The sequence below is a fragment of the Burkholderia ubonensis genome, assembly GCF_001718695.1.
GTDB classification, from domain to species: Bacteria; Pseudomonadota; Gammaproteobacteria; order Burkholderiales; family Burkholderiaceae; genus Burkholderia; species Burkholderia ubonensis_B.
Genome location: NZ_CP013420.1, coordinates 1,816,207 through 2,044,169, shown reverse-complemented (window position 1 = coordinate 2,044,169; position 227,963 = coordinate 1,816,207). Strand labels below are relative to the sequence as shown.

196 protein-coding genes, 3 tRNA genes, 3 rRNA genes, 1 other RNA gene and 10 pseudogenes (2 of these 213 only partly in view) are annotated in these 227,963 nt (G+C 67.5%); 121 read left to right on the top strand and 92 right to left on the bottom strand.

Annotated features, from left to right (window positions below; all coding sequences use genetic code 11):
* On the bottom strand, positions 1–1,764 hold the 5' portion of the coding sequence (locus WJ35_RS09335) for a M1 family metallopeptidase (protein WP_069239067.1). 402 nt of this gene lie to the left of the window's left edge; only the first 1,764 of its 2,166 coding nucleotides appear in the window; its start codon is at positions 1,762–1,764; the stop codon falls past the left edge of the window.
* Between the two features lie 643 nt (positions 1,765–2,407).
* On the opposite strand from WJ35_RS09335, the gene WJ35_RS09330 reads away from it, so the two are divergent.
* From WJ35_RS09330 to WJ35_RS09320, 3 genes are all read left to right on the top strand, one after another.
* Positions 2,408–2,902 (top strand): LEA type 2 family protein, encoded by a 495-nt coding sequence (locus WJ35_RS09330; RefSeq protein WP_069239066.1) that lies wholly within the window; start codon positions 2,408–2,410, stop codon positions 2,900–2,902.
* Between the two features lie 98 nt (positions 2,903–3,000).
* Complete coding sequence (locus WJ35_RS09325) at positions 3,001–4,134, top strand: methyltransferase (protein ID WP_060232667.1); 1,134 nt, start codon at positions 3,001–3,003, stop codon at positions 4,132–4,134.
* A 92-nt stretch (positions 4,135–4,226) separates the two neighbouring features.
* On the top strand, positions 4,227–5,105 hold the full coding sequence (locus WJ35_RS09320; protein WP_059555435.1) for a class I SAM-dependent methyltransferase: 879 nt from the start codon (positions 4,227–4,229) through the stop codon (positions 5,103–5,105).
* Between the two features lie 48 nt (positions 5,106–5,153).
* Here the strand turns inward: WJ35_RS09320 and WJ35_RS09315 are convergent, their stop codons facing one another.
* Together WJ35_RS09315 and WJ35_RS09310 are read right to left on the bottom strand one after the other, a co-directional pair.
* Positions 5,154–5,735, bottom strand: coding sequence for a DUF1415 domain-containing protein (locus tag WJ35_RS09315; protein WP_060232664.1), 582 nt, complete (start codon positions 5,733–5,735; stop codon positions 5,154–5,156).
* Positions 5,736–5,820: 85 nt separating this feature from the next.
* Positions 5,821–6,441 (bottom strand): TetR/AcrR family transcriptional regulator, encoded by a 621-nt coding sequence (locus WJ35_RS09310; RefSeq protein ID WP_059931714.1) that lies wholly within the window; start codon positions 6,439–6,441, stop codon positions 5,821–5,823.
* 220 nt (positions 6,442–6,661) lie between these two features.
* Here WJ35_RS09310 and WJ35_RS09305 point away from each other — a divergent pair, with 220 nt between their 5' ends.
* From WJ35_RS09305 to WJ35_RS09295, 3 genes are all read left to right on the top strand, one after another.
* Complete coding sequence (locus WJ35_RS09305; RefSeq protein WP_010092839.1) at positions 6,662–7,945, top strand: MFS transporter; 1,284 nt, start codon at positions 6,662–6,664, stop codon at positions 7,943–7,945.
* 146 nt (positions 7,946–8,091) lie between these two features.
* Positions 8,092–8,697, top strand: coding sequence for a nitroreductase family protein (locus WJ35_RS09300; protein ID WP_042583007.1), 606 nt, complete (start codon positions 8,092–8,094; stop codon positions 8,695–8,697).
* 280 nt (positions 8,698–8,977) lie between these two features.
* On the top strand, positions 8,978–10,228 hold the full coding sequence (locus WJ35_RS09295) for an Hsp70 family protein (RefSeq protein ID WP_060232661.1): 1,251 nt from the start codon (positions 8,978–8,980) through the stop codon (positions 10,226–10,228).
* Positions 10,229–10,301: 73 nt separating this feature from the next.
* Here the strand turns inward: WJ35_RS09295 and WJ35_RS09290 are convergent, their stop codons facing one another.
* Positions 10,302–10,505, bottom strand: coding sequence for a cold-shock protein (locus WJ35_RS09290; RefSeq protein WP_006400508.1), 204 nt, complete (start codon positions 10,503–10,505; stop codon positions 10,302–10,304).
* A gap of 422 nt (positions 10,506–10,927) precedes the next feature.
* On the opposite strand from WJ35_RS09290, the gene WJ35_RS09285 reads away from it, so the two are divergent.
* The gene (locus WJ35_RS09285; protein WP_060232658.1) at positions 10,928–12,526 is read left to right on the top strand and encodes an APC family permease; all 1,599 of its coding nucleotides are present in this window, start codon (positions 10,928–10,930) and stop codon (positions 12,524–12,526) included.
* A 109-nt stretch (positions 12,527–12,635) separates the two neighbouring features.
* Here WJ35_RS09285 and WJ35_RS09280 read toward each other — a convergent pair whose 3' ends face one another.
* The 7 genes from WJ35_RS09280 to WJ35_RS09250 form a co-directional block, all read right to left on the bottom strand.
* On the bottom strand, positions 12,636–13,427 hold the full coding sequence (locus tag WJ35_RS09280) for a DODA-type extradiol aromatic ring-opening family dioxygenase (protein ID WP_060232655.1): 792 nt from the start codon (positions 13,425–13,427) through the stop codon (positions 12,636–12,638).
* Positions 13,428–13,560: 133 nt separating this feature from the next.
* Positions 13,561–14,157: a UbiX family flavin prenyltransferase gene (locus WJ35_RS09275; RefSeq protein ID WP_060232652.1), complete on the bottom strand. Its 597-nt coding sequence runs from the start codon at positions 14,155–14,157 to the stop codon at positions 13,561–13,563.
* A gap of 13 nt (positions 14,158–14,170) precedes the next feature.
* Positions 14,171–14,482, bottom strand: coding sequence for a Grx4 family monothiol glutaredoxin (grxD, locus tag WJ35_RS09270; protein ID WP_010092833.1), 312 nt, complete (start codon positions 14,480–14,482; stop codon positions 14,171–14,173).
* Between the two features lie 77 nt (positions 14,483–14,559).
* Positions 14,560–15,402: a peptide chain release factor N(5)-glutamine methyltransferase gene (gene prmC, locus WJ35_RS09265; protein WP_060232650.1), complete on the bottom strand. Its 843-nt coding sequence runs from the start codon at positions 15,400–15,402 to the stop codon at positions 14,560–14,562.
* A 10-nt stretch (positions 15,403–15,412) separates the two neighbouring features.
* A complete protein-coding gene (gene prfA, locus WJ35_RS09260; RefSeq protein ID WP_059477809.1) occupies positions 15,413–16,495 on the bottom strand; it encodes a peptide chain release factor 1 in 1,083 nt (360 codons plus the stop codon).
* A gap of 81 nt (positions 16,496–16,576) precedes the next feature.
* Positions 16,577–17,875, bottom strand: coding sequence for a glutamyl-tRNA reductase (hemA, locus tag WJ35_RS09255; RefSeq protein ID WP_060232647.1), 1,299 nt, complete (start codon positions 17,873–17,875; stop codon positions 16,577–16,579).
* A 26-nt stretch (positions 17,876–17,901) separates the two neighbouring features.
* The gene (locus tag WJ35_RS09250) at positions 17,902–18,663 is read right to left on the bottom strand and encodes a response regulator transcription factor (RefSeq protein WP_010092828.1); all 762 of its coding nucleotides are present in this window, start codon (positions 18,661–18,663) and stop codon (positions 17,902–17,904) included.
* A gap of 176 nt (positions 18,664–18,839) precedes the next feature.
* Here WJ35_RS09250 and WJ35_RS09245 point away from each other — a divergent pair, with 176 nt between their 5' ends.
* From WJ35_RS09245 to WJ35_RS09230, 4 genes and pseudogenes are all read left to right on the top strand, one after another.
* Complete coding sequence (locus WJ35_RS09245; RefSeq protein WP_060232644.1) at positions 18,840–19,094, top strand: hypothetical protein; 255 nt, start codon at positions 18,840–18,842, stop codon at positions 19,092–19,094.
* 18 nt (positions 19,095–19,112) lie between these two features.
* Positions 19,113–20,927, top strand: a complete 1,815-nt coding sequence (locus WJ35_RS09240; protein WP_060232641.1) for an aminopeptidase P family protein — start codon at positions 19,113–19,115, stop codon at positions 20,925–20,927.
* Positions 20,928–20,979: 52 nt separating this feature from the next.
* A pseudogene (locus WJ35_RS09235) lies at positions 20,980–21,535 on the top strand (cysteine hydrolase family protein).
* Entirely contained in the window at positions 21,532–22,155 is a 624-nt protein-coding gene (locus WJ35_RS09230; protein ID WP_060232639.1) for an HAD family hydrolase, read from the top strand. Before WJ35_RS09235 ends, WJ35_RS09230 begins: the two are co-directional and overlap by 4 nt.
* 59 nt (positions 22,156–22,214) lie before the next feature.
* Here WJ35_RS09230 and ettA read toward each other — a convergent pair whose 3' ends face one another.
* Complete coding sequence (ettA, locus tag WJ35_RS09225; RefSeq protein ID WP_010092822.1) at positions 22,215–23,882, bottom strand: energy-dependent translational throttle protein EttA; 1,668 nt, start codon at positions 23,880–23,882, stop codon at positions 22,215–22,217.
* Positions 23,883–24,065: 183 nt separating this feature from the next.
* Positions 24,066–24,386 (bottom strand): DUF3761 domain-containing protein, encoded by a 321-nt coding sequence (locus WJ35_RS09220; RefSeq protein ID WP_060232636.1) that lies wholly within the window; start codon positions 24,384–24,386, stop codon positions 24,066–24,068.
* Positions 24,387–24,792: 406 nt separating this feature from the next.
* On the opposite strand from WJ35_RS09220, the gene gabP reads away from it, so the two are divergent.
* Positions 24,793–26,184: a GABA permease gene (gene gabP / locus WJ35_RS09215; protein ID WP_069239065.1), complete on the top strand. Its 1,392-nt coding sequence runs from the start codon at positions 24,793–24,795 to the stop codon at positions 26,182–26,184.
* Between the two features lie 164 nt (positions 26,185–26,348).
* On the opposite strand, the gene ychF is transcribed toward gabP, so the two are convergent.
* Complete coding sequence (gene ychF / locus WJ35_RS09210) at positions 26,349–27,443, bottom strand: redox-regulated ATPase YchF (protein ID WP_029226615.1); 1,095 nt, start codon at positions 27,441–27,443, stop codon at positions 26,349–26,351.
* A gap of 244 nt (positions 27,444–27,687) precedes the next feature.
* Here ychF and WJ35_RS09205 point away from each other — a divergent pair, with 244 nt between their 5' ends.
* The 4 genes from WJ35_RS09205 to WJ35_RS09190 all read left to right on the top strand — a co-directional run bounded on the left by WJ35_RS09205 (position 27,688) and on the right by WJ35_RS09190 (position 32,359).
* Positions 27,688–28,866 (top strand): UbiH/UbiF family hydroxylase, encoded by a 1,179-nt coding sequence (locus WJ35_RS09205; RefSeq protein ID WP_060232630.1) that lies wholly within the window; start codon positions 27,688–27,690, stop codon positions 28,864–28,866.
* A gap of 94 nt (positions 28,867–28,960) precedes the next feature.
* Complete coding sequence (locus tag WJ35_RS09200; RefSeq protein ID WP_010092815.1) at positions 28,961–29,689, top strand: DsbC family protein; 729 nt, start codon at positions 28,961–28,963, stop codon at positions 29,687–29,689.
* Between the two features lie 108 nt (positions 29,690–29,797).
* On the top strand, positions 29,798–31,603 hold the full coding sequence (locus WJ35_RS09195; protein WP_069239064.1) for a M61 family metallopeptidase: 1,806 nt from the start codon (positions 29,798–29,800) through the stop codon (positions 31,601–31,603).
* 159 nt (positions 31,604–31,762) lie between these two features.
* Positions 31,763–32,359, top strand: a complete 597-nt coding sequence (locus WJ35_RS09190) for an FMN-dependent NADH-azoreductase (RefSeq protein ID WP_060232621.1) — start codon at positions 31,763–31,765, stop codon at positions 32,357–32,359.
* A 97-nt stretch (positions 32,360–32,456) separates the two neighbouring features.
* Here the strand turns inward: WJ35_RS09190 and WJ35_RS09185 are convergent, their stop codons facing one another.
* The 8 genes from WJ35_RS09185 to rpe all read right to left on the bottom strand — a co-directional run bounded on the left by WJ35_RS09185 (position 32,457) and on the right by rpe (position 39,799).
* Entirely contained in the window at positions 32,457–33,356 is a 900-nt protein-coding gene (locus WJ35_RS09185) for a uracil-DNA glycosylase (protein WP_069239063.1), read from the bottom strand.
* Positions 33,357–33,362: 6 nt separating this feature from the next.
* The gene (locus tag WJ35_RS09180; RefSeq protein ID WP_059489465.1) at positions 33,363–33,989 is read right to left on the bottom strand and encodes a CYTH domain-containing protein; all 627 of its coding nucleotides are present in this window, start codon (positions 33,987–33,989) and stop codon (positions 33,363–33,365) included.
* Positions 33,989–34,774 carry an indole-3-glycerol phosphate synthase TrpC gene (trpC, locus tag WJ35_RS09175; protein WP_010092810.1) on the bottom strand — a complete coding sequence of 262 codons (786 nt, stop codon included), beginning with the start codon at positions 34,772–34,774 and terminating at the stop codon, positions 33,989–33,991. Before trpC ends, WJ35_RS09180 begins: the two co-directional genes overlap by 1 nt.
* Before the next feature lie 38 nt (positions 34,775–34,812).
* On the bottom strand, positions 34,813–35,844 hold the full coding sequence (gene trpD / locus WJ35_RS09170) for an anthranilate phosphoribosyltransferase (protein WP_059586808.1): 1,032 nt from the start codon (positions 35,842–35,844) through the stop codon (positions 34,813–34,815).
* Between the two features lie 13 nt (positions 35,845–35,857).
* Positions 35,858–36,448 carry an aminodeoxychorismate/anthranilate synthase component II gene (locus WJ35_RS09165; RefSeq protein WP_060232614.1) on the bottom strand — a complete coding sequence of 197 codons (591 nt, stop codon included), beginning with the start codon at positions 36,446–36,448 and terminating at the stop codon, positions 35,858–35,860.
* A gap of 13 nt (positions 36,449–36,461) precedes the next feature.
* A complete protein-coding gene (gene trpE, locus WJ35_RS09160; RefSeq protein ID WP_059716634.1) occupies positions 36,462–37,955 on the bottom strand; it encodes an anthranilate synthase component I in 1,494 nt (497 codons plus the stop codon).
* Between the two features lie 361 nt (positions 37,956–38,316).
* Positions 38,317–39,021, bottom strand: a complete 705-nt coding sequence (locus tag WJ35_RS09155) for a phosphoglycolate phosphatase (protein WP_060232695.1) — start codon at positions 39,019–39,021, stop codon at positions 38,317–38,319.
* Positions 39,022–39,112: 91 nt separating this feature from the next.
* Complete coding sequence (gene rpe / locus WJ35_RS09150) at positions 39,113–39,799, bottom strand: ribulose-phosphate 3-epimerase (protein WP_060232611.1); 687 nt, start codon at positions 39,797–39,799, stop codon at positions 39,113–39,115.
* 175 nt (positions 39,800–39,974) lie between these two features.
* On the opposite strand from rpe, the gene apaG reads away from it, so the two are divergent.
* Together apaG and WJ35_RS09140 are read left to right on the top strand one after the other, a co-directional pair.
* Positions 39,975–40,349, top strand: coding sequence for a Co2+/Mg2+ efflux protein ApaG (gene apaG / locus WJ35_RS09145; RefSeq protein ID WP_017333705.1), 375 nt, complete (start codon positions 39,975–39,977; stop codon positions 40,347–40,349).
* Positions 40,350–40,433: 84 nt separating this feature from the next.
* Complete coding sequence (locus WJ35_RS09140; RefSeq protein WP_080434802.1) at positions 40,434–41,666, top strand: murein transglycosylase A; 1,233 nt, start codon at positions 40,434–40,436, stop codon at positions 41,664–41,666.
* Positions 41,667–41,780: 114 nt separating this feature from the next.
* On the opposite strand, the gene paaK is transcribed toward WJ35_RS09140, so the two are convergent.
* From paaK to paaN, 5 genes are all read right to left on the bottom strand, one after another.
* Positions 41,781–43,079: a phenylacetate--CoA ligase PaaK gene (gene paaK / locus WJ35_RS09135; RefSeq protein WP_060232604.1), complete on the bottom strand. Its 1,299-nt coding sequence runs from the start codon at positions 43,077–43,079 to the stop codon at positions 41,781–41,783.
* 37 nt (positions 43,080–43,116) lie between these two features.
* A complete protein-coding gene (paaI, locus tag WJ35_RS09130; RefSeq protein ID WP_010092798.1) occupies positions 43,117–43,569 on the bottom strand; it encodes a hydroxyphenylacetyl-CoA thioesterase PaaI in 453 nt (150 codons plus the stop codon).
* A 1-nt stretch (position 43,570) separates the two neighbouring features.
* Positions 43,571–44,362, bottom strand: a complete 792-nt coding sequence (gene paaG, locus WJ35_RS09125) for a 2-(1,2-epoxy-1,2-dihydrophenyl)acetyl-CoA isomerase PaaG (RefSeq protein ID WP_060232601.1) — start codon at positions 44,360–44,362, stop codon at positions 43,571–43,573.
* 45 nt (positions 44,363–44,407) lie between these two features.
* Positions 44,408–45,610, bottom strand: a complete 1,203-nt coding sequence (gene pcaF, locus WJ35_RS09120; protein ID WP_060232596.1) for a 3-oxoadipyl-CoA thiolase — start codon at positions 45,608–45,610, stop codon at positions 44,408–44,410.
* Between the two features lie 97 nt (positions 45,611–45,707).
* Complete coding sequence (paaN, locus tag WJ35_RS09115; RefSeq protein WP_060232594.1) at positions 45,708–47,414, bottom strand: phenylacetic acid degradation protein PaaN; 1,707 nt, start codon at positions 47,412–47,414, stop codon at positions 45,708–45,710.
* A gap of 129 nt (positions 47,415–47,543) precedes the next feature.
* Between paaN and WJ35_RS09110 the strand changes: the two genes are divergently transcribed.
* The 8 genes from WJ35_RS09110 to WJ35_RS09075 all read left to right on the top strand — a co-directional run bounded on the left by WJ35_RS09110 (position 47,544) and on the right by WJ35_RS09075 (position 58,250).
* Entirely contained in the window at positions 47,544–48,320 is a 777-nt protein-coding gene (locus tag WJ35_RS09110) for an enoyl-CoA hydratase (protein WP_060232591.1), read from the top strand.
* Positions 48,321–48,879: 559 nt separating this feature from the next.
* A 16S ribosomal RNA gene (locus tag WJ35_RS09105) occupies positions 48,880–50,412 on the top strand.
* Between the two features lie 63 nt (positions 50,413–50,475).
* Positions 50,476–50,552: transfer RNA gene (locus WJ35_RS09100), tRNA-Ile, on the top strand.
* A gap of 38 nt (positions 50,553–50,590) precedes the next feature.
* Positions 50,591–50,666 (top strand) — tRNA-Ala (locus WJ35_RS09095).
* Between the two features lie 284 nt (positions 50,667–50,950).
* Positions 50,951–53,832, top strand: a 23S ribosomal RNA gene (locus WJ35_RS09090).
* Positions 53,833–53,987: 155 nt separating this feature from the next.
* A 5S ribosomal RNA gene (gene rrf, locus WJ35_RS09085) occupies positions 53,988–54,100 on the top strand.
* The 16S, 23S and 5S rRNA genes sit together here with 2 tRNA genes alongside, the layout of an rRNA operon.
* Positions 54,101–54,364: 264 nt before the next feature.
* The gene (locus WJ35_RS09080) at positions 54,365–56,440 is read left to right on the top strand and encodes a molybdopterin-containing oxidoreductase family protein (RefSeq protein ID WP_069239062.1); all 2,076 of its coding nucleotides are present in this window, start codon (positions 54,365–54,367) and stop codon (positions 56,438–56,440) included.
* Between the two features lie 136 nt (positions 56,441–56,576).
* Entirely contained in the window at positions 56,577–58,250 is a 1,674-nt protein-coding gene (locus tag WJ35_RS09075) for a long-chain fatty acid--CoA ligase (RefSeq protein ID WP_059865017.1), read from the top strand.
* 373 nt (positions 58,251–58,623) lie between these two features.
* On the opposite strand, the gene WJ35_RS09070 is transcribed toward WJ35_RS09075, so the two are convergent.
* Positions 58,624–59,790, bottom strand: coding sequence for a porin (locus WJ35_RS09070; protein ID WP_069239061.1), 1,167 nt, complete (start codon positions 59,788–59,790; stop codon positions 58,624–58,626).
* A gap of 285 nt (positions 59,791–60,075) precedes the next feature.
* On the opposite strand from WJ35_RS09070, the gene coq7 reads away from it, so the two are divergent.
* The 18 genes and pseudogenes from coq7 (at position 60,076) to lpxC (ending at position 80,236) form a co-directional block, all read left to right on the top strand.
* The gene (coq7, locus tag WJ35_RS09065) at positions 60,076–60,702 is read left to right on the top strand and encodes a 2-polyprenyl-3-methyl-6-methoxy-1,4-benzoquinone monooxygenase (RefSeq protein ID WP_010091227.1); all 627 of its coding nucleotides are present in this window, start codon (positions 60,076–60,078) and stop codon (positions 60,700–60,702) included.
* A gap of 386 nt (positions 60,703–61,088) precedes the next feature.
* On the top strand, positions 61,089–61,517 hold the full coding sequence (mraZ, locus tag WJ35_RS09060) for a division/cell wall cluster transcriptional repressor MraZ (RefSeq protein ID WP_006400450.1): 429 nt from the start codon (positions 61,089–61,091) through the stop codon (positions 61,515–61,517).
* A gap of 23 nt (positions 61,518–61,540) precedes the next feature.
* Complete coding sequence (rsmH, locus tag WJ35_RS09055) at positions 61,541–62,482, top strand: 16S rRNA (cytosine(1402)-N(4))-methyltransferase RsmH (protein ID WP_060236360.1); 942 nt, start codon at positions 61,541–61,543, stop codon at positions 62,480–62,482.
* Positions 62,479–62,784: pseudogene (gene ftsL / locus WJ35_RS29800) on the top strand (cell division protein FtsL); the annotation flags it as partial. The gene rsmH and the pseudogene ftsL, both read left to right, overlap by 4 nt.
* Before the next feature lie 37 nt (positions 62,785–62,821).
* Entirely contained in the window at positions 62,822–64,660 is a 1,839-nt protein-coding gene (locus WJ35_RS09050) for a peptidoglycan D,D-transpeptidase FtsI family protein (protein WP_010091230.1), read from the top strand.
* Entirely contained in the window at positions 64,657–66,195 is a 1,539-nt protein-coding gene (locus tag WJ35_RS09045) for a UDP-N-acetylmuramoyl-L-alanyl-D-glutamate--2,6-diaminopimelate ligase (protein WP_060236356.1), read from the top strand. The genes WJ35_RS09050 and WJ35_RS09045 overlap by 4 nt, the downstream gene beginning before the upstream one ends.
* Positions 66,192–67,598 carry a UDP-N-acetylmuramoyl-tripeptide--D-alanyl-D-alanine ligase gene (locus tag WJ35_RS09040; protein WP_060236354.1) on the top strand — a complete coding sequence of 469 codons (1,407 nt, stop codon included), beginning with the start codon at positions 66,192–66,194 and terminating at the stop codon, positions 67,596–67,598. The genes WJ35_RS09045 and WJ35_RS09040 overlap by 4 nt, the downstream gene beginning before the upstream one ends.
* A 16-nt stretch (positions 67,599–67,614) precedes the next feature.
* Positions 67,615–68,784: a phospho-N-acetylmuramoyl-pentapeptide-transferase gene (gene mraY, locus WJ35_RS09035; protein WP_045566724.1), complete on the top strand. Its 1,170-nt coding sequence runs from the start codon at positions 67,615–67,617 to the stop codon at positions 68,782–68,784.
* A gap of 28 nt (positions 68,785–68,812) precedes the next feature.
* A complete protein-coding gene (gene murD / locus WJ35_RS09030; RefSeq protein WP_060236352.1) occupies positions 68,813–70,324 on the top strand; it encodes a UDP-N-acetylmuramoyl-L-alanine--D-glutamate ligase in 1,512 nt (503 codons plus the stop codon).
* A complete protein-coding gene (gene ftsW, locus WJ35_RS09025; protein WP_059716729.1) occupies positions 70,321–71,604 on the top strand; it encodes a putative lipid II flippase FtsW in 1,284 nt (427 codons plus the stop codon). Before murD ends, ftsW begins: the two co-directional genes overlap by 4 nt.
* Entirely contained in the window at positions 71,601–72,704 is a 1,104-nt protein-coding gene (gene murG, locus WJ35_RS09020) for an undecaprenyldiphospho-muramoylpentapeptide beta-N-acetylglucosaminyltransferase (RefSeq protein WP_010091238.1), read from the top strand. The genes ftsW and murG overlap by 4 nt, the downstream gene beginning before the upstream one ends.
* Positions 72,701–74,098 (top strand): UDP-N-acetylmuramate--L-alanine ligase, encoded by a 1,398-nt coding sequence (gene murC, locus WJ35_RS09015; RefSeq protein ID WP_060236350.1) that lies wholly within the window; start codon positions 72,701–72,703, stop codon positions 74,096–74,098. Before murG ends, murC begins: the two co-directional genes overlap by 4 nt.
* A gap of 1 nt (position 74,099) precedes the next feature.
* Positions 74,100–75,042: pseudogene (locus tag WJ35_RS09010) on the top strand (D-alanine--D-alanine ligase).
* 20 nt (positions 75,043–75,062) lie between these two features.
* Positions 75,063–75,815, top strand: a complete 753-nt coding sequence (locus tag WJ35_RS09005; protein ID WP_010091241.1) for a cell division protein FtsQ/DivIB — start codon at positions 75,063–75,065, stop codon at positions 75,813–75,815.
* A gap of 26 nt (positions 75,816–75,841) precedes the next feature.
* Positions 75,842–77,074 carry a cell division protein FtsA gene (gene ftsA, locus WJ35_RS09000; protein ID WP_010091242.1) on the top strand — a complete coding sequence of 411 codons (1,233 nt, stop codon included), beginning with the start codon at positions 75,842–75,844 and terminating at the stop codon, positions 77,072–77,074.
* 112 nt (positions 77,075–77,186) lie between these two features.
* Positions 77,187–78,386, top strand: a complete 1,200-nt coding sequence (gene ftsZ, locus WJ35_RS08995; protein WP_010091243.1) for a cell division protein FtsZ — start codon at positions 77,187–77,189, stop codon at positions 78,384–78,386.
* 185 nt (positions 78,387–78,571) lie between these two features.
* Positions 78,572–79,078: a peroxiredoxin gene (locus WJ35_RS08990; protein WP_059716731.1), complete on the top strand. Its 507-nt coding sequence runs from the start codon at positions 78,572–78,574 to the stop codon at positions 79,076–79,078.
* A 240-nt stretch (positions 79,079–79,318) separates the two neighbouring features.
* Complete coding sequence (lpxC, locus tag WJ35_RS08985) at positions 79,319–80,236, top strand: UDP-3-O-acyl-N-acetylglucosamine deacetylase (protein WP_060236348.1); 918 nt, start codon at positions 79,319–79,321, stop codon at positions 80,234–80,236.
* Between the two features lie 88 nt (positions 80,237–80,324).
* Here the strand turns inward: lpxC and WJ35_RS08980 are convergent, their stop codons facing one another.
* The gene (locus WJ35_RS08980) at positions 80,325–80,804 is read right to left on the bottom strand and encodes a DUF721 domain-containing protein (protein ID WP_060236346.1); all 480 of its coding nucleotides are present in this window, start codon (positions 80,802–80,804) and stop codon (positions 80,325–80,327) included.
* Between the two features lie 255 nt (positions 80,805–81,059).
* On the opposite strand from WJ35_RS08980, the gene secA reads away from it, so the two are divergent.
* The 4 genes from secA to WJ35_RS08960 all read left to right on the top strand — a co-directional run bounded on the left by secA (position 81,060) and on the right by WJ35_RS08960 (position 86,574).
* Entirely contained in the window at positions 81,060–83,858 is a 2,799-nt protein-coding gene (gene secA / locus WJ35_RS08975; protein ID WP_060236344.1) for a preprotein translocase subunit SecA, read from the top strand.
* A gap of 145 nt (positions 83,859–84,003) precedes the next feature.
* A complete protein-coding gene (gene argJ, locus WJ35_RS08970; protein WP_060236342.1) occupies positions 84,004–85,245 on the top strand; it encodes a bifunctional glutamate N-acetyltransferase/amino-acid acetyltransferase ArgJ in 1,242 nt (413 codons plus the stop codon).
* A 19-nt stretch (positions 85,246–85,264) separates the two neighbouring features.
* Positions 85,265–86,134, top strand: coding sequence for an ATP-binding protein (locus WJ35_RS08965; protein WP_010091251.1), 870 nt, complete (start codon positions 85,265–85,267; stop codon positions 86,132–86,134).
* Complete coding sequence (locus WJ35_RS08960) at positions 86,131–86,574, top strand: NUDIX domain-containing protein (protein WP_069239060.1); 444 nt, start codon at positions 86,131–86,133, stop codon at positions 86,572–86,574. The genes WJ35_RS08965 and WJ35_RS08960 overlap by 4 nt, the downstream gene beginning before the upstream one ends.
* A 65-nt stretch (positions 86,575–86,639) precedes the next feature.
* On the opposite strand, the gene WJ35_RS08955 is transcribed toward WJ35_RS08960, so the two are convergent.
* The 10 genes from WJ35_RS08955 to WJ35_RS08910 all read right to left on the bottom strand — a co-directional run bounded on the left by WJ35_RS08955 (position 86,640) and on the right by WJ35_RS08910 (position 96,634).
* A complete protein-coding gene (locus WJ35_RS08955) occupies positions 86,640–86,840 on the bottom strand; it encodes a DNA gyrase inhibitor YacG (RefSeq protein WP_069239059.1) in 201 nt (66 codons plus the stop codon).
* 28 nt (positions 86,841–86,868) lie between these two features.
* A complete protein-coding gene (gene zapD, locus WJ35_RS08950; RefSeq protein WP_059814443.1) occupies positions 86,869–87,624 on the bottom strand; it encodes a cell division protein ZapD in 756 nt (251 codons plus the stop codon).
* Between the two features lie 117 nt (positions 87,625–87,741).
* Complete coding sequence (coaE, locus tag WJ35_RS08945) at positions 87,742–88,350, bottom strand: dephospho-CoA kinase (protein ID WP_060236337.1); 609 nt, start codon at positions 88,348–88,350, stop codon at positions 87,742–87,744.
* A gap of 3 nt (positions 88,351–88,353) precedes the next feature.
* Complete coding sequence (locus WJ35_RS08940; protein WP_069239058.1) at positions 88,354–89,262, bottom strand: prepilin peptidase; 909 nt, start codon at positions 89,260–89,262, stop codon at positions 88,354–88,356.
* Between the two features lie 39 nt (positions 89,263–89,301).
* Positions 89,302–90,516, bottom strand: a complete 1,215-nt coding sequence (locus tag WJ35_RS08935; RefSeq protein ID WP_069239057.1) for a type II secretion system F family protein — start codon at positions 90,514–90,516, stop codon at positions 89,302–89,304.
* Complete coding sequence (locus WJ35_RS08930; protein ID WP_069239056.1) at positions 90,513–91,772, bottom strand: GspE/PulE family protein; 1,260 nt, start codon at positions 91,770–91,772, stop codon at positions 90,513–90,515. The genes WJ35_RS08935 and WJ35_RS08930 overlap by 4 nt, the downstream gene beginning before the upstream one ends.
* Before the next feature lie 83 nt (positions 91,773–91,855).
* Positions 91,856–93,151 (bottom strand): HlyC/CorC family transporter, encoded by a 1,296-nt coding sequence (locus tag WJ35_RS08925; RefSeq protein WP_060236329.1) that lies wholly within the window; start codon positions 93,149–93,151, stop codon positions 91,856–91,858.
* Positions 93,152–93,506: 355 nt separating this feature from the next.
* Positions 93,507–94,952 carry a GSCFA domain-containing protein gene (locus WJ35_RS08920; protein WP_069239055.1) on the bottom strand — a complete coding sequence of 482 codons (1,446 nt, stop codon included), beginning with the start codon at positions 94,950–94,952 and terminating at the stop codon, positions 93,507–93,509.
* Between the two features lie 458 nt (positions 94,953–95,410).
* A tRNA-Pro gene (locus tag WJ35_RS08915) sits at positions 95,411–95,487 on the bottom strand.
* Positions 95,488–95,638: 151 nt separating this feature from the next.
* A complete protein-coding gene (locus tag WJ35_RS08910; RefSeq protein WP_010091260.1) occupies positions 95,639–96,634 on the bottom strand; it encodes a polyprenyl synthetase family protein in 996 nt (331 codons plus the stop codon).
* Positions 96,635–96,842: 208 nt separating this feature from the next.
* On the opposite strand from WJ35_RS08910, the gene rplU reads away from it, so the two are divergent.
* The 4 genes from rplU to proB all read left to right on the top strand — a co-directional run bounded on the left by rplU (position 96,843) and on the right by proB (position 99,938).
* On the top strand, positions 96,843–97,154 hold the full coding sequence (gene rplU / locus WJ35_RS08900; RefSeq protein ID WP_006025184.1) for a 50S ribosomal protein L21: 312 nt from the start codon (positions 96,843–96,845) through the stop codon (positions 97,152–97,154).
* A 24-nt stretch (positions 97,155–97,178) separates the two neighbouring features.
* Positions 97,179–97,442, top strand: coding sequence for a 50S ribosomal protein L27 (gene rpmA, locus WJ35_RS08895; protein WP_010091262.1), 264 nt, complete (start codon positions 97,179–97,181; stop codon positions 97,440–97,442).
* 173 nt (positions 97,443–97,615) lie between these two features.
* Positions 97,616–98,728 (top strand): Obg family GTPase CgtA, encoded by a 1,113-nt coding sequence (gene cgtA, locus WJ35_RS08890; protein ID WP_060236325.1) that lies wholly within the window; start codon positions 97,616–97,618, stop codon positions 98,726–98,728.
* 91 nt (positions 98,729–98,819) lie between these two features.
* Positions 98,820–99,938: a glutamate 5-kinase gene (gene proB / locus WJ35_RS08885; RefSeq protein ID WP_010091264.1), complete on the top strand. Its 1,119-nt coding sequence runs from the start codon at positions 98,820–98,822 to the stop codon at positions 99,936–99,938.
* A gap of 83 nt (positions 99,939–100,021) precedes the next feature.
* Here the strand turns inward: proB and WJ35_RS08880 are convergent, their stop codons facing one another.
* Positions 100,022–100,630: a CNP1-like family protein gene (locus tag WJ35_RS08880; RefSeq protein ID WP_050791824.1), complete on the bottom strand. Its 609-nt coding sequence runs from the start codon at positions 100,628–100,630 to the stop codon at positions 100,022–100,024.
* A 13-nt stretch (positions 100,631–100,643) separates the two neighbouring features.
* Positions 100,644–101,291 carry an RNA pyrophosphohydrolase gene (locus WJ35_RS08875; RefSeq protein WP_069239054.1) on the bottom strand — a complete coding sequence of 216 codons (648 nt, stop codon included), beginning with the start codon at positions 101,289–101,291 and terminating at the stop codon, positions 100,644–100,646.
* A 218-nt stretch (positions 101,292–101,509) separates the two neighbouring features.
* On the opposite strand from WJ35_RS08875, the gene WJ35_RS08870 reads away from it, so the two are divergent.
* Together WJ35_RS08870 and WJ35_RS08865 are read left to right on the top strand one after the other, a co-directional pair.
* A complete protein-coding gene (locus tag WJ35_RS08870; protein WP_060236323.1) occupies positions 101,510–103,246 on the top strand; it encodes a proline--tRNA ligase in 1,737 nt (578 codons plus the stop codon).
* 21 nt (positions 103,247–103,267) lie between these two features.
* Positions 103,268–103,870: a MarC family protein gene (locus WJ35_RS08865; RefSeq protein WP_010091268.1), complete on the top strand. Its 603-nt coding sequence runs from the start codon at positions 103,268–103,270 to the stop codon at positions 103,868–103,870.
* 77 nt (positions 103,871–103,947) lie between these two features.
* Here WJ35_RS08865 and WJ35_RS08860 read toward each other — a convergent pair whose 3' ends face one another.
* Both WJ35_RS08860 and ffh read right to left on the bottom strand, forming a co-directional pair.
* A complete protein-coding gene (locus tag WJ35_RS08860; RefSeq protein WP_010091269.1) occupies positions 103,948–104,499 on the bottom strand; it encodes a hypoxanthine-guanine phosphoribosyltransferase in 552 nt (183 codons plus the stop codon).
* Positions 104,500–104,593: 94 nt separating this feature from the next.
* Entirely contained in the window at positions 104,594–105,961 is a 1,368-nt protein-coding gene (ffh, locus tag WJ35_RS08855) for a signal recognition particle protein (protein ID WP_060236321.1), read from the bottom strand.
* 86 nt (positions 105,962–106,047) lie between these two features.
* Here ffh and WJ35_RS08850 point away from each other — a divergent pair, with 86 nt between their 5' ends.
* From WJ35_RS08850 to WJ35_RS08825, 7 genes are all read left to right on the top strand, one after another.
* Positions 106,048–106,944, top strand: a complete 897-nt coding sequence (locus WJ35_RS08850) for a cytochrome C assembly family protein (protein WP_010091271.1) — start codon at positions 106,048–106,050, stop codon at positions 106,942–106,944.
* A gap of 15 nt (positions 106,945–106,959) precedes the next feature.
* Positions 106,960–107,277, top strand: a complete 318-nt coding sequence (locus WJ35_RS08845) for a PP0621 family protein (RefSeq protein ID WP_060236319.1) — start codon at positions 106,960–106,962, stop codon at positions 107,275–107,277.
* Positions 107,274–107,864: a 1,6-anhydro-N-acetylmuramyl-L-alanine amidase AmpD gene (ampD, locus tag WJ35_RS08840; protein ID WP_010091274.1), complete on the top strand. Its 591-nt coding sequence runs from the start codon at positions 107,274–107,276 to the stop codon at positions 107,862–107,864. Before WJ35_RS08845 ends, ampD begins: the two co-directional genes overlap by 4 nt.
* 450 nt (positions 107,865–108,314) lie before the next feature.
* Positions 108,315–111,287 (top strand): ribonucleoside-diphosphate reductase subunit alpha, encoded by a 2,973-nt coding sequence (locus WJ35_RS08835; RefSeq protein WP_060236317.1) that lies wholly within the window; start codon positions 108,315–108,317, stop codon positions 111,285–111,287.
* A gap of 363 nt (positions 111,288–111,650) precedes the next feature.
* Positions 111,651–112,862: a ribonucleotide-diphosphate reductase subunit beta gene (locus WJ35_RS08830; protein WP_010091276.1), complete on the top strand. Its 1,212-nt coding sequence runs from the start codon at positions 111,651–111,653 to the stop codon at positions 112,860–112,862.
* Positions 112,863–112,944: 82 nt separating this feature from the next.
* Complete coding sequence (locus tag WJ35_RS29775) at positions 112,945–113,271, top strand: hypothetical protein (protein ID WP_010091277.1); 327 nt, start codon at positions 112,945–112,947, stop codon at positions 113,269–113,271.
* 28 nt (positions 113,272–113,299) lie between these two features.
* A complete protein-coding gene (locus WJ35_RS08825) occupies positions 113,300–113,938 on the top strand; it encodes a histone H1-like repetitive region-containing protein (protein WP_069239053.1) in 639 nt (212 codons plus the stop codon).
* 203 nt (positions 113,939–114,141) lie between these two features.
* On the opposite strand, the gene WJ35_RS08820 is transcribed toward WJ35_RS08825, so the two are convergent.
* The 10 genes from WJ35_RS08820 to WJ35_RS08775 form a co-directional block, all read right to left on the bottom strand.
* Positions 114,142–114,615, bottom strand: a complete 474-nt coding sequence (locus WJ35_RS08820) for a glycine zipper 2TM domain-containing protein (RefSeq protein ID WP_010091280.1) — start codon at positions 114,613–114,615, stop codon at positions 114,142–114,144.
* Positions 114,616–114,634: 19 nt separating this feature from the next.
* A complete protein-coding gene (locus WJ35_RS08815; RefSeq protein WP_060236313.1) occupies positions 114,635–115,573 on the bottom strand; it encodes a carbohydrate kinase family protein in 939 nt (312 codons plus the stop codon).
* 88 nt (positions 115,574–115,661) lie between these two features.
* The gene (gene tpx, locus WJ35_RS08810; protein WP_060236311.1) at positions 115,662–116,165 is read right to left on the bottom strand and encodes a thiol peroxidase; all 504 of its coding nucleotides are present in this window, start codon (positions 116,163–116,165) and stop codon (positions 115,662–115,664) included.
* 73 nt (positions 116,166–116,238) lie between these two features.
* Positions 116,239–117,876: a DUF3426 domain-containing protein gene (locus WJ35_RS08805; protein ID WP_069239052.1), complete on the bottom strand. Its 1,638-nt coding sequence runs from the start codon at positions 117,874–117,876 to the stop codon at positions 116,239–116,241.
* 45 nt (positions 117,877–117,921) lie between these two features.
* The gene (prmA, locus tag WJ35_RS08800) at positions 117,922–118,824 is read right to left on the bottom strand and encodes a 50S ribosomal protein L11 methyltransferase (RefSeq protein ID WP_045566701.1); all 903 of its coding nucleotides are present in this window, start codon (positions 118,822–118,824) and stop codon (positions 117,922–117,924) included.
* Positions 118,825–118,827: 3 nt separating this feature from the next.
* On the bottom strand, positions 118,828–120,195 hold the full coding sequence (gene accC, locus WJ35_RS08795) for an acetyl-CoA carboxylase biotin carboxylase subunit (RefSeq protein WP_010091286.1): 1,368 nt from the start codon (positions 120,193–120,195) through the stop codon (positions 118,828–118,830).
* Positions 120,196–120,280: 85 nt separating this feature from the next.
* The gene (gene accB, locus WJ35_RS08790) at positions 120,281–120,757 is read right to left on the bottom strand and encodes an acetyl-CoA carboxylase biotin carboxyl carrier protein (RefSeq protein WP_060236309.1); all 477 of its coding nucleotides are present in this window, start codon (positions 120,755–120,757) and stop codon (positions 120,281–120,283) included.
* A 65-nt stretch (positions 120,758–120,822) separates the two neighbouring features.
* Positions 120,823–121,275 (bottom strand): type II 3-dehydroquinate dehydratase, encoded by a 453-nt coding sequence (gene aroQ / locus WJ35_RS08785; RefSeq protein ID WP_029226401.1) that lies wholly within the window; start codon positions 121,273–121,275, stop codon positions 120,823–120,825.
* Between the two features lie 194 nt (positions 121,276–121,469).
* Positions 121,470–122,051 (bottom strand): TlpA family protein disulfide reductase, encoded by a 582-nt coding sequence (locus WJ35_RS08780; RefSeq protein WP_069239051.1) that lies wholly within the window; start codon positions 122,049–122,051, stop codon positions 121,470–121,472.
* A gap of 7 nt (positions 122,052–122,058) precedes the next feature.
* Positions 122,059–122,703 carry a UDP-N-acetylmuramate--alanine ligase gene (locus WJ35_RS08775; protein WP_069239050.1) on the bottom strand — a complete coding sequence of 215 codons (645 nt, stop codon included), beginning with the start codon at positions 122,701–122,703 and terminating at the stop codon, positions 122,059–122,061.
* 35 nt (positions 122,704–122,738) lie between these two features.
* Between WJ35_RS08775 and mpl the strand changes: the two genes are divergently transcribed.
* The 17 genes and pseudogenes from mpl to pyrF all read left to right on the top strand — a co-directional run bounded on the left by mpl (position 122,739) and on the right by pyrF (position 141,598).
* The gene (gene mpl, locus WJ35_RS08770; protein ID WP_420480889.1) at positions 122,739–124,325 is read left to right on the top strand and encodes a UDP-N-acetylmuramate:L-alanyl-gamma-D-glutamyl-meso-diaminopimelate ligase; all 1,587 of its coding nucleotides are present in this window, start codon (positions 122,739–122,741) and stop codon (positions 124,323–124,325) included.
* A complete protein-coding gene (locus WJ35_RS08765) occupies positions 124,322–124,891 on the top strand; it encodes a YqiA/YcfP family alpha/beta fold hydrolase (protein WP_059716747.1) in 570 nt (189 codons plus the stop codon). Before mpl ends, WJ35_RS08765 begins: the two co-directional genes overlap by 4 nt.
* An 83-nt stretch (positions 124,892–124,974) precedes the next feature.
* Positions 124,975–127,062, top strand: a complete 2,088-nt coding sequence (locus tag WJ35_RS08760) for an RNB domain-containing ribonuclease (protein ID WP_060236305.1) — start codon at positions 124,975–124,977, stop codon at positions 127,060–127,062.
* Complete coding sequence (gene aroE / locus WJ35_RS08755) at positions 127,059–127,922, top strand: shikimate dehydrogenase (protein ID WP_059533536.1); 864 nt, start codon at positions 127,059–127,061, stop codon at positions 127,920–127,922. The genes WJ35_RS08760 and aroE overlap by 4 nt, the downstream gene beginning before the upstream one ends.
* A gap of 16 nt (positions 127,923–127,938) precedes the next feature.
* Positions 127,939–128,679 (top strand): monofunctional biosynthetic peptidoglycan transglycosylase, encoded by a 741-nt coding sequence (mtgA, locus tag WJ35_RS08750; protein WP_045566698.1) that lies wholly within the window; start codon positions 127,939–127,941, stop codon positions 128,677–128,679.
* 443 nt (positions 128,680–129,122) lie between these two features.
* A complete protein-coding gene (locus WJ35_RS08745; protein ID WP_060236303.1) occupies positions 129,123–130,739 on the top strand; it encodes a S10 family peptidase in 1,617 nt (538 codons plus the stop codon).
* Positions 130,740–130,830: 91 nt separating this feature from the next.
* Entirely contained in the window at positions 130,831–131,229 is a 399-nt protein-coding gene (locus tag WJ35_RS08740) for an EF-hand domain-containing protein (RefSeq protein WP_060236301.1), read from the top strand.
* A 329-nt stretch (positions 131,230–131,558) separates the two neighbouring features.
* Positions 131,559–132,458 (top strand): IclR family transcriptional regulator, encoded by a 900-nt coding sequence (locus tag WJ35_RS08735; protein ID WP_069239048.1) that lies wholly within the window; start codon positions 131,559–131,561, stop codon positions 132,456–132,458.
* Entirely contained in the window at positions 132,455–133,495 is a 1,041-nt protein-coding gene (locus tag WJ35_RS08730; protein ID WP_069239047.1) for a 2-dehydro-3-deoxygalactonokinase, read from the top strand. The genes WJ35_RS08735 and WJ35_RS08730 overlap by 4 nt, the downstream gene beginning before the upstream one ends.
* Before the next feature lie 32 nt (positions 133,496–133,527).
* The gene (locus tag WJ35_RS08725; protein ID WP_060236294.1) at positions 133,528–134,205 is read left to right on the top strand and encodes a 2-dehydro-3-deoxy-6-phosphogalactonate aldolase; all 678 of its coding nucleotides are present in this window, start codon (positions 133,528–133,530) and stop codon (positions 134,203–134,205) included.
* A complete protein-coding gene (locus WJ35_RS08720) occupies positions 134,205–134,984 on the top strand; it encodes an SDR family oxidoreductase (protein ID WP_069239423.1) in 780 nt (259 codons plus the stop codon). The genes WJ35_RS08725 and WJ35_RS08720 overlap by 1 nt, the downstream gene beginning before the upstream one ends.
* A gap of 112 nt (positions 134,985–135,096) precedes the next feature.
* Positions 135,097–136,092: an arabinose ABC transporter substrate-binding protein gene (locus tag WJ35_RS08715; RefSeq protein ID WP_010091304.1), complete on the top strand. Its 996-nt coding sequence runs from the start codon at positions 135,097–135,099 to the stop codon at positions 136,090–136,092.
* A gap of 66 nt (positions 136,093–136,158) precedes the next feature.
* A complete protein-coding gene (gene araG / locus WJ35_RS08710; RefSeq protein WP_060029299.1) occupies positions 136,159–137,670 on the top strand; it encodes an L-arabinose ABC transporter ATP-binding protein AraG in 1,512 nt (503 codons plus the stop codon).
* Positions 137,671–137,740: 70 nt separating this feature from the next.
* Positions 137,741–138,757 (top strand): L-arabinose ABC transporter permease AraH, encoded by a 1,017-nt coding sequence (gene araH, locus WJ35_RS08705; RefSeq protein WP_059483460.1) that lies wholly within the window; start codon positions 137,741–137,743, stop codon positions 138,755–138,757.
* Between the two features lie 19 nt (positions 138,758–138,776).
* Positions 138,777–139,556 carry an SDR family NAD(P)-dependent oxidoreductase gene (locus WJ35_RS08700; protein ID WP_060236374.1) on the top strand — a complete coding sequence of 260 codons (780 nt, stop codon included), beginning with the start codon at positions 138,777–138,779 and terminating at the stop codon, positions 139,554–139,556.
* A 73-nt stretch (positions 139,557–139,629) separates the two neighbouring features.
* A pseudogene (locus WJ35_RS08695) lies at positions 139,630–140,701 on the top strand (aldose 1-epimerase).
* Positions 140,702–140,740: 39 nt separating this feature from the next.
* Positions 140,741–141,598: an orotidine-5'-phosphate decarboxylase gene (pyrF, locus tag WJ35_RS08690; protein ID WP_069239046.1), complete on the top strand. Its 858-nt coding sequence runs from the start codon at positions 140,741–140,743 to the stop codon at positions 141,596–141,598.
* 78 nt (positions 141,599–141,676) lie between these two features.
* Here the strand turns inward: pyrF and WJ35_RS08685 are convergent, their stop codons facing one another.
* From WJ35_RS08685 to thiL, 3 genes and pseudogenes are all read right to left on the bottom strand, one after another.
* Positions 141,677–142,177, bottom strand: coding sequence for a CinA family protein (locus WJ35_RS08685; RefSeq protein WP_059932169.1), 501 nt, complete (start codon positions 142,175–142,177; stop codon positions 141,677–141,679).
* Positions 142,178–142,207: 30 nt separating this feature from the next.
* On the bottom strand, positions 142,208–142,753 hold the full coding sequence (locus WJ35_RS08680) for a phosphatidylglycerophosphatase A (RefSeq protein ID WP_059879625.1): 546 nt from the start codon (positions 142,751–142,753) through the stop codon (positions 142,208–142,210).
* Positions 142,743–143,742, bottom strand: a pseudogene (gene thiL, locus WJ35_RS08675) (thiamine-phosphate kinase). Before thiL ends, WJ35_RS08680 begins: the two are co-directional and overlap by 11 nt.
* Positions 143,743–143,918: 176 nt before the next feature.
* Here thiL and WJ35_RS08670 point away from each other — a divergent pair.
* The 3 genes from WJ35_RS08670 (at position 143,919) to WJ35_RS08660 (ending at position 147,613) form a co-directional block, all read left to right on the top strand.
* Positions 143,919–146,219 (top strand): NADP-dependent malic enzyme, encoded by a 2,301-nt coding sequence (locus WJ35_RS08670; protein ID WP_069239045.1) that lies wholly within the window; start codon positions 143,919–143,921, stop codon positions 146,217–146,219.
* A gap of 376 nt (positions 146,220–146,595) precedes the next feature.
* Complete coding sequence (locus WJ35_RS08665) at positions 146,596–147,027, top strand: ribonuclease (RefSeq protein ID WP_060236286.1); 432 nt, start codon at positions 146,596–146,598, stop codon at positions 147,025–147,027.
* 16 nt (positions 147,028–147,043) lie between these two features.
* Positions 147,044–147,613 carry a barstar family protein gene (locus tag WJ35_RS08660; RefSeq protein WP_069239422.1) on the top strand — a complete coding sequence of 190 codons (570 nt, stop codon included), beginning with the start codon at positions 147,044–147,046 and terminating at the stop codon, positions 147,611–147,613.
* Between the two features lie 162 nt (positions 147,614–147,775).
* Here the strand turns inward: WJ35_RS08660 and WJ35_RS08655 are convergent, their stop codons facing one another.
* The 3 genes from WJ35_RS08655 to speE all read right to left on the bottom strand — a co-directional run bounded on the left by WJ35_RS08655 (position 147,776) and on the right by speE (position 149,947).
* Positions 147,776–148,543, bottom strand: a complete 768-nt coding sequence (locus tag WJ35_RS08655; protein ID WP_060236274.1) for a 16S rRNA (uracil(1498)-N(3))-methyltransferase — start codon at positions 148,541–148,543, stop codon at positions 147,776–147,778.
* The gene (locus WJ35_RS08650; RefSeq protein WP_069239044.1) at positions 148,540–148,956 is read right to left on the bottom strand and encodes a VOC family protein; all 417 of its coding nucleotides are present in this window, start codon (positions 148,954–148,956) and stop codon (positions 148,540–148,542) included. Before WJ35_RS08650 ends, WJ35_RS08655 begins: the two co-directional genes overlap by 4 nt.
* Before the next feature lie 133 nt (positions 148,957–149,089).
* Positions 149,090–149,947, bottom strand: coding sequence for a polyamine aminopropyltransferase (speE, locus tag WJ35_RS08645; RefSeq protein ID WP_069239043.1), 858 nt, complete (start codon positions 149,945–149,947; stop codon positions 149,090–149,092).
* 221 nt (positions 149,948–150,168) lie between these two features.
* Here speE and tkt point away from each other — a divergent pair, with 221 nt between their 5' ends.
* Both tkt and gap read left to right on the top strand, forming a co-directional pair.
* Positions 150,169–152,241 carry a transketolase gene (gene tkt, locus WJ35_RS08640; protein ID WP_029226405.1) on the top strand — a complete coding sequence of 691 codons (2,073 nt, stop codon included), beginning with the start codon at positions 150,169–150,171 and terminating at the stop codon, positions 152,239–152,241.
* Positions 152,242–152,328: 87 nt separating this feature from the next.
* Positions 152,329–153,339 (top strand): type I glyceraldehyde-3-phosphate dehydrogenase, encoded by a 1,011-nt coding sequence (gene gap, locus WJ35_RS08635; protein WP_010091320.1) that lies wholly within the window; start codon positions 152,329–152,331, stop codon positions 153,337–153,339.
* A 169-nt stretch (positions 153,340–153,508) separates the two neighbouring features.
* Here gap and WJ35_RS08630 read toward each other — a convergent pair.
* Positions 153,509–154,233: pseudogene (locus tag WJ35_RS08630) on the bottom strand (FadR/GntR family transcriptional regulator).
* A 214-nt stretch (positions 154,234–154,447) separates the two neighbouring features.
* Between WJ35_RS08630 and WJ35_RS08625 the strand changes: the two are divergent.
* The 3 genes from WJ35_RS08625 to WJ35_RS08615 all read left to right on the top strand — a co-directional run bounded on the left by WJ35_RS08625 (position 154,448) and on the right by WJ35_RS08615 (position 157,401).
* On the top strand, positions 154,448–155,776 hold the full coding sequence (locus WJ35_RS08625) for a C4-dicarboxylate transporter DctA (protein ID WP_059533504.1): 1,329 nt from the start codon (positions 154,448–154,450) through the stop codon (positions 155,774–155,776).
* Positions 155,777–155,854: 78 nt separating this feature from the next.
* Positions 155,855–156,862 (top strand): allantoicase, encoded by a 1,008-nt coding sequence (alc, locus tag WJ35_RS08620; RefSeq protein WP_060236267.1) that lies wholly within the window; start codon positions 155,855–155,857, stop codon positions 156,860–156,862.
* Positions 156,863–156,876: 14 nt separating this feature from the next.
* On the top strand, positions 156,877–157,401 hold the full coding sequence (locus WJ35_RS08615; protein ID WP_060236372.1) for an ureidoglycolate lyase: 525 nt from the start codon (positions 156,877–156,879) through the stop codon (positions 157,399–157,401).
* Between the two features lie 83 nt (positions 157,402–157,484).
* Here the strand turns inward: WJ35_RS08615 and fur are convergent, their stop codons facing one another.
* Positions 157,485–157,913, bottom strand: a complete 429-nt coding sequence (gene fur, locus WJ35_RS08610) for a ferric iron uptake transcriptional regulator (protein ID WP_010091326.1) — start codon at positions 157,911–157,913, stop codon at positions 157,485–157,487.
* Between the two features lie 142 nt (positions 157,914–158,055).
* Here fur and WJ35_RS08605 point away from each other — a divergent pair, with 142 nt between their 5' ends.
* The 9 genes and pseudogenes from WJ35_RS08605 to WJ35_RS08570 all read left to right on the top strand — a co-directional run bounded on the left by WJ35_RS08605 (position 158,056) and on the right by WJ35_RS08570 (position 167,326).
* The gene (locus tag WJ35_RS08605; RefSeq protein WP_060236266.1) at positions 158,056–158,853 is read left to right on the top strand and encodes an outer membrane protein assembly factor BamE; all 798 of its coding nucleotides are present in this window, start codon (positions 158,056–158,058) and stop codon (positions 158,851–158,853) included.
* Between the two features lie 63 nt (positions 158,854–158,916).
* Positions 158,917–159,714: a 4-hydroxy-tetrahydrodipicolinate reductase gene (dapB, locus tag WJ35_RS08600; protein WP_010091328.1), complete on the top strand. Its 798-nt coding sequence runs from the start codon at positions 158,917–158,919 to the stop codon at positions 159,712–159,714.
* Between the two features lie 18 nt (positions 159,715–159,732).
* Positions 159,733–160,386 (top strand): annotated as a pseudogene (locus WJ35_RS29760) (MotA/TolQ/ExbB proton channel family protein); the annotation flags it as partial.
* Between the two features lie 40 nt (positions 160,387–160,426).
* Entirely contained in the window at positions 160,427–160,882 is a 456-nt protein-coding gene (locus tag WJ35_RS08590) for an ExbD/TolR family protein (protein ID WP_069239041.1), read from the top strand.
* Positions 160,883–161,163: 281 nt separating this feature from the next.
* Positions 161,164–163,759: pseudogene (gene leuS / locus WJ35_RS08585) on the top strand (leucine--tRNA ligase).
* Positions 163,760–163,797: 38 nt separating this feature from the next.
* Positions 163,798–164,349, top strand: a complete 552-nt coding sequence (gene lptE, locus WJ35_RS08580; RefSeq protein WP_059629939.1) for an LPS assembly lipoprotein LptE — start codon at positions 163,798–163,800, stop codon at positions 164,347–164,349.
* Between the two features lie 20 nt (positions 164,350–164,369).
* Positions 164,370–165,477, top strand: a pseudogene (holA, locus tag WJ35_RS29755) (DNA polymerase III subunit delta).
* 137 nt (positions 165,478–165,614) lie between these two features.
* Positions 165,615–166,886: a glutamate-5-semialdehyde dehydrogenase gene (locus WJ35_RS08575; RefSeq protein WP_060236370.1), complete on the top strand. Its 1,272-nt coding sequence runs from the start codon at positions 165,615–165,617 to the stop codon at positions 166,884–166,886.
* Between the two features lie 17 nt (positions 166,887–166,903).
* Positions 166,904–167,326, top strand: a complete 423-nt coding sequence (locus WJ35_RS08570) for a CopD family protein (RefSeq protein ID WP_010091334.1) — start codon at positions 166,904–166,906, stop codon at positions 167,324–167,326.
* A gap of 84 nt (positions 167,327–167,410) precedes the next feature.
* Here WJ35_RS08570 and WJ35_RS08565 read toward each other — a convergent pair whose 3' ends face one another.
* Positions 167,411–168,259, bottom strand: a complete 849-nt coding sequence (locus tag WJ35_RS08565; protein ID WP_060236257.1) for a MurR/RpiR family transcriptional regulator — start codon at positions 168,257–168,259, stop codon at positions 167,411–167,413.
* 296 nt (positions 168,260–168,555) lie between these two features.
* On the opposite strand from WJ35_RS08565, the gene edd reads away from it, so the two are divergent.
* The 4 genes from edd to WJ35_RS08545 all read left to right on the top strand — a co-directional run bounded on the left by edd (position 168,556) and on the right by WJ35_RS08545 (position 173,182).
* On the top strand, positions 168,556–170,412 hold the full coding sequence (edd, locus tag WJ35_RS08560; RefSeq protein ID WP_060236255.1) for a phosphogluconate dehydratase: 1,857 nt from the start codon (positions 168,556–168,558) through the stop codon (positions 170,410–170,412).
* Positions 170,413–170,437: 25 nt separating this feature from the next.
* A complete protein-coding gene (gene eda / locus WJ35_RS08555; protein ID WP_010091337.1) occupies positions 170,438–171,064 on the top strand; it encodes a bifunctional 4-hydroxy-2-oxoglutarate aldolase/2-dehydro-3-deoxy-phosphogluconate aldolase in 627 nt (208 codons plus the stop codon).
* A 239-nt stretch (positions 171,065–171,303) separates the two neighbouring features.
* The gene (locus WJ35_RS08550) at positions 171,304–172,665 is read left to right on the top strand and encodes a GntP family permease (protein WP_010091338.1); all 1,362 of its coding nucleotides are present in this window, start codon (positions 171,304–171,306) and stop codon (positions 172,663–172,665) included.
* Positions 172,666–172,678: 13 nt separating this feature from the next.
* A complete protein-coding gene (locus WJ35_RS08545; RefSeq protein ID WP_060236254.1) occupies positions 172,679–173,182 on the top strand; it encodes a gluconokinase in 504 nt (167 codons plus the stop codon).
* A 109-nt stretch (positions 173,183–173,291) separates the two neighbouring features.
* Here the strand turns inward: WJ35_RS08545 and purB are convergent, their stop codons facing one another.
* The gene (gene purB / locus WJ35_RS08540; protein WP_060236248.1) at positions 173,292–174,680 is read right to left on the bottom strand and encodes an adenylosuccinate lyase; all 1,389 of its coding nucleotides are present in this window, start codon (positions 174,678–174,680) and stop codon (positions 173,292–173,294) included.
* Positions 174,681–174,914: 234 nt separating this feature from the next.
* Here purB and WJ35_RS08535 point away from each other — a divergent pair, with 234 nt between their 5' ends.
* The 6 genes from WJ35_RS08535 to WJ35_RS08510 all read left to right on the top strand — a co-directional run bounded on the left by WJ35_RS08535 (position 174,915) and on the right by WJ35_RS08510 (position 180,716).
* Positions 174,915–175,868 (top strand): LysR substrate-binding domain-containing protein, encoded by a 954-nt coding sequence (locus WJ35_RS08535; RefSeq protein ID WP_060236246.1) that lies wholly within the window; start codon positions 174,915–174,917, stop codon positions 175,866–175,868.
* A gap of 222 nt (positions 175,869–176,090) precedes the next feature.
* Entirely contained in the window at positions 176,091–177,377 is a 1,287-nt protein-coding gene (locus tag WJ35_RS08530) for a Glu/Leu/Phe/Val family dehydrogenase (protein WP_060236244.1), read from the top strand.
* Positions 177,378–177,597: 220 nt separating this feature from the next.
* Entirely contained in the window at positions 177,598–178,491 is an 894-nt protein-coding gene (locus tag WJ35_RS08525) for a glutamate/aspartate ABC transporter substrate-binding protein (RefSeq protein WP_010091345.1), read from the top strand.
* 85 nt (positions 178,492–178,576) lie between these two features.
* Positions 178,577–179,317 carry an amino acid ABC transporter permease gene (locus WJ35_RS08520; RefSeq protein WP_010091346.1) on the top strand — a complete coding sequence of 247 codons (741 nt, stop codon included), beginning with the start codon at positions 178,577–178,579 and terminating at the stop codon, positions 179,315–179,317.
* Entirely contained in the window at positions 179,317–179,994 is a 678-nt protein-coding gene (gltK, locus tag WJ35_RS08515) for a glutamate/aspartate ABC transporter permease GltK (protein WP_010091347.1), read from the top strand. The genes WJ35_RS08520 and gltK overlap by 1 nt, the downstream gene beginning before the upstream one ends.
* Positions 179,991–180,716 (top strand): amino acid ABC transporter ATP-binding protein, encoded by a 726-nt coding sequence (locus WJ35_RS08510; RefSeq protein ID WP_010091348.1) that lies wholly within the window; start codon positions 179,991–179,993, stop codon positions 180,714–180,716. Before gltK ends, WJ35_RS08510 begins: the two co-directional genes overlap by 4 nt.
* A 101-nt stretch (positions 180,717–180,817) precedes the next feature.
* On the opposite strand, the gene WJ35_RS08505 is transcribed toward WJ35_RS08510, so the two are convergent.
* Positions 180,818–181,720 (bottom strand): class II glutamine amidotransferase, encoded by a 903-nt coding sequence (locus WJ35_RS08505; RefSeq protein ID WP_042583115.1) that lies wholly within the window; start codon positions 181,718–181,720, stop codon positions 180,818–180,820.
* A gap of 202 nt (positions 181,721–181,922) precedes the next feature.
* Here WJ35_RS08505 and pyrC point away from each other — a divergent pair.
* From pyrC to rnpB, 3 genes and pseudogenes are all read left to right on the top strand, one after another.
* Positions 181,923–182,989, top strand: a pseudogene (pyrC, locus tag WJ35_RS08500) (dihydroorotase).
* Entirely contained in the window at positions 182,986–183,855 is an 870-nt protein-coding gene (locus tag WJ35_RS08495) for a DUF3025 domain-containing protein (RefSeq protein ID WP_060236240.1), read from the top strand. Before pyrC ends, WJ35_RS08495 begins: the two are co-directional and overlap by 4 nt.
* 33 nt (positions 183,856–183,888) lie before the next feature.
* An RNA gene (rnpB, locus tag WJ35_RS08490) (RNase P RNA component class A) lies at positions 183,889–184,300 on the top strand.
* A gap of 74 nt (positions 184,301–184,374) precedes the next feature.
* On the opposite strand, the gene WJ35_RS08485 is transcribed toward rnpB, so the two are convergent.
* Both WJ35_RS08485 and WJ35_RS32625 read right to left on the bottom strand, forming a co-directional pair.
* Positions 184,375–184,839, bottom strand: a complete 465-nt coding sequence (locus WJ35_RS08485) for an OsmC family protein (protein ID WP_073564251.1) — start codon at positions 184,837–184,839, stop codon at positions 184,375–184,377.
* Positions 184,840–185,259: 420 nt separating this feature from the next.
* Complete coding sequence (locus WJ35_RS32625; RefSeq protein WP_060236238.1) at positions 185,260–185,499, bottom strand: DUF1090 family protein; 240 nt, start codon at positions 185,497–185,499, stop codon at positions 185,260–185,262.
* 296 nt (positions 185,500–185,795) lie between these two features.
* On the opposite strand from WJ35_RS32625, the gene rplM reads away from it, so the two are divergent.
* From rplM to erpA, 3 genes are all read left to right on the top strand, one after another.
* The gene (rplM, locus tag WJ35_RS08475) at positions 185,796–186,224 is read left to right on the top strand and encodes a 50S ribosomal protein L13 (protein WP_004522094.1); all 429 of its coding nucleotides are present in this window, start codon (positions 185,796–185,798) and stop codon (positions 186,222–186,224) included.
* Between the two features lie 11 nt (positions 186,225–186,235).
* Entirely contained in the window at positions 186,236–186,628 is a 393-nt protein-coding gene (gene rpsI, locus WJ35_RS08470) for a 30S ribosomal protein S9 (protein WP_010091355.1), read from the top strand.
* Between the two features lie 216 nt (positions 186,629–186,844).
* Complete coding sequence (gene erpA / locus WJ35_RS08465; protein ID WP_010091356.1) at positions 186,845–187,213, top strand: iron-sulfur cluster insertion protein ErpA; 369 nt, start codon at positions 186,845–186,847, stop codon at positions 187,211–187,213.
* A 90-nt stretch (positions 187,214–187,303) separates the two neighbouring features.
* Here the strand turns inward: erpA and WJ35_RS08460 are convergent, their stop codons facing one another.
* Positions 187,304–188,395 carry an anhydro-N-acetylmuramic acid kinase gene (locus WJ35_RS08460; RefSeq protein ID WP_230459682.1) on the bottom strand — a complete coding sequence of 364 codons (1,092 nt, stop codon included), beginning with the start codon at positions 188,393–188,395 and terminating at the stop codon, positions 187,304–187,306.
* Positions 188,396–188,593: 198 nt separating this feature from the next.
* Between WJ35_RS08460 and tyrS the strand changes: the two genes are divergently transcribed.
* From tyrS to WJ35_RS08445, 3 genes are read left to right on the top strand one after another with little or no spacing between them, the layout of a single operon-like run.
* Positions 188,594–189,835 carry a tyrosine--tRNA ligase gene (gene tyrS, locus WJ35_RS08455; RefSeq protein ID WP_010091358.1) on the top strand — a complete coding sequence of 414 codons (1,242 nt, stop codon included), beginning with the start codon at positions 188,594–188,596 and terminating at the stop codon, positions 189,833–189,835.
* The gene (dtd, locus tag WJ35_RS08450; RefSeq protein WP_010091359.1) at positions 189,832–190,290 is read left to right on the top strand and encodes a D-aminoacyl-tRNA deacylase; all 459 of its coding nucleotides are present in this window, start codon (positions 189,832–189,834) and stop codon (positions 190,288–190,290) included. Before tyrS ends, dtd begins: the two co-directional genes overlap by 4 nt.
* A 23-nt stretch (positions 190,291–190,313) precedes the next feature.
* The gene (locus WJ35_RS08445; protein ID WP_059555729.1) at positions 190,314–190,976 is read left to right on the top strand and encodes a histidine phosphatase family protein; all 663 of its coding nucleotides are present in this window, start codon (positions 190,314–190,316) and stop codon (positions 190,974–190,976) included.
* 110 nt (positions 190,977–191,086) lie between these two features.
* Here WJ35_RS08445 and WJ35_RS08440 read toward each other — a convergent pair whose 3' ends face one another.
* The 9 genes from WJ35_RS08440 to WJ35_RS08400 form a co-directional block, all read right to left on the bottom strand.
* The gene (locus tag WJ35_RS08440) at positions 191,087–192,037 is read right to left on the bottom strand and encodes an oxygenase MpaB family protein (protein WP_069239040.1); all 951 of its coding nucleotides are present in this window, start codon (positions 192,035–192,037) and stop codon (positions 191,087–191,089) included.
* 25 nt (positions 192,038–192,062) lie between these two features.
* Complete coding sequence (gene ruvB, locus WJ35_RS08435) at positions 192,063–193,130, bottom strand: Holliday junction branch migration DNA helicase RuvB (protein ID WP_060236233.1); 1,068 nt, start codon at positions 193,128–193,130, stop codon at positions 192,063–192,065.
* Positions 193,131–193,229: 99 nt separating this feature from the next.
* A complete protein-coding gene (gene ruvA, locus WJ35_RS08430) occupies positions 193,230–193,811 on the bottom strand; it encodes a Holliday junction branch migration protein RuvA (protein WP_010091363.1) in 582 nt (193 codons plus the stop codon).
* A gap of 125 nt (positions 193,812–193,936) precedes the next feature.
* The gene (ruvC, locus tag WJ35_RS08425) at positions 193,937–194,479 is read right to left on the bottom strand and encodes a crossover junction endodeoxyribonuclease RuvC (RefSeq protein ID WP_010091364.1); all 543 of its coding nucleotides are present in this window, start codon (positions 194,477–194,479) and stop codon (positions 193,937–193,939) included.
* A gap of 142 nt (positions 194,480–194,621) precedes the next feature.
* The gene (purH, locus tag WJ35_RS08420; protein WP_010091365.1) at positions 194,622–196,187 is read right to left on the bottom strand and encodes a bifunctional phosphoribosylaminoimidazolecarboxamide formyltransferase/IMP cyclohydrolase; all 1,566 of its coding nucleotides are present in this window, start codon (positions 196,185–196,187) and stop codon (positions 194,622–194,624) included.
* A gap of 44 nt (positions 196,188–196,231) precedes the next feature.
* On the bottom strand, positions 196,232–196,465 hold the full coding sequence (locus WJ35_RS08415) for a Fis family transcriptional regulator (protein WP_006401675.1): 234 nt from the start codon (positions 196,463–196,465) through the stop codon (positions 196,232–196,234).
* Positions 196,462–197,532 (bottom strand): tRNA dihydrouridine synthase DusB, encoded by a 1,071-nt coding sequence (gene dusB, locus WJ35_RS08410; RefSeq protein ID WP_069239039.1) that lies wholly within the window; start codon positions 197,530–197,532, stop codon positions 196,462–196,464. The genes WJ35_RS08415 and dusB overlap by 4 nt, the downstream gene beginning before the upstream one ends.
* Positions 197,533–197,700: 168 nt before the next feature.
* Entirely contained in the window at positions 197,701–198,879 is a 1,179-nt protein-coding gene (locus WJ35_RS08405) for a UbiH/UbiF/VisC/COQ6 family ubiquinone biosynthesis hydroxylase (RefSeq protein ID WP_060236231.1), read from the bottom strand.
* 40 nt (positions 198,880–198,919) lie between these two features.
* Complete coding sequence (locus tag WJ35_RS08400) at positions 198,920–200,317, bottom strand: aminopeptidase P N-terminal domain-containing protein (RefSeq protein ID WP_060236228.1); 1,398 nt, start codon at positions 200,315–200,317, stop codon at positions 198,920–198,922.
* 180 nt (positions 200,318–200,497) lie between these two features.
* On the opposite strand from WJ35_RS08400, the gene WJ35_RS08395 reads away from it, so the two are divergent.
* The gene (locus WJ35_RS08395; protein WP_060236227.1) at positions 200,498–201,112 is read left to right on the top strand and encodes a glutathione S-transferase family protein; all 615 of its coding nucleotides are present in this window, start codon (positions 200,498–200,500) and stop codon (positions 201,110–201,112) included.
* Between the two features lie 97 nt (positions 201,113–201,209).
* Here WJ35_RS08395 and WJ35_RS08390 read toward each other — a convergent pair whose 3' ends face one another.
* The 4 genes from WJ35_RS08390 to WJ35_RS08375 all read right to left on the bottom strand — a co-directional run bounded on the left by WJ35_RS08390 (position 201,210) and on the right by WJ35_RS08375 (position 205,617).
* On the bottom strand, positions 201,210–202,829 hold the full coding sequence (locus WJ35_RS08390) for an FMN-binding glutamate synthase family protein (RefSeq protein ID WP_069239038.1): 1,620 nt from the start codon (positions 202,827–202,829) through the stop codon (positions 201,210–201,212).
* A 115-nt stretch (positions 202,830–202,944) separates the two neighbouring features.
* A complete protein-coding gene (gene mnmA / locus WJ35_RS08385; RefSeq protein ID WP_069239037.1) occupies positions 202,945–204,084 on the bottom strand; it encodes a tRNA 2-thiouridine(34) synthase MnmA in 1,140 nt (379 codons plus the stop codon).
* Positions 204,081–204,590 carry an NUDIX hydrolase gene (locus WJ35_RS08380; protein ID WP_060236223.1) on the bottom strand — a complete coding sequence of 170 codons (510 nt, stop codon included), beginning with the start codon at positions 204,588–204,590 and terminating at the stop codon, positions 204,081–204,083. The genes mnmA and WJ35_RS08380 overlap by 4 nt, the downstream gene beginning before the upstream one ends.
* A gap of 106 nt (positions 204,591–204,696) precedes the next feature.
* The gene (locus tag WJ35_RS08375; RefSeq protein ID WP_069239036.1) at positions 204,697–205,617 is read right to left on the bottom strand and encodes a LysR family transcriptional regulator; all 921 of its coding nucleotides are present in this window, start codon (positions 205,615–205,617) and stop codon (positions 204,697–204,699) included.
* A gap of 80 nt (positions 205,618–205,697) precedes the next feature.
* Between WJ35_RS08375 and WJ35_RS08370 the strand changes: the two genes are divergently transcribed.
* On the top strand, positions 205,698–206,621 hold the full coding sequence (locus WJ35_RS08370; protein ID WP_060236217.1) for a carbon-nitrogen hydrolase family protein: 924 nt from the start codon (positions 205,698–205,700) through the stop codon (positions 206,619–206,621).
* 56 nt (positions 206,622–206,677) lie between these two features.
* On the opposite strand, the gene WJ35_RS08365 is transcribed toward WJ35_RS08370, so the two are convergent.
* From WJ35_RS08365 to WJ35_RS08335, 7 genes are all read right to left on the bottom strand, one after another.
* The gene (locus WJ35_RS08365; protein WP_010091378.1) at positions 206,678–207,364 is read right to left on the bottom strand and encodes a helix-turn-helix transcriptional regulator; all 687 of its coding nucleotides are present in this window, start codon (positions 207,362–207,364) and stop codon (positions 206,678–206,680) included.
* Positions 207,365–207,437: 73 nt separating this feature from the next.
* Positions 207,438–207,854, bottom strand: coding sequence for a VOC family protein (locus WJ35_RS08360; RefSeq protein WP_069239035.1), 417 nt, complete (start codon positions 207,852–207,854; stop codon positions 207,438–207,440).
* Between the two features lie 342 nt (positions 207,855–208,196).
* Entirely contained in the window at positions 208,197–209,495 is a 1,299-nt protein-coding gene (locus tag WJ35_RS08355; RefSeq protein ID WP_069239034.1) for a THUMP domain-containing class I SAM-dependent RNA methyltransferase, read from the bottom strand.
* Between the two features lie 192 nt (positions 209,496–209,687).
* Positions 209,688–211,811, bottom strand: coding sequence for a site-specific recombinase (locus WJ35_RS08350; RefSeq protein WP_060236213.1), 2,124 nt, complete (start codon positions 211,809–211,811; stop codon positions 209,688–209,690).
* Positions 211,812–212,393: 582 nt separating this feature from the next.
* Positions 212,394–213,134 (bottom strand): PqiC family protein, encoded by a 741-nt coding sequence (locus WJ35_RS08345; RefSeq protein WP_069239033.1) that lies wholly within the window; start codon positions 213,132–213,134, stop codon positions 212,394–212,396.
* Positions 213,131–214,750: an intermembrane transport protein PqiB gene (locus WJ35_RS08340; protein ID WP_069239032.1), complete on the bottom strand. Its 1,620-nt coding sequence runs from the start codon at positions 214,748–214,750 to the stop codon at positions 213,131–213,133. The genes WJ35_RS08345 and WJ35_RS08340 overlap by 4 nt, the downstream gene beginning before the upstream one ends.
* Positions 214,743–216,032, bottom strand: a complete 1,290-nt coding sequence (locus WJ35_RS08335; protein ID WP_069239031.1) for a paraquat-inducible protein A — start codon at positions 216,030–216,032, stop codon at positions 214,743–214,745. Before WJ35_RS08335 ends, WJ35_RS08340 begins: the two co-directional genes overlap by 8 nt.
* A 253-nt stretch (positions 216,033–216,285) precedes the next feature.
* Between WJ35_RS08335 and WJ35_RS08330 the strand changes: the two genes are divergently transcribed.
* The 3 genes from WJ35_RS08330 (at position 216,286) to WJ35_RS08320 (ending at position 218,091) form a co-directional block, all read left to right on the top strand.
* Entirely contained in the window at positions 216,286–216,846 is a 561-nt protein-coding gene (locus WJ35_RS08330; protein WP_069239030.1) for a cytochrome b, read from the top strand.
* Between the two features lie 8 nt (positions 216,847–216,854).
* Positions 216,855–217,415, top strand: coding sequence for a YceI family protein (locus WJ35_RS08325; protein ID WP_069239420.1), 561 nt, complete (start codon positions 216,855–216,857; stop codon positions 217,413–217,415).
* 82 nt (positions 217,416–217,497) lie between these two features.
* Positions 217,498–218,091 carry a YceI family protein gene (locus tag WJ35_RS08320; protein WP_069239029.1) on the top strand — a complete coding sequence of 198 codons (594 nt, stop codon included), beginning with the start codon at positions 217,498–217,500 and terminating at the stop codon, positions 218,089–218,091.
* Between the two features lie 326 nt (positions 218,092–218,417).
* Here WJ35_RS08320 and secF read toward each other — a convergent pair whose 3' ends face one another.
* The 5 genes from secF to queA all read right to left on the bottom strand — a co-directional run bounded on the left by secF (position 218,418) and on the right by queA (position 224,481).
* Positions 218,418–219,368 carry a protein translocase subunit SecF gene (gene secF, locus WJ35_RS08315; protein ID WP_010091395.1) on the bottom strand — a complete coding sequence of 317 codons (951 nt, stop codon included), beginning with the start codon at positions 219,366–219,368 and terminating at the stop codon, positions 218,418–218,420.
* A gap of 16 nt (positions 219,369–219,384) precedes the next feature.
* Positions 219,385–221,412 carry a protein translocase subunit SecD gene (gene secD / locus WJ35_RS08310; protein WP_069239028.1) on the bottom strand — a complete coding sequence of 676 codons (2,028 nt, stop codon included), beginning with the start codon at positions 221,410–221,412 and terminating at the stop codon, positions 219,385–219,387.
* A 106-nt stretch (positions 221,413–221,518) separates the two neighbouring features.
* Complete coding sequence (gene yajC / locus WJ35_RS08305) at positions 221,519–221,845, bottom strand: preprotein translocase subunit YajC (protein WP_010091397.1); 327 nt, start codon at positions 221,843–221,845, stop codon at positions 221,519–221,521.
* Between the two features lie 271 nt (positions 221,846–222,116).
* A complete protein-coding gene (tgt, locus tag WJ35_RS08300) occupies positions 222,117–223,304 on the bottom strand; it encodes a tRNA guanosine(34) transglycosylase Tgt (RefSeq protein ID WP_069239027.1) in 1,188 nt (395 codons plus the stop codon).
* A gap of 112 nt (positions 223,305–223,416) precedes the next feature.
* Positions 223,417–224,481: a tRNA preQ1(34) S-adenosylmethionine ribosyltransferase-isomerase QueA gene (queA, locus tag WJ35_RS08295; RefSeq protein WP_060236200.1), complete on the bottom strand. Its 1,065-nt coding sequence runs from the start codon at positions 224,479–224,481 to the stop codon at positions 223,417–223,419.
* A 160-nt stretch (positions 224,482–224,641) separates the two neighbouring features.
* Between queA and recG the strand changes: the two genes are divergently transcribed.
* Both recG and WJ35_RS08285 read left to right on the top strand, forming a co-directional pair.
* Positions 224,642–226,954, top strand: coding sequence for an ATP-dependent DNA helicase RecG (gene recG, locus WJ35_RS08290; protein ID WP_060236198.1), 2,313 nt, complete (start codon positions 224,642–224,644; stop codon positions 226,952–226,954).
* A 125-nt stretch (positions 226,955–227,079) separates the two neighbouring features.
* Positions 227,080–227,963, top strand: the 5' portion of a protein-coding gene (locus WJ35_RS08285; RefSeq protein WP_010091417.1) for a LysR substrate-binding domain-containing protein. 76 nt of this gene lie beyond the right edge of the window; only the first 884 of its 960 coding nucleotides appear in the window; its start codon is at positions 227,080–227,082; its stop codon lies off the right edge, out of view.

Genomic DNA, 227,963 nt, shown 5'->3' with positions numbered 1-227,963 from the left:
CGTGATCGGCACCGTCCACTGCGTGCCCGGATACGGATTCTTGTTCGGGAACGGCTGCTGCTTCAGCGTGACGATGGTCTGGTTCTTCGTCAGGTCGCACTGCGTGTCGAGCGAGACCAGCGGCACGCCGGTCTGGCGCACATAGCTGTCGCCGATCGGGCCGACGGCCTGGCCGGTCGACTTCGACACCGCGTCCCACAGGCGCTTCGGCGTGCCGTTGCCGAACGAGTAGTCGGTCAGGTACTGCTGCAGGCCCTGGCGCAGCGGCTGCTCGCCGACGAAGTTCTCGATCGTCTTCAGCACGTGGGCGCCCTTGTTGTAGACGAACGCGCTCGCGCTCACCACGAAGTCGTTCGAGGCCCACCCGTTGAAGTTCGGCGCGACCGGGAACGCGTTCGGGCCGATGTCGCGGTTGATCACGCGATACTTGTTCGTCACCTGGTCGAGCCAGCTGAACTCGTCCGGGAAGAACTGGATCGTCGTCTTCACTTCGAAGAACCGCGCGAACGACTCGTTCAGCCACACGTTGTCCCACCAGTCGGCGGTGACGAGATCGCCGAACCACTGGTGCGCGACTTCATGCGTCAGCACCTGGTTGCCGTAGCGCGACATCGGCTTGCCCGGTTCGGGCAGGATGTCGTCCGCGAACTCGAGGATCGAGCCCCAGTTCTCCATCCCGCCGAAGTTCAGGTTCTTCTCGGCCTTGAACGCGTCGTTCGCGGCGACCGTGTCGAACTTCTTCAGCGGCAGCGGAATGCCCGTATAGCGATAGTAGAAGTCGAGCGCCTGCTTGGTCCGCTGCATCGCCGGCTGCGCCCAGTCGCGCATGCCCGGCGGCGTGAACACGCGCAGGTGCAGGCCCTTGCCGTCCGGCAGCGGGCTCGAGAAGTCGTCCTCGTAGGTGTCGAACAGGCCGCCGCCGAAGAACAGCAGGTACGACGGCATCGGCGGGGTCTTCTCGAACGACACGAGCTTGTAGCCGCCGCCGACATTCGTCGACGGCTTTTCGGCGCCGTTCGACACGACGCGCCAGTTCTGCGGCACTTCGGCGGTCACTTCATAGGTCGGGCGGAACGCCGGCTCGTCCCAGCCGGGGAACCACTGGCGCGACAGGTTGGTTTCGCCCTGCGTGAGGATCGCGCCGCTCGTCGTGCCGTCGGTCGCCTTCAGGTCGACGCGGAACACCCCTTCGGCGGCCGAGCAGCCCGGATACGGATCGTCGCCGCAGCTGCCGCCCGTGTGGTTGACCGGATCGTCGTAGGTCTTGAAGTTGATGATGCCCGACCACTCCATGTGCAGCGAGTAGCTGCCGGGCGAGATCGTGCCGCTCGCCGGGCGCAGCTGGTAGAAGTCGCCCTTGTCCTGCGGCGTCGCGATCAGCTGGATGTTGCCCGGCTGCAGCGTGACGCGGCCGTTCGTGAACTTGATCCGGTGGCCGGCGACGACGATGGACGACACCGGCTTGAGCACCTTGATCTCGACGTCGGCGCGGCCGTCGAACGCGTTCAGCGCGTCGTTCGGGCGGAACCAAAGCCGGTAGTTGACCGGCACGACGGTGTCGGGCAGCTCGACCGGGTGCGCGCTCTTGTCGACATTGGACGCGCTCGGCGCCGTGGCGACCGCCGGCGACGAGCTCGATTGCGGCGCACCGGCCGAGCTGAGCGCGGAAGCGGAGCCCGAGCCGCCGTCATCGCCGCCGCATCCGGCGAGCGCGAGCGCGGCGACCATCGGCAGATAACGCATCTTGCGAATGTTCATCCACATACTGAAACCTCGTTATTGAAAGAATCGTTCAGTGCTGCGAAAACGCCGGCAAAGGAAATCCCTCGCCGTTAATCGGTGGCGATGACGGATGCCAATGACGGATTATTCGAAAATACGGCCGGCTGACTACGTGAACATAATCATGGTTTACTGCCCCCTCTGTGTTTCCGGATATCGGTTGACTTGCCGGTTCAAAATGGCCGTGCGCGGGTTGTACTGAATTGATTTCGCGCACACGACACGGGGCCGCGCGCCCTGCGCGGGCGCGCATTCCCTTGATTCCCTTTGAAACGACGACCCACGGGGCGGACCGCGCCGGGCCGCAGTACGGCAGGACGGCATGTCGCCGTTCCGTGGAATCGCCGTCATGCCGCTGCAAGGTTTGTCGGCCTGCTCGAAGGATGGGTCAATATACTTGATGGTTTTGGGTAAAGGAAACGAAAAATTTAGAAAGCGTATATCTAGAATTTTTTGCATGGCATTGAATGCCGGTCGGTATTAATTCGCTTTTGGAGGCTTCAGTCGTTTCCGTAGTTTTAATCTATTAACGATCTCGCCGCGAAGTGGAAACTACGAATCGGGGCGCGGTCGGTACAATGCAGCGACGATCCATTCCGCCGATTGCCGCCAAGGAGGCCTGCCGATGACCCGCGCCCTGTTCCGTATCGCACCGCTGCGCGCCGCGCTGTTGCTGTTCGCCGCGCTGTTCATGCTCGGCGGTTGCGCGGGCCTCACGCGCGAGCCCGTGTCCGTGACGGTCGCCGGGCTCGATCCGCTCGTCGGGCAGGGGCTCGAGATGCGCTTCATGCTGAAGCTGCGCGTGCAGAACCCGAGTGATGCGCCGATCGAGTACGACGGCATCGCGGTGGCGCTGGAGCTGAACGGCCAGCCGTTCGCGAGCGGCGTCAGCGATCGCGCGGGCGTCGTGCCGCGCTTCGGCGAGGCGGTGCTCGACGTGCCGGTCTCCGTGTCCGCGTTCGCGGCGGCGCGGCAGGTGTGGGGCCTGGCCGGCGCCGCGTCGGCGGGCGAGCTGCCGTACGCGCTGCGCGGCCGCATCGCGGGCGGCGCGCTCGGCGCCGTGCACTTTTCCGATGCGGGCACGCTGCGCCTGCCGGCGCTGCCGGCGTCGGGCGGCTAGCCGGCCGCCGTTTTGCCGGGACGGGCAAAGCGCGGTATGGTGTCGTCCGCGCGGTGCGTCTGCACCGCCTGTCTGAAGCCAACCGTAGCCGAGCTCGCGTGACCGATTTTCCCGTTTTCCACTGGACCGACGCCGCCGGCGTCGATCATGCCGTGCGCTGGCGCTCCGAAGCCGGCGTGGCGGCGCCCAAGCGCGCGGTGCCGGCCGACGACCGCATCAACGCCGACGCCGCCTACCGCCTCGCATGCGAGGGCACCGCGCTCGTCTGGCAGGGCGACTTCCAGAATGCGCGCCAGCTCGTGCAGGCGATGGCGCGCCGCGTCGACCGCAAGCCGAAGAAGGCGAAGGCCGCGGCCGGCGTCGACGCGTTCAACCTGCATCGCCTCGCGCAGTCGCAGCGCGCCCGCACGCTCGGGATGCTGCTGATTCCGCTCGACGCCGACTACACGATCCCGCTGCGCCGCGCGCCCGACGTGCGCGCGGCGTGCGAGGAAGCGTACGGCCCCGGCGGCGCGCCGTCGGTCGTGTCGCTGCGCGAGCTGCTCGGCCTCGTCGGCGCGCATGAATGGCGCAAGAAGGGCGTGCCGATTCCGGCGCTCGGCGGCGCGGCGATCCACCCGCACTACGGCGTGTTTTCGCCGGTGCGCGGCGAATACGTCGAGCTCGTCGCGCGCGCGCCGCTGCCGGCCGACACGCTGGCGTTCGACATCGGCACCGGCACCGGCGTGCTGGCCGCGGTGCTCGCCGCGCGCGGCGTCAAGCGCGTCGTCGCGACCGACCAGGACTCGCGGGCGCTCGCGTGCGCGCGCGAGAACGTCGAGCGGCTCGGCTGCGCGGCGCAGGTCGACGTCGTCGAGGCCGACCTGTTTCCGGCCGGCCGCGCGCCGCTCGTGGTCTGCAACCCGCCGTGGGTGCCGGCCCGGCCGAGCGCGCCGATCGAATATGCGGTCTACGATCCGGACAGCCGCATGCTGCGCGGCTTCCTCGCCGGGCTCGCCGCGCATCTGGAGCCGGGCGGCGAGGGCTGGCTGATCCTGTCCGATTTCGCCGAGCATCTCGGGCTGCGGCCGCGCGACACGCTGCTGCAGTGGATCGACGCAGCCGGCCTCGTCGTGCTCGGCCGCGACGACATCCGTCCCGCGCATCCGAAGGCGGCCGACGCCGACGATCCGCTCTACGCGGCGCGCCGCGCCGAGGTGACGTCGCTGTGGCGGCTCGGCGCGCGGAGCTGAGCGCGCGTTTTCGGTAAACTGTCGCCATTCCTCACGTTTTTTCGCCGTCGGGCCGCGGGCATCGTTCGCACGCGGCCCGGCGCCGCTTCCCGATGTCGAACAAGACCCACGAAATTCGTCCGGAGCAGTCCGTCGAGCTGCTGAAGGAACTGCACATCCTGACCCGCGACGGCAAGCTGAACCAGGACAGCCGCCGCAAGCTGAAGCAGGTCTATCACCTGTTCCAGTTCATCGAGCCGCTGCTCGCCGGCGTGCAGGCCGACCGGGGCGCCGTGACGCTCGTCGACCACGGCGCGGGCAAGTCGTATCTCGGCTTCATCCTGTACGACCTGTTCTTCAAGCAGCAGCCGGGGCACGGCACGCCGGCGTTCGCGTCGCACATCTACGGGATCGAGACGCGCGAGGAACTGGTCGCGCGCTCGACCGAGCTCGCCGCGCGGCTGGGGTTCGGCGGGATGTCGTTCCTGAACCTGTCGGTCGCCGATTCGATCACGTCGCCGAAGCTGCCCGAGACGGTCGACGTCGTCACCGCGCTGCACGCGTGCGACACGGCGACCGACGACGCGATCCGCTTCGCGCTCGCGAAGCGCGCGCGGCACATCGTGCTGGTGCCGTGCTGCCAGGCGGAAATCGCGGGCGTGCTGCGCCGGAACAAGGGCAAGTCGCTCGCGAGCGCGCTGACCGAGGTGTGGCGGCATCCGCTGCACACGCGCGAATTCGGCAGCCAGATCACCAACGTGCTGCGCTGCCTGCAGCTCGAAGCGCACGGCTACCAGGTCAGCGTGACCGAGCTGGTCGGCTGGGAGCATTCGATGAAGAACGAGCTGATCATCGCGCAGTACAAGAACCTGCCGCGCCGGCGGCCGAGCGAGCGGCTGAACGAGATTCTCGACATGTTCGGGCTGGCGGAGCTGCGCGAGCGGTTCTTCGTGCCGCAGGGCGGCGAGGAAACGGCGCCGGCCGCACACTGAGTCGCTGAGTCGCGTTCGGCCGGGGCGCGGCGGTGACGCGACGCCCGCTCACACGTCGTCGCCGGGGCGGCTCATCCAGTCGCGCCAGCCGTCGTGGCCGAGGCGGCGCAGGGTTTCCTGGTTCTTTTCGTAGATCGCGGACGCGTCCGGGAACGCGTCGGCCGCGCGCGCGATGCTGTCCTCGCGCAGCAGGTGCAGGATCGGATACGGCGCGCGGTTCGTATAGTTCTCGATGTCGTCCGGCTCCGTGCCGTCGAACTGGTAGCGCGGATGGAAGCTCGCGATCTGCAGCACGCCGTCGAGCTTCAGTTGCCGGACGAGCCGGTCGGCGAAGAACAGCGCATCGTTGTAGTCGAGGAATTCCGCGAACGCATGCGGGTAGATCACGAGCGTCGTGTCGACCTGCCGCGGGTCGGCGGCGTCGAGCCGCAGCAGCTCGGTCTCGAGATCGGCGAGCGCGTCCTCGAGCGTCGTGGCTTCGCTGATCGCATAGCGCACCTGATCCTTCACGTACACGCTCTTCGCGAACGGGCACAGATTGAGCCCGATCACCGCGCGCGCGAGCCAGTGCCGGGTGGCGGCGAGGATGTCGTCGTGCGCGTCGTGTGAATCGGAGCGGGCGTCGGTCATGGCGGTGCGGGGTGGGGGCGGCGGGAGTCGCATTGTAGCGGGCGGCCGCGCGGCCTGGCATGCCGCGCGGCCCGTTCGCCGTTGATCACGCGCAAGCGGCCTCGATCAGCTGCGTGACGAGCTCGGGCGCGATGCCGATCGGCGTGGCGCCGTGCCGATACGTCTGGCTTGCCGCATAGATCCCCTCGATCACGAGCGCGAGCGAATCGGCGAGCTTCGCCGGCGCGCGCGCGCCGGCGCTTTCGCACAGCGCCACGAGCCGCGCCATCAGCTGTTCCTTGTTCTGCGCGACGCGTTCGCGCGCCGGATGCGACGCGTCCGGGAATTCCGCCGCGACGTTCACGAACGGGCAGCCGCGGTAGTCCTTCTGCGACGCGCGCTCGGCGAGATCGACGAAATACTGGACCAGCTGCGCCTTCGGCTGGCCGGGATGCTTCGCGACGCTCGCGTCGAAGCGCTCGAAAAAGCACGCATCCATCCGCTCCAGGTACGCGAGCACCAGCTCGTCCTTCGACGAGAACTGGCGGTACAGGCTCATCTTGTTGACGCCCGCGCGTTCCACGACGGCCTCGATGCCGACCGCGCGCACCCCTTCCTTGTAAAACAGCTCCTCGGCGGCGCGCAGCAGATGCTCCTGCGCGGCAGCGCCCGGGATCGCCTGTCGCGCGCGTCGCGACGCGGGCTTGGCGGCCTCGATGTCGGACATGTTGCCCTCGATGTCGAAATTGAATGCTTGACATGTTACCGACTGGTAACTACGATCGCAACACACTTGTGACCGATCGGTAACAATGCGATCGGATCGATGACAACTGCCAGACGTCGGCCCGGGCCGGCCGACGTGACGTGCGGCGGAGGTGGCCCGTTTTGCGTGGGACCGGATCGAGCGCTGAAGTGCTGACGCCGGTCATCGGGAGAAATCGGACATGAACTGGGCAGCAAGACGAATCGGCGGGCGTTTCCACTACGGATGGCTCGCGGCGGCGGTGGTATTCCTGATCCTGCTGGCGGCGGCCGGCACGCGCGCGACGCCGAGCGTGCTGATGGTCCCGCTCGAACGGGAACTCGGCTGGAGTCGCGCGGCAATTTCGCTGGCGATTTCGGTGAACATCGCGCTGTACGGGCTGACCGGCCCGTTCGCGGCGGCGGCGATGCAGCGCTTCGGGCTGCGGCCGACGATCCTTGCCGCGCTCGCGACGATGAGCGCGGGCGTCGCGCTGTCGTCGATGATGACGCAGAGCTGGCAGATGGTGCTGATCTGGGGCCTGATGGTTGGCAGCTCGACGGGCGTCGTCGCGCTGACGCTGTCGGCGACCTTCGTCACGCGCTGGTTCCACGCGCGGCGCGGCCTCGTGATGGGGGTGCTGACCGCGAGCACGGCGACCGGCCAGCTCGTGTTCCTGCCGATGCTCGCGGCGATCGCGCAGCATCACGGCTGGCGGCCGGTCGTGCTGGTCGTCGCAGTCGCGGCGGCGATCGTGATTCCGCTGGTCGCGTTCCTGCTGCCCGAGCGCCCGGCCGACGTGCGGCTGCGTCCGTACGGCGAGCCGGCCGATGCGCCGCCGGCCGCCGAGGCGACGAAGGAGAACCCGCTCGCCGTCGCGTTCCGCACGCTGCTGACCGCGAGCCGCTCGCGCGACTTCTGGCTGCTGTTCTTCAGCTTCTTCATCTGCGGCGCGAGCACCAACGGCTACGTCGGCACCCACCTGATCGCGATGTGCGGCGACTACGGGATGAGCGAAGTGCAGGGCGCGTCGCTGCTCGCCGCGATGGGCGTGTTCGACCTGTTCGGCACGACGCTGTCGGGCTGGCTGTCGGACCGTTATGACAACCGCGTGCTGCTGTTCTGGTACTACGGGCTGCGCGGGCTGTCGCTGATCTACCTGCCGCATGCGTTCGGCATCGACTTCTTCGGGCTGCCGCTGTTCGCGATGTTCTACGGGCTCGACTGGATCGCGACGGTGCCGCCGACCGTGCGGCTCGCGACCGACGTGTTCGGCAAGGCGGCCGCGCCGGTCGTGTTCGGCTGGATCGTCGCCGGCCACCAGCTCGGCGCGGCGTTCGCGGCGCTCGGCGCGGGGATGCTGCGCGCGAGCCTCGGCACCTATACGGTCGCGTCGATGATCTCGGGCGGGCTGTGCATCGTCGGCGCGCTGATCGTGCTGCGCATCAACCGCGGCGCGGCGCGCGCGGCGGCGCAACCGGTCTGACGCCGGCCCCGGCCGATGCGTCCGGGGCCAACGCAGGTTTGGCGATTTGCATTGATCGGCAGCGGCGGGCGCGCCGGCGCGCAACCGGTTATGCTTGCGGTTCGCCGGGCGTTCGCGCCCTTTCATCGATATCAGCGAGGATCCGCATGTCGGTCAAACCTGCTCCTACTACCGTTTCGATTCACGAACTGATCGCGGGCCGCTGGAGCCCGCGCGCCTATTCGAACGCGCCGGTCAGCGCCGAGCACCTGCACGCGGTGCTGGAGGCGGCGCGCTGGGCGCCGTCGGCCTATAACGCGCAGCCGTGGCGCTTCATCGTGTTCGATCGCACGCGCGACGAGGTCGCGTTCAAGCGCGCGTTCGCGACGCTGGTGCCGTTCAACCAGGGCTGGAATGCGCCGGCGCCGGTGCTGATCGCGGTGACCGCGCATACGCTCACGCAGAAGGGCGAGCCTGCGCCGACCGCGCTGTACGACGCGGGCGCGGCCGCGCTGTCGCTGGTGCTGCAGGCGCATGCGCTGGGGCTCGCGGCGCACCAGATGAGCGGCTTCGACGCCAATGCGTTCCGCGACGCGTTCGCGATTCCCGAGGATGTCGCGATCCCGGCGCTGATCTCGATCGGCCACTATGGCGACGCCGACAAGCTCGATCCGGTGCTGCGCGATCGCGAGAAGGCGCCGCGCACGCGCCATCCGATCGGCGACGTGGTGTACGCGGGCGCGTGGAAGAAGGCCTTCGAGACGGCGGCCTGAGCCGCCGAGCGCGGCTCGGTGCGCGGGCGAGCCGCGCGTCGGCCGCGCGCCGGTGTGGCGAGCGCGTGACGGCGCTGACGGTGCGAACAGCCCGGCCAACGCGCCGCCGCCGCCCGCACCACCAATCCGGTGCGCCGACCACGGTCACAACCGACACACCGATTCGTCTGATCGAACCGCGGCGCGATACCGATGCCCGTCCCGGTTGTGATCCCGCGGGCTTCATGTTAAAAAGCCCGTCCTTTCCGTTTTCGCGCCGGCCATGCGGCGGCACCTTCCCATGACTTACTGCGCGATCGACTTCGGCACGTCCAATTCCGCTGTGGCGCTGCCCGACGGCGACGGCATGCGGCTCGCGCCCGTCGAGGGCGACTACCTGACGCTGCCGACCGCCATTTTCTTCAACAACGACGAGGAGACGGTCGAATACGGCCGCGCGGCGCTCGCGTCCTATATCGACGGCTTCGACGGGCGATTGATGCGCTCGATGAAGAGCATCCTCGGTTCACCGCTCGCGGAGGCGACGACCGATCTCGGCGACGGCTCCGCGATCGCGTACACGGAGATCATCGCGCGCTTCCTCACGCACCTGAAGCGCAAGGCGGAAGCCCGCTCGGGCGCGCCGATCGGCCGCGCGGTGCTCGGCCGGCCGGTGTTCTTCGTCGACGACGATCCGCGCGCCGACCGTCTCGCGCAGGACCAGCTCGAAGCGGCCGCGCGCGCGGTCGGCTTTGCCGACGTGCATTTCCAGTACGAGCCGATCGCCGCCGCGTTCGACTACGAGTCGCGCCAGCGCGACGAGCGGCTCGTGCTCGTCGCCGACATCGGCGGCGGCACGTCCGACTTCTCGCTGGTGCGGGTCGGCCCGCAGCGGATGGCGCGCCTCGAGCGCAAGGACGACGTGCTCGCGCACCACGGCGTGCACGTCGCCGGCACCGACTACGACCGCCGCGTCGAGCTGTCCGCGATCCTGCCGGCGTTCGGCTACCGCGCGCTCGACCCGGAAGGGCGCGAGCTGCCGAACCGGACCTATTTCGATCTCGCGACCTGGCACCTGATCAACACGGTCTATACGCCGAAGCGGCTCGGCGAGCTGAAGCTGATGAAGCACCTGTACGTCGACGCGCGGCACTTCGAGCGGCTCGCGCGGGTGGTCGAGCTGCGGCTCGGCCATGCGCTGATGGCGCGTGCGGAAGAAGCGAAGATCGGCGTCGCGGCGGGCGGGGAGACGATGATCGACCTGAACGACGTCGAGGAGGACTTGCAGATCGCGTTCGACGCGGACCGGCTGGTCGACGCGAGCCGCGACGACACCGCGCGGATCGTCGATGCCGCGCGCGAGACCGTGCGGCTCGCCGGCGTGGCGCCGCGCGACGTCGGCGCGCTGTACTTCACGGGCGGCTCGACCGGGCTGGCGTTCCTGTCGGGTGCGCTCGCGGCGGCGTTCGCGGACGCGCAGCCGGTGTTCGGCGACCGGCTGGCCAGCGTGGCGACCGGTCTCGGCATCCATGCGCAGCGGCTGTTCGGCTGAGCGACACGGCGACGAAACAAAAAAGCCCCGCCGAAGCGGGGCTTTTTCTTTCAGACGAAATCTCGCGCTGAACTTACAGCGGGCGGATGTTCGCAGCTTGCAGACCCTTCGGGCCCGTCTTCACTTCGAATTCGACCTTCTGGTTTTCTTGCAGCGTCTTGAAGCCTTCGACGCGGATTTCCGAGAAGTGCGCGAACAGATCGTCGCCGCCGCCTTCCGGGGTGATGAAGCCGAAGCCCTTAGCGTCATTGAACCACTTGACGGTACCGGTTGCCATGTTACTTGTTCCTAAAAAGATAAAACGGGGCCGAAGCCCATTGGGCGCGGAAATTCAAGGAAGGGGTAATGGGACCAACCGGAGTACCGTTGATGGGCGAACTACGAAAGAACCAATTCACTCGCCGCTTGAAATCCTGCGTGGGTCTTTATACGGCTAATTCGCGTCGCGGTCAACCGGATTTCCATGTACTCAGGGTTATTACGAATTTCGAGCTTACAAACATTGCAGATTTCACGGATTTTTTGTAGGGGATGATCGATTTTGGCGCCAATGTCCAGGTGCAACCGTTAAACTACGCGCCGCGTGGACCCGGGTTGCTCCGATCGAGTGATCCGTCCCCCCAAGAATGCGTGCGCGGTGCAGTTCGAGTCGATCCCGGGCTGCGGGCCGACCATGCTTTTTGAGACATAGGAGAGGATGTGAAGAGTTCTATTCAACGGAACATCGGCCCGTTTGCATTGATGCTGACGGGGCTGGGTTCGATTATCGGCTCGGGCTGGCTGTTCGGCGCCTGGAAAGCCGCGAAGATCGCCGGTCCGGCAGCGATCTGCGCATGGATCATCGGCGCGGTCGTGATTCTCGCGATTGCGCTTACGTACGCCGAACTGGGCGCGATGTTCCCCGAGTCGGGCGGCATGGTGCGCTACGCGCGCTACTCGCACGGGTCGCTGGTGGGCTTCATCAGCGCATGGGCGAACTGGATCGCGATCGTGTCGGTGATCCCGATCGAGGCCGAGGCATCGATCCAGTACATGAGCACCTGGCCGTATGACTGGGCGCACAGCCTGTTCGTGAACGGCGAGCTGACGACACCGGGCCTGCTGCTGTCGGCCGTGCTCGTCGTCATCTACTTCCTGCTGAACTACTGGGGCGTGAAGGCATTCGCGCGGGCCAACACCGCGATCACGATCTTCAAGTTCCTGATTCCCGGCCTGACGATCGCCGGCCTGATGCTGTCGAGCTTCCACGCGGACAACCTGGGCACCACGTCGAACGAGGCGTTCGCGCCGTACGGCTGGTCGGCAGTGCTGACCGCGGTCGCGACGAGCGGCATCGTGTTCGCGTTCAACGGCTTCCAGAGCCCGGTGAACCTCGCGGGCGAAGCGCGCAACCCGTCGCGCAGCGTGCCGTTCGCGGTGATCTCGTCGATCCTGATTGCGCTCGTGATCTACGTGCTGCTGCAGGTTGCTTACATCGGCTCGGTGAACCCGGCCGACGTCGCGAAGGGCTGGGCGCACTTCAACTTCTCGTCGCCGTTCGCGGAACTCGCGATCGCGCTGAACCTGAACTGGCTCGCGATCCTGCTGTACGTCGACGCGTTCGTCAGCCCGAGCGGCACCGGCACGACCTACATGGCGACGACCACCCGCATGATCTACGCGATGGAGCGCAACAACACGATGCCGAAGATGTTCGGCAACGTGCACCCGCTCTACGGCGTGCCGCGCCAGGCGATGTGGTTCAACCTGCTGGTCTCGTTCATCTTCCTGTTCTTCTTCCGCGGCTGGAGCTCGCTCGCGGCAGTGATCTCGGTCGCGACGGTGATCTCGTACCTGACCGGCCCGATCAGCCTGATGGCGCTGCGCCGCGCGGCGACCGACGTCGAGCGTCCGCTGTCGATCCCGCTGATGAAGCTGATCGCGCCGTTCGCGTTCGTCTGCGCGTCGCTGATCCTGTACTGGGCGAAGTGGCCGCTGACCGGCGAAATCATCCTGCTGATGATCGTCGCGCTGCCGGTGTACTTCTACTTCCAGGCCAAGGCGGGCTGGAGCGGCTGGGGCCGCGACCTGAAGGCCGCATGGTGGCTCGTCGCCTACCTGCCGACGATGGCCGTGCTGTCGCTGATCGGCAGCAAGGAGTTCGGCGGTCATGGCCTGCTGCCGTACGGCTGGGACATGATCATCGTCGCGGCGATCTCGCTGGTGTTCTACTTCTGGGGCGTGAACACGGGCTACCGCACCGAGTATCTCGACGAGCGCGAAACGCGCGACGAGATCCTCGAAGGGGTCGGCGCCTGACGCATGCCGGCCTGCCGCCGGGATCGGCGGCGGCAGGAATCGGTGCAAGCATGGAAAAAAGCCCGTTCGAGCCTGGCTCGAACGGGCTTTTTGCTTGGGCGGGCGCCGGTCAGTCGTTCGCGCCGGCGAACACGTAGTTCGTCATCGCCAGCACGCGCTGGTAGGTGCCGAGCGACTGGATGCCGAGCCGGTAATCGTCGTCCGCCGCGCCGAGCGCCGCGAACACCGGCAGCAGGTGCTCGTCGGTCGGATGCATCAGCACCGCGTGCGGCGCCTGGCGGCGATAGTCGAGCAGCGCGTCGAGGTCGCGCGCGGCAAGCCTCGCCTCGAACCAGTCGGTGAACTCGGCGACGCGCGGGTCGGCATCCGCGGGCGCCGCGCCGAAATCCGCCGCGCGCAGGTTGTGCGTGATCTGCCCGGAGCCGATCACCATCACGCCTTCGTCGCGCAGCGGCCGCAGCGCGCGGCCGAGCGCGAAGTGATGCGCGGCATCCGCGCGCGGCTGGATCGACAGCTGCGCGACCGGCACGTCGGCGTTCGGGAACATCAGCAGCATCGGCACCCATGCGCCGTGATCGAGCCCGTGCTCGACCGTTTGGGTCGCGATGCCGGCCGCGTTCAGCAGGCCGGCCGCGCGCTCTGCGACGTCCGGCGCACCCGGCGCCGGATACTGGATCTCGTACAGCGCGCGCGGAAAGCCGTAGAAGTCGTGGATCGTTTCCGGCTGCCGCGCGATGCTCGCGACCGGCTGCTGCGTGCCCCAGTGCGCGGACAGCATCAGCACCGCGCGCGGGCGCGGCAGCTCGGCGCCGAGGCGCGTGAACGCGCCGGACGGCAACGTCGGATCGATCGGCAGCGTCGGCGCGCCGTGGGACAGGTAGAGCGAAGGCAAGCGGTTCATGGTGGTGGCCCTGCGATGAGGTTGCCTGTCACTATAGGCTCACACCAATCGTTGATAAATTCGCATCCGCGAATTTGATTCGATCTCGTTCATTGATAATCGGCGAGCCTTGCGGGCCATGAAACGCGCGCCGTTACTGCGCGGGCCGGATGCCTTCCCAGGGTGTCGTCAGCGGCGCGCTGAGCGCGAACAGGTCGAGCACGCGTGCGACCGTCTGGTCGACGAGCTCCTCGATCGTGTTCGGCATCGCGTAGAAGGCCGGCAGCGGCGGGAAGACGATGCCGCCCATCTCGGTGACGGCGGTCATGTTGCGCAGATGCGCGAGGTTGAACGGCGTCTCGCGCACCATCAGCACGAGGCGGCGGCGTTCTTTCAGCGTGACGTCGGCGGCGCGGGTGATCAGGTTGTCCGACAGCCCGTGCGCGACGCTCGCGAGCGTCTTCATCGAGCACGGCGCGATCACCATGCCGTCGGTCGCGAACGAGCCGGACGCGATCGTCGCGCCGACGTCGCGCACCGCATGCACGACGTCCGCGCGGCGCTCGACGTCGGCCTTCGACAGCTTCAGTTCGTGCTGGATGTTCAGCCAGCCGGCGCTCGAAATCAGCAGATGCGTTTCGACGCCGCCGGCGGCGCGCAGCATGTCGAGCAGCCGCACGCCGTAGATCGCGCCGGTGGCGCCGGTGATCGCGACGATCAGGCGGCGCGGCGGCGCGCTGCGGGGTTCCATCGGGGGACGGGGATTACGCGGCGGCGAACAGCTGCTGCAGCTCGCCCGACTGGTACATCTCCATCATGATGTCCGATCCGCCGACGAACTCGCCCTTCACGTACAGCTGCGGGATGGTCGGCCAGTTCGAGAATTCCTTGATGCCCTGGCGGATTTCTTCATCTTCGAGGACGTTGACCGTCTTGAACTGGTCGACGCCGCAGGCCTTCAGCACCTGGACTGCGCGGCCCGAGAAGCCGCACATCGGGAATTGCGCGGTGCCCTTCATGAAGAGCACGACCTGGTTTTCGTCGACGATTTGCTTGATACGTTGTTGGGTGTCCATGACTGACCTTGCGTTAGCGGGGCGTTAGAAGGAAATGATAGCGGATTTCAACCGGGCGGGCCGGGCCTGGGCACGCATCAGCCGGGCCGCCGGCCGCCCGTCGTGCGCTCGATCGCGGCGAGATCGGCGAGCGATTCGACCGCGACGAAGCCATGCGCGGCAAGCAGCGCGCGCACCGCTTCGGCCTGATCGTAGCCGTGCTCGATCCACAGCGTGCCGCCCGGCTTCAGGCGCGCGCCGGCGCCGGCGACGATCGCGCGGATCGCGGTGAGGCCGTCCGCGTCGTCGGTGAGCGCGCCGCGCGGCTCGAAGCGCAGGTCGCCCTGCGACAGGTGCGGGTCGTGCTGCGCGATGTACGGCGGGTTGCTGACGATCGCGTCGAACGCGAGCGCCGGATCGAGCGCCGCGTACCAGTCGCTTTGCAGCCAATGCAGCGGCCCGCCGGGGCGGTGCGCGTCGAGCAGCTTGTCCGCGTTGCGCCGCGCGACGGCGAGCGCTTCGCCCGAGCGGTCGAGCGCCCACACGCGCGCATCGGGCCGCTCGGCCGCGATCGACACCGCGATCGCGCCGCTGCCGGTGCCGAGATCGAGCACGGCCGGATGCGGGATCCCGTCGATCGCGTCGAGCGCCGCTTCGACGAGCAATTCGGTTTCCGGGCGCGGAATCAGCACGTCGGGCGTGACGTCGAACGGCCGCCCGAAGAATTCGCGCATGCCGACCAGCTGCGCGACCGGCTCGCCGGCGGCGCGGCGCGCCTCGAGCGCCAGATAGCGTTCGACGGCGGCCGCGTCGAGCGGCTCGTCGCCGCGCGTGATCAGCTGCGTGCGCGTCCAGCCGAGCGCGTAGGCGAGCAGCACGCGCGCGTCGACCGGGTCGAGCGGCGACGCGCGCAGCAGGTCGAGGGCGGTCGTGGCGCACATCTCGAGGGCCTCAGTCGGCGTCGCCGAGCGACGCGAGCTGCTCGGCCTGGTGCTCGCTGACGAGCGCGGCGATCAGCTCGTCGAGGTCGCCGTCCATGATCGCTTCGAGCCTGTAGAGCGTCAGGTTGATCCGGTGATCGGTCATCCGGCCCTGCGGGAAGTTGTACGTGCGGATCCGTTCGGAGCGGTCGCCGGAGCCGATCAGGCTCTTGCGCGTCGCGGCTTCCTTCGCGTGCTGCTCGTGATACTGCTTGTCCTTGATCCGCGCGGCCAACACCTTCAGCGCACGATCCTTGTTCTTGTGCTGCGAACGGTCGTCCTGGCACTCGACGACGATGCCGGTCGGCAGGTGCGTGACGCGCACCGCCGAGTCGGTCTTGTTGATGTGCTGGCCGCCCGCGCCGGACGCGCGGAACGTGTCGATCCGCAGGTCGGCCGGATTGATCTCGACCTCGCCGATCTCGTCGGCTTCCGGCATCACCGCGACCGTGCACGCGGACGTGTGGATGCGCCCCTGCGTCTCGGTCGCCGGCACGCGCTGCACGCGATGGCCGCCCGATTCGAACTTCAGGCGCGAGTACGCGCCCTGGCCCGCGATCCGCACGATCACTTCCTTGTAGCCGCCGAGGTCCGACGCGCTCTCCGACATCATCTCGACCTGCCAGCGCTGGCGCTCCGCGAAGCGCAGGTACATGCGCAGCAGGTCCCCCGCGAACAGCGCAGACTCGTCGCCGCCGGTGCCCGCGCGGATTTCGAGGAAGATGTTGCGGTCGTCGTTCGGGTCCTTCGGCAGCAGCATCTTCTGCAGCTCGACTTCGAGCCGGACCATCCGGTCGCGCGCGCTGCGGATCTCGTCCTCGGCGAAGTCGCGCATCGACGCATCGCCGAGCAGCTCCTGCGCCGCCGCTTCGTCGCTGAGCGACTGGCGCCACAGCGCGTATTGCCCGACGACGGGGTCGAGCTCCGCGTGCTCGCGGGTCAGCTTGCGGTACTGGTCGAGATCGGCCGTGACGTTCTCGCGGCTCAGCAGGTCGTTCAGTTCGGCCAGCCGTGTGGAAAGCTGGTCGAGCTTGCGTTGCATGCTCGTCTTCATGATGTGGAGCGGCGCTCCCGGGCAAGGTATTCGGAAAGGATAGGCCGGCTGGCGAGCCGGCGGCGCGGCGATCGGTCGGCGCTAGTGGCCCGACTGGTCGTTCGAGCGCGGCGCGTGCTGGTAGAAGCCGCGCATCAGGTCGATCAGCGAATCGCGGTCGGCGCCGTTCACGCGGTTCAGCGCGCTCGTCGGGCCGTGGATCAGCTTGTTGGTCAGCGCCTGCGACAGCGCTTCGAGCACCGCGGCCGGATCGTCGCCGCGCGTGAGCATCTTCTGGGCCTTCTCGACTTCGGCGCGGCGCAGCGCGTCGGCCTGCGTATGCATGTGGCGGATCACCGGCACGACGCTGCGCGTGTCGAGCCACTGCATGAAATTCTGCACGCGCGTCTCGATGATCGCCTCGGCCTGCGCGACCGCGGCCTGGCGCGACGCGTTGCCTTCGCGCACGATCGCGCCGAGATCGTCGACCGTGTAGAGGAACACGTCCTTCAGCTTGCCGACTTCGGGCTCGATGTCGCGCGGCACGGCCAGGTCGACCATGAAGATCGGCCGGTGGCGGCGCGCCTTGACCGCGCGCTCGACCGCGCCGAGGCCGATGATCGGCAGCGTCGACGCGGTGCACGACACGATGATGTCGAATTCGTGCATCCGCACCGGCAGGTCCGACAGCGGCATCGCGCGGCCATTGAAGCGTTCGGCGAGCTTCTGGCCGCGCTCGGCGGTGCGGTTCGCGACCACCAGTTCGCGCGGGCCTTGCGCGGCGAAGTGCGTCGCGCACAGCTCGATCATTTCGCCGGCGCCGATGAACAGCACGCGCTGGTCGGCCACGTTTTCGAAGATGCGCTGCGCGAGGCGCACCGCGGCGGCGGCCATCGACACCGACTGCGCGCCGATCTCGGTCGTGCCGCGCACTTCCTTCGCGACCGCGAACGTACGCTGGAACAGCTGGTTCAGGTAGGTGCCGAGCGCGCCGGCTTCCGACGCGGTGCGCACCGCGTCCTTCAGCTGGCCGAGGATCTGGGTTTCGCCGAGCACCATCGAGTCGAGGCCCGACGCGACGCGGAATGCGTGCCGGACCGCTTCCGACTGCGGCAGCGCGTACAGGTGCGGCGCGAGTTCGTCGACCGGAATCCGGTGATACTCCGACAGCCAGCGCACCGCGCCCTCGCGCGCCGCACGGTCGTCGGTCGCGCAGTAGAGCTCGGTGCGGTTGCAGGTGGAGAGGATCGCCGCTTCGGGCGCGTTGGGCGCCTGGGGGCCGAGGAGCACGCTCTTGAACGTCGCGAGAGCCGGCTTGATCTGCTCGAGCGGAAACGCCACGCGTTCGCGCAGGGCGACAGGCGCAGTGTGGTGATTGATTCCGATCGTGAGGAGTTGCATATCAAGGGCTATCGTTTAGCCTCGTATTATAGCGTTTCAGCGATTTCCTCACTCGATGCGTATCGGGCGTCCGCGAGACTGGGGCGGAGATTCGGGGGTTCGATCGGTACCTGGTCGAGCTGATAGCCGTAGCCGTAGAGCGGCAGCAGCCGGTAGCCGTGCTCCGGAAGCAGCCGCAGCTTGCTGCGCAGCCGGGACGCGTGGGTGTCGAGGGTGCGCGACCTTGTGTCGCGCCGGCGCGCCCAGACCGTTTCGAGGATATGGGCGCGCGACACCGGGCGGGACAGGTTCGCGAACAGCAGCAGCGCGAAGCGGAATTCCTTCGGCGTAAGCGACACGATCTCGTCGCCGAAGCGCACGAGGCAGTGCGTGGCGTCGAATGCGTATTCTCCATACGTATCGCGTGAGCGGTTCGGCGGGCGCCGGACGCCCGCGCGCCGCATCAGCGCGTTGACGCGCGCGAGGAGTTCGGGGCCGCTCACCGGCCTGGCGATGCAGTCGTCGGCGCCCGCGTGCAGGCACGACACGATCTCGCTTTCGCGCGGCATGCGCATCACGGCGATCGCGGGCAGGCCGGGCAGGAGCGCACGGGCGAGGGGGATGACTTCCTCGGCGGGCTGGTCGCCGGCCCAGTCGCCGGTGATCAGCAGGTCGCAGGTTTCGGTGGCGAGCCATTCGAGGCACCGCGCGCTGGAAGGGAACGGGTGGCAGAGGTGTCCGCCCGCGAAGAGGAGGCGATTCATCAGCGCGGCATGACGCGCATCCGGATCGATCAGAGCGATTCGCATGGGAATTTCTTCATTACGACAGCCGGTGAGCGCTTGCCATGGCGTCGGGTCGGCCCCTAAACTCGAATGTTGCGCGGCAAGTACCCTGCTGATCTCGGGTTCGATGGATGGGTCGATGCTAGCCGCAGGAATCGTTCACGCCTATGGGACGAATCTGAAATTGTTAGGGGCGTCGAATGAACTGGTTTGGAATCATCGTTCTGGGAACGGCCGTCGGGTTGTTCGGCCGGGGGCTGCACCCGTTGCGGCGCACCGGCCGGCCGGCGTGGTGGGTCGTGGCGCTCGTCGGCATCGCCGGCGCGGCCGCCGCCAAGATGGCCGGCAATCTCTCGGGACTCTTTTACGACGGCGAGACGCTCGAATGGCCGGTCTGCACCGGCGCTGCGTTCGTCGCCGTGGCCTTGACGGTCGCGCTGGCGGCTCGTCGCTGATTGCCCGCAGGTGAAATCATGAATGCCCGTTTTCCCGAAGACTCGTCGGCGCCGGCGCGTCTCGCACTGCTGCGCGGCGCGATGGCCCGCGAGAACCTGGCCGCGTATCTCGTGCCGTCCGCCGATCCCCACCTGTCCGAATACCTGCCCGAGCGCTGGCAGGCGCGCCGCTGGCTGTCGGGCTTCACGGGCTCGGTCGGCACGCTCGTCGTCACCGCCGATTTCGCGGGGCTGTGGGTCGACAGCCGCTATTGGGTGCAGGCCGACGCGGAACTGGCCGGCAGCGGCGTGCAACTGATGAAGATGACGGGCGGCCAGCAGAGCGCGCCGCACGTCGACTGGCTTGCGCAGAACGTGCCGTCAGGCGCGACCGTCGGCGTCGACGGCGCGGTGCTCGGCATGGCGGCGGCGCGTGCGCTGTCCGCCGCGCTGAGCGCGCGCGGCATCGCGCTGCGCACCGATCTCGACCTGCTCGACGCGATCTGGCCCGAGCGGCCGGGCTTGCCCGACGACGCGGTGTTCGAGCACGCCGCGCCGCAGGCCGAGACGACGCGCGCGAGCAAGCTCGCCGACGTGCGCCGCGCGATGCGCGCGCAGGGCGCGCAGTGGCATTTCGTGTCGACCCTCGACGATCTCGCATGGCTCTTCAACCTGCGCGGCGCGGACGTCAGCTTCAATCCGGTATTCGTTGCGCACGCACTGATCGGCGCCGAGCGCGCGACGCTGTTCGTCGCCGGCGGCAAGGTGTCGCCGGCGCTTGCCGCATCGCTCGCGCAGGACGGCGTCGACGTGCGGGCATACGACGCCGCGCGCGCGGCGCTCGCGGCGCTGCCCGACGGCGCGACGCTGCTGATCGACCCGCGCCGCGTGACCTACGGCACCCTCGAGGCGGTGCCGGCCGGCGTGAAGCTCATCGAGGCGGTGAATCCGTCGACGTTCGCGAAATCGCGCAAGACGGCCGCCGAGATCGAGCACGTGCGCGTGACGATGGAGCACGACGGCGCGGCGCTCGCCGAATTCTTCGCATGGTTCGAGCAGGCGGTGAACCGCGACACGATCACCGAGCTGACGATCGACGAGCGGCTCACGGCGGCGCGCGCGCGCCGTCCGGGCTACGTGTCGCCGAGCTTCGCGACGATCGCCGGCTTCAACGCGAACGGCGCGATGCCGCATTACCGCGCGACGCCGGAATCGCACGCGACGATCGCCGGCGACGGCCTGCTGCTGATCGATTCGGGCGGCCAGTACGTGAGCGGCACGACCGACATCACGCGCGTCGTGCCGGTCGGCAGGGTCGGCGACCTGCAGCGGCGCGACTTCACGATCGTGCTGAAGTCGATGATGGCGCTGTCGCGCGCGCGTTTCCCGCGCGGCATCCGCTCGCCGATGCTCGACGCGATCGCGCGCGCGCCAATGTGGGCGGCCGGGCTCGACTACGGCCACGGCACCGGTCACGGCGTCGGCTATTTCCTGAACGTGCACGAGGGTCCGCAGGTGATCTCGCATTACGCGCCGGCCGAGCCGTACACCGCGATGGAAGAGGGGATGATCACGTCGATCGAGCCGGGCCTGTACCGGCCCGGCAAGTGGGGCGTCCGGATCGAGAACCTGGTCGTCAACCGCGCGGCGGGGCAGACCGAGTTCGGCGATTTCCTCGCGTTCGAGACGCTGACGCTGTGCCCGATCGACACGCGTTGCGTGCTCGTCGAAATGCTGCACGAGGAAGAGCGCGTGTGGCTCAACGCGTACCATGCGACGGTGCGCGAGCGCGTCGGCCGGCACGTGAGCGGCGACGCGAAGGCATGGCTCGAGGCGCGCACGCAGCCGATCTGAGGCGGGGCGTGCGCGGTTTCGGTTCCAACGACAATCACATCGAGGGCGAAAGATGGCGGACACGGCTGTCCTGGTGATCGACATGCAGCGCGGGCTGGTGCAGCGGGCGAGGCCCGCCTACCGGCTCGACGACGTGGTGGCAGGCATCAACCGGTTGACGGCGGCGGCGCGGGCCGCCGGCGCGCCCGTCTGCTTCGTGCAGCACGACGGCGACGCGGACGACGACATCGTGCCCGGCACGCCCGGCTGGGAGCTGCATGCGGATCTCGCGACCGCGGACGGCGACTGGCGCATTCGCAAGTGTGTCGGTCGGCGATTCGTTCCATGAGACGCCGCTCGCGGCGCAGCTCGACCGTCACGGCATCCGTTCGGTGCTGATCTGCGGCTATGCGACCGAGTTCTGCGTCGATTCGGCGGCCCGCCGCGCGGCGCTGCTCGGCTACCGGACGACGGTCGTGTCCGACCTGCATACGACGAACGAGCGCGCGCACCTGACGGCCGCGCAGATCGTCGCGCACCACCACTTCATCTGGAAAAACAACTCGTTGTCGGGCAACGCGGTGACGCCGCGCACGCTCGCCGACGTGCTCGCCACGGAGTTCGCATGACGATCAAGGCAGTCGTATTCGATTTCGGCGGGGTGCTGATCGACTGGAGCCCGGAGTATCTGTACAAGCAGCTGATCCCGGACGACGCCGAGCGCCGCCGGTTCCTGACGCACGTGTGCGGGATGGACTGGGTGATCAGGCAGGACGGCGGGCAGACGATCGAGGAAGGCACGGCGGAACGCGTCGCGAAGTTTCCGGAGCACGAGGCGCTGATCCGTGCGTTCTATGCGCGCTGGCACGAGATGATCGGCGGCGTGCTCGCGGAGGGCGTTGCGCTCGTCGACCGGCTCGACGCGCAGCGGATGCCGATCTTCGGGCTCACGAACTGGTCGGCGCAGACGTTTCCGTATGCGTGGGAGCACTTTCCGATATTGCGGCGCTTCAAGGACATCGTCGTGTCGGGCCGCGTGAAGCTCGTGAAGCCCGATCCGGCGATCTACCGCGAGATGCACGCGCGGATCGAGCCGCATCTGCCGGGCATCGCGCCGCACGAGCTGGCGTTCATCGACGACAACGCGAACAACGCCGCTGCCGCGACGGCGCTCGGCTGGCACGGCATTCACCACACGAGCGGCGCGGCCACCGAGGCGCGGCTGCGCGAACTGGGCGCGCTCGCGTAGGCGGCGGGCGGGCCCAGACAAAAAAAAGCGGGCCGTGCGCCCGCTTTTTCCATTGCCGATCAGCGGCTGATCGGCTTGTAGCGGAGGCGGTGCGGCTTCGCGGCTTCCTCGCCGAGGCGCGCGCGCTTGTCGGCTTCGTACTCCTGGTAGTTGCCGTCGAAGAACGTCACCTGCGAATCGCCTTCGAACGACAGGATGTGCGTCGCGATCCGGTCGAGGAACCAGCGGTCGTGCGAGATCACCATCACCGAGCCCGCGAATTCGAGCAGCGCGTCTTCCAGCGCGCGCAGCGTTTCGACGTCGAGGTCGTTCGACGGTTCGTCGAGCAGCAGCACGTTGCCGCCGGCGATCAGCGTCTTCGCGAGGTGCAGGCGGCCGCGTTCGCCGCCGGACAGGTTGCCGACGATCTTCTGCTGGTCGCCGCCCTTGAAGTTGAAGCGGCCGATGTATGCGCGCGACGGCGTTTCGTACTTGCCGACCGTCAGGATGTCGGCGCCGCCCGAGATTTCCTCGAACACCGTCTTCGAGCCGTCGAGCGCGTCGCGGCTCTGGTCGACGTAGGCGAGCTTCACCGTCGGGCCCATCACGATCTCGCCCGAATCCGGCTGCTCCTTGCCCGTCAGCATCCGGAACAGCGTCGACTTGCCGGCGCCGTTCGGACCGATGATGCCGACGATCGCGCCGGCCGGGATCTTGAAGTTCAGGTTGTCGATCAGCAGGCGATCGCCGTACGCCTTGCTGACGTTCTTGAACTCGATCACTTCATTGCCGAGGCGGTCGCCGACCGGAATGAAGATTTCCTGCGTCTCGTTGCGCTTCTGGTATTCCTGGCTGTTCAGCTCCTCGAAGCGCGCGATACGCGCCTTCGACTTCGCCTGGCGGCCCTTCGGGTTCTGGCGCACCCACTCCAGTTCCTTCTTGATCGCCTTCTGGCGCGCCGATTCCGACGCTTCTTCCTGCTTCAGGCGCTCTTCCTTCTGGTCGAGCCAGCTGCTGTAGTTGCCCTTCCACGGAATGCCGTGGCCGCGGTCGAGCTCGAGAATCCACTCGGCCGCGTTGTCGAGGAAGTACCGATCGTGCGTGACCGCGACGACGGTGCCCGGGAAGCGCACCAGGAACTGCTCGAGCCAGTCGACCGATTCGGCGTCGAGGTGGTTGGTCGGTTCGTCGAGCAGCAGCATGTCGGGCTTCTCGAGCAGCAGCTTGCACAGCGCGACGCGGCGCTTCTCGCCGCCCGACAGGTGCTCGATCTTCGCGTCCCACGGCGGCAGGCGCAGCGCGTCGGCGGCCACTTCGAGCTGCTGCTCGGGGCTGCCGCCGTCGCTCGACGCGAGGATCGCCTCGTACTTCGCCTGCTCGGCCGCGAGCGCGTCGAAGTCGGCGTCCGGCTCGGCATACGCCGCGTAGATCTCCTCGAGCTTCTTGTTCGCCTGGAACAGGTCGCCGAGGCCTTCCTCGACGGCTTCGCGCACCGTCTTCGTCGGGTCGAGCTGCGGTTCCTGCGGCAGGTAGCCGATGTTCAGGTTCGGCATCGGCGTCGCTTCGCCTTCGATGTCCTTGTCGACGCCCGCCATGATGCGGATCAGCGTCGACTTGCCCGAGCCGTTCAGGCCGAGCACGCCGATCTTCGCGCCGGGAAAGAACGACAGCGAGATGTCCTTCAGGATCTGGCGCTTGGGCGGCACGATCTTGCCGACCCGGTTCATCGTGAAAACGTATTGGGCCATGTGGGTGTGAGAGTCAGAAGTTGGGACCGCCGCTTGGCGAACTCGCGTGGCGGCGTCGGGTGATTCGGTACGGAGCGTGCCGCGTGAGGTGCGGCGGTGTCGCCCGGTGTCGCCACATGTCGGCGGCGAGACCGGCTATTGTACTTCGCCGCCGGCCGGCGCTGGCGCGGCCGTTCCGCGCGGTCAGAGCCAGGCGGCGACGCCGCCGTGCCCCGAGCACGTGCCGCGCCGATGGCGGCTGAAACTGTACGTGCCGTCGCGGCAGCGCGCGCTCGCGCCTTCGGGCGCGCGGCCCGATTTCGAGCGCGCCGGCGCATGCACGGTTTCGCCGTCGCGGTTCCGGTACGTGTCGTGGCGGTCGAGGTCGGCTTCGTTGCCGTAGGTCTGCGGCGCGCGATAGGCGAGCGCGCGGTGCGGGGCGACGGCGGCGCACGCGATCAGCAGCGCGATCGACAGTCGCGCGAGCCGTGTGGCGTGCAGGGTGTGCAAGGCGGGCAAGGGCATGGTCTCTCTCGGTTCTTGGTATCGGGCGTGCGACGCTGGCGTGCCGCGCGCGCCAGCATGGTAGCCGAGGCGGCGCGTTTGTTGCATCGGTTCCCGTCGATGCAACGAGTGGTTCCATCGGAATGCATCAATTGGTTCTTAGTCGCGAACCGTTTGATGCTTACACTCCATCGCTTCGAAGGCGGCTGAACACGATGCCGACGGAAGGGCGCCGCGATGCGTCGGTACGCATCGCACCCGCAGTTTCGCAGACCTGCGTGGCGCACCCTGTCCGAGCGGCCGGGAATCCGGCCTCGGGCCGACGTGCGCCGCACGCCGCGCCGAGTCCCGATCGATAACGACAATCCCCAGCGCCGCCTTCAAGCGATACCCGGCCATGCCGGAACCGTTTTTTGGAGAGAGACACATGAATGGAAGCAAGTCAGGGCTCGGCACCGGCCTGAAGCAACGCCACGTGACGATGCTGTCGATTGCGGGCGTGATCGGCGCGGGGTTGTTCGTCGGCTCCGGCCACGCGATCGCGGAAGCCGGCCCGGCATCGATCCTCGCGTACGCGATCGCGGGCGTGCTGGTCGTGCTGGTGATGCGGATGCTGGGCGAAATGGCCGTCGCGCATCCGGACAGCGGCTCGTTCTCGACCTACGCCGATCGCGCGATCGGCCACTGGGCGGGCTTCACGATCGGCTGGCTGTACTGGTGGTTCTGGGTGCTCGTGATCCCGATCGAGGCGACCGCCGCCGCGACCATTCTCAATGCCTGGTTCCCGGGCGTCGCCACGTGGGTCTTTGCGCTCGGCATCACGTCCGTGCTGACGCTCACCAACCTCTTCTCCGTCAAGCATTACGGCGAGTTCGAATTCTGGTTCGCGCTGATCAAGGTCGTCGCGATCGTCGTGTTCCTCGCGATCGGCGGCGCGGCGATCGCCGGGCTGCTGCCGGTGCCGAGCGTATCGGGCGTATCGAACCTGTTCGCGCATGAGGGCTTCATGCCGAAGGGCGCCGGCGCGGTGCTCGCGGCGATGCTGACGACGATGTTCTCGTTCCTCGGCACCGAGATCGTCACGATCGCGGCCGCCGAATCGGACAACCCGCAGCGCCAGATCGTGCGCGCCACCAATTCGGTGATCTGGCGCATCACGCTGTTCTACCTCGGCTCGATCCTCGTCGTCGCGGCGATCGTGCCGTGGAACGACCCGCTGCTGCCGGCGCACGGCTCGTATCAGCGCGCGATGGAGCTGATCGGCATTCCGCACGCGAAGGCGATCATCGACGTGATCGTGCTGGTATCGGTCGCGAGCTGCCTGAACTCGGCGCTGTACACCGCATCGCGGATGCTGTTCTCGCTGTCGAAGCGCCAGGATGCGCCCGCGTTCCTGCATCGCACCGACTCGACCGGCACGCCGCGCGCGGCGGTGCTCGCGTCGACCGCGTTCGGCTTCCTGACCGTGATCGCGAACTACCTGATGCCGGAGCAGGTGTTCGGCTTCCTGCTCGCGACGTCGGGCGCGATCGCGCTGCTCGTGTATCTCGTGATCGCGATCTCGCAGCTGCGGATGCGCCGGATTCTCGACATCAGCGGCGCGAACCTGACGCTGCGGATGTGGATGTTCCCGTGGCTCACGTGGGCGGTGATCGTGTTCATCTGCGGCACGCTGACCGTGATGCTGGTGAGCGAGGATCACCGGATGGAAGTGGGCGCGACGGCGGTGCTTGCGCTGCTGGTGCTGTTCGCTTCGTGGCTGAACAAGCGTGCGCGTGACGCGCGCGCGGTGGCCGGCGGGCGAGTGTCGGCGACTTGACGACGTGACGACCGGATGGCGGGCGCGCTGCCCGCCGCCGGCACGCGGGCAGGCCGCGTGATGAAAATGGGCCGATCGGCACTTGCCGATCGGCCCATTTGCGTTTCGCGACGGATCCGCGTGGCGCGATGCCGGGGCGCTCGCCCGGCATCGGCGGTCAGGTATCAGACGTTGAACAGGAAGTTCATCACGTCGCCGTCATGCACGACGTATTCCTTGCCTTCCGCGCGCATCTTGCCGGCTTCCTTCGCGCCCTGTTCACCCTTGTACGCGATGAAGTCGTCGAACGCGATCGTCTGCGCGCGGATGAAGCCGCGCTCGAAGTCGGTGTGGATCACGCCGGCCGCCTGCGGGGCCGTATCGCCGACGTGGATCGTCCACGCGCGCACTTCCTTCACGCCCGCGGTGAAGTAGGTCTGCAGGCCGAGCAGCTTGAAGCCCGCGCGGATCACGCGGTCGAGGCCCGGCTCGTCCATGCCCATGTCGGCGAGGAACGCTTCCTTGTCCGCGTCGTCGAGATCGGCGATTTCCGCCTCGATCGCCGCGCACACCGCGACGACCGGCGCATTCTCGCTTTCCGCATACTTGCGTACCGCGTCGAGGTGCGGGTTGTTCTCGAAGCCGTCGTCCTTCACGTTCGCGACGTACATCGCCGGCTTCGCGGTGATCAGGCAGAACGGCTTGAGCAGCGCCTGTTCGTCGTCGGACAGCGCGAGGCCGCGCACGGCCTTGCCCTGGTCGAGCTGCGCGCGCACCTTGTCGAGCACCGCGACGAGCTTCGCCGCTTCCTTGTCGTTGCCCGACTTGGCGGCCTTCGAGTAGCGCGTGAGCGCCTTCTCGACGGTGCCGAGGTCGGCGAGCGCGAGTTCGGTATTGATCACCTCGATGTCGTCGATCGGGCTCACCTTGCCGGCGACGTGGATGACGTTCTCGTCCTCGAAGCAGCGCACGACGTGCGTGATCGCGTCGGTTTCGCGGATGTTCGCGAGGAACTGGTTGCCGAGGCCTTCGCCCTTGCTCGCGCCCGCGACGAGGCCCGCGATGTCGACGAATTCGACGACGGCCGGCACGACGCGCTCGGGGTTGATGATCTCGGCGAGCGCCTTCAGGCGCGTGTCCGGCACTTCGACGACGCCGACGTTCGGCTCGATCGTGCAGAACGGATAGTTCTCGGCGGCGATGCCGGCCTTGGTCAGCGCATTGAACAGGGTGGACTTGCCGACGTTGGGCAAGCCGACGATGCCGCATTTGAGGCTCATGGAATCCTTCGAACGGGTGAAGCGGCGCGGCCGGGCGGGGCGCGGCGGCGCGGGACAAGGGGACGGCCGTCGCATCGCGCGACGAGCCGGCGTTCAAAGGCGCTATTGTACCGTGCCGCCGCGCCGGTTTCCGGGCGTCGGCCGAACGGACGACGCCGCGCGGCCGTCCGCGGCGGCGCTATCCAGCGATTCCCCTGATTTCCCGCAAAGTCCGGCCGCATAAGGGTTTGGCCCCGCGGCTATAATGCCCGCCATGACTGCCCACCACATCTTCGACGTCGCCGTGGTCGGCGGCGGGCTCGTCGGCAAGACGGCCGCGCTCGCGCTGACCCAATCCGGCTACAAGACCGCATTGCTCGCCCAGCCGGCGACGCCGCGCCCCGCCGATCTCGCGTTCGACACGCGCATCTACGCGCTGTCGTCCAGCTCGCAGGCGCTGCTCGAACGGCTGCGCGTCTGGCAGGCGCTCGATCACACGCGGCTTGCGCCCGTCTACGACATGCGCGTCTACGGCGACGCGCACGCCGAACTCCATTTCTCCGCGTACCAGGCGTCGGTGCCGCAGCTCGCGTGGATCGTCGAATCGTCGCTGATCGAGACTTCGCTCGACGCCGCACTGCGGTTCCAGCCGAACCTGACGTGGTTCGACGCGCGCGCGCAGGGTTTCGACGTGCGTGACGACGCGGCCGTGCTCACGCTGTCGTCGGGGCAAGTGCTCGAAGCCGACCTGGTCGTCGGCGCGGACGGCGCGCATTCGTGGGTCCGCTCGCAAATGGGGGCCAAGGTGGAGCGGCGCGACTACCGGCAGACGGGCGTCGTCGCGAATTTCAAGGCGTCGCTGCCGCATCGCGAGACCGCGTATCAATGGTTCCGCGACGGCGAGATCGTCGCGCTGCTGCCGCTGCCGGACGGCCACGTGTCGTTCGTCTGGTCGGCGCACACCGCGCATGCGGATCAGTTGCTGACGCTCGATCCCGCGCAGCTCGCGGCCGAAGGCGAGCGGGTCTCGCACGGGCAGGTCGGCACGCTCGAATGCGTGACGCCGGCGGCCGGCTTTCCGCTCGCGCTGCAGACCGTCGACAAGCTGATCGCGCCCCGCGTCGCGCTGGTCGGCGACGCCGCGCACCTGATCCACCCGCTCGCCGGCCAGGGGATGAACCTCGGGCTGCGCGACGTCGCCGCGCTCGCCGATGCGATCGCAGGCAAGGAGAGCTTTCGCAATCTCGGCGATACCGTGCTGCTGCGCCGCTACGAGCGGTCGCGCCGCGAGGACATCCGCGCGCTGATGATCGCGACCGACGGCCTGCAGCGGCTGTTCGCGGCGCCCGGCCCGTTCGCGAAGGCGGTGCGCAATGCGGGCATGGCGTTCGTCGGCGCGCAGCCGCTCGTCAAGCGCTGGCTCGTGTCCGCCGCGCTCGGCTGAGCGAACCTTCGGACACTCACTTCCCGGGTCGGAGTCGGTTCCGTTACGGCGTACACTGTGCCGTGCACTCCGAATGAGCTGAAGGAAGACCTCGATGAAAAAAACGATCCGCATCGCCTCGCTGGCGCTGGCCGTCGCCGCGGCGACGCTGGGCTGCACCGCGCAGGCTGACCAGACCACCGACAAGCTGAAAGCGACGCTGCAGACCCGTCTCGGCAGCGACGCGCCGATCAAGAGCGTGGCGAAATCGCCGGTCGCCGGCCTGTACGAAGTGAATCTCGGCTCGCAGATCATCTACAGCGACGCGTCCGGCGACTACGTGCTGCTCGGCGATCTCGTCGATGCGAAAACGCGCAAGAACCTGACCGAGGCGCGCCTCGCCGAAATCAACAAGATCGACTTCGCGAGCCTGCCGTTCGCCAATGCGATCAAGGTCGTGAAGGGCAACGGCGCGCGCAAGATCGCCGTGTTCTCCGATCCGAACTGCCCGTACTGCAAGAAGCTCGAGACGACGCTGCAGTCGGTCGACAATGTCACGGTCTACACGTTCCTGTACCCGGTGCTGTCGCCGGATTCGACCGCGAAGTCGAAGGCGATCTGGTGCGCGACCGACCGCGCGAAGACGTGGGAGGGCTGGATGCTCGACCATCGCGCGCCGGCGAACGCCGCGAGCTGCGACACGAGCGCGCTCGACAAGAACCTCGCGCTCGGCCGCGGGATGAACGTCACCGGCACGCCGACGATTTTCCTGCCGGACGGCCGCCGCCTGCCGGGCGCCGTGTCCGCCGAGCAGCTGAATCAGGCGCTCGCTTCGAACAAGTAACCGATTGATGCGCCGGGCCGCCAGGCCCGGCCGGCGCGAGGGGCGCACGGGGTTTCTGCCCGGCGCCTCTCGTCGTTTCTGACGCCGCCTCCCCGACTGATTCCCACGATGAAAACGCCGATCCGCTATTCGATTGCCCCGAAAGATCCTGCCGCGCACCTGTTCGAGGTGTCGGTGACGGTCGCCGATCCCGACCCCGAAGGGCAGCGGTTCTCGCTGCCGGTGTGGATTCCGGGCAGCTATCTCGTGCGCGAGTTCGCGCGCAACATCGTGACGCTGCAGGCGTTCAACGAAGCCGGCCGCAAGGTGCGCGTCGCGAAGACCGACAAGCGCAGCTGGCAGGCCGCGCCGGTGAAGGGCGCGCTGACGCTGCGCTACGACGTCTACGCGTGGGACCTGTCGGTGCGCTCCGCGTACCTCGACGACACGGGCGGCTTCTTCAACGGCACGGCGGTATTCCTGGGCGCCGTCGGCCGCGAGGACGCGCCGTGCGAGGTGGAGATCGCGAAGCCCGCGGGCGCGGCGTTCCGCACGTGGCGCGTCGCGACTGCGCTGCCCGAGGCGCGCGGCACGAAGCGCTACGCGTTCGGCGCGTATCGCGCATCGAACTATGACGAACTCATCGATCATCCGGTGACGATCGGCGAATTCGCGCTCGCGACCTTCGACGCGCACGGCGTGCCGCACGACATCGTGGTCGCGGGGCGCGTGACGCAGCTCGACATGGAGCGGCTGCGCACCGACCTGAAGCGCGTGTGCGAAGCGCAGATCGCGCTGTTCGAGCCGAAGTCGAAGCAGGCGCCGATGGACCGCTACGTATTCATGACGCTCGCGGTCAGCGACGGCTACGGCGGCCTCGAGCATCGCGCATCGACCGCGCTGGTCTGCAATCGCACCGATCTGCCGGTGAAGGGCCGCCCGGAAGCGTCGGAAGGCTATCGCACGTATCTCGGCCTGTGCAGCCACGAGTACTTCCATACGTGGCACGTGAAGCGCATCAAGCCGGCTGCTTTCGTGCCGTACGACTTCGCGCAGGAAAACTACACGTCGCTGCTGTGGCTGTTCGAAGGCTTCACGTCGTATTACGACGACCTGATGCTGGTGCGCAGCGGGCTGATGTCGCAGGCCGAATATTTCGCGACGCTCGGCCGCACGATCGGCGGCGTGCAGCGCGGCACCGGCCGCCTGAAGCAGAGCGTTGCAGAGAGCTCGTTCGACACGTGGATCAAGTACTACCGGCAGGACGAGAACGCGACGAATGCGATCGTCAGCTACTACACGAAGGGCTCGCTCGTCGCGCTCGCATTCGATCTCGCGATCCGCGCGCAGACCCGCCAGCGCAAGTCTCTCGATGACGTGATGCGGCTGCTGTGGCAGCGCTACGGCCGTGACTTCTATCGCGGCAAGCAGGCCGGCGTCGGCGAGGATGAAGTCGAGGCGCTGATCGAGGAAGCGACCGGCGTCGCGCTCGGCCGCCTGTACGCCGATGCGGTGCACGGCACGCGCGACCTGCCGCTCGCCGACCTGCTCGCGCCGTTCGGCGTGACCCTCGAACCCGATCTCGGCGGCGCGAACGGCGCGCAGGCGAAGCCGACGATCGGCGCGCGTCTGCGCGGCGGCGCGGACTGCACGCTGGCGGCGGTCTACGAGGGCGGCGCCGCGCACCGTGCCGGGCTGTCGGCCGGCGACACGCTGATCGCGCTCGACGGGCTGCGCGTGACCGGCACGAACCTCGATGCGCTGCTCGCGCGCTACCGGCCGGGCGACAAGGTCGAGATTCACGCATTCCGCCGCGACGAGCTGCGCATTGCGAAGCTGAAGCTCGACGGCCCCGAGGTTGCGCGCTACAAGCTCACCGCCGCGGCGAAGCCGGCGGCGCAGCACGCCGCGCGGGAAGCCTGGCTGAAGGGCTGAGCGGGCGGGCTCCAGCATTCAGCGCGCAATGAGGGCTCAATCAGGCATTGTTCTGCTGCTGCAACAATCCGTCGCCCTGAACCTGCTTTTTCGGGATGAGGGCGCCGAGCACAATGGCGTCACTCGCGCTGCACAAGCGCAAACCAACTGGAGCCCGACATGACGACCATTCTGCAAATCAATTCCGCGGCGCGTACGCAAGGCGCGCAGTCCACGCTGCTGGCCAATGAACTGACGGCAAAGCTGCAACAATCGAACCCCGGCGCGAAGGTCGTGGTCCGTGATCTGCTGGCCGATGCGCTGCCGCATCTCGACGAATCGGTGCTCGGCGCGTTCTTCACGCCGGCCGACCAGCGCAGCGCGGAACAGAATGCGATCGTCGCGAAGAGCGATGCGCTGATCGCCGAGCTGCAAGCCGCGGACATCGTCGTGATCGGCGCGCCGATGTACAACTTCGGCATCTCGTCGCAACTGAAGACGTACTTCGACTGGATCGCACGCGCCGGCGTCACGTTCCGCTACACCGAGAACGGCCCGGAAGGCCTGATCAAGGGCAAGAAGGTGCACGTGGTGACGGCGCGCGGCGGCAAGTACCTCGGCACGCCGAACGACAGCCAGACGCCGTTCCTGCGCACGTTCCTCGGCTTCGTGGGCATGACCGACGTGAATTTCATCCATGCGGAAGGCTTGAACCTGGGGCCGGATGCGCAGAGCGCGGCGCTCGCCAGCGCACGCGAAGCGATCGCCGCCGTGTAAGGCCGGTGGCGGCGCGTCCGTCAGCCAAGGCAAACAGAAACGCCGCGTACCGGAAGGTGCGCGGCGTTTTTGCCGGTGGGGCGCAAACGTGGCGGCGTTACGCGAACGTGTCGGCCTCGTCCGGCAGGCGCCAGTCGATCGCATCGCGGCCATGCGCAACGAGGTAGTCGTTCGCGAGCGCGAAGTGACGGCAGCCGAGGAAGCCGCGATGCGCGGACAGCGGCGACGGATGCGGCGCCTCGAGCACGCAATGCGCGTTTGCGTCGAACAGCGCGCGCTTGGCCTGCGCGTGCGCGCCCCACAGCATGAACACCAGCCCGCGGTGGCGGTTCGCCAGCTCGTGGATCAGCGTGTCCGTGCATTGCTCCCAGCCGCGCTTCGCGTGGCTGGCCGCCGCGCCGCGCTCGACCGTCAGCACGGTGTTGAGCAGCAGCACGCCCTGGCGCGCCCACGAGTCGAGACAACCGTGACGCGGCGTGTCGTGGCCGAAGTTCGCGGCGATTTCCTTGAAGATGTTGCGCAGCGACGGCGGCGGCTTGACCGCCGGCGGCACCGAGAACGCGAGACCGTGCGCCTGCGGCGTGCCGCGGTCGTCGCCGTGATACGGGTCCTGGCCGAGGATCACGACTTTCACGTCGTCCGGGCTCGTGAGCCGCAGCGCGCGGAACACGTCGGTCGGATAGACGGTCTTGCCGGCGGCGCGTTCGCTGTCGACGAAGCGACACAACGGCGCGTACGCGTCGCTGTCGGTGAACGGCTTCAGCACGTCGCGCCAGACGGCCGGCAGCGCGTCGAATTGGGCGGCGAGGTGCGGGACGTCGGCGGCGCCGGCCTGCGGCTGCGCGGCGCGCGCCGGAGCCGCTTCCGCGGCCTTCTTGCCGGCCGCGCGCGCACGCGCGGGTGCGGCGGCGGGAACATCGTGCTGCGCCGGTTCCGGCGCGGGATCGTCGAACAGCGACGCCTGCTGCGGCGCGCGGGAAGTCTTGCGGGTTGCCATGCGTGATTATTGCGCGCGCAGCCGGTAGCCGCGCTGCGCCTTGCTGATGTTTTCGGGGGCGAGGCCGGGCAGCGCCTGCTGCAACTCGGCGGCGAGCGTCGCGAGCGCCGACTCCGGGCCGTCGATCAGTTCGAGTTCGATTTCGCTGATCGGTTCACGGCGCGTTTCGCTTTCGGCCTGAACGACGATCTCGCCGAGATCCACCGCCGCTTCGACGGTCGCGCCGCCGATCGCGATGCGCCACAGCGTGCGCGTGAAATCGGTGCGGAACAGCGCGCGCAGCGCGGGCGCCGCGCTGCGCAGCGCGGCGGCGGCTTCAGCGACGTCGCACGCCGCGACGAGCGCGTCGATCTCGAGCGCGTCGCCGGCCACCGGCAGCTCCCATTCGTGACGCCGATGCAGCCCGCCTTCGGCGGTGCCGACCGTCTTGAACGTCTGCAGCCAGCCGTGCGGCGCGCGGCGCACGCGCACCGCGCTCTTCGAGCGGGCGAGCGCGAGATCCGGCGTGTCGTAGTAGACGTTCGCGAGCGCGATCTCGCGGCCGGGCTCGCCGGTCAGCGTCGCGAAGAATTGCTGCGCGGCCGCGGCCTGTCCGGCGGGCAGCGCGAGCTTGATTTCCTTTTCGATCGCCATCAGAAGAACATCCGCGCGAGTTCTTCGCCCGGTTGCTCGGCGCGCATGAACGCCTCGCCGACGAGGAACGTGTTCACGTTCGCCGCGCGCATCGTATCGACGTCGATGCGCGACAGGATGCCCGACTCGGTCACGACGATCCGGTCCGGCGGGATCATGTCGAGCATGTCGAGCGTGGTCCGGATCGACGTTTCGAACGTGCGCAGGTTGCGGTTGTTGATGCCGAGAAGCGGCGTCTTGAGCGTCAGCGCCTGCTCCATCTCGTCGCGGTCGTGCACTTCGACCAGCACCGCGAGACCGAGCGAGTGCGCATACGCCTCCAGGTCCTGCATCAACGGCGTGTCGAGCGCGGCGGCGATCAGCAGGATCGCGTCGGCGCCCATCGCGCGCGCTTCGAGGATCTGGTACGCATCGACGATGAAGTCCTTGCGCAGCACCGGCAGCGTGCAGGCCGCGCGCGCTTCCTCCAGATAGCGGACGCCGCCCTGGAAGAACTGCTCGTCGGTCAGCACCGACAGGCAGGCGGCGCCGTGCGTCGCGTACGACCGCGCGATGTCGGCCGGCACGAAGTGCTCGCGCAGCACGCCCTTCGACGGGCTGGCCTTCTTGATTTCGGCGATCACGGCGGGCTGGCCGGCCGCATGCTTCGCACGCAGCGCGCCGACGAAGTCGCGCAGGTCGCGCGCGGACGCGTCCAGCTTCAGCGCTTCGAGCGGTGTGCTGCGCATGGCCGCCGCGATTTCTTCGCGCTTGACGGCGATGATTCGTTCGAGGATGTCGCTCATGGGAGTCCTCGTGCTTGATTCGGGTTCGAAAGGGCGGATCAGCGCTTGAACTGCTGCGTGAAGCGCACCAGCTCGTCGACCTTCGCGCGCGCCTTGCCGCTCGCGATCGCGTCGCGGGCGAGCTGGATGCCGTCGGCGATCGACGCGGCGACGTTTGCCGCATACAGCGCGGTGCCCGCATTCAGCGTGACGATCTCGCGCGCGACGCCCGGCTGGTTGTCGAGCGCGCCGAGCAGCATCACGCGCGATTCGTCGGCATTTTCCACCTTCAGCGAGCGGTTCGACACCATCTGCAGGCCGAAGTCCTCCGGATGGATCTCGTACTCGTGCACCTCGCCGTCGCGCAGCTCGCCGACGAGCGTCGCGGCGCCGAGCGACACCTCGTCCATCCCGTCCTTGCCGTACACGACGAGCACGTGCTGCGCGCCGAGGCGCTGCATCACGCGCACCTGGATGCCGACGAGGTCCGGGTGGAACACGCCCATCAGCTGGTTCGGCGCGCCCGCCGGATTGGTCAGCGGGCCGAGGATGTTGAAGATCGTCCGCACGCCGAGCTCGCGGCGCACGGCCGCGATGTTCTTCATCGCCGGATGGTGGTTCGGCGCGAACATGAAGCCCATCCCGGTCTCGGCGATCGACGCGGCCACCTGGTCCGGCTGCAGGTCGATGTTGACGCCGAGCGCCTCTAGCACGTCGGCGCTGCCGGACTTGCTCGACACGCCGCGGTTGCCGTGCTTCGCGACCTTCGCGCCGGCCGCGGCCGTGACGAACATCGTCGCGGTCGAGATGTTGAACGTGTGCGAGCCGTCGCCGCCGGTGCCGACGATGTCGACGAAATTCGAGTTGTCCGCCACGTGCACATGGTTCGCGAATTCGCGCATCACGGTCGCGGCGGCGGTGATTTCGCCGATCGTCTCCTTCTTCACGCGCAGGCCGGTGATGATCGCGGCGGCCATCACCGGCGACATGTCGCCGCGCATGATGAGCCGCATCAGGTGCAGCATCTCGTCGTGGAAGATCTCGCGGTGCTCGATCGTGCGCTGCAGCGCTTCCTGTGGGGTGATCGTCATCGTGAGGCTCCGGTCAGGCAATGTGCGCGGCGGCTGCGCGTGCGTCTTTCAGGAAGTTCTCGAGCAGCGCATGGCCGTGCTCGGACAGGATCGATTCCGGGTGGAACTGCACGCCTTCGATCTGCAGCGTCTTGTGGCGCACGCCCATGATCTCGCCGTCGTCGGTCCACGCGGAGATCTCGAGGCAGTCCGGCAGCGATTCGCGCTCGATCGCGAGCGAGTGGTAGCGCGTGACGTCGAAGTGCTTCGGCAGGTCCGCGAACACGCCGCGGCAGTCGGTTTCGATCCGGCTCACCTTGCCGTGCATGATGGTCTTCGCGCGCACGACGCGGCCGCCGAACGCCTCGCCGATCGCCTGGTGGCCGAGGCACACGCCGAGGATCGGCTTCTTGCCCGCGAATTCGCGCAGCACGTCGAGCGTGATGCCCGCGTGCTGCGGATTGCTCGGTCCGGGCGACAGGCAGATCGCGGCCGGATTCAGGCGCGCGATCTCGTCGAGCGTGATCTCGTCGTTGCGGTAGGTGCGCACGTCCTCGCCCAGTTCGCCGAAGTACTGGACCAGGTTGTAGGTGAACGAGTCGTAGTTGTCGATCATGAGCAGCATGGTCAGTCTCCGGTCAGAAGTCGCTGTCGAGGCCGTCTTGGACCTGTTCGGCCGCACGCAGCACCGCGCGCGCCTTGTTCTCGGTCTCTTGCCATTCGGATTCGGGCACCGAATCCGCGACGACGCCGGCCGCCGCTTGCACGTACAGGTTGCCGTTGTGGATCAGGCCGGTGCGGATCGCGATCGCGAGATCCATCTCGCCCGAGAACGACAGGTAGCCGACGGCGCCGCCGTACAGCCCGCGCTTGACCGGCTCGAGCTCGTCGATCAGCTCCATCGCGCGCACCTTCGGCGCGCCCGACAGCGTGCCGGCCGGGAACGTCGCGCGCAGCACGTCGTAGTTCGTCATGCCGGGCTTCAGCTTGCCTTCGACCGAGCTGACGATGTGCTGCACGTGCGAGTATTTCTCGATCACCATCTTGTCGGTCACCTGCACCGAGCCGATTTCCGCGATGCGGCCCACGTCGTTGCGCGCGAGGTCGATCAGCATCACGTGCTCGGCGATCTCCTTCGGATCGTTGAGCAGCTCGGTCGCGAGCTCCGCGTCGCGTTCGGGCGTGTTGCCGCGCGGCCGCGTGCCGGCGAGCGGGCGGATCGTGACGATCTGGTCGTCGCCGCGCTTCTCCTGGCGCACGAGGATTTCCGGCGACGCGCCGACCACGTGGAAATCGCCGAAGTTGTAGTAATACATGTACGGCGACGGATTCAGCGAGCGCAGCGCGCGGTACAGCGACAGCGGGTTGTCGCGATACGGCTTCGTCAGGCGCTGGCCGACCTGGATCTGCATCAGCTCGCCGGCCGCGATGTATTCCTTCGCCTGGCGCACGGCGGCCAGATAGTCTTCCTTCTTGAACTCGCGGAACGTCTCGGTGCGCACGCTCGGCGACGTGACGGGCGGCTGCACGGTCGCGCGCAGCCGCTGCTTCAGCTCGCGCAGGCGCTGCTTCGCCTTCGTGTACGCCTCGGGCTGGCCCGGATCGGCGTAGATGATCAGGTACAGCTTGCCGGCCAGATTGTCGATGACGGCGACTTCCTCCGTCAGCAGCAGCTGGATGTCGGGCAGGCCGAGATCGTCGCGCGGCGCGGTGTGCGCGAGCTTCTTCTCGATGTAGCGCACCGCGTCGTAGCCGAAGTAGCCGGCGAGACCGCCGCAGAAGCGGGGCAGGCCCGGACGCTGCGCGACCTTGAAGCGCGCCTGGAACGCGGCGATGAATTCGAACGGATCGCCGTCGTGCGTCTCGACGACCTCGCCGTCGCGCACCACTTCGGAGACGCCGGCGCGAGCGCGCACGAGCGTGCGGGCCGGCAGGCCGATGAACGAGTAGCGGCCGAAGCGTTCGCCGCCGACCACCGATTCGAGCAGGAACGAGTTGGCGCCGCCGCGTTCCGGCTGGGCCAGCTTCAGGTAGAGGGACAGCGGCGTTTCGAGATCGGCGAGGGCTTCCGCGATCAGCGGAATGCGGTTGTAGCCTTCGTTCGCGAGCGATTGGAATTCGAGTTCGGTCATGTTCCGGTCCTGTTCTGGACGAGCGGCGGGATGCGCCGGGGATCACGTGATGCTGCGCGGCTGCTGTCGGCGAAACGGCGGTCGATCGTGGTGTGCCTGGTGCCGGCGGGCGGGCTCCGGAGCGCGAGCGTCGCCAGCCTGCGACCGTCCCTGAACGCAAGCGTTCGGGGGCGGTAGGACTCGAGGTGGTGCGGCGATCGGCGCGCGGATGCGCAGCGAGACAAAAAACGGCGCTGAAGACGTGCTTCAGCGTACCTCATCGAAGAGGTTAGCGCGACCAGCGACGCCAGGGCCAGGCTCCCCGGTCGATGCTGCTCAGACTCCGTTTTTTGTTCAGAAACATGCGGATGGAAGAATTAGATCAGACGGTTGGCCGGCCGGCGTTGTGCGCGGCGATCGCGCGGGCTGCGACCAGCAACGAGCCGACTATACCATCCGAATTTATCGTTTGTATAGCCTTGCCATGGTTGTAGCCGTACGGCACCGTCAGCGTCGCCATGCCCGCCGCGCGGCCCGCGAGCGCGTCGTTTTCCGAGTCGCCGATCGCCACCGCGACGTCCGGCGCGACGCCGAGCGCATCGCACGCGGTCAGCATCGGCAGCGGGTCGGGCTTCTTGCGCGGCACGCTGTCGCCGCCGAGCACGATGCCGAAGCGATCGATCAGCCCGTATTGCTCGAGCAGTTCGATCGCGAAGCGGTGCGGCTTGTTGGTCACGCACGCGAGCTTGATGCCGTCGGCGCGCAGCGCGTCGAGACCGGCCGCGACGTCCGGGTAGAGGCGCGTGTGGCGGCCGTTGATCTTCGCGTATTCGGCCTGGTAGATCGCGAGCGCGTCGTCGAAGCGCGCGTGCGCTTCGTCCGCGGAAAAGCGCGGCTTCAGCACGCTCTGGATCAGATGCTCGGAACCCTTGCCGACGTAGCCGATCACCTCGTCGCGCGACGTCGCCGGCGCGTCGAGCTTCACCAGCATGCCGTTCAGGCCAGCGGTGAAATCGTCGGCGGTATCGACCATCGTGCCGTCGAGGTCGATCAGCGCCGCGTCGATGCGCGGCGCGGCGAAGTGGATCGGTGCGACCGGCTTAGGCGCGGCCGGCTTGGGCGCGGCCGGCTCAGGCGCGGCCGTTTTTGCTTCGCGCAGGTTCGATTCGCTCACGGCGTCAGCCCCGCGTGACCGTCGCGAGCTGGCTGCGCATTTCGTCGATCACCTTGCGATAGTCGGGCTTGCCGAAGATCGCCGAGCCCGCGACGAAGGTATCCGCGCCGGCCGCCGCGATTTCCGCGATGTTGTCGGTCTTCACGCCGCCGTCGACCTCGAGCAGGATCTCGCGGCCGGTGCGCTCCGTGTAGGCGTCGATGCGCGCGCGCGTCTCGCGCAGCTTGTTCAGCGTTTCCGGAATGAACGACTGGCCGCCGAAGCCCGGGTTCACCGACATCAGCAGCACGAAGTCGAGACGGTCCATCACGTAGTCGAGATAGTTCAGCGGCGTCGCCGGGTTGAACACGAGGCCGGCCTTGCAGCCGTGGTCGCGGATCAGCGACAGCGTGCGGTCGATGTGATCGGAGCCTTCCGGGTGGAAGCTGATCAGGTTCGCGCCCGCTTTCGCGAAATCGGGCACGATCCGGTCGACCGGGCGCACCATCAGGTGCACGTCGATCGGCACCTGCACGTGCGGACGGATCGCCTCGCAGACGAGCGGGCCGATCGTCAGGTTCGGGACGTAATGGTTGTCCATCACGTCGAAGTGGATCCAGTCGGCGCCGGCGGCGACCACGTTGCGGACTTCTTCGCCGAGCCGTGCGAAGTCGGCCGACAGGATGCTGGGAGCGATGCGGAATTGAGTCATGGCTGAGGAGCGGGGACGGTGCGGCGCAAAACCGTCATTCTACCGCCCGGCGACCGCGTGCGCGGCGGCGAGCCGTGCGGTGGCGGCCCGATTGCGCATAGAATGCCGAACCAGTGCGGCGCGCCGCGGCCCGGCGCTACAGATGGCGCGGGCGGTTACCTACAGCGGAATCACCATGAGTCAGTATCAGTTCACCGTGACGGTGAAAACCAGCTACTTGCCGGAACAATCCGACCCCGAACGCCGTCAATACGCATTCGCGTACACGCTGACGATCCGCAACAGCGGGCAGGTCGCGGCGCAGCTGATCGCGCGTCACTGGATCATCACGGACAGCGAGAGCCACGTGCAGGAAGTGAAGGGGCTCGGCGTCGTCGGCCACCAGCCGCTGCTGCAGCCGGGCGAGCAGTTCGAATACACGAGCTGGGCAGTGATCGCGACGCCGGTCGGCACGATGCGCGGTTCGTACTTCTGCGTTGCCGAGGACGGCGAGCGCTTCGACGCGCCGATCGACGAGTTCGCGCTGCACATGCCGCGCACGCTTCACTGAGCGCGCACGGTGCGGCGCGCTCAGCGGGACGGGCGGTCGTTGTTGCGGGCGTGCTTCTTCCGGCCCGAGGCTGTCCACGCGACGATGAAGATCAGCAGGGCGAGCGCGAGGAAGGCTTCCAGCGCGAAGATGAGCATCGGATATTGGTCGAGAAGATCTGACATGGCGGTTTCCATCAAGAACGAACATTGTATGTGGTTTGGCCCCCGGTTGGCGGGCTGGGCGGCGGCGGTCGCGACGGCGGCGCTGCTTGCAGCGTGCGGCGGCGCGCCGACGCGGACGTCCTCCCTGAAGCCGCCGGCCGGCGCGGCGATCGTGCCGGGGCAGGTCGCCGCCACGCGGCTGACGCCGGTCGCCTGGCAGCAGGTGCCGGGCTGGCAGGACGACTCGCTGATCGGCGCGACGGTCGCGCTGCGGCAGAACTGCGCGCGACTGGCGCGCCAGCCCGCATGGCAGCGTGCGTGCGCGGCGGCCGAGCGGCTCGACGAGCTCGACGTCGGCAGCGCGCGCGCGTTCTTCGAAACGTATTTCACGCCGTTCCAGTTCGCGAATAGCGACGGCACGCTCGACGGCCTCGTCACCGGCTATTACGAGCCGCTGCTGCGCGGTTCGCGCGTGCGGCGCGGGCCGTACCAGACCGCGCTCTACCGCTGGCCGGCCGGCTATCGCGCGGGCGCCGCGCTGCCGGCGCGGGCGCAGCTCGAGCGCGCAGGCGTCCTGAACGGCAACGAGCTGGTGTGGGTCGACGATCCGATCGAGGCGTTCTTCCTGCAGGTGCAGGGCTCCGGGCGCGTTTTGCTCGACGACGGCTCGGTGATGCGGGTCGGCTACGGCGGCACCAACAACCAGCCGTACCGCTCGATCGGCAAGTGGCTGATCGACCGCGGCGAACTGACGCCGGCCCAGGCGACGATGCAGGGCATCAAGGCGTGGGCGAAGGCGAACCCGACCCGCGTCGACGCGCTGCTCGACACGAATCCGCGTTTCGTGTTCTTCCGCGAGATGCCGTCGAAGGAAGAGGCGCCGCACGGCGGCGCGGACGGTCCAGTCGGCGCGCTCGGCGTGCCGCTGACGCCCGAGCGTTCGATCGCGGTCGATCCGTCGGCGATTCCGCTCGGCACGCCGGTGTTCCTGCAGACGACGCGTCCGCTGACCAACACGCCGATGAATCGCCTCGTGTTCGCGCAGGATACGGGCAGCGCGATCAAGGGCGGCGTGCGGGCCGACTACTTCTGGGGGCTCGGCGACGATGCCGGCGACCAGGCGGGACGGATGAAGCAGATCGGCCGGATGTGGCTGCTGTTCCCGAACTCGTGATGCAGGTGGCAGGCAGGCGCCTCGCGGAAGTTGCTTGACGCACCAGGCTGGACAAAAAGGCCCGATCGGCTCGATACCGAACGGGCCTTTTTGCATTGGCGGGCGACGCCCGCGTCAACCCTTGCGTTTGTCCACGACCCGGCGCGCCTTGCCGACCGAGCGCTCGATGCCGTTGACCGGCAGCACGTTGACCACCGCGGTCACGCCGATCAGCGACTTGATGTCGTGCGCGAGCGCCTGCTTCGCCGCGTTGATCGTCGCCGTGTCCGGCGCGGTCTCGGGGCAGGGCTCGACGTTCAGCGTCAGCACGTCGAGCGGGCCCTCCTTCGTCAGCACGATCTGGTAATGCGGCGCGAGCGCGCGCTGCCGGAGCAGCTGTTCCTCGATCTGCGTCGGGAACACGTTGACGCCGCGCACGATCATCATGTCGTCCGAGCGCCCGGTGATCTTTTCCATCCGGCGCATCGTGCGCGCGGTGCCGGGCAACAGGCGCGTCAGGTCGCGGGTCCGGTAGCGGACGATCGGCAGTGCCTCCTTCGTCAGCGACGTGAACACGAGTTCGCCCAGCTCGCCGTCGGGCAGCACTTCGCCCGTCTCCGGATCGATGACTTCCGGGTAGAAGTGGTCTTCCCAGATCGTCGGGCCATCCTTGGTCTCGACGCATTCGGATGCGACGCCCGGGCCGATCACTTCGGACAGCCCGTAGATGTCGACCGCGTCGATGCCCATGCGGCGCTCGATCGCGGCGCGCATGTCGTTGGTCCACGGCTCCGCGCCGAAGATGCCGATGCGCAGCGAGCTTTGCGCGGGATCGACGCCCTGCCGCTCGAACTCGTCGGCGATCGACAGCATGTAGCTCGGCGTCACCATGATGATGTCCGGACGGAAGTCCTGGATCAGTTGCACCTGCTTCTCGGTCTGGCCGCCGCCGAACGGGATCACGGTCAGCCCGGCGCGCTCGGCGCCGTAATGCGCGCCGAGCCCGCCCGTGAACAGCCCGTAGCCGTAGCTGATGTGCACCTTGTCACCCTGGCGCGCGCCGGCGGCGCGGATCGAGCGGGCGACCAGATTGGCCCAGGTGTCGATGTCGCGCGCCGTGTAGCCGACGACCGTCGGCTTGCCGGTCGTGCCTGACGACGCGTGGATGCGCGAGATCTGGTCTTGCGGCACGGCGAACATGCCGAACGGATAGCTGTCGCGCAGGTCGCGCTTGGTGGTGAACGGGAAGCGGGCCAGGTCGGCCAGCGTTTTCAGGTCGTCCGGATGCACGCCCGCTTCGTCGAATTTGCGGCGATAGACCGGGGAATGCAGGTAGGCATGCCGGAGCGACCATTTGAGGCGCTCGAGCTGCAGCGCGGTCAGCTCGTCGCGCGTCGCGGTCTCGATCGGCTCGAGCGGTAGCGGGGTAGTCATGCGTGTCTCCAGTATTTGTTATGAGCGGGCCGCTGCGTCAGCGGTCGTCCGGAATGACCGTGCCCTTGATCTGGGCCGACTTGCCGCGGAACATCGCAACCGTTTCGCCGGCCTGATTCGTGACGCGGATGTCGTAGATGCCGTATCGGCCGTTGCGCGTCTGCTCGACGGCCTCGGCGGTCAGTATGTCGCCGCCGTGCACCGGGCGCAGGAATTCGATCGAGCAGCCGGACGCGACCGTGTTGAGGTTGTACGAATTGCAGGCGAATGCGAACGTCGAATCGGCGAGCGTGAAGATGAGCCCGCCGTGACAGATCTGATGGCCGTTCAGGAAGTCGGCTCGCACCGGCATGCGCATGCGCGCGTAGCCGGGACGCACTTCGACGAGCTCCATGCCCAGTGCGCGGCTGCACGCATCCGCGTCGTACATCGCCTGCGCGGTGGCCCGTGCCAGCGCGTCGGGGCTGCGCGTTTCGGCGGAGCCGTTCATGTCAGCGCCCCTCGAAGCGCGGCGCGCGCTTCTCGATGAACGCCTTCACGCCTTCCGCGTAGTCGTGCGATTGGCCCAGCTTGCGCTGCAGGTCGCGTTCCAGGTCGAGCTGCTGATCGAGCGTATGCGTGGTGCTTTCGCGCATTGCCAGTTTGACCGAAGCGATCGCGAGCGTCGGTTGCTGCGCGAGCTGCGCGGCGAGCTGGCGGGCGGTCGCGGCGAGAGCGTCGTCGTTGACGGCGCGCCAGATCAAGCCCCATTGCTCGGCCTGCTCGGCGTTCAGCTTGTCGCCGGTCAGCGCGAGTCCGAGTGCGCGCGCCATGCCGACACGCTGCGGCAGGAACCAGGTGCCGCCGGAGTCCGGCACGAGCCCGATCTTGACGAAAGCCTGGATGAAGCTGCTCGAACGCGCGGCCAGCACGAGGTCGCATGCGAGCGCGAGGTTGGCGCCTGCGCCGGCGGCCGTGCCGTTGACGGCGGCGATCACCGGTATCGGCAGGCGCTGCAGACGCCGGACCAGCGGATTGAAATGCTCGTCGATCAATGCGCCGAGATCGGTCGACGCACCGGGCGTGAAATCGAGATCGGCGAGGTCCTGGCCGGCGCAGAAGGCCCGCCCCGCGCCTGTCAGGATCAGTGCGCGCGCGCCGCCGGATTCGACGTCATCAAGCGCCGACTGCAGTTCGCGATGCATCGCCCGCGTAAAGCTGTTCAGCTTGTCCGGACGGTTGAGCGTGATCGTCGCCACGTGGGCGGCCTGATCGATATCCAGCTGGATCGCCTGATATGACATGCAGTCTCTCCTTGATGACTCCGTTATAGGCGCGTCGCGTTTCGGTTACACCCGCTCGATCGCGAGCGCGATACCTTGCCCGACGCCGATGCACATCGTGCAGAGCGCGAAACGGCCGCCGGTGCGCTCGAGCTGATAAAGCGCCGTCGTGACGAGACGCGCGCCGGATGCGCCGAGCGGATGGCCGAGCGCGATCGCGCCGCCGTTCGGGTTCACGCGCGGATCGTCGTCCGCGACGCCCAGCATGCGCAGCACCGCGAGCCCCTGCGACGCGAACGCCTCGTTCAGCTCGATCACGTCGAACTGGTCGATCGTCATGGCGAGGTGAAGCAGCAGCTTTTGCACGGCCGGCGCCGGGCCGATGCCCATCACGCGCGGCTCGACGCCGGCGGTCGCCATGCCGACGACGCGCGCGCGGCGACGCAGGCCGTACTGGTCGGCCGCTTCGGCATTCGCGAGCAGCAGCGCCGCTGCGCCGTCGTTGACGCCCGACGCGTTGCCGGCCGTGACCGTGCCGTCCGGGCGCACGACGCCCTTGAGCTTCGCCAGCGTCTCCAGCGACGTGTCGCGCGGATGCTCGTCGCGCGACACGACGAGCGGGTCGCCCTTTTTCTGCGGGATCGTCACCGCGACGATCTCCTCCGCCAGCGTGCCGTCCTGCTGCGCGCGCGCGGCCTTCTGCTGGCTGCGCAGCGCGAACAGATCCTGATCGGCGCGGCTGACGTGGTAGTCGGTCGCGACGTTCTCCGCGGTTTCCGGCATCGAGTCGACGCCGTATCGCTGTTTCATCAGCGGATTGACGAAGCGCCAGCCGATCGTCGTGTCGAAGATGTCGGCCTGGCGCGCGAACGCGCTCGCCGACTTGCCCATCACGAACGGCGCGCGGGTCATGCTTTCGACGCCGCCCGCGATCATCAGCCGCGCTTCCCCGGACTTGATCGCGCGTGCGGCGGAGCCGACCGCGTCCATCCCGGAGCCGCACAGGCGGTTCAGCGTCGTGCCCGGAACGGTGGTCGGAAGGCCCGCCAGCAGCGCGGACATGCGTGCGACGTTGCGGTTGTCTTCCCCAGCCTGGTTCGCGCAGCCGTAGATCACGTCGTCGATGGCAGACCAGTCGACGTCGCGGTTGCGCTCGATCAGCGCCCGGATCGGCACCGCGCCGAGATCGTCGGCACGGACATCTTTCAAGGCGCCGCCGTAGCGGCCGATGGGGGTGCGAATCGCATCGCAGATGTAGGCGTCAGTCATGGGCGTATCGGTGGAAAGCGAACCCGCCGCGCCGCGCCGGGCGGCGGATTCGTTCATGGTAGAGGACGGCGCGGCGTTTGCACGTCGGCCGTACGGGTTATGCCGTTTGGCCGACTTCCGCCGGCGCGGCCTTCGGCGCAACATGGACACGGCTCTGCACCACGCGGAACCGGTTGGCGACGAATGCCGAATCCGCGAGCGCCGCATTGGCGGCCGGATTCGCGCCCGTGCCGTGGAAGTCCGAGAATGCGGCGGACTGGTTGACGAACACGCCCCCTGTCAGGTTGATCGACAGCGCGACGCCGCCGCGCACCGCCGCGTCGTGCGCCGCGTCGATCACGGCATCGTCCGTGCTGTAGGCGGAGAGCGTGAGCGCACCGTGTTCCGCGGCGATCGCACCGGCGAGATCGAGCGACTGGGCCGTCGAGTCGGTCGCGATCACGAACGAAATCGGCCCGAACCATTCCTGCGTGAATTTCTCGCGGTCGGCGGCGTCGAGCTGGAGCACGAGCGGGGTGCGAACGCGCGCGTCGGGGAAGGCGGGGTGCTGCAGCGCCTGGCTGTCCGCGAGCACGCGGCCGAGCTTGCGCGCGTCGTCGATTCGCGCCGTGACGCCGTCGTTCTGGATCGCGCCGATCAATTCGACCGAGCGCGCCGGGTCGCCGGTCAGCTTCTGCACCGCGACGGCGATCGCCTGCGCGACTTCGTCGAAGCTTGCGTGCCCGTCGGCGGTCCGGATGCCCCCGCGCGGCACGTAGATGTTCTGCGGCGCCGTGCACATCTGGCCGGAGTACAGCGACAGCGAGAAGGCGATGTTCTTGGCGGCGGCCTTCAGGTCGTCCACCGAGTCGATCACGATCTGGTTGACGCCGGCCTTCTCGGTATAGACCTGGGCCTGATGGGCATGGCGTTCGAGCCACGTGCCATTCTGCGTGCTGCCGGTGAAGTCGATCAGCTTGATTTCCGGGCGGAGCGCGAGGTCCTGCACGAGGGCGCCGTCGTTCGGCTCGGTTGCGAGCAGCGTGACGACGTTCGGATCGAAACCTGCTTCGCGCAGCACGTCGCGTGCGATCCGGACGGTGATCGCCAGAGGCAGGATCGCACCCGGATGAGGTTTGACGATCACGGTATTGCCCGTCGCCAGATCGGCGAAGAGGCCCGGATAGCCGTTCCAGGTCGGGAACGTGCAGCAGCCGAGCACGAGCCCGGTGCCGCGCGGCACGATCGTGTAGCGCTTGTGCATCGCGAGCGGCGGGTTCTTGCCTTGCGGCTTTTCCCAGTGCGCATCGGCCGGGATGCGTCGCAGCTCGTCCCATGCGTATGCGACGGCCTCGAGCGCGCGGTCTTGTGCGTGCGGGCCGCCGGCCTGGAACGCCATCATGAACGCCTGGCCGGTCGTGTGCATCACGCTGTACGCGATCTCGAAGCTGGCGCGATTCAGGCGCGCAAGGATTTCCATGCAGACGCCGATCCATGCGGTCGGTCCGGCCTTGCGCCACGCGGGCTGGGCTGCCGCCGCCGCGGCGATCAGCGCATCGGGCGTCGATTTCGGGTACCGCACGCCCAGTCCGATGCCGTACGGCGACCGCTCGGCGCCGACCGTTTCGCCGGCCGCGGGCTGGTCGAGCGCGAAGGTCTTGTCGAGGTGCGACCTGAACGCCGCCTCGCCGTCGGCGTTGGCGCTTTCCCCGTACACTTTGGGACTGGGCATTTCGACGAACGGGCTCCAGTAGCCGCGGCTCTCGATGGCGGCGAGTGCGTGCTTCAGCGTGTCTTCGTGCTTCGTGAACAGTGGGTGGGTCATGGCGGCAGCCTGATGGACGTTAAGGGGAATTGGATCGATTAATTAACCGACCGGTTGGTCGGAGAATGGTAGCATCAATCTATTCGCATGTGCGAGGCGTTTCGCATTTCATTGATCGAGGAGAAATAGATGGCTTACGAGAACATCCTGGTGGAGACCCGAGGTCGCGTCGGCCTCATTACGCTGAACCGGCCGAAGGCGCTGAATGCGCTGAACGATGCGCTGATGGATGAGCTGGGTGCTGCGCTCAAGGCGATCGATGCCGACGAGGGTATAGGCGCGATCGTCGTGACGGGCAGCGAGAAGGCGTTCGCGGCGGGTGCGGACATCGGCATGATGTCGACCTATTCCTATATGGATGTTTACAAGGGCGACTACATCACGCGGAACTGGGAAGTCATCCGCCAGATCCGCAAGCCGATCATTGCTGCGGTCGCAGGGTTTGCGCTGGGCGGTGGCTGCGAACTGGCGATGATGTGCGACATCGTCTTCGCGGCGGACACGGCGAAGTTCGGCCAGCCCGAAATCAAGCTCGGCATCATGCCGGGCGCGGGTGGCACGCAGCGCTTGCCGCGCGCGGTGTCGAAGGCCAAGGCGATGGACATGTGCTTGACCGCGCGTTTCATGGATGCCGCAGAGGCCGAGCGGGCCGGGCTGGTGTCCCGGGTGTTGCCTGCCGACAAGCTGCTGGACGAGGCCATTGAGGCTGCGACGACGATTGCCGAGTATTCATTGCCGGCGGTCATGATGGTCAAGGAGTCGGTGAACCGCGCATACGAGACCACGCTGGCCGAGGGCGTGCATTTCGAGCGCCGGCTGTTCCACTCGATGTTCGCGACGGAAGACCAGAAGGAAGGGATGGCTGCGTTCGTCGAAAAGCGCAAGCCGGTGTTCAAGCACCGCTGACTCGGGCGATGGCAGCGCGACGCGCTGCCGAACGATCGCAATCAGGGGTATCCGACGTGTCGAAGCTGAAGCCCCGTGCGCGGCAGCGCACGAGGCCGTTTCAAAATATTTTCACAAAAGGGGTTGCATTGCGAGGGGCGGGTGCCTAGAATCACGCCTCTTTCGCGCTGACGGCAACGCGGCGCGGGAGAAGAAGGGAAGCGGTGCGGTTGGGGCGGTTGTAACGACCCGAACGCACACGAAGCTGAACCCCTCACCGTCACAACGAAGCAGTTCAAAAAGTTGTTGACGAGTGAAGAAAGACGGTTCATAATCTCTCTTCTCTGCTGCTGACAACGCAGCGCTGCTGGGAAAGACGAAGTTCTCGCAGAAATGCTCTTTAAAAATTAACAGCCGATAAGTGTGGGCGCTTGATCGAAGCGAGCTGATCTTCGGATCAGAAAGCGAAAGTATCAAGAGTCTCACACTAAAGTAAGTCAGGTTTATGAAGAGATTCATATACCTGTCAGCTTTGAGTGAGCGACCGGTTCTTAACGGAACCGAAAACAGTAACAGGTTTAAACTGAAGAGTTTGATCCTGGCTCAGATTGAACGCTGGCGGCATGCCTTACACATGCAAGTCGAACGGCAGCACGGGTGCTTGCACCTGGTGGCGAGTGGCGAACGGGTGAGTAATACATCGGAACATGTCCTGTAGTGGGGGATAGCCCGGCGAAAGCCGGATTAATACCGCATACGATCTATGGATGAAAGCGGGGGACCTTCGGGCCTCGCGCTATAGGGTTGGCCGATGGCTGATTAGCTAGTTGGTGGGGTAAAGGCCTACCAAGGCGACGATCAGTAGCTGGTCTGAGAGGACGACCAGCCACACTGGGACTGAGACACGGCCCAGACTCCTACGGGAGGCAGCAGTGGGGAATTTTGGACAATGGGCGAAAGCCTGATCCAGCAATGCCGCGTGTGTGAAGAAGGCCTTCGGGTTGTAAAGCACTTTTGTCCGGAAAGAAATCCTTGGCTCTAATACAGTCGGGGGATGACGGTACCGGAAGAATAAGCACCGGCTAACTACGTGCCAGCAGCCGCGGTAATACGTAGGGTGCAAGCGTTAATCGGAATTACTGGGCGTAAAGCGTGCGCAGGCGGTTTGCTAAGACCGATGTGAAATCCCCGGGCTCAACCTGGGAACTGCATTGGTGACTGGCAGGCTAGAGTATGGCAGAGGGGGGTAGAATTCCACGTGTAGCAGTGAAATGCGTAGAGATGTGGAGGAATACCGATGGCGAAGGCAGCCCCCTGGGCCAATACTGACGCTCATGCACGAAAGCGTGGGGAGCAAACAGGATTAGATACCCTGGTAGTCCACGCCCTAAACGATGTCAACTAGTTGTTGGGGATTCATTTCCTTAGTAACGTAGCTAACGCGTGAAGTTGACCGCCTGGGGAGTACGGTCGCAAGATTAAAACTCAAAGGAATTGACGGGGACCCGCACAAGCGGTGGATGATGTGGATTAATTCGATGCAACGCGAAAAACCTTACCTACCCTTGACATGGTCGGAATCCTGAAGAGATTCGGGAGTGCTCGAAAGAGAACCGGCGCACAGGTGCTGCATGGCTGTCGTCAGCTCGTGTCGTGAGATGTTGGGTTAAGTCCCGCAACGAGCGCAACCCTTGTCCTTAGTTGCTACGCAAGAGCACTCTAAGGAGACTGCCGGTGACAAACCGGAGGAAGGTGGGGATGACGTCAAGTCCTCATGGCCCTTATGGGTAGGGCTTCACACGTCATACAATGGTCGGAACAGAGGGTTGCCAACCCGCGAGGGGGAGCTAATCCCAGAAAACCGATCGTAGTCCGGATTGCACTCTGCAACTCGAGTGCATGAAGCTGGAATCGCTAGTAATCGCGGATCAGCATGCCGCGGTGAATACGTTCCCGGGTCTTGTACACACCGCCCGTCACACCATGGGAGTGGGTTTTACCAGAAGTGGCTAGTCTAACCGCAAGGAGGACGGTCACCACGGTAGGATTCATGACTGGGGTGAAGTCGTAACAAGGTAGCCGTATCGGAAGGTGCGGCTGGATCACCTCCTTTCCAGAGCTTATCGCAAAGTTGAGCGCTCACGCTTATCGGCTGTAAATTTAAAGACAGACTCAGGGGTCTGTAGCTCAGTCGGTTAGAGCACCGTCTTGATAAGGCGGGGGTCGTTGGTTCGAATCCAACCAGACCCACCATTTGTCTGGCGGTAACACCCTGAGGCATCTGTACTCATGGGGGCATAGCTCAGCTGGGAGAGCACCTGCTTTGCAAGCAGGGGGTCGTCGGTTCGATCCCGTCTGCCTCCACCAATCCTCAATGACAAGCGTTCGACGCGTCGAGCTTTTGTCATTGGCGATTGAGCCAGTCAGAGTGATATGAGTAACACCATATCGGCTGTCGTTCTTTAACAATCTGGAAGAAGTAAGTAATTTGGATAGCGGAAGCGTCTCGAGATGGACGTGAAAACTATCCGGGTTGTGATTGTATCGATGTATCTCAAGATGATTCGAACTTCATGTTCGGCTCAATTGGAATACGGCACAACGCGAGAACTCAACCTGTAGCGACTGTCGATGAGACAGACTCGTTATAGGGTCAAGCGAACAAGTGCATGTGGTGGATGCCTTGGCGATCACAGGCGATGAAGGACGCGGTAGCCTGCGAAAAGCTACGGGGAGCTGGCAAACGAGCTTTGATCCGTAGATGTCCGAATGGGGAAACCCGGCCCTTTTGGGTCATCCTGGACTGAATACATAGGTCCAGAGAAGCGAACGCGGTGAACTGAAACATCTAAGTAACCGCAGGAAAAGAAATCAACCGAGATTCCCAAAGTAGTGGCGAGCGAAATGGGATGAGCCTTGCACTCTTTATTTGTATTGTTAGCCGAACGCTCTGGAAAGTGCGGCCATAGCAGGTGATAGCCCTGTAGGCGAAAACAGTATGAAAGAACTAGGTGTGCGACAAGTAGGGCGGGACACGTGAAATCCTGTCTGAAGATGGGGGGACCATCCTCCAAGGCTAAATACTCGTGATCGACCGATAGTGAACCAGTACCGTGAGGGAAAGGCGAAAAGAACCCCGGGAGGGGAGTGAAATAGATCCTGAAACCGCATGCATACAAACAGTCGGAGCCTCGTAAGGGGTGACGGCGTACCTTTTGTATAATGGGTCAGCGACTTACGTTCAGTAGCAAGCTTAACCGTATAGGGCAGGCGTAGCGAAAGCGAGTCCGAATAGGGCGTTCAGTTGCTGGGCGTAGACCCGAAACCAGGTGATCTATCCATGGCCAGGATGAAGGTGCGGTAACACGTACTGGAGGTCCGAACCCACTAACGTTGAAAAGTTAGGGGATGAGCTGTGGATAGGGGTGAAAGGCTAAACAAACCTGGAAATAGCTGGTTCTCTCCGAAAACTATTTAGGTAGTGCCTCGTGTCTCACCTTCGGGGGTAGAGCACTGTCATGGTTGGGGGGTCTATTGCAGATTACCCCGCCATAGCAAACTCCGAATACCGAAGAGTGCAATCACGGGAGACAGACATCGGGTGCTAACGTCCGGTGTCAAGAGGGAAACAACCCAGACCGCCAGCTAAGGTCCCCAAATATAGCTAAGTGGGAAACGAAGTGGGAAGGCTAAAACAGTCAGGAGGTTGGCTTAGAAGCAGCCACCCTTTAAAGAAAGCGTAATAGCTCACTGATCGAGTCGTCCTGCGCGGAAGATGTAACGGGGCTAAGCTATATACCGAAGCTGCGGATGCGTGCTTTGCACGCATGGTAGGAGAGCGTTCCGTAAGCCTGCGAAGGTGCCTTGTAAAGGGTGCTGGAGGTATCGGAAGTGCGAATGCTGACATGAGTAGCGATAAAGGGGGTGAAAGGCCCCCTCGCCGTAAGCCCAAGGTTTCCTACGCAACGTTCATCGGCGTAGGGTGAGTCGGCCCCTAAGGCGAGGCAGAAATGCGTAGCTGATGGGAAGCAGGTCAATATTCCTGCACCATTGTTAGATGCGATGGGGGGACGGATCGCGGAAGGTTGTCCGGGTGTTGGAAGTCCCGGTCGCTGCATTGGAGAAGGCACTTAGGCAAATCCGGGTGCGTAATTCAAGGGTGTGGCGCGAGCTCCTTCGGGAGCGAAGCAATTGGAAGTGGTTCCAAGAAAAGCCTCTAAGCTTCAGTCTAACGATGACCGTACCGCAAACCGACACAGGTGGGCGAGATGAGTATTCTAAGGCGCTTGAGAGAACTCGGGAGAAGGAACTCGGCAAATTGGTACCGTAACTTCGGGATAAGGTACGCCCTTGTAGCTTGACTGGCCTGCGCCAGGAGGGTGAAGGGGTTGCAATAAACTGGTGGCTGCGACTGTTTAATAAAAACACAGCACTCTGCAAACACGAAAGTGGACGTATAGGGTGTGACGCCTGCCCGGTGCCGGAAGATTAAATGATGGGGTGCAAGCTCTTGATTGAAGTCCCGGTAAACGGCGGCCGTAACTATAACGGTCCTAAGGTAGCGAAATTCCTTGTCGGGTAAGTTCCGACCTGCACGAATGGCGTAACGATGGCCACACTGTCTCCTCCCGAGACTCAGCGAAGTTGAAGTGTTTGTGATGATGCAATCTACCCGCGGCTAGACGGAAAGACCCCATGAACCTTTACTGTAGCTTTGCATTGGACTTTGAACCGATCTGTGTAGGATAGGTGGGAGGCTATGAAACCGGAACGCTAGTTTCGGTGGAGCCGTCCTTGAAATACCACCCTGGTTTGTTTGAGGTTCTAACCTTGGCCCGTGATCCGGGTCGGGGACAGTGCATGGTAGGCAGTTTGACTGGGGCGGTCTCCTCCCAAAGCGTAACGGAGGAGTACGAAGGTACGCTAGGTACGGTCGGAAATCGTGCTGATAGTGCAATGGCATAAGCGTGCTTAACTGCGAGACCGACAAGTCGAGCAGGTGCGAAAGCAGGTCATAGTGATCCGGTGGTTCTGTATGGAAGGGCCATCGCTCAACGGATAAAAGGTACTCTGGGGATAACAGGCTGATACCGCCCAAGAGTTCATATCGACGGCGGTGTTTGGCACCTCGATGTCGGCTCATCTCATCCTGGGGCTGTAGCCGGTCCCAAGGGTATGGCTGTTCGCCATTTAAAGAGGTACGTGAGCTGGGTTTAAAACGTCGTGAGACAGTTTGGTCCCTATCTGCCGTGGGCGTTGGATATTTGAAGGGGGCTGCTCCTAGTACGAGAGGACCGGAGTGGACGAACCTCTGGTGTACCGGTTGTCACGCCAGTGGCATCGCCGGGTAGCTATGTTCGGAAGAGATAACCGCTGAAAGCATCTAAGCGGGAAACTCGCCTTAAGATGAGATATCCCTGGGGACTAGATCCCCTTGAAGGGTCGTTCGAGACCAGGACGTTGATAGGTCAGGTGTGTAAGCGCAGTAATGCGTTCAGCTAACTGATACTAATTGCCCGTAAGGCTTGATCCTATAACAAGTCTGCCTTGTAGATCGGCGCCGTGCGAAAGCACTGGCCGCGATCCAAAGCGACATGTTGGATTCTCGTGTGTGATACACACAACTCAAGATTACTGCTTCTTCCAAGATTGGTTCTGTTGGCCACGCCAGCAGAACAACCCTCTTTGCCTGATGACCATAGCGAGTCGGTCCCACCCCTTCCCATCCCGAACAGGACCGTGAAACGACTCTACGCCGATGATAGTGCGGATTCCCGTGTGAAAGTAGGTAATCGTCAGGCTCCCCCTAGCCAGAAACCCCCGCCCGACCGGCGGGGGTTTTTGCATTTGTGGCTCTGAAAATACGATCTCACCGCGACTAAAGCCATCATTTCAGTGGTGTAACGCCGTGTCTAGATCGGTACCGAAGCCCTATCCCATACCAACAAAATTCCATCCCCCTTCCCGATTTCCGACGGACAATCAGGAAATTCGGATGAAGTGAAGCCTGATCAAGGGCGTCCACGTAGAATCTGCCAATCTCCCCCGATGCAGGATCCAGAACGATGAACGGAGCTACCCAGATAGCTCGGGCCGTGTGCCCTCACGATTGCCCTGATACGTGCGCGATGCGCGTCACCGTCGAAAACGGCAAGGCGCTCAAGGTATCCGGCGATCCCGATCATCCGCCGACTCAGGGTGTGTTGTGCACCAAGGTCAGCCGTTACGCCGACCGGGTGCATCATCCCGATCGCCTGACCGTACCGCTCAAGCGCATCGGCGCCAAGGGAGAGGGGCGTTTCGTGCCAATCAGCTGGACCGAGGCATTCGACGAGATCGGCCGGCGCCTTGGAGAGATCGCGAAGCGCGCGCCGGAAGCGATTGTTCCATACAGCTATGCGGGGACGATGGGGCTCGTGCAGGGCGAAGGCATCGCCCAACGGTTCTTCCACAAGCTGGGCGCGTCACGGCTCGAGCGCGCGATCTGTGCCGCCGCGGGTGCGGCAGGGCTGCGCTACACCTATGGCGGCAGTCTCGGGATGCACCTCGAATATTTCGAAGAGAGCGAACTGATTCTGATCTGGGGCGCGAACCCGATCGCGTCGAGCCTGCATTTCTGGACGCGGGCCCAGGAAGCGAAACGGCGCGGCGCACATCTGGTCGCGATCGACCCGTACCGCTCGCTGACAGCGGAAAAGTGTCACCAGCACATTGCATTGCGGCCCGGTACCGACGGCGCGTTCGCGCTCGGCATGATGCACGTGCTGATCAACGAAAACCTGCTCGATCACGACTATATCGCCAGCCATACGGTCGGCTTCGACGCGCTCGAGGCGCGCGCAATGTCCTATCCGCCGGAGCGGGTTGCGCAGATCTGCGGTATTAACGCGTCCGAGCTGATCGATCTCGCGCGCCGCTACGGTGCCACCCGGAAAGCGTCGATCCGGCTCAATTACGGCATGCAGCGCGTGCGAGGCGGCGGCAACGCAGTGCGTGCGATCGCCAGCTTGCCCGCGCTGACGGGCGCATGGCGCGATCGGGCCGGCGGGCTGTTGCTGTCGTCGTCGGAATTCGCGCCGATCGATCATGCCGCCTTGCTGCGCCCGGATCTCATCCCCGGCTGGCCTCACAAGCTGCCGCGCGTCATCAACATGAACGCCATCGGCGATGCGCTGCTGCACCCGGGCGACGAGTCCTTCGGACCGAAGGTCGAGGCGGTGATCGTCTACAACTCGAACCCTGTCGCCGTCGCGCCGGATTCGTCGAAGGTCGCCGCAGGATTTGCGCGTGAGGACCTGTTCACCGTCGTTCTCGAGCACTTCAAGACAGATACCGTCGATTTCGCCGACATTGTGCTGCCGGCGACCACACAGCTCGAGCATCTCGACGTCCACAAGTCGTATGGCCACACCTATGTGATGGCGAACCTGCCGTCGATTCCACCGGTAGGCGATGCGCGGCCGAACACGGAGATTTTCCGCGGCATCGCGCGCAGCATGGGGCTCGATGAACCGGCGCTCTATCACAGCGACGAAGAAGTCGCTCAGGCGGCGCTCCGCTGGGACGACCCGACGCTCGATAGCGACTGGAACACCTTGAAGCACGCGGGCTGGGTGAAGCTCAAGCTCGCGGATGCGCCGTTTGCGAACGGCGGCTTCAGGACCCCGTCGGGCAAATGCGAGTTCTACAGCGCGCAACTGGCGGAGATGGGGATGGATCCGGTGCCGGACTATCTGCCTCCGTTCGAGTCGGCAGAAGCGGCGCCGGAGCTTGCGGCGCGCTATCCGCTCGCGATGATCTCGCCGCCGGCCCGCAATTTCCTGAACAGCACCTTCGTCAACGTCGACAGCCTGCGCAATACGGAGGGCCAGCCGCATCTCGACATCCATCCGGCGGACGCCGAGTCGCGCGGCATCGGCGATGGCGGCATGGTGCGAATCTTCAACGACCGCGGCTCGATGCAGGCCGTCGCGAGGGTCACGGATCGTGCGCGCGCGGGGCTGGTCGTGGGCTTGTCGATCTGGTGGAAGAAACTGTCGCCGGACGGTCGAAATGCGAACGAGGTGACGAGCCAGGCACTCACCGATCTGGGCAATTCGGCGACGTTTTACGACTGCCTGGTAGAAGTAGAACGGATTTGACCGAACATCGCGATATGATCTGACGAATTCAATCGAAAGTTGGAAGTGGGTATCTAACCCTGTTGTCTCGGGACGGGCGAGCCGCTAGGATGCGTTTTCGCACGACCATTCGAAAATCTGTGAGGAGACGCGCAGTATGGACAAGATTTGGCTGAAATCGTACCCGTCCGGCGTTCCGGCCGAAATTGATCCGTCTCCGTATCCGTCCGTCCCCGACCTGCTCGCCGAAAGCTTCACCCAGTACCGTGACCGGACGGCCTTCGTGTGCATGGGCAAGGCGATCACGTACGGTGAGCTGGACACGCTGTCGCGCCAATTCGGCGCGTGGCTGCAGTCGCGGGGGCTGGCGCGCGGCGCCCGCGTCGCGCTGATGATGCCGAACGTCCTGCAGTATCCGGTGGCGATCGTCGCGGTGCTGCGTGCCGGCTATACCGTCGTCAACGTCAATCCGCTCTATACGCCGCGCGAACTCGAACACCAGCTCAAGGACAGCGGCGCCGAAGCGATCGTCATCCTCGAGAATTTCGCGACGACGCTGCAGGCCGTGATCGCCAATACGTCGGTCAAGCATGTGGTGGTCGCTTCGATGGGCGATCTGCTGGGCGTCAAGGGATGGCTCGTCAACTACGTCGTGCGCAACGTCAAGAAGATGGTGCCGGCGTGGCAGCTTCCGGCTTATACCCGATTCAAGGCGGCGCTGGCCGAGGGGGCGCGGCTGGCCTTCAAGCCGCAGAAGCTCGGCCCGAACGACGTCGCGTTCCTGCAGTACACGGGCGGCACGACGGGCGTCGCGAAGGGCGCGACGCTGCTGCATCGGAACATCGTCTCGAACGTGCTGCAGGCGGGGGCATGGCACCACCCCGCGCACGAGAAGTATCCGGACGTGAAGCAGTTCGTGACCGTGGTCGCGCTGCCGCTCTACCACGTGTTCGCGCTGACCGTCTGCGGCTTCCTGACGATGCGCACCGGGGGCATGGGGATCCTGATTCCGAATCCTCGCGATATCGGCGGCATGATCAAGGAGCTGAAGGGCTACCAGATCTCGACGATCCCGGCCGTCAACACGCTCTACAACGCATTGCTGAACCACCCGGATTTCGACCAGCTCGATTTCTCGAAGCTCGCGATCGCCAACGGCGGCGGCATGGCGATCCAGGAAGGCGTGGCGAAGCGCTGGTACGAGAAGACGCACACGGCGATCGTGGAGGGCTACGGCCTGTCCGAAACATCGCCGGTCGCAACCTGCAACCCGGTGACCGCCACGGCGTACAGCGGAACGATCGGATTGCCGCTGCCGTCGACCGAGGTGTCGATTCGCGATGACGCCGGCAATGAAGTGCCGCTCGGCGAGCCCGGCGAAATCTGCATCCGCGGGCCGCAGGTGATGGCCGGCTACTGGAACCGTCCGGAGGAAACCGCCAAGGTCATGTTCCCCGACGGCTTCTTCAAGACCGGCGACGTCGGCGTGATGGACGCGCGCGGCTACGTGAAGATCGTCGACCGCAAGAAGGACATGATCCTCGTGTCCGGCTTCAACGTGTATCCGAACGAGGTGGAGGACGTCGTGGCGTCGCACCCGGGCGTGTTCGAGGTGGCCGCGGTCGGCGTGCCGGACGAGCATTCGGGGGAAGCGGTGAAGCTCTTCGTCGTGAAGAAAGACCCTGCGCTCACGGACAAGGACATTCTCGCGTACTGCAAGGAGCGGCTCACGGGGTACAAGCGTCCGAAGCTCGTCGAATTCCGCACCGAATTGCCGAAGACGAACGTCGGCAAGATCCTGCGGCGCGAATTGCGCGACGGACGCGCGTAAAGCGTAAGGTCGACGTTCGAACCTGCGAGCCCGGCCTTGTGCCGGGCTTTTTAATTTTGGGCGGGCGACGCGTCGCGCTGCAGATATCGTCGGGACGTGGCCGTCGCCACGATGGTCGTTCGACCCCGAGGGCGGTGGCCGCCGGCGCGGCCGCGACCATTCCATGCACCCGCTTCGCTTCGAATGGCAGGCGCGCGGTGAACTTCGGTGCCGGTAAAGGCGGCGTTCACGTGGCGCTGCGTCGCCAGCGCACAGCCGGCGCAAGCGCTCGCGCCGCGCCGCCGCGCGCGCCACACGCCGACCGCGCCCAACCGAAAAAGAAAAAGGCGCCCGAAGGCGCCTTCAATGAACTGCGGCTTGTCAGACAAGCTGATTAGAACTTGTGACGGATGCCGACGCGAGCCGCCACCTGATTGCTGGTGTTCGACTGGTCGAGGCCGTTGATCGCGGCGGTGGCCGGAGCGATGTGGCCCGACGAATCGAGCACGTTGCCCGACGCATGCTGGTACACGCCGATCACGTAGATGTCCGTACGCTTCGACAGGAAGTAGTCGACGCCCAGCGAGCCCTGGTGGTATTTCGCGGCGGACGCGTCGCCGATCTTGCTGCCCTGCGTATAGTCGTACGCCGCGCCCAGGATCAGCGCCGGGGTCAACTGATACTTGAAGTTGATTTCGCCGTTGTTGAACGTCGCAGTGCCGGAGAACCCGCCAGCAGTAAAGCCCTTGAACTTCGTGTTCGAGTACGTTGCCCCGATCGTCGCCGCGCCGAACGTGTAGGCGCCGCCGGCACCGATGACCTGGTACGTGTTCGCGCTGTTCGCGTACGTGCCGTAAACCGGCGACGAGACGACCGGCTTGCCGCTTGCCGCCGGATCGGACGAGCCGGTGTTGAACATGCCGCCGAAGTTCGCCGGCGTGCGCGCGTTCAGGTAGCCGACGCCGAGAACCAGCGGGCCGTTGTTGTAGCCGGCGCCGAGCGACCAGACCTGGTTCTTCGCGAACTGGCCGGCTTGCCCGCCGAAGCTGTACAGGCCGCCGAACGAGAAGCCGTTGTAGGTCGGGCTCGTGTATTTGATCGCGTTGTTCACGCGATAGGCGTTGTTGAAGTTGTCGAGGTCGCCCGGGTGCGCGGCGATGTAGCCGCCCCACTGGTCACCCGCCTCGAGCGGGCCGACGAAGTCGACGACGGAGTCGTACTGGCGGCCCAGCGTGACCGTGCCGAAGCCGCTCCCCAGGCCGACGTATGCCTGACGGCCGAATTCGAGGCCGCCCTGCTTGAGGCCGCCGGTGTTCACGTCAAAGCCGTTTTCGAGCACGAAGACCGCCTTCAGGCCGCCGCCCAGGTCTTCCGTGCCGCGCAGGCCCCAGCGGCTGCCTTGCAGCACGCCGCTCGACAGGCCGTACAGGTGCTTGCCCTTGGCGTTGTTGTTGAAGATGAAGCCTTCATCGATGATGCCGTAAAGCGTCACGCTGCTTTGCGCGTGAGCGGCGCCAGCGAACGCGCCCAGCGCGACGAGCGCGAGAAGCGACTTTTTCATGAACGGATCTCCAGAAATCATAAAATTTATTGTTGCGGGGCAAATAGTTATGTTCTGCAGACGATCCCCGCTTCAACTTCGCACGAAGTCCGACGTAATGTAGCAAAAGGACTTTTTGCAACAAAGCAAGATGCCCCGGCACGGGGGCGCCATGTTTCGTTTATGCAACAATGGTTAAAATCACGGGTTAACCGCAATTTCCGCTGAAGAATCAAGTCGGTTACGCAGCGGACACGCGCTTTCGCCGGGTGCGGAAACGCAAGCACTAGCAGCCAGGAGAACAGGATGGTGTTGGATGAATTGATCAGCGAATTCGATCGCGGTCTGCGCTCGATGGCGGGCGTGAACCGCATGAGCCGGCCGGTGCCCGCGCCTGCTGAACCCCCGACCGTCGAGCTCACGCCGGCCGAGCGCACGCATGCCGCAGGACTGATGCGCGTGAACCATGTCGGCGAGATCTGCGCGCAGGCGCTGTATCAGGCGCAGAAGCTGACCGCGCGCACGCCGGCGGCCAAGGCGATGTTCGAGGAGGCTGCCCGCGAGGAGGAGGACCACCTCGCATGGACCGCGCACCGGCTCAAGGAGCTCGACTCGCGTCCGAGCGTGCTGAATCCGCTGTGGTACGCTGGCGCGCTGGCGATCGGCGTCGCGGCCGGCGCGCTCGGCGACAAGGTGAGCCTCGGCTTCATGGCCGAGACGGAGCGCCAGGTCGAAAGCCATCTGGAAGGTCACCTGTCGACGCTGCCGGCGGGCGACACCGCGTCACGCGCGATTGTCGACCAGATGCGCATCGACGAGGTGAAGCACGGCAAGGCCGCGACCGACGCGGGCGGCATCGAGCTGCCGCTGCCGGCGCGGATGCTGATGCGCGCCGCATCGAAAGTCATGACGAGCACTGCGTACTACCTGTGATCTTCGGGCCGGGGCCGCGCACGACGCGGCTCCGGTTCACCGCCGACGATACCGCCCGCTTTTTCCGCGTTTTCCCGCCCCCGAAAGCCCCGTTCGCACGCCCATCTGGCCGGCCTTGTTCACGTATCACCTTCACAAGTTGCACTAGCTCATTCATTTTTAACGGTTTTTGGAGTAAAGGGGCGCATGAGCTTGTGCGCGTAAGTCCTTGTTCTAACTAACAAAATTCGTCAAAAAACCGGGCCGCTCCCTTGACCGTGCCACACCCTTCCTCTAAAGTGGGAGACAGTGTGAGAAAGTGTATTTTTGTGTGATTTGGCGGGCTATTCCGGCTAAATTCTGAGCATTGAGCGGGTGCTTCGGTGCCCTGAACGGGAGAGCGGAAAGTGTTCCAAGGGGCGTCGGCGCTGACGCTCGATGCGAAAGGGCGGATGTCGGTGCCGGCTCGCTATCGCGAAGCGCTGCAAGGACAGGCAGAAGGACGGGTGACTGTGACCAAGCACCCGGACGGCTGCCTGTTGCTGTTTCCGCGCCCCGAATGGGAGGTGTTCCGCGCCAAGATCGCTGCGCTGCCGATGGATGCGCACTGGTGGCGGCGGATTTTTCTCGGCAATGCGATGGATGTCGATCTCGACAGCGCGGGCCGGATTCTCGTATCGCCCGAGCTGCGCATGGCGGCCGGGCTGGAAAAGGAAGTCATGTTGTTGGGAATGGGTAGTCACTTCGAGCTGTGGGATTCGCAGACCTACATCGCGAAGGAGCAGGCGGCGATGGCGCAGGGCATGCCCGACGCGCTGAAGAATTTCACGTTCTGATTGCGGTGACGGAGACGCCCGCGATGGGAAACGAATTGCAGCATCGGACGGTGTTGTTGGACGAGGCGGTCGACGCGCTCGTGACGCGGCCGGACGGCATCTATGTCGACGGCACGTTCGGGCGGGGCGGCCACAGCCTCGCGGTGCTCGCGCGGCTCGGGGCCGCCGGGCGCCTGATCGCGTTCGACAAGGATCCGCGTGCGATCGAGACGGCGCGGGGCATCGAGGATGCGCGCTTCGCGATCGTGCACGACAGCTTTGCGTCGATGCAGGGCGCGCTTGCGGCGCGCGGCATCGGGAAGGTGTCGGGTGTGTTGCTGGACCTGGGCGTGTCCTCGCCGCAGGTGGACGATCCGCAGCGGGGCTTCAGCTTCCGCGCGGATGGCCCGCTGGACATGCGCATGGATCCGACGCGCGGCGAGTCGGCGGCCGAATGGCTCGCGCGGGCGTCGCTGCAGGAACTGACGGAGGTGATACGAGATTATGGGGAAGAACGGTTTGCTTTTCAGATTGCAAAGGCGCTTGTTGCTCGCCGGGCAGAGTCCGACCGTCTCGGGCCTCTCGACAGCACGGGCGAGCTTGCCCAAATCGTGGGTCACGTCGTCAAGACACGTGAGAAGGGCAAGGACCCGGCAACCCGCACCTTTCAGGCTATACGGATTCACGTCAATCAAGAGCTTGCGGACCTGCAAGTCGTACTAGACGCGGCATTGTCGTTGCTGGAGCAAGGGGGGCGGCTGGTGGTCATCAGCTTTCATTCACTCGAGGACCGGATCGTCAAGCGATTCATGCAGGCGCACGCGAGTGCGCCTGCGGTCGATCGCCGCCTGCCGATCCGCGCCGTCGACCTCCCGAGCCCCCCGTTGAAGATCATCGGCCGCAAATTCCCGAGCGACGCCGAAGTGGCCGCGAACCCGCGCGCGCGCTCGGCGGTGATGCGCATTGCGGAGCGCGTCGCGCCATGAGCCGCTTCAACATCTTCCTGCTGATCATCGTGATGGGCTGCGCGCTGTCGGTCGTCAATTCGACGAACCAGCAGCGCCAGATCTTCATTCAGCTGCAGCGCGCGCAGTCGCAGGAGCACCAGCTCCAGCAGGACTATGCGCAGCTTCAGTATCAGCAGAGCGCGCTGTCGAAGACCTCCCGCATCGAGCAGCTCGCGAACGATTCGCTGAAGATGCAGCCGATCATGACCGGCCGCACCCAATACCTGACGCTGGCGCCGGGCGCCGCGAAGGCGATCGACGCGCCGATCCCCGCATCGGCCGATGCGGGGCGGTGGGCAAGGCCAGGGGAGGCGCGCGATGAAGCCGTCGCAGAAGCGCCAGAACGTGAAGTTCGCGTCGAGCCCCGTGCTGTCGGTGCACCTGCCGATGTGGCGCTCGAAGCTCGTCGTGTTCCTGCTGTTCATGGCGTTCGTCGCGCTCGCCGCGCGCGCGTTCTGGATCCAGGGGCCCGGCAACGCGTTCTATCAGAAGCAGGGCGAAAGCCGCTACCAGCGCACGATCGAGCTGCCGGCGACGCGCGGCAAGATTCTCGACCGCAACGGGCTCGTGCTCGCGACGAGCCTGCCCGTGCGCGCGATCTGGGCGATTCCCGACGCGGTGCCGGACGATCTCGGCGCGGACAAGCTCGACCAGCTCGGCAAGCTGCTCGGCATGACGCAGAAGGAGCTGCGCGCGAAGCTGTCGGAGGACAAGGGTTTCGTGTACGTGAAGCGCCAGGTGCCGATCGACACCGCCGACAAGGTCGCGGCGCTCGACATCCCCGGCGTGTACCAGCGCAACGAATACAAGCGCTTCTATCCGGAAGGCGAGATCACCGCGCACCTGATCGGCTTCACGAACGTCGAGGACGAGGGCCAGGAAGGCGTCGAGCTCGGTGACCAGAAGCTGCTGTCCGGCACCTCGGGCGTGCGCCGGGTGATCAAGGACCGGCTTGGACACATCGTCGAGGACGTTGCCGAGCAGCTGCCGCCGCACAACGGGACGGACGTCGACCTGTCGATCGACAGCAAGATCCAGTACATCGCGTACGCGAACCTGAAGGCCGCGGTCGACAAGTTCAAGGCGAAGGCGGGCGCGGCGATGGTCATCGACGTGCGCACCGGCGAGGTGCTCGCGCTCGTCAACTATCCGACGTACAACCCGAACGACCGTTCGCACCTGACGGGCGAGCAGCTGCGCAACCGGATCCTGACCGACGTGTTCGAGCCGGGCTCGATCATGAAGCCGTTTACGGTGTCGCTCGCGCTCGACCTGCATCGCGTGACGCCGAACACGCTCGTCGAGACCGGCAACGGCCACTTCGTGCTGGACGGCGCGCCGATCACCGACGACGCGGGCTTCGGCACGCTGACGGTCGGCGGCGTGATCCAGAAATCGAGCAACATCGGCGCGACGAAGATCGCGATGACGATGAAGCCCGAGGAAATGTGGAATATGTATACGAGCATCGGCCTCGGCCAGGCGCCGAAGGTCGGCTTCCCGGGCGCGGCGGCCGGCCGCCTGCGGCAGTGGAAGAATTGGCGCAGGATCGAGCAGGCGACGATGTCGTACGGCTATGGCCTGTCCGCGTCGCTGTTCCAGCTCGGGCGCGCGTATACGGCGATCGCGCACGACGGCGAGCTGATGCCGGTGACGATCTTCAAGACCAACAGCGCGCAGCCGGTCGCGGGGCCGCAGATTTTCGCCCCGTCCACCGCGCGCCAGGTGCGGGCGATGCTCGAAACGGTCGTGGCGCCGGGCGGCACGTCGCCGGACGCCGCCGTGCCGGGCTACCGCGTCGGCGGCAAGAGCGGTACCGCGTACAAGCACGAAGGGCACGGCTATACCCGCAAGTACCGGGCGTCGTTCGTCGGGATGGCGCCGATGCCGAACCCGCGCATCGTCGTCGCGGTGTCGGTCGACGAGCCGACGGCGGGCAGCCACTTCGGCGGGCAGGTGTCCGGGCCGGTGTTCTCGGCGATCGCAGGCGACGCGCTGCGCGCGCTGAACGTGCCGCCGAACATGCCGGTCAAGCAGCTCGTCGTGTCTGACGATACGCCCCCCGCGACCGGGCCGCAAAAGCTGGCCGCGGGTGCGGGCGCGAAGCATATGATCGTGTCCAGCACGACACGCAATTCTCCTGGAGTCATTCGATGAGCGCCGCTCGCAGTTCCCATCCGGCGCACCAGCAGATCGCAGCCGCGCTCGCGTGGCTGCGTCAGCATGTGGCCCCCGCCGCGCAACTGCATGCGGATACGCGCAGCCTCGAAGCAGGCGACGTGTTTCTCGCGTATGCGGTCGACGGGGCCGACAACCGCGCCTTCATTGCCGACGCGGTCGCGCGCGGCGCCGCCGCCGTGCTGTATCAGCCGGACGGCCTTGCCGCCGCACCTGCCGCGCCGGTCGCGCTCGCCGTGCCGGCGCTGAACGAACTCGCCGGCGACATCGCCAGCGGGTGGTACGGCGATCCGAGCGACAGCCTGTTCGCGGTCGGCGTGACCGGCACGAACGGCAAGACGTCGTGCACGCAGTGGATCGCCGCCGCGCTGACGGCGCTCGATCGGCCGTGCGCGCTGATCGGCACGCTCGGCAGCGGGATGCCGGGCCATCTGGTGCCGACCGGCTTCACGACGCCCGATGCGCCGCAGCTGCAGCGCAGCCTCGCGCAGTTGCGCGACGCGGGCGCGAAGGCCGTGGCGATGGAGGTGTCGTCGCACGCGCTGCATCAGGGCCGCGTGAATGGCACCGCGTTCGACATCGCCGTGTTTACGAACCTCACGCAGGATCACCTCGACTATCACCGCACGTTCGACGCGTACGAAGCGGCGAAGGCGAAGCTGTTCGCATGGCGCGGCCTGCGCGCCGCGGTCGTCAATCGCGACGACGCGGCCGGCAGCCGTCTGCTCGCGAGCCTGTCCGGCCAAGTGCGCACGATCGCATACGGGATCGGCGATGCGCCGGCGGCGGGTGCGGATCGCGAGCTGAGCGCGCATGACGTGCGTGCGACCGCGACCGGCACAGCATTCCGCCTGCGTTCGTCGTGGGGCGACGCGGACGTCGAGGTCGGCACGCTCGGCACGTTCAACGTCAGCAACCTGCTCGCGGTGCTCGGCACGCTGCTCGCGGCCGACGTGCCGTTCGACGCGGCGCTCGCCGAAATCGCGCGGCTCGAGCCGGTCAACGGCCGGATGCAGCGCCTCGGCGGCCGGCTGCAGAACGACGAGCCGCTCGTCGTGATCGACTATGCGCACACGCCCGACGCGCTCGAGAAGACGCTCGACGCGCTGCGTCCGATCGCCGTCGCGCGCGGTGGCGCGCTCGTCTGCATGTTCGGCTGCGGCGGCGACCGCGACGCGACCAAGCGTCCGCTGATGGGCGCGATCGCCGAGCGGCTGGCCGACGAGGTCGTCGTGACGAGCGACAACCCGCGCAGCGAGGACCCGCAGCGCATCATCGACCAGATCGTCGCCGGGATGACCGCGCCGGACAACGCGCGCCGGATCGAGGACCGCGCGAGCGCGATCCTGCAGGCGGTGCGCGGCGCGGCGCGCGAGGACGTCGTCGTGCTGGCCGGCAAGGGGCACGAGGCGACGCAGGAGATCATGGGCAAGAAGCGCGCGTTCTCCGACCAGGACCACGCGCGGCTCGCGCTCGCGGCGCGCGCGACGCACGGCAAGGGAGGCGGCGAATGACGATGCTCAGCCTTGGTGAAGCCGCTCGCCTGATTCAGGGCGCGACCGTCCACGGCGACGCGCGCGTCACGTTCGAGCGCGTGTCGACGGACAGCCGCACGGTCGGCCCGGGCGACCTGTTCGTCGCGCTGAAAGGGGAGCGCTTCGACGCGCACGATTTCCTCGCCGACGTGGCGGCGCGCGGCGCGGCCGCGGCGCTCGTGTCGCACACGCCGGCGGGCCTCGCGATGCCGACGATCGAGGGCGGTGAAACACGGGCCGCGCTCGGCGCCCTTGCACACGGCTGGCGCAAACGATTCCCGTTGCCGGTCGTCGCTGTGACGGGCAGCAACGGCAAGACGACGGTCAAGGAAATGATCGCGTCGATCTTTGCCGCCGCGGTCGGCGCGGATGCGCGGCTCGCCACGGCCGGCAACCTCAATAATGACGTCGGCCTGCCGTTGACGCTGCTGCGCCTGAACGCCGCGCACCGGCTCGCGGTGATCGAGCTCGGGATGAACCACCCGGGCGAGACGGAGATCCTTGCGCGCCTCACGGCGCCGACGGTCGCGCTCGTCAACAATGCGCAGCGCGAGCACCAGGAATTCATGGCGACGGTCGAAGCCGTCGCGCTCGAACATGCGGCCGTGATCCACGCGCTCGCGCCGGACGGCGTCGCGGTGTTCCCGGCCGACGACGCGTACGCGGGCATCTGGCGCGTCGCGGCGACCGGCAACCGGATCGTCGACTTCGCGCTCGACGACGGCGAGCGGCACACCGACGCGCAAGTGACGGGCCGCGTCGACGGCGGCGCACTCGCGATCGACACGCCCGCCGGGTCGATCACGGTGCGGCTGCGTGCGCTCGGCGCACACAACGCGCGCAACGCGCTGGCGGCGACAGCCGCCGCGCTGGCGGCGGGCGTCGCGCTGACGGCGATCCGCCAGGGCCTCGAGGCGTTCGAGCCGGTCAAGGGCCGCCTGCAGGTCCGGCAGGCAATCGCCGGCAGCCTGGCGGGCGCGACGGTCGTCGACGACACGTACAACGCGAACCCCGATTCGATGCGCGCGGCGATCGACGTGCTCGCGGCGCAGCCCGCGCCGCGCGTGCTGGTGATCGGCGACATGGGCGAAGTCGGCGACGAAGGCCCTGCGTTCCATCGCGAGGTCGGCGCGTATGCGCGCGAGCGTGGCATCGATGCACTGTTCGCGCTCGGCGACGCCTCGCGCGACGCCTGCGCATCCTACGGCGACACGGCCCGCCACTTCGGCGACGTCGGCGCGCTGGTCGACGCGCTGCTGGCGGCGGGCTACGGCGCACGGGCGACGGTGCTCGTGAAGGGCTCGCGGTACATGAAGATGGAGCGCGTGGTCGACGCGCTGACGAACCAACCCGCGGCGGGCACGGCGCCCGCCGCACCTTGAGTAGAAGGAAGGAAGCATGCTGCTGGCGCTGGCGCAATGGCTGCAGGGCGACGCAAGCTTTTTGCGCTTGTTCACGTACCTGACGTTCCGTGCGGTGATGGCCACCATCACCGCGCTCGGGATCGGGCTCGTGTGCGGACCGTGGGTGATCCGCAAGCTGACCGAAATGAAGGTGGGGCAGGCCGTGCGCAAGGACGGCCCGCAGACGCACCTCGTCAAGTCCGGCACGCCGACGATGGGCGGCGTGCTGATCCTGATCGGCATCGCGGTCGCGACGCTGCTGTGGGGCGACCTGACGAACCGTTTCATCTGGATCGTGATGCTGGTTACGTTCGGTTTCGGCGTGATCGGCTGGGTCGACGACTATCGCAAGGTCGTCCACAAGGACCCGCGCGGGATGTCGTCGCGCGAGAAGTACTTCTGGCAGTCGGTGATCGGCCTGTTCGCGGCCGTCTACCTGGCATTCAGCGTGTCCGAGGCGAACAACGTGCGCGTGTTCGACCTGTTCATGGCGTGGGTGAGGAGCGGCCTGTCGATGGGGCTGCCGGCGCGCGCCGACCTGATGCTGCCGTTCCTGAAGTCGATCAGCTATCCGCTCGGCGTGTGGGGCTTCATCGTGCTGACCTATTTCGTGATCGTCGGCGCGAGCAACGCGGTGAACCTGACCGATGGCCTCGACGGCCTCGTGATCATGCCGGTCGTGCTGGTCGGCGCATCGCTCGGCGTGTTCGCGTACGTGATGGGCAGCGCGGTCTATTCGAAATACCTGCTGTTCCCGCACATCCCGGGCGCAGGCGAACTGCTGATCTTCTGTTCCGCGATGGGCGGGGCGGGGCTCGCGTTCCTCTGGTACAACACGCATCCCGCGCAGGTGTTCATGGGCGACGTCGGCGCGCTGGCGCTCGGCGGCGCGCTCGGCACGGTCGCGGTGATCGTGCGCCAGGAAATCGTGCTGTTCATCATGGGCGGCATCTTCGTCGCGGAAACGCTGTCGGTGATGCTGCAGGTTTCGTGGTTCAAGTACACGAAAAAGCGCTACGGCGAAGGGCGGCGCCTGCTCAAGATGGCGCCGCTGCATCACCATTTCGAATTGTCCGGCTGGAAGGAAACGCAGGTGGTGGTGCGTTTCTGGATCATCACGCTGATGCTGTGCCTGTTCGGTCTGACCACCCTCAAGTTGCGGTAAAGGAAAGGTAACAAGGATGTCTGGCGAGATGTTTGGAGATCGGCAACGGCCGATGGTGCTCGTGCTGGGGCTCGGCGAATCGGGTCTCGCGATCGCGCGGTGGTGCGCGAGGCACGGGTGCCGGCTGCGCATTGCCGATACCCGCGAGGCGCCGCCGAACCTTGCCGCGCTGCAGGCAGAAGGCATCGACGCGGAATTCGTCGGCGGTCCGTTTTCGCCGGCGCTGCTCGACGGCGGCATCGAGATCGTCGGGCTGAGCCCCGGCCTGTCGCCGCTCGAGCCGGCGCTCGCGGCGCTGATCGCGGCGGCGAACGAGCGCGGCGTCGCGGTGTGGGGCGAACTGGAGTTCTTCGCGCAGGCGCTGCGCGCGCTCGGCGCGAGCGGCTATCAGCCGAAGGTGCTGGCGATCACGGGCACCAACGGCAAGACCACGACGACGAGCCTGACCGGCCTGTTGTGCGAACGGGCGGGCAAGAAGGTCGGCGTCGCGGGCAACATCAGCCCGGCGATGCTCGACCGGCTCGCCGGCGCGATCGACGCCACCGCGCTGCCGGACGTCTGGGTGCTGGAGCTGTCGAGCTTCCAGCTTGAGACCGCGCGCACGTTCGCGCCGGACGCGGCCGCGATCCTCAACATCACGCAGGACCACCTCGACTGGCACGGCAGCTTCGACGCGTATGCAGCCGCAAAGGGCCGGATTTTCGGCGCGACGACGACGCGCGTGCTGAACCGCGACGATGCGGCCGTGATGAAGTTCGCGCCGGCCGCGGGCGCGGCCGATGCGCCACGCACGATCACGTTCGGCCTGAACGAGCCGGTGCACGAGGGCGATTACGGGCTGTTGCGCGACAACGGGATCGCGTGGCTCGTCGAGGCGATTGATCGCGACGCGACCGACGAGCCGGCGACGGGCCGCCGCCGCAGGCGCGACGCCGTCCATACGCCGGACATCGCGCAGAAGCGCCTGATGCCGGCCGACGCGCTGCGCATCCGCGGCCTGCACAACGCGGCGAACGCGCTTGCCGCGTTCGCGCTCGCGCGCGCGATCGACCTGCCGGCCGCGCTGCTGCTGCACGGGCTGCGCGAATACCGCGGCGAGGCGCATCGCGTCGAGCTGATCGCGACGCTCGACGAAGTCGATTACGTCGACGACAGCAAGGGCACGAACGTCGGCGCGACGGTGGCCGCGCTCGACGGGCTCGCACAGCGGATCGTGCTGATCGCCGGCGGCGACGGCAAGGGCCAGGATTTCTCGCCGCTCGCGGCTCCGGTCGCGCGCTGGTGCCGCGCGGTGCTGCTGATCGGCCGCGACGCGCCGGCGATTCGCGACGCGCTCGCCGACACCGGCGTGCCGCTCGTCGATCACGCGACGCTCGAGGCGGCGGTGCGCGCGGCGAGCGAACTCGCGGAGCCGGGCGACGCGGTGCTGCTGTCGCCCGCATGCGCGAGCTTCGACATGTTCAGGAGCTACGCCCATCGCGCGGACGTGTTCCGCCGCGCGGTGGAGGATCTCGCCCTCGATCAAGGAGCGACGCCATGAGCTGGTCCGATCGCCTCGTCTCCCGTTTCAACGATCGACGCGACGGCGGCGGCAATGCGGCCGGCGGCCGCGTCGCGTCGGCCACGCGGGCCGCGACCGGCGGCCTCGCGAGCGTCGTCAACGGCGTGCGGCCGGGCCGTTCGCGGATGCTCGATTTCGACTACTCGCTGCTGTGGGTCGCGGTCGCGCTGCTCGGGCTCGGCGTCGTGATGGTGTATTCGGCGTCGATCGCGATGCCGGATTCGCCGAAGTACGCGTCGTATCACGATTACGCGTTCCTGCTGCGCCACTGCGTGTCGCTCGTCGTCGCGTTCATCGCGGCGGTGATCGCGTTCCGCGTGCCGGTGTCGACGTGGGACAAGTACGCGCCGCATCTCTTCCTGATCGCGCTCGTCAGCCTCGTGATCGTGCTGATCCCGCACGTCGGCAAGGGCGTGAACGGCGCGCGCCGCTGGATTCCGCTCGGCATCACGAACATGCAGCCGTCGGAAGTCATGAAGCTCGCGGTGACGATCTATGCGGCAAACTACACGGTGCGCAAGCAGGAATACATGCAGAGCTTCGCGAAGGGCTTCCTGCCGATGGCCTGCGCGGTCGGCCTCGTCGGCGCGCTGCTGCTGCTCGAGCCGGACATGGGCGCGTTCATGGTGATCGCCGCGATCGCGATGGGCGTGCTGTTCCTCGGCGGCGTGAACGGCAAGCTGTTCGGCGGCCTCGTCGCGACGGCGGTCGGCACCTTCACGATGCTCGTCTGGCTGTCGCCGTGGCGGCGCGAGCGGATCTTCGCGTATCTCGATCCGTGGGACGAGCGCTACGCGCAGGGCAAGGCGTATCAGCTCACGCACTCGCTGATCGCGTTCGGCCGCGGCGAATGGTTCGGCGTCGGCCTCGGCGGCAGCGTCGAGAAGCTGAACTACCTGCCCGAAGCGCATACCGACTTCATCCTCGCGGTGATCGGCGAGGAGCTCGGCTTCGTCGGCGTGATGGTCGTGATCCTGCTGTTCTACTGGATCGTGCGCCGCGCGTTCGAGATCGGCCGCCAGGCGCTCGCGCTCGACCGCACGTTCGCGGGATTGACCGCGAAGGGCATCGGCATCTGGTTCGGCGCGCAGGCGTTCATCAACATGGGCGTGAACCTCGGCCTGCTGCCGACCAAGGGCCTGACGCTGCCGCTTGTGAGCTACGGCGGCTCGGGCATCCTGCTCAACTGCGTCGCGCTCGCGGTGCTGCTGCGCGTCGATTATGAAAACCGGGTGCTGATGCGCGGAGGGAAGGTATGACCGCGACGCATCGCACGCTGATGGTGATGGCAGGCGGCACCGGGGGCCACGTGTTCCCGGGGCTCGCGGTCGCGCACCGGATGGAAGCGGCAGGCTGGCGCGTCGTGTGGCTCGGAAATCCGGCCGGGATGGAGGCGACGCTCGTGCCGAAGCACGGCATCCCGATGGAATACGTGCGGTTCGGCGGCGTGCGCGGCAAGGGGCTGAAGACCAAGCTGTCGCTGCCGTTCAACCTGCTGCGCGCGTGCTGGCAGAGCCTCGGCGCGCTGCGCCGGGTCAAGCCCGACGTCGTGCTCGGGATGGGCGGCTACATCACGTTCCCGGCGGGCGTGATGACGGCGCTGTCCGGCCGTCCGCTCGTGCTGCACGAACAGAATTCGATCGCCGGCCTCGCGAACAAGGTGCTCGCGAAGCTCGCGAAACGCGTGCTCGTCGCGTTCCCGGACGCGTTGCCGCACGCCGAATGGACCGGCAACCCGATTCGCGCGGAACTTGCGCGCACGGAACCGCCCAAAGCACGCTATGCGGCGCGCAGCGGCCCGCTGAACGTGCTGGTCGTCGGCGGCAGCCTCGGCGCCGCCGCGCTGAACGAAGTGGTGCCGCGTGCGCTGGCGATGCTCGCGCCGGGCGAGCGGCCGCGCATCGTGCATCAGGCGGGCGCGAAGCACATCGACGTGCTGAAGGCGAACTACGAGGCTGCCGGCCTCGTGTGCGGCAGCGACGTGCAGCTCGTGCCGTTCATCGACGACATGGCGGCCGCGTACGCGGCCGCCGATCTCGTGATCTGCCGGTCGGGCGCGATGACGGTATCGGAGATCGCGGCGGTCGGGGTGGCGGCGCTGTTCGTGCCGTTCCCGTATGCCGTCGACGATCACCAGACGACCAATGCCGCGTTCCTCGCCGAGGCGGGAGCGGCGGTGCTGGTGCAACAACGCGACCTGTCGGCCGACCTGCTCGCCGACTGGCTGCGCAGCCAGTCGCGGGCGTCGCTCGCGGACATGGCGGAGCGTTCGCGCTCGCTGGCGAAGCCGGATGCCACCGATGAGGTCGCGCGGGTCTGCGCGACGGTGGCCGGCGCGAACCTGGAAACACTGCAATGAAACACATCGTCAAACACATTCATTTCGTCGGGATCGGCGGCGCCGGCATGAGCGGCATCGCGGAAGTGCTCGTCAATCTCGGCTACCAGGTCAGCGGCTCGGACCTGTCGCGCAACGCGGTGACCGACCGCCTCGAGGCGCTCGGCGCGCGGATCTCGATCGGCCACGACGCGGCGAACATCGAGGGCGCGAATGCGGTCGTCGTGTCGACGGCCGTGCGCTCGGACAACCCGGAAGTGCTGGCCGCGCGCGCGAAGCGCGTGCCGATCGTGCAGCGCGCGGTAATGCTCGCCGAGCTGATGCGCCTGAAGCAGGGCATCGCGATCGCGGGCACGCACGGCAAGACCACGACGACGAGCCTCGTCGCGAGCGTGCTCGCGGCGGGCGGCCTCGATCCGACCTTCGTGATCGGCGGGCGGCTGATCAGCGCCGGCGCGAACGCGCGGCTCGGCACGGGCGACTTCATCGTCGCGGAGGCCGACGAGTCGGACGCGTCGTTCCTGAACCTGTATCCGGTGATCGAAGTCATCACGAACATCGATGCCGACCACATGGATACCTACGGCCACGATTTCGCGCGGCTCAAGCAGGCGTTCATCGAATTCACGCAGCGGCTGCCGTTCTACGGCAGCGCGGTCGTGTGCGTCGACGACCCGAACGTGCGCCAGATCATCCCGTTCATCTCGAAGCCGGTGGTGCGCTACGGGCTGTCGCCGGACGCGCAGGTGCGCGCGGAAGACATCGACGCGCGCGATGGCCGGATGCACTTCACGGTGATCCGCGAAGGGCGCGAGCCGCTGCCGGTCGTGCTGAACCTGCCGGGCCTGCACAACGTGCAGAACGCGCTCGCGGCGATCGCGATCGCGACGGATCTCGGCGTGTCGGACGACGCGATCCAGCAGGCGCTCGCGGAATTCAACGGCGTCGGCCGGCGCTTCCAGCGCTACGGCGAAGTGCCGGCGGCGGGCGGCGGCAGCTACACGCTGATCGACGACTACGGCCATCACCCGGTCGAAATGGCGGCGACGATCGCGGCCGCGCGCGGCGCGTTCCCCGGCCGCCGCCTCGTGCTCGCGTTCCAGCCGCACCGCTATACGCGCACGCGCGACTGCTTCGACGATTTCGTCAACGTGCTGTCGACGGTCGATGCGCTGGTGCTGACGGAAGTCTACGCGGCCGGCGAGGCGGCGATCACGACTGCCGACGGCGACGCGCTGTCGCGTGCGCTGCGCGCGGCGGGGAAGGTTGAACCGGTATTCGTCGCGGCAATCGACGACGTGCCGGACGCATTGACGAAGGTCGCGCAGAACGGCGACGTGGTGATCACGATGGGCGCGGGCTCGATCGGCGGCGTGCCGGCGAAGCTCGCGCAACACACTCAACAGAAGGCATGACATGAGCGGGATTGATCCGAAACGTTTCGGCAAGGTGGCAGTGTTGCTCGGCGGCGTGTCCGCGGAGCGCGAGGTGTCGCTCAACTCGGGCCGGCTCGTGCTGCAGGGCCTGCGCGACGCGGGCATCGACGCGCATCCGTTCGACCCGGCCGAGCGTCCGCTGGCGGCGCTGAAGGACGAAGGGTTCGTGCGCGCGTTCAACGCGCTGCACGGCGGCTACGGCGAGAACGGCCAGATCCAGGGCGCGCTCGATTTCTACGGCATCCGCTACACGGGCAGCGGCGTGCTCGGCTCGGCGCTCGGCCTCGACAAGTTCCGCACGAAGCTCGTGTGGCAGCAGACGGGCGTGCCGACGCCGCCGTTCGAGACGGTGCTGCGCGGCGACGACCTCGCCGCGCGTGCGCCGGAGATCGTCGCGAAGCTCGGCCTGCCGCTGTTCGTGAAGCCGGCGAGCGAAGGCTCGAGCGTCGCGGTGCTGAAGGTGAAGACGGCCGACGCGCTGCCGGCTGCGCTCGCCGAAGCCGCGAAGCACGACCCGATCGTGATCGTCGAGAAGAGCATCGAGGGCGGCGGCGAATACACCGCGTGCATCGCCGGCGATCTCGACCTGCCCGTGATCAAGATCGTGCCGGCCGGCGAGTTCTACGACTATCACGCGAAGTACATCGCCGACGACACGCAATACCTGATTCCGTGCGGCCTCCGCCGCCGACAAGGAAGCGGAGCTGAAGCGCATCGCGCGCCGGGCGTTCGACGTGCTGGGCTGTACCGACTGGGGCCGCGCGGACTTCATGCTCGACGCCAACGGCGACGCGTACTTCCTGGAAGTGAACACCGCGCCGGGCATGACCGATCACTCGCTGCCGCCGAAGGCGGCGCGCGCGGTCGGCATCAGCTATTCGGAGCTGGTGGTGAAGGTGCTGTCGCTCACGCTCAACGACTGAAGCAGGAACGGAAAGACGTCATGTGGAACAACGTTCGCCAACTCAACCTTGCCGCCAGCGCGCTGTACGCGCTGCTGCTGCTCGTGTTGGCGGCGGCCGGCTGCTACTGGCTGATCCAGCGTCCGGCGTTCGCGCTGCGCGCGATCCAGATCGACGGCGACACCGACCACATCAACGCGCCCATCGTGCGCGCGGGCGTGGTCGGGCGGCTGAAGGGCAACTTCTTCACCGTCGATCTCGATACGGCGCGGGTCGCGTTCGAGCAGATGCCGTGGGTGCGCCGCGCGAGCGTGCGCCGGGTGTGGCCGAATGCGCTGGCCGTCACGCTCGAGGAGTACAAACCGCTCGGGACCTGGGGCAGCGACCAGCTGGTGAGCGTCGACGGCGAGCTGTTCACCGCGAACCAGGGCGAGCTCGACGAGGCGCTGCCCGCGTTCGACGGGCCGGAAGGCAGCGCGAAGGAAGTCGTCGTGCGGTATCACGATTTCGCGAAGTGGTTCGCGCCGCTCAACGCGACGCCGGAAGAGGTCACGCTGTCGGCGCGCTACGCGTGGACGGTGAAGCTGTCGAACGGGATGCAGGTCGAGCTGGGCAAGGAGCGCAACGGCGACACCCTGCATGACCGGAGCCAGCGCCTCGTCGCCGCGTGGCCGGCCGTCACGCAACGCTGGGGCAACGACATCGAGTACGCGGACCTGCGCTATCCGAACGGATTCGCGATTCGCGCGGCGGGCATGCGGTTCCTGACCGATACCGACAAGCGCAAGAAGTAACGAGAGATCACACGCAAGAGCACTCTATGAGCAAAGACTACAAGGATCTGCTGGTTTCCCTCGACATCGGCACGTCGAAGGTGGTGGCCGTCGTCGCCGAGCTGAAGGGCGAAGGTCACTACGAGGTGATCGGTCTCGGCCAGAGCGAATCGAAAGGTCTGAAGAAGGGCGTGGTGGTGAACATCGAGGCCACCGTGCAGTCGATCCAGCGCGCGCTCGAGGAAGCCGAGCTGATGGCCGACTGCAAGATCACCAACGTGTTCACGGGGATCGCCGGCAGCCACATCCGCAGCTTCAATTCGAGCGGGATGGTCGCGATCAAGGACAAGGAAGTCACGCAGACGGACGTCGCGCGCGTGATCGAGACCGCGAAGGCGATCAACATCCCGACCGACCAGCAGGTGCTGCACATCCTCACGCAGGAATTCATCATCGACGGCCAGGAAGACGTGCGCGAGCCGATCGGCATGAGCGGCATCCGCCTCGAGGTGAAGGTGCACATCGTGACGGGCGCGGTGAGCGCCGCGCAGAACATCGTCAAGTGCGTGCGCCGCTGCGGGCTGGAAGTGAACGACCTGATCCTGCAGCCGCTCGCGTCGTCGCTCGCGGTGCTGACCGAGGACGAGAAGGATCTCGGCGTGGTGCTCGTCGACGTCGGCGGCGGCACGACCGACATCGCGATCTTCGCGGAAGGCGCGATCCGCCACACCGCGGTGATTCCGATCGCCGGCGACCAGATCACGAGCGACATCGCGATGGCGCTGCGCACGCCGACGCCGGACGCGGAAGACATCAAGGTCAGCTACGGGATCGCGAAGCAGGCGCTCGCCGATCCGGACGAGATGGTCGAAGTGCCGGGTCTCGGCGAACGCGGCCCGCGCACGCTGTCGCGCCAGGCGCTTGCGGCCGTGATCGAGCCGCGCGTCGAGGAGCTGTTCTCGCTCGTGCAGCAGGTCGTGCGCGAGTCGGGTTACGAAGAACTGCTGAGCTCCGGCGTCGTGATCACCGGCGGCGCGGCGATGATGCCGGGGATGGTCGAGCTCGGCGAAGACATTTTCCTGAAACCGGTGCGCATCGGCGCGCCGGAATACGCGGGCGGCCTGGCCGACGTCGTGCGCAATCCGCGCTATTCGACGGCGATGGGCCTCCTGGTGGAAGGCAGCGCTCAGCGCATGCGCGGCCGCAAGGTCGCGGTGCAGTCCGGCAACGCGGGGCAGATCTTCTCGCGGATGAAGGAATGGTTCCTGAGCAATTTCTGACGAACCGAATCGAAATTCGCGCCGGTGCCGGCGGCCGGCGCGCGACAGGGGGTTGCCCGATCTCCTGCCGAATAACGGCCGAGTAGCAGTAACTTTCTTGACGGAGGCAACAATGGAATTTGAAATGCTGGAAACCGAAACCAACGGCACCATCATCAAGGTGGTGGGCGTTGGCGGCGCTGGCGGCAATGCCGTGCAGCACATGATCAACCGCGGTGTGCAGGGCGTCGACTTCATCGTGATGAACACCGACGCGCAGGCGCTGTCGCGTTCGCGCGCGCCGTCCGTGATCCAGCTCGGCAACACCGGCCTCGGCGCCGGCGCGAAGCCGGAAATGGGCCGCGCGGCAGCCGAAGAGGCGCGTGAGCGCATCGCCGACGGGCTGCGCGGCGCGCACATGGTGTTCATCACCGCCGGCATGGGCGGCGGCACCGGCACGGGCGCGGCGCCGGTCGTCGCGCAGATCGCGAAGGAGATGGGCATCCTGACGGTCGGCGTCGTCAGCAAGCCGTTCGAGTTCGAAGGCGGCAAGCGGATGCGCGTCGCGGAAGCCGGCTCGCAGCAGCTGGAGGATCATGTCGACTCGCTGATCGTCGTGCTGAACGACAAGCTGTTCGACGTGATGGGCGACGACGCGGAGATGGACAAGTGCTTCCAGTGCGCGGACGACGTGTTGAACAACGCGGTCGCAGGCATCGCGGAAATCATCAACGTCGATGGCCTGGTCAACGTCGACTTCGAAGACGTGAAGACGGTGATGGGCGAGCAGGGCAAGGCGATGATGGGCACGGCGACGGTCGCCGGCGTCGATCGCGCGCGCCTCGCGGCGGAACAGGCCGTGGCGAGCCCGCTGCTGGAGGGCGTCGACCTGTCGGGCGCGCGCGGCGTGCTGGTCAACATCACGTCGAGCCGTTCGCTGCGCCTGTCGGAAACGCGCGAAGTGATGAACACGATCAAGAGCTACGCGGCGGAAGACGCGACGGTGATCTTCGGTGCGGTGTACGACGACGCGATGGGTGACGCGCTGCGCGTGACGGTCGTCGCGACGGGCCTCGGCCGCGCGGCGAAGAAGCAGCAGTCGGCGCCGATGACGCTCTTGCGCACCGGCACGGACAACCAGCCGGTCAACGCGGTGTCGCACAACAGCTATGCACCGGCGCATCACGTCAGCACGGCCGACTACGGCGCGCTCGACACGCCGGCCGTGTGGCGCAATTCGCGCGAAACCGCGGCATCGCATGTGCAGGCGCTGCAGGAGAAGGGGGTCGACACGTACGACATCCCGGCATTCCTGCGCAAGCAGGCTGACTGAGGCACACGGGCGAAGCCGCGGCGGTGTCGCCGCGGTGAAGCCGGCGTGACGGATGCTACGGACCGCGACAGGCCGCGTCGAATGCGACGCCGGGCCGGGAGACGTGCCCTCTTCGCTTCGGCGAGGCGGGATGGGCCGTGCTGTCCGTATCGCGCGAGAAACCGTATCGCTATGAGGGACCAGGCATGATTCAAGTGGGCGACGCGCTGCCCGACGCGCAACTGTTCGAGTTCATCGACGACGCGCAGGCGGGTTGTACGCTGGGGCCGAACGCCCGCAGCGTGCGCGAGCAGACGGCGGGCAAGCGGGTGGTGATCTTCGGATTGCCGGGCGCTTTCACGCCGACCTGTTCGGCGCAGCATGTGCCGGGCTACGTCGAGCACGCCGAGCAGTTGCACGCGGCGGGCATCGACGAGATCTGGTGCGTGTCCGTCAACGACGCATTCGTGATGGGCGCTTGGGGACGTGATCTGCACACCGCGGGCAAGGTGCGCATGATGGCGGACGGCAGCGCGGCTTTCACTCATGCGCTGGGACTGACGCAGGATTTGTCCGCGCGCGGCATGGGGATTCGTTCCCTGCGCTACGCGATGGTGGTCGACGACGGTGTGGTCAAGACGCTGGCCGTCGAAGCGCCGGGCAAGTTCGAAGTGAGCGATGCGGCGAGTGTGCTGGCGACGTTGAAGTCCTGATCGCGCGATGCGCCGTTGCTTGCAGGCAACGTTGCGTGTCGGCCGCAGGGCGGTTGTAACACGGGCCGATGACCGGGAACGCCTCCGTTCCGGGCATCGGCCCGTCCCGTATCGGCGGGGGTAAACAGCGGAAACAGATTGATACGCAGTTTCAAGCGACGCTGAATAGGGAATTACGCTATAATCCCATCTATCGAATATAACGCCTGATTGATATCTTCAATCAAGACGAAGAACACCATGCTGAAGCAGCGCACCATCAAATCGATCGTGAAGACCGTGGGCATTGGTCTCCACTCCGGCCGCAAGGTCGAACTGACGCTCCGTCCCGCCGCGCCGGGCACGGGCATCGTGTTTTCGCGCGTCGACCTGCCGACGCCCGTCGATATCCCGGCCTCGGCGATGTCGATCGGCGATACGCGGCTCGCGTCGGTTCTGCAAAAGGATGGTGCGCGCGTGTCGACTGTCGAGCACCTGATGTCCGCGTGCGCGGGCCTTGGCATCGACAACCTGTACGTCGATGTGACCGCCGAGGAAATCCCGATCATGGACGGCAGCGCATCGTCGTTCGTGTTCCTGATCCAGTCGGCCGGTATTGAAGAGCAGAACGCGCCGAAGCGATTCATCAAGGTCACGAAGCCGGTGGAAATTCGCGATGGTGACAAGTTCGCGCGTCTCGACCCCTATTTTGGCTTCAAGCTGAAGTTCACGATCGACTTCCGTCATCCGGCCGTCGACAAGACCGGCCAGGAGCTCGAAGTTGATTTTGCGAACACGTCGTATGTGCGCGAGATCGCTCGCGCCCGCACGTTCGGCTTTGCGCACGAGGTCGAGATGATGCGCGAGCTGGGCCTCGCACGCGGCGGCAGCATGGATAACGCGATCGTGCTCGACGAGTACCGCATCCTGAACAACGACGGGCTGCGCTACGACGACGAGTTCGTGAAGCACAAGATGCTCGACGCGATCGGCGACCTGTACGTGGTCGGCCATCCGCTGCTGGCGTCCTATACCGCGTACAAGTCGGGGCACGGGCTCAACAACGCGCTGCTGCGCGAACTGCTTGCGCACGAGGACGCATACGAGATCGTGACGTTCGACGATCCGCAGTCCGCGCCGAGCGGCTTCGGGTTCGATGCGCAGACGGCGTTCGCCTGAGCGGGTGAGCCCCGTGAGTCGATGAAAAAGCGGCCCAAGGGCCGCTTTTTCGTTTGCGTCGTCGACGCGGGTTGAGAAGCGTGCGTGGTCAGCGCGGCGATTTCGCCCCATGCCGCGCCGCCATCCGGGCGAGCGCCGCCTGCAGCGGCGACGGCTCGAGGTGATCGGCCAGGTCGCGCAATGCCGCCGCCCCGACGGACGTCATCCGCGCCTGCTTCACGTGCGGCGGCTCCGGCGCGTCCTTCGGACGCACGCGCACGCGCAGCGTGGTCACCGGCCAGCCGCGCTTTTGCAGGTCCGCGAGCAGCCGCGGCTCGACCTGCCGCAGCCGCGCGGCCAGCGCGTTGTGCGCGGCAAACAGGGTCAGGACGCCATCCTTCACGAATCCCGGCTCGACGTGGCTGGCGAGATAGTCGGGCAGCAGCGTGGCGAGGTCGCGCTGCAGCGCGGCGATCTGCTCGACGCCGGCGCGCAGCGCCGCGAACGCGTCGGTGCGGCCGAGCACCTCGGACACGGGTTGCGGACGATACGGGCCGAGCGGGCCGAAACGCTTGGAAAATCGGTTCATCGAGGCTTTCTTCGGGGCGCCGCGGCGCGGTGGTTGACGCCGATTGTACCCGCCGCGGCCCGCGCGCGGCCGGATTTGCGGTCGCGTCGGCAGCCGGCACGGCGAGGCTGCCGTCTGCCCGAGTCACGGGCGCATGCGCCCTCGCGTGCTAAAATTCGATGTTTGAATCCACTATTACGCTAAGCCGCCGAGGCTCGGGCGTCGGGGCGCGCAACACGCGCCGGGCGCCGGTGCTGCGACGCAGGATCCGATCCGATGACAACCGGTTTTCTCCAGAAAATTTTTGGCAGCCGCAACCAGCGGCTCGTCAAGCAATATCAAAAGACCGTCGCGGCGATCAATGCGCTCGAAACGCAGATCGAGAAGCTGACGGACGACCAGTTGCGCGGCAAGACGGACGAGTTCCGCCAGCGGCATGCGGCCGGCGAGTCGCTCGACAAGCTGCTGCCGGAGGCGTTCGCGGTCTGCCGCGAGGCGAGCCGCCGGGTGCTGAAGATGCGCCACTTCGACGTGCAGCTGATCGGCGGGATGGTGCTCCACTACGGCAAGATCGCCGAAATGCGCACCGGCGAGGGCAAGACGCTCGTGGCGACGCTGCCGGTGTACCTGAACGCACTGTCGGGCCGCGGCGTGCACGTCGTGACGGTCAACGACTACCTCGCGCAACGCGACGCCGAGTGGATGGCGCGCCTGTACAACTTCCTCGGGCTGTCGGTCGGCATCAACCTGTCCGGCATGGAGCACGAGCAGAAGCAGCAGGCGTACGCGTCCGACATCACGTACGGCACGAACAACGAGTTCGGCTTCGACTACCTGCGCGACAACATGGTCTACGAGACCGACGCGCGCGTGCAGCGCGCGCTCAACTTCGCGGTGGTGGACGAAGTCGACTCGATCCTGATCGACGAAGCGCGTACGCCGCTGATCATCTCCGGCCAGGCCGAGGACCACACCGAGCTGTACGTGCGGATGAACGCGCTGCCGCCGCTGCTCGAGCGCCAGATCGGCGAGGAAAAGGCCGACGGCACCGGCGTCGAGAAGCCGGGCGACTACACGCTCGACGAGAAGGGGCGCCAGGTGTTCCTGACGGAATCGGGCCACGAGAAGGCCGAGCGCCTGCTGTCGGAGTGGGGCCTGATCGGTGACGGCGAGAGCCTGTACGCGCCGCAGAACATCACGCTGATGCACCACGTGTACGCTGCGCTGCGCGCGCACACGCTGTTCCACAAGGACCAGCACTACGTCGTGCAGAACGGCGAAGTGATCATCGTCGACGAATTCACGGGCCGCCTGATGGCGGGCCGCCGCTGGTCCGACGGCCTGCACCAGGCGGTCGAGGCGAAGGAGCACGTGAAGATCCAGAGCGAGAACCAGACGCTCGCGTCGATCACGTTCCAGAACTATTTCCGCATGTACGCGAAGCTGTCGGGCATGACCGGCACCGCGGACACCGAAGCGTACGAATTCAACGAGATCTACGGTCTCGAGACGGTCGTGATCCCGACCAACCGTCCGCCGAAGCGGATCGACAAGCAGGATCAGATCTACAAGACGGCCAAGGAGCGCTACGACGCGGTGATCCGCGACATCCGCGAATGTCACGAGCGCGGCCAGCCGGTGCTGGTCGGCACGACGTCGATCGAGAATTCCGAGCTGCTGTCGCACCTGCTGAAGCAGGCCGGGCTGCCGCACGAGGTGCTGAACGCGAAGCAGCACGCGCGCGAAGCGGCGATCGTCGCGGAAGCGGGCCGTCCGCAGCGCATCACGATCGCGACCAACATGGCGGGCCGCGGCACCGACATCGTGCTCGGCGGCAACGCGGAGAAGCAGGCCGCGTTCATCGAGGCCGACGAGTCGATCCCGGCTGACGAGAAGGCGCGCCGCATCCAGCAGCTGCACGACGAATGGGAAACGCTGCATGAGCAGGTGAAGGCCGCGGGCGGCCTGCACATCATCGGCACCGAGCGTCACGAGTCGCGCCGGATCGACAACCAGCTGCGCGGCCGTGCGGGCCGTCAGGGCGACCCGGGCTCGTCGCGCTTCTACCTGTCGCTCGACGATCCGCTGCTGCGCATCTTCGCCGGCGACCGCGTGCGCGCGATCATGGACCGCCTGAAAATGCCGGAAGGCGAGGCGATCGAGGCCGGCATCGTCACGCGTTCGATCGAATCCGCGCAGCGCAAGGTCGAGGCGCGCAACTTCGACATCCGCAAGCAGCTGCTCGAATACGACGACGTGTCGAACGACCAGCGCAAGGTCATCTACCAGCAGCGCAACGAGCTGCTCGAAGCGCACGACATCACCGAGACGATCGGTGCGATGCGTCACGGCGTGATCAGCGACGTCGTCCGCCAGTTCGTGCCGGCGGGCAGCATCGAGGAGCAGTGGGACATCCCCGAGCTCGAGGAAGCGCTGCGCAACGACTGGCAGCTCGATCTCGCGATCCAGGAAATGGTGAACGAGTCGTCGTCGATCTCGGCGGACGAGATTCTCGAGGCGGTGACCACCGCTGCCGACGAGCAATACGAGTCGAAGGTCGCGCTGGTCGGCCGCGAATCGTTCAGCGCGTTCGAGCGTTCGGTGATGCTGCAGTCGGTCGACCGCCTGTGGCGCGAGCACCTGGCGGCGCTCGACCACCTGCGCCAGGGCATCCACCTGCGCGGCTACGCGCAGAAGAACCCGAAGCAGGAGTACAAGCGCGAGGCGTTCGAACTGTTCGCCGCGATGCTCGATGCGATCAAGCAGGAAGTCACGCGGATCGTGATGAACGTGCAGATCCAGTCGCCCGAGCAGCTCGAGGAAGCGGCCGAGCAGATCGAGGAGCGCACCGGGCATCTGGAAAACGTCGAGTACCAGCATGCCGAGTTCGCCGAGGCGGGCGCGCCGGTGGCCGGCGGTGCGGCGGTGGCCGCCGCGACGGCCGCCGAGGAGATGGTCGGCAGCGCGATGAGCCATAGCGGCCCCGGCGGCGAGATGCCGAAGGTGGGCCGCAACGATCCGTGCCCGTGCGGCAGCGGCAAGAAGTACAAGCATTGTCACGGCAAGCTGTCGTGATCGAACGCGGCGCGCGATGAGCGCGCCGCGTCGTTTATAGCGTTGATTGGTGGTGAGAGTTGCGGCGGTCCGCGCGTGCGGCCGCCGGTTCGTTCAATCGATGCCGGCGCGCGCCGGCATTTTCCCTTTCCGGCAGGTGTTCCACATGGCTGTCAATTTCCCGTCGATCGATCCCGCCCAACTGCATCCCGTCGCCGGCGTCACGCTGGGCTGGGCGGAGGCGAACATTCGCAAGCCGAACCGCAAGGACGTGCTGGTCATTTCCGTCGACGATGGCGCGACGGTCGCCGGCGTGTTCACCGAGAACCGCTTCTGCGCGGCGCCCGTGATCGTCTGCCGCGAACATCTGGCGAAGGTGCGCGCGGGCGGCGCGGGCATTCGCGCGCTCGTCGTCAACACCGGCAACGCGAACGCGGGCACCGGCGAGCCGGGCCTCGCGCACGCGCGCGAGACCTGCGCGGAGCTCGCGCGCCTCGCGGGCGTCGAGCCGGCCCAGGTGCTGCCGTTCTCGACGGGCGTGATCCTCGAGCCGCTGCCGATCGACCGCCTGAAGGCCGGCCTGCCGGCGGCGCTCGCGAATCGCCAGGCCGCGCACTGGTTCGACGCCGCGCAGGCGATCATGACCACCGACACGCTGCCGAAGGCGACGTCGCGCCAGGTGACGATCGACGGCCACACGGTCACGCTGTCCGGCATCAGCAAGGGCGCGGGCATGATCAAGCCGAACATGGCGACGATGCTCGGCTTCCTCGCGTTCGACGCGACGGTCGCGCAGCCGGTGCTCGACGCGTTGGTGAAGGAGGTCGCGGACCGCTCGTTCAACTGCATCACGATCGACGGCGACACGTCGACGAACGACTCGTTCATCCTGATCGCGTCCGGCAAGAGCACGCTGCCGGCGATCACGTCGACCGATTCGCCCGCCTACGCGGCGCTGCGCGATGCGGTCACCGAGGTTGCGCAAGTGCTGTCGCAGCTGATCGTGCGCGACGGCGAAGGCGCGACGAAATTCATGACGGTGCAGGTCGAAGGCGGCCGGAGCGTCGCCGAATGCCGTCAGATCGCCTATGCGATCGGCCATTCGCCGCTCGTGAAGACGGCGTTCTACGCGTCGGACCCGAACCTCGGCCGCATTCTCGCGGCGATCGGCTATGCGGGCGTCGCCGATCTCGACGTCGGCAAGATCGACCTGTATCTCGACGACGTGCTGGTCGCGAAGGCGGGCGGCCGCAATCCGGCGTACCAGGAAGAGGACGGCCAGCGCGTGATGAAGCAGAGCGAGATCACGATCCGCGTGCTGCTCGGCCGCGGCGACGCGCAGGCGACGATCTGGACGTGCGACCTGTCGCACGATTACGTGAGCATCAACGCGGATTACCGCTCCTGATCGGGCGCGCCGGAACATCATGGACAAGCTCGAACAGTTCCTGACGCGCGCGGAAACGCTGCTCGGCCGGCTCGAGGCGATGCTGCCGCCCGCGCCGGCGGCGGTCGACTGGAACGCCGCGAACGCGTTCCGCTGGCGCAAGCGCCAGGGGCGCGGCTATCTGCAGCCGGTGCCCGCCGTGTCGTCGATCACGCTCGCCGACCTGCACAACATCGATCGCCAGAAAGCGCTGATCGAGCAGAACACGCGGCAATTCGTGCAGAAGAAGCCGGCGAACAACGTGCTGCTCACCGGCGCGCGCGGCACCGGCAAGTCGTCGCTGATCAAGGCGTGCCTGAACGCCCATGCGAACGACGGGCTGCGCCTGATCGAAGTCGACAAGGACGACCTGCACGATCTCGGCGACATCGTCGACCTGATCGCGCAGCGTCCCGAGCGCTTCATCGTATTCTGCGACGACCTGTCGTTCGAGGAAGGCGAGTCGGGCTACAAGGCGCTGAAGGTTGCGCTCGACGGCTCGATCGCCGCGCAGTCGGACAACGTGCTGATCTACGCGACGTCGAATCGCCGCCATCTGCTGCCCGAGTACATGAGCGACAACGAGACGTACAAGCACCTGCCCGACGGCGAGATCCATCCCGGCGAAGTCGTCGAGGAGAAGATCTCGCTGTCCGAGCGCTTCGGCCTGTGGGTCAGCTTCTATCCGTTCAAGCAGGACGATTACCTCGGCATCGTCGCGCACTGGCTGCGCCACTTCGGCTGCGGTGACGCCGAGATCGAGCAGGCGCGCGGCGACGCGCTCGTGTGGGCGCTCGAGCGCGGTTCGCGCTCGGGACGCGTCGCGTGGCAGTTCGCGCGCGACTGGTCGGGCCGCAAGGAGCAGGCATGAGCACGGATCTCGCACAAGGCGCCGTGCGCGCGCCCGATGGCCGGAAGGTGACCGAGGTCGCGGTCGGCATCATGGTGCAGCCGGATGGTCGGTACCTGCTCGCGCAGCGGCTGCAGGGCAAGCCGTACGAAGGCTACTGGGAGTTCCCGGGCGGCAAGCTGGAGGCGGGGGAAAGCGTCGAGGACGCGCTCGCGCGCGAACTGCACGAGGAGCTCGGAATTGCCGTCACCGCATGCCACCGCTGGCATACGCTCGAGCACGACTACCCTCATGCGTACGTGCGGCTCTACTTCTGCAAGGTGACGGGCTGGACCGGCGAGCCGCACAGCAAGGAAGGGCAGGCGTTCGTCTGGCAGCATCTGCCGGTCGACGTCGCGCCGCTGTTGCCCGCGGCGCTGCCGGTGCTCGAATTGCTTGAGAAGGAAGCGGCGTCGCAATGACGCCGTCGCGGCCCGCCGACTGAAAAGGCGGGCCATATCGGCCGGGGTTGGCCGGCCGTTCGGAGTCAGACGTCGCGGCGCGTGTCGCCGCCGTCTTCCTCGGACGACGGACCTTCGTCGGACGAACCGCCGATCCGGTATTTCTCGGCGGCCCATGCGCCGAGATCGAGCTGCTTGCAGCGGGCGGAGCAGAAGGGACGGAAGCGATTTTCAGGCGTCCAGCGCACTTCGGCGCCGCAGGACGGGCATTTCACAACAGTAGTCATACGAAAGCGTCGATCCGGCACATGGCCGTTACAGATTGCACAGGGTCAGGTGGAACGGCACGTCGATGTCCACGGCACGCGGCCGCACGTCGCCGTCCTGCGTGGTGAACCGCACCCACAGCATGTACTTGTTCGCGCTGGCTTCCGGAATCACGCGCAACTCCGGCGCCACGCGCACCTGCATCAGTTGATAACTGCGACCGGACAGCATCTGCTGATAGCTGCCCTGCATGGCCATCACCTTCGATGCCTGCCCCGATTCGCGCGCGAGGCGCAGCACGATCGCCGCCGCGTCGCGCAACGGCAGGAGCGGCAGGACCCATTTGGCGATGTCCTGTCGCCGCTGCTCGGCGGGCCACTGTTGCCACGCGTAGTACGACGGAAGATCGAACTTGCAGGTCCCGCCGGGAATCACCGCGCGGCTGCGGATGCTCGCGAGCCACTCGTTGTCGACCAGATGCTGGCCCGTCTTGCCCTGCATCTGCCCGAGGTTCGCAAGCGTCTGCTCGATTTCGCCGAGTACGGCTTCGAGCGCGTTCTGTTCGATACCGGGATTGCCGCGAAAGGGGGCGAGCGTCTGGCGCTGACGTTCGAGTTCTTTCATCAGGTCCGATTTCAGGTCCGCGCGGCCCGTGACCTCGGCGATCTCGAACAGCGTCGTCAGCGCGACGTGATGTTCCCGCGCGTCCTCCTGAGCCAAAAAAAACGCGAAGCGCTCGAACAGGTCTTCGAGGCGCAGCAGCGTGCGAATTCGCTCATTGAACGGGTACTCGTAAAGAATCAAGCGCGCTCGCCTCTTGCGTAGGGAATGAAACAATGCAGGACATTCTAATGCTCACTCTCTACCCTAGCAACGCGCCAATTTCGTGCGCCATCGCGGCGCGTCGCACGCACATGGTGCTTACTTTGCAGCGGCCGCACAGGCGAGATAGCGCTGGTGCAGCGCATCGACCTGCGCAGCGAGCGCGTCGGGCGTCGCCGCGTCGTTGACGATGACGTCGTCGGCGGCTGCGAGACGGGCGTCGCGCGTTGCCTGCCGCGCAATGATCGCCTCGACCTGCTCGCGCGTGAATCGGTTGCGGCGCATCACGCGCGCGATCTGGGTCTCGACGTCGCAGTCGACGACGAGCACGCGATCGACGCGCGATTTCCAACTGCCGGATTCGACGAGCAGCGGCACGACGAACATCACGTACGCGCCCCGGGCTTCCCGGCCCTCGCGGTCGGTCTCCGCCCTGATCAGCGGATGCGTGATTGCCTCGAGGCGCCGTCGTGCCGCATCGTCGCTGAAGATCAGCGTGCGCATCTTCGCACGGTCGAGCGAGCCGTCCGCCGCGACGAAGTCCGGGCCGAACGCCTGCCCGATCGCGGGCATCGCGAGCCCGCCCGGCGCCGTGATGCGATGGGCGATCAGGTCGGTGTCGACGATCGACGCGCCGCGGGCCGCGAACAGGTCGGCCACGGTGGTCTTGCCGCTGCCGATTCCGCCGGTGAGTCCCACTGCAAGCATGTGTCAGCCTCCGAGCGCCGAATAGAAAGGGGTGCCGAAAAACAGCGTCGCGGCGCCGCCGGCCGCGAGAAACGGGCCGAACGGAATCGGCTCCTCGAAGCGCATGCGGCCGCGCCACGTCGCGACGAGCCCGACGACCGCGCCCGTCACCGCCGCGAACAGCACGACCTGCGGCAACGCGGCCCAGCCCATCCATGCGCCGAGCGCGGCGAGCAGCTTCAGGTCGCCGAAGCCGATGCCCTCGATGCCGCGCAGCCACCTGAACAGCCAGTAGATCGACCACAGGAACAGGTAGCCGGCCATCGCGCCGATGACGGCCGCGCGCAGCGACGCGAACGTGCCGCCGAGGTTCAGCGCGAGCCCGGCCCAGAGCAGCGGCAGCGTCATCGAATCGGGCAGGTAGCCGGTCTGGATGTCGATCGCGCTCATCGCGAGCAGCGCGGCGCACAGGCCGAATGCGGCGAGAGCGGCCATCGTGGGGCCGAACGCCGCGAGCGAGCCGGCGGCGAGCAGCGCGCCCGCGAGTTCGATCAGCGGGTAGCGTGCGCCGATCGCGTGGCCGCACTGCCGGCAGCGCCCGCGTTGCAGCAGGTAGCTGACGAGCGGGATGTTCTCCCACGCGCGCAGCACGTGGCCGCAATGCGGACAGGCGCTGCGCGGATGCCACAGATCGTAGCGCGGCGGATAGCCGTCGTCGGACTCTGCGTTCGTGCCGGTGGCCTCGGCGATCTCGGCTTCCCACGCGCGCTTCATCATGATGGGCAGCCGGTGGATGACCACGTTGAGGAAGCTGCCGACGCACAGGCCGAGCACGACGGCGAATGCGTACTGCGCGGCGGGCGGCAGCAGCGCCAGCGCGAGCAACGTGCCGGCGGGCGAATCGGGAACGGGGAACATGGGCGCGCGCGTCATCGGGTCAGGGTTCGGTAGGCGACGGAATCGGATGCGATGCTACACCACGTTGCCGAGCTGAAGGATGGGCAGATACATCGCGACGACGAGGCTGCCGACCAGCGCGCCCAGCACGATCACGATCAGCGGTTCGCCGAGCGCGGCGAGCGCATCGAGATGCGCGTCGAGCTGGCGTTCGCACAGTGCGGCGATGTCGGCGAGCATCGTGTCGAGCGCGCCGGTTTCTTCCGCGACGGCAATCGGCTGGACGACGTCGTCCGGAAAGCAGCCGGCCGCATGCATTGCGTCGGCGAGCCGTGCGCCGCGCAGCACGCGCGCGGCGATGCGCGCGGTGGCCTGCTCGAACACCGGATGGCCGGCGGTGCGCTCGAGCGTCGCGAAGGCGTCCGCGAGCGGCACGCCGGCCCCGAGCAGCGTGGCGAGCGACCGGCACCATCGTGCGGCCGCGAACCGCGCGAGCGCACTGCCGACGACTGGCGCGTTCAACATCCGCTGCGCGACCGTGTAGCGCAGTTGTGGCGAGCGCCGCAACGCGTGGCGCGCAGCGAGCGCCAGCGCGGTCGCAACGGCGACGAACGTGCCGCCCCAGGCCGAGGTCGCGGACGAAACGGCGAGCAGGGCGCGGGTCGGTGCGGGCAACGCGGCGCCGAAACCGTCGAAGATCTGCCGAAAGGTCGGCACGACCCACAGCATCAGCGCGATCGTGATCGCGAGCGCGAACAGGATCACCGCCACCGGATAGGCGAGCGCCGCGCGCAGCTTGCGCCGCTGCGCGTCCGCGCGCTCGCGGTGATCCGCGACGCGCGCCAGCACCGGGCCGAGCGCGCCGGAGGTCTCGCCGATCTCGATCAGCTGGCGATACAGCGAGCCGAACTGCGCCGGATAGCGCCCGAGGGCGACGGCCAGACGCTGCCCGCCGACGATCTCGCGCGCGAGACCCGCAGCGATGCGCGGCATGCCGTCGGGCCCGCGGGTGCGCGCGAGCATCTCGAGCGCCGGCGCGAGCGGCAGGCCGGCCTGCAGCAGGCTGGCGAGTTGCTGCGTGAAGCGCGTCACGTCGCGTGTGCCGGCGGCGGGCGGCCGCGCGGCGCCGCGCGCGTCGAGCGCCAGCACCGCGATGCCGTCCCGCGCGAGCGCGGCACGCGCGGCGGCCGCGTCGAACGCGATGACGTGGCCGCGGCACGCGCTGCCGTCGCGACGACGGCCGCGCCATGCGAACCGGGTTTCCTGACGGGGCGCGCGCATCGCGGTCATGCGTCGGGCGTGGCGGCGAGCGCTTCCGCCAGGCTCGTCGTGTTGTCCCGCACGCGCGCAAGCGCGGCATCGCGCAGGTTGCGCACGCCTTCGGCCGCGGCGCATTGCGCCAGCGCACCGACGCTCGCGCGCGCGACGATGTGTTCCGCAAGCCCGGGCGACACCGGCATCGTCTGGTGGAGGCCGATGCGGCCGCGGTAGCCGATGCCATGACAGGCGGGACAGCCGCGCGCGACGAACGGCCGCCACCCGGACGCGAGCGCCGACGGGTCGCAGCCGGCTTCGCGCAGCACGCGCGGCGGCGCGTCGGACGGCGCGCGGCAAGCCGCGCAAAGACGGCGCACGAGCCGCTGCGCGGTGACGAGGCGCAGCGCTGCCGCCAGGTTGTATGGTGCGACGCCGATGTCGAGCAGCCGCGTGATCGCGGCCGGCGCGTCATTGGTATGCAGCGTCGACAGCACGAGGTGCCCGGTTTGCGCGGCCTTGATCGCGACGTCGGCCGTCTCCGCGTCGCGGATCTCGCCGACCATGATGACGTCCGGGTCTTGCCGCAGCAGCGCGCGCAGCGCGGTCGCGAAGGTCAGCCCGGCCTTCTCGGCGACGCCGACCTGATTGATGCCGTCGAGCTGGATCTCGGCCGGATCCTCGACCGTGCAGACGTTGTGCGCGTCGCGATCGAGCATCTGCAGCGCGCAGTAGAGGGACAGTGTCTTGCCGCTGCCCGTCGGCCCGGTGACGAGCACGAGCCCGTACGGTGCGCGTATCGCCGCCTCCATCGCGCGCGCCTGCAGCGCGTCGAAGCCCAGGCGCGCGAGCGTGAGGTCGGGCGGCAGCGTTTCGAGCCGGCGCAGCACGAGCTTTTCGCCGAACAGCGTGGGCAGCGAGCTGACCCGGTAGTCGCCGCGCCGGCCGCCGGCGAGCGCGACGCGCAGCCGGCCGTCCTGCGGGATGCGGCGTTCCGCGATGTCCATGCGCGCGAGCACCTTGACCCGCGTGACGAACGCATCGCGCAGGTGAGCCGGCGGCCGCGCGTGTTCGTGCAGCACGCCGTCGATGCGCAGGCGGATCCGCCAGCCCGTTTCGAACGGCTCGACATGGACGTCGGAGGCTTCGCGGGCGCACGCGGCGTGCAGCGTGTCCGTCAGCAGCCGCACGGCCGGCGCGTCGTCGAGCTGGGCCGCGTCGAGCGGGCGGGAGTCGGATGAAGGCGCGGAGCCGGGAGCGGCGGGCATCCCGCCGGAAGGTGTGAACAGCATGCATGCCGGCGCGTTGGCCGCCTGGTTACCGTGACCGTTGCATGGTCGCGCGACAGGGGCTGCGCCGGCAGTCGGCCATCCGGCTAACGCTTGGCGAGACTGCGCGCGCCGCGCGCCGGGCGCGGCCTGAAGAGCTTGACGGTGCGGACCGCCTGGTCGTCGCTGCGCATCACTTCGAGCATCACGTCGCCGATCTTCAGGCACACGTCGTCTTCGGGAATGTCCTCGAGGACCTCGAGGATCAGCCCGTTGAGCGTCTTCGGCCCGTCGGTCGGCAGCTTCAGGTGCAGCCAGCGGTTCAGCTCGCGCAGCGGCATGCTCGCCGCGACGATGCACTCGCCGTTCTCGTCCCAGCCGCCCTTGCGCTCGCTGCGCGGCATCGAGGTCGTGAACTCGCCGATCAGTTCCTCGATGATGTCCTCGGGCGTGACGAGACCTTCGAGCTCGCCGTATTCGTTGACGACGAGCGCGGTGCGTTGGCGGCTTTCCTGGAAATACTGGAGCTGCTGCACCACCGGCGTGCCCGACGGCACGTAGTACGGCTCGGCGAGCAGCGTGCGCAGCGTCTCGCGGTCGAAATCCTGGTTGTGCAGCGCGGTCAGCGTCTTGCGCACGTGCAGCACGCCGAGCACCTTGTCGATGTCGCCTTCGTAGACGACGAGCCGGTTGTGATAGCAGGTCTCGAGCTGATGCAGGATGTCGTCGAGCGGTGCGTAGAAATTGAGCGATTCGATCTGGCGGCGCGGCACCATCACGTCGTCGACCGAGATGTTCTCGAGATCGAACAGGTTCAGCAGGATGCTGCGGTGCTTGGTCGGCATGAAGCTGCTCGACTCGAGCACGATGGTGCGCAGCTCGTCGGCCGACAGCCGCAGGTCGCGGCCCTTGGCCGTGTTGATGCGCAGCACCCACAGCACGCCGTGCGCGAGCGCGTTCACGAACCAGACGATCGGCTTGAGCACGCGCATCAGCGGCGCGATGACGAGGCTCGCGGGCAACGCGATGCGCTCCGGGAACGTCGCGCCGGCGATCTTCGGTGCGATTTCGGCGAACACGATGATCAGGAACGCGACGATGCCGGTCGCTATCGACAGCGCGAAGTTGTTACGGCCGAACGTGTGCAGCGCGATCGACGTCGTGAGCACCGGGATGATCGTGTTGAACAGGTTGTTGCCGATCAGGATCACGCTCAGCAGCTGGTCGGTGCGCGTGAGCAGGCCCTGGGTGGTCTTCGCGCCGAGCGCGCCCTGGCCGGCGAGATGCTTCAGCCGATGGCGGTTGAGCGCCATCATCGCGGTCTCGGAAATGGAAAAGAAGCTGGAGCAGAGGAGAAGCAGGAAGACGGCGCCGATTTGCGCCCATAAGGGAATTTGGTCCACGCGTCGGAAAGGGCAGTGAAGGACAGGGATGAAGGGACTATAGCAGAGGCCGACGGCGGGGATGTGTCGCGCGCGGCACGCCGGTTCGTGTGAACGGCGAAAAAGGAGTCGGAAGACGTACGCGGTGCACGTCCGGTCAAATCGCGGTCGGGCCGCGGGCATTCGATTGCGCTGCAGCCGCGGTCGTCGGAGTCGTCCCGCGTACAAGCCGTAAACCGACGATTCAGCCCATTTTCACTGCGAAGCGCGGTTCGGAAGGCCGGACCACTTGTCGCCCGAGCCGGAGGTCGGCCTTTGCTTCCGGGTAGCGCGCATTCAGTGCGCGCATCTCCAGCGGCCCGACGTCATGCGGTCGTTACGAAAAGTGCTCGATGAATGAATCGGTGATGGCCTTGACCACGTCGTCGCCGACGTGAAGGGCGGCATCGTCGTCATTGCCGTAGAACGGGCCGACATGCCCGCCGAGCCAGCGCACGACCTCGAAGCTCGGCCAGTAGACGACGTCCGGATGCTTCGTGACGAACTCGTGGGCGACGACGCGCAGCGTCGATTTCGAAATGCAGTCCGCCTGCATCGCCGACTTGAATTCGAACGTGGTTTTCAACGGTACGGGGCTGACCGTAAGCACGACCTTGACGTCGGGGTTCAACGCCTTGATATTCGCGACGATGTAGTCGAGATTGTCCAGATTTTGGCCGACGGTGGTAGTCCGGAAGTCGTACATCTCTGCGAATGCTCGCGAGCCCAGTGCCGAACTGGAAGGCATCACGAACTCGCCGGACTGCCTGTCGAAGAAGGCCGGCGCCACGCCGAGCGTGTAGATGAACACGTTCGCGGTGGCCAGACGCACCCGGAGATTCTCCGGGGTGATGTTGAGGGACGCAAAGAGCTCGTCGAGGCGCTCCTTGCTTTGGCCGGTGCATTGGCCCAACGCCCAGTCCACCATCTTGCGGTTTGCGAAGCTCGAATTGATGTGTTCGACGACTTCGAAGAAATCGGCCTGATAGCCCCGTTCGATGAGACGTACGGCGATCTCTCTCGCAAAGCACGAGCCCAGAGTAAAAAAGCGGGTTTCCTTGTCGATGAAGCGTTGCTTCGGCAAGCCATCCAGCAAGCTCGTCCGGATTACGGCCGAAAGGTCGCCCCTCATTTCACGCGTGCTGGGATACTTCGCTCGTGCAATGCTCTTTCGCCGGGTGCCGTCCGAAAGCACTTTGCGGGAAAGCTCGACATCGGTCTTGTTGACGATGGCGGGGTTGAGCGTTCGTGCGTGGTCGATAAGCGCGACGGCTTCTTCAAGATCGTCGTCAGCGCGGAGTTGCGAGAGCTTTGCGTAGTGATCGGCATTCGCCGGATCGATCTTGATGAGCCAGCGATAGGCGAACTCCGCATCCTCCGGCGGCCCGACATAGCTTGCCGCTGTCGCCAGGATCTCCAGGCAGACTTTCAGTTGCGGCCAGGCCGCGGCCTGCGGCGTATTCTCGACGAGACGAAGTGCGTTTTTTGCATGGTCTCGCCGAATCGCCCAACTCTTGTGGAGGCCGGGATACCGCAACGCATCGAAGCAACCGAGAAAGAAGATTGCATCCGGATTCCGCTGGTCCTGGATGAGCGATTGCCGAAGATGCTCGACAGCAAGGTCTAGCTGCCCCGTCTGGCCATAAAGAATGCCGAGAAGGAGATTCGCTTCATGATCTGAACCGTCGATCTGCTCGTTGCCCAGCTGCGCAATGACAGCGTGCGCACCAACGTTTCCGGCGAGCGCCTGTTTTGCCTGATTCTTCCAGCTACTGATATCCACTTGACCTTCCCGTATCGAGCGTTGCGCTCTTCGATCGACTGTCCGGCTGGGCGTCGAACGGGGGCGGCGAGACGAAGATCGTCTCGCGCATCAAGTCCGTTCAGTCGCTATGTCGATGATTATCGGCATTGTGCGAGCCAAACTTAATACCGGTCGGTGCGGGCGCCGGATGGCAAGCGGGATGCTGGTCAATGCGAGTGATTGAGCGGTGGGCTGCGCGTGGCGTTCGGCGATTGCCGCCGATTGTATGGTCCGGGTTACGACGTTCGGATGAGCAGATCGCGCGGACGGTGTCTGGGCGCGTCGTTGACGGTATCGATACGATGGCGGCGGATCAATGAAAAAAGCCTCACGAACCGAATGGATTCGCAAGGCTTTATCAAAGGTTTGCACTATGTATGCTGCTGTAGTGCTGCAACGACGGCGATACTTTCCAGTCGCTGACTTTAACCAAATTCTGGTCGGGGTGAGAGGATTCGAACCTCCGGCCTCTACGTCCCGAACGTAGCGCTCTACCAGGCTAAGCTACACCCCGAATTTCTGCTGGTCCGACTTCGCTTTCTTGGTGAAGATCGCTGCGTCGTCTCAGGCAAGAACGTAACTATAACGATGTTTTTTCTAAAAGGGAATACCCTGGCGAAGAAATTTTTTCGGGGCAGGGTATTGCGTCCCGTGCGCGGCGTGTTTTACGACTGCCGCGACGTCGAATACGAGCACAGCTCGAGCAGGCTTTCCTTGTAAACGGAATCCGGAAACGCGGCGATCGCGGCCGCCGCGGCCTGCGCTTCCTGCCGCGCGCATTCGAGCGTGTGGTCGAGCGCGCCCGAGCGCGTGATCGCGTCGAAAATCGTTTCGAAACGGTCGGTGCCGCCCTGTTCGATCGCCTCGCGCGCCAGCGCGGCCTGTTCGGGCGTGCCGCGCTCGATCAGGTAGATGAGCGGCAGCGTCGGCTTGCCTTCGCGCAGGTCGTCGCCGGCGTTCTTGCCCATCGCCTCGGCGGTGCCTGCGTAGTCCAGCCAGTCATCCATGATCTGGAACGCGGTGCCGATGCGGCGCCCGTACTCGGCGGCGGCGGCCTCGGTCGTCGCGTCGGCGCCCGCGAGCACCGCGCCCAGCCGGGCGGACGCTTCGAACAGCTTGGCCGTCTTGTAGCGGATCACCTGCATGTAGCGGGCCTCGTCGACGTCCGCGTCGTGCATGTTGAGCAGCTGCAGCACTTCGCCTTCGGAGATGATCGTCGTCGCTTCCGACAGGATCTCCATCACGCGCATCTTGCCGACGCCGACCATCATCTCGAACGAGCGCGAATAGAGGTAGTCGCCTACCAGCACGCTCGCGGCATTGCCGAACAGCGCATTGGCCGTCTGGCGGCCGCGCCGCAGCTCGGATTCGTCGACGACGTCGTCATGCAGCAGCGTGGCCGTGTGAATGAATTCGACGACGGCCGCGAGCACGTGCCGCTGGTGCGACGTCTCGCCGAGCGCGCCCGCGACGAACAGCAGCAGCGCCGGCCGCAGCCGCTTGCCGCCCGCGCCGATGATGTACTCGGCGATCTGGTTGATCAGCACCACGTCGGACGCGAGGCTTTGCCGGATGACGCGATTCACCTGCTCCATGTCGCTCGCGATCGGGGCGAGCAGGTGGGCGGCGCTGAGGGTGGGGGAGGCGGTGGACGACGACATGATCATGGAATTGGGTGATGCGGCGGATTATAAGTCGAATCCGCCGCGTCCCGGTCTGTCGCGCGCGCCGCGGGCGCGATTTTGGCCATCCGGCCGAGGGGCCGGCGCGGCAATCGTCGATCGGCTTTGACAGCGATGCTAACTCTCTGTATAATCACGCCTTTTCCGCGCGTGGTGTGCGGAAAAAGGATCCAGAGTGAGGTTCTCAATGTACGCGGTCATAAAAACCGGCGGCAAGCAGTACAAGGTTGCCGTTGGCGAAAAACTGAAAGTAGAACAGATACCGGCTGACATTGACGCTGAAATCACGCTCGACCAGGTTCTCGCAGTGGGCGAAGGCGAATCGATTAAGTTCGGTACGCCGCTGGTCAGTGGGGCTTCCGTCAAGGCCACCGTTGTGTCGCACGGTCGTCATGCCAAGGTCACCATCTTCAAGATGCGTCGCCGGAAGCACTACCAAAAGCACGGCGGCCACCGCCAGAACTACACTGAGCTGCGCATCGACGCGATCAACGCGTAAGCGCCTCGGTAAAGGAGCAATCAGATGGCACACAAAAAGGCAGGCGGCTCTTCCCGGAACGGCCGCGACTCCGAGTCGAAACGTCTCGGCGTGAAGGTGTACGGCGGCCAGGCGATCAACGCCGGCGGCATCATCGTGCGTCAGCGCGGCACCCGCATGCACGCTGGCGAGAACGTCGGCATGGGCAAGGATCACACCCTGTTCGCGCTGGTCGACGGCCACGTGAAGTTCGCGACGAAGGGCGCGGACAAGAAGCATATGGTCATCGTCGTCCCGGCGGCTGCCTAAGTTCAGGCACCCCACGGGCTTCGTAGCCGAAAGGCCCCGCACTTGTCGCGGGGCCTTTTTTATTTTGTCGCTGCGCAAGCGCGGGCGGCCGGTCGCGGCGGTTGGCCGGACGGCCGATTGTTCAAGCGCGGCGGAGCGCGGCACAATAGCGAAAATACTGGGCGGAGTAACGAATGAAGTTCATTGACGAAGCGCGAATCGAAGTCATCGCCGGAGACGGAGGCGATGGCAGCGCGTCGATGCGCCGCGAGAAATTCGTTCCGTTCGGCGGGCCGGACGGCGGCGACGGCGGCCGGGGCGGCAGCGTCTATGCGATCGCCGACCGCAACATCAACACGCTGATCGACTACCGTTACGCGAAGAAGCACCTGGCGCGCAACGGCGAGAACGGCCGCGGCTCGGACTGCTACGGCAAGGGCGGCGACGACATCACGCTGCGCATGCCGGTCGGCACGGTCATCACCGACATGGACACGGGCGAGCTGATCGCCGACCTGACCGAGCACGACCAGAAGGTGATGCTCGCGCAGGGCGGTGCGGGCGGCCTCGGCAACCTGCATTTCAAGTCGAGCACGAACCGCGCGCCGCGCCAGAAGACCGACGGCAAGCCGGGCGAGCGGCGGATGCTGCGCCTCGAGCTGAAGGTGCTGGCCGACGTCGGCCTGCTCGGCATGCCGAACGCGGGCAAGTCGACATTCATCTCGTCGGTGTCGAACGCGAAGCCGAAGATCGCCGACTATCCGTTCACGACGCTGGCCCCGAATCTCGGCGTCGTGCGCGTCGGGCCGAGCAAGAGCTTCGTGATCGCCGACATTCCCGGGCTGATCGAGGGCGCGGCCGAAGGCGCCGGCCTCGGGCATCAGTTCCTGCGCCACCTGCAGCGCACCGGGGTGCTGCTGCATCTTGTCGATCTTGCACCGTTCGACGAAAGCGTCGATCCGGTCGCGGAGGCGACGGCGATCGTCGGCGAGCTGCGCAAGTACGACGAGTCGCTCTACGAGAAGCCGCGCTGGCTCGTGCTCAACAAGCTCGACATGGTGCCGGAGGACGAGCGTGAGGCGCGCGTCGCGGATTTCCTCGAGCGTTTCGGCTGGGACGGCCCGGTGTTCGAAATCTCGGCGCTGACCGGCCAGGGCTGCGAGGCGCTGTGCTACGCGATCTACGACTACCTCGCGGAGCATTCGGACGCGCATCGCGCGGCCGAGGCGGAAGACCTGGCGGCGGACGTGCGCTTCCGCGACACGCCCGCGCGCGACGGGCAGACGGCATCGGACGCCGACGCCTGAGCGGCGGGTGCGCGTCGGGCGCGAGCCGCCCGGCGCCGGAATTCAATCGCGCCCGGCCAGGCCAGGCATCACATACAGGAGACAGCGCACGATGCGTTCGATCATCGCGGATTCGAAGCGACTGGTGGTGAAGGTGGGATCCAGCCTCGTGACCAACGACGGCAAGGGGCTCGATCATGCCGCAATTGGCCGCTGGGCCGCCCAGATCGCCGCGCTGCGCGACCAGGGCAAGGAAGTGGTGCTCGTCAGTTCGGGCGCGATCGCGGAAGGGATGCAGCGGCTCGGCTGGAGCAAGCGTCCGCGCGAGATCGACGAACTGCAGGCCGCTGCCGCGGTCGGGCAGATGGGGCTCGCCCAGGTCTATGAAAGCCGCTTCTCCGAGCACGGGATCCGCACCGCGCAGATCCTGCTCACGCACGCCGACCTCGCGGACCGCGAACGCTACCTGAACGCGCGCTCGACGCTGCTCACGCTGCTGCGGCTCGGCGTCGTGCCGATCATCAACGAGAACGACACGGTCGTCACCGACGAAATCAAGTTCGGCGACAACGACACGCTCGGCGCGCTCGTCGCGAACCTGATCGAAGGCGATGCGCTGATCATCCTCACCGACCAGTCCGGCCTGTTTACCGCCGATCCGCGCAAGGACCCGGCCGCGACGCTCGTCGCGGAAGCGAATGCCGGCGCACCCGAACTCGAGGCGATGGCGGGGGGCGCGGGGTCGAGCCTCGGCCGCGGCGGCATGCTGACGAAGATTCTCGCGGCCAAGCGCGCGGCGCACAGCGGCGCGAACACCGTGATCGCGAGCGGGCGCGAGCCGGACGTGCTCGCGCGCCTCGCGGCGGGCGAGGCGATCGGCACGCAGCTGATCGCGCGCACGGCGCGGATGGCGGCGCGCAAGCAGTGGATGGCCGATCACCTGCAGGTGCGCGGGCATGTCGTGATCGACGCCGGCGCGGTCGAGAAGCTGACGGCGGGCGGCAAGAGCCTGCTGCCGATCGGCATCGTCAACGTGCAGGGCGTGTTCGCGCGCGGCGAGGTGATCGCCTGCGTCGGGCCCGACGGGCGCGAAGTCGCGCGCGGGCTGACCAACTACAGCAGCGCGGAAACGAAGCTGATCCAGCGCAAGCCGAGCGGCGAGATCGAAGCGGTGCTCGGCTACATGATGGAGCCGGAGCTGATTCACCGCGACAACCTGGTGCTCGTGTGACCTGTCAGGCCCGGTGACCGTCGATACGCAAAAGCCCGCGAAACGCGGGCTTTTTGCATGGCGGCTTCGGCCGGTCGGCGCGATCAGCGCAGCTGATTCAGCGCGGTGCGGTGATACTTGATGTTCTCGAGGATCGACTGCGTCGTGCCCAGCGGCATCTTGTTCGCGCAGAAGTAGTCCTGGTAGAGCGCCGCGTGATATGCGTTCAGCTCGCCGTTCTCGATGCGGCGCCAGTCGTTCTCGACCGTGCGGTCCCAGCCGTCGTGATCCGAATTGAGGCCCGCATACTGGCGCCATTCATACGTGTCGCAGCGGATGCCCTCGTAATTGACGTTGCGCGCGCCGGCCGGGCTCGTGACGACCACCGTATACCGCACGATGCCGTCGGTGCCGACCGCCAGCGACTTCGCGTCGACGAAGAACTTGAGCGGCGTGTTCTGCGACACGTTGAACGACAGCAGGTCGCCCGGCGTTGGCAGCGCGGGCAGCGTGTCGACCTTGTTTTCCTTCCATTCCCCCTGGCGGTCCAGCAGATAGACGAACGTGCCGTCATCCTTGTTGGTCGGCGAATTCGAATGCGCGCAACCGGCCAGCACAGCCGCTGCGGCGATCGACGTGAGCGCGAGAGCAATCGCTTTCAATATGCATTCCTCGTAAAAAAAGGGCGCGACACCAAGGTCGCGCCCGGTCATGCAGTCCGACTTGTCATTCGCCGAGGATCAGGCGAGGAGGCGTCTCGTCGAGCGTGCTCGCTTCCACTTCGATCTCGGAACAGACCACCGATGTGTCGACAACCGTCAACGCCTGCCGGGGCTGCGATTCCACGACGCGCGGATAGCGCAAGGGACGCGGACCCCGCGGCTTGTCGGCCCGCTGCGCCGGGCGGCGCAGGAAGCGCGACAGTTCCGTCAGCGCCAACTGATAAACATCCCGCTTGAACTCGATCACCGCATCGAGCGGCACCCAGTACTCGTTCCAGCGCCACGCATCGAACTCCGGGTGATCGGTCGCGCGCAAGCAAATGTCGCAATCGCGTCCTACCATCCGCAGCAGGAACCAGATCTGTTTCTGGCCGCGGTAATGACCGCGTACTTCACGCTTGATGAACTTGTCAGGCACCTCGTAACGCAACCAGTCGCGAGTGCGGCCGATTATCTTGACGTGTTCCGGGTGCAGGCCGGTTTCCTCGTGCAGCTCCCGGTACATCGCCTGCATGGGGGTCTCGCCGTACTTGATCCCACCTTGAGGAAACTGCCAGGAATGCTCGCGGAGCCGCTTGCCCCAAAACACCTCGTTGCGCGCGTTCAAGAGGATGATGCCGACGTTCGGGCGAAAGCCTTCACGATCCAGCATACAACCACCTTCGAATCCTTTAAAATTGCTTTGATTATAAACAGATAACGGGCGCCGCGCACCGTAACGGAGCGAATCCGCGCCGGGCGCGCCAGTTGAGCTGTCCCTGATTTGTCTGCCAAGTCATCTGCGCGATCGTCGTTCACCGCGCGCAGCTTTTTCACCTTGAATCTTTTTCGGGCGCCCCGCCTGGGGGCGCCGTTTTTGGAACCGTCCGCATGAAAGCTTCCCGTTTCTTTATCGGCACCCTGAAAGAAGCACCCGCCGACGCAGAGATCGTCAGCCACAAGCTGATGGTGCGCGCCGGCATGATCCGCCGCGTCGCCGGCGGCATCTACAACTATCTGCCGATCGGCCTGCGCTCGATTCGCAAGGTCGAGGCGATCGTGCGCGAGGAAATGAACCGGGCCGGCGCGATCGAGCTCCTGATGCCGGCCGTGCAACCGGCCGAGCTGTGGCAGGAGTCGGGCCGCTGGGAGCAGTATGGTCCCGAGCTGCTGCGCTTCAAGGACCGCAAGGACAACGAGTTCGTGATCGGGCCGACGCACGAGGAAGTGATCACCGACATCGCGCGCAACCAGATCAGGAGCTACCGGCAGATGCCGGTGAACTTCTACCAGATCCAGACGAAGTTCCGCGACGAGATCCGTCCGCGCTTCGGCGTGATGCGCGGCCGCGAGTTCATCATGAAGGACGCGTACTCGTTCGACAAGGATGCCGACGGCCTCGCCGAGTCGTATCGCAAGATGTACGACGCGTACGTGCGCATCTTCACGCGCCTCGGTCTCGAGTTCCGTCCGGTTGCGGCCGACAGCGGCTCGATCGGCGGCAACTTCTCGCACGAGTTCCACGTGATCGCCGACACCGGCGAGGACGCGATCGCGTACTGCCCGAGCTCCGATTTCGCGGCGAACATCGAGGCGGCGGAAGCGCTGCCGCTGATCGCCGAACGCGCCGCGGCCGCCGAGCCGATGGCGAAGGTCGCGACGCCGGGCAAGGCGAAGTGCGAGGCCGTCGCCGAGCTGATGGGGATTCCGCTCGCGCGCACGATCAAGTCGATCGTGCTCGCGACCGACAACGAAGGCGCCGAGCCGACGATCTGGCTGCTGATGCTGCGCGGCGACCACGATCTGAACGAGATCAAGGCATCGAAGCTGCCGGGCCTGAGCAATCACCGCTTCGCGACCGAGCAGGAAATCGTCGAGTGGTTCGGCACGCCGCCGGGCTACCTCGGCCCGATCGGCACGAAGAAGCCGGTGAAGGTGATCGCCGATCGCACGGTCGCGAACATGAGCGATTTCGTCGTCGGCGCGAACGAAGTCGACTACCACATCGCCGGCGTGAACTGGGGCCGCGACCTGCCGGAGCCGGAAGTCGCCGACATCCGCAACGTGCAGAAGGGCGATCCGTCGCCGGACGGCAAGGGCGTGATCGACATCTGCCGCGGCATCGAGGTCGGCCACGTGTTCCAGCTCGGCACCAAGTACTCGGAAGCGATGGGCGCGACGTTCATCGACGAGTCGGGCAAGCCGCAGCCGATGCTGATGGGCTGCTACGGCGTCGGCATCACGCGCATTCTCGGCGCGGCGATCGAGCAGAACTTCGATGACCGCGGCATCATCTGGCCGGAGTCGATCGCGCCGTTCGAGGTCGTGCTGTGCCCGATGGGCTACGACCGCAGCGACGCGGTGCGCGAAGCGACCGACAAGCTGTACGCTGAGCTGGCCGCGGCCGGCATCGACGTGATCCTCGACGATCGCGGCGAGCGCCCGGGCGTGATGTTCGCCGACTGGGAGCTGATCGGCGTGCCGCATCGCCTCGTGATCGGCGAGCGCGGCCTGAAGGAAGGCAAGCTCGAGTACCAGTGCCGCCGCGACGCCGAAGCGACGCTGCTGCCGGCCGACACGGCCGCGGCAACGGTCGTGGAGAAGGTCCGCGCCGCGCTCGCGCGCTAAGCCGGCCGACCGGGGGACACGGTGGAATACACCTTCCTGTCGGCCACCGTGCTCCTTCTGCTGATCACCGATCCGCTCGGCAACATTCCGCTGTTCATCTCGGCGATGCGGAGTGTGCCGCGCGAGCGGCGCGTGAAGCTGATCCTGCGCGAAGTGGGGATCGCGTTCGTGATCCTGCTGTTCTTCATGGTCGTGGGCGACCGCTTCCTGCGGATGATGAACCTCACCGACCTGTCGCTGCGCATCGGCGGCGGCATCGTGCTGTTCCTGATCGCGCTGCGGATGATCTTCCCGCATCCGGACGGCGCGCTCGGCAACGATCCGCGCGCCGGCGGCGAGCCGTTCATCGTGCCGCTGGCGATTCCGGCGCTGGCCGGACCGTCGGCGCTCGCGACGGTGATGCTGCTGACGTCGCAGGCGCCCGGCAAGATGCTCGAGTGGGCGGGCGCGCTGACGGTCACGATGATCGTCTGCGCGGTCACGCTGGTGCTGGCCGAGCGGATCCAGCAATGGCTCGGCGAGCGGACGGTCGCCGCATTCGAGCGGCTGATGGGCCTCGTGCTCGTCGCGATCTCGGTCGAGATGATGCTGGGCGGCGTCCGCGTATTCGTGCACCAGCTGTAGCGCGGCGACGCCCCAACGTAAAGGCGGCGCTCCGGAAGAACCGGAGCGCCGCTTTTTTTGTGCGGACCGCGCGGGCGTCAGGCGTTCGCGGTCAGTGCGCGGATCGTCGGCAGGTTGCGCCAGTAGCCCTTCGCGTCCATGCCGCAGCCGAACACGTAGCGGTCGGGCACGGCGAAGCCGCAGAAATCCGGGTGCAGCGGCTTGGCCTTCGTGAGCGTCTTCTCGCACAGCACGGCGGACATGAAGCGCGTCGCGCCCATGTCGAGAATGCGGTCGCGGATCGCGGCCATCGTCTCGCCTTCGTCGAGGATGTCGTCGAGCACGAGCACGATTCGGTCCTTCACCGATTCGCGCGGCGCGACGCGCCAGTGCATCTCCGGGCTGCCCTGCGTCGTGTTGCGGTAGCGGGTCAGGTGGATATAGTCGAATTCCAGCGGGAAATCGAGATGCGGCAGCAGCATCCCGGTAAACACCGCGGCGCCGCCCATCACCGAGAGGACGAGCGGGAACGCGTCGCCGATCTCGGCGCGGATCGCGTCGGCCATCCGGGCGATCGACGCGTTGACGGCGTCCGCCGAGACGATCTCTTCGGAGTGTTCGAAAATGTGGAGGGCTTCTTCGCGGTTCATGAGTTCTGGCGGGCAGTCGGTATACAAATAAGAATGAAGCAGATCGGGCGGCGCGCGCTACAGCAAAAACCCGCGCGCCGGCCGACGGGCGGAATCAGCGCAGGCCGGGCATCATGCCCTTCAGGCCGCGCATCATCTTCTGCATGTTGCCGCCCTTCAGCTTCTTCATCATCGTACGCATCTGGTCGTACTGGTTCAGCATCCGGTTGACTTCCTGCACCGGCACGCCCGCGCCGGCGGCAATGCGGCGCTTGCGCGTTGCCTTGATGATCTCGGGTTTCGCGCGTTCGGCGGGCGTCATCGAGCTGATGATCCCTTCCATCCGGCGGATCTGCTTTTCGGCCTGGCCCATGTCGGCGCCGGCGGCCGCCTGCTGGAACTGCGCGGGCAGCTTGTCCATCAGCGACGACAGGCCGCCCATGTTCTTCATCTGCGAGATCTGCGCGCGGAAATCGTTCAGGTCGAAGTCGCCGCCTTTCTTCACCTTGTCGGCGAGCTTCTGCGCGGCCTGCACGTCGACGCCGCGCTGCGCTTCCTCGACGAGCGCGAGGATGTCGCCCATGCCGAGGATCCGGTTCGCCATCCGGTCCGGGTGGAAGATCTCGAGGCCGTCGAGCTTCTCGGCGACACCGACGAACTTGATCGGCTTGCCGGTGATGTGGCGCACCGACAGCGCGGCGCCGCCGCGCGAGTCGCCGTCGAGCTTGGTCAGCACGACGCCGGTGAGCGGCAGCGCGTCGTTGAACGCCTTCGCGGTGTTGACCGCATCCTGGCCGAGCATCGCGTCGACGACGAACAGCGTTTCGGCGGGATTCAGCGTGGCGTGCAGCGCGGCGATCTCCTGCATCATCGCTTCGTCGATGCCGAGACGGCCGGCCGTGTCGACGATCAGCACGTCATGGTAGTGGCGCTTCGCCCAGTCGACCGCGGCGAGCGCGATGTCGACCGGCTTCTGGTCCGGCGTCGACGGGAAGAAGTCGGCGCCGACCTGTTCGCTCACCGTTTTCAGCTGCATGATCGCGGCGGGGCGGTACACGTCGCACGACACCGTCAGCACTTTCTTCTTGTACTTCTCGCGCAGCAGCTTCGCGAGCTTGCCGGAGGTGGTGGTCTTGCCCGCGCCCTGCAGGCCGGCCATCAGGATCACTGCGGGCGGCGTGACGGCGAGGTTCAGCTCGGCGGCCTTGCCCTCGTAGTCGCCGCCGATCACGGCGGTCAGCTCCTTCTGGACCACGCCGACGAGCGCCTGGCCCGGCGACAGGCTGCTGATCACTTCCTCGCCGAGGGCTTTTTCCTTGACCTTGGCGATGAATTCGCGGACGACGGGCAGCGCGACGTCGGCCTCGAGCAGCGCGAGGCGCACCTCGCGGAGCATCTCCTGGGTGTTCGCCTCGGTGAGCCGGGCCTCGCCGCGCAGCGTCTTGACGACGCGCGCCATCCGTTGAGTGAGATTGTCGAGCATGGGGAGCGATGGACAGTGGGGCCCGAAGGCGGCGGAACTCAACAAGGGAGCCGTCGCGGGAAGGGGGCCTAGTGTAAACTTCGAACATGGATATTGTACTGTATGCCCTCACCGCATTCCTGTACGGCGGCCTCGCCGTTGCCGGCTGGCGCACGCACCGCCAAGGCGCGGGCTCGCCGCTCGTCGCGAGCGTGCCGGCCGTGCCGGTTCCGGCTTCCGCCGCCTCCGGGATGAGCGGGCCCGGCCGCGCGCTGCTGTTCGCCGCGCTCGTCGCGCATGGCGTGCTGCTCCACATGACGATCTTCCCGCACGACGCGATGGTGTTCGGCTTCGCGTTCGCGCTGTCCGCGATGTTCTGGCTCGGCGCCGGCATCTACTGGATCGAGAGCTTCTTCTTCCCGCTCGACAGCCTGCGGCTGCTCGTGCTGCCGCTCGCGTGCGGCGCGTCGCTGCTGCCGCTGGTGTTCGGCGGCGTGCGGGTGCTGCCTTATGCCGCAGCGCCGCTGTTCAAGCTGCACTTCCTGATCGCGAACATCGCGTACGGCCTGTTCGCGATCGCGGCGCTGCACGCGATCCTGATGCTGATGGTCGAGCGGCGCCTGCAGTCGCTCCGAAGCGGCGGGCGCGACGGCTCGACGGGCTGGATCGCGAGCTGGCTCGAAACGCTGCCGCCGCTGCTCACGCTCGAGAAGCTGCTGTTCCGCCTGATCGGCGCGGGCTTCGTGCTGCTCACGCTGACGCTCGCGTCCGGGATCCTGTTCAGCGAGCAGGTCGACGCGCGCGCGATGCGGCTCGACCACAAGACCGTGTTCGCGATCCTGTCCTGGCTGATGTTCGGCGGGCTGCTGGTCGCGCGCAGGACGTCGGGCTGGCGCGGGCGGGGCGCCGCGCGCTGGGTGCTCGTGTCGTTCGCCGCGCTGCTGCTCGCGTATGTCGGCAGCCGGTTCGTTTTCGAGGTGCTGCTGCACCGCTCCGTGGTTTGACCGGGCTGATTCGCGATGCGACAGATTCTTCTCCTCATCCTCGTGTTCTTCGCGACCTCGTGGGTCGCGCGCAAGCTGCGCCAGGCGCAGGCGCAAGCGCGAACCGGGCAGGACGCCGGTCGCGAAGCGGGGCCGGGCGCCGGTGCGCAAGGCTACGGCGGCGCCGAGCGCGCGGGCGGCGCGCAGCCGCTTCCCGAGCCGATGGTGCGCTGCGCCGAGTGCGGCGTGCACGCGCCGAAGGGCGACGCGGTCGTCGCGCGCGGCGAGTATTTCTGCAGCGCCGAGCACGCGCAGCGCCACGCCGCGCGCACGAACGACCGCGGCGCGCGATGAGCGGCGCGCGGTTCCTGTCGATCGACGCGAACGGCTGGGTGCGCGACGCGCGCCATGCGCCGTCGCCGAACTTCGAGGCGCGGCCCGCGGGTGCGGTGCCGACGCTCGTCGTCGTCCACAACATCAGCCTGCCCCCCGGCGAATTCGGCGGCGACGCGATCGAGGCGCTGTTCCTGAACCGTCTCGACTGCGACGCGCATCCCTATTACCAGGCCCACCTGCGCGGCGTGCGGGTGTCCGCGCATTTCCTGATCCGTCGCGACGGCGAGCTCGTGCAGTTCGTGTCATGCGACGAGCGAGCATGGCACGCGGGCGCGTCCGAGTTCTTCGGCCGGCCGCGCTGCAACGATTTCTCGATCGGCATCGAGCTCGAAGGCGCGGACGACGTGCCGTTCGAAGCCGCCCAGTACGCGACCCTCGGCACGCTCGCGCGCGGGCTCGCAGCCCGCTATCCGGTCGACGCGTTCGCCGGGCATTCCGATGTCGCGCCGGGCCGCAAGACCGACCCCGGCCCGCACTTCGATTGGCAACGCTTCGCAAGCGATACCGGCTTTTCTGCCGAATACTTTCCTTTCCGGCAGCACTGATCGCGGGGTTTTTTGACGCGCGAGAACTATTTTTCCGGCGAATGCCTTGTCGCGTCTGACCGTTCGCGATGTCAAGGGCTCCATCGCAAATTCTCCGGTTGGACGTCGTCCGAATGTCCACTATACTTGGTGCCAGTTGAGTAGTTCTGCACTAGATATAGTGTGTGCCGCGGGGAAAACCCGGGCGGCACGGACCGGCGGGCAACGCCGGCGGAAAGAGTTCTCAGGGCGACGCGTCAGGCCGGCGGTCCGGGCGTCGCGATCAGCGCAGCAAGTGTCGACGGGGCGCAGGACACATGACGAAGCACACGACCGGCTCGGTTGTCGCGCATCGGCCGAACCGGCTTTCCCGACGCGTCGCTCGCGTCTTACCGCTCGCGCACCGCATTGCGCAGCGATCGTTTTAATCCGCGGTTCCCCCCGCATCACCCAACACCAGGAGCTTTGCACATGCAAACCACCGACAACGCGACGTCCCAATACGAGAGCGCATCGAGCCGTCCTCTCGGCGGGACCGAACAAGGCGCGCAGGCGCTCGCGCCGCAGGCCACGTTCGCCGACTACAAGGTGATCCGCCGCAACGGCAGCGTGGTGTCGTTCGAGCCGTCGAAGATCGCGATCGCGGTGACCAAGGCTTTCCTGGCCGTGAACGGCGGGCAGGGCGCGGCCTCGGCACGCGTGCGCGAACTGGTCGAGCAGCTGACGCACAACGTGGTGCGTGCGCTCGTGCGCAGCCGTCCGAACGGCGGCACGTTCCATATCGAGGACATCCAGGACCAGGTCGAGCTCGCGCTGATGCGCGGCGGCGAGCACAACGTCGCGCGTGCGTACGTGCTGTACCGCGAGAAGCGTCACCTCGAGCGCCAGCACGCGGGCGAGGAAGCGCCGGCGGTCGAATCGGCCGGCGGCATCAACGTCGTCGACAACGGCGTGACCCGTCCGCTGGACCTGAACGCGCTGCGCGCGCTGATCGTGTCCGCGTGCGACGGCCTCGGCGCTGCGGTTAACCCTGACCCGATCGTCGCGGAGACGGTGAAGAACCTGTACGACGGCGTGCCGATGAGCCAGGTCTACGACTCGGCGATCCTGGCAGCACGCACGATGATCGAGAAGGACCCGGCGTACAGCCAGGTCACGGCCCGCATCCTGCTGCACACGATCCGCCGCGAGATCCTCGGCGAGGAAGTGGTTCAGGCCGAGATGTCGACCCGCTACGCGGAGTACTTCCCGCAGTTCCTGAAGCGCGGCGTCGACGCCGGCCTGCTCGACGACAAGCTGCTGCAGTTCGACCTGAAGCGCCTCGGCGACGCGCTCGACGCGAGCCGCGACCTGCAGTTCGGCTACCTCGGCCTGCAGACGCTGTACGACCGCTACTTCCTGCACGTCGACGGCAGCCGCATCGAAATGCCGCAGGCGTTCTTCATGCGCGTCGCGATGGGCCTCTCGCTGAACGAGATCGACCGCGAAGCGCGCGCGATCGAGTTCTACAACGTGCTGTCGAGCTTCGACTTCATGAGCTCGACGCCGACGCTGTTCAACTCGGGCACCCACCGCTCGCAGCTGTCGTCGTGCTACCTGACGACGGTCGCGGACGACCTGGACGGCATCTATGAGGCGCTGAAGGAAAACGCGCTGCTGTCGAAGTTCGCCGGCGGCCTCGGCAACGACTGGACCCGCGTGCGCGCACTCGGCTCGCATATCAAGGGTACGAACGGCAAGTCGCAAGGCGTGGTCCCGTTCCTGAAGGTCGTCAACGACACCGCGGTCGCGGTCAACCAGGGCGGCAAGCGCAAGGGCGCGGTTTGCGCGTACCTGGAATCGTGGCACCTCGACATCGAGGAATTCCTCGAGCTGCGCAAGAACACCGGCGACGATCGCCGCCGCACGCACGACATGAACACGGCGAACTGGATTCCCGACCTGTTCATGAAGCGCGTGATGGAAGGCGGCGACTGGACGCTGTTCTCGCCGTCGACCTGCCCGGACCTGCACGACAAGTTCGGCGCCGAGTTCGAGACGGCCTACACGGCGTACGAGGACAAGGTCGCTCGCGGCGAGATCAAGCTGTTCAAGAAGATCCCGGCGCAGCAGCTCTGGCGCAAGATGCTCGGGATGCTGTTCGAAACGGGCCACCCGTGGATCACGTTCAAGGACCCGTGCAACGTGCGCTCGCCGCAGCAGCACGTCGGCGTCGTCCACTCGTCGAACCTGTGCACGGAAATCACGCTGAACACCAGCGACACCGAGATCGCGGTCTGCAACCTGGGTTCGGTGAACCTGGTCGCCCACCTCGTGAAGCAGGCGGACGGCAGCTACGCGCTCGACCACGACAAGCTGAAGCGCACGGTCAGCGTCGCGATGCGCATGCTCGACAACGTGATCGACATCAACTACTACGCGGTGCCGAAGGCGCGCAACTCGAACCTGAAGCACCGCCCGGTCGGCATGGGCATCATGGGCTTCCAGGACTGCCTGCACCTGCTGCGCACGCCGTACGCGTCGCAAGCGGCGGTCGAGTTCGCCGACCGCTCGATGGAAGCGGTCTGCTACTACGCGTACTACGCGTCGACCGAGCTGGCCGAGGAGCGCGGCCGCTACTCGAGCTACCGCGGCTCGCTGTGGGATCGCGGCATCCTCCCGCAGGACACGCTGAAGCTGCTGACGGAAGCCCGCGGCGGCTACGTCGAGGTCGATACGTCCGAGTCGCTCGACTGGTCGGAGCTGCGTTCGCGGATCGCCGCGCACGGGATGCGCAACTCGAACTGCGTCGCGATCGCGCCGACGGCGACGATCTCGAACATCATCGGCGTGTCGGCATGCATCGAGCCGACCTTCCAGAACCTGTACGTGAAGTCGAACCTGTCGGGCGAGTTCACGGTGGTCAACGAGTACCTGGTGCGCGACCTGAAGGAGCGCGGCCTGTGGGACGAGGTGATGGTCGCCGACCTGAAGTACTTCGACGGCATGCTGTCGCGCATCGACCGCGTTCCGGCCGACCTGCGCGCGATCTACGCGACCGCATTCGAGGTCGATCCGACGTGGCTGGTCGAGGCGGCGTCGCGCCGTCAGAAGTGGATCGACCAGGCGCAGTCGCTGAACATCTACATGGGCGGCGCATCGGGCAAGAAGCTCGACGAGGTCTACAAGCTCGCGTGGCTGCGCGGCCTGAAGACGACGTACTACCTGCGCACGATGGCGGCGACGCACGTCGAGAAGTCGACGGTCGCGCACGGCGCGCTGAACGCGGTGCCGACGAGCGGTGGTGCGGGCGGCGCGCAGGGCGCGGCAGGCGGCTTCGGCGCAACGGGAGGCGACGCGTCGGCAGCGGGCACGGTGAATGCTGCGCCGGTCGAGGCGGAAGGTCCGGTATGCATGATGCGTCCGGGCGACCCGGGCTTCGACGAGTGCGAAGCGTGCCAGTAACGCGGCGCGACTGACTCGGCAGGGCTCCGGGCGGCGTGCACGGCAACCGATAAAGGTTGAAGTGCGCGCCGCTCTCAACTAAAAAAATGATAAGGAATCTGTAACGCGGCAAGCGCGTTGCAGGCAGTGACAAGCGATCGAAGCAGCCCCGACGGCGTCACGTTTCGATCCGCGTTCGATGCGTCGAGCGCACCTCGCGATACATGTGCGACACACGTCGCGCGCTGCATGAACGACGATGCGTTGCTCAAAGTGTTGTATCGAGGTCGCAACGCGAATCGAAAAAGGGATTTTTCGTGAGCGAGCCCTTTTATCGCTCAGGAAAAGATGGTACAAACCGTTCTAAATTGATGGTGAGAATTTATGCTCAACTGGGATGACGAGAAGACTGCCGTAACTCCCGCGAGCGGAGCGCAGCAGAATGCGATGCGCACCCCCGCAGGAATGGCTGTCGGAATGCAGGCCGCAGCGCCTGCCGCCCAACAGGCTCGTGACATTTTCGAAGGCGATCTCGCGGTCGCACCGCACGCATCGGCTGCTCCCGCTGCCGGTTCGGAAGCGCGCGTGAATGTCGCCGACAAGCGCATCATCAACGGCCAGACTGACGTCAATCAGCTGGTGCCGTTCAAGTACAAGTGGGCGTGGGAAAAGTATCTGGCCGGTTGCGCGAACCACTGGATGCCGCAGGAAATCAACATGTCCCGCGACATCGCTCTGTGGAAGGATCCGAACGGGCTGACCGAGGACGAGCGCCGCATCGTCAAGCGCAACCTCGGCTTCTTCGTGACGGCCGACTCGCTGGCGGCGAACAACATCGTGCTCGGCACGTACCGCCACATCACGGCGCCCGAGTGCCGGCAGTTCCTGCTGCGCCAGGCGTTCGAAGAGGCGATCCACACGCACGCGTACCAATATATTGTCGAATCGCTCGGTCTCGACGAAGGCGAGATCTTCAACGCGTACCACGAGGTCGCGTCGATCCGTGCGAAGGACGAATTCCTGATCCCGTTCATCCATACGCTGACGGACCCGGCCTTCAAGACCGGCACGCTCGAAGCGGACCAGAAGCTGCTGAAGTCGCTGATCGTGTTCGCCTGCATCATGGAAGGCCTGTTCTTCTATGTCGGGTTCACGCAGATCCTCGCGCTCGGCCGCCAGAACAAGATGACGGGTGCTGCAGAGCAATATCAGTACATCCTGCGCGACGAGTCGATGCACTGCAATTTCGGCATCGACCTGATCAACCAGATCAAGCTCGAGAATCCGCATCTGTGGACCGCGGAGTTCCGCGCGGAGATTCGCGAGCTGTTCAAGCAGGCTGTCGATCTCGAATACCGCTACGCAGAGGACACGATGCCGCGCGGCGTGCTGGGTCTGAACGCGTCGATGTTCAAGAGCTATCTGCGCTTCATCTGCAACCGCCGTTGCCAGCAGATCGGCCTCGATCCGCTGTACCCGAACGAGGAAAACCCGTTCCCGTGGATGAGTGAGATGATCGACCTGAAGAAGGAGCGCAACTTCTTCGAGACGCGAGTGATCGAGTATCAGACGGGGGGCGCGCTGTCCTGGGAATGACCCGCAGCAGCGACTCCGTCACGACGACGAGAAGCCGGCCGCCTCACGGCGCCGGCGCAAGGTTTAGGAGCAAGAACGCCTGATGCAAAGCACGCCCGGTGCCTTAACGGCCCAACGACATGACAGGCACTTTGCGAACCCTTCAGTGGGATGGGCAAACTTCCCTCCGGAAAAAGCGAACCGCCGTGTGGCGGTCCGCTTGATCAAGCGATCTGGGGTGGCGGCGCGTGGCGCGCCGGCCACCGACTTGATTTGGCGCGCGAGGCCCGGTGGTCACGCGCGCCATACCGTATTCATTAGCGTAAGCGTGTGGTATCCGCGTACGCCGATGAATAGCCCGCTTCGAAGCGCACGTCCTGAACAGCGTCCGCGGGAAGCGGGTTTTGACGAAGGGTGTAGTTTGAACTGACTCTCATCTGAACCTGAAGGAGAAAAACATGGCTACTGCCAAGAAGAAACCGGCTGCGAAGAAGGCAGCTGCGAAGAAGGCCGCTGCAGTGAAGAAGGTTGCTGCGAAGAAGGTCGCCGTGAAGAAGGTTGCTGCAAAGAAGGCGGCACCGGCGAAGAAGGCCGCAGCGAAGAAGGCAGCAGCGAAGAAGGCCGCTGCAGTGAAGAAGGTTGCTGCGAAGAAGGTCGCGGTGAAGAAGGTTGCTGCGAAGAAGGCGGCACCGGCGAAGAAGGCCGCAGCGAAGAAGGTTGCGGTGAAGAAGGCCGCACCGGCGAAGAAGGCCGCTGCGAAGAAGGCGGCACCGGCGAAGAAGGCGGCTGCGAAGACCGCAGCGCCCGCGAAGAAGGCCGCTGCGAAGACGGCAGCGCCCGCCAAGAAGGCTGCTGCGCCGGCGAAGAAGGCTGCCGCACCGAAGGCTGCTGCACCTAAGGCCGCTGCGCCGAAGGCTGCCGCCGCACCGAAGGCTGCTGCGCCGGCGAAGAAGGCTGCGGCTCCGAAGAAGGCAGTCGTGAAGAAGGCCGCACCGGCGACGACCGCGTCGACGGCGTCGGTTGCGCCGGCATCGGGCGTGAAGACCGCGCTCAACCCGGCAGCAGCATGGCCGTTCCCGACCGGCAGCCGTCCGTAATCGCGGATCGCTTTGCCACCCGGACACTCACGCGGTGTCCGCGGGTTGAGTAGCGCTACTCAATCGGTCCCGCCACCTGGTCTGGGTGGCGGGATTTTTTTCGTCCGCACGCGGCAGCACGGGACGCCCAGGCGAAAAAAAACGCATGCGCAGCTTCGCGCATGCGTTCGACCGCGGCTTGCGCCGCGTGCTGAGGATGCCGGTTAGTGCGTGACGCGCGTGACGCCGCCGCTCGACAGCAGCCGCACGCGTTCGCCGGCGCGGAACGCCTCGCCGCTCGCCGCTTGCGTAATCGAGCGCAGGTCGCCGTTGTCGAGGCGCACGGTGATTTCCACACCGTTCGCGGTGCTGAGGTTTTCGCCGATCGCATTGCCGGCGACCGCGCCGGCGAGGCCGCCCGCGATCGCGGTGATGATCGAGCCTTTGCCGCCGCCGATCGCGCTGCCCGCGACCGCGCCGAGCGCGCCGCCGCCGAGCGTGCCGATCGCACTGCCGCCGCCTTCGGACTGGATGCGAACCGCGCGGACGCTTTCGACCGTGCCCATGCGGACGGTCTGTTCGCGCTGCGCCTGGCCGACGCTATAGACGTCGGCCGAGCCCGGCGGCGTGAAGCAGCCGGCCAGCGTCAGCGTGGCGGCCAGCATGGCCGTGAGCGTGAGGGTGTTCTTCGTCAACATTATTGCTCTCCCACAAAATTCATTTGAGACTGTAGCCGAATGCAGTCTCGAAGCGTGTGTCGATTTCGGCGCGGGTCAGCGAGTAGGATTGCGGCCCCTGGTGGGCGATCTTGATCGAGCCCATCAGGCTGGCCAGGCGCCCCGTGGTCGCCCAGTCGAGGCCCTTTTCGATGCCGTACAGCAGACCGCCCCGGAAGGCGTCGCCGCAGCCCGTCGGATCGGCGATGCGCTCGGCCGGCACGACAGGGACCTGCTCGACGCCCTGCTTGTGGCGGATTGTCGCGCCATGCTCGCCGCGCGTGATGACGAGCGCGTCGACCCGGCTGGCGATTTCGTCTTCGGACCATCCCGTCTTGTCGCTCACCAGCTTGGCCTCGTAGTCGTTGACCGCAACGTAGGTCGCAAGTTCAATGCTGCGGCGCAGCGTCGCGCCGTCGAACAGCGGCAGGCCCTGGCCCGGGTCGAACACGAACGGCACGCCGGCCTTCGCGAGCTCTTCCGTATGCTGCACCATCCCGTCGAAGCCGTCCGGGCCGACGATCGCCAGCGTGATGTCCGGCGCGTCGCCCACGTGGTTCAGGTGCGACTGCATCATCGCGCCCGGGTGAAACGCCGTGATCTGGTTGTTGTCGAGATCGGTCGTGATCATCGCGTGCGCCGAGTGCATGTCGGGCAGCACGCGAACGTGGTCGCGGCGCATGCCGAGCCGGTCGAGCCGCTCGAGATACGGTTGCGCGTCGAGCGCGCCGAGCGTGCCCATCATCCGCGCGTCGCCGCCGAGCAGATGCAGCGCATAGGCGATGTTGCCCGCGCAGCCGCCGAATTCGCGACGCATCGTCGGCACGAGGAAGCTCAGGTTGATGAGGTGCACCTGGTCGGGCAGGATGTGCTCGCGGAACCGCCCTTCAAAGGTCATGATGGAGTCGTAGGCGATCGAGCCGCAAATCAGCGTAGCCAAGGTGTGCGTTCCTGTAGGAATGAGGGACCCTGCGTGACAGCGCCGCGCGAAAAGGGCGCGGCGCGGCAGGGGTGAGCGGGAGAACGGCTTACTTCAGCGCAGCGAGCGCGGCGTCGTAGTTCGGCTCGTCCTTGATCTCGCCGACGAGCTGCGCGTGGATCACCTTGTCCTGCGCGTCGAGCACGACGACGGCGCGCGCGGTCAGGCCGTTCAGCGGACCGCTCGTCACGTCGACGCCGTACGCGTTCGCGAATGCGCGGCCGGTGCGGAACGTGGACGCGGTCAGCACGTTCGCGAGGCCTTCGGTCGTGCAGAAGCGCGTCGCCGCGAACGGCAGGTCGGCCGACACGACGATCACGACGGTGTTGTCGAGCGACGCCGCCGCTTCATTGAACTTGCGGGTCGACGTCGCGCAGGTCGGGGTGTCGAGGCTCGGCACGATGTTCAGCACCTTGCGCTTGCCGGCGAAGCTGGCGAGCGACAGGTCGTTGAGGTCCTTGCCGACCAGCGAGAAGTCGGGGGCCTGCGAACCGACGGTCGGGAACGTGCCGGCGATGTCGATCGGGTTGCCACCCAGCGTAACTTTGCTCATGTTCGTGCTCCGAAATAGCGCGTCGCCAGGACGCGCGGGTTGAAACCGGCGCGCGTCAGCGCGCCGCGGGGCGTCACGGATAGAAGATCTGGACGCGGAAATTCGAGGCGGGCGCGCCGTTCGTCTCGAGGCGGACGATCATCGTCTGCGTCGCGCCGGCCGGCAAGCCGGCGTTGATCGGCGTGCCCGGCCGGACGTAATCGCGCGGGGCGAGCACGCGGCGCACGGTGACGTGATTGGTGTCGTCGAGCAGCGTCAGCTCGAGCGACGGATACGCGAGCGCGACGCGGTAGCGGTTCGTCAACGGCGCCTTCAGCTCGAGCACGCGCGGGCCGTCGATCTGGCGCAGATCGGTCGCGTCGAGCCGCAGCCCGTCGATCGCGCGCGGCGGCGTGACGGTGCAGCCGAGCGGCGCGCACGCCTGACGGTACCAGCTCTGCGTGACCGGCCAGTAGATCATCACGGATTCGTGCTGCCACCACGCCAGCTGCGCGAACAGCAGCACGCCGAGCGTGGCCGCGACGACGCCGCCGAAAAAACCGGCGAGCATGCCGCGTCGTTGCGGCGCGCGGGTCTCGCGCGTCACCTCGAAGTGGGGGCGGTCGTCTTCGGTGAGTGCGGCGGGGAACGGGACGGCCGGTTGGGCGGGTGGCTTTGCCGCCGACTGGGCGTCGTCGGGCGCGTTTGCAGGTTCGTCAGCGGCCGCGACGCCACGCTCGGCAGCGTGGCTGTCGTCGGGCGCTGCGTCGGACGGCGCCGGCGTAAAGGCGAACCGCGGTTCGCGGGGAACGTCGTCTGGTTCCGGAAAGTGCGTGTGCGTGTGCGCGTCCGCGTTTGCGTTTGCGGGCGCGGTCGGGTCGACGGGATCGGCGCCCGCTTGCTCGATCAATTGCGCAGGTGCGATGAAGCGCGGTTCGCGTGGGTCGGTTTCTGCGGCTGGCAGGGTAGACGCGTCGGTGTCGTGCGGTGCCGCAGCCGGTTCGGCCGGCCATGCGGCCGCTTCGACGACGCGGCGTTCGGCAGCATCCGTCGAAATCGGCGCGGGCGTGCCGGTCTGGCGAACGGTGCCGGCGTCCGTGGTTTCTTGCCGCGTCACCGGCACGAGCGGTTCGGCGCGAATGGTGTGCGCGTTGTGCAGCAGCGACGGATCGACGCCGGCGTCGAGCCACGGCGCCCACATGTCCCAGCCCGCAGGCCTGAAGTTGCCATCCGTCGCCGCGTGCGCCGGCAGGTCGGCGGTGAAGAGCCGCGCCGGTGAGGTCGGGGAGGGCGTGTCGCTGACGGCGTCGGCCGGTGTTGGTGCGGTGGGTGTTGGTTCAGTCGGTGCTGAGTTGACCGGTGCCGACGCGGCTGGCGTTGATGAGGACGGCGGTGCTTCGACCGGGGCTGCATCGATCGGCGCTAAGTCGACCGGCACTGCTTCAATCGGCGCCGCTTCGACCGGCGTTGCTTCGACCGGCGTTGCTTCGATCGGCGTTGCTTCGATCAGAGCCGCTTCACCCGGAGCCGTTCCAACCGGAGCCGTTCCAACCGCCGCCGCTTCCCTCGACGTCGGCTCCTGCCTCACCGTCGGCTCGGGAACGAGCGAGCGCGTCGCGTCGAACACCTGCCGGCAGTGCCCGCAGCGCACCAGCCCGCCGTGCAGCACGAGCTGTTCCTGCTGCAGGCGGAAGACGGTTTCGCAATGGGGGCAGCGCGTCGCAAGAAGCATGTCGAGCCGGGCGGCCTGCTGGCCAGAGTGAAGGACAGCGCTATTCTAATGGCTTTCGCGCCGGGTTCCGGCAAGGCATACCCAACCTTCGTGCTCGCGCCAGACCGAAATGTCGACATAGCGCGCATAGACGGCCGCGACTTCGTCCGCCTGACGCGCGAGCACGCCCGACAGCGCGATGCGTCCGCCCGGCTTCACCTTCGACGCGAGCATCGAGGCCATCAGTTTCAGCGGGTTCGACAGGATGTTGGCGACGACGATGTCGAATTCGCCGGCAGGGCACGCATCCGGCAGGCCGTACGTGACGTCCGCGCGGTTGCGCTCGCTGTTCTGCCGCGCCGATTCGACCGCTTGCGGATCGATGTCGATGCCGACGACGGGGTTCGCCCCGCATTTCTTCGCGAGGATCGCGAGAATCCCGGAGCCGCAGCCGTAGTCGAGCACCGACTGGCCGGGCTGCACCGACTGCTCGAGCCATTCCATGCAGAGGCGCGTCGTCGGGTGGCTGCCGGTGCCGAACGCGAGACCGGGGTCGAGCTCGAGCACGAGCGCGTCGGGATCGGGCGCATCGTGCCACGACGGCACGACCCAGATCCGCTCGCCGATCGGAATCGGCTCGAATTGCGATTGCGTGAGACGCACCCAGTCCTGCTCCTCGACTTCACGCACGCTGAACGCCGGCGTCGCCGCAAGGCCGACGTCGTTCGCGGCCGCCGCGAGCAGCACGGCGGGATCGTGCTCGGGCGGCAGCAGCGCGATCACGCGCGAGTGCTGCCATGCGGTGCGCTCGGGCACGAGGCCCGGCTCGCCGAACAGCGGCTGCTCGTCAGGCGTGTCCGCGTCGGCGTCCTCGACGGACACCGACAGCGCGCCCAGCTCGAGCAGCGCGTCGGACAGCGCCTCCGCGTGCTCCCGGGCCAGTTCAACGACGAGTTCGCGATAGCTCATGCGTTACGCTTCTTCCGGTGCGACCTGCTGCTTCTGCGCGAGCCGGTTTTCGAGGTAGTGGATGCTGGTGCCGCCTTCGACGAACTTCGAGTCGATCATCAGCTCGCGGTGCAGCGGGATGTTGGTCTGGATGCCTTCGACCACCATTTCCGACAGCGCGATGCGCATCCGGCTGATCGCCTGCTCGCGGGTCGCGCCGTAGGTGATCAGCTTGCCGATCATCGAATCATAGTTCGGCGGCACGAAATAGCCATTGTAGGCGTGCGAGTCGACGCGCACGCCCGGGCCGCCCGGCGTGTGCCACGACGTGATCCGGCCCGGCGACGGCGTGAACTTGAACGGATCTTCGGCATTGATCCGGCATTCGATCGCATGTCCGCGGAACTGGATGTCGCGCTGGCGCAGCGCGAGCTTCTCGCCGGCCGCGATGCGGATCTGTTCCTGCACGATGTCGACGCCCGTGATCAGTTCCGACACCGGGTGCTCGACCTGCACGCGCGTGTTCATCTCGATGAAGTAGAACTCGCCGTTCTCGTACAGGAACTCGAACGTGCCCGCGCCGAGGTAGCCCATCTTCTTGCACGCGTCCGCGCAGCGGTCGCCGATCCGGTCGATCAGGCGGCGCGGGATGCCGGGCGCCGGCGCTTCCTCGATCACCTTCTGGTGGCGGCGCTGCATCGAGCAGTCGCGCTCGCCGAGCCACAGCGCGTTCTTGTGCGCGTCGGACAGCACCTGGATCTCGATGTGGCGCGGGTTCTCGAGGAACTTCTCCATGTAGACCTGCGGATTGCCGAACGCGCGGCCGGCTTCCTCGCGGGTCATGTTCACCGCGTTGACGAGCGCCGCCTCGGTGTGCACGACGCGCATCCCGCGGCCGCCGCCGCCGCCCGCCGCCTTGATGATGACCGGATAGCCGATCGCGCGGGCAATCTTCACGATCTCCTTCGGATCGTCCGGCAACGCGCCTTCCGAACCCGGCACGCACGGCACGCCGGTCTTGATCATGGTCTGCTTCGCGGTGACCTTGTCGCCCATCAGGCGGATCGTCTCCGGACGCGGGCCGATGAACGTGAAGCCCGATTGCTCGACGCGTTCCGCGAAATCGGCGTTTTCCGACAGGAAGCCGTAGCCGGGGTGGATCGCCTCGGCGTCGGTGACTTCCGCGGCGCTGATCAGCGCCGGCATGTTCAGGTAGCTCAGGTTCGACGGGGCCGGGCCGATGCAGACCGCTTCGTCCGCGAGGCGCACGTACTTGGCCTCCTTGTCGGCTTCCGAGTAGACGACCACCGTCTTGACGCCCAGCTCGCGGCACGCGCGCTGAATGCGCAGCGCGATTTCGCCGCGGTTGGCAATGAGGATTTTTTCAAACATAGCGAGTATTCGTCTCTTCGAGGGGCGCGCGAATGGCGCCTGGAGAGCATCGGCGGCGCGCGGCGCAGCGGCCGCGCGGCGGACTTTAGCCGATCACGAAAAGCGGCTGGCCGTATTCGACGGCCTGGCCGTTCTCGACGAGGATTTCCTTGATCACGCCGGCCTTGTCGGACTCGATCTCGTTGAGGAGCTTCATCGCTTCGATGATGCAGAGCGTCTGGCCTTCCTTGACCGTGTCGCCGACCTGGGCGAACGGGTCGGCGCCCGGCGACGGCGCGCGGTAGAACGTGCCGACCATCGGCGACGTCACGACGTGGCCCTGCGGCGCGGCGGGCGCGGCGGCGGCGCCTGCGGCCGGCGCGGCAGCGGCGCTCTCGGCCGGCAGCGCGACCGTCTGCGCGGGCGCGCTGATTTGCGGGGCATACCCGCCCGTCGGCTGCACGTAGACCGGCGGCGCGTTCTTGACGATGCGCACCTTGCCTTCGCCTTCCGTCACTTCCAGCTCGGAGATGCCGGATTCGGAGACGAGGTCGATCAGAGTTTTCAGCTTACGAAGATCCATCGGGAATTCCCCTTTCAATGCGTGAAAGCGCCGGTTCGAGCCGGCGCTGAATCCAGATCGTGAAATCAGCCGCGCGACGCGCCTTGCAGCTTGTCGAGCGCGTATTCGAGCGCGTACAGGTAACCTTTCCAGCCGAGCCCGCAGATGACGCCTTCGGCCTGGTCGGAAAAGTAGGAGTGGTGCCGGAACGCTTCGCGGCGGTGCACGTTCGACAGGTGAATCTCGACGAACGGGATGCCCACGCCGGCGAGCGCGTCCCGGATCGCGACGCTCGTATGCGTATACGCGGCCGGATTGATCAGAATGAAATCGGTTTGTTCATCCCGCGCGGCCTGGATGCGGTCGACGAGCGCGCCTTCGTGGTTGCTCTGGAACGACGTGAGCTCGACGCCCGCTTCCTGCGCCCGCGCGGCAAGCGCCTGATCGATCTGCGCGAGCGTGACGCGGCCGTACACCTCCGGTTCCCGGGTGCCGAGAAGGTTCAGGTTGGGGCCGTGCAGCACCAGCAATCGTGTCATGGTCGCTTCTATTTCTGCGGAATTGCGCGAACTTTAGCGCTATTTAGAGAAATTTGTCCAGTTTCGCCGAACGGCCAACGGCGCCGGGCCTGCAAGAATTACCGGGAGCTAAGCGAAGTATTCGCGAATTCCGGTGAAACTGCGGCGATCGACCTGCAAAACACCGCGAACGTGCGGGCGCCCATTCGCGCATGTCACAACGTGTCGAGGGTCTTTTTCAGCTCCGCGGGTTGGATTTGTCCTAATTTCGTCTCGCGGATTTTGCCATGTTCGTCGATGACGACCGTAAACGGCAGGGCGCCGGCCGTGTTCCCGAAATTACGGGCCAGATCGGCGCCGGCATAGCCGCTGACGAACACCGGGTAGTCGACCTTCACCTTCTGCAGGAAATTCTTCACGTTCTGCCCGGAATCGACGCCGATCCCGATGAAACGGATGCCTTTCTGCCGGTATTCATGCGACAGCGCGACGAGCTCCGGCATTTCCTGGACGCACGGGCCGCACCACGACGCCCAGAAATTGACGACGACCTTCTGGCCCTTGAACGACGCGAGCGTCGCCGGCTTGCCGTCGGCGTCGGTCAGCGCGGCGGCCCACAGCTGCTCGACCGGGCTGCCGGACGGAGCCGGCGCGGCCGATGAGTCCGATGTGGCCGATGTGGCGGCCGCCACACCGTCGTCGGCGCTGCCGCCCCGGAACCAGTGGCCGGCGGCGAGGCCGCCGCCGATCGCCGCGGCCGCGACGAGCGCCACCGCCAACATGCGTTTCATCATCATCGTGGAATCATTCCGGTTCGGAAGGCGCGTCGCCGGCTTCGAGCAGCGCGCGCAACGCGGCGGCGTCGGCCCGCGCGACGCGCCCGCGCGCGTCGGCCTTCACCGCGCCGCGCAGGTCGTCGCTCGCATACAGCGCGACGTGGATGCCGACCGGCTCGTCGTCGCGCCGGCCGCGCCACAGGAAGCTCAGCGTCTCGACGTCGCCGCGGCCGGCGAAGTGCCGGGTTTCGGACACGTCGTACTGGACATTCTGGTTCAGCAGCGAAATCGCGACATCCTTCGGATTGTCAGTGAACGTCTGCAGGTGAATGTCCGAATGCGCGTTCGCGGTGCCGTTCAGCACCGCGCCCGTCACGTACGGATTGAAATCGGCGAGCCGGCGCATCCAGTCGAGCGCAACTTCGCGCAGGTGGCGCAGTTCGTCCGGCTGCGTGTCGCTCTGGAACAGCGCGAGGTATTCGTGGAGCTCCTCCTCGATCTGGTCGTTATCCGGCAGCCATTCGCCGGCAACACGCGCATCGCCGAGCAGCTGGCGCGCGGCCTTGCGCTTCGCGCCGGCGTAGTCCAGGCCGTCCTCCGCGATCAGGCGCGCGGCGGCCTGGGCAATTTCCTCGCGGACGCGCCGCGGGTCGACTAAGGGTTTGCGAGACATGATGCGGCAATCATACTCGATCGACGCCGCGGCCGATGGCGGTGCGGCCGCTTGCCGCCGGCTGCCGCGGCGGCCGGCCTCGCACGGGCCGCCGGCCGCCGCAGGCCGTCAGTTACAATAGCGGCCGGCGAACTGCGCCGGCCGCGCGGCCTGTCCGGTGTCTCGCCCATCCACTTTCCGAATCGACGGCGCCCCCGGCGGCGCGAAAGCATTCATCTATGCACATCCATATTCTTGGCATCTGCGGCACCTTCATGGGCGGTCTGGCCGTACTCGCGCGCGCGGCGGGGCATACGGTCACCGGCTGCGACGCGGGCGTCTATCCGCCGATGAGCACGCAGCTCGAGGCGCAGGGCATCCAGCTGATCGAGGGCTACGGCGCCGAACAGATCGACCTGAAGCCGGACCTGTTCGTGATCGGCAACGTCGTGACGCGCGGCAACCCGCTGATGGAGGCGATCCTGGATCGCGGCCTGCCGTACGTGTCGGGCCCGCAGTGGCTCGGCGAGCACGTGCTCGCCGGCAAGTGGGTGCTCGCGGTCGCGGGCACGCACGGCAAGACGACCACGTCGTCGATGCTCGCGTGGCTGCTCGAGGACGCGGGCCTGAACCCGGGCTTCCTGATCGGCGGCGTGCCGCTGAACTTCGGCGTATCGGCGCGGCTGACCGATTCGAGCTTCTTCGTGATCGAGGCGGACGAATACGACACCGCGTTCTTCGACAAGCGCTCGAAGTTCGTCCATTACCGGCCGCGCACCGCGGTGCTGAACAATCTTGAATTCGATCACGCCGACATCTTCCCGGATCTCGCCGCGATCGAGACGCAATTCCACCATCTCGTGCGCACCGTGCCGGGCGTCGGGCGGCTCGTCTCGAATGGCCGCGAGGCCGCGCTCGAACGGGTGCTCGCGCGCGGCTGCTGGAGCGAGGTCGAGCGCTTCGGCGTCGACGGCGGCTGGCAGGCGCTGGCGGCCGAGGACGGCGTGCCGGTCGACGAGCGCTTTGCCATCTACTGGCGCGGCGAGCGGCTCGGCGAAGTCGCGTGGCAGGTGCAGGGCGAGCACAACCGGATGAACGCGCTCGCGGCGATCGCCGCCGCGCGCCACGTCGGCGTGCCGCCGGCGCAGGCGGCAGCTTCGCTCGCGTCGTTCCGCAACGTGAAGCGGCGCATGGAAGTGCGCGGCAGCGTGAACGGCGTGACCGTCTACGACGACTTCGCGCACCATCCGACCGCGATCGAAACCACGATCGCCGGCCTTCGTGCGCGCATCGGCCAGCAAAATGCCCGCATCCTCGCGGTGCTCGAGCCGCGTTCGAACACGATGAAGCTCGGCGTGATGAAGTCGCAATTGCCGGCGAGCCTCGCCGATGCCGACCTCGTGTTCGGCTACGGCGCGCCGGCCGGCCGCGACGCGCTCGGCTGGAACCTCGGCGAAGCGCTCGCGCCGCTCGGCGGCAAAGCGCATGCGTTCGACGACCTCCATCAACTGGTGAAGGCGGTCGTGGCGGTGGCGCGCCCGGGCGACCACGTGCTCGTGATGAGCAACGGCGGGTTCGGCGGCGTCCACCAGAAGCTGCTCGACGCGCTCGACACCGCCGACACCGCCGGGAGCCGCGCGTGATCCTGTATCTGCACGGCTTTCGCTCGTCGCCGGAATCGATGAAGTCGCGGCTGCTCGCCGCGCGCATGGCCGAACTGGGCCGCACCGCCGAATGGCGCTGCCCGTCGCTGTCGATGTCGCCGCTCGCGGCGATCGCGGCGGCGGAAGAGGAGGTCGCCGGCGCGCGCGACGTGACGGTGATCGGCAGCTCGCTCGGCGGCTATTACGCGACCTGGCTCGCCGAGCGGCACGGCTGGAAGGCGGTGGTGCTGAATCCCGCGACCGAGCCGCAGCGCGACCTGGAGCAGTATCTCGGCGAGCAGCCGCTGTGGCACGGCGGCGGCACGATCGTCGTCGAGCGGCATCATCTGGACGAACTGAACGCATTGCGCGTGGCGGCGATCACGCGCCCCGAGCGCTACTATCTGTTCGCGGCGACCGGCGACGAAGTGCTCGACTATCGCGAGATGCTCGCCCATTACCCCGGCGCGAAAACCCGCGTGATCGCCGGCAGCGATCACGGGATCAGCGAATTTGCCGACTACGTCGACGACGTTCTCGCGTTTTGCGACGGGAAGACGACGTAAGCCGGCCGCAGGCCATCGAATCCCATTATCACGAGGCGCCGTCGTGCGACGGCGGCGTCCGGCAGTCTGAACGAGAGTACTGAGTGAACGTTTTCTTCGAGGAATCGGGCAGTTTCAAGGCGGGCAGCGTGCTGTCGCGCCAGGGCGACGCGTTTCAGGTCGAGCTGCCCGGCGGGCGGCGCGCAAAGGTGCGCGCGAAGGACGTGCTGATCGAATTCGAGAAGCCGGCCGCGAGCGAGCTGATGCAGCAGGCCGACGCGGCCGCGCAGGAGATCGACCTGGATTTCCTGTGGGAATGCGCGCCGGCGGAGGAGTTCGCGTACACGGCGCTCGCCGCGGAATACTTCGGCGAGACCTACGGCCCGGTCGAGCGCGCGGCGCTGGTGCTGCGCCTGCACGGCTCGCCCGTCTACTTCCGCCGCAAGGGGCGCGGGCAGTACCAGCGCGCGCCGGAAGAGCAGCTGAAGATGGCGCTCGCGTCGCTCGAGCGCAAGCGCCAGCAGGCGCTCGTGCAGGCGCAGTACGAGGAAGAGCTGAAGGCCGGCAAGCTGCCCGCCGCGTTCGACGGCAAGGTGCTCGGGCTGCTGACGCGCCCGGACAAGAACGCGATCGAATACAAGGCGCTCGAGGCGGCGGCCGGCGCACGCGGCGTGTCGCCGGCGCGGCTGATGCTCGACTGCGGCGGCATCGCGTCGGCGCGTGCGCTGCACGAGGCGCGCTTCCTCGCCGAATTCTTCCCGCACGGCACGGGCTTCCCGCCGGTGACGGTCGGCAGCCTGCCGGACGACCTGCCGCGCGCCGACGTCAACGCCTTCTCGATCGACGACATCACGACGACCGAAATCGACGACGCATTCTCGGTCGAGCACCTGGCCGACGGCCGCGCGCGGATCGGCATCCATATCGCGGCGCCGGCGCTCGGCATCGTGCGCGGCGATGCGGTCGACGCGATCGCGCGCACGCGCCTGTCGACCGTCTACATGCCCGGCGACAAGATCACGATGCTGCCGGACGACGTCGTCGACGTGTTTACGCTGAAGGAGGGCGACTACCGCCCGGCGCTGTCGCTGTACATCATCGTGAACCGCGACACGCAGGAGATCGTCGCGAACGAGACGCGCGCGGAACGCGTGTTCGTCAAGAACAACCTGCGCCACAACACGCTCGACGAGCTCGTCACCGAACAGACGCTCGCTGACGGCAGCGGCGACTATCCGCACAAGGACGACATCGCGGTGCTGTGGCCGCTCGCGCAGGCGCTGTTCGAGAAGCGCCAGCTGGCGCGCGCGGGCTACGGCCTGAAGCGCGAGGTGCAGCGCAACACCGACTACAACTTCTACGTCGACGGCGAACACGTGACGATCACGCCGCGCCGGCGCGGCTCGCCGCTCGACCTGATCGTGTCGGAGCTCGCGATCCTCGCGAACTCGACGTGGGGCGCGTTCCTGCACGACCACACGGTGCCGGGGATCTATCGCTCGCAGCGGGGCTTCGGCGCGCCGGGCCCGAAGCGCACGCGCATGCAGACGAGCGCCGCGCCGCACGAAGGCCTCGGCGTGCCGCAGTACGCATGGAGCACGTCGCCGCTGCGCCGCTACGTCGACCTCGTCAACCAGTGGCAGCTGCTCGCATGCGTGCAGCATGGCGTCACCGCGAAGCTCGCCGCGCCGTTCAAGCCGAAGGACGCCGACCTGTACGCGGTCGTGCAGGGCTTCGACGACACCTATTCCGCGTACGCCGACTACCAGCGCCGGATGGAATACTTCTGGTGCCTGCGCTGGCTCGTCCAGGAAGGCAAGAAGCAGGTCGTCGCGAGCGTCGTGAAGGGTGACCTCGTGCGTCTCGAGGACGTGCCGCTGCTGCTGCACGTGCCGGCGCTCGGCGTGCATGCGCGCGGCACCCGCGTGCTGCTCGACGTGATGTCGATCGACGAGCTGACGATCGAGGCGTCGGTGCGGCTGCTCAACGTGCTCGACGCGCCGGTCGCGGCGGGCGGCGAAGCGGCCGACGAAGAGGAAGACGGCGAGAACGGCGACGACGTGCTGCTCGACGCGGGCGACGCGTCGGCGCAAGCCGAGGCCGAAGCGCTCGCCGAGGCGGATGCCGGCCCGGCGGACGGCGATGGCGCCGCGGCCGAAAGCAACGGCAACGAGGAGGAGCGCGCATCATGAATCCGGCCGCGTCGACGCGCGGGCCCGACCGCTACGTCGTGTTCGGCAACCCGGTGGCGCACAGCAAGTCGCCGTTCATCCACGCGCAGTTCGCCGCGCAGACCGGCGAGCCGGTCGTCTACGCGCACCGGCTCGCGCCGGTCGACGGCTTCGAGCCCGCCGTGCGCGCGTTCATCGCCGAAGGCGGACGCGGCGCGAACGTGACGGTGCCGTTCAAGCTGGACGCGCACGCGCTCGCCGACACGCTGTCGCCGCGCGCGGCGGCCGCGGGCGCGGTGAACACGCTGCGCTTCGACGCCGACGGCATCTTCGGCGACAACACCGACGGCGTCGGCCTCGTGCGCGACATCGAGACGAATCGCGGCGTGCGCCTCGCCGGCGCGCGCATCCTGCTGCTCGGCGCGGGCGGCGCCGCGCGCGGCGTCGTGCTGCCGATGCTCGAGCGCGCGCCGCTGTCGATCACGATCGTGAACCGCACGGCCAGCAAGGCGGAAGCGCTGGTCGGCCAGTTCACGCAGGCAGCGCACGACGCGGGCTGCACGCTCGCGGGCGGCGGCCCGGACACGGTCCGCGCGGAACCGTATGACGTGATCGTCAACGCGACCGCGGGCAGCCTCGACGCCGCGCTGCCGGAATGCAGCCCGGCCGCGTTCGGCCCGGACACGCTCGCGTACGACATGATGTACGGCGCGCAGCCGACCGTGTTCATGCAGCATGCGGCGTCGCTCGGCGCGCGCGCGGCGGACGGGCTCGGGATGCTCGTCGAGCAGGCGGCTGAATCGTTTTTCATCTGGCGCGGCGTGCGGCCGGACAGCGCGCCGGTGCTCGCGGCGCTGCGCCAGGCGCTCGCCGCCCACTGAGCGGGGGCGGCGGCAGGTGGTCGCGGTCAGCGGTGCGCAGCGGCGCGAGCGGGCGGTCGGCCCGGCGCGCTGGCTCGTCTACGCGGGCTCGGTGTTCGCGAGCGCGTGGCTCGCGACGCAGCTCTACTATTTCGCGCAGATCGCGATCTGGTCTGTCGTGAACCCGGGCTCGACCGCGTTCATGCGCACCGACGCGTGGTGGCTGTCGCGCGACAATCCACCCGCGTCGATCCAGCATCAATGGGTGCCGTACGACCAGATCTCGCGCAACCTGAAGCGTGCGCTCATCGCGTCGGAGGACGCAACCTTCGCGACCAACAACGGCTACGACGCCGACGCGATCCTGCAGGCGTGGGAGAAGAACAAGGCGCGGGGCCGCATCGTCGCCGGTGGCTCGACGATCACGCAGCAGCTCGCGCGCAACCTGTTCCTGTCGCGCGAGAAAAGCTACATCCGCAAGGGACAGGAGCTCGTCATCACGTGGATGCTCGAGACGCTGCTCGACAAGGAGCGGATCTTCGAGATCTATCTGAATTCCGTCGAATGGGGGCGGGGCGTGTACGGCGCCGAGGCGGCCGCGCGCTACTACTACCGGATTCCGGCCAGCCGGCTCGGCGCGTGGCAATCCGCGCGGCTCGCGGTGATGCTGCCGAAGCCGCGCTATTTCGACGCGCATCGCGGCACCGCCTACCAGGCGCAGCGCGCGGCCGTCATCGCCCGGCGCATGGGCGCGGCCGCGCTGCCGCAGTCGGAGTGAGCGCGCTGCGCGCGCGCGTTTGGCCCGATCTGACCCATCGGCCGTTCAGCAGCTCCTGCCGCATTTTTGCGCCGCAATGCATGCGCGACGTCATGCATTGCGCACGCATTGTCTAGACGAATTCCTCTATTTCAGTTTGCTGACCAATGCCCATGTTCGGGCCCTGTTTGGTTGCAGGCACAACGAAAAACCCGGCGGTTGTCAGCGGATTCGAATGAACGTGCAGCTGGTTGAAAGCAGCGCGAAATGCAACGTTTCGGAACTCGAATCATTTCTGAAAGCTCCGCGCCGCATCGAATTTCCTTCGAATATTTCCGAATTTTTCAAAGCGGACCGGCTCACGTATATTGGCCAGCGCCTCGGCCTATCGGCCGTGCCTTCGAGGCAGGGGGCGGCCTATCCGACCGCTCGACACAACAATATTCGAGAGAAGGAAAACAACGATGCCAGCGAGCAAAGCGAAGTTGTTATTGGGTGCAGTTCTCTCTTCGCTGATCCTGGCGGCGTGCAATGGAGACGACGTGACGTCGGCCTCCAGCTCCGCAAGCGCCGACAGCTCAGCCGATGCCGCTTCCAGGGCGGACAAGCCTTACAACGATCCCAACCGCTATTCGTCGGACCCGGGCGCATCGCTCGCCGCGTCGGCCGCGCTCGAACGCGCCGCCGTCACGCATCACCAGATCACGCTGAACGGCAAGACGATCCGCTACACGGCCACCACCGGCCACCTGAGCGCGCGCAACCCGCAGACGGGCGCGCCCGAGGCGTCGTTCTTCTACGTCGCGTATACGGCCGACAACCAGCCGGCGGCGCAGCGGCCGGTCACGTTCTTCTATAACGGCGGGCCGGGTTCCGCATCGGTGTGGCTGCATCTCGGCTCGTTCGGCCCGCGGCGCATCCAGACCGGCGACCCGAACGCGAACACGTCGTCGTTCCCGTTCGTCGACAACGCGGAAAGCCTGCTCGACACCTCCGACCTCGTGTTCGTCGACGCGATCGGCACCGGCTTCTCGGAAGCGATCGCGCCGAACACGAACCAGTCGTTCTGGGGCGTCGACGAGGACGCGGGCGCGTTCCGCGACTTCGTGATCCGCTACCTGGCCGTGAACCAGCGCAACAGCTCGCCGAAATACCTGTTCGGCGAATCGTACGGAACGCCGCGCACCGACGTGCTCGCGAACCTGCTCGAGACCGCCGGCGTGAATCTCACGGGCATCGTGCTGCAGTCGTCGATTCTCGACTACAACAGCAACTGCGACATGGCGAGCAACAACGTCGGCAACTCGAACAACGGCGCGAGCCCGGTGAGCTGCGCGGGCTACGTGCCGAGCTACGGCGAGGTCGGCGCGTACTACCAGCTCGACAATCCGAACCCGTCCAGCATGCCGCAGTACGCGGACCAGATGCGCCTGCTGACGGCGGGCTCCTACGTGCCGGCGGTGAACGCCTACCTCGCGAGCCATGCCGCGCCGCCGGGCAGCCTCGTCACGACGATGGCGAATTCGACCGGCGCGAAGGCGCCGATGTGGCGCGCCGACTTCAACGTGATTCCGACCTACTACGACAACAGCTACCAGCTGTCGCTGATCCCGGGCACGCTGATCGGCCGCTACGACGCGCGCGTGAACGTGCCGGTGTCGAGTCCGCTCGCGTCGGAAGGCGATCCGTCGAGCACGTTCATCACGAAGCCGTTCACCGACACGATCGGCCGCTATCTGCCGAACGAGCTGAAGTACACGGCGCAATCGGCCTATTCTGTAAGCAGCAATGCGATCCAGACGTGGGACTGGAGCCATGACGGCCTCGCGATGCCCGACACGATCCCCGATCTCGCCGCGGCGCTGACGCTGAATCCGGCGCTGAAGGTGCTGTCGCTGAACGGGTATCACGACATCGCGACGCCGTTCTACCAGACGGAGCTCGATCTCGCGCGGCTCGGGTCGCAGCCGAACCTGACGATCAAGGACTATCAGGGTGGACACATGGTCTATCTCGACGATACGTCGCGTCCGCAGGAGAAGGCCGATCTCGTGACCTTCTACAACGCGATCGCGCATTGATTCGATGCGCGGACCGGCGGCGCGCGCGCGCGCGCGCGCCATGGCGCGGGCCGCCGGCCGTCGACGACCTCATTCCAGACTGGAGCCTGACATGAAGAAGCGATTTATCGTCATCGCCGCAGCGCTCGCCTGCGGCAGTCTCGCCACCTCGTTCTCCGCGCTCGCGCAGGCGAGCGATGCCGCCGCACCCGTGCGATCCCGCCAGGCGCAGCTCGGCGATCCGTACGTGCCGCCCGCCGCGCGCAAGCCGACCGCGGGCACGCAGACGACCGGCGCCGCGCTGCACGCGCAGGTGGTGGCCAAGCTCGCCCGGCAGTTCCGCGCGGCCGACACGCAGAACACCGGCTCGGTGACCGAAGCGCAGGCGCGCGCGGCCGGACTCGGCTACGTCGCGAACCACTTCCGGCAGATCGACTCGACCGGCAGCGGGCGCGTGTCGTTCAGCGACGTGCAGCGCTACATGCAGACGCGCGACGCGAAGCAGCAATAAGCGCATCGCGAGCACGACAAACGGGGGCGGAACCTGCGGCGAATGCGGGTTCCGCCCCCGTATTACATCGTGCACGCGCGCCGCAATCTCTCAATATCTGGACAACGCATTCAAATATTGGAGCTGAATGCGCGCACTTCTACAATCCGAAGCATATCGACAGGCTTCGGACTCCCGCATCGCGCGGCGCCCGACGCACACGGAGACACTTTCCATGACGTTCGCCGGGCGCTTTACTCGGTGCATCGACCGCCGCCTCGCCGCGACGCCCGCGCTCGCTTGCGCGTCGCGACGGCGGCTTCACCGATTCCGTTGACGAAGCCCGCTCCATGACCAACATGCCCGACACCCTTGCTCTCGACGCCCGGCGCGCGACGCCGGACGATGCGCCGCTGACCGACAGCATCGGCGCGACCAGCACGCCGCTCGATCTCGCGGCGCAGCAGGCCGGCACGCAGACGCTGCTGCGCGGCCTCGCGATCCTCGAGGCGATCGCGAACGGCGCGCGCGACATGCGCGCGATCGGCGCGGCGCTCGGCACGACGCGCAGCACCACGCACCGCCTCGTCAGCAGCCTCGTGCAGGCGCGCTACCTGCGCCAGGTGCAGGGCGGCTACCTGCTCGGCCCGAAGCTGATCGAGCTCGGCACGATCGCGCTCGAGCAGATGCCGCTGACCGCGGTCGCGCGGCCGCACCTGGAGGCGCTCGCCGAAGCGACGCTCGATACGATCCACCTCGGCGTGCGCGACGGCGACGACGTGCTCTACATCGACAAGATTCCCGGCACGCGCGGGCTCGAGATGCGTTCGCGCGTCGGCCACCGGATGCCGCTCGCGTCGACCGGCATCGGCAAGGCGATGATGCTCGACCTCGAGCCCGACACGTGGCGCACGCTGTTCGAAGCCGCGCGGCGCGCGCTCGCCGGCGTGAACTTCAAGCCGGACCGGCACCCCGACGCGAGCGCGTTCCTGCAGCGCATGGCGCATTACGCGGCGGGCGGCTACACGTTCGATCTCGAGGAAAACGAAGCGTCGATCCGCTGCGTCGCCGCGCCGATCCGCGATGCGTCCGGCGCGATCGTCGCGGCGGTGTCGGTCGCGAGCACGATTCCGTACATGCCGCACGACCGGATGGACGAACTGATTCCGCTCGTGCAGCGCGAAGCGCGAGCCATTTCCGCGGAACTGGGCTGGAGCCCGCCGCAGGGTACCCGCAGGATCAAACGATGACGAACCCGACCCGGATCGCTCCGGACACCTTCACCACCTTCACCACCTTCACCGCCGCCCCGGCGCTGATCGCGCTCGACTGGGGCACGACGTCGCTGCGCGCGTACCTGTACGACGCGCACGGCGCACTGCTCGCGACACGCAGCCGCGCGGCGGGCGTGATGCACGTGCCGGCGGGCGGCGCGCGCGCGTTCGACGCCGCGTTCGAGGACGCGTGCGGCGATTGGCTCGACCGCGCACCCGGCGTGCCGGTGCTCGCCGCCGGCATGGTCGGCAGCGCGCAGGGCTGGCGCGAGGCGCCTTATGTCGAAGCGCCGGCCGGCGTCGACGCGCTGGTCGTCGGCATCGTCACGATCGAAAGCGCGCGCGGCGCGACGGTGTCGATCGTGCCGGGCGTGATCGCGACGGGCGAGTTGCCCGACGTGATGCGCGGCGAAGAAACGCAGATCGTCGGCGCACTCGATGCAGCTTCTTCAATTGGAGCGGATCATTCAGGTCTACTGATCGGGCTGCCGGGCACGCACGCGAAATGGGCGTGGGTGAAGCGCGGGCTCGTCGAGCGCTTCCAGACCTTCATGACGGGCGAGCTGTTCGGCGCGCTGCGCGATCACACGATCCTCGGCCGCACGATGCGCTCGCCCGATGAACCCGATCGCGCGGCGTTCCTGCGCGGCGTGTCGGTCGCGCGCGGCGCGCAGCGGGCCGGCCTGCTCGCGACGATTTTCAGCACGCGCACGCTGGGCCTGACCGGCCGTCTCGCGCCGCAAGCGCAGGGCGACTATCTGTCCGGCCTGCTGATCGGCCACGAGCTGAATGCGCTCGACGCGATGCTCGCGGAGCGCGGCGTCGCGCTCGCGAACCAGCCGCTGCTGCTGATCGGCGACGACGCGCTGTGCGCGCGCTACGCGGCCGCGCTGCACGCGTTCGGCTGCCCGCATGCGCGGGTCGTCGCCAATGCGACCGAGCGCGGACTGTGGCGGATCGCGTCTCGCGCCGGGCTCGTGCGCGCGGACAGTGCGCCGGTCTGCGCCGATTGATGAACCGAACCGATTGCGGAGGAAAGCCATCCATGTCGTCCGAACTCACGCTGCCCGCGCCGTATGCGCCGCATCCCGCGCTGATGCAGGCGTTCGCCGCGTGCCCGCTGATCGCGATCCTGCGCGGCATCGCGCCCGGCGACGCGGCGGCGCATGGCCATGCGCTCTATGAAGCGGGCTTCCGGATCGTCGAAGTGCCGCTCAACTCGCCCGAGCCGCTCGACAGCATCACGGCGTTGCGCCGCGCGCTGCCCGACGACGCGATCGTCGGCGCGGGCACCGTGCTGCGGCCCGAATACGTCGACCGCGTGCGGGACGCGGGCGGCGCGCTGATCGTGATGCCGCACAGCGACGGCGCGGTGATCCGCCGCGCGCGCGAGCTGGGCCTCGCGAGCGCGCCCGGCGTCGCGACGCCGACCGAGGCGTTCGCCGCGCTCGCGAACGGCGCGGACGTGCTGAAGATGTTCCCGGCCGAGCAGCTTGGCCTGACGGTCGTGAAGGCGTGGCGCGCGGTGATCGATCGCGCGGTGCCGCTGGTGCCGGTCGGCGGCGTCACGCCCGACAACATGCAGGCGTTCCTCGCCGCCGGCGCGAACGGCTTCGGGCTCGGCTCCGCGCTGTACCGGCCCGGCCAGTCCGCCGACGCGACCGCGGCCCACGCGCGCGCGTTCCAGGCCGGGCTGCGCGCGGCGCGCGGCGGAGCCGCATGATGGGCCGCCTCGCGGGCAAGGTCGCGATGGTGACGGGCGCGGGCCGCGGCATCGGCGCGGCGATCGCGCACGCGTTCGCGCGCGAAGGCGCGTGCGTCGCGCTGCTCGACGTCGACGTCGAGCACGCGCAGCGCACCGCCGCCGCGATCGCCGCCGAGGTCGACGGTGCGCGCGTGCTGCCGCTTCACGCGGACGTCACGCGCCAGGACTCGGTGCGCGACGCGCTCGCGCAGGCCGAAGCGTCGCTCGGGCCGCTCGACGCGCTCGTCAACAACGCGGGCATCAACGTGTTCCGCGATCCGCTGACGATGACCGACGACGACTGGCGCCGCTGCTTCGCGGTCGATCTCGACGGCGTGTGGCACGGCTGCCGCGCGGCGTTGGCCGGCATGGTGGAGCGCGGGCGCGGCAGCATCGTGAACATCGCGTCGACGCATGCGTTCCGGATCATTCCGGGCTGCTTTCCGTACCCGGTCGCGAAGCACGGCGTGCTGGGCCTGACGCGCGCGCTCGGCATCGAATACGCGGCGCGCAACGTGCGCGTGAACGCGATCGCGCCGGGCTACATCGAGACGCAGCTCACGCGCGACTGGTGGGACGCGCAGCCGGACCCGGCCGTCGCGCGGGCCGACACGCTCGCGCTGCAGCCGATGAAGCGGATCGGCCGGCCGGAGGAAGTCGCGATGACGGCCGTGTTCCTCGCGTCGGACGAGGCGCCGTTCATCAACGCGACCTGCATCACGGTCGATGGCGGGCGCGCGGCGCTGTATCACGACTGAAGGAGCTGCAGGACCGAATCGAAAGACCGCAGCGTGCGAGGGCCGCGCGCACGCTGCGTCGACACAAGTAAGCGGCCGTATTCCGATCGATGAAGACAAGGAGACACTGGAGATGAAACGCAGATCGTTCGTCACGCTCGCCGCCGCCGCCGCGGTGCTGATGGGCAGCCCGCTCGCACACGCGGCCGACCCGGTCAAGATCGGCTTCCTCGTGAAGCAGCCGGAGGAGCCGTGGTTCCAGGACGAGTGGAAGTTCGCGGAGCTCGCCGCGAAGGACAAGGGCTTCACGCTCGTGAAGATCGGCGCGCCGTCCGGCGAGAAGGTGATGAGCGCGATCGACAACCTCGCCGCGCAGAAGGCGCAGGGCTTCATCATCTGCACGCCCGACGTGAAGCTCGGGCCGGGCATCGTCGCGAAGGCGAAGTCGCACGGGCTGAAGATGATGACCGTCGACGACCGCCTCGTCGACGGCGCCGGCAAGCCGCTCGAAGCGGTGCCGCACATGGGCATCTCCGCGTACAACATCGGCAAGCAGGTCGGCGACGGCATCGCGGCCGAGATCAGGAAGCGCGGCTGGAACATGAAGGAGGTCGGCGCGATCGACATCACCTACGAGCAGCTGCCGACCGCGCATGACCGCACCGCCGGCGCGACCGACGCGCTCGTCGCCGCGGGCTTTCCGAAGGCGAACGTGATCGCCGCGCCGCAGGCGAAGACCGACACCGAGAACGCGTTCAACGCCGCGAACATCGCGCTCACGAAGAACCCGCAGTTCAAGCACTGGGTCGCATACGGGCTGAACGACGAGGCGGTGCTCGGCGCCGTGCGCGCGGCCGAAGGGCGCGGCTTCAAGGCGGCGGACATGATCGGCATCGGCATCGGCGGCTCCGACTCGGCGCTGAACGAATTCAAGAAGCCGCAGCCGACCGGCTTCTTCGGCACCGTGATCATCAGCCCGAAGCGCCACGGCGAGGAAACGTCCGAGCTGATGTACGCGTGGATCACGCAGGGCAAGGCGCCGGCGCCGCTCACGCTCACGACCGGCATGCTCGCGACGCGCGAGAACGTCGGCAAGGTGCGCGACGAGATGGGGCTCGCGTCGAAGTAACCGTCCCGGGCGGCTGCCGCATGCTGCGGCGGCCGACGGTCGATCGATCGTAACTGGAGAGGCGAAGTGTCAGCGGCACTGCGTTTTGACAATATCGGCAAGGTGTTTCCCGGCGTGCGCGCACTCGACGGCATCTCGTTCGACGTGCGTGCGGGCGAGGTGCACGGCCTGATGGGCGAGAACGGCGCGGGCAAGTCGACGCTGCTGAAGATTCTCGGCGGCGAATATCAGCCCGATGCGGGCAGCGTGCTGGTCGACGGCCGGCCCGTGCATTTTCCGAATGCGGCTGCGTCGATCGCGGCCGGCATCGCGGTGATCCACCAGGAGCTGCAATACGTGCCCGACCTGACGGTCGCGGAGAACCTGCTGCTCGGCCGCCTGCCGAATGCGTTCGGCTGGGTGAGGAAGGGCGAGGCGAAGCGCTACGTGCGCGAGCGGCTCGCCGCGATGGGCGTCGATCTCGATCCGGACGCGAAGCTCGGCCGCTTGTCGATCGCGCAGCGGCAGATGGTCGAGATCTGCAAGGCGCTGCTGCGCAACGCGCGCGTGATCGCGCTCGACGAGCCGACGAGCTCGCTGTCGCACCGCGAGACCGAGGTGCTGTTCAAGCTCGTCGACGACCTGCGCGCCGACGGCCGCGCGCTGATCTACATCTCGCACCGGATGGACGAGATCTACCGGCTGTGCGACGCGTGCACGATCTTCCGCGACGGCCGCAGGATCGCGTCGCACGCGTCGCTCGCCGACGTGCCGCGCGAGCGCCTCGTCGCGGAGATGGTCGGGCGCGAGATCGCCGACATCTATCACTATGCGCCGCGCGCGCTCGGCGACGTGCGGCTGTCGGTCGAAGGGATCGAGGGCGACGCGCTGCGCGAGCCGGCGAGCTTCGCGGTGCGCGCGGGCGAGATCGTCGGCTTCTTCGGCCTCGTCGGCGCGGGGCGCAGCGAGCTGATGCGGCTCGTGTACGGCGCCGATCGCAAGCGCGCGGGCGCGCTCGCGCTCGACGGCGCGCGCATCGACGTGAAGCGCACCGGCGACGCGATCCGCCACGGCATCGTGCTGTGCCCGGAGGACCGCAAGGAGGAAGGGATCATCGCGATGGCGTCGGTCGCGGAGAACATCAACATCAGCTGCCGCCGCCATTCGCTGCGTGCCGGGCTGTTCATCGATCGCAAGACGGAAAGCGAAACCGCCGACCGCTTCATCCAGCGGCTGAAGATCAAGACGCCGAGCCGCCGCCAGAAGATCCGCTTCCTGTCGGGCGGCAACCAGCAGAAGGCGATCCTGTCGCGCTGGCTCGCGGAGCCCGACCTGAAGGTCGTGATCCTCGACGAGCCGACGCGCGGCATCGACGTCGGCGCGAAGCACGAGATCTACGACGTGATCTACCGGCTCGCGGAGCGCGGCTGCGCGATCGTGATGGTGTCGTCGGAGCTGCCGGAAGTGCTCGGCGTGTCCGACCGCATCGTCGTGATGCGCGAAGGGCGCATCGCGGGCGAGCTGCCGCGCGCGCAGGCGAACGAGCATGCGGTGCTGAGCCTCGCGTTGCCGCAGACGAGCGCCGCGCAGGCGGCCTGAATCCACCAAGACATTCGATTTCCGCGCGGCCGCCGACGGACCGCGCGATGCAGGAGCAGGAGACACCACCATGCAAGTCAGAGAAAACCTCGCCGGCGCCGCCGTGAAGCCCGCGGCCGATGCACTGGTTCCACAGCCGACCGATCGCCAGAAATGGTGGCAGCAGCTCACCGACTACAGCCTGATCGCGATCTTCGCGGCGATGTTCGTGACGATGTCGCTGAGCGTCGATCACTTCTTCTCGATCGACAACATGCTGGGCCTCGCGCTGTCGATCTCGCAGATCGGGATGGTCGCGTGCACGATGATGTTCTGTCTCGCGTCGCGCGACTTCGACCTGTCGATCGGCTCGACCGTCGCGTTCTCGGGCGTGCTGTGCGCGATGGTGCTCAACGCGACCGACAACACGTTCGTCGCGATCCTCGCCGCGGTCGCGGCGGGTGCCGCGATCGGCTTCGTGAACGGCGCGGTGATCGCGTACCTGCGGATCAACGCGCTGATCACGACGCTCGCGACGATGGAAATCGTGCGCGGGCTCGGCTTCATCGTGTCGAAAGGGCAGGCGGTGGGCGTGTCGTCGGACACCTTCATCGCGCTCGGCGGCCTCACGCTGTTCGGCGTGTCGCTGCCGATCTGGGTCACGCTGCTGTGCTTCGTCGTGTTCGGCGTGCTGCTGAACCAGACCGTGTACGGGCGCAACACGCTCGCGATCGGCGGCAACCCGGAGGCGTCGCGGCTCGCGGGGATCAACGTCGAGCGCACGCGCGTCTGGATCTTCCTGATCCAGGGCGCGGTGACGGCGCTCGCGGGCGTGATCCTCGCGTCGCGCATCACGTCGGGCCAGCCGAACGCCGCGCAGGGCTTCGAGCTGAACGTGATCTCCGCGTGCGTGCTCGGCGGCGTGTCGCTGCTGGGCGGGCGCGCGACGATCTCGGGCGTCGTGATCGGCGTGCTGATCATGGGCACCGTCGAGAACGTGATGAACCTGCTGAACATCGACGCGTTCTATCAATACCTGGTGCGCGGCGCGATCCTGCTGGCGGCGGTGCTGCTCGACCAGCTGAAGAACCGCGGCGGGCGCGACTGAACCGATGGAGCTTACCGGCATGCATAACGAAACGTCCGCGCGCTATGCGCGCTACCCGAGCCTCGCCGACCGCACCGTGCTGATCACCGGCGGCGCAACCGGCATCGGCGCCGCGTTCGTCGAGCACTTCGCGGAGCAGGGCGCGCGCGTCGCGTTCGTCGATCTCGACGCCGCGGCGGGCCACGCGCTGGCCGCGCGTCTCGCGCACGCACGCCATGTGCCGCTGTTCGCCGCATGCGACCTCACCGACATCGGCGCGCTGCGCCGCACGATCGACGCGATCCGCGCGCAGGCCGGCGCGATTGCGGTGCTCGTCAACAACGCGGCCAACGACGTGCGCCACGCGATCGGCGACGTGACGCCCGAATCGTTCGACGCGGGCATCGCGGTGAACCTGCGCCACCAGTTCTTCGCCGCGCAGGCGGTGATCGACGACATGAAGCAGCTCGGCGGCGGCGCGATCATCAATCTCGGCTCGATCAGCTGGATGCTGAAGAACGGCGGCTATCCGGTGTACGTGACCGCGAAGGCGGCCGTGCAGGGGCTCACGCGCGGGCTCGCGCGCGACCTCGGCCCGTTCGGCATCCGCGTCAATTCGCTGGTGCCGGGCTGGGTGATGACCGACAAGCAGCGCCGGCTGTGGCTCGACGACGCGGGCCGCGCGGCGATCAAGGCCGGCCAGTGCCTCGACGCCGAGCTGCTGCCCGCCGATCTGGCGCGCATGGCGCTGTTCCTCGCGGCCGACGACAGCCGGATGATCACCGCGCAGGACTTGATCGTCGACGGCGGCTGGGCCTGATTGCGATGTCGCGTTCGCACGGCGCCGCGCGAGCGCGCCGTATCGTTTCATCGACGAAGGAAAGGAGTTCGACATGACTGCCACGCCCTCGCGCGCATCGTCGTCCACGAGCCAGACGCGCCGCGCGCGGCTCGCCGCCGCCGCGCATCCGGTCAGCGCCGGACCGCAGACCGCCGCGCTCGCGCAGGGCGTCGGCGCGTCGCACACGGCGGCCGTCACGCTGTCGAATGCGGCGCTGCGGGTCGACGTGCTGCCGCATCTGGGCGGCGGGATCGCGCGTTTCGACTGGCGCGACGACGGCGCGCTCACGCCGGTGTTCCGCCGCTGCGAACGGCCCGACGCTGCGACCGATCCGAACGAGCTCGCGTGCTATCCGCTGCTGCCGTACTCGAACCGGATCGGCGGCGCGCGCTTCGAATGCGACGGCCGCCGCGTCGCGGTGCCGCGCAACCGCCGCGACGAGCCGCTGCCGATCCACGGCGACGGCTGGCTCGCGCGCTGGCAGGTCGACGCCGCAACCGACACGACGCTGCGGCTGTCGCTCGATCGCGGGCGACGGCGCGCCCTATGCGTTTCGCGCGACGCAGACCTTCGCGCTCGACGACGCGACGCTGTCGATCGCGCTGGCGATCGAGAACGCCGGCCGCGCGCGGCTGCCGTTCGGGCTCGGCGTGCATCCGTTCCTGGTGCGCGACGACGCGACCGCGCTCGCCGCCGCGGCGGGCGGGCTGTGGCTGTCGGGCGCCGACTTCCTGCCGGTGCGGCACGTGAACGTGCCGCCGGCGTGGCAGTTCGGCGTCGCGTATCCGCTGCCGGCGACGCTCGTGAATCATGCGTTCACCGGCTGGGGCGGCCATGCGACGGTGAGCTGGCCGCGCCGCGGGCTCACGCTGACCGTCGCGGCCGATGCGGATGCCTACGTGCTCTATACGCCGCCCGGCGAGGATTTCTTCTGCTTCGAGCCGGTCGATCATCCGATCAATGCGGTGAACCTGCCGGGCGGCGCGGCCGCGCACGGGATGACGCTGCTCGCGCCGGGCGAGCGGCTCGCGCGGCGCTTCGCGTTCACCGTCGAGCGCGGCGACGTGCGCGGCGAGGTACGCGGTGATGCGCCCGCGCGCGAAAGCCGCCGGCGACGCGGGTAAAATGGGCGGTCTACCAACGGTTAGCCGCGAGTATCCGCCATGTCTTCCCCGCTTACTTTCATCGAATCGCTGCGCGCCGCGTGGCAGCGCACCAATTCGCTGCTGTGCGTCGGCCTCGATCCCGAGCCGTCGCGCTTCCCCGTGCAGTTCGACGGCCAGCCCGACGCGATCTTCGAATTCTGCCGGCAGATCGTCGACGCGACCGCGCCGTACGCAAGCGCGTTCAAGCCGCAGATCGCCTACTTCGCCGCGCACCGCGCGGAAGACCAGCTCGAGCGGCTGATCGCGCACATCCACCTGCAGCATCCGGGCCTGCCGGTGATCCTCGACGCGAAGCGCGGCGACATCGGCAGCACCGCCGAGCAATACGCGCGCGAAGCGTTCGAGCGCTACCGCGCGGATGCGGTGACGGTGAACCCGTACATGGGCTTCGACTCGGTCGAGCCGTATTTCGAGCACGAAGGCAAGGGCGTGATCGTGCTGTGCCGCACGTCGAACCCGGGCGGCTCGGACCTGCAGTTTCTGGAAACGAACGGGGCCGGCCATCCGGGGGCCGGCCATCCGGGCCGCCCGCTGTATCAGGTGGTCGCCGACCTCGCGGCGAACAAGTGGAACGCGAAGAGCGGCCAGCTCGGCCTCGTCGTCGGCGCGACGTTCCCGAACGAAATCGAAGTCGTGCGCGGGATCGTCGGCGACATGCCGCTGCTGATTCCCGGCATCGGCGCGCAGGGCGGCGACGTGGAGGCGACCGTCCGCGCAGGCCGCACGGCCGACGGCACCGGAATGATGATCAACTCGTCGCGTGCGATCCTGTACGCGAGCAAGGACGAGGATTTCGCCGAAGCCGCGGCGCTCGCCGCGCAGAAGACCCGCGACGCGATCAACGCGCATCGTTGAGCGGGGCGGGCCGCCGATCGCGGCTCGTTTCCGCGACCCACACCCATCTCGTGCGGCCCGCACCGGGCCGCCGGCGCGTCAGCCCTCGCGCTCTTCGAGCAGCTTCAGCAGCCCGCGCAGCGCATGCGCGGCGGCCTGCGTGCGGATCTGCTCGCGATCTCCCTTGAACACCTGCGTCTCGGCGTCGGTATGCAGCCGGTTGCTCCACGCGAACGACACGGTGCCGACCGGCTTCTTCTCGCTGCCGCCCGCGGGCCCGGCGATGCCGGTCACCGCGAGCGACACCTGCGCGCGGCTGTTGCGCAGCGCGCCTTCGGCCATCGCGCGCGCGACCGGCTCGCTGACGGCGCCGTGCTTGTCGATCAGCTCGGGCGGCACGCCGATCATCTCGCTCTTGGCCTGATTCGAATAGGTGACGAAGCCGCGCTCGAACCACTGGCTGCTGCCGGAGATGTCGGTGATCGCCGCGGCGATCATCCCGCCGGTGCAGGATTCGGCGGTCGCGAGCAGCAGGTGCTCGTCGCGCAGCTTGTTGCCTGCGCGGATCGCAAGCTGATGGACGACGGAATCGGTTGGCATGCGAAAGGGGAGAGGCAGGAGTCGGAAAGGTCAGCCGGCGAAGGACCGCCACAGCGCGATCACGAGCAGCGACATGAACGCGGCGATCAGGTCGTCGGCCATGATGCCGAGGCCGCCCTTCATCCGGCGTTCGAGGTAGCGGATCGGCGGCGGCTTGAGCATGTCGAAGCAGCGGAACACGACGAAGGCCCAGAGTTGGCCGATGAACGTCGCCGGCGTGACGAACAGCATCACGATCCAGATCGCGACGATCTCGTCCCAGACGACCGGGCCCGGGTCGGCGTTGCCCAGCTTCTTCGCGGTGAAGCCGGTGAGCCAGACGCCGGCGACGAAGCCGGCCGCGATCAGCCCCCACCATTCGGGCACCGTCAGGTAGCGGCTGAACGCGACGAACGTCAGCCAGCCGAACAGCGTGCCGAACGTGCCGGGCATGATCGGCGCGAGGCCGCTGCCGAACCCGAGCGACAGCAGGTGCGCGGGATGCGAGAACATGAAGCGCACGGTGGCGCGTCTCGGCGCGTGGGGCGTTGCGCCGGCGTCGGCCGCGGCGCGCGGGGGCGTCGGGTCAGTCTGCATGGAAGTGGTCGAAACCGTGCAACGTGAGAGCGAGGGGCGCGCCGGCGGCGTCGTGCCACGCGATCGCGGGCCGCTCCGACTGCGTGGACAACGCGCGTATTGTACCGATTCGCGTGACCGCGACGCCGGGCGCCGGTGCCCGCCGCCTCGACCGCCGCGCGGGCGGCGGCGGGCGCGGTGAAGCACAGTTCGTAGTCGTCGCCGCCGGCGAGCGTGCAGCGGCGCTGCACGTCGGGCGGCAGCGTCGCGAGCGCGGCCGAGCGCGGCACCGCGTCGGCGTCGATGTCCGCGCGCACGCGCGAGCGCTCGAGGATGTGCTGCAGGTCGCCGGCGAGGCCGTCCGAGAGGTCGAGCGCCGCGTGCGCGACGCCCGCGAGCGCGAGGCCGAGCGCGACGCGCGGCTCGGGGCGCTCGAGCGCCGCCCGGAACACGGCCGCTTCCTGCGCGCCGGCCGTCCATTCTCCGCGCGCGACGCCGAGCCCGGCCCGCGCGTCGCCGAGCGTGCCGGACACCCAGACGTCGTCGCCGTCGCGCGCGGCGTCGCGCCGCAGCGCGGCGTCGGGCGCGACTTCGCCGAACACGGTCACGCACAGGTTCAGCGGCCCGCTCGTCGTGTCGCCGCCGATCAGCTCGCAGCCGAACCGCTCCGCGAGCGCGAAGAGCCCGTCGCTGAACGCTTCGAGCCACGCCGCGTCGGCGCGCGGCAGCGCGCACGCGAGCGTGAACGCACGCGGCTCGGCGCCCATCGCCGCGAGGTCGGACAGGTTGACCGCGAGCGTCTTGTGGCCGAGCGCGTGCGGCGCGACGTCGGGGAAGAAGTGGCGGCCCTCGACCAGCATGTCCGTCGAAATGGCGAGCAATTTCCCGGAACGCGGCGCGAACAGCGCGCAATCGTCGCCGATCCCGAGCGTCGCGGCGCGCGCGCCCCGGGCCGCGCGGCGCGCGAAGAAGCGGTCGATCAACGAGAACTCGGAGAGGGAGGCTGGCACGGCGGACGGACCCGAAGCGGTTGAGAGAACGGCACATTGTACGAGGCGAACGGCGGCGCTCCTGCACCGTTCAGTACAATTTTGTCGCGACTGTTGCACCTGAATGGAGGTTTTGGCGACTTCGATTGGCGCTACAATGGTCGACTAGGTATTCTAATCCGCACGCCACGAGACACATGTCCACGCAAGCCTCCTCCAAAGCCAAGCTCCGCGAAGCCGCCCTCGATTACCACGAATTCCCGACCCCCGGCAAGGTCGCGATTGCGCCGACCAAGCAGATGATCAACCAGCGCGACCTGGCGCTCGCCTATTCGCCGGGCGTCGCGTTCGCGTGCGAGGAGATCGTCGAGAATCCGCTCAACGCGGCCCGCTTCACCGCGCGCAGCAACCTGGTCGGCGTCGTCACGAACGGCACCGCGGTGCTCGGCCTCGGCAACATCGGCCCGCTCGCGTCGAAGCCGGTGATGGAAGGCAAGGCCGTGCTGTTCAAGAAGTTCGCCGGCATCGACGTGTTCGACATCGAGCTGAACGAGTCCGATCCGCACAAGCTCGTCGACGTGATCGCCGCGCTCGAGCCGACCTTCGGCGGGATCAACCTGGAAGACATCAAGGCGCCGGATTGCTTCATCGTCGAGCGCGAAGCCCGCAAGCGGATGAAGATCCCGGTCTTCCACGACGACCAGCACGGCACCGCGATCGTCGTCGCCGCGGCCGTCACGAACGGCCTGAAGGTGGTCGGCAAGAACATCAAGGAGGTCAAGCTCGTCGCGTCCGGCGCGGGTGCGGCCGCCCTCGCGTGTCTCGACCTGCTGGTCGACATCGGCCTGCCGCTCGAGAACATCACGGTGACCGACCTGGCCGGCGTGGTCTACAAGGGCCGCACCGAGCTGATGGACCCGGACAAGGAGCGTTTCGCGCGCGAAACCGACGCGCGCACGCTCGCCGAGGTGATCGACGGCGCGGACATCTTCCTCGGCCTGTCGGCGGCCGGCGTGCTGAAGCAGGAGATGGTCAAGGGGATGGCCGAGCGCCCGCTGATCCTCGCGCTCGCGAACCCGACGCCGGAAATCCTGCCGGAGCTCGCGCTCGAAGTGCGCCCGGACGCCGTGCTCGCGACCGGCCGCACCGATTATCCGAACCAGGTCAACAACGTCCTGTGCTTCCCGTTCATCTTCCGCGGCGCGCTCGACGTCGGCGCGACGACGATCACGCGTGAAATGGAGATCGCCGCCGTCAACGCGATCGCCGAGCTCGCGCAGCAGGAGCAGAGCGACATCGTCGCGACCGCGTACGGGATCCAGGACCTGTCGTTCGGCCCCGAATACCTGATTCCGAAGCCGTTCGATCCGCGCCTGATCGTGAAGATTGCGCCGGCCGTCGCGCAGGCCGCGATGGACGGCGGCGTCGCGACGCGCGCGATCGAGGACATGGACGCGTACAAGCAGCACCTGCAGCAGTTCGTGTACCACAGCGGCACGACGATGAAGCCGATCTTCCAGCTCGCGCGCAGCGTGCCGGCCGAGAAGAAGCGCGTCGTGTTCGCGGAAGGCGAGGAAGAGCGCGTGCTGCGCGCCGTTCAGATCGTCGTCGACGAAAAGCTCGCGAAACCGATCCTGATCGGCCGTCCGGCCGTGATCGAGCACCGTATCCAGCGCTACGGCCTGCGCCTGACGCCGGGCGTCGACTACACCGTCGTCAACACCGAGCACGACGAGCGCTACCGCGAGTTCTGGCAGGACTACGCGAAGATGATGGCCCGCAAGGGCATCAGCGAGCAGCTCGCGCGCGTCGAGATGCGCCGCCGCACGACGCTGATCGGCTCGATGCTCGTGAAGAAGGGCGAAGCGGACGGGATGATCTGCGGCACGATCAGCACGACGCACCGCCACCTGCACTTCATCGACCAGGTGATCGGCAAGCGCCCGGGCTGCAGCGTGTACGCGGCGATGAACGGCCTCGTGCTGCCGGGCCGGCAGATCTTCCTCGTCGACACGCACGTGAACGTCGATCCGACCCCGGAACAGCTCGCCGAGATCACGATCATGGCGGCGGAGGAAGTGCGCCGCTTCGGCATCGAGCCGAAGGTCGCGCTGCTGTCGCACTCGAATTTCGGCACGAGCAACGCGCCGTCCGCGCAGAAGATGCGCGATACGCTCGCGATCCTGCAGGAACGCGCGCCGGACCTGAAGGTCGACGGCGAAATGCACGGCGACGTCGCGCTCGACGCGGCGCTGCGCAAGGAAATCCTGCCGGAATCGACGCTGGAAGGCGAAGCGAACCTGCTGGTCCTGCCGAACATCGACGCCGCGAACATCGCGTACAACCTGCTGAAGACGGCCGCGGGCAACAACATCGCGATCGGGCCGATCCTGCTCGGCGCCGCGCAGCCGGTGCACGTGCTGACCGAATCGGCGACGGTGCGCCGGATCGTCAACATGGCCGCGCTGCTGGTGGCCGACGTGAACGCGTCGCGCTGAGCCAACACGCGGGTGCCGCCCGGTCGAACCGGCGCGGCACAGCAGATGAAATTGTCAACAAAGGCAAAAAGAGGCGTGCCCGCAATGGGCACGCCGCCGGGCAGGGCGCGCATGCGCTTCCCATAAGCAACAGCAGCATCTCTCCACTCCGGGTTGCGAGCGTAGCAAGGAGGCAGGGTCTTGCCATGCGAGAGATGCCGTCGGCATTTTATCGCATGTAAGATAAAAGTAACCATATTTCGGTAAGATTTGCCCGGGGCCTGATCCGGTCAGGCTTTCAATCCCCAAACGAACATTGATTCGCGCGGACAATAGCGCTACGCTAACGCTTTTATTGGTCGTCAACTACTTGATTTAACAGCGGGAACCCTGGTTCATGGCACGCAAGTGGCTCCGCAACGGCGCGCTCGCGTCCGTCTTCGCGATGTTCGCGATGGGTATCGTCGGCACGCCGACGGGCAGTCTGGTTTCCGCCGCCTACGCACGGCAGGCCGTTGCGGCCGACGTGGCCGCCGGCGGGTTCGATACGATCCCGACCGCCCGCCTTCCGCGCGAGGCCGTGACCACGCTCGGCCTGATTGCCGGTGGCGGTCCCTATCCGTACGAGAAAGACGGCGTCGTGTTCGGCAACCGCGAGCGGATCCTGCCGAAGGCGAAGCGCGGCTTCTACCACGAGTACACCGTGCCGACCCCGCGCGCGCGCAATCGAGGCGCGCGCCGGATCGTCTGCGGCGGGCCGCTGCGCCGGGTCGACAACTGTTATTACACGGACGACCACTACAACAGTTTCAAACGTATTGTTGAATGACTTCGGGATGAACGGCATGAGCGACTCCATCTACACGCACGACACGGCGTCGTCGGCGGCGGATCTGTTCGCGGCCGGCGACGGCAATCTGTTTCAGCGCGTGATGCAGCTGCGCGCGGCGGTGCAGGCCGGCGACGCGCCGGCAGAGCAGGAAGCCAGCCCCGGGCTTTCATCGAACGAGGAGCCTATGAGCCTTTTCACGACCGTGCGACCCAATCTCGTGCAGTCGATTCGCGCGTTTCGCGTGCAGGATCTCGCCGACGAAGCCGGCCGGCTCGGCCAGCATTTCCTGTATGCGTATTGCGGCGCCGCGCAGTCGAAGCAGGAAGTGATGGAAACGATCGCGACGTCGTTCCTGTTTCCGAAGCATTTCGGCAAGAACTATGATGCGCTGTACGACTGCCTGACCGATCTCGTCGCGAAGGCGGGCGCGCAGCCGGGTTTCGTGATCGTGCTCGAAGGGCTGCCGATCGCGCAGAAGTTCGACAAGGAAGGCCGCGAGACGCTGCTCGACGTGTTCCGCGAAGCGGCCGAGTTCTGGGCCGAGCGCAAGGTTGCGTTCCGCGTGTTTTATTCGTTTGCGTAAGCGCAGGTGCGGCGGCCGCCTACGCGGCCCATCCTGCAGGAAGCCCGCGTCGAGCGGGCTTTTTTGCGTCCGCGCTCGCGCGGGCCGGGCGCAGCCGGTGCTCGATATGCGACTCGCCGAGAGTTCGGGGCCGCCGCTTGCCACGCGCGGCGGCCCGCCGCATCACCACCCCCCCCAGCGCGCCGCCAGCGCCGCGAGCACGGCCGCGCCGGCCGTCTCCGTGCGCAGCACCCGCGGCCCGAGTGACAGCGCCGTGAACCCGTGCGCGCGCGCTGCGTGTTCCTCGTCGGGCGACAGCCCGCCTTCCGGCCCGATCAACAGCGTGACACTGCCGGCGGGCGGCGCGTCGGGCAGCGACGCAAACGGAATGCTCGCGCGCGGCGACAGCAGCAGCCGCAGCTCGCCGTCGGCCCGCGCGGCCGGCAGCGCATCGAGCCACGCGTCGAAGCCGCGCACCGGCGCGACGTCCGGCACGCGGTTGCGTCCGCACTGCTCGCACGACGCGCGCACGATGCCGCGCCAGTGCGCGACGCGCTTCTCCGCGCGTTCGCCCGACAGCCGCACGACGCCGCGCGACGTCGACAGCGGCGCGATCGCGGCGACCCCGAGCTCGACCGCCTTCTCGATCACCCAGTCCATCTTGTCGCCGCCGGCGATCCCCTGCGCGAGCGTCACGCGATACGGCGGCTCCGCCTCCGCGGGCTCGAACGCGTCGAGCTGCGCGACCGCGCTGCGCTTGTCGATCTCGACGAGCCGCGCACGGTACTGGCCGCCCGTGCCGTCGAACAGCACGAGCGCGTCGCCCGGCTGCAGCCGCAGCACCTGCGCGTGACGGGCGACGTCGGCCGGCAGCGTGAGCACGGCGCCGGCGCTCAGCGCCGCTTCGACGAAAAAGCGCGGCACGGCCGCGGTCGTGGTGGCTTCGCTCATGATTCGAGACGGCGCGCGAGCGCCCAGCGGTAGCCGTCGAGATCCTCGACCTGCGCGAAGCGGTCGCCCCAGAACTGGTCCTGCGGCGCGCTCAGCGATTTCGCGCCGGCGTCGAGCGCGCGCTGCCAGGTCGCGTCCACGTCGTCGACGTACAGATAGAACGATTGCGGCGCGGTCGCGCCCGCGCTCCGCGGCGTGCGGGCGGTCGAGCCGAACGCGCCTTCGGGCGCGAACATCACGATCAGCTGGCCGCGATAGACCATCTCGACGTGCATGATCGCGCCGTCCTCGTCGAGCACGTCGCGCAGCTCGAAGCCGAACGCGGCCTTGAAGAAATCGATGCTCGCGTGCGCGTTGCGCACGGCCAGGTAAGGCGTCAACCAAGGCACGTCGGCCGGACGTGGATCGGTCATCAAATCTCCTGTGGAAAGGTCGTCGCGCGGGCGTTCGGCCGCATGCGGCCGCCGCGACGGGCGTTTACCGCGCCCGCCCGCTGCGCGCCGACGAGCGCGCGATCAACCGGCATCACGACGCGTTGCGCCAAGCTCAGCGGCGCGCGCCCAGTGTATCGCGCAGCGCGCGCGGCAGGGCAAAGAGGGCCGCATGAAGTCGCGCATCGTAGTAGCGCAATCCGTGCACGCGGCGGGCGGCGAGCCGCTCGTCGACGTCGTGTGCGAACAGCGCGGCCGCGTCGAGCGTGTCGCTCGCGATCGCCATCAGCCACACCGAGCCGTACAGCGGCACGTGCGCGGACAACGGATCGACGACCGCGAAGCTCGCGCGCAGGTCGGCGAGCAGCGCGGCGATGCGCGCCGCGTGAAAGACCGGCGAGCCGAGATGCATCGTGATCGCGCCGCACGGCGTCAGGATCCGCTTGAGATGCTTGTAGAAATCGCGCGTGTAGAGGCCGGCCGCCGGCGACTCCGGCGGCGTGAGGTCGAACACGACGAGATCGAAATGCTCGACGGTCGATTCGACGAAGTGCGCGGCGTCGCCGATCACGACCTCGACGCGCGGGTCGTCGAGCGCGCCCTGGTGCACGTCGTCGAGGAAGCGGCGCGCCATGCCGACGACCTCGTCGTCGAGCTCCGCGACCACGATCCGCTCGATGCACGCGTGCTTGAGCAGCTGGCGCGCCGCGCCGCCGTCGCCGCCGCCGAGCACGAGCGCCTTGCGCGGCGACGGATGCGTGAGCGCGGCCGGGTGGGTCATGCATTCGTGGTAGATGTACTCGTCGCCGACCGACGTCATCGGCCGGCCGTCGAGCGTGAACAGTCGGCCGAGCTGCGGGGTCTCCCACACCTCGATCTCCTGGTGCGGGGACGCGACGTGCGCAAGCCGCCGCGCATGCGGAAAGCCGTAGGCGGAGTCGGGCGTCGGGTGAAAGAGAAGCGTCGTGCTCACGGGCGGGGCGGACAGTTCCAACGTCTGAATTATAGAGGGCGTGAAACGGACAGCGGGAAGTTTGACGGAAAACCGTGCCGGAACGCCGACCGTCCGGAAGGGAAATGCCGGCCCATCTGGTAAAATGACAGGCTTTGCAGCCCCGTCCGTTTGCTCCGCCCGCTTCGCGTCCGTCTGGCGCCGCACTGTGCGCCGGGAACGGCTGGCCCGCGAGCTTCCGGATACCGCACGTGCCCCGTTTTCTCGACTCGATCTCCGGACTCGACATGACGACTTCGTCTCCCGCCTCCACCACCCTGATGGCCAACGCGATCCGCGCGCTCGCGATGGACGCCGTCCAGCAAGCGAACTCCGGCCACCCCGGCATGCCGATGGGCATGGCCGAAATCGGCGTCGCGCTCTGGTCTCGCCACCTCAAGCACAACCCGGCGAACCCGCACTGGGCCGACCGCGACCGCTTCGTGCTGTCGAACGGCCACGGCTCGATGCTGCTGTACGCGCTGCTGCACCTGACCGGCTACGACCTGCCGATGGAAGAGCTGAAGAACTTCCGCCAGCTGCATTCGAAGACGCCGGGCCACCCGGAATACGGGATCACGCCGGGCGTCGAGACGACCACCGGCCCGCTCGGCCAGGGTCTCGCGAACGCGGTCGGCATGGCGCTCGGCGAAGCGCTGATGGCCGACGAGTTCAACCGCGACGGCGCGAAGATCGTCGATCACCACACGTACGTGTTCCTCGGCGACGGCTGCCTGATGGAAGGCATCTCGCACGAGGCCTGCTCGCTCGCGGGCACGCTGAAGCTGAACAAGCTGATCGCGCTGTACGACGACAACGGCATCTCGATCGACGGCGACGTCGTCAACTGGTTCCACGACGATACCCCGAAGCGTTTCGAGGCATACGGCTGGAACGTGATCCCGAACGTGAACGGCCATGACGTCGACGCGGTCGACGCGGCGATCGCGAAGGCGAAGCTGTCGGACAAGCCGACGCTGATCTGCTGCAAGACGGTGATCGGCAAGGGCGCGGCGACCAAGGCCGGCGGCCACGACGTGCATGGCGCGGCGCTCGGCGCGGAAGAAATCGCGAAGACGCGCGAAGCGCTCGGCTGGAAGTGGGAGCCGTTCGTGATTCCGCAGGAAGTCTACGCGGCGTGGGATGCGAAGGAAGCGGGCAAGCGCGGCGAGTCCGACTGGGACGCGGCGTTCGCGCAGTACCGTGCGAAGTATCCGGCGGAAGCGGCCGAATTCGAGCGCCGGATGGCCGGCAAGCTGCCTGCCGACTGGGCGGAGAAGGCGAAGGCGATCATCGCCGGCGCGAACGAGCGCGGCGAGACGGTCGCGACCCGCAAGGCGTCGCAGCAGGCGATCGAAGGGCTGGCTGCGGTGCTGCCCGAGCTGCTCGGCGGCTCGGCCGACCTGACCGGCTCGAACCTGACCAACTGGAAGGCGTCGAAGGCGGTTCGTGCGAATCCGGAAGGCCCGGGCGTCAAGCTGGGCAACCACATCAACTACGGCGTGCGCGAATTCGGCATGAGCGCCGCGATCAACGGCCTCGCGCTGCACGGCGGCCACAAGCCGTTCGGCGGCACGTTCCTGACGTTCTCCGACTACAGCCGCAACGCGCTGCGCGTCGCCGCGCTGATGAAGGTGCCGTCGATCTTCGTGTTCACGCACGACTCGATCGGCCTCGGCGAAGACGGCCCGACGCACCAGTCGATCGAGCACGTGTCGAGCCTGCGCCTGATTCCGAACCACGACGTGTGGCGTCCGGCCGACACGGTCGAGACGGCCGTCGCGTGGACCCACGCAGTCGCCGCGGATCGTCCGTCGAGCCTGATCTTCAGCCGCCAGAACCTCGCGTTCAACCCGCGCACCGACGCGCAGATCGCGAACATCGAGAAGGGCGGCTACGTGCTGAAGGACTGGGACGAGGAGATCGTCGCGCGCAAGATCATCCTGATCGCGACGGGCTCGGAAGTCGAGCTCGCGATGAAGGCCGTCGAGCCGCTCGCGCAGCAGGGCATCGCCGCGCGCGTCGTGTCGATGCCGGCCACCACCGTGTTCGACCGCCAGGACGCCGAATACCGCGAACGCGTGCTGCCGCACGGCGTGCGCCGCGTCGCGATCGAAGCGGGCGTGACGAGCTTCTGGCACAAGTACGTCGGCCTGGAAGGCGGCGTGGTCGGGATCGACACGTTCGGCGAATCGGCGCCGGCCGGCGTGCTGTTCAAGCACTTCGGCTTCACCGTCGACAAGGTCGTCGAGACGGCCAAGGCCGTGCTGGCCTAAAAGCATTCGCGGCGCGCGCGTTCCCCACGCGCGCGCCGCACCGTGAAGCTGCACGAAACGAATTTTTTCAGCCATCAGGAGATAGACATGACGATCCGCGTCGCAATCAACGGCTACGGCCGCATCGGCCGCAATACGCTGCGCGCGTTCTATGAAAACGGCAAGAAGCACGATCTCGAGATCGTCGCGATCAACGACCTGGGCGATGCGAAGACCAACGCGCACCTGACCCAGTACGACACCGCGCACGGCAAGTTCCCTGGCGAAGTGTCGGTCGACGGCGACTACCTGGTCGTCAACGGCGACAAGATCCGCGTGCTGGCGAACCGCAACCCGGCTGAACTGCCGTGGGGCGAGCTGGGCGTCGACGTCGTGATGGAATGCACGGGCTTCTTCACGACGAAGGAAAAGGCGAGCGCGCACCTGAAGGGCGGCGCGAAGAAGGTCATCATCTCGGCGCCGGGCGGCAAGGACGTCGACGCGACGATCGTCTACGGCGTGAACCACAACGTGCTGAAGGCCGAGCACACGGTCATCTCGAACGCATCGTGCACGACAAACTGCCTCGCGCCGCTCGTCAAGCCGCTGAACGACAAGATCGGCCTCGAAACCGGCCTGATGACGACGATCCACGCGTACACGAACGACCAGGTGCTGACGGACGTCTACCACGAAGACCTGCGCCGCGCGCGTTCGGCCACGCACAGCCAGATTCCGACCAAGACGGGCGCGGCTTCCGCGGTCGGCCTCGTGCTGCCGGAACTGAACGGCAAGCTGGACGGCTACGCGATCCGCGTTCCGACCATCAACGTGTCGATCGTCGACCTGTCGTTCATCGCGAAGCGCGACACGACGGTCGAGGAAGTCAACGCGATCATGAAGGAAGCGTCGGAAGGCGCGCTGAAGGGCATCCTCGGCTACAACGACGCGCCGCTGGTGTCGATCGATTTCAACCACAACCCGGCTTCGTCGACGTTCGACGCGACGCTGACCAAGGTGTCGGGCCGTCTCGTCAAGGTGTCGAGCTGGTACGACAACGAGTGGGGCTTCTCGAACCGCATGCTGGATACGGCTGTCGCATTCGCGAACGCGAAGTAAGTCTGCGAATCGTGCGGCCGCGGCGACGCGGCCGGCGCGATGCACGAACCCGGCCCGGTTATTCGGCCGGGTTTTTTATTGTCCGGCGCTACATGAGCAGCGCGCCGAGCCGTTTCCCCGGCCCGCGAGCGCCAGGTGCGCGACTGCCATGCGACGCCCGCGCCGTGCGTCAACCGCCCGGCGTCGGAAAGAAGATTCCGGCACGGCGCGCAGCATTCGTGATGTGCGTCTCGATCGCCGTGCCGGCGGCGTCCGGGTCGCGCGCGATCAGCGCGTCGACGATCGCGCGGTGCTCGTGCCACGTCGAGAACAGCAGCTCGCGCCGGTAGAACGGCATCCGCTGGCTTTCCTTCATGATGTCGGCGCTGCTGCGCAGGATCGATTCGATCGCCGCGTTGCCGGCCACGTTGACGATCCGCATGTGGAATTCGAAGTCGAGCTGCGACGCTTCGTCGAGCGCGTTCTCGGTCAGCGCGACGTGCAGCTCGGCGAGGTTGTCCTCGAACCATGCGATGTCGTCGTCGGTGACGACGCGCGCGGCCATCCGCGCGGCGAAGCCTTCGAGCGCATAGCGCATCTGGTAGGTGTCGGGCGGCGACGACTGCTCGGCGAAGCGCCACGCATGGCTGGTGCTCGCCTGCGCGCTTTCGACGTAGACGCCCTTGCCCGCGCGGATGCGCAGCATCCCGAGCGCCTCGAGGGTCGACAGCGCCTCGCGCAGCGACGCGCGGCTGATCTCCAGCTCCTCGGAAAGCTGGCGCTGGGCCGGCAGCAGGCTGCCGACCGGATACACGCCTGCCTCGATCCGGTCGCGGATCGTCGCGATGGCGGCGTCGGTCACGGTGTGCGGAACGTTCTTCATGATGCGAAAATGATGGCCGGTCTGACCGGCATTGTAATCCGCACACGCGCGGTGCACCGCCGGCCTACGGGAAAGTCACGATCCGGCCCGCGCTGCAGCCCCGCCGTAGCGGCCGGAAAGGGGCGGGAAATCCCTATTTTGTTCTTCCTTGACTCGACTATATCGGCTTCCTACTATCGTCCATAACATCACTGGTCTTACCAGTATGAACAGACGAAACTGCAACCGTTGGTTCGGGAGAGCGCCGTGTCGAAATTCCTCAATTCGCTGTTTGGCCGGGTAGTCGTCGCATTGATCCTCGGGGTTGCGCTAGGCGCGTTCTTCCCGCATTTCGCCGAGTCGCTGCGGCCGCTCGGCGACGGTTTCCTGAAGCTCATCAAGATGGTCATCGGCCCGATCGTGTTCTGCGTCGTGGTCAGCGGGATGGCCAATGCGGGCGACCTGAAGAAGGTCGGCCGGGTCGGCCTGAAGGCCGTCGTCTACTTCGAGGTGATGACCACGCTCGCGCTCGGCATCGGGCTCGTGCTCGCGTGGCTGACGCGCCCCGGCGTCGGCATGAACATCGACCTGCATTCGCTCGACGCGGCGTCGCTCGCGTCGTACGCGAAGAACGCCGAGAGCCTGAAGGACACGGCCGGCTACCTGATGAAGATCATCCCCGACACCGCGCTCGACGCGTTCGCGAAGGGCGACATCCTGCAGATCCTCGTGTTCGCGGTGCTGTTCGGCTCGGCGCTGTCGCTGCTCGGCGACAAGGGCAAGCGCGTCAACTCGCTGATCGAGGAGCTGTCGCACGTGTTCTTCCGCGTGATCGGCTTCATCATCAAGCTCGCGCCGCTCGGCGTGCTCGGCGCGATCGCGTTCACGACCGGCAAGTACGGCGTCGCGTCGCTCAAGCAGCTCGGCTACCTCGTCGCGGTGTTCTACCTGAGCTGCATCGTGTTCGTCACCGTGGTGCTCGGCATCGTGATGCGGTTCGCCGGCTTCTCCGTATTCAAGCTGATCCGCTACCTGCGCGAGGAGCTGTCGATCGTGCTCGGCACGGCGTCGTCGGACGCGGTGCTGCCGCAGGTGATGCGCAAGCTCGAATACCTGGGCATCAAGGACTCGACGGTCGGCCTCGTGATCCCGACCGGCTATTCGTTCAACCTCGACGGCTTCTCGATCTACCTGACGCTCGCGGTGCTGTTCATCGCGCAGGCGACCAACACGCCGCTGTCGACGCACGACCTGATCGTCGTGCTGCTGGTGTCGCTCGTCACGTCGAAGGGCGCGCACGGGATTCCCGGCTCGGCGATCGTGATCCTCGCGGCGACGCTGTCGGCGATTCCCGCGATTCCCGTGCTCGGCCTCGTGCTGATCCTGCCGGTCGACTGGTTCGTCGGCATCGCCCGCGCGCTGACCAACCTGATCGGCAACTGCGTCGCGACGGTCGTCGTCGCGGTGTGGGAGAACGATATCGACAAGGCGCGCGCGAAGCGCGTGCTCAACCGCGAACTGCGCTACGTGTCGGTCGAGGAGGAGGACGTCGCGGGCGGCGCGCCGCTTGCCGGCGACCAGGCCCACGCGATCTGAGCGCGCTTCGGCCCGCATTCCCGTCATGCCGCCGGCGCCTCGACGCGCCGGCGTTTCAGCCAGAATTGAGGAGACGACATGGCAGCCCCCGTTCTCGATCCGAACGCGCCGGCCTTCACGCGGCGCTACATGAACCTCGCCGATCCGCGCCTCGGTGCGAAGGCGCTCTACGCGAGCGACGAGTTCTTCGCGCCGAAGGAGCGCATGCTGAACCCGGAGCCGGCCGTGTTCATTCCCGGCAAGTACGACGATCACGGCAAGTGGATGGACGGCTGGGAGACGCGCCGCAAGCGCACGACCGGCCACGATTTCTGCGTGATCCGGCTCGCGCGGCCGGGCGTGATCCACGGCGTCGATCTCGATACCAGCCACTTCACCGGCAACTTCCCGCCGGCCGCGTCGATCGAAGGCTGCTTCGCCGACACGGACACGCCGCCCGACGGCGCCGAATGGCGCCCGATCGTGCCCGCGACGACGCTGCAGGGCAATAGCCACCACTACGTCGACGTGACCGATCCGCAGCCCTGCACGCACCTGCGCGTGAACCTGTACCCGGACGGCGGGCTCGCGCGGCTGCGCGTGTACGGCCAGCCGCAGCGCGACTGGAGCCGCGCGCCTCATGGCGAGCTGACCGACCTCGCTGCGGCCGAGCACGGCGGCTACGTGGTCGCCGCGAACAACCAGCACTTCGGCGCGGCGTCGCAGATGCTGATGCCGGGGCGCGGCGTGAACATGGGCGACGGCTGGGAAACCCGCCGCCGCCGGGAGCCGGGCAACGACTGGGCGATCGTCGCGCTCGCGCGGCCGGGCGTGATCCGCCGCGTCGAGGTCGACACCGCGTTCTTCAAGGGCAACTTCCCGGACCGCTGTTCGCTGCAGGCCGCCTACGTCGCGGGCGGCACCGACGAGTCGCTGGTCACGCAGGCGATGTTCTGGCCTGAACTGCTCGGCGAGCAGAAGCTGTCGATGGACCACGTCCACACGTTCGACCCGCTCGCGGCGCTCGGCCCGGTCACGCACGTGCGCTTCAACATCTTCCCGGACGGCGGCGTGTCGCGCCTGCGTCTGTGGGGCGAACCGGCCTGACGGAGGGGAAGGGCATGAGCGGACCGCACATCTTGCGCGTCGAGCGCCTGACCCGCGACGCGTTCGCGCCGTTCGGCGACGTGATCGCGCTCGACGGCGCCCGGCATTTTCCGATCAACGGCGGCACGACCGAGCGGTTCCACGACCTCGCGACGATCGACGTGTGCGAGGACGGCGGGCGCCCGCTCGTCAGCGTGTTCCGCGCGCAGCCGCGCACGCTGCCGATCGCGATCACGATGATGGAGCGCCATCCGCACGGCAGCCAGGCGTTCATTCCGCTCGCGGCGGTGTCGCGCTACGCGATCGTCGTCGCGCCGGCGGGCGTGTTCCGGCCGGACGCGATGCGCGCGTTCCTGGCGGAAGGCTGGCAGGGCGTGAACTACGCGAAGGGCGTCTGGCACCATCCGCTGCTCGCGCTCGACGCGGTGAGCGACTTCGTCGTCGTCGACCGCGGCGGCGCGCAGCCGAACTGCGACGAGATCCCGCTCGACGGCGTCTGGCGGCTCGAACTCGCGCCGGCCTGTGCAAGCGCGGCCTGACCGGCGCCGGAACGCGCCCCAAAAGACGACGGCCCGGCCGGCGCAATGCCGGGCGGGCCGTCTCGCGTGCGCGTGCGCGCGGATCAGTGCTTGCGGTGCGGGCAGTTCTCGGTCGTGCAGGAGCCGTACATCGCGAGCGAGTGCTCCTGGAGCTTGAAGCCGCGTTCCCGCGCGATCGACTGCTGGCGGCTCTCGATCTCCGCGTCGAAGAACTCCTCGACCCGGCCGCAGTCGAGGCACACGAGGTGGTCGTGGTGCGAGCCCTCGTTCAGCTCGAACACAGCCTTGCCGGACTCGAAGTTGCTGCGCGTCAGCAGGCCGGCCTGCTCGAACTGCGTCAGCACGCGGTAGACCGTCGCGAGCCCGATGTCGAGCTGCTCGTTGAGCAGGTTGCGGTAGACGTCTTCGGCCGTCAGGTGGCGGACGGGGCTTTGCTGGAAGATCTCGAGAATCTTGAGGCGCGGTAGGGTGGCCTTCAGCCCGATATTCTTGAGATCCGTCGGATTGGTCATGGCTAGGCATCCCTAGAGTACAATGCAGGGCTTCAATGTTACCGGCTTTTCGCCGTTCCAGAAACACGCGCGGCCTGCCAGGCGGGCCAGCACGGTGAGGGAAATGATTCCAGAATCTCTTTCGCACTTTCAGAGGAGCCGCATGCGGAGTGTCATCATCGCTGCCGCCGCCGTTGCCGCGCTGGCTGGTTGTTCGTCGTACGACAGCGTGACGCAGCGCATCGCGCAGCGCATCACGCCCTACCGGATCACGGTCGTGCAGGGTAACTTCGTGTCGCAGGAGAAGGCGTCGCAGCTGCAGACCGGGATGACGCGCGAGCAGGTGCGCGCGCTGCTCGGCACCCCGCTGCTCTCGGACATGTTCCACGCCGACCGCTGGGATTACCTGTTCTACTTCAAGCGCGGCTCGACGGCCGTCGTCCAGCAGCGCGATCTCGTCCTGACGTTCTCGGGCGACCGCCTCGCAAGCTGGACGGGCGCCGACAACCTGCCGTCGGAGCTCGACCTGCTGGCCGACATCGACGGCGACAAGCGCGGCAAGAAGGCGAAGCAGGCGGCCGCTGCTGCGAGCGGTGCGAGCGGCGCGAGCGCGGTGCAGGCGGCTGCCGCACCGGCGGCGGTCGTGGTGCCGGAAGCGGCGAGCGTCGGCGCCGTCGCCGACCAGGACGCGAACGCGCAAGCCGCGCGCGCGGCCAACCGCGCGACCAGCCAGGTGTCCGGGCAGGGCGGGTCCTCGCGGCGCTTCACGCCGTCCGCGCATGCGTCGGCCGGCGCGCCGGTGCCGGGCGGGCAGCCGCCGGGCGCGAACCCGACGATCCAGCCGCAGTTCCAGTTCCATCGCCCGCCGCAGCCGACCGTGTCGAACGAGGCCGCGCCGCCCGTCGGCCCGCAGGGGTCCGATGCGCTGCAGAATCAGCCCGTCACCGCGCCGGTGCAATAAGCGCGGCGCACGGAAACGGGGCGGCATGCGCCGCCCGCTCTTGACCCTCTCGTGTAGAAAGCCATGAAGATTGCGATTGCCGGGGCGTCGGGCCGCATGGGCCGGATGCTGATCGAAACCGTTCTCAACGATTCCGACGCGCAGCTCGTCGGCGCGCTCGACCGCGCCGGCTCGCCGCATCTCGGCCAGGACGCGGGCGCGTTCCTCGGCAGGGAAACCGGCATCCGGCTGACCGATGACATCGACGCCGTGTTCGCGCAGGCCGACTACCTGATCGATTTCACGCGTCCGGAAGGCACGATCGCGCACGTCGAGGCCGCGCTGCGCCACGACGTGAAGCTCGTGATCGGCACGACCGGCTTCACCGACGAGCAGAAGGCGACGTTGCGCGCCGCGTCGGACCGGATCGGCATCGTGTTCTCCGCGAACATGAGCGTCGGCGTGAACGTCACGCTGAAGCTGCTCGAATTCGCCGCGAAGCACTTCTCGCACGGCTACGACATCGAGATCATCGAGGCCCATCACCGTCACAAGGTCGATGCGCCGTCGGGCACCGCGCTGATGATGGGCGAAGCGGTCGCCGGCGCGCTCGGCCGCTCGCTCGACGACTGCGCGGTGTACGGCCGCCACGGCGTGACGGGCGAGCGCGATCCGTCGACGATCGGCTTCTCGGCGATCCGCGGCGGCGACATCGTCGGCGATCACACCGTGCTGTTCGCCGGGATCGGCGAGCGGATCGAGATCACTCACAAGTCGTCGAGCCGCGTGTCGTACGCGCAGGGCGCGCTGCGCGCGGTGCGCTTCCTGTCGGCGCGCGGCGCCGGCCTGTACGAGATGCAGGACGTGCTCGGCCTGCGCTGACGCGCGGCGGACACTCCGATGGCGATTCCCACCGGCGTCATCCACTACCTCGAAAGCGGCGATGCGGTCACGCACGCCGTCGCCTACGTGCTGGCGGCGATGTCCGTCGCCAGCTGGTGCTTCCTCGTCGTGAAGGCCTGGCTGCTGGTCCGTGCGAAGTGGCAGGGGCCGGGCGCGCTCGCCGCGTTCTGGCGGGCGCCGACGCTCGACGCGGGCATCGCGGCGCTCGCCGGCGCCGATCGCGAGCGCGTGTTCGTGCCGCTCGCCGAAGCCGCGCGCGACGCGGCCCACGACCATGACCCCGCCGCGCTGGCCGCGCGCGTCGAACGCAGCGAGCGGGTGCTGCGCGCGCTGCGCCATGCGATGCTGCGCTCGCAGCGGCGGCTCGAGTTCGGCCAGGTGCTGCTCGCGTCGATCGGCAGCACCGCGCCGTTCGTCGGGCTGCTCGGCACCGTCTGGGGCATCTATCACGCGCTCGGCAGCATCGCCGCGAGCGGGCAGGCGCAGATCGAGAGCGTCGCGGGGCCGGTCGGCGAGGCGCTGATCATGACCGCGTTCGGGCTCGTGGTCGCGATCCCGGCCGTGCTCGCATACAACATCCTCGGGCGGCTCGTGCGCCAGCTCGCCGAGGAGCTCGACGGCTTCGCGCGCGACCTGCACGTGTTCGTGTGCGCGCGACGCCTGACGCGCGCTTTCCGAAAAAGGGGCAACCATGGCATTCGGCGGACTGGAGCACCACAAGACGTCCGCGCCGATGGCGGAGATCAACATGACGCCGCTGATCGACGTGATGCTCGTGCTGCTCGTCATTTTCATCGTGACCGCGCCGCTGATGACGCATGCGATCCGGCTCGATTTGCCGAAGGTCGCGGCCGAAGCCGCGCGCGACACGCCGCAGGCCATCACGCTGTCGATCGACGACGCGGGCAAGCTCTATTGGGACGACACGCCGGTCGCGCTCGACGCGCTGCCGGCGCGGTTGCGCGCGGCCGCCGCGGCCGGCACGCCGCCCGAGCTGCGGCTGCGCGCGTCGCGCGCGACGCGCTATGACGTGATCGCGCAGGTGATGGGCGCGGCGCAAGCCGCGGGCCTCGCGCGGATCGGCTTCGTGACCGACCTGCCGCCGGCGGGCGCCGCCGCGCCCACCGCCGCGGGCGCGAAACCCTGAGCGGAGCGCGTCGCATGCACGCGCTCCGCACAAGAATGCATGCCGGCCCGCGACACCGGCCGTACCGGCCGTCACGGACGGTATAATCGTCGTTTCCGCCCGGTCGGCAGGGTTTCGCCGGGTAACCCGGAGCACCGCCGGGTTACCCGGCGAAGATCCGGCAACCACGATGCAGGCCCGCGACCCGTGTGCCTGCCGCCGCCGCCGGGCTGCCCGATTTCGTCCACTTCCGCGTGCCCGCCTGAATCGCGCGCCGCTTAAAGCCTAGTCCGAACCACACCATGCATGAGAGATACGTACCCGCCGACGTCGAAGCCGCCGCCCAGCGCGACTGGCGCGCAGCCGATGCTTACAAGACGAAGGAAGACTCGCAGAAGCCGAAGTTCTACTGCGTGTCGATGCTGCCCTACCCGTCCGGCAAGCTGCACATGGGTCACGTGCGCAACTACACGATCAACGACGTGATGTACCGGTATCTGCGGATGAACGGCTACAACACGCTGATGCCGATGGGCTGGGACGCGTTCGGGATGCCGGCCGAGAACGCCGCGATGGCGAACGGCGTGCCGCCCGCGAAGTGGACCTACGACAACATCGACTACATGAAGGGCCAGATGCAGTCGATGGGCCTCGCGATCGACTGGTCGCGCGAGATCGCGACCTGCAAGCCCGACTACTACAAGTGGAACCAGTGGCTGTTCCTGAAGATGCTCGAGAAGGGCATCGCGTACAAGAAGACGGGCACCGTGAACTGGGACCCGGTCGACCAGACCGTGCTCGCGAACGAGCAGGTGATCGACGGGCGCGGCTGGCGCTCGGGTGCGCTCGTCGAGAAGCGCGAGATCCCGATGTACTACCTGCGCATCACGCAGTACGCGGACGAGCTGCTGAACGACCTCGACGGCCTCGGCTGGCCGGAGCGCGTGAAGATCATGCAGCAGAACTGGATCGGCAAGAGCTTCGGCGTGAACTTCGGCTTCCCGTACGCGCTCGACGGCGAGCAGAGGCTGCTGCGCGTGTTCACGACGCGCGCCGACACGATCATGGGCGTGACGTTCTGCGCGATCGCGGCCGAGCACCCGCTCGCGACGCGTCTCGCGCAGGGCAAGCCGGAATTGCAGGCGTTCATCGATGAATGCAAGCGCGGCGGCGTCGCCGAGGTCGACATGGCGACGATGGAGAAGAAGGGCGTCCCGACCGGCTTCACGGTCACGCATCCGCTGACGGGCGAGCCGGTCGAGGTGTGGATCGGCAACTACGTGCTGATGAGCTACGGCGAAGGCGCGGTGATGGGCGTGCCCGCGCACGACGAGCGCGACTTCGCGTTCGCGAAGAAATACGACCTGCCGATCAAGCAGGTGATCGCGGCCGAAGGCCAGACGTACTCGCTCGACGCATGGCAGGAGTGGTACGGCGACAAGGAAGTCGCGGTCTGCATCAACAGCGGCAAGTACGATGGCCTTTGCGCATGGCGCGGCGGTCGACGCGATCGCGGCCGACCTGAAGGCCGGCGGCTTCGGCGACAAGCAGGTCACGTGGCGCCTGCGCGACTGGGGCGTGTCGCGCCAGCGCTACTGGGGCACGCCGATCCCGATCATCCACTGCCCGTCGTGCGGCGACGTGCCGGTGCCGGAGCAGGACCTGCCGGTCGTGCTGCCGGAAGACCTCGTGCCGGACGGCTCGGGCAACCCGCTCGCGAAGTCGGAAGCGTTCCTGAACTGCACGTGCCCGAAGTGCGGCGCGGCCGCGAAGCGCGAGACCGACACGATGGACACCTTCGTCGATTCGTCGTGGTACTTCTCGCGCTACACGGCGCCGGATGCCGACACGATGGTCGACGCGCGCACCGATTACTGGATGCCGATGGACCAGTACATCGGCGGCATCGAGCACGCGATCCTGCACCTGCTGTACTCGCGCTTCTGGACCAAGGTGATGCGCGACCTCGGCCTCGTGAAGTTCGGCGAGCCGGCGAAGAACCTGCTGACGCAGGGCATGGTGCTGAACGAGACGTTCTACCGCGAGGACGCGTCCGGCAAGAAGACCTGGTACAACCCGGCCGACGTGACCGTCTCGTTCGACGAGAAGGGCCGCCCGGTCGGCGCGACGCTGAACGCCGACGGCCAGCCGGTCGTGCTCGGCGGCATCGAGAAGATGTCGAAGTCGAAGAACAACGGCGTCGATCCGCAGGTGCTGATCGACCAGTACGGCGCGGACACCGCGCGCCTGTTCACGATGTTCGCCGCGCCGCCCGAGCAGCAGCTCGAGTGGTCGGGCTCGGGCGTCGAGGGCGCGAGCCGCTTCCTGCGCCGCGTATGGAGCTTCGGCGCCGCGAACCGCGAAGCGCTCGCGGAGCGCGCGGCGTTCGACGCGGCCAGGCTCGGCGACGCCGACAAGGCGCTGCGCCGCGAGATCTACGGCGTGCTGAAGCAGGCCGACTTCGACTATCAGCGCCTGCAGTACAACACGGTCGTGTCGGCGACGATGAAGATGCTCAACGCGATCGACGGCGCGAAGGGCGCGACGCCCGCCGTGCTGCGCGAAGTGTACGGCGTGCTGCTGCGCGTGCTGTACCCGGTCGTGCCGCACATCACGTTCGAGCTGTGGAAGACGCTCGGCTATGCGGACGAATTCGGCCCGCTGCTCGACGCGCCGTGGCCGAAGGTCGACGAGGCCGCGCTCGAGCAGGCCGAGATCGAACTCGTGCTGCAGGTGAACGGCAAGGTGCGCGGTGCGCTGAAGGTCGCGAAGGACGCGAGCCGCGAGGCCATCGAGGCCGCGGCGGTTGCCGACGAGGCGTTCGCGAAGTTCGGCGAGGGCAAGCCGGCGAAGAAGATCGTCGTCGTGCCGGGCCGCCTCGTGAACATCGTCGTCTGAGGGCCGGAAGGCCCTCGGCGAATTCTGAAGGAGCGAAGGTGATCCGCAGATCGTTTTTGATGCTCGTCGGCAGCGCGGTCATGCTGTCGGCATGCGGTTTCCAGTTGCGGGGCCAGCAGGACTACGCGTTCAAGCACCTGCTGATCGCCGGCGCGCCGGCGCCCGTCGAGGCGCGGCTCACGCGCCTCGTCGAGGCCGGCAGCGACACGAAGATCGTCAAGGTGCCGGACGACGCGGACGCGGTGCTGCGCATGTCGGAATCGCGCGGGCAAGGCACGCTGACGCTGAACCAGTACGGCTCGGTCGCGGAATACGTGCTCAACTATTCGCTCGGCTACACGCTGACGAGCAAGGACGGCACGGTGCTGATTCCGCCGAGCGTGATCGCGCTGAACCGCGCGATGACGTACAGCGACCAGTACACGAACGCGAAGGCGCAGGAAGCCGATATTCTCTTCGGCGACATGCAGCGGGACGCGGTCGACCAGCTGATGCGCCGTCTCGCGATCGTGCATTCGCTGAATCCAGCGCCGGAGGACGTGGTGCCGGGCGTCGCACCGCGCGCGCCGCTGCCGCCGCCGCCGCTGTGAAACGCGGGGCGCACGAACCGATGCAACTGCGACTAGACGCGTTGGAGCCGCACCTCGCGAAGGGGCTGGCCGGGCTCTATACCGTATTCGGCGACGAGCCGCTGCTCGCGCAGGAAGCGTGCGACCGGATCCGCGCCGCCGCGCGCGCGGCCGGCTTCACCGAGCGCTCGGTGCACACGGTCGAGCGCGGCTTCGACTGGAGCCTGCTGCTCGGCGCGACCCAGGCGATGTCGCTGTTCGGCGAGCGCCAGCTGATCGAGCTGCGCATTCCGTCGGGCAAGCCCGGCAAGGAAGGCGCCGACGCGCTGAAGGCGCTCGCCGCCGCGAACAATCCGGATGCGCTGGTGCTCGTCACGCTGCCGCGCCTCGATGCGGCGACGCAGAAATCTGCGTGGTTCACCGCGCTCCTGAACGGTGGCGTCGCGCTGAAGATCGATCCGGTCGACCGCGCGCAGCTGCCGAACTGGATCGGCCAGCGCCTCGCGATGCAGGGCCAGCGCGTCGCGGCCGGCGACGATGGCCGGCGCGCGCTGCAGTTCATCGCGGAGCGCGTCGAGGGCAACCTGCTCGCCGCGCACCAGGAAATCCAGAAGCTCGGCCTGCTGTATCCGCAGGGCGCGCTGTCGTTCGAGCAGGTGCACGACGCGGTGCTGAACGTCGCCCGCTACGACGTCTTCAAGCTGAACGAGGCGATGCTCGCCGGCGACGCCGCGCGGCTCGCGCGGATGATCGACGGCCTGAAGGGCGAGGGCGAGGCGATCGTGCTCGTGATGTGGGCGGTCGTCGAGGAGCTGCGCACGCTGCTGCGGATCAAGCGCGGCGTTCGCGGCCGGCAAGCCGCTCGCGACGCTGCTGCGCGAGAACCGCGTATGGGGGCCGCGCGAGCGGCTGGTCGGCCCCGCGCTCGGCCGCGTGACCGAAGCCGCGCTCGAGAAGGCGCTGGCGTTCGCCGCGCGCCTCGACCGGCAGGTCAAGGGCCTGTCCGCGGTGACGCCGGGCCGGCGCACGCAGGACGAACCGCCGCCCGATCCGTGGGACGGCCTGTTCCAGCTCGCGATGACGGTCGCGCTCGCGCAGGGCGCGCAAGGCGAGCGACCGCCGACCGCGGGTCGCGGCGTGCGGCGCTAAGTCCCGCCTGCGGCGCCAGCGCGCCGCCCGCAACCCGCTTACAATTGCTTCGACAGCCGGCGCGGCCGATGCCGCCGCGTCGCGCCTTTCCCGACGAATTCATGCCGCGTTGCGCGGCCCGCTTTTCGAGTCACACGATGGATATCGACCAGTACATGACGGACCTGGGTCGCCGCGCCCGGCAGGCTTCCCGCGCGATGGCGCGCGCCAGCACGGCGGCGAAGAACGCGGCGCTCGATGCGGTCGCCCGTGCGATCGAGCGCGATGCGCAGGCACTGAAGGACGCGAACGCGCGCGACGTCGCGCGGGCCCGTGACAAGGGGCACGATGCGGCGTTCATCGATCGCCTGACGCTGTCCGACAAGGCGCTGAAGACGATGGTCGAAGGCCTGCGCCAGGTCGCGTCGCTCGCCGATCCGATCGGCGAGATCGGCAACCTCAAGTTCCGCCCGAGCGGGATCCAGGTTGGCCAGATGCGCGTGCCGCTCGGCGTGATCGGCATCATCTACGAATCGCGCCCGAACGTGACGATCGACGCGGCGGCGCTGTGCCTGAAGTCCGGCAACGCGACGATCCTGCGCGGCGGCTCCGAGGCGCTCGAATCGAATGCGGCGCTCGCGAAGCTGATCGGCGAAGGGCTCGCGTCGGCGGGCCTGCCGCAGGACGCGGTGCAGGTCGTCGAAACCGCCGATCGCGCGGCGGTCGGCAAGCTGATCACGATGGCCGAATACGTCGACGTGATCGTGCCGCGCGGCGGCAAGAGCCTGATCGAGCGCCTGATCAACGAGGCGCGCGTGCCGATGATCAAGCACCTCGACGGCATCTGCCACGTCTACGTCGACGATCGCGCGGACCTGGACAAGGCGCTCACCGTCTGCGACAACGCGAAGACGCACCGCTACGGCACGTGCAACACGATGGAGACGCTGCTCGTCGCGAGCGGCGTCGCGCAAGCCGTGCTGCCGCCGCTCGGCCGCCTGTATCGCGAGAAGAGCGTCGAGCTGCGCGTCGATGCGGCCGCGCGCGCGGTGCTCGCCGACGCCGGCGTCGGCCCGCTCGTCGATGCGACCGAGGAAGACTGGCACACCGAATACCTCGCGCCGGTGCTCGCGATCAAGGTCGTCGACGGCCTCGACGCCGCGATCGAGCACGTCAACCATTACGGCTCGCACCACACGGACGCGATCGTCACCGAGGATCACGACCGCGCGATGCGCTTCCTGCGCGAAGTCGATTCGGCGAGCGTGATGGTCAACGCGTCGACGCGCTTCGCCGACGGCTTCGAATTCGGCCTCGGCGCGGAGATCGGCATCTCGAACGACAAGCTGCATGCGCGCGGGCCGGTCGGTCTCGAAGGGCTGACGTCGCTGAAGTACGTCGTGCTCGGGCACGGCGAGGGCCGTCAGTAACGCGAGGCGCGCAACCGATGGCAATGCTCTGGGTCAAGACGTTCCATATCGTACTGATCGCATCGTGGTTCGCGGGGCTGTTCTACCTGCCGCGCATCTACGTGAACCTCGCGATGGAAACCGATCCCGCCGCGATTCGCCGGCTGCTCGTGATGGCGCGCAAGCTGTTCCGCTTCATGACGCTCATCGCGGTTCCGGCGCTCGCGTGCGGCATGTGGCTGTGGCTCGCGGTCGGCATCGGCCAGGGGCAGGGCTGGGTGCACGCGAAGGTCGCGGTCGTGCTGCTGCTGATCGTCTATCACGCGTATTGCGGCCACCTGCTGAAGGTGTTCGAGCGCGGCGAGAACCGCCGCTCCGACCGGTGGTATCGCGTGTTCAACGAGCTGCCGGTGCTCGGGATGCTCGCGGCGGTCGCGCTCGCGGTCATCAAGCCGTTCTGATTTCGTCGTTCCCGCCCGCAATGGACAAACGGCGCTCTTCGGGGCGCCGTTTGTCGTTTACACGTTCCGCGCGGACGAGCGTGCCTACTCCTTCGCGTTCGCGTCGATCCGGCGGCGCGTGATCGCTTCCTTCGCGCGGCCGACCCGTTCCATCAGCGCGGGCCCGCGCGACAGCGCGACGCCGACCGCGAGGATGTCGCCGATCGCGAGGTGCGACATCCGCGACGTCATCGGCGAGAACACGTCGGTTTCCTCCGCGACGTTCGACGCGAGGTTCACCGTCGCCAGCTTCGCGAGCGGCGAGTGGCTTTGCGTGATCGCGACGACTTTCGCGCCGCACGCGAGCGCCGCGCGCGCGGCCTCGACGATGTCGCGCGTGCGGCCGGTGTTCGAGATCGCGACGACGACGTCCTGCGGGCCGAGCAGCGCCGACGACATCGAGAACGTGTGCGGATCCGAATACGCGACGCTCGGCACGCCGAGCCGGAAGAACTTGTGCTGGATGTCCTGCGCGGCGATGCCCGAGCCGCCCGCGCCGTAGAACTCGATGCGCGACGCGTTCGACAGCAGCGCGATCGCATCGGCGACGCTGCCCGCCGACAGGCTGTTGCGCACCTCGATCAGCGCGCCGATCGTGCGGTCGAACACCTTGCCGATGATGCCCGGCGCGGGCTCGTTAGGCTCGACGTCGCGGTAGACCGACGACACGCCCGGCGCGACGCTCTGCGCGAGCCGGATCTTGAACTCGCGAAAGCCGCTGCAGCCGAGCGCCTGGCAGAAGCGCGCGATCGTCGGCTGGCTGACGCCGGCGCGCGCGGACAGCTCGGTCATCGCGAGGTCGAGCACCTCGCGCGGCGCGGCGAGGATGTAGTCGGCGAGCTTGCGCTCGGACGGGCGCAGTTCGGGGCGGATCGCTTCGATGCGGGGCAGCATGGGACGGCAGGTAGGTGGAAATCGGGTTCGGATGGTGAGTGTATCGCAATCGAATTGTAGAAAATCTACATCAAAATGCTAGCTCGAATTGATGGGTTTGCTGGAGGGTTTGAGGGGCGAGATTAGGGTTTTCACTAGGTATTGCCTTGGCTGTAGCGGGAATGCGGGTTTCGGGTATGCCAATCCACATTGCGTGCATGTAGTTTTTCTACTAGACTGGCTGCGTTCAGTCGTTGCATTCGACCGTCCCCACGATTCCAACCGCCGGTGTCGGCCGGCATACAGGAGCGCCCAGCATGACCTCGCTGCATCCCACCCTGGCGAAAGTCACCGAACGCGTGATCGCGCGCAGCCAGTCGACCCGTTCCGCTTACCTGAAGCGCATCGACGGCGCGCAGGGCCGGTTCCCCGCACGCGGCGCGCTGTCGTGCGCGAACCTCGCACACGGTTTCGCGGGCCTCGAAGGCAACGACAAGTTCGAGATCAAGGCGATCAAGCAACCGAACATCGGCATCGTGTCCTCGTACAACGAGATGCTGTCCGCGCACGCGCCGTACAAGGATTTCCCGGACATCATCAAGGCGGCCGCGCGCGCGAACGGCGGCGTCGCGCAGTTCGCGGGCGGCGTGCCGGCGATGTGCGACGGGGTCACGCAGGGCAACCCGGGGATGGAGCTGTCGCTGTTCTCGCGCGAGGCGATCGCGATGGGCACCGCGATCGCGCTCACGCACAACATGTTCGACGCGGCGCTGTGCCTCGGCATCTGCGACAAGATCGTGCCGGGCCTGCTGATCGGCGCGCTGCAGTTCGGCCACCTGCCGACGATCTTCGTGCCGGCCGGCCCGATGACGAGCGGCCTGTCCAACGACGACAAGGCGAGGATCCGCCAGCAGTTCGCGACCGGCCAGGTCGGCCGCGACGCGCTGCTCGAGGCCGAGTCGGCCGCATACCACGGCCACGGCACCTGCACGTTCTACGGCACCGCGAACAGCAACCAGATGCTGATGGAGCTGATGGGCCTGCACCTGCCGGGCTCGGCGTTCGTCCATCCGCACACGCCGCTGCGCGACGCGCTGACGGCCGAGGCCGCGCGCCGCGTGCTCGACCTGACCGTCGAGCGCGGCCACTACACGCCGATCGGCCACGTGATCGACGAGAAGGCGATCGTCAACGGCATCGTCGCGCTGCTCGCGACGGGCGGCTCCACCAACCACACGCTGCACCTCGTCGCGATCGCGCGCGCGGCCGGCATCCTGATCGACTGGGACGACTTCGACGAGCTGTCGGGCGCGGTGCCGCTGCTCGCGAAGATCTATCCGAACGGCAAGGCCGACGTGAACCATTTCCACGCGGCGGGCGGCATCGCGTTCCTGGTGCGCAACCTGCTCGAAGGCGGGCTGCTGCATGAGGACGTGACGACCGTTGCCGGCCGTGGCCTGTCGCACTACACGAAGGAGCCGAGGCTGATCGACGGCAAGCTGACGTGGGTCGACGGCGCGGCCGAGAGCCACGACACGAAGGTGCTGCGCCCGATCGGCGAGCCGTTCCAGCCGGACGGCGGGCTGCGCCTGATGCAGGGCCGCCTCGGCCGCGGCGTGATCAAGATTTCGGCGGTCGCGCCGGAGCACCGCAAGGTGCAAGCACCCGCGATCGTGTTCGATTCGCAGGAGGCCGTGCAGGAAGCGTTCGACCGCGGCGAGCTGAAGCGCGACTTCGTCGCGGTGGTGCGCTTCCAGGGGGCGCGCGCGAACGGGATGCCCGAGCTGCACCGTTTGACGCCGCTGCTCGGCGTGCTGCAGGATCAGGGCTTCCATGTCGCGCTCGTCACCGACGGCCGCATGTCCGGTGCGTCGGGCAAGGTGCCGGCGGTGATCCACGTATCGCCGGAAGCGCTGCTGAACGGCCCGCTCGGCAAGGTGAAGACGGGCGACACGATCGTGATCGACGCCGAGGCCGGCGTGCTCGACATCGTGGTCGACGACGCCGAATGGCAGGCGCGCCCGGTCGCGCAGCCGCTGCACCAGGCGGACAACGAGGTGGGCTTCGGGCGCGAGCTGTTCGGCGTGTTCCGCGCGGCGGCCGCGCCGGCGGAGCAGGGCGCATCGGTTTTCGGGGCGCTGGTCGGCGAAGCGGCCGCCCGCGTCACCGCGTAACTTCGAGATTCAAGGAGAGGCATCGATGAAGACGATTGGCGAAATCGTGAAGCTGGGCCCGGTGATTCCGGTGCTCGCATTCGACTCGGTCGAGCAGGGCGAACAGGTGTCGCGCGCGCTGCACGCGGGCGGCGTGAAGGTGCTCGAGATCACGCTGCGCACCGCGGCGGGCCTCGCGGCGATCGAACGCGCGAGCCAGCTCGCGGACGACATCGTCGTCGGCGTCGGCACGATCACGAAGCCCGAGCATTGCGCGCAGGCGAAGAAGGCCGGCGCGCAGTTCGGCGTGTCGCCGGGCCTGACGAAGGACCTGCACCTTGCCGCGCTCGACGCCGGCCTGCCGCTGCTGCCGGGCGTGATGACGCCGAGCGACATCATCCAGGCGCTCGAATTCGGCTACGAGATCGTCAAGTTCTTCCCGGCCCAGCAGGCGGGCGGCGTGCCGATGCTGCAGGCGTTCCACGGCCCGTTTCCCGCGCTGAAGTTCTGTCCGACGGGCGGCATCACGGTCGACACCGCGCCGAATTTCCTCAAGCTGCCGAACGTCGTGTGCGTCGGCGGCTCGTGGCTGACCCCGAAGGCGGCGCTCGCCGCGCAGGACTGGGCGGAAGTCACGCGCCTCGCGCAAGCCGCCAGCCTGCTCCCCCGCTGAACTTGTACGAAATGGCAGATTCACCTCGGTCGAACAGCGCTTAGTGCTTGTTTTGCCGAGGGTTTTTGCTGATGGAACCGGTTCTATCGCTCGGCGTTAAAGATAAGTAAAATTCAGCGTCCTGACGGCGGGGGGCCACCCCGCCATTTCGGAGACCTGCATAGCCGGGCATACTCGCAACCAGCTTCGCGCGTTGCGCAAGACGGCCCGGTTCGAATAAATCCCAAGGAGGAGTCCACATGGGCGCTGTCCAGGGCAGCATGCTGCTCATTTACACCGTGATCGCGATCGTGGCGCTGATCGTGATGATCGCGCGGTTCAAGATCTATCCGTTCCTGGTCCTCATCATCGTGTCGCTTGGCCTCGGCCTGGTCGTCGGGATGCCGATGGACAAGATCGTCAAGTCGTTCGAGACGGGCACCGGCGGCACGCTCGGCCACATCGCGATCGTCGTCGGCCTCGGCACGATGCTCGGCAAGATGATGGCCGAATCGGGCGGCGCGGAGCGGATCGCGACCACGCTGATCGACTGGTTCGGTGAAAAGAACATCCACTGGGCGATGATGTTCGTCGCGATCATCGTCGGCCTGCCGGTGTTCTTCGAAGTCGGCTTCGTGCTGCTGATCCCGATCGCGTTCAACGTCGCGAAGCGCACCGGCAAGTCACTGCTCGTCGTCGGCCTGCCGATGGTCGCGGGCCTGTCGGTCGTGCACGGCCTGATTCCGCCGCACCCGGCCGCGCTGCTCGCGGTGCAGCAATATGGCGCCGACATCGGCAAGACGATCGCGTTCGGCCTGATCGTCGGTGTGCCGACCGCGATCGTCGCCGGTCCGCTGTTCGCGCTGACGATCTCGAAGTTCGTGAAGCTGCCGAACGACAACCCGCTCGCCGCGCAATTCGTCGAATCGCACACCGAGGGCAAGAAGCGCGAGCTGCCGGGCTTCGGCATCACGCTGTTCACGATCATGCTGCCGGTGATCCTGATGCTGGTCGGCAGCTGGGCCGACCTCGTGTTCGCGCCGAAGACGCTGCCGAACAGCCTGCTGCGCTTCGCCGGCAACTCGGACGTCGCGCTGCTGATCGCGGTGCTCGTGAGCTTCTTCACGTTCGGCCGGCTGCAGGGCTTCAACCGCGAGCAGATCCAGAAGTTCTGCGGCGAGTGCCTGGCGCCGATCGCAGGGATTACGCTGATCGTCGGCGCGGGCGGCGGCTTTGGCGGTATCCTGCGTGACAGCGGGATCTCGCAGCAGATCGTCGCGACCGCGACGCAGGCGCATCTGTCGCCGCTCTTGCTCGGCTGGTTCGTCGCGGCGCTGATTCGCCTGGCCACGGGCTCGGCGACGGTCGCGATGACGACCGCCTGCGGCATCGTTGCGCCGATCGCGGCCGCGTCGGGCGTGACGGTTCGTCCGGAACTGCTGGTGCTGGCGACGGGATCGGGTTCGCTGATCTTCTCGCACGTCAACGACGGCGGCTTCTGGCTGATCAAGGAGTATTTCGGGATGACGGTCGGCCAGACGTTCAAGACCTGGACGCTGCTCGAAACGATCATCTCGGTGCTCGGCCTCACGTTTACGCTGGTGCTGAGCGCGTTTCTGTAACAAGGGGTAGTCAATGATTCTGATCGCAATGGGCGTATCGGGCGCGGGCAAGTCGCGAATCGGCGAGATGCTGGCGGAGCGCCTGTCGTGCAGCTATACCGACGGCGACGCGTTTCACAGCGCCGCCAACAAGGAGAAGATGCACCAGGGCATTCCGCTGACCGACGACGACCGCTGGCCGTGGCTGCGGACGATCCGTGCCGCCATCGAGGAGAAGCAGCGCGCGGGCGAGACGGCCGTCTTCACGTGCTCGTCGCTGAAGCGTTCGTACCGCGACGTGCTGCGCGGCAACGACGCCGACGTGCGGTTCGTTTACCTGAAGGGCTCGTTCGACGTGCTGCACGAGCGCCTGAAGAGCCGCACCGGCCATTTCTTCGATCCGTCGCTGCTGCAGAGCCAGCTCGACACGCTCGAAGAGCCGGGCCCGGACGAAGCGATCGAGGTCAGCATCGAGCTGACGCCCGAACAGATCGTCGATCACGTGATGCAGAAGATCGGCGTCGCGCAGCAGCACTGAGCTGCCGCTCGAGCCGGGACGGACGATTCCGTTCCGACCGTCTGAAAAGCAAAAAGCCCGATGCGAAGCAGTTCGCATCGGGCTTTTTTGCGTCAGCCGACGGTCGCGCTTATGCGATCCGCTTCGCGAGTTCGACGGCCTTGCCGATGTACGACGCGGGCGTCATCGCGAGCAGGCGCTCCTTCGCGTCCTGCGGGATCGCGAGCGTGCCGACGAACTCCTGCAGCGCTTCGCGCGTGATGCCCTTGCCGCGCGTCAGCTCCTTCAGCTGCTCGTACGGGTTCTCGATGCCGTAGCGGCGCATCACCGTCTGCACCGGCTCGGCGAGCACTTCCCAGCAGTTGTCGAGGTCTTCGTTCAGGCGCTGCGGATTCACTTCGAGCTTGTCGAGGCCGCGGATCAGCGAGTCGTACGCGAGCAGCGAGTAGCCGAGCGCGACGCCCATGTTGCGCAGCACCGTCGAGTCGGTGAGGTCGCGCTGCCAGCGCGACACCGGCAGCTTGTCCGCGAGGTGGCGCAGCGTCGCGTTCGCGAGGCCGAGGTTGCCTTCCGAGTTCTCGAAGTCGATCGGGTTGACCTTGTGCGGCATCGTCGACGAGCCGATTTCGCCGGCCTTCGTCTTCTGCTTGAAGTAGCCGACCGAGATGTAGCCCCACACGTCGCGGTCGAGATCGAGCAGGATCGTGTTCGCGCGCGCGACCGCGTCGAACAGCTCGGCCATGTAGTCGTGCGGCTCGATCTGGATCGTGTACGGGTTGAACGTGAGCTTCAGGCGGTTCTCGATCACGTCGCGCGAGAACGCTTCCCAGTCGAATTCCGGGTACGCGGACAGGTGCGCGTTGAAGTTGCCGACCGCGCCGTTCATCTTGCCGAGGATCTCGACCTTCTCGATGCGCGTGATCGCGCGCGCGAGGCGCGCCGCGACGTTCGCGAGCTCCTTGCCGAGCGTCGTCGGGCTGGCCGGCTGGCCGTGCGTGCGCGACAGCATCGGCTGGTCGGCGAGCGCGTGCGCGAGCGCGACGAGGCGCTGGTGGACCGTGCGCAGCGCCGGCAGGATCACGTGCTCGCGCGCGCCGGCGAGCATCATCCCGTGCGACGTGTTGTTGATGTCTTCGGACGTGCACGCGAAGTGGATGAATTCGCTCGCCTTCTCGAGCTCGGCCTGGCCCTTCACCGACTCCTTCAGCCAGTATTCGACGGCCTTCACGTCGTGGTTCGTCACGCGCTCGATGTCCTTGATGCGCGCCGCGTCATGCGCGGTGAAGCGCTCGACGAGCTGCAGCAGGAACTGCTCGGCGGCGTCGGAAAAGCGCGGGACTTCCGCGAAGCCGGCGCGCGACAGCGCGATCAGCCAGTGCACCTCGACGGTGACGCGGTGGCGCATGAAGGCGGCTTCGGAGAGCCAGTCGCGCAGCGCTTCGGTCTTGCTGGCGTAGCGGCCGTCGATGGGCGAGAGCGCGGTGAGGGCGAAAAGCGTATCGGGACGAGTGTCGGGCATGATCGGGCGGGCCTTGGGGCCGGGTCGAACGAGGGGGAGGAGAATCCGGCATTTTACCATCGGCGCGGGGCGGCCCCGACCGTGCGCGGCTCCGGCGGGTGCCGGCGCGTGCCGCCGCCGCGCCGGCGCGGGGCCGAGGCGGTCGGGCCGCCGGGCCGCCCGCGCCGCCGGCCGGGCCCGCCCGCCGGTAGAATGCAGGCTTCTTCCCGACCGCCGCCCGCCGCGCCTGCCCGCATGGAACTGAAATGGCTCGAAGACTTCGTCTCGCTCGCGGAGACGCGCAGCTTTAGCCGGTCCGCCGAGTTGCGGCACGTGTCGCAGCCGGCGTTCTCGCGCCGCATCCAGGCGCTCGAAGCGTGGCTCGCGACCGAGCTGATCGATCGTTCGGTCTATCCGACCCGCCTCACGCAGGCCGGCCAGATCTTCTACGAGCAGGCGCTGACGATGCTGTCGCACGCGCACGAGGCGCGCACGCTGCTGCGCGGCCACGTCGGCGCGCCGGTGCCGACGATCGAGTTCGCGGTGCCGCACACGCTGTCGCTCACGTATTTCCCGCGCTGGCTGCAGCGGATCGAGGCGAAGATGGGGCCGGTTCACACGCGGCTGCGCGCACTGAACGTGCACGACGCGGTGCTGTCGCTCGTCGAGGGCGGCTGCGATCTCGTGATGGGCTATCACCATCCGAGCCATCCGGTCGCGCTCGACCCCGCGCGCTACGACATGCTGACGCTCGGCAGCGAGCCGATCAGCCCGTTCTCCGCGCCGGGCCGCGCGGGACGGCCGCGCTACACGCTGCCGGGCGCGGCCGATGCGCGCGTGCCATACCTGTCGTATACGCCGAACGCGTATCTCGGCCGGATGACCGAGGTGATCATCGCGAACGCGCCGACGCCGCTGTTCCTCGATCGCGTCTACGAAACCGACATGGCGGAAGGATTGAAGGCGATGGCGCTCGCCGGCCACGGCATCGCGTTCCTGCCGCACAGCGCGGTCGAGGACGCGGTCGCGAGCGGCCGGCTGATCCGGCTCGACCGCGCGGTGCGCGGCGGCGCGCATCCGTTCACGCTGACGATGGAGATCCGGCTGTACTGCGACAAGGTCGCGCTGCAGGGCGGCGAGCCGCGGCAAAAGCTCGTGCGCGCGCTGTGGGACGTGGTGAGCGACGAGCTGCGCGAGGCGGCCGGCTGACGCCGGTTCACGCTGACGGACGGCGCGAGCCGGCGGCCGGCCGGCACGTTGTCCGGCGCGCCGGATGCCGGGCCGATCGCGGCCGTTCTTGCGCAAATCGACCACGTATTTGCGAAAAATCGCGATCATGCAGGAAACGCATAATCGAATAAGCAAACGGCATTGGATAAAAAAAACGGGTTTTTCGACAATGTGCGCCATCCGTTGACCGTTGGAGAATCCATGTCTTCGCAACAGCAGTCCATCCCGTCCTACTTGCACGCCGACGATCTTGGCCCGTGGGGCAACTACCTTCAGCAAGTCGATCGCGTCGCGCCGTACCTCGGCTCGCTGTCGCGCTGGCTCGAAACGCTGAAGCGTCCGAAGCGCATCCTGGTCGTCGACGTGCCGATCGAGCTCGACAACGGCACCGTCGCGCACTTCGAGGGCTACCGCGTGCAGCACAACGTGTCGCGCGGCCCGGGCAAGGGCGGCGTGCGTTACCACCAGGACGTGACGCTGTCGGAAGTGATGGCGCTGTCCGCGTGGATGTCGGTGAAGAACGCAGCAGTGAACGTGCCGTACGGCGGCGCGAAGGGCGGCATCCGCGTCGACCCGCGCAAGCTGTCGCGTGGCGAGCTCGAGCGCGTGACGCGCCGCTACACCAGCGAAATCGGCATCATCATCGGCCCGAACACCGACATTCCGGCGCCGGACGTCAACACCAACGAACAGGTGATGGCGTGGATGATGGACACGTACTCGATGAACCAGGGCCAGACGGCCACCGGCGTCGTGACCGGCAAGCCGATCTCGCTCGGCGGTTCGCTCGGCCGCAAGGAAGCGACGGGCCGCGGCGTGTTCGTGGTCGGCTGCGAAGCGGCGAAGAAGAAGGGCCTCGAGATCGAAGGCGCGCGCATCGCGGTGCAGGGCTTCGGCAACGTCGGCGGCATCGCGGCGAAGCTGTTCCAGGAAGCGGGCGCGAAGGTGATCGCGGTGCAGGATCACACCGGCACGATCTACAAGCCGTCCGGCCTCGACGCGAACAAGCTGCTCGACCACGTGGCCCGCACGGGCGGCGTTGCGGGCTTCGAAGGCGCTGAACCGATGCCGAACGACGAGTTCTGGACGGTCGAGACCGACATCCTGATCCCGGCGGCGCTGGAAAACCAGATCACCGAGAAGAACGCGGGGAAGATCCGCACCAAGATCATCGTCGAAGGCGCGAACGGCCCGACGACGACCGCGGCGGACGACATCCTGACCGCGAACGGCGTGCTGGTGATCCCGGACGTGATCGCGAACGCGGGCGGCGTGACCGTGTCGTACTTCGAATGGGTGCAGGACTTCTCGAGCTTCTTCTGGACGGAAGACGAGATCAACCACCGTCTCGAGCGCGTGATGCGCGAAGCGTTCGCCGGCGTGTGGGCGGTCGCGGAAGAGCACAAGGTGTCGGTGCGTACCGCGGCGTTCATCGTCGCGTGCAAGCGCATCCTGATGGCGCGCGAAATGCGCGGCCTGTACCCTTGATCGACTGAACTCGATCAGACCATGACGCAATCCACCCGATTGCGAACATGACCCCTCGCGGGCGGCGCCGGATTCCGGCGCCGCCCGCGTGCGCATTCGGGCGCCCGGAGCCGGGAGGACGGCTTCGCGCGGGGCGCGCCGCAGTGCGGAAAACAACCAGTACTTTCAGAAAAATTACTTTGATACACTGGCGCGGGTTTTAGCCAAGGAGATGAACAAAATGAAATACCACAAGGCAATCCTGATGGCCGCGGCGCTCTGCGCGTTCGCAAGCGGCGCGCATGCGCAGGAGACCGGCACGCTGAAGAAAATCAAGGACACGGGCGTGATCGCGCTGGGACACCGCGAATCGTCGATCCCGTTCTCGTATTACGACCAGAACCAGCAGGTGGTCGGCTATTCGCGGGACTTCCAGCTGAAGGTGGTCGACGCGGTGAAGAAGAAGCTGAACCTGCCGAACCTGCAGGTGAAGAACATCCCGGTCACGTCGCAGAACCGTATCCCGCTCGTGCAGAACGGCACGGTCGACATCGAGTGCGGCTCGACGACCAACAACACCGAGCGTCAGCAGCAGGCGGCGTTCTCCGACACGATCTTCGTGATCGGCACGCGCCTGATGACGAAGAAGGATTCGGGCATCAAGGATTTCGCGGACCTGAAGGGCAAGACGGTCGTGACGACGGCCGGCACGACGTCCGAGCGCCTGCTGCGCAAGATGAACAACGACAAGCAGCTCGGCATGAACATCATCAGCGCGAAGGATCACGGCGATTCGTTCAATACGCTGGAATCGGGCCGCGCGGTCGCGTTCATGATGGATGACGCGCTGCTCGCGGGCGAGCGCGCGAAGGCGAAGCAGCCGGGCGAATGGGTGATCGTCGGCACGCCGCAATCGGAAGAGGCGTACGGCTGCATGATGCGCAAGGGCGATGCGGACTTCAAGAAGGTCGTCGACGACGCGATCTCGCAGGTCGAGAAGTCGGGCGAAGCCGCGAAGATCTACGCGAAGTGGTTCGAGAACCCGATCCCGCCGAAGGGGCTGAACCTGAACTTCCCGCTGTCCGATTCGATGAAGAAGCTGTACGCGAACCCGAACGACAAGGCGCTCGACTGACCCGCGTGTCCGTTGATGCAGAAATGACGCTGACGAAACGGAAGAGGCCACGCTTCTTCCGTTTCTTTTTGCTGGAGTCTTGTCCATGTCATACCACTGGAACTGGGGCATCTTCCTGAGCCCCGTATCGACCGGCGAGCCGACCACTTACTTCGGATGGCTGATGTCCGGGTTCGGGGTGACGATCAAGGTGTCGCTCACCGCCTGGGTGATCGCGCTGGTCGTCGGTTCGCTGTTCGGCGTGCTGCGCACCGTGCCGAACAAATGGCTGTCGGCGATCGGCACGGTCTACGTGTCGATCTTCCGGAACATCCCGCTGATCGTGCAGTTCTTCATCTGGTACCTCGTCGTGCCGGAACTGCTGCCGCCGTCGATCGGCACCTGGATCAAGCAGTTGCCGCCGGGCACGCAGTTCTTCACCGCGTCGATCGTCTGTCTCGGCCTGTTCACGGGCGCGCGCGTGTGCGAGCAGGTGCGCTCGGGCATCAACGCGCTGCCGAAGGGCCAGCGCGCCGCCGGCCTCGCGATGGGCTTCACGCAGTGGCAGACGTACCGCTACGTGCTGCTGCCGGTCGCGTACCGGATCATCGTGCCGCCGCTCACGTCGGAATTCCTGAACATCTTCAAGAATTCCGCGGTCGCGTCGACGATCGGCCTGCTCGACCTGTCCGCACAGGCGCGCCAGCTCGTCGACTACACCGCGCAGACGTATGAATCGTTCATCGCCGTCACGCTCGCGTACGTGGTCATCAACCTCGTCGTGATGGCGTTCATGCGCTGGGTCGAAGGCAAGTCCCGGCTGCCCGGCTACATCGGAGGCAAGTGATGCATCAGTTCGACTGGAGTAGTATTCCCGGCGCGCTGCCGACGCTCTGGACGGGCGCGGTCATCACGCTCCAGATCACGGCGCTCGCGATCGTCGTCGGCATCGTCTGGGGCACGCTGCTCGCGCTGATGCGGCTGTCGGGCGTCAAGCCGCTCGCGTGGTTCGCGCAGGGCTACGTGACGGTGTTCCGCTCGATTCCGCTCGTGATGGTGCTGCTGTGGTTCTTCCTGATCGTGCCGCAGGTGCTGCAGGGCGTGCTCGGGCTGTCGCCGACGATCGACATCCGGCTCGCGTCGGCGATGGTCGCGTTCTCGCTGTTCGAGGCCGCGTATTATTCCGAGATCATCCGCGCCGGCATCCAGGCGGTGCCGCGCGGGCAGGTGAACGCCGCGTTCGCGCTCGGCATGAACTACGCGACGGCGATGCGCCTCGTGATCCTGCCTCAGGCCTTCCGCGCGATGGTGCCGCTGCTGCTCACGCAGGCGATCGTGCTGTTCCAGGACACGTCGCTCGTCTACGTGATCAGTCTCGCGGACTTCTTCCGCACGGCCGCCAACATCGGCGATCGCGACGGCACGAGCGTCGAGATGATCCTGTTCGCGGGTGCATGCTATTTCGTGATTTGCTCGGTGGCGTCCGCCCTCGTCAAAGGTCTCCAGAAAAAGGTCACAAGATGATTTCCATCAAGAACGTTTCGAAGTGGTACGGCCAGTTTCAGGTCCTCACCGATTGCACGACCGAGGTGAAGAAGGGCGAGGTGGTCGTCGTCTGCGGTCCGTCGGGTTCGGGCAAGTCGACGCTGATCAAGACCGTGAACGGCCTCGAGCCGTTCCAGCAGGGCGAGATCCTCGTCAACGGCCAGTCGGTCGGCGACAAGAAGACGAACCTGTCGAAGCTGCGCTCGAAGGTCGGGATGGTGTTCCAGCACTTCGAGCTGTTTCCGCACCTGTCGATCACCGAGAACCTGACGCTCGCGCAGATCAAGGTGCTCGGCCGCGGCAAGGACGAGGCGACCGAGAAGGGCATCAAGCTGCTCGACCGCGTCGGCCTGAAGGCGCACGCGCACAAGTATCCGGGCCAGCTGTCGGGCGGCCAGCAGCAGCGGGTCGCGATCGCGCGCGCGCTGTCGATGGACCCGATCGCGATGCTGTTCGACGAGCCGACGTCGGCGCTCGATCCCGAGATGATCAACGAGGTGCTCGACGTGATGGTCGAACTCGCGAAGGAAGGGATGACGATGATGGTCGTCACGCACGAGATGGGTTTCGCGAAGAAGGTCGCGCACCGCGTGATCTTCATGGACAAGGGCGCGATCGTCGAGGACGACCGCAAGGAAGACTTCTTCGCGAATCCGCGGTCGGACCGCGCGAAGGACTTCCTCGCGAAGATCCTGCATTGACGCGGGGAGGGCGGCGGGGCCGCCCTTCACATGCCGCTGAAAACGAAAACGCCCGGCGCTGCCGGGCGTTTTTTTTCGTATCCGCGCGCCGGGGCGCGCGTTCAGAAGTCGAACGCGTCTTCGCTGACGTCCGCCTCGACGGCCGGCAGCGGCCGCACGGGCGCGGACGCCGACGCGTCGAGCGCCGGGTTGCGCAGCTTCTCGAGCACGGCGGGCGGCACCGGGATCTGCATCCGCGCGGCGACGTCGCCGCACTGGAACATGATCAGCTCGCCCGGCTCGAACGCGGTCCACACTTCGTTGTCGGTGAGCGGCTGCGTCGCGATCACCGCGACGCGGTCTTCCGGCGTCGTGTACTTCGCGAAGTCGATCGACAGGTCTTCGTCGACGAGATGCGCGGTCGAGAACGGCCAGCGGCGCACGATGTAGTGCAGCCGCGTCGAGCAGTGCGCGAACAGCGCCTGCCCGTTCGACATCAGGAAGTTGAACACGCCGTGGTCGGTGATGCCGCGGGTCAGCTCGCCGACCCGCTCGAACAGCTCGGGCAGCGGCGGCTGCGCGCCGGGGAACGCTTCGCGCAGCCCCTGCATCAGCACGCAGAACGCGCGTTCGCTGTCGGTCGTGCCGACCGGATGATAGACGCTGCCTTCCATGTCCGGCGCGTAGTCCTGCAGGTCGCCGTTATGCGCGAAGATCCAGTGCCGGCCCCACAGCTCGCGCATGAACGGGTGGCTGTTCTCGAGCAGGATGTGGCCCTGCGTCGCCTTGCGGATGTGCGCGATCGTGTTCTTCGACTTGATCGGGTAGCGCTTGACCATCTCGGCGATCGGCGACGTGGCCGATGCCTGGTGATCGATGAACAGGCGGCAGGCCTTGTCTTCGAAGAACGCGATGCCCCAGCCGTCGGCATGGTGATCGGTGAGTCCGCCCCGGGCCGCGAAACCGGTGAAGGAGAATGTGACGTCCGTCGGCGCGGCGCAGTTCATTCCTAAGAGTTGGCACATTTTACTTGGGGCGGCAGGCTGAAGCGGATAACGCACCGGGCGAACCCCGGTACAATGCATGCTTCTAGCATATCACCGAGCCAACAGCGGTAAAAAGCGGATTCCGCCGACGAACGGCCCCGTGTTGCGGTTAGCCGTCAGTCGGCCCGCGCCGGTGGCATCCGGCACCGTTTTCCCGCTCCCGTTCCTCACGACGCCTCCTATGACTGCCTCGAACGCTTCCTCCCCGGCGACGCTGACGCTCGCCCGTCCCGACGACTGGCACCTGCACGTCCGCGACGGCGAGATGCTCGCCGCCGTGCTGCCGCACACCGCGCGCCAGTTCGGCCGCGCGATCATCATGCCGAACCTGAAGCCGCCCGTGACGACCACCGCGCAGGCGTACGCGTACCGCGAGCGGATCCTGGCCGCGGTGCCGGCCGGCGTGGCGTTCGAGCCGCTGATGACGCTGTACCTGACCGACAACACGCCGCCCGACGAGATCCGCCGCGCGCGCGAAAGCGGCTTCGTGCACGGCGTGAAGCTGTATCCGGCGGGCGCGACGACCAATTCGGACCACGGCGTGACCGATCTCGCGAAATGCGCGAAAACGCTGGAGGCGATGCAGGCAGTCGGGATGCCGCTGCTCGTGCACGGCGAGGTGACCGACGCGTCGATCGACCTGTTCGACCGCGAGAAGGTCTTCATCGACCGCGTGATGACGCCGCTGCGCCGCGATTTCCCGGGCCTGAAGGTCGTGTTCGAGCACATCACGACGAAGGATGCGGCCGACTACGTGCGCGACGCCGACGCGGCGCCGGGCCTGATCGGCGCGACGATCACCGCGCATCACCTGCTGTACAACCGCAACGCGATCTTCGTCGGCGGGATTCGTCCGCATTACTACTGTCTGCCGGTGCTCAAGCGCGAGACGCACCGCGTCGCGCTCGTCGAGGCGGCGACCTCGGGCAACCCGCGCTTCTTCCTCGGCACCGACAGCGCGCCGCATGCACGCAACGCGAAGGAAGCCGCGTGCGGCTGCGCGGGCTGCTACACGGCGCTGCACGCGCTCGAGCTGTATGCGGAAGCGTTCGACAACGCCGGCGCGCTCGACAAGCTCGAAGGCTTCGCGAGCTTCTACGGCGCCGATTTCTACGGCCTGCCCCGCGCGCGGCCGAGACGGTCACGCTGCGCCGCGAACCGTGGGAGCTGCCGCTCGAGATCCTCGCAGGCGACACGCCGGTCGTGCCGCTGCGCGCGGGCGAAGCGATCGGCTGGAAACTCGCGTGAGCGCCGCGCCGCCGCGCGCGGCCGGTGAGCCGGACAGCGGTGCGGCGGCGTTCGCGCGGATCGACTGGTCCGCGCCGTGGCTCGCGGGCTATGCCGCGACGGGGCGCGTCGTGCAGGCGGGCGCGCTCGACGGCGAGTCCGCGCTGCTCGCCGCGCTGAATGGCGCACTGAATGGCGCGACGGGCGGCACGCCGCTCGTCACCGGCCGCGGCGCGCCGCTGCGCTTCGTGCCGCAGGCCGACCTGCCGGCCGGCGTCGCGTACGAGACCCATATCGCCGCAACGGGCGGCGTGCCGACCCGGCACAATCTCCACGATTTCTTCAATGCGCTCGTCTGGTTCGCGTATCCGCGCATCAAGGCGGCGCTGAACGCGCGCCAGGCCGCGGCGATCGATACGGCGGGCGGCGTCGGGCCCGTGCGCGGCTCGTTGCGCGACGCGCTGACGCTGTTCGACGAGAATGCCGCACTGTTCGTGACGGCCGATCCGGCACTCGCCGATGCGCTGCGCGGCTTCGACTGGCGCGCGCTGCTGGTGGCCGCGCGCGACGCGTGGGGGGCGCGCTGCGAGGCGCGGCTCGTCGGGCATGCGCTGCTCGAGAAGCTCGTCGCGCCGTACAAGTCCTGCACCGCGCACGCGTGGATCGTCGAAGTGAGCGACGACTATTTTTCGTGGCCGGCCGCGTGCCGGGCCGCGCATGTCGATGCGCAGGTCGCGCGGATGCTCGCGACGCGAGACCTGACGAGCCGCGATTTCGCGCCGCTGCCGGTGCTGGGCGTGCCGGGCTGGTGCGCGGCGAACGCCGATCCCGGGTTCTACGACGATTCCGCGGTGTTTCGCAGCGGGCGGCGGACTCGGCCACTGTAACGGCCGGACGCACGGTGCTAAAATGCGCGTCGCAAAGCAGGCCAGGCAGTCGCGGCCTCGCCGCCTTCGGGCAGGCGGGGGCGAGGAAAGTCCGGACTCCACAGGGCAGGGTGATGGCTAACGGCCATCCGTGGCGACACGCGGAACAGGGCAACAGAAAGCAAACCGCCGATGGCCCGGCGCAAGCCGGGATCAGGTAAGGGTGAAACGGTGCGGTAAGAGCGCACCGCGGCGACGGCGACGTTCGCCGGCACGGTAACCTCCACCCGGAGCAATTCCAAGTAGGCAGGCGCGCATCTCCGGATGCAGGACGGGGCCCCCGTCTCGTCTGCGGGTAGGAAGCTTGAGCGCGTCAGCAATGGCGCGCCTAGAGGAATGGCTGCCACGCGCCGCGCGCCTCGGCGTGCAGCGTGCACAGAATCCGGCTTATCGGCCTGCTTTGCCGTTCGAATGCGACAGGGCCGGCGTCTCCGTGCGGGACGCTGGCCCTTTTTCTTTCCGCTGAGGCGAGACGCCCGATCAGGCCGCGACGATGTCGAACGAGTGCGTGAGCTCGGCCGTCTTCGCGATCATGATCGATGCCGAGCAGTACTTGTCGTGCGACAGGTTGATCGCGCGCTCGACCGTCGCCGGGTTCAGGTTGCGGCCCGTGACGGTGAAGTGGAAGTGGATCTTCGTGAAGACCTTCGGATCTTCGCTCGCGCGTTCGGCCTTCAGCGTGACCGAGCAGCCGGTGACTTCCTGGCGGCTCTTCTTCAGGATCAGCACGACGTCGTACGCGGTGCAGCCGCCGGTGCCGAGCAGCACCATCTCCATCGGCCGCGGCGCGAGATTGTGGCCGCCGCCCTCGGGTGCGCCGTCCATCGTGACGAGGTGCCCGCTTCCGGTCTGGGCGGAAAACGCCATGCCGTCCTGACCCAACCAGCTAACTTTGCATTCCATGCTTGCGCTCCAGCGTTGCCTGATTCGAATTCGATCCGGCATTGTAGCCCGCACGGCCGCGGCAGGCTGATGCGCCGCACGATGCGGATCGGCGCGCGCCGACGCGGGCTCCGTGACCGGGCGCAGGAACGCGAATTCCCTTCGGGATTTAGGGGTTTTGCTCTAGTCGGATGCTGTCGACTCGGCTCGTGGGAATTTGCAAATATATGATTTTAAAGTGAAATTTTGGTTTGCGGCTCGCGGTCACGAAATTTCGTATTGTGGTTTTTGATTTCGCAATGCAAATTTTCTTGTGCTGCCGGCTGCCCGTTCGTATAATGCGAGTCATTGGTTGTCGCGCTGCGACAACCTCCGCATGTCTCCTCCACCCTCCTCCTATGGTGGATTAAGCCCGAACCAGCCGTTCGGGCTTTTTTTCGTCCCATGCAAACATCGGCGCGCAATGTGCGCGTCCCGCGAGCGTCAGGCGCCAGGGGCGGCGACGGCCGATGCATGGCCTTGGCGGCGCGCGCAGAAATGGCGCACCCGTTCGCGCACGGCGCGCAGTTTCGCGATACGGTCATCGGCGCGCGCTTCGCGCGCGGCGGCGATGCGTGCGTCGAGCGCGTCGAGTTTCGCGTTGCAGCCGGCCGGGTCGGCGGCGGCCGATGCGGCGCTGCCCAGCAGGGCGGCCGCCAGGAGTGGCGTGAGTCGTTTCTTCATCGTGGTTGTTGTTTTTCCTTGTCCGGCACGTTCTCGCGTGCGCCGATGGATACCCCCGGGCGCTCGGAATCGCTCGATATAACGGGGCGGGACCGGATTTTGGCCGATTTCCGGCGCGCCGGACACCCGGATGCGGATTCCCTTTGACCGCGGCGCGGCAATTCCTTTATAATTCAGGGCTTTTCCGCATTCATGCCCACGGAAAAAGAACAGGGAGAGCCTGCACCGCGCCTCGAAGCGCACCTACACAAGCAGGAAAAGAACACATCGGGCACAGCAATTTTTTTGGATCGATCATGAAGACGTTTTCCGCAAAAGCCCATGAGGTGACGCGCGAATGGTACGTGATTGACGCGACGGATAAGGTTCTCGGCCGTGTCGCCAGCGAAGTGGCACGCCGTCTGCGCGGCAAGCACAAGCCTGAGTTCACCCCGCACGTCGACACCGGTGATTTCATCATCGTCATCAACGCGAGCAAGTTGAAGGTCACGGGCAACAAGACTCTGGACAAGAAGTACTACCGTCACTCGGGCTACCCGGGCGGTATCTATGAAACGACGTTCGGCAAGATGCAGGAACGCTTCCCGGGCCGCGCGCTCGAGAAGGCGGTCAAGGGCATGCTGCCGAAGGGCCCGCTCGGCTACGCGATGATCAAGAAGCTGAAGGTCTACGCTGAAGCGACGCATCCGCACTCGGCTCAACAGCCGAAGGCGCTCGAGATCTAAGGGGAGCCCACATGATCGGTAACTGGAACTACGGTACGGGCCGCCGCAAGAGCGCCGTCGCTCGTGTCTTCATCAAGGCTGGCAAGGGCGACATCGTCGTCAACGGCAAGCCCATCGCTGACTACTTCTCGCGCGAAACGTCGCTGATGATCGTGCGTCAGCCGCTGGAACTCACGAACCACGGCCAGACGTTCGACATCAAGGTGAACGTGACGGGCGGCGGTGAAACGGGTCAGGCAGGCGCAGTGCGCCACGGCATCACCCGTGCACTGATCGACTACGACGCGACGCTGAAGCCGTCGCTGTCGAACGCAGGCTTCGTCACGCGCGATGCACGTGAAGTCGAGCGTAAGAAGGTCGGTCTGCGCAAGGCACGCCGCGCCAAGCAGTTCTCGAAGCGTTAATTTCGCTTCTTGGCCGCGCCGCTTTCGGGCGGCGTCCGCCGGAAAAACCGCCAGCTTTCGCGCTGGCGGTTTTTTTATGCGCGACCGATTCGCGGTTGCATGCCGCCGCCGGCCGCCGGTTTGACGAAATCGACAAGAACCTGTTGATTTCATGGACTTCGGCACGATCTTGAGATCGGCCCTACAATAGCGGCTAAAGCTTTTTGGAGAGTTCGCATGAACGCTGTTACCGAATCCGCAGCCACGACCGAAATGCCGGCTCCGTTCGTCTTCACCGACGCGGCGGCCGAGAAGGTGAAGCAACTGATCGACGAAGAAGGCAATCCCGACCTGAAGCTGCGCGTGTTCGTGCAGGGCGGCGGCTGCTCCGGCTTCCAGTACGGCTTCACGTTCGACGAGGAAGTCAACGAGGACGACACCGTGATGAACAAGAACGGCGTCCAGTTGCTGATCGATTCGATGAGCTACCAGTACCTGGTCGGTGCAGAGATCGACTACAAGGACGATCTGAACGGCGCGCAGTTCGTGATCAAGAACCCGAACGCGACGACCACCTGCGGGTGCGGTTCGTCGTTCTCGGTCTGAGCGCACGACGCGTCCGATCCGGTTCGCCGGAATGAAAAAACGGGGCATGAAGCCCCGTTTTTTATGCCCGGAAGATGCGCGCATGCCGCTTCAGCGCGGATAGAGCGCGCCCAGCACGCGGTCGCCGGCCGCGCCGGTGACCGTCGCGAGGCTGCCCGGCTCGCGCGCGGCGAAGCGGTACGCGAGCCACGCGAACGCGAGCGCCTCGACCTGCTGCGGCGGCACGCCGAGCGCGGCGGTCGTGTCGACGGCCGCAAGCACGCCGCGGTCGCGCAGCGCGCTTGAAAGCGCGCCGAGCAGCACGGGGTTGCGGGCGCCGCCGCCGCACACATGGACGGCCGTGCAGTCGGGCGCATGCTGCGCGATTTCGTGCGCGATCGACACGGCCGTCAGCGCCGTGAGCGTGGCCTGCACATCCTCCGGCGCGAGCTGCGCGAATGCGGCGAGCTTCGCATCGAGCCAGGCCGGATTGAACAGGTCGCGTCCGGTGCTCTTGGGCGGCGGTGCGTCGAAATAGGGCTCGTCGAGCAGCGCATCGAGCAGCGGCGCATGGACCGTGCCGCGCGCGGCGAACTTGCCGCCTTCGTCGTAAGGCTTGCCGAGGTGGCGGCTCGCCCATTCGTCGATCAGCGCGTTCGCGGGGCCGCAGTCGAAGCCGCGAACGTCGCCGCCGTCGCCGGGCAGGATCGTGATGTTGCTGATTCCGCCGAGATTGCAGACGACCCGCGTCTCGCGCGGCGCACCGAATACCGTCGCATGGAACGCTGGCACGAGCGGCGCGCCTTGGCCGCCCGCGGCCACGTCGCGGCTGCGGAAGTCGGCAATCACGTCGATGTGCGTCAGCTCGGCGAGCAGCGCCGGATTGTTGGTCTGCCGCGTGTAGCCGCGCTCGGGGCGGTGGCGCACCGTTTGCCCGTGCACGCCGATCGCGCGCACCTGGTCGGGCGAAAGACCGGCCGCGCGCTGCAGTTCATGGCAGCACACCGCGTAGCGGGCCGCGAGCGCATTGGCGGCCAGCGCCTCGCGCTCGATCTCGTTTTCGCCCGGCTGCTGCAGCGCGAACAGCGCGTCGCGCAGCGTCTGCGCGAACCCGACGAAGGCCTCGGCAAGCACGGCCGGCGGCTTGCCGGTCTCGAAGCGCACGGCGACGCCGTCGACGCCGTCCATGCTCGTTCCCGACATCAATCCGAAATAAACGCCGTCGGCCGGATGGCCGGATGATGGACGTCGCAGCGGCACGTGAACCCTCCTGGATCGTGCGGCGGCGGCCGGTGCCGCGCGCCGTGCGGCCGATTATCCGCGCAAGCGGGGCCGCCGTTAAGCGATGCGCGCGCAAGTTATGGGAAAATCCCTGTTTTTGCGACCTTCTTCCTGGCACCGATGAGCACCGAACCCAGTTCCAAGCCTGTTTTCCCGATCACCGATGAAGTCCGGCATGCGCTCGCCGTCACGAAGCGCGGCGTCGACGAGCTGCTGATCGAGGAAGAGTTCGCGCAGAAGCTCGCGCGCAGCGCGGCCACGGGCAAGCCGCTGCGCATCAAGCTCGGCCTCGACCCGACCGCGCCGGACATCCACATCGGCCACACGGTCGTGCTGAACAAGATGCGTCAGCTGCAGGACCTCGGCCATACGGTGATCTTCCTGATCGGCGACTTCACGTCGCTGATCGGCGATCCGTCCGGCCGCAACGCGACGCGCCCGCCGCTCACGCGCGAGCAGATCGAGGCGAACGCGAAGACCTATTTCGAGCAGGCGGCGCTGGTGCTCGACCGCGACAAGACCGAGATCCGCTACAACAGCGAATGGTCGATGCCGCTCGGCGCGGACGGGATGATCAAGCTCGCGTCGCGCTACACGGTCGCGCGGATTCTCGAGCGCGAGGACTTCACGAAGCGTTTCCAGAGCGGCGTGCCGATCTCGATCCACGAGTTCCTGTACCCGCTGATGCAGGGCTATGACTCGGTCGCGCTGAACGCCGACCTCGAGCTCGGCGGCACCGACCAGAAGTTCAACCTGCTGGTCGGCCGCGAGCTGCAGAAGCAGTACGGCCAGGAGCAGCAGTGCATCCTGACGATGCCGCTGCTCGAAGGCCTCGACGGCGTCGAGAAGATGTCGAAGTCGAAGGGCAACTACGTCGGCATCAGCGAGAAGCCGAACGACATGTTCGGCAAGCTGATGAGCATCTCGGACACGCTGATGTGGCGTTACTTCGAGCTGCTGTCGTTCCGCAGCATGGACGAGATCGTCGGCTTCCGCCGCGAGATCGAAACCGGCCGCAACCCGCGCGACTTCAAGGTGCTGCTCGCGCAGGAAATCGTCGCGCGCTTCCACTCGCAGGCCGACGCCGAGCGCGCGCTCGAGGACTTCAACCACCGCGCGAAGGGCGGCGTGCCGGACGACATCCCGTCGGTGACACTCGCGGGCGCGCCGCTCGCGATCGGCCAGCTGCTGAAGCAGGCCGGCCTCGTGCCGTCGACGAGCGAAGCGCTGCGCAACATCGAGCAGGGCGGCGTGAAGATCGACGGTACGGCGATCACGGACAAGGGCCTCAAGATCGAGGCCGGCGAATACGTCGTGCAGGTCGGCAAGCGCCGCTTCGCGCGCGTGACGCTGACCGCATGATCGCGCTGATCCAGCGCGTGAAGCGCGCCGACGTGCGCGTCGGCGAGCGCGTGACGGGCGAGATCGGCGCGGGCCTGCTCGCGCTCGTCTGCGCGGAGCGCGGCGACACCGAGGCGGCGGCCGACAAGCTGCTCGCGAAGGTGCTCGGCTATCGCGTGTTCAGCGATGCGGCCGGCAAGATGAACCTGCCGGTGTCGAACATCGACGGCGCAGGGCGCGCGGGCGGCCTGCTGCTCGTGTCGCAGTTCACGCTCGCGGCGGACACCAACAGCGGCCTGCGTCCGAGCTTCACGCCCGCGGCGCCGCCCGACGAGGGCGCGCGCCTGTTCGACTATTTCGTCGACGCGGCGCGTGAGCGTCATCCGCTCGTCGCGACCGGCGAGTTCGGCGCCGACATGCAGGTTTCGCTCGTCAACGACGGGCCCGTGACATTCTGGCTGCAAGTGCGGCCCTGATTCTTCCCGGAGGCGCCGCCGCGATGGCCACCACGCAGATCCTCTTCATCCGCCATGGCGAGACGGCCTGGAACCGCATCAAGCGCATCCAGGGCCATATCGACATTCCGCTGGCCGACTCGGGCCTCGCGCAGGCGCAGCGGCTGGCCGTGCGTCTTGCGCGCGAAACGCGCGACGGGGCGCGCGTCGACGCGATCTATTCGAGCGACCTGATGCGTGCGCAGCAGACCGCGCAGCCGGCCGCCGATGCGCTCGGCCTGCCGCTCGTGCTGCGCGCAGGCTTGCGCGAGCGTGCGTACGGCATCTTCCAGGGGCACGACAGCACGGAGATCGAGGCGCGGTTTCCCGACGCGTACGCCGCGTGGCAGACGCGCGACCCCGGCTTCGAGCCCGAAGGCGGCGAGTCGCAGCGTGCGTTCTACCACCGCGTGCTGCACGCGCTCGAACCGATCGTCGCCGCGCATCCGGGCGGGCGGATCGCCTGCGTCGCGCACGGCGGCGTGCTCGACTGCGTGTACCGGTTCGCGAACGGGCTCGATCTCGCCGCGCCCCGCAACTATCAGCTGCTCAACACGAGCATCAACGTCGTCGACTACGTGGACGGACGCGCGAACGTCGTGCAGTGGGCGGACGTGTCGCACCTCGACGAAACGAGCGACGACGACGGGTACCGCAAGGTGCTTTGAGGCGGTCGCATCGGCGTGACGGGTTGACGGGCGTCAGTGCGTTGCCGGCATCCGGCCGCGCGTTGGTGACTCTGACCTACTGAGCGACTGAGCGACTTACCGACTCACCGTCACGCAGGCGGCTCGCCGCCCGACGGCGCTGAGCTGGCGCGGCGCCGTGCGCGTTTCGATACGCCGTTCACGAGCGCCCAGCGCAGCACCGGCGCGACCACGCGCACGCCCGGCCGGACCACCGCGCGCCGCAGCGGCGCGAATCTCGACACCCCGAGCATGTCCTGCGCCCACGGCGGCAGCAGGTCGATGCCGGCGTGCATCACGAGGGTCGCGGCGGGCCGCATCGCCGGCCGTGCGACCGGCGCATTCAGCAGGATCCGCATCACCTCGAACGTGCGCGGCCCGGCTTCGAGATCGGGCCGCATGCGCGCCAGATACGCGTCGATCTCGGTGCGCGAGCGGGGCACGTCCTGCGCGCCGAGCATCTCGGCGATGCGCGCCGTTTCCGCGTAATAGCGGTCCTGCAGCTCGCCCGGCAAGGCCGGGTTCACATAGCGCAGATGCGCGGCGAGAAAGCTCGATACCTCCGCGACGTGCACCCAGGTCAGCAGCGCCGGATCGTCGGCCCGGTAGGGCCGTCCGTCGGGCGCGGTGCCGTGCACCTTCGCGTGAATCGCCTTCACGCGCTCGATCAGCGCGAGCGCGTCCGCGCGGTTGCCGAACGTGGTGCCGGAAATGAACGTCGCGGTGCGCCGCAGCCGCCCGAGGATGTCGGTGCGAAACGACGAGTGATCCCATACGCCGGCGAGCGCGAGCGGATGCAGCGCCTGCAGCAGCAGCGCGGAGATGCCGCCCGTCATCATCGACGCGAAGTCCGCATGCACGCGCCAGCAGACCGCGTCGGGGCCGAACAGGCCCGGATCGCCGGGCGGCGACGAAAAGTCGAGTGACGGGCCGCTGCCCGTCGTCAGGTGCGTGACGCCGGCCACGAGCCGCTTGCGGATCGGCTCGAGCCAGCGCGGGTGCGGCACCGGCGCGCCGGGGGGCGGATTGGATGGCGTCGTCATCGCCGGTGTAGCGTCGGGCGGGCGGTCACTGCCCGTCGGACGCCTCCCATGCGCCGCGCACCGGGTAGCCCGTATCCGGCGCGGCGAGCCCGAAGTGGCGGTAGGTCAGCAGCGTCGCGACGCGCCCGCGCGGCGTGCGTTGCAGGAAGCCTTGCTGGATCAGGTACGGCTCGAGCACGTCCTCGATCGTGTCGCGTTCCTCGCCGATTGCCGCGGCGAGGTTGTCGATGCCGACCGGGCCGCCGTCGAACTTGTACAGGATCGCTTCGAGCAGCTTGCGGTCCATCAGGTCGAAGCCGACCGGATCGACGTCGAGCATCGCGAGCGCCGCATCGGCGACGGCCGCGGTGATGTTGCCGTCCGCCTTCACTTCCGCGTAGTCGCGCACGCGGCGCAGCAGCCGGTTCGCGATTCGCGGCGTGCCGCGCGAGCGCTTCGCGATTTCGAGCGCGCCGTTCGGATCGATCTGCGCGTTGAGCAGCGACGCCGAGCGGCGCACGATGCGCGACAGCTGCTCCGCATCGTAGAACTCGAGGCGCGCGACGATCCCGAAACGGTCGCGCAGCGGGTTGGTCAGCATCCCGGCGCGGGTGGTCGCGCCGACGAGCGTGAACGGCTGCAGGTCGAGCTTCACGCTGCGCGCGGCCGGACCCTCGCCGATCATGATGTCGATCTGGTAGTCCTCGAGCGCCGGATACAGGATTTCCTCGACGACCGGCGACAGCCGGTGGATCTCGTCGATGAACAGCACGTCGTTCGCTTCGAGGTTCGTCAGCAGCGCCGCGAGGTCGCCCGCGCGCTCGAGCACCGGGCCCGACGTCTGGCGCAGGTTGACGCCCATCTCGCGCGCGATGATGTGCGCGAGCGTCGTCTTGCCGAGACCGGGCGGGCCGAACAGCAGCACGTGGTCGAGCGGCTCGGAACGGCGCTTCGCGGCCTCGATGAAGATCTCGAGCTGGCCGCGCACCTTTTCCTGGCCGACGTATTCGTCGAGCTGGCGCGGCCGCAGCGCGCGTTCGAACACCTCCTCGTGCGACGAGGCGGGCGTGGCGGCGATGATCCGCTCGGTGGCGAGTTTGTCGGTTTCAATCATGCGGCCATTGTACCGCGCGCGGCCGACCGGCAAACCTGGCCGAACGGCCGACTGGCGCGCCGCGCGCGGCGGCGCGACACTGCGTCGGACGCGTGGCCGTTACGCCTTCGACAGCGCCTTCAGCGCGAGCTTGATGCCTTCGGACACGCCGGTGCCGGCCGGCACGTTCTTGATCGCGGCGAGGCCTTCCTTCTCCGAGTAGCCGAGCGCGAGCAGCGCGTTGAGGATGTCGGTCGCGTGGTCGGACGGCGACGCGGCGCCGGCGAGCGTGCCGAGGTCGGCGCCGAGCTTGCCCTTCAGTTCCAGCAGCAGGCGCTCGGCGGTCTTCTTGCCGATCCCGGGCAGGCGGGTCAGGCGGGCGGCGTCCTGCATCGTCACCGCCTGCGCGAGCTCCTGCACGCTCATGCCGGACAGCACGGCGAGCGCCATGCGCGCGCCGATGCCGGTGATCTTCAGCAGCTCGCGGAAGGTCGTGCGCTCCTGCGGGCTCAGGAAACCATACAGCAGGTGCGCGTCCTCGCGGACGATCTGCTGCGTGAGCAGCACGACCCGCTCGCCGGTCTGCGGCAGGTTGTAGAAGGTGCTCATCGGCACGTCGATTTCATAGCCGACGCCGTTGCAGTCGACGAGCAGGTGAGGCGGGTTCTTTTCGAGGAGGATGCCGGCGATGCGACCGATCATGGATTGAGCGAGGCGATGAGGAAAGCGCGAGTGTAGCGCACGCGCGGCGGAAAACCGATGGGCCGGCCGTTCGGCCGGAAGCAGGGCGCGCGGCAGGGCGATCGCCCGGTGCGCGCCGCCGGGCGTCAGCCGACGAGCCGGCCGCGCCGCACGCGCAGCCCCTTCTTCGCGAGCGCCGGCGCGAGGCCGCCGAGCGTGCCGAGCGTGTTGCCGCCGTGGGCGTGGCAGATCGCCATGCCGAGCGCGTCGGCCGCGTCGGTGCCGGGCTGGCCGGAGAGATTCAGGAGCCGCGTGACCATTTCCTGCATCTGCGCCTTGGTCGCGCGGCCGTAGCCGACGACAGCCTGCTTGAGCTGCAGCGCGGTGTATTCGGCGACCGGCAGCCCGCCCGTGACGAGCCCGCAGATCGCGGCGCCGCGCGCCTGGCCGAGCAGCAGCGTCGACTGCGGGTTGACGTTGACGAACACCTTTTCGATCGCGGCCTGATCGGGCGCGTGTTCGCGCACGAGCGTCGAGACGCCCTGGAAGATCGTGCCGAGCCGGGTGGCCAGATCGGCCGTCGGCGTGCGGATCACGCCGCTCGTGACGTAGGCGAGCCGGTGGCCGCTGACGTCGATGACGCCAAAGCCGGTGACGCGCAGGCCGGGGTCGATGCCGAGAATTCGCATGTCAGGAGGGAATTGCGTGATGCAGCGATACTACAACGAAAGGCGCGGCACGCCGCCGCGATGCGGCCGCGCAACAAAAAACCCGGCGGGTGCGACGCCGCCGGGCTCGTGTATCGCGGCCCCGCGGGCCGCGCGCCGTCGATCAGTGACGGAAGTGGCGCACGCCCGTCAGGATCATCGCGATGTTGTGCTCGTCGGCCGCCGCGATCACTTCGTCGTCGCGCACCGAGCCGCCCGGCTGGATTACGCAGGTCGCGCCCGCCGCCACGACGACGTCGAGGCCGTCGCGGAACGGGAAGAACGCATCCGACGCGACTGCCGAGCCCGCGAGCGTGAGGCCCGCATTTTGCGCCTTGATGCTCGCGATGCGCGCCGAGTCGACGCGGCTCATCTGGCCCGCGCCGACGCCGAGCGTCATGCCGTTGCCGCAGAACACGATAGCGTTCGACTTCACGTACTTCGCGACGCGCCACGCGAACAGCAGGTCGCCCATTTCCTTCGGCGTCGGGTGGCGCTTCGTGACGACGCGCAGCTCGTGCGGCTGCACGTTCTTCGCATCGAGCGACTGCACCAGCAGGCCGCCGCCGACGCGCTTCAGGTCGAACGCGTTATGGCCTTCGCCCAGTGCGATCTCAAGCAGGCGCACGTTCTGCTTCGCGGCGAACACCTGCTTCGCGGCGTCGGTGAACGACGGCGCGATCAGCACTTCGACGAACTGCTTCGCGACGGCCTGCGCGGCCGCTTCGTCGACTTCGCGGTTGAACGCGATGATGCCGCCGAACGCCGACGTCGGATCGGTCTGGAACGCCTTCGCGTAGGCGTCGGCCGAGTCGTTGCCGACCGCGACGCCGCACGGGTTCGCGTGCTTGATGATCACGCAGGCCGGCGCATCGAACGTCTTCACGCATTCCCACGCGGCATCCGAATCGGCGATGTTGTTGTACGACAGTTCCTTGCCCTGCAGCTGGCGGTAGTTCGCGAGCGCGCCGGCGGGCGTCGCGACGTCGCGGTAGAACGCGGCGCTCTGGTGCGGGTTCTCGCCGTAGCGCAGGTCCTGCACCTTGTCGAACGCCATGTTCAGCGTTGCCGGGTACGGGTTGCGCGACGTGTGCTTGAGCTCGTCGGTCAGGCTCGTCAGGTAGTTCGTGATCGCGCCGTCGTACTGCGCGGTGTGCGCGAACACCTTGGTCGCGAGACGGAAGTTGGTCGGATAGCCGACCGTGTTGCCGTTCGCCTTCATCTCGTCGAGCACGACCGCGTAGTCGGCCGGATCGACGATCACCGTCACGTCGCGGTGGTTCTTCGCGGCCGAGCGCAGCATCGTCGGGCCGCCGATGTCGATGTTCTCGATCGCGTCCGCGAGCGTGCAGTCGTCCTTCGCGATCGTCGCGACGAACGGGTACAGGTTCACGACGAGCAGGTCGATCGTCGGGATGTCGTGCGCGGCGAGCGCCTGCATGTGCTCGGGCAGGTCGCGGCGCGCCAGGATGCCGCCGTGCACCTTCGGATGCAGCGTCTTCACGCGCCCATCGAGCATTTCCGGGAAGCCGGTGTAGTCGGCCACCTCGGTGACGGGCAGGCCCGCGTCGGCCAGCAGTTTCGCGGTGCCGCCGGTCGACAGCAGCTTGACGCCGAGGTCGGACAGCGACTTCGCAAAGTCGACGATGCCGGTCTTGTCGGAAACGGAAATGAGCGCTTGCTTGATCATGATGGAACCACCAATAGCCAGGGAAACGGGGACAAGGCGGCCGGCTACAGCAGGCCGTGCTGCTGCAGCTTCTTGCGCAGCGTATTGCGGTTGATGCCGAGGTACTCCGCGGCGAGCGACTGGTTGCCGCCCGCCTGTTCGAGCACGACCTCGAGCATCGGCTTTTCGACGCAGGACATCACCATTTCGTAGACGTCGTGCGGATTGGAGCCGTCTAGATCCCGGAAATACACGTCCAGGCTCTCGCGGACACATTGTTCGATGTTGTGCTTGCTCATGCTGCTAACTGGTTATGGTCGTCCGACTCGCCGTGGTCATCCTCATCCCCGTCCTCGTCGACGTAGACGAGGTGATCGGACAGCGCCTTCTGCGCTTCGAAGAATGCATTGACGGCGGCGAGCTGCTCGCGGGTGGAATCGAGCGTGTTCATCCGGTGCCGGAACCCGTTGGCGCCGGAAAGGCCGCGAGTGTACCAGCCGATGTGCTTGCGCGCAGTACGGACTCCCGTGAATTCTCCGTAGAACGCGTAGTGATCTTCCAGATGCTCGTTCATCACCTGCTGGATCTCGTCGATCAGCGGCGGCGGCAGCAGCTCGCCGGTTTGCAGGAAATGATCGATTTCACGGAACAGCCACGGCCGGCCTTGCGCGGCGCGACCGATCATCAGTGCGTCGGCGCCGGTCGCGTCGAGCACCGCCTTCGCCTTCTGCGGCGACGTGATGTCGCCGTTCGCGACGACCGGAATGCCGACCGCCGCCTTCACGGCCGCGATGGTTTCGTATTCGGCTTCGCCGCGGTACAGGTCGGCGCGCGTGCGGCCGTGCACGGTGAGCATCGAGATGCCGGCGGCCTCGGCGAGGCGCGCGACCGTGATCGCGTTCTTGTGCTCGCGGTCCCAGCCGGTGCGGATCTTCAGCGTGACGGGCACGGCGTCGGGCCCCGTGCCGACCGCGCCGACGACCGCCTCGACGATCTGCTTCACGAGCGGCTCGTTCTGCAGCAGCGCGGAGCCCGCGGCGACGTTGCACACCTTCTTCGCCGGGCAGCCCATGTTGATGTCGATGATCTGCGCGCCGTTGTCGACGTTGTAGCGGGCGGCTTCGGCCATCATCGCCGGGTCGGCGCCGGCGATCTGCACGGCGATCGGCTCGACCTCGCCTTCGTGGTTCGCGCGCCGCATCGTCTTGGCGCTTTTCCACAGCTGGGCGTTGGACGCGACCATTTCGGACACGGCATAGCCGGCCCCCAGCCGCTTGCACAGCTGGCGGAACGGCCGGTCCGTCACGCCGGCCATCGGGGCGACGAACAGGTTGTTGCGCAATACGTGAGAGCCGATAACGGGCATCGCAATGACATCGCCCGCGGACCGACCAGCGCGGGCATGAAAACGGCGGAGGGAAACGCGCATTTTACCGTATTCCCCTGCCGCGCCGATTTGACCCGGTTTGTCCGGCGCGCTGCGCGTGGCGCGCATCGGACACCGCGCGGTGCGGCGGGGGTGGCGGCGCGCGCGTCAGCGGCGCTGGCCGAACATCATCTGGCGGGCGATCGCGGCCTTGAGCGGCGGCACGAGTTCGAGCGCGGTCAGCGCCGCGCCGCGCAGCAGCGTGAGCGGGCCCGCCTCGATCGTGAACAGCCGCGCGAGCGTGTCGGTCGCGCCGATCGTGAAGCGCCGGTCGAGCGCGCGCCGCGCGTTGAAGGCAGCGAGCGCGGCCGGCTCGGCGCCGTGCCAGGACAGCGTGTCGACGAGCGTATGCGCGTCGCGCAGGCCGAGGTTGAGCCCCTGGCCCGCGACCGGGTGCAGCGTCTGCGCGGCATTGCCGACGATCGCGGTGCGGCGGTCGACGAGCGTCTGCGCGGCGTTCAGGCCGAGCGGGAACGACGCGCGCCCGGCGATCGCGACGAAGCGGCCCATGCGCTCGCCGAACGCGATGCCGAGCTCGCGCAGGAACGCGTCGTCGGGCAGCGCGGCGCGGCGAGCGGCTTCGCCGGGCTCGCAGCACCACACCAGCGCGTAATCGGCGCCGCCGAGCGGCAGCAGCGCGAGCGGGCCTTCGTGCGTGAAGCGCTCCCACGCGACGTTCGGGCGCGGCGCGGACACCGTCACCGTGCCGACGAGCGCAGTCTGGCCGTAGTCGCGGCGGTGCTTGCCGCCGTCGTCCCGCTGCTCGTGGAACAGCCCGCCTTCGGCATTGACGACGATCCGCGCGCGCAGCGTGCGTTCGCCCTGCGGTCCGTCGAGCGTCAGCGTGACGCCGTCGGCGTCCTGCCGCGGCGCGCGCGCCGAGGTCGACGTGAGCCAGTCGACGCGCGTGCCGCGCACCGCGCCCGCCAGCGCCTGCACGATCGAGCCGTAGCGCACGACGTAGCCGAGCGCCGCCACGTCGTGCTCGTCGCGGTCGATCAGCGTGCGGCCGAAATGGCCGCGCTGCGACACGTGGATGTGTTCGATCGGCGTCGCGTCGGCGGGCCACGCGAGCGTGTCGAGCAGCACGCGGCTGCCGTGCGACACCGCGATCGCGCGCGGATCGTTCGCGCTTGCGGCGGGCTCGCGCGCGTCGATCAGCGCGATCGACCAGTGCCGCGTCGCGCTGCGCCGCGCGAGCCAGCCGGCCAGCGCGAGCCCGACGGGGCCCGCGCCGACGATGGCGATGTCGTGGTCCGGCGTGGCCGGGGAGGAATCGGTCGTCATCAGGAATCGTGAAACGGATGAAACGGTCGGCGCCGCCTGCTCAGGCGCCGTGCGCCGCGCCTGCGCGCATCAGCGCCTCGATCTCGGCGGCCGCGACGGGCACGTCGCGCGAAATCAGCTCGCAGCCCTGCTCGCGCACGATCGCGTCGTCTTCAATGCGGATGCCGATGTTCCAGTATTCGGGCGGCACGTCGTCGGCGGCGCGCACGTACAGGCCCGGCTCGACGGTCAGCGCCATGCCGGCCTGCAGCGTGCGCCACGGCAGCGCGCCGTTGGCGTCGCGCTCGGCGAGCCGCTCGCGGTAGTCGCCGCAGTCGTGCACGTCCATGCCGAGCCAGTGGCCGGTGCGGTGCATGTAGAAGCGCGCATACGCACGCTCCGCGATCACGTCGTCGACGTTCGAGAAGCGCGTCTTCGGGATGATGCCGGTGTCGAGCAGGCCCTGCGCGAGCACGCGCACGGCGGCGTCGTGCGGCGCCTCGAACGGCACGCCGGCGCGCGTCGCGTCGATCGCCGCCTGCTGCGCGGCGAGCACGATGTCGTACAGCGTGCGCTGCGCGGGCGAGAAGCGCCCGTTGGCCGGGAACGTGCGGGTGATGTCCGACGCGTAGCCGTCGAGCTCGCACGCCGCGTCGATCAGGATCAGGTCGCCGTCGCGCGCGGCCGCGTAGCCGGCCGGGTAATGCAGCACGCACGCGTTCGCGCCCGCCGCGACGATCGAGCCGTAGGCCGGCGCCTGCGCGCCGTGCTTGCGGAACGTGTAGAGCAGCTCGGCCTCGAGTTCGTATTCGCGCACGCCCGGCCGGCACGCCTGCATCGCGCGGCGATGCGCGAGCGCCGAGATGTGCGCGGCGCGCATCATGATCGCGAGCTCGTGCTCGTCCTTGACGAGCCGCATGTCGTCGACGAGCGGCGTGAGGTCGAGCAGCGCGTCGGGCGCTGCGACGCCCGTGCGCGCCCGCGCGCGCACCGCGTCGAGCCAGCGGCCGAGCTGGCGGTCGAACTCGGCCGACGCGCCGAACCGGTAGTGCACGGTGCCCGCATCGGCGAGCAGGCGCGGCATTTCCGTGTCGAGCGCGTCGGCGGCGTATGCCGCGTCGACGCCGAACGCGTCGCGCGCAGCCTCCGGGCCGTAGTGGAAGCCTTCCCAGATCTCGAGGTCGGGATTCTTCGCGCGGCAGAACAGGATCGATTGCGGCGCGCCGTGCGGCGCGGACGCGTTCAGCACGAGCACGGCGTCCGGCTCGGCGAAGCCCGTCAGGTAGTAGAAGTAGCTGTCGTGGCGATACGGATAGCCCGTGTCGCGGTTGCGCATCACTTCCGGCGCGGTGGGAACGATGGCGACGCCGCCGCCCGCGGCGCGCAGTGCGGCAAGCACGCGCTCGCGGCGCTGGCGGTAGACGTCGACGGCGATGGCGGATTCGTGGGGCGCATTCATCGTGCGATTGTAGCGCCGCCGGACGCGGCGCGTGAGAGGGCGTGGGGACGGGGCCGCAACGGCGCTGGCGCGGTTGTTGCAAACCATCCACAGGCCGAATGGGCGATTTTCTACCGGCTGTCGCCGGCCGGTTATGATCGGCGACAACGTATACTCTCGGCGGTTCCTCAACAAAGGCAGATGATGAAATTAATCGGTTCGCTCAGCAGCCCGTTCGTCCGAAAGGCGCGGATCGTGCTTGCTGAAAAGAAGATCGACTACAAGCTGGAGCTCGAGAACGTCTGGGCGCCGGACACGAACATTCATGCCTCGAACCCGCTCGGCAAGGTTCCGTGTCTCGTGATGGAAGACGGCGCCGCGGTGTTCGATTCCCGCGTGATCTGCGAATACGTCGACACGCTGTCGCCGGTCGGCAAGCTGATTCCGCCGTCGGGCCGCGAGCGCGTCGAGGTGCGCTGCTGGGAGGCGCTGTGCGACGGCGCGCTCGACGCGTCGGTCGCGATCCGCATCGAAAACGTGCAGCGCGACGCGCATCAGCGCAGCGAGAGCTGGATCGCCCGCCAGCAGCGCAAGATCGACGACGCGCTCGTCGCAATGTCGCAGGGCCTCGGCGGCAAGATGTGGTGCGTCGGTAATCATTACACGCTCGCCGACGTCGCGCTCGGCTGCGCGCTCGGCTATCTCGACTTCCGGATGCCCGAGCTGAACTGGCGCGAGCGCCACCCGAACCTCGACAAGCACTTCGTGAAGCTGATGCAGCGCCAGTCGTTCATCGACACGGTGCCGCGGGGCTGAGTCGCGGCTGAATCGGCAGGCGCCGCTGCCGCCCGCGCATTCCGCAGATGAAAAAACGCGCCCCGAGGCGCGTTTTTTTTCTTGCCGGCCGGCGCCGTCACTCGATCGACGCGTAGACGGCGTCGCCGAGCGTGAACGAGTCGCTGCGCGCGAGCGGCCACCATTTCTCGTACAGCGTAAAGCCGCAGTGGCCGCCGTCGAGCAGCGCGCCGGGCTTCAGGTACTTGAGCAGCTGGGACATCAGCCGGACCTCGTGCGGCGCGATGCGCTGCACGATGTGATGCGCGCGCAGCTCGGACGGATGTGCGAGGCCGGCCGCCTGCACGAGCTCCTGCAGCGCGTGCAGCGTGTTGCGGTGGAAGTTGTACACGCGGTCGGCCTTGTCCGGCACGACGAGCGCGCGCTGGCGCACCGGGTCCTGCGTCGCGACGCCGGTCGGGCAGCGGCCGGTGTGGCAGGTCTGCGCCTGGATGCAGCCGACCGCGAACATGAAGCCGCGCGCGGAGTTCACCCAGTCGGCGCCGATCGCGAGCGTGCGCGCGACGTCGAACGCGGTGATGATCTTGCCGCTCGCGCCGATCTTCACGCGGTCGCGCACGCCGATCCCGACGAGCGTGTTGTGCACGAGCAGCAGCCCTTCCTGCAGCGGCACGCCGACGTGATCGGTAAATTCGAGCGGCGCCGCGCCGGTGCCGCCCTCGGCGCCGTCGACGACGATGAAGTCCGGCACGATGCCGGTCTCGAGCATCGCCTTCGCGATGCCGAAGAACTCCCACGGATGGCCGATGCACAGCTTGAAGCCGGTCGGCTTGCCGCCGGACAGCGTGCGCAGCCGCTCGACGAATTCGAGCAGCCCGCGCGGCGTCGAGAATTCCGAGTGCGTCGCCGGCGAGATGCAGTCCTTGCCCATCGGCACGCCGCGCGTCTCGGCGATCTCGGGCGTGATCTTCGCGGCCGGCAGCACGCCGCCGTGGCCCGGCTTCGCGCCCTGCGACAGCTTGATCTCGATCATCTTCACCTGCGGATCGGCCGCCTGCTTCGCGAACTTGTCCGGGCTGAACGTGCCGTCGTCGTTGCGGCAGCCGAAGTAGCCGGACGCGATTTCCCAGATGATGTCGCCGCCGTGCTCGCGGTGGTATTTCGACAGCGAGCCTTCGCCCGTGTCGTGCGCGAAGCCGCCTTTCTTCGCGCCGAGGTTCAGCGAGCGGATCGCGTTCGCGGACAACGAGCCGAAGCTCATCGCCGAGATGTTGAAGATCGAGATGTCGTACGGCTGCGCGCGGCCCGCGCCGACGCGAATGCGGAAATCGTGGTTCGGCAGCTTGGTCGGCGCGAGCGAATGGCTGATCCATTCGTGCGCGAGCGCCTTCACGTTCAGCTCGGTGCCGTACGGGCGGTTGTCGCCGACGTTCTTCGCGCGCTGGTAGACGAGGCTGCGCTGCGCGCGTGAAAACGGTTTCTCGTCGGTGTCGTCCTCGACGAAGTACTGGCGGATTTCCGGCCGGATGAATTCGAACAGGAAGCGCAGGTGGCCCCACAGCGGGTAGTTGCGCAGGATCGCGTGACGGTCCTGGTTCAGGTCGTACAGGCCGAGGGCAACGAGGGCGGCGGGGACAATGATCCACAGCCAGGACAGCGCATGGATCGACGCGAGTGCGGCTGCGGCGGCGAGCAACAGCACGGCACCCCACATCGCGAGGTAACGTCTGGAAAGCATGGGGGAACTCCGTGAAAGTAGGCCGCCATGCGTACGCTGCGACGGCGGCGCGCCGGCCTCGGTGCAATCGTGTTGCGCCGGGCGCGGCGTGCCGCAAGTCTAAACCGAATGGGTGTCAGCGTGCTTCGACGAGTGCCGCTGCGGGGGCCGCAGCAGCAGCATCGCGGCCGCTGGCCGCGTGCTCGATGATGCCGCCGCCGAGGCAGATCTCGCCGTCGTACAGCACCGCCGACTGGCCGGGCGTGACCGCCCATTGCGCGTCGTCGAAGGTCAGCGAGAAGCGCTCGCCGCCGGCAAGGGCGAACGAGCAGCCCGCGTCCGCCTGCCGGTAGCGGGTCTTCGCACCGCACGCGAAGCCGTCGGCCGGCGGCTCGCCGGCGGTCCAGCTCACGTTGCCGGCGACGAGCCGGCGCGACAGCAGCCACGGATGGTCGTGGCCCTGCACGACGTAAAGCGTGTTCGACGGGATGTCCTTCGCGGCGACGAACCACGGCTCGCCGCTGCCGTCCTTGCTGCCGCCGAGGCCGATGCCCTTGCGCTGGCCGAACGTGTAGAACGCGAGGCCGATGTGCTCGCCGACCGTCTTGCCGTCGGGCGTCTTCATCGGGCCGGGTTTCGTCGGCAGATAGCGGTTCAGGAAATCGCGGAACGGCCGCTCGCCGATGAAGCAGATGCCGGTCGAATCCTTCTTCTTCGCATTCGGCAGCCCGATCTGCGCGGCGATCTCGCGCACCTTCGTCTTCGGGATCTCGCCGAGCGGGAACATCGTCTTCGACAGCTGCGCCTGGTTCAGCCGGTGCAGGAAATACGACTGGTCTTTCGTGTGATCGAACGCCTTCAGCAGTTCGAAGCGGCCGTCGCGCTCGCGCACGCGCGCGTAGTGGCCGGTCGCGATCGTTTCCGCGCCGAGCGTCATCGCGTGATCGAGGAACGCCTTGAACTTGATCTCGGCGTTGCACAGCACGTCCGGGTTCGGCGTGCGGCCGGCCGAATATTCGCGCAGGAACTCGGCGAACACGCGGTCCTTGTATTCGGCGGCGAAGTTGACCGCCTCGACGTCGATGCCGATCAGGTCGGCGACCGACACGACGTCGATCCAGTCCTGGCGCGTCGAGCAGTATTCGCCGTCGTCGTCGTCTTCCCAGTTCTTCATGAACAGGCCGACGACGTCGTATCCCTGTTCCTTCAGCAGCCACGCGGTCACCGACGAATCGACGCCGCCCGACATGCCGACCACGACACGTCGCTTGCTCATTTGTTCACCATCTGACGATCGAATGCGTCCGGCCGCGGCGCGACCGAATGCGTATGCACGAAATCGAGCGGCACGCGCCGCCCGGCGAGATAGTCGTCGACGCAGCGCATTACCGCGGGCGAGCGGTGACGGTCGCTGCATGCGCGCAGCTCGTCGGCCGTCATCCACCGCGTGCGGACGATGCCGTCGTCGAGCGGGTGCCCGGGCAGCGGCTCGCCCGCCGCGCCGCAGAACGTGAAGCGCAGATAGGTGGCGCCCGCGTTGCCGGGGCGGTCGTAGTGGGCGAGGTACACGCCCACGAGCGCGTCGGGCTCGAACGGATGCGCGGTTTCCTCGAGCGTTTCGCGGATCACGGCGTCGGCGAGCGATTCGCCGGCTTCGAGGTGGCCGGCGGGCTGGTTGATGCGCAGGCCCGCCGAGGTTTCTTCCTCGATCACGAGAAAGCGGCCGGCGCGCTCGACGATCGCCGCGACGGTCACGTGCGGGGTCCAGATTTCGGGTTTCATGGGATCGCATTTTACCGGTTGCGACCGGCGGGTGCCGGGCGGTCGGGTGATCTATCCGACCCTTTTGGACCCGAAACGTCGCCGCGTCGCCAAGTCACCCCGGCCGTCACGCCGCGACGATCGTCGCGACGCACGCTGCGATCGCGTCGCGCACGCGCACGATCGCCGGATCGCGCTGCGTGCTCGTGCGCCAGCCGATTTCTACCGGATAGCCGGGCAGTTCGACCGGGCATGCGACGCAGCGCAGCGGCGTCGTGCGCGCGATCGCCCGCGCCGCGTGCGCGGGGATCGTCGCGATGGCGGCCGTGCCGAGCAGCAGGTAAGGCAGTGCGGCGAAATGCGTGGTCGACGCGGCGACGCGCCGCTTGTGGCCGAGCGCGGCCAGCGCTTCGTCGACGATGCCGATCACGCCCCCTGACGACACCAGCAGATGGTCGTGCCGCAGATAGTCGGCGAGTGTCAGCGCGCGCGCCGGCCGTGCGCGCGCCGCCGGATCGATCAGGCACGCGTAGCCGCCGGTCGCGACCGCGCGCCGGCTCAGCCCGCTCGCCGAAAATCCGCCCGACGCGATCGCGAGGTCGACGCCGTGCCGCAGCAGCGCGTCGCCGGCGATGCCGCTGTGCGTCTGCCGGAAGATCAGCCGGATGCCGGCCGCCTCCTTCGCGACCGCGGCGATCAGCGCGCTGCCGAGCGCGATCTCGAAGTCGTCCGACAGCCCGAGCGAGATCGTGCGGCCGAGCCGGTCGCCGCTGTCGGCGGCGATCGCGAGGCTCTGCCGGCAGCGGTCGAGCGCGTCGGACAGGATCGGCTTCAGCTCGTCCGCGCGTGGTGTCGGCGCGAGCCCTCGGCCGGTGCGCACGAACAGCGGATCGGCGTAGAGCGCGCGCAGCCGTGCGAGCGCCGCGCTGACGGCCGACTGCGTCAGATCGAGCCGCAGCGCCGCGCGGCTCGCGCCGCCTTCCTCGTACAGCGCCTCGAACACCTTCAGCAGGTTCAGGTCGATGCGAGAGATATCATCACCGTTCATATCACTTATCGTTCCATCGATTTGATCGATGGAATCTTATCGACAAAGATGGCGTCATTTCCATCACCGGAGACACCGTCATGTCCACCTCGGTCATCGCCGCGCTGCAGCTCGGCACATCGCCCGCCGGCACGCGCGCCACGCTCGACAAGATCCTCGGCTACGAAGCGGCGATCCGCGATTGCGGCGCATCGCTCGTGGTGCTGCCCGAAGCCGTGCTAGGCGGCTATCCGAAAGGCGAGATCTTCGGCACGCGGCTCGGCTACCGGCTGCCCGAAGGCCGCGACGCGTATGCGCGCTACGCCGCGCAAGCGATCGACGTGCCGGGGCCGGAAACGGACGAGCTGGCCGCGCTGTCGCAGCGCACCGCCGCGAGCCTCGTGGTCGGCGTGATCGAGCGCGGCGGCAGCACGCTCTATTGCACGGCGCTGTTTTTCGACCCGCGCGACGGGCTCGTCGCGAAGCATCGCAAGCTGATGCCGACCGGCACCGAGCGGCTGATCTGGGGGCAGGGCGACGGCTCGACGCTGCCCATCGTCGAGACCGCCGCGGGGCGGGCCGGCGCCGTGATCTGCTGGGAGAACCACATGCCGTTGTTGCGCTGCGCGATGTATGCGAAGGGCGTGCAGATTTGGTGCGCGCCGACCGTCGACGAGCGCGACGTCTGGCAAAGCTCGATGCGCCATATCGCGCACGAGGGGCGCTGCTTTGTCGTGAGCGCGTGCCAGGTGCTGCCGTCGCCGCGCGCGCTCGGGATCGACGTGCCGGGCTGGGACCCGGAGCGGCCGCTGATCCGCGGCGGCAGCGTGATCGTCGGACCGCTCGGCGACCTGCTGGCCGAGCCGCTGATCGGGGAAGAGGGGCTCGTCACCGCGCGCATCGATCTCGACGAGCTGGTGCGCGCGCGTTACGACTTCGACGTGGTCGGGCACTATGCGCGCGCCGACGTGTTCTCGCTGCACGTGGACGAACGACCGAAGCGAGCGGTGGTGTTCGGGGAATGAGCGAACCGGCGGCGGCGCGCGCAACCGTGCCGCTGCGTGCCGCCTGCCCGGGCGCGTCAGCGCATCGGCGCTTCCGCGATCCGCATGTAATCCGCGATCCGGCGCCCTTCCATGTCCGGAAACTGCTCGTGCACGGTGATGTCGCCCATCCGCGCGATGTCGAAGGTGCGAAAGTCGTCGCGCAGCTCGCACCACGCGCCGATCGTCCAGCGCCCGCCCCAGTACACGAGCCCAAGCGGCCACACGCGGCGCTGCGTGTTCGCGCCGAGGCGGTCGCGATACGCGAAGCTGACGACGTGCCGCGTGTCCACCGCCTGGTGGATCGCATCGACTTTCGCGCAGAACGCCGCGTCGATGTGGAACGACGGCGCGAACACCGGCAGGCGGTCGAGCGCGTTGCGCTTGTCGGCCGGCATCGCCGACGCGATCTTCGCGAGCGCCGAACGGGCGCCGCCCGCGAAGCGCGCGCCGCCCCAGGTCTCGAGCATCCGCGCGCCGGCGGCGAGCGCCGCGAGCTCCTCCGCGGTGAAGGTGAGCGGCGGCAGGCTCGCATTGCGGTTCAGCCGGTAGCCGATGCCGGCCTCGCCTTCGATCGGCACCCCTGACAACTGCAGGTCGCGCACGTCGCGGTACACGGTGCGCGGCGACACCGACAGCCAGTCGGCGAGCTGCTGCGCGGTCGTCAGGCGACGCCCGCGCAGCAGCTCGGCGATCTGGAACAGGCGATCGGCACGACGCGTCATTGCTGCACCTCGATTCCTTCAAAAGCGGCGACACCGCGATGATAGCGCCGCGCCCGCCGCCCGGTGGACGCCGTCAGTGGCATTTCGGCGCGTGCAGGCCGACGCGGTTGCCTTCGGTATCGATCAGGTAGCCGATGTAACCGTAGTTGTTCGGCAGTTCGACGACCGACCCCTGCACGACGCCGCCCGCGCGCTTCGCGCGGTCGAGCGCCGCGACGACCGATTCGCCCGCGTTCAGGTAGACGAGCACGCCGGTCGCGCTCGGCTTCATCTGCTGCGGGTCGTAGACGATGCTGCCGCCGGTGGCCGACGCTTCGTGGCCGAACACGGCCATCGGCACGCCGCCGATCACGTCGCGATGCAGCGTCGTCTGCAGCACGGTTTCGTAGAAGCGGATCGCGCGGTCGAAATCGAGGGACGGAATGTCGAACCAGGCGATGGCACGGTCGAGGGTTGCGGGTGCGTTTGCGTTTGCAGTCGCGGACGTCATGACGAGCTCCTTGTTGTTCGGATTCTTGATGGAAACCGGCGTTGCATTGCGCCGGGATTGCAGTGTGATCGAGGGCTGCTGACAGCGTGCTGTCAGTAGTGATGGCGGTACTGACAACGCACCGCGCGCCGGTGTGGAAAGCGCCTGCCCGTTCGCGCTTCGCGCGTCGCGCGGCGGCAGCCGGCGCGCAGCGCAGCGCCGAAGCGGACGGTGGGGTGGAAGGTACGGCAGACGAAGCGGCGCACGCATCGGCGCCGCAAGTAACAACGCCCGGCGAATGCCGGGCGTCGGGGACTGGCTGTCAGCAGCCGGCCGCAGCGGCCGGTGCGCGGGAGCGGCGCGTCACGCGTCGCCTTCCGCAGCGGCCGGACGCGCCTTCACGCTGCCCGCGATCAGGTCGAAGCGGAACAGCCGGCATTCGAGCGCGCCGTTGAAGAGCGGCGTCTTGGCCGATTCGCGCAGCCGGAGCTGGCCGGGCAGCGCGCGGTCGGACGTCAGCAGGAACGCCTGCCAGCCGGCGAAGCGCTGCTTCAGCGCGTCGCCGAGCGCGTTGAAGAACTCGCTGTCGGGCGCGTCGGTGTGGGTGCGGCGGAACGCGTCGTCGTTGCCGCGATTGCGGCCCGTCTCGCGCGCATCGCCGCGCGGGCCGCGGCCGCGCACTTCGATCCGCTCGCCGTACGGCGGGTTCGCGACGATGATCCCCGGCGCGTCGCACGGCGGCGTCATCGCGCGCGCGTCGACTTGCTTGAGCCACAGCGACGGCACGCCCGCGCGTTCGAGGTTCGCGCGCGCCTTCTCGAGCATGTCGCCGGAGATGTCGCTGCCGTAGACCAGCAGATCGTCGCGCTTGCCGCGCGCCGCGCGCTTCGCGTCCAGCGCCGCGACCTTCAGGCCCTGCCACGCGGTGATGTCGTACTGCTTGAGCTTTTCGAAGCCGAAGCGGCGCTCGACGCCCGGCGCCACGCCGAGCGCGATCTGCGCCGCTTCCGCGAGGAAGGTGCCGCTGCCGCACATCGGGTCGTACAGCGGCGTGCCGGGAGTCCAGCCGGTCAGGCGCAGGATGCCGGCCGCGAGGTTCTCGCGCAGCGGCGCCGCGCCCTTGTCGAGGCGCCAGCCGCGCTTGAACAGCGGCTCGCCGGACGTGTCGAGGTACAGTGTGCAGTCGGTGGCGGTCAGGAACGCGAACACGCGCACGTCGGGCGCGCCGGTGTCGATGCTCGGGCGCGCGCCGGTCTTGTCGCGCATGCGGTCGCAGATCGCGTCCTTCACGCGCAGCGTCGCGAACTCGAGGCTCTTGAGCGGCGACTTGATCGCGGTGATGTCGACGCGCAGCGTCTGCGTCGCCGCGAACCAGCGCTCCCACGGCTGCTCGAGCGCGAGCGCGTAGACGTCCTGCTCATTGCGGTACGGGCGGTGCGCGATCTTCAGCAGCACGCGGCTCGCGATCCGCGAATGCAGGTTCGCGGCCATCCCGGCGGCCCAGCCGCCCCGGAAATGGACGCCGCCCGGCACCTGCGCGCCCGCGGCGAACGGCGCGCCGTTCAGATGGCTGCCGGCGATCTCGGCCAGCTCGGCGGCAAGCGCCGCTTCGAGGCCGCGCGGGCAGGGAGCGAAGAATTCGTACTGGGTGGGCGAGGACATAAGGCGGGGGAAGACGGACAAAAGTCCATTATTGTACGCGGCGCGGGCGGCAGGGCCGGCGCGTCGTGCCGCGAGGGCGGCCGGCGGCCGCGAGAGGCCGGTTTGAAGCGGCCGGCCGCCCGCCCCCCGTGGAATCTGTTCGGCGTGCGGCTGCGTGCGGCCCGACCCAGCGGGCCGCGCCGCACGCCGCGCTCAGTGCGACCCCGACTGCCCCGTGCGGGCCGTCGCGCCGGCTGCCGGCCAGACCAGCACGAGCGGATTCGCGAGCACCGCCCGGCCGATCGCGGCGACGAGCGCGCGCACCTTGGTCGGCCGCAGGCTGCGCGAGCGCACGGCCATCGTGAACGCGAGCGCGAAGCTCACCGCGACGTTGAGGATCGCCATGCTGAGCACGCCCGCCGCCGCCCACCACAGCTCGGGCGAGCCGAGCGTGTCCTTGCCGAGCACGCCGAGCGCGATGCCGATCGAGCCCGCGGACAGCGTCACGTGACGCACCTCGAACGAAAACGCGACGGCGGTGACGATCGCCGGCACGAGGCCGAGCATCAGGCCGAGGCCGACGTTGCCGACCACGCCGGCGACGTTCGAGCGGCAGAAATGCGCGAGCTTGGCCGCGCCGGCCGCGCCGAGCGTGAGGCGCAGCCGGCGGTTGTACGCGAGCGCGTCGCCGACCCGATGCAGCACGAACCAGTTGTCCGCCCAGCCGGCGAGCAGGCTCGACGACCACAGCAGCACGCCCGTGAGCGCCGCATAGAGCGGCGTCGGGCCGAGCAGCGAGAACGACTGCAGCGTCGCATGCGCCTTCTGCGCCGAGATCAGGTTCGCATGCAGCACGCCGCCCGCGAATAGCTGCACGAGCAGGCACACCGGCAGCACGACGAGCACGTTGCCGCAGATCGCCGCCGCCTGCGTGCGGATCAGCGCGATCACCGACGACACGAAATGCTTCACGCCGTCGTCGTGGGTCGTGCCGTCGAGCTCGCGCGCGAGCGTCGGCGCGGTCATCGCCGGCTGCTTGGTCGCGAGCGTGAAGTGCAGGAAGTGCATCACCATGAAGCTCGCCGCGTAGTTGACGCCGGCGAGCAGCCCTTCGAGCATCGACTGCAGGTGCGCGCCGGTGACCGCGAACTTCAGGCAGACCGTCGCGACGGTGACGAGCCCGCCGCCCGCGGCCATCCGCAGCATCTTCAGGTACTCGGCGCGGCCGCGCGTGATGTAGTGCTCGCCGGTGTCCGCGTTGGTCTCGACGAGCTTGCGCGCGAACAGCGAGAAATTGCTGCGCACGAGGTGCGACACGCTCTGGCTGTTCTGGTTCGCATCGACGAGCTCGGCCGTGAGGCGCGCGGTCCCGCGCAGGTCGTCGCGCGCCATCCACGCGTTCAGCAGCATTTCCGCGCGCTGGATGCGCATCCGCATCCGCTCGACCTGGAACACGATGTCGACCGACACGCCGTTGCGGTACAGGTGCGCGAACACGTCGTCGACCGCGATCCGGCATTCGTCGAGCAGCACGCGCAGGTAGTTGACCTCGTGCAGCAGCTTGCTCGGGGCGCCGCCTTCCTCGACCGCGGCGTGCGCGGATTCGACCGCGAGCATCGCGCCCGTCAGCCGGTAGAACGGCTGCGCTTCGAGCGGCTTGGGCGCGTCGTCGTCGGACAGGCGGCTGCGCACGGTCTGCGACAGGCCGGTCGAGCTGATCTGGCAGGTCAGGTTGTGCAGCGCCGCGAGCAGGTCGCGAGAAAGCGAGCCGGGCTCGTGACGCTCGTCGTCGGTCACGTCGAACGACAGCAGCGCGGCGAGGCGCGCGAGCAGGTCGTCGGGCAGCGCGCCGATCCACTGGGCATCTTCCGGCGCCGGGAACATCAGCGTGAACAGCGCGGACAGTTCGCGGCGGTTCGGCGCGGGCGGGATCATCGACGAGTCGAGCCGCTCGAACAGTGCGCCGAAGAAGCCCGAGTGCACCGGCATGCCGGCGTCGCACAGCAGCGAGATGCCGTCGCATTCGCGCAGGATGCCGCGCAGGATTCGCGCGGCATGCGATTTCCACGCCGGGTTGCGGTCGAGCACGTGGAACAGGTAGCGCAGCCGCGCATGCGCGGGGAACGTGCGCGCGTCGTCGTCGCGTTCGGCGGCGTCCTGCGCCGCGGCCTGCATCGCGCCGCTGCGGCGCAGCCAGTGCGCGAGCTCGATCAGCCATTCGCTGCGCTCGGCGTAGGGCGCGTCGGCGTCGGCGTGCGCCAGCAGCGCGTCGAGCTGGTGGCTCGCACTGCGCGACGCGCGCCACTTCTTGATCAGGGTCGTCAGGGAACGGAACATAAACGGAATAGCGAAAGCCCACGGGTGGGCGGGTTCGGGATGCCGGCCGGAAACGCGGCGCGGCGCCGAGGGCAACGGTGACGCGGGTCGGGCAAGCCGGACGATGGGCGGACGGTCGCCACGCGCCGTGCGTGGGCCGTCGCGGGCCTGCGCTCGCGCGGCGGTCGGTCGGACCGGGGCGGTGCGCCATCGGCTGGCCCGCACGACAGGCGGCGCGGGTCGGGGACAGCGTAGGATCGTCAATTGGCCGCGAAAAGGCAAGCTGACCGCGTTGCGTGACGCCGGTTTTTGCCGATTTCGACGAGCGAGGCGAGGCGGGCGATGGCAGAGATCGGGCGTGGGCGGTGCGGCCGGCGGTCGTGATCGGTGATGCTGCTGGAACGGGTTACCGGGTCAGGTGGGCCGGACGAGTTACAGGGGACGCGCGGACCAGACGGGTTACGCAGTGAGCGACACGGGCGATATGGACTCCGCGAGCTTCACGAACGACACGAACGACGCGGCTACACACCCCATACGTCCATACGAGCCACGCACCCACACCCCCCATGCGCTCGCATCCACGCGCACCCCGCCGCCGGCTTACGCGCCCGACTTGCCGGTCGCGCCTGCGTCGCCGCCGGGCGCCGGATTGGCCGGGCAGGGCACGACCGGCACGGCCGTCGCGGCGACCGTCGTCTTGCCGCCTGCCACCGCGCTCGCTCCACTCGCCGCCACCCCACGCCGCGCGGCCAGCGCGCGCACGCCGGCGGCCGCCTGCGTCGCGATCGCGTCGAGCGCGCGCCGATGACCGGCGACGAGCGCGTCGTAGCCGTCGCCGACCGGCTCGGCGACGCTCGTGCGGCAGGTCATCACAACCTGCGTGCCGACCGCGCGCACGCTCCACACCGCGTCGATCGCCGCGCGCTTGGCCGGCCACGACTCGAAGCGCTGCACGTTGACGCTGACCCGGTACACGGGCACGCCTGCCGGATACGCGGAATTCACGACGTCGATCGTGCCGAGCTGCGCGGCGAGGTCGTCGGACAGCGCGCGGCGGATCTCGTCGGCGGGCGGCGACGCCCAGCGTTCCAGCTCGAGCACGTCGACCTGCGCGGCGTTCTTCTGCACGACGAGCTGGTTCTTCGCGACCTGCTCGGGGACGCCGACGGACGGCACCTCGATCAGGAACGGCGGGTTGGCGGGCGCCGTACGCACCGCGAGCGCCGCGTCGGCGGGGGTGAGCGTATAGAACCGCGCGGGCGGCGAGCTGCACGCGGCGAGCGCCAGCGCGGCGAGAACCACCGCCGCGCCGCTCGCGAATCCGTTCACGCGTGTCGTCATTGCTTGTCTCCTGGCTTGCCCTTGAGCAGCGATTCGGGGTGGCGCTCCAGATAGTCCGAGAGCGCGTTCAGCGATTGCAGCGTGCGTGTGAGTTCCTTCAGCGCGCCGCGCACGTCGGACTGCAGCGGCGAATCCTGCTGCAGCGTCGCCTCGGCGGCCGAGAAGGTCTGCTTCGCGGCCGACAGCGTGTCGCGCGCCTCGGGCGCGACCTGCGTGTCGAGCTGCCTGAACAGCCTGTCGGCGTTCGCGAGCGTGCTGTTCAGGTTCGCGCCGATCTGGTCGAACGGCACCTTGCCGAGCTTCTTCGCGATGTCGGCGACCACCACCTGCAGCTCCTCGAGCTCGTTCGGCACGGTCGGCAGCTCGAGCGGCTGGCGCGACGGGTCGATCTTCGCGGTCGTTGCCTTCGGGAAGAAGTCGAGCGCGACGTAGAGCTGGCTCGTCAGCAGGTTGCCGGTGCGCAGCTGGCCGCGCAGCCCGCGCTCGACGAGCCGCTCGACGATCCCGCGGCGGGCGGCCTCGCCCTTGCTCTCGATCGTTTCGCGGAAGCGCCGGCCGAGCCGTTCCGGATAGAGGTTCATCGTCACCGGCATCGTGAAGTTCTTCGCCTTCGGATCGTAGTCGATGCCGATGTTCGTGACTTCGCCGAGCACGATGCCGCGGAAGTCGACCGGCGCGCCGACGGCAAGGCCGCGCAGCGACTGGTTGAAGTTCATCACGACCTGCAGCGGCGGGCCGTCCGGCTCGCGCATCGCGTCGGCCTCGTCGGAGCCGAGGTGGAACACCGTGTTGTTCGGCGCGGCCGCGCCGCTGCCCTGGCCGGGCGGCGCCTGGAACGCGATGCCGCCGAGGATCACCGTCGCGAGCGACTGCGTGTTCAGCTTCAGGCCGCTCGAATCGAGCCGCAGGTCGACGCCGCTCGCCTGCCACCAGCGCGAATTGACGCCGACGTACTGGTCGTACGGCGCGTTGACGAACACGTTGACGGTGACGCCCGTGCCGTCCTTGTCGAGCGAGAAGCCGACCACCTGGCCGACCTGCACGCGCCGGTAGTAGACCGGCGAGCCGATGTCGACGGAGCCGAGCGACGCGCCGCGCAGCACGTACTGCGTGCCCTTCTGGTCGCCGGTGACGGGCGGCGGCGTCTCGAGGCCCGTGAAGTCGGTTTGCCCTTCCTGCGAGCGGCCGGCGTCGACGCCGATGTACGCGCCCGACAGCAGCGTGCCGAGCCCCGACACGCCGGTCGCACCGATCCGCGGACGCACGACCCAGAAGCGCGAGCCCTTGACCGCGAAGTCCTCGGCCTCCTTCTTGAGCTGCACGTCGACCAGCACGCGCGCCAGGTCCTTCGACAGCGTGATCGTCTTGACGATGCCGATCTCGACGTCCTTGTACTTGACCTGGGTCTTGCCGGGCTCGAGGCCCTCGGCGCTGCGGAAGCTGATCGTGATTTCCGGGCCGCGCTCGCGCACGGACTTGATCACGAGGCCGATGCCGATCAGCGCGGCGACCAGCGGCACGAGCCAGACGAGCGACGGCAGCCAGCCGCTTTTCGTCGAGATCGCCGGATCGGGTGGCCGGGGCCGGTCGTGCTGCGGGCCTTGCGGACTATTCATGGTGTTTCCCTGAGTTTTCGACAGGATCCCAGATCAGGCGGGGATCGAACTGCATCGACGCCAGCATCGTGAGGATCACGACCGAGCCGAACGCGAGCGCGCCGGGGCCGGCCGTGATCACGGCCAGTGAACGAAAGTGGACGAGCGCGACGGTGAGCGTCACGACGAAGATGTCGAGCATCGACCAGCGGCCGATGCGCTCGACGATCCGGAACAGGCGCGTGCGCTGCAGCGGCCGCCACGCGGAGCGGCGCTGCGCGCTGATCACGAGGATCACGAGCACGCCGAGCTTGAGCATCGGCACGAGGATGCTCGCGACGAACACGACGACGGCGAGCGGCCACTCGCCCGAGGTCCAGAAATAGACGACGCCGCTCATGATCGTGTCCTGCTGAGCGCCGACGAGCGACGACGTGCGCATGATCGGCAGCAGGTTCGCCGGAATGTAGAGGATCGCGGCGGCGAGCAGCAGCGCCCAGGTGCGCGCGATGCTGTTCGGCGTGCGGAAATGGAGCGCGGCGCCGCAGCGCGCGCAGTGCGCGTGCGCATGCGTGCGCGTGCGGTCAAGTGGCTGCACGAGCCCGCACGTATGGCAGCTGGCGAGGCCCTCGCGGGCGGCGGTCGGCGTCGTCATCGGCGGGGCGCCTCCGGCAGCGGCGCTTCGTCGTCGCCGGGCCCGTCGCGCAGCTCGTCGGCGATGTCCCACAGCCGCTGGGTCGAACATCAGCACGACGGCGATCATCAGCGTCAGCGCGGCGAACGCGAACAGCGCGGCTTCCGGCACGACGCGCGCGAGCGAGACCATCTTGACGATGGTCACGATGATGCCGAGCATGAACACCTCGATCATCCCCCACGGGCGCACCAGCTGGATCGCGCGCAGCACGAAGTTGAACCCGGGCGGCACGCGCCCGCGCCGCATCGGGAACAGCAGGTACAGCAGCGCGGCCATCTCGACGAGCGGAAACAAGACGGTCGAGCAGAACACCATCACGGCGACGAGCGCCATGTCCTGGCGCCACAGCGATTCGATCGCGCCGAGCAGCGTCGTCTGCACGCGGTTGCCGTTCACGTCCATCTCGAGGATCGGGAACGCCTGCGCGATCACGAACGTGATCAGCCCTGCGAGCGCGAGCGCGCAGATCCGCTCGAGCTGGGCCGAGCTGCTGCGGTAGAGCACCGCGTCGCAGCGCGGGCAATGCGCGACGTCGCGACCGCTAAGACGCGGTTTGTGCAACAGTGCGTCGCATTCGTGGCAGGCAATCAGGTCGTTTCGATGCATGGGGAAAGCGGTTGAGCGACGGCAGGGACACGCGTCGGCGGGGCCGGAACCCGCGCCAATCTTACCAAATCGGTTTTTCGGCGGTGTCAATGCCCGGGCGCGCGGTGACCGGCCGGTAACATGGCGCGAACGTGACAGCCGGCTGGCGTGCCTGTCCTCAGAGTCCGCGCGTCGAGAAAGGTTGCGGTAGCATGGCGCCCTTGGCATGCGCCGGACGATTGATGGCGCGGCCGTTCGCTGAATTGAGGAATCCATGGCATCGAATTCGCTGCCGGCCGCACCGGCCCGCTATACGAGCACCGCGATCGCGCTGCACTGGCTGATCGCACTGCTGATCGTCTGCGGCTTCGCGCTCGGCTGGGTGATGACCGACATCCCCGGCTTCACGCCGACGAAGCTCAAGTATTTCTCGTGGCACAAGTGGATCGGCGTGACCGTGTTCGCGCTGGCCGCCGTGCGCGTGCTGTGGCGCGCGACCCACGTGCCGCCGCCGGCGCCCGCGGGCATGCCGGCGCTGCAGCGCATCGCCGCGCACGGCGTGCACATGCTGCTGTACGTGCTGATGATCGTGATCCCGGTGACGGGCTACCTGTACAGCTCCGCATCGAACATCCCGGTCGTGTATCTCGGCATCGTGCCGCTGCCGCGCCTGATCGATCCCGACCCGGCGCTGAAGGAAACCTTCAAGACGCTCCACGTGTCCTTGAATTACATTTTGCTTGCGCTCGTCGCGCTGCACGTGCTCGCGGTGGTCAAGCATCAGTTGTTGGACCGCGACGGCCTGCTGTCGCGGATGCTCCCCTCTGCCAAATGAAGGATCCCATGAAAGTGTCTTTCTCCCGCTCCGTGCTGGCCGCGTTCGCCGCGGCGTCGTTCGCCGCGTCGGGCGCCGCGCATGCCGACGTCGATCTGGCGAAAAGCAAGGTGTCCGCCGTGTCGAAGCAGATGAACGTGCCGACCGAAGGCGTGTTCAAGAAATTCAGCGCGCAGATCAAGTTCGATCCCGCGAAGGCCGCGCAGGGCAGCGCGCAGGTGGCGATCGACATCGCGAGCTACGACCTCGGCGACAAGATGTACAACGACCAGGTCGCCGGCAAGGACTGGTTCGACGCGAAGGCGTACCCGCAGGCGACCTTCCAGTCGACCGCGATCGCGCCCGCCGGCGGCAACAAGTACAACGTGACCGGCAAGCTGACGATCAAGGGCAAGACCGAGACGCTGACCGTGCCGGTCACCGTCACGCAGAGCGGCGCGACGCAGGCCTTCGACGGCGTGCTGCCGATCAAGCGCTCGGCGTTCAACGTCGGCACCGGCGAATGGAAGGACACGTCGATCGTCGCCGACGAGGTGCAGATCAAGTTCCATCTCGTCGCGACGAAGTAAGCGGCGGGGTCCCGCATCACCCGTATCACGTGCCTCACCCGAATGCCGCGCAAGCGCGCGGCGCCGTTCCAAGGAGAAAAAGTTGAAAAAGCATCTGATGATCGCGGCGGGCGCGCTCGCCGCAGCCCTGTCGTTCCCGGCGTTCGCCGACGTGTCGACGTACCAGTTCGACCCGACCCACACGTACCCGAGCTTCGAGGCCGACCACTTCGGCGGCCTGTCGGTGTGGCGCGGCAAGTTCGACAAGTCGAGCGGCACGGTGACGCTCGATCGCGCCGCGAAGACGGGCACGGTCGACGTGACGACCCAGCTCGCGTCGATCAGCACCGGCAACACGAAGCTCGACGAGCACCTGCAGACGAACGAGTTCTTCGACGTCGCGAAGTATCCGGACGCGGTCTACAAGGGCACCGTGAAGTTCAAGGGCGACAAGCCGGCCGAAGTGGTCGGCAACCTGACGCTGCACGGCGTGACCAAGCCGCTGACGCTGAAGATCGATTCGTTCAAGTGCATGCCGCACCCGATGCTCAAGCGCGAAGTGTGCGGCATCGACGCGGTGGGCGAGTTCAGCCGTGACGAATTCGGCCTCGACTACGGCAAGCAGTACGGCTTCAAGATGCAGACCAAGCTGCTGATCACGGCAGAAGCGGTCAAGCAGGACGCCGCCAAGCAGTAAGCCGGGCCGCGCCGGCGCCGATCGCGCCGGCCGCCTGCGGGAAACCGCCGCGCTCCGTTGCCGGGCGCGGCGGTTTTTTTATTGCGCGCCGCCGGCGCGCCGGCCGTGCAGGCAGCGCAGGCGGGCCGTCTATAATCGCCCGAACCGTCGACGGCGGCGCGCGGGCCGCGCCGCCGCGCGAACGCGAACGAACAACGAGGACGAGGAGATTGCCCGTGCTGCGCAGGCGGTTCGGGTTCCGGTGAAGCGGAGCAGGGCGGCGCGCACAAGCAAAAAGGCCGGTTCGAGCGAACCGGCCTTTTCCGTTTGCCGAGGCAGCGACGCGCTTACACCTGCGCGCCCGCGTTCGGATCGTCCGGATCGTGCGCGAGCTTCTTTTCCTTGATCAGGTCTTCGCGCTTGATGCCGAGCCACATCGCGAGCGAGCCCGCGACGAACACCGACGAGTAGATGCCGAACAGGATGCCGACCGTCAGCGCGAGCGCGAAATAGTGCAGCGTCGGGCCGCCGAAGAAGAACATCGACAGCACCATCATTTCGGTCGACGTGTGCGTGATGATCGTCCGCGACATCGTGGTCGTGATCGCATGGTTGATCACTTCCTGCACGCTCATCTTGCGTTCGCGGCGGAACGTCTCGCGGATCCGGTCGAAGATGACGACCGACTCGTTCACCGAGTAGCCGAGCACCGCGAGGATCGCGGCGAGCACCGCGAGCGAGAACTCCCACTGGAAGAACGCGAAGAAGCCGAGAATGATCACCACGTCGTGCAGGTTCGCGATGATGCCGGCGACCGCGTACTTCCATTCGAAGCGGAACGACAGGTAGATCACGATGCCGATCACGACGCACGCGAGCGCGAGCAGGCCGTCGGTCGCGAGCTCCCGGCCGACCTGCGGGCCGACGAACTCGACGCGCTGCAGCGTCACGTCCGGGCTTTGCGCCTTCAGCGCGGTCATCACCTGGTCGCTCTGCTGCGCGGACGTGAGGCCCTGCTTGAGCTGCAGGCGGATCAGCACGTTGCGCGACGTGCCGAAGTTCTGCACCTGCGCGTCGGCGTAGCCGAGCTTGCCGAGCGTCGCGCGCACGGGCTCGAGCTGCGCGGCCTGCTGGTACTGGACCTCGATCACCGTGCCGCCGGTGAACTCGACGGACAGGTGCAGCCCGCGATGGAGCAGGAAGAACACGGCGGCGAGGAACGTGACCAGCGAGACCACGTTGAACACCAGCGCGTGCCGCATGAACGGGATGTCTTTACGGATGCGGAAAAATTCCATGATCGTCTCCGGGGCCTTATTGGGTCGAGCCCGGTTTCTTCGGCGGCAGGCCGGCCTGCGCACGGTTGCGCAATTGCGGCTTGCCGGTGCGCGGCGCGTTGCCCTTCGCGGGCGCGGCGAGCTTCGCGGCGCGCGCGGTGTCGGTCGCTTCGTCGGCGGCGTCGAACGACGCGGCGGCGCCGGCGGTCGCGCCTTCCGGCTTCCACACCTGGCCGATCGCGAGCGACTTCAGCTTCTTGCGGCCGCCGTACCAGAGGTTGACGAGCCCGCGCGAGAAGAACACCGCGGAGAACATCGACGTCAGGATGCCGAGGCAGTGCACGATCGCGAACGCGCGCACCGGGCCCGAGCCGAACGCGAGCAGCGCGAGGCCGGCGATCAGCGTCGTGACGTTCGAGTCGAGAATCGTCGCCCACGCGTGCGAGTAGCCGGCCTGGATCGCGAGCTGCGGCGGGTGGCCGGCGCGCAGTTCCTCGCGCACGCGCTCGTTGATCAGCACGTTCGAGTCGATCGCCATGCCGAGCGCGAGCGCGATGGCGGCGATGCCGGGCAGCGTCAGCGTCGCCTGCATCAGCGACAGCACCGCGACCAGCAGCAGCAGGTTCACCGACAGGCCGATCACCGAGATCATGCCGAACAGCATGTAGTACAGGATCATGAACACGGCGATCGCGACGAAGCCCCAGATCACCGAGTGCACGCCCATCTTGATGTTGTCGGCGCCGAGGCTCGGGCCGATCGTGCGTTCCTCGATGATGTCCATCGGCGCGGCGAGCGAGCCGGCGCGCAGCAGCAGCGCGAGGTCGGCTGCGGCCTGCGGGGTCGGCTGGCCGGTGATCTGGAAGCGGTCGCCGAGTTCCGACTGGATCGTCGCGACGGTCAGCACCTCGCCCTTGCCCTTCTCGAACAGCACCATCGCCATCGGCTTGCCGATGTTCTCGCGCGACACCGCGCGCACCGCGCGGCCGCCTGCCGAGTCGAGGCGGATGTTGACCGACGGGCGCTGGTGCTCGTCGAAGCCGGCCGACGCGTCGATGATGCGGTCGCCGGTGAAGATCACGTCCTTCTTCAGCAGCACGGGCGCCTGGTTGCCCTGCGTGAACAGTTCCTCGCCCGGCGGCACGGGGTCGTTCGGGTTCGGGTGCGTGTTGATCGGATCGGCGAGGCGCGCTTCGAGCGTCGCGGTGCGGCCGATGATGTCCTTCGCCTTCGCGGTGTCCTGCACGCCCGGCAGCTCGACGACGATGCGGTCGCTGCCCTGCTGCTGCAGGATCGGCTCCGACACGCCGAGCTCGTTGACCCGGTTGTGGAGCGTGGTGAGGTTCTGCTTGAGCGCCGCGTCTTCGACGGCCTTCTGCACGGCCGGCGTGAACGTGCCGACCACCTGGACGCCGCCGCCGCCGGGCTGGGTCGCCCATTGCAGCTCGGTGACCGACGACGCGAGCGCCTTGCGGGCGTCTTCGGCCGTCTGCGGATCGCTGAAGTTGACGACGACGGATTGATCGACGCGGCTCACGCCGCCGTCGCGGATGTTCTTGTCACGCAGCAGCGTGCGGGCGTCGGACGCGTCGGAATCGAGCTTCTTCGTCAGCGCGCCCGTCATGTCGACCTGCAGCAGGAAGTGGACGCCGCCGCGCAGGTCGAGGCCGAGATACATCGGCAGCGCGTGCAGTGCGGTCAGCCAGCGCGGCGACGCGCTCTGCAGGTTCAGCGCGACGACGTACTGCGGATCGCTCGGGTCGGCGTTCAGCGCTTTCTGCAGCAGGTCCTTCACGCGCAGCTGCGTATCGGTGTCCTTCAGGCGCACGCGGATGTTCGCGTTGGCGGCCGTGTTCTCGAAGGTGACGTCGTCCGGCTTGATCTGCGCGGCCGTCAGCGCGGCTTCGACCTGGCTCAGCGTCGCCGAGTCGAGCTTGACCGTGGCCTTGCCGCTCGACACCTGCACCGCCGGCGCTTCGCCGAAGAAATTGGGCAATGTGTACAGAAAGCCGATGGCGAGCGCCACGACCATCACGACATATTTCCAGATTGGGTAACGATTCATGAGGGGGCCGAACGGGATAGTTGGCTTGAAAGCGTCGCGTCCGGCGCCGCGTCGGCCCGCTTCTCGGGCGGGCGCGGCGCGGGGAGCCGGACGCTCGGACCAGGGCTTACAGCGACTTGATCGTGCCCTTCGGCAGAATGGTCGTGACAGCGGCCTTCTGCACGGTGATTTCGGTGCCTTCGGCGATCTCGACGCCGATGTAGGCTTCCGACACCTTCGTCACCTTGCCGACGAGCCCGCCGCTCGTGACGACCTCGTCGCCCTTGGCCATGGCCGAGAGCATGTTGCGGTGCTCCTTCTGGCGCTTCATCTGCGGGCGGATCATGATGAAATAGAGCACGGCGAACATCAGGATGAGCGGCAGGAAGCTCATCAGGCTCGATTCGGCGCCACCCGCGGCACCTTGCGCGAAGGCATTGGAAATGAACGGCACGTTGGTCTCTCCGTAAGGGAAGATCGAAAATTAAGCCGGTTATTCTACCACCGGCCCCAAGCTGCGACGGCACGGCAAATGCGCTTTGGGATCAAGCTGTTAAAGCACGAACCGGCACCGCTGTCGCGCGTCTGGAAAGCTGATTGTAATATTCGCCGGCCGCGACTGCCGGTTGCGGCGCGCGAAACGGGTTGCGATACGGGCTGCGATACGGGCTGTTATGCCGGTCGTGATACGGGCCGCGCGCATGCACGGCCGGCGCGCCGTCCGTTCAGTCGACCCCGGTCGCGCGATCCTCCGCGAAGCGCTGGCGGAACGCGTCGAACGTGTGCGTCTCGATCGCCTCGCGGATCTCGCTCATCAGCTGCAGGTAGTAGTGCAGGTTGTGGATCGTGTTGAGCTGCGCGCCGAGGATCTCGCCGACGCGGTGCAGGTGGTGCAGGTAGCCGCGCGAGAAGTTTTGGCACGTGTAGCACGCGCAGCTCGGGTCGAGCGGCTTCAGCGAATTCTTGTGCGTCGCGTTGCGGATCTTCACGTCGCCGAAGCGCGTGAACAGCCACCCGTTGCGCGCGTTGCGGGTCGGCATCACGCAGTCGAACATGTCGATGCCGTTGGCGACGCCGTCGACGAGGTCCTCCGGCGTGCCGACGCCCATCAGGTAGTGCGGCTTGTGCGCGGGCAGCTTCGGGCCGACGTGCCGCAGCACCCGCATCATGTCTTCCTTCGGCTCGCCGACCGACAGCCCGCCGATCGCGAGGCCGTGGAAATCCAGCTCGGCGAGGCCCGCGAGCGATTCGTCGCGCAGGTCCTCGAACATCCCGCCCTGGACGATCCCGAACAACGCGTTCGGGTTGCCGAGCCGGTTGAACTCGTCGAGCGAGCGCTTCGCCCAGCGCAGCGACATCCGCATCGAGTCGGCCGCTTCCTTGTGCGTGGTCGGCACGCCGTTGGTCGCGTAGGGCGTGCACTCGTCGAACTGCATCACGATGTCCGAGTTCAGCACCTTCTGGATCTGCATCGACACTTCCGGCGACAGGAACAGCTTGTCGCCGTTGATCGGCGACGCGAACGTGACGCCGTCCTCGGTGATCTTGCGCAGGTCGCCGAGCGAGAACACCTGGAAGCCGCCGGAATCGGTCAGGATCGGCTTGTTCCAGCCCATGAAGCCGTGCAGGCCGCCGTGCGCGTCGATCGTGTCGAGGCCCGGGCGCAGCCACAGGTGGAACGTGTTGCCGAGGATGATCTGGGCCTTGATCTCGTGCAGCTCGCGCGGCTGGATCGCCTTCACGGTGCCGTAGGTGCCGACCGGCATGAAGATCGGCGTCTCGACCACGCCATGATTGAGCGTCACGCGGCCGCGCCGCGCGTGGCCGTCGGTCGTCAGCAGGTCGAATTTCAGGCCGTTGTGCGGGCGGATGTGGGCGTGCGTATCGTGATCGTGGGAGGGACCTTCGGTCATCGCATTGGGCTCCTTGCAACCGAAAAACAGTTCGGCGCATGTTGAGTGCGCCACCGGGATACCGGCGGCGGGTAAAAATCGGATGTGCGCACTGTAGCGCGCCGCGCGACACTTACGCGCCGGCCTCCGGCGCGCTGCGCCGCGTGAGCAGCATCGCGTCGCCGTAGCTGAAGAAGCGGTAGCGCTCGTCGATCGCGTGCCGGTAGGCGGCGCGGATCGTCTCCACGCCCGCGAACGCCGAAACGAGCATCAGCAGCGTCGATTTCGGCAGGTGGAAATTGGTCACGAGCCGGTCGACCACGCGAAACGCGTAGCCGGGCGTGATGAAGATGTCGGTCTCGGCCTGCGTCGCGGCGAGCGGACGGCCCGCGGCGTCGGCGTCGCGCGCCGCGGCTTCGAGCGCGCGCATCGACGTCGTGCCGACCGCGATCACTTTGCCGCCGCGCGCGCGGGTCGCGGCGATCCTGTCGACCAGCGACTGCGGCAATTCGTACCACTCGCTGTGCATCTTGTGCTCGGCGAGGTTGTCGACCCGCACCGGCTGGAACGTGCCCGCGCCGACGTGCAGCGTCAGCGTCGCGCGCTCGACGCCCATCGCGTCGAGCTTCGCGAGCAGCGGCTCGTCGAAGTGCAGGCCGGCCGTCGGCGCGGCGACCGCGCCCGGGTTGCTCGCGTAGACGGTCTGGTAGCGCGTCTCGTCGGTCGCGTCGGGGTCGTGCTCGATGTACGGCGGCAGCGGCAGGCGGCCGTACTGCTCGATCAGGGTCAGGCACGGCGCCGGGAAATGCAGCGTGAAGAACGGCTCGACGCGCTCGCCGACCGTCACGTCGAACGCGTCGGCCAGCGTCAGCGTCGTGCCGGGCCCGGGCGACTTGCTCGCGCGGATCTGCGCGAGCGCGGTGCGGGTGCCCGTCACGCGCTCGATCAGCACCTCGACCTTGCCGCCGCTCGCCTTGTGGCCGAAGAAGCGCGCCTTCAGCACCTTGGTGTCGTTGAACACGAGCAGGTCGCCGGCCGCGATGCACGACGGCAGCTCGGCGAAACGGCGATCGACGAGGCGGGCCGGCACGACCGTGTTGTCGACCTCGAGCAGGCGGCTCGCGGTGCGGTCGGGCAGCGCGGTTTGCGCGATCAGCTCGGGCGGCAGATGGAAATCGAAATCGGAAAGCGTGAGCATGCGGGCTGGTTCGAAGCGGCCGGCGCGCGCTGCCGATAGGCTAAAACGCGTAAATGGGGCGCGCGAGCCGCTATGATGGCGGAGTCGCGGCTTGGCCGGCGTCGCTCGTTCGGACGACGTGAAAGCCGCTATTGTACTTGCGAAGCCCTCTGCCGATCCGATGCCTGTGTCACCACGCCGTTCCACCGCCGCCGCCGTTGACGATCCCGCCGACCCGTTCGACGCGGGCGAGGCCGCGCCGCCCGCGCCCCGCACGGGGGCGCGCCGCGCGGCGCCGCGTCGTGGCGCGGACGGCCGGCTCGCGCAGCCGGCGGCGGCCGCGCCCGACGTGACGGCCGAGCCTGCCGCATCGGAGGCGTCCGCGCCTGAGCCGGCCGCGCCGAAGCGCAAGAAAGCCGCGGCCGACAAGCCGGTGAAGACCGCCGACAAGCTCGCGAAGCTCGGCCTCACGCGCTCGATCGATCTCGTGCTGCACCTGCCGATGCGCTACGAGGACGAGACCACGCTCACGCCGATCGATGAGCTGCTGCCCGGCGGCATTGCGCAGACGGAAGGCGTCGTGTTCGACAACGAGGTCGCATACCGGCCGCGCCGCCAGCTCGTCGTGAAGATCCAGGACGACGACGGCGCGCAGCTCGTGCTGCGCTTCCTGAATTTCTACGGCTCGCAGGTCAAGCAGATGGCCGTCGGCCAGCGGCTGCGCGTGCGCGGCGACGTGCGCGGCGGCTTCTTCGGAATGGAGATGGTGCATCCGGCGGTGCGGGTCGTCGACGAGCACGCGCCGCTGCCGCAGGTGCTCACGCCCGTCTATCCGAGCACGGCGGGCGTGTCGCAGGCGTACCTGCGCAAGGCGATCGAGAACGCGGTCGAGCGCACGCCGCTGCCCGAGTTGCTGCCCCCCGAGATCGACCGTGCGTACCTGAAGCCGCTCGGCGTGCCGTCGCTCGCGGACGCCGTGCGAATCCTGCACCACCCGGGCGTCGACTCCGACGAACCCGCGCTGATGGACGGCTCGCATCCCGCATGGACGCGCATCAAGTTCGACGAGCTGCTCGCGCAGCAGCTGTCGCTCAAGCGCGCGCACGAGGAGCGCCGCACGCGCGCCGCGCCCGCGATGCCGCGCCGCGCGGCGGGCGACGCCGGCGCGTTGACGACGCGGCTCTACGCGGCGCTGCCGTTCACGCTGACGGGCGCGCAGGCGCGCGTCGTCGACGAGATCGCGCACGACCTGACGCTGCCGCACCCGATGCAGCGCCTGCTGCAGGGCGACGTCGGCAGCGGCAAGACCGTGGTCGCGGCGCTCGCGGCCGCGCAGGCGATCGACGCCGGCTACCAGGCCGCGCTGATGGCGCCGACCGAAATCCTCGCGGAGCAGCATGCGCGCAAGCTGCGCGGCTGGCTCGAGCCGCTCGGCGTGTCGGTTGCGTGGCTCGCGGGCAGCCTGAAGGCGAAGGAAAAGCGCGCGGCGATCGAAGCCGCCGCGCTCGGCACCGCGCAGCTCGTGATCGGCACGCACGCGATCATCCAGGACGCGGTCGAATTCGCGCGGCTCGGCCTCGTGATCGTCGACGAGCAGCATCGCTTCGGCGTCGAGCAGCGCCTTGCGCTGCGCGCGAAGGCCGCCAACGCCGCGGACGGCGCGCAGGGCTTCCAGCCGCACCAGCTGATGATGTCGGCGACGCCGATCCCGCGCACGCTCGCGATGACCTACTACGCGGATCTCGACGTGTCGACGATCGACGAATTGCCGCCGGGCCGCACGCCGATCCTGACGCGCCTCGTCGGCGACGCGCGGCGCGAAGAGGTGATCGCGCGGGTGCGCGAGGCCGCGCTGACGGGCCGCCAGGTCTACTGGGTCTGCCCGCTGATCGAGGAAAGCGAGACGCTGCAGCTGCAGACGGCCGTCGAAACCTACGAGACGCTCGTCGCCGCGCTGCCCGAGCTGAAGGTCGGCCTCGTGCACGGGCGCCTGTCGACCGCCGACAAGGCGGCGGTGATGGACGCGTTCACGCGCAACGAGGTGCAGCTGCTCGTCGCGACGACGGTGATCGAGGTCGGCGTCGACGTGCCGAACGCGTCGCTGATGGTGATCGAGCACGCGGAGCGCTTCGGCCTCGCGCAGCTGCACCAGCTGCGCGGCCGGGTGGGGCGCGGCACCGCGGCGTCGGTGTGCGTGCTGCTGTACAGCGGGCCGCTGTCGCTCGCGGGCCGCGCGCGGCTGAAGACGATGCGCGAGACCACCGACGGCTTCGAGATCGCGCGGCGCGACCTCGAGATCCGCGGGCCGGGGGAATTCCTCGGCGCGCGCCAGTCGGGCGCCGCGATGCTGCGCTTCGCGAACCTCGAAACCGACGGCTGGCTGATCGAGCCGGCCCGCGAAGCGGCGGCGCGGCTGATCGCCGCGTACCCGGACGTCGTCACGCAGCATCTCGCGCGCTGGCTCGGCGCGCGCGAGCAGTACCTGAAAGCGTGATGGCGGATTGAGGGCCGGATTTAAAAGCGCCGTTTCGCGCGTCAGGATGCGGAGAAACTTGGCGAACCGGCACCACAGGGTGTATAAAATAAACCTATCGCCTGTATATATTTGATTGACCCGCAATGACACTGACTGAACTGAAATACATCGTCGCGGTTGCGCGCGAACGGCATTTCGGCCGCGCGGCCGAAGCGTGCTTCGTGAGCCAGCCGACGCTGTCGGTGGCGATCAAGAAGCTGGAAGACGAGCTCAACGTACAGATATTCGAGCGCGGCGCGAGCGAAGTGAGCGTCACGCCGATCGGCGACCAGATCGTCACGCAGGCACAGCGCGTGCTGGAGCAGACCTTCGCGATCAAGGAGATCGCGAAGCAGGGCAAGGACCCGCTCATCGGGCCGTTCCGGCTCGGCGTGATCTACACGATCGGGCCGTACCTGCTGCCGACGCTCGTCAAGCAGATGATCCAGCGGGTGCCGCAGATGCCGCTGATGCTGCAGGAGAACTACACGCTCAAGCTGCTCGAACTGCTGAAGCAGGGCGAGATCGACGCCGCGATCATGGCGCTGCCGTTCCCGGAAACGGGGCTGATGGTGCGGCCGCTGTACGACGAGCCGTTCGTCGTCGCGCTGCCGGCCGGGCATCCGTGGGAGAAGCGCAACCAGATCGACGCGGAGGACCTGAAGCAGGAAACGATGCTGCTGCTCGGCAACGGCCATTGCTTCCGCGACCACGTGCTCGGCGTGTGCCCCGAACTGATGCGCTTCTCGCAGACGGCCGACGGCATCCAGAAGACCTTCGAGGGCTCGTCGCTCGAAACGATCCGCCACATGGTCGCGAGCGGTGTCGGCATCACCGTGCTGCCGCGGATGTCGGTCGCCGAGATCGGCCCGCGCGCGAACGGCCCGGACGCCGAGCTGCTGTCGTACGTGCCGTTCAACGAGCCGGTGCCGGACCGCCGCGTCGTGCTCGTGTGGCGCAAGAGCTTCACGCGGATGCCCGCGATCGA

Excerpts from the sequence above, each read along its gene's own strand:
- WJ35_RS08720 (WP_069239423.1), top strand. The coding sequence starts at position 134,205 with ATGGGCCGCCTCGCGGGCAAGGTCGCGATGGTGACGGGCGCGGGCCGC.
- WJ35_RS08680 (WP_059879625.1), bottom strand. The coding sequence starts at position 142,753 with ATGCAGACTGACCCGACGCCCCCGCGCGCCGCGGCCGACGCCGGCGCA.
- WJ35_RS08375 (WP_069239036.1), bottom strand. The coding sequence starts at position 205,617 with ATGAACGGTGATGATATCTCTCGCATCGACCTGAACCTGCTGAAGGTG.
- rpmA (WP_010091262.1), top strand. The coding sequence starts at position 97,179 with ATGGCACACAAAAAGGCAGGCGGCTCTTCCCGGAACGGCCGCGACTCC.
- WJ35_RS08875 (WP_069239054.1), bottom strand. The coding sequence starts at position 101,291 with ATGCTGGATCGTGAAGGCTTTCGCCCGAACGTCGGCATCATCCTCTTG.
- paaI (WP_010092798.1), bottom strand. The coding sequence starts at position 43,569 with ATGAACGGCTCCGCCGAAACGCGCAGCCCCGACGCGCTGGCACGGGCC.
- WJ35_RS09310 (WP_059931714.1), bottom strand. The coding sequence starts at position 6,441 with ATGTCCGACATCGAGGCCGCCAAGCCCGCGTCGCGACGCGCGCGACAG.
- WJ35_RS08355 (WP_069239034.1), bottom strand. The coding sequence starts at position 209,495 with ATGTCCTCGCCCACCCAGTACGAATTCTTCGCTCCCTGCCCGCGCGGC.
- WJ35_RS08655 (WP_060236274.1), bottom strand. The coding sequence starts at position 148,543 with ATGAGCGAAGCCACCACGACCGCGGCCGTGCCGCGCTTTTTCGTCGAA.
- WJ35_RS08485 (WP_073564251.1), bottom strand. The coding sequence starts at position 184,839 with ATGCCGGATCGAATTCGAATCAGGCAACGCTGGAGCGCAAGCATGGAA.
- WJ35_RS08880 (WP_050791824.1), bottom strand. The coding sequence starts at position 100,630 with ATGACCGGGCGCGACCTTGGTGTCGCGCCCTTTTTTTACGAGGAATGC.
- WJ35_RS09185 (WP_069239063.1), bottom strand. The coding sequence starts at position 33,356 with ATGGCAACCCGCAAGACTTCCCGCGCGCCGCAGCAGGCGTCGCTGTTC.
- rsmH (WP_060236360.1), top strand. The coding sequence starts at position 61,541 with ATGGGAAACGAATTGCAGCATCGGACGGTGTTGTTGGACGAGGCGGTC.
- rplU (WP_006025184.1), top strand. The coding sequence starts at position 96,843 with ATGTACGCGGTCATAAAAACCGGCGGCAAGCAGTACAAGGTTGCCGTT.
- WJ35_RS08775 (WP_069239050.1), bottom strand. The coding sequence starts at position 122,703 with ATGTCTCGCAAACCCTTAGTCGACCCGCGGCGCGTCCGCGAGGAAATT.
- hemA (WP_060232647.1), bottom strand. The coding sequence starts at position 17,875 with ATGCAACTCCTCACGATCGGAATCAATCACCACACTGCGCCTGTCGCC.
- WJ35_RS08820 (WP_010091280.1), bottom strand. The coding sequence starts at position 114,615 with ATGTTGACGAAGAACACCCTCACGCTCACGGCCATGCTGGCCGCCACG.
- WJ35_RS08380 (WP_060236223.1), bottom strand. The coding sequence starts at position 204,590 with ATGAAACCCGAAATCTGGACCCCGCACGTGACCGTCGCGGCGATCGTC.
- WJ35_RS08395 (WP_060236227.1), top strand. The coding sequence starts at position 200,498 with ATGATGAAATTAATCGGTTCGCTCAGCAGCCCGTTCGTCCGAAAGGCG.
- WJ35_RS08570 (WP_010091334.1), top strand. The coding sequence starts at position 166,904 with ATGGCAATGCTCTGGGTCAAGACGTTCCATATCGTACTGATCGCATCG.
- ftsA (WP_010091242.1), top strand. The coding sequence starts at position 75,842 with ATGAGCAAAGACTACAAGGATCTGCTGGTTTCCCTCGACATCGGCACG.
- dtd (WP_010091359.1), top strand. The coding sequence starts at position 189,832 with ATGATCGCGCTGATCCAGCGCGTGAAGCGCGCCGACGTGCGCGTCGGC.
- queA (WP_060236200.1), bottom strand. The coding sequence starts at position 224,481 with ATGCTCACGCTTTCCGATTTCGATTTCCATCTGCCGCCCGAGCTGATC.
- WJ35_RS08545 (WP_060236254.1), top strand. The coding sequence starts at position 172,679 with ATGATTCTGATCGCAATGGGCGTATCGGGCGCGGGCAAGTCGCGAATC.
- WJ35_RS08955 (WP_069239059.1), bottom strand. The coding sequence starts at position 86,840 with ATGACTACTGTTGTGAAATGCCCGTCCTGCGGCGCCGAAGTGCGCTGG.
- murD (WP_060236352.1), top strand. The coding sequence starts at position 68,813 with ATGTTTGGAGATCGGCAACGGCCGATGGTGCTCGTGCTGGGGCTCGGC.
- argJ (WP_060236342.1), top strand. The coding sequence starts at position 84,004 with ATGGCTGTCAATTTCCCGTCGATCGATCCCGCCCAACTGCATCCCGTC.
- WJ35_RS08405 (WP_060236231.1), bottom strand. The coding sequence starts at position 198,879 with ATGACGACCGATTCCTCCCCGGCCACGCCGGACCACGACATCGCCATC.
- purH (WP_010091365.1), bottom strand. The coding sequence starts at position 196,187 with ATGATCAAGCAAGCGCTCATTTCCGTTTCCGACAAGACCGGCATCGTC.
- WJ35_RS08930 (WP_069239056.1), bottom strand. The coding sequence starts at position 91,772 with ATGCTGTTCACACCTTCCGGCGGGATGCCCGCCGCTCCCGGCTCCGCG.
- WJ35_RS08860 (WP_010091269.1), bottom strand. The coding sequence starts at position 104,499 with ATGAACCGCGAAGAAGCCCTCCACATTTTCGAACACTCCGAAGAGATC.
- WJ35_RS08845 (WP_060236319.1), top strand. The coding sequence starts at position 106,960 with ATGCGACAGATTCTTCTCCTCATCCTCGTGTTCTTCGCGACCTCGTGG.
- proB (WP_010091264.1), top strand. The coding sequence starts at position 98,820 with ATGCGTTCGATCATCGCGGATTCGAAGCGACTGGTGGTGAAGGTGGGA.
- WJ35_RS08505 (WP_042583115.1), bottom strand. The coding sequence starts at position 181,720 with ATGTGCCAACTCTTAGGAATGAACTGCGCCGCGCCGACGGACGTCACA.
- WJ35_RS09305 (WP_010092839.1), top strand. The coding sequence starts at position 6,662 with ATGAACTGGGCAGCAAGACGAATCGGCGGGCGTTTCCACTACGGATGG.
- murC (WP_060236350.1), top strand. The coding sequence starts at position 72,701 with ATGAAACACATCGTCAAACACATTCATTTCGTCGGGATCGGCGGCGCC.
- mraY (WP_045566724.1), top strand. The coding sequence starts at position 67,615 with ATGCTGCTGGCGCTGGCGCAATGGCTGCAGGGCGACGCAAGCTTTTTG.
- WJ35_RS09230 (WP_060232639.1), top strand. The coding sequence starts at position 21,532 with ATGACGATCAAGGCAGTCGTATTCGATTTCGGCGGGGTGCTGATCGAC.
- WJ35_RS09275 (WP_060232652.1), bottom strand. The coding sequence starts at position 14,157 with ATGGAACCCCGCAGCGCGCCGCCGCGCCGCCTGATCGTCGCGATCACC.
- ffh (WP_060236321.1), bottom strand. The coding sequence starts at position 105,961 with ATGCTCGACAATCTCACTCAACGGATGGCGCGCGTCGTCAAGACGCTG.
- WJ35_RS08345 (WP_069239033.1), bottom strand. The coding sequence starts at position 213,134 with ATGACGACACGCGTGAACGGATTCGCGAGCGGCGCGGCGGTGGTTCTC.
- gap (WP_010091320.1), top strand. The coding sequence starts at position 152,329 with ATGACGATCCGCGTCGCAATCAACGGCTACGGCCGCATCGGCCGCAAT.
- WJ35_RS08980 (WP_060236346.1), bottom strand. The coding sequence starts at position 80,804 with ATGAACCGATTTTCCAAGCGTTTCGGCCCGCTCGGCCCGTATCGTCCG.
- trpC (WP_010092810.1), bottom strand. The coding sequence starts at position 34,774 with ATGAGCGACATCCTCGAACGAATCATCGCCGTCAAGCGCGAAGAAATC.
- paaN (WP_060232594.1), bottom strand. The coding sequence starts at position 47,414 with ATGACCCACCCACTGTTCACGAAGCACGAAGACACGCTGAAGCACGCA.
- araH (WP_059483460.1), top strand. The coding sequence starts at position 137,741 with ATGCAAGTCAGAGAAAACCTCGCCGGCGCCGCCGTGAAGCCCGCGGCC.
- WJ35_RS08330 (WP_069239030.1), top strand. The coding sequence starts at position 216,286 with ATGGCATCGAATTCGCTGCCGGCCGCACCGGCCCGCTATACGAGCACC.
- coq7 (WP_010091227.1), top strand. The coding sequence starts at position 60,076 with ATGGTGTTGGATGAATTGATCAGCGAATTCGATCGCGGTCTGCGCTCG.
- WJ35_RS09080 (WP_069239062.1), top strand. The coding sequence starts at position 54,365 with ATGAACGGAGCTACCCAGATAGCTCGGGCCGTGTGCCCTCACGATTGC.
- cgtA (WP_060236325.1), top strand. The coding sequence starts at position 97,616 with ATGAAGTTCATTGACGAAGCGCGAATCGAAGTCATCGCCGGAGACGGA.
- ftsW (WP_059716729.1), top strand. The coding sequence starts at position 70,321 with ATGAGCTGGTCCGATCGCCTCGTCTCCCGTTTCAACGATCGACGCGAC.
- grxD (WP_010092833.1), bottom strand. The coding sequence starts at position 14,482 with ATGGACACCCAACAACGTATCAAGCAAATCGTCGACGAAAACCAGGTC.
- WJ35_RS08700 (WP_060236374.1), top strand. The coding sequence starts at position 138,777 with ATGCATAACGAAACGTCCGCGCGCTATGCGCGCTACCCGAGCCTCGCC.
- aroE (WP_059533536.1), top strand. The coding sequence starts at position 127,059 with ATGAATCCGGCCGCGTCGACGCGCGGGCCCGACCGCTACGTCGTGTTC.
- ruvA (WP_010091363.1), bottom strand. The coding sequence starts at position 193,811 with ATGATCGGTCGCATCGCCGGCATCCTCCTCGAAAAGAACCCGCCTCAC.
- WJ35_RS08565 (WP_060236257.1), bottom strand. The coding sequence starts at position 168,259 with ATGCTGCCCCGCATCGAAGCGATCCGCCCCGAACTGCGCCCGTCCGAG.
- dusB (WP_069239039.1), bottom strand. The coding sequence starts at position 197,532 with ATGCCCGTTATCGGCTCTCACGTATTGCGCAACAACCTGTTCGTCGCC.
- WJ35_RS08530 (WP_060236244.1), top strand. The coding sequence starts at position 176,091 with ATGTCTTCGCAACAGCAGTCCATCCCGTCCTACTTGCACGCCGACGAT.
- WJ35_RS08990 (WP_059716731.1), top strand. The coding sequence starts at position 78,572 with ATGATTCAAGTGGGCGACGCGCTGCCCGACGCGCAACTGTTCGAGTTC.
- WJ35_RS09205 (WP_060232630.1), top strand. The coding sequence starts at position 27,688 with ATGCCCGCCATGACTGCCCACCACATCTTCGACGTCGCCGTGGTCGGC.
- WJ35_RS08935 (WP_069239057.1), bottom strand. The coding sequence starts at position 90,516 with ATGACCGCGATGCGCGCGCCCCGTCAGGAAACCCGGTTCGCATGGCGC.
- WJ35_RS08440 (WP_069239040.1), bottom strand. The coding sequence starts at position 192,037 with ATGACGACGCCATCCAATCCGCCCCCCGGCGCGCCGGTGCCGCACCCG.
- secF (WP_010091395.1), bottom strand. The coding sequence starts at position 219,368 with ATGGAATTTTTCCGCATCCGTAAAGACATCCCGTTCATGCGGCACGCG.
- WJ35_RS09315 (WP_060232664.1), bottom strand. The coding sequence starts at position 5,735 with ATGACCGACGCCCGCTCCGATTCACACGACGCGCACGACGACATCCTC.
- WJ35_RS09045 (WP_060236356.1), top strand. The coding sequence starts at position 64,657 with ATGAGCGCCGCTCGCAGTTCCCATCCGGCGCACCAGCAGATCGCAGCC.
- lpxC (WP_060236348.1), top strand. The coding sequence starts at position 79,319 with ATGCTGAAGCAGCGCACCATCAAATCGATCGTGAAGACCGTGGGCATT.
- WJ35_RS08940 (WP_069239058.1), bottom strand. The coding sequence starts at position 89,262 with ATGACGCGCGCGCCCATGTTCCCCGTTCCCGATTCGCCCGCCGGCACG.
- WJ35_RS08535 (WP_060236246.1), top strand. The coding sequence starts at position 174,915 with ATGGAACTGAAATGGCTCGAAGACTTCGTCTCGCTCGCGGAGACGCGC.
- WJ35_RS09040 (WP_060236354.1), top strand. The coding sequence starts at position 66,192 with ATGACGATGCTCAGCCTTGGTGAAGCCGCTCGCCTGATTCAGGGCGCG.
- WJ35_RS08525 (WP_010091345.1), top strand. The coding sequence starts at position 177,598 with ATGAAATACCACAAGGCAATCCTGATGGCCGCGGCGCTCTGCGCGTTC.
- WJ35_RS08685 (WP_059932169.1), bottom strand. The coding sequence starts at position 142,177 with ATGCCAACCGATTCCGTCGTCCATCAGCTTGCGATCCGCGCAGGCAAC.
- recG (WP_060236198.1), top strand. The coding sequence starts at position 224,642 with ATGCCTGTGTCACCACGCCGTTCCACCGCCGCCGCCGTTGACGATCCC.
- trpE (WP_059716634.1), bottom strand. The coding sequence starts at position 37,955 with ATGACCGAACTCGAATTCCAATCGCTCGCGAACGAAGGCTACAACCGC.
- WJ35_RS08575 (WP_060236370.1), top strand. The coding sequence starts at position 165,615 with ATGGATATCGACCAGTACATGACGGACCTGGGTCGCCGCGCCCGGCAG.
- apaG (WP_017333705.1), top strand. The coding sequence starts at position 39,975 with ATGAGTCAGTATCAGTTCACCGTGACGGTGAAAACCAGCTACTTGCCG.
- WJ35_RS08325 (WP_069239420.1), top strand. The coding sequence starts at position 216,855 with ATGAAAGTGTCTTTCTCCCGCTCCGTGCTGGCCGCGTTCGCCGCGGCG.
- WJ35_RS08520 (WP_010091346.1), top strand. The coding sequence starts at position 178,577 with ATGTCATACCACTGGAACTGGGGCATCTTCCTGAGCCCCGTATCGACC.
- gabP (WP_069239065.1), top strand. The coding sequence starts at position 24,793 with ATGAATGGAAGCAAGTCAGGGCTCGGCACCGGCCTGAAGCAACGCCAC.
- murG (WP_010091238.1), top strand. The coding sequence starts at position 71,601 with ATGACCGCGACGCATCGCACGCTGATGGTGATGGCAGGCGGCACCGGG.
- WJ35_RS08670 (WP_069239045.1), top strand. The coding sequence starts at position 143,919 with ATGTCCACGCAAGCCTCCTCCAAAGCCAAGCTCCGCGAAGCCGCCCTC.
- WJ35_RS08365 (WP_010091378.1), bottom strand. The coding sequence starts at position 207,364 with ATGACGCGTCGTGCCGATCGCCTGTTCCAGATCGCCGAGCTGCTGCGC.
- paaK (WP_060232604.1), bottom strand. The coding sequence starts at position 43,079 with ATGACTACCCCGCTACCGCTCGAGCCGATCGAGACCGCGACGCGCGAC.
- accC (WP_010091286.1), bottom strand. The coding sequence starts at position 120,195 with ATGTTTGAAAAAATCCTCATTGCCAACCGCGGCGAAATCGCGCTGCGC.
- WJ35_RS09050 (WP_010091230.1), top strand. The coding sequence starts at position 62,822 with ATGAAGCCGTCGCAGAAGCGCCAGAACGTGAAGTTCGCGTCGAGCCCC.
- ychF (WP_029226615.1), bottom strand. The coding sequence starts at position 27,443 with ATGAGCCTCAAATGCGGCATCGTCGGCTTGCCCAACGTCGGCAAGTCC.
- prfA (WP_059477809.1), bottom strand. The coding sequence starts at position 16,495 with ATGAAGACGAGCATGCAACGCAAGCTCGACCAGCTTTCCACACGGCTG.
- WJ35_RS09330 (WP_069239066.1), top strand. The coding sequence starts at position 2,408 with ATGACCCGCGCCCTGTTCCGTATCGCACCGCTGCGCGCCGCGCTGTTG.
- rpe (WP_060232611.1), bottom strand. The coding sequence starts at position 39,799 with ATGACTCAATTCCGCATCGCTCCCAGCATCCTGTCGGCCGACTTCGCA.
- dapB (WP_010091328.1), top strand. The coding sequence starts at position 158,917 with ATGAAGATTGCGATTGCCGGGGCGTCGGGCCGCATGGGCCGGATGCTG.
- WJ35_RS08715 (WP_010091304.1), top strand. The coding sequence starts at position 135,097 with ATGAAACGCAGATCGTTCGTCACGCTCGCCGCCGCCGCCGCGGTGCTG.
- WJ35_RS08735 (WP_069239048.1), top strand. The coding sequence starts at position 131,559 with ATGACCAACATGCCCGACACCCTTGCTCTCGACGCCCGGCGCGCGACG.
- WJ35_RS08835 (WP_060236317.1), top strand. The coding sequence starts at position 108,315 with ATGCAAACCACCGACAACGCGACGTCCCAATACGAGAGCGCATCGAGC.
- WJ35_RS09195 (WP_069239064.1), top strand. The coding sequence starts at position 29,798 with ATGAAAACGCCGATCCGCTATTCGATTGCCCCGAAAGATCCTGCCGCG.
- WJ35_RS08745 (WP_060236303.1), top strand. The coding sequence starts at position 129,123 with ATGCCAGCGAGCAAAGCGAAGTTGTTATTGGGTGCAGTTCTCTCTTCG.
- WJ35_RS09300 (WP_042583007.1), top strand. The coding sequence starts at position 8,092 with ATGTCGGTCAAACCTGCTCCTACTACCGTTTCGATTCACGAACTGATC.
- ftsZ (WP_010091243.1), top strand. The coding sequence starts at position 77,187 with ATGGAATTTGAAATGCTGGAAACCGAAACCAACGGCACCATCATCAAG.
- gltK (WP_010091347.1), top strand. The coding sequence starts at position 179,317 with ATGCATCAGTTCGACTGGAGTAGTATTCCCGGCGCGCTGCCGACGCTC.
- WJ35_RS09005 (WP_010091241.1), top strand. The coding sequence starts at position 75,063 with ATGTGGAACAACGTTCGCCAACTCAACCTTGCCGCCAGCGCGCTGTAC.
- edd (WP_060236255.1), top strand. The coding sequence starts at position 168,556 with ATGACCTCGCTGCATCCCACCCTGGCGAAAGTCACCGAACGCGTGATC.
- WJ35_RS09140 (WP_080434802.1), top strand. The coding sequence starts at position 40,434 with ATGAAGATCAGCAGGGCGAGCGCGAGGAAGGCTTCCAGCGCGAAGATG.
- tyrS (WP_010091358.1), top strand. The coding sequence starts at position 188,594 with ATGAGCACCGAACCCAGTTCCAAGCCTGTTTTCCCGATCACCGATGAA.
- tgt (WP_069239027.1), bottom strand. The coding sequence starts at position 223,304 with ATGACCGAAGGTCCCTCCCACGATCACGATACGCACGCCCACATCCGC.
- secA (WP_060236344.1), top strand. The coding sequence starts at position 81,060 with ATGACAACCGGTTTTCTCCAGAAAATTTTTGGCAGCCGCAACCAGCGG.
- tpx (WP_060236311.1), bottom strand. The coding sequence starts at position 116,165 with ATGAGCAAAGTTACGCTGGGTGGCAACCCGATCGACATCGCCGGCACG.
- ettA (WP_010092822.1), bottom strand. The coding sequence starts at position 23,882 with ATGGCCCAATACGTTTTCACGATGAACCGGGTCGGCAAGATCGTGCCG.
- alc (WP_060236267.1), top strand. The coding sequence starts at position 155,855 with ATGGCAGCCCCCGTTCTCGATCCGAACGCGCCGGCCTTCACGCGGCGC.
- ruvC (WP_010091364.1), bottom strand. The coding sequence starts at position 194,479 with ATGCGAATTCTCGGCATCGACCCCGGCCTGCGCGTCACCGGCTTTGGC.
- WJ35_RS09295 (WP_060232661.1), top strand. The coding sequence starts at position 8,978 with ATGACTTACTGCGCGATCGACTTCGGCACGTCCAATTCCGCTGTGGCG.
- WJ35_RS08340 (WP_069239032.1), bottom strand. The coding sequence starts at position 214,750 with ATGAATAGTCCGCAAGGCCCGCAGCACGACCGGCCCCGGCCACCCGAT.
- WJ35_RS08400 (WP_060236228.1), bottom strand. The coding sequence starts at position 200,317 with ATGAATGCGCCCCACGAATCCGCCATCGCCGTCGACGTCTACCGCCAG.
- secD (WP_069239028.1), bottom strand. The coding sequence starts at position 221,412 with ATGAATCGTTACCCAATCTGGAAATATGTCGTGATGGTCGTGGCGCTC.
- eda (WP_010091337.1), top strand. The coding sequence starts at position 170,438 with ATGAAGACGATTGGCGAAATCGTGAAGCTGGGCCCGGTGATTCCGGTG.
- ruvB (WP_060236233.1), bottom strand. The coding sequence starts at position 193,130 with ATGATTGAAACCGACAAACTCGCCACCGAGCGGATCATCGCCGCCACG.
- WJ35_RS08510 (WP_010091348.1), top strand. The coding sequence starts at position 179,991 with ATGATTTCCATCAAGAACGTTTCGAAGTGGTACGGCCAGTTTCAGGTC.
- WJ35_RS09245 (WP_060232644.1), top strand. The coding sequence starts at position 18,840 with ATGAACTGGTTTGGAATCATCGTTCTGGGAACGGCCGTCGGGTTGTTC.
- WJ35_RS08590 (WP_069239041.1), top strand. The coding sequence starts at position 160,427 with ATGGCATTCGGCGGACTGGAGCACCACAAGACGTCCGCGCCGATGGCG.
- WJ35_RS09180 (WP_059489465.1), bottom strand. The coding sequence starts at position 33,989 with ATGGCGATCGAAAAGGAAATCAAGCTCGCGCTGCCCGCCGGACAGGCC.
- WJ35_RS09190 (WP_060232621.1), top strand. The coding sequence starts at position 31,763 with ATGACGACCATTCTGCAAATCAATTCCGCGGCGCGTACGCAAGGCGCG.
- WJ35_RS08370 (WP_060236217.1), top strand. The coding sequence starts at position 205,698 with ATGTCCACCTCGGTCATCGCCGCGCTGCAGCTCGGCACATCGCCCGCC.
- WJ35_RS08725 (WP_060236294.1), top strand. The coding sequence starts at position 133,528 with ATGTCGTCCGAACTCACGCTGCCCGCGCCGTATGCGCCGCATCCCGCG.
- WJ35_RS08740 (WP_060236301.1), top strand. The coding sequence starts at position 130,831 with ATGAAGAAGCGATTTATCGTCATCGCCGCAGCGCTCGCCTGCGGCAGT.
- WJ35_RS08360 (WP_069239035.1), bottom strand. The coding sequence starts at position 207,854 with ATGACGTCCGCGACTGCAAACGCAAACGCACCCGCAACCCTCGACCGT.
- fur (WP_010091326.1), bottom strand. The coding sequence starts at position 157,913 with ATGACCAATCCGACGGATCTCAAGAATATCGGGCTGAAGGCCACCCTA.
- mnmA (WP_069239037.1), bottom strand. The coding sequence starts at position 204,084 with ATGAGCAAGCGACGTGTCGTGGTCGGCATGTCGGGCGGCGTCGATTCG.
- WJ35_RS08910 (WP_010091260.1), bottom strand. The coding sequence starts at position 96,634 with ATGTCGTCGTCCACCGCCTCCCCCACCCTCAGCGCCGCCCACCTGCTC.
- WJ35_RS08830 (WP_010091276.1), top strand. The coding sequence starts at position 111,651 with ATGCTCAACTGGGATGACGAGAAGACTGCCGTAACTCCCGCGAGCGGA.
- WJ35_RS09290 (WP_006400508.1), bottom strand. The coding sequence starts at position 10,505 with ATGGCAACCGGTACCGTCAAGTGGTTCAATGACGCTAAGGGCTTCGGC.
- WJ35_RS09110 (WP_060232591.1), top strand. The coding sequence starts at position 47,544 with ATGGCTTACGAGAACATCCTGGTGGAGACCCGAGGTCGCGTCGGCCTC.
- WJ35_RS09200 (WP_010092815.1), top strand. The coding sequence starts at position 28,961 with ATGAAAAAAACGATCCGCATCGCCTCGCTGGCGCTGGCCGTCGCCGCG.
- WJ35_RS09240 (WP_060232641.1), top strand. The coding sequence starts at position 19,113 with ATGAATGCCCGTTTTCCCGAAGACTCGTCGGCGCCGGCGCGTCTCGCA.
- WJ35_RS08730 (WP_069239047.1), top strand. The coding sequence starts at position 132,455 with ATGACGAACCCGACCCGGATCGCTCCGGACACCTTCACCACCTTCACC.
- WJ35_RS08445 (WP_059555729.1), top strand. The coding sequence starts at position 190,314 with ATGGCCACCACGCAGATCCTCTTCATCCGCCATGGCGAGACGGCCTGG.
- mpl (WP_420480889.1), top strand. The coding sequence starts at position 122,739 with ATGGCGGTGCGGCCGCTTGCCGCCGGCTGCCGCGGCGGCCGGCCTCGC.
- rplM (WP_004522094.1), top strand. The coding sequence starts at position 185,796 with ATGAAGACGTTTTCCGCAAAAGCCCATGAGGTGACGCGCGAATGGTAC.
- WJ35_RS09320 (WP_059555435.1), top strand. The coding sequence starts at position 4,227 with ATGTCGAACAAGACCCACGAAATTCGTCCGGAGCAGTCCGTCGAGCTG.
- WJ35_RS08850 (WP_010091271.1), top strand. The coding sequence starts at position 106,048 with ATGGATATTGTACTGTATGCCCTCACCGCATTCCTGTACGGCGGCCTC.
- trpD (WP_059586808.1), bottom strand. The coding sequence starts at position 35,844 with ATGACGATCACCCCACAGGAAGCGCTGCAGCGCACGATCGAGCACCGC.
- rpsI (WP_010091355.1), top strand. The coding sequence starts at position 186,236 with ATGATCGGTAACTGGAACTACGGTACGGGCCGCCGCAAGAGCGCCGTC.
- WJ35_RS08350 (WP_060236213.1), bottom strand. The coding sequence starts at position 211,811 with ATGTTCCGTTCCCTGACGACCCTGATCAAGAAGTGGCGCGCGTCGCGC.
- WJ35_RS08415 (WP_006401675.1), bottom strand. The coding sequence starts at position 196,465 with ATGAGCAAGCACAACATCGAACAATGTGTCCGCGAGAGCCTGGACGTG.
- WJ35_RS09075 (WP_059865017.1), top strand. The coding sequence starts at position 56,577 with ATGGACAAGATTTGGCTGAAATCGTACCCGTCCGGCGTTCCGGCCGAA.
- WJ35_RS08805 (WP_069239052.1), bottom strand. The coding sequence starts at position 117,876 with ATGCTTCTTGCGACGCGCTGCCCCCATTGCGAAACCGTCTTCCGCCTG.
- pyrF (WP_069239046.1), top strand. The coding sequence starts at position 140,741 with ATGTCTTCCCCGCTTACTTTCATCGAATCGCTGCGCGCCGCGTGGCAG.
- paaG (WP_060232601.1), bottom strand. The coding sequence starts at position 44,362 with ATGTCATATCAGGCGATCCAGCTGGATATCGATCAGGCCGCCCACGTG.
- WJ35_RS08870 (WP_060236323.1), top strand. The coding sequence starts at position 101,510 with ATGAAAGCTTCCCGTTTCTTTATCGGCACCCTGAAAGAAGCACCCGCC.
- WJ35_RS08965 (WP_010091251.1), top strand. The coding sequence starts at position 85,265 with ATGGACAAGCTCGAACAGTTCCTGACGCGCGCGGAAACGCTGCTCGGC.
- WJ35_RS29775 (WP_010091277.1), top strand. The coding sequence starts at position 112,945 with ATGCAAAGCACGCCCGGTGCCTTAACGGCCCAACGACATGACAGGCAC.
- prmA (WP_045566701.1), bottom strand. The coding sequence starts at position 118,824 with ATGAGCTATCGCGAACTCGTCGTTGAACTGGCCCGGGAGCACGCGGAG.
- coaE (WP_060236337.1), bottom strand. The coding sequence starts at position 88,350 with ATGCTTGCAGTGGGACTCACCGGCGGAATCGGCAGCGGCAAGACCACC.
- aroQ (WP_029226401.1), bottom strand. The coding sequence starts at position 121,275 with ATGACACGATTGCTGGTGCTGCACGGCCCCAACCTGAACCTTCTCGGC.
- WJ35_RS08960 (WP_069239060.1), top strand. The coding sequence starts at position 86,131 with ATGAGCACGGATCTCGCACAAGGCGCCGTGCGCGCGCCCGATGGCCGG.
- WJ35_RS08605 (WP_060236266.1), top strand. The coding sequence starts at position 158,056 with ATGCGGAGTGTCATCATCGCTGCCGCCGCCGTTGCCGCGCTGGCTGGT.
- WJ35_RS08825 (WP_069239053.1), top strand. The coding sequence starts at position 113,300 with ATGGCTACTGCCAAGAAGAAACCGGCTGCGAAGAAGGCAGCTGCGAAG.
- WJ35_RS08780 (WP_069239051.1), bottom strand. The coding sequence starts at position 122,051 with ATGATGATGAAACGCATGTTGGCGGTGGCGCTCGTCGCGGCCGCGGCG.
- WJ35_RS08335 (WP_069239031.1), bottom strand. The coding sequence starts at position 216,032 with ATGCATCGAAACGACCTGATTGCCTGCCACGAATGCGACGCACTGTTG.
- WJ35_RS08615 (WP_060236372.1), top strand. The coding sequence starts at position 156,877 with ATGAGCGGACCGCACATCTTGCGCGTCGAGCGCCTGACCCGCGACGCG.
- WJ35_RS08665 (WP_060236286.1), top strand. The coding sequence starts at position 146,596 with ATGGCACGCAAGTGGCTCCGCAACGGCGCGCTCGCGTCCGTCTTCGCG.
- ampD (WP_010091274.1), top strand. The coding sequence starts at position 107,274 with ATGAGCGGCGCGCGGTTCCTGTCGATCGACGCGAACGGCTGGGTGCGC.
- purB (WP_060236248.1), bottom strand. The coding sequence starts at position 174,680 with ATGCCCGACACTCGTCCCGATACGCTTTTCGCCCTCACCGCGCTCTCG.
- pcaF (WP_060232596.1), bottom strand. The coding sequence starts at position 45,610 with ATGACTGACGCCTACATCTGCGATGCGATTCGCACCCCCATCGGCCGC.
- prmC (WP_060232650.1), bottom strand. The coding sequence starts at position 15,402 with ATGTGCGCCACGACCGCCCTCGACCTGCTGCGCGCGTCGCCGCTCGAC.
- erpA (WP_010091356.1), top strand. The coding sequence starts at position 186,845 with ATGAACGCTGTTACCGAATCCGCAGCCACGACCGAAATGCCGGCTCCG.
- WJ35_RS09220 (WP_060232636.1), bottom strand. The coding sequence starts at position 24,386 with ATGCCCTTGCCCGCCTTGCACACCCTGCACGCCACACGGCTCGCGCGA.
- accB (WP_060236309.1), bottom strand. The coding sequence starts at position 120,757 with ATGGATCTTCGTAAGCTGAAAACTCTGATCGACCTCGTCTCCGAATCC.
- WJ35_RS08460 (WP_230459682.1), bottom strand. The coding sequence starts at position 188,395 with ATGTCGGGAACGAGCATGGACGGCGTCGACGGCGTCGCCGTGCGCTTC.
- WJ35_RS09280 (WP_060232655.1), bottom strand. The coding sequence starts at position 13,427 with ATGAACCGCTTGCCTTCGCTCTACCTGTCCCACGGCGCGCCGACGCTG.
- WJ35_RS32625 (WP_060236238.1), bottom strand. The coding sequence starts at position 185,499 with ATGAAGAAACGACTCACGCCACTCCTGGCGGCCGCCCTGCTGGGCAGC.
- WJ35_RS08550 (WP_010091338.1), top strand. The coding sequence starts at position 171,304 with ATGGGCGCTGTCCAGGGCAGCATGCTGCTCATTTACACCGTGATCGCG.
- WJ35_RS08660 (WP_069239422.1), top strand. The coding sequence starts at position 147,044 with ATGAGCGACTCCATCTACACGCACGACACGGCGTCGTCGGCGGCGGAT.
- WJ35_RS09165 (WP_060232614.1), bottom strand. The coding sequence starts at position 36,448 with ATGCTGCTCATGATCGACAACTACGACTCGTTCACCTACAACCTGGTC.
- WJ35_RS08390 (WP_069239038.1), bottom strand. The coding sequence starts at position 202,829 with ATGCTTTCCAGACGTTACCTCGCGATGTGGGGTGCCGTGCTGTTGCTC.
- WJ35_RS09070 (WP_069239061.1), bottom strand. The coding sequence starts at position 59,790 with ATGAAAAAGTCGCTTCTCGCGCTCGTCGCGCTGGGCGCGTTCGCTGGC.
- WJ35_RS09250 (WP_010092828.1), bottom strand. The coding sequence starts at position 18,663 with ATGCGAATCGCTCTGATCGATCCGGATGCGCGTCATGCCGCGCTGATG.
- WJ35_RS08650 (WP_069239044.1), bottom strand. The coding sequence starts at position 148,956 with ATGACCGATCCACGTCCGGCCGACGTGCCTTGGTTGACGCCTTACCTG.